At 67.0% G+C, this 220857-nt stretch carries 222 protein-coding genes, 2 tRNA genes and 1 pseudogene (1 of these 225 running past the window's edge); 130 read left to right on the top strand and 95 right to left on the bottom strand.

Annotated features, from left to right (window positions below; translation table 11 throughout):
- Positions 1 to 75: 75 nt before the first annotated feature.
- Complete coding sequence (locus ACAH01_RS06590) at positions 76 to 342, top strand: hypothetical protein (protein ID WP_244256725.1); 267 nt, start codon at positions 76 to 78, stop codon at positions 340 to 342.
- A gap of 106 nt (positions 343 to 448) precedes the next feature.
- Here the strand turns inward: ACAH01_RS06590 and ACAH01_RS06585 are convergent, their stop codons facing one another.
- Both ACAH01_RS06585 and coxB read right to left on the bottom strand, forming a co-directional pair.
- Positions 449 to 886 carry a MaoC family dehydratase gene (locus ACAH01_RS06585; protein ID WP_170094813.1) on the bottom strand — a complete coding sequence of 146 codons (438 nt, stop codon included), beginning with the start codon at positions 884 to 886 and terminating at the stop codon, positions 449 to 451.
- Positions 887 to 976: 90 nt separating this feature from the next.
- A complete protein-coding gene (gene coxB, locus ACAH01_RS06580; protein ID WP_170094815.1) occupies positions 977 to 1726 on the bottom strand; it encodes a cytochrome c oxidase subunit II in 750 nt (249 codons plus the stop codon).
- A gap of 187 nt (positions 1727 to 1913) precedes the next feature.
- Here coxB and cyoE point away from each other — a divergent pair, with 187 nt between their 5' ends.
- Together cyoE and ACAH01_RS06570 are read left to right on the top strand one after the other, a co-directional pair.
- Positions 1914 to 3332, top strand: coding sequence for a heme o synthase (gene cyoE, locus ACAH01_RS06575; RefSeq protein ID WP_372480628.1), 1419 nt, complete (start codon positions 1914 to 1916; stop codon positions 3330 to 3332).
- On the top strand, positions 3329 to 4015 hold the full coding sequence (locus ACAH01_RS06570) for a hypothetical protein (protein WP_372480627.1): 687 nt from the start codon (positions 3329 to 3331) through the stop codon (positions 4013 to 4015). The genes cyoE and ACAH01_RS06570 overlap by 4 nt, the downstream gene beginning before the upstream one ends.
- A 54-nt stretch (positions 4016 to 4069) precedes the next feature.
- Here ACAH01_RS06570 and ACAH01_RS06565 read toward each other — a convergent pair whose 3' ends face one another.
- On the bottom strand, positions 4070 to 4825 hold the full coding sequence (locus tag ACAH01_RS06565; protein WP_372480626.1) for a sensor domain-containing protein: 756 nt from the start codon (positions 4823 to 4825) through the stop codon (positions 4070 to 4072).
- A gap of 66 nt (positions 4826 to 4891) precedes the next feature.
- On the opposite strand from ACAH01_RS06565, the gene ACAH01_RS06560 reads away from it, so the two are divergent.
- From ACAH01_RS06560 to ACAH01_RS06550, 3 genes are all read left to right on the top strand, one after another.
- Positions 4892 to 5122 (top strand): Rdx family protein, encoded by a 231-nt coding sequence (locus ACAH01_RS06560; protein ID WP_153553847.1) that lies wholly within the window; start codon positions 4892 to 4894, stop codon positions 5120 to 5122.
- A gap of 98 nt (positions 5123 to 5220) precedes the next feature.
- Positions 5221 to 6162: an ABC transporter ATP-binding protein gene (locus ACAH01_RS06555; protein WP_372480625.1), complete on the top strand. Its 942-nt coding sequence runs from the start codon at positions 5221 to 5223 to the stop codon at positions 6160 to 6162.
- Entirely contained in the window at positions 6159 to 6917 is a 759-nt protein-coding gene (locus tag ACAH01_RS06550) for an ABC transporter permease (RefSeq protein ID WP_372480624.1), read from the top strand. Before ACAH01_RS06555 ends, ACAH01_RS06550 begins: the two co-directional genes overlap by 4 nt.
- A 27-nt stretch (positions 6918 to 6944) precedes the next feature.
- Here ACAH01_RS06550 and ACAH01_RS06545 read toward each other — a convergent pair whose 3' ends face one another.
- Positions 6945 to 7523, bottom strand: a complete 579-nt coding sequence (locus tag ACAH01_RS06545) for a DUF420 domain-containing protein (RefSeq protein ID WP_170094829.1) — start codon at positions 7521 to 7523, stop codon at positions 6945 to 6947.
- A 103-nt stretch (positions 7524 to 7626) separates the two neighbouring features.
- Between ACAH01_RS06545 and ACAH01_RS06540 the strand changes: the two genes are divergently transcribed.
- From ACAH01_RS06540 to ACAH01_RS06530, 3 genes are all read left to right on the top strand, one after another.
- Positions 7627 to 8055 (top strand): cobalamin B12-binding domain-containing protein, encoded by a 429-nt coding sequence (locus ACAH01_RS06540; RefSeq protein WP_153553851.1) that lies wholly within the window; start codon positions 7627 to 7629, stop codon positions 8053 to 8055.
- A complete protein-coding gene (gene meaB / locus ACAH01_RS06535) occupies positions 8052 to 9032 on the top strand; it encodes a methylmalonyl Co-A mutase-associated GTPase MeaB (protein WP_372480623.1) in 981 nt (326 codons plus the stop codon). Before ACAH01_RS06540 ends, meaB begins: the two co-directional genes overlap by 4 nt.
- Positions 9033 to 9107: 75 nt before the next feature.
- Positions 9108 to 10043, top strand: coding sequence for an alpha/beta fold hydrolase (locus ACAH01_RS06530; protein ID WP_170094831.1), 936 nt, complete (start codon positions 9108 to 9110; stop codon positions 10041 to 10043).
- A 1-nt stretch (position 10044) separates the two neighbouring features.
- On the opposite strand, the gene ACAH01_RS06525 is transcribed toward ACAH01_RS06530, so the two are convergent.
- The 4 genes from ACAH01_RS06525 to ACAH01_RS06510 all read right to left on the bottom strand — a co-directional run bounded on the left by ACAH01_RS06525 (position 10045) and on the right by ACAH01_RS06510 (position 12091).
- A complete protein-coding gene (locus tag ACAH01_RS06525) occupies positions 10045 to 10431 on the bottom strand; it encodes a Zn-ribbon domain-containing OB-fold protein (protein ID WP_170094833.1) in 387 nt (128 codons plus the stop codon).
- Positions 10428 to 10553: a hypothetical protein gene (locus ACAH01_RS06520; RefSeq protein WP_277347283.1), complete on the bottom strand. Its 126-nt coding sequence runs from the start codon at positions 10551 to 10553 to the stop codon at positions 10428 to 10430. The genes ACAH01_RS06525 and ACAH01_RS06520 overlap by 4 nt, the downstream gene beginning before the upstream one ends.
- Positions 10550 to 11716, bottom strand: coding sequence for a beta-ketoacyl synthase N-terminal-like domain-containing protein (locus tag ACAH01_RS06515; protein WP_372480622.1), 1167 nt, complete (start codon positions 11714 to 11716; stop codon positions 10550 to 10552). The genes ACAH01_RS06520 and ACAH01_RS06515 overlap by 4 nt, the downstream gene beginning before the upstream one ends.
- Positions 11717 to 11893: 177 nt before the next feature.
- Positions 11894 to 12091: a DUF5800 family protein gene (locus tag ACAH01_RS06510; protein WP_015763758.1), complete on the bottom strand. Its 198-nt coding sequence runs from the start codon at positions 12089 to 12091 to the stop codon at positions 11894 to 11896.
- Positions 12092 to 12227: 136 nt separating this feature from the next.
- Here ACAH01_RS06510 and ACAH01_RS06505 point away from each other — a divergent pair, with 136 nt between their 5' ends.
- Positions 12228 to 13268, top strand: coding sequence for a polymer-forming cytoskeletal protein (locus ACAH01_RS06505; RefSeq protein ID WP_372480621.1), 1041 nt, complete (start codon positions 12228 to 12230; stop codon positions 13266 to 13268).
- A 12-nt stretch (positions 13269 to 13280) separates the two neighbouring features.
- On the opposite strand, the gene ACAH01_RS06500 is transcribed toward ACAH01_RS06505, so the two are convergent.
- The gene (locus ACAH01_RS06500) at positions 13281 to 15038 is read right to left on the bottom strand and encodes a PAS domain S-box protein (protein ID WP_372480796.1); all 1758 of its coding nucleotides are present in this window, start codon (positions 15036 to 15038) and stop codon (positions 13281 to 13283) included.
- Positions 15039 to 15250: 212 nt separating this feature from the next.
- Between ACAH01_RS06500 and ACAH01_RS06495 the strand changes: the two genes are divergently transcribed.
- A complete protein-coding gene (locus ACAH01_RS06495; protein WP_372480620.1) occupies positions 15251 to 16429 on the top strand; it encodes a redox-regulated ATPase YchF in 1179 nt (392 codons plus the stop codon).
- 22 nt (positions 16430 to 16451) lie between these two features.
- Here the strand turns inward: ACAH01_RS06495 and ACAH01_RS06490 are convergent, their stop codons facing one another.
- From ACAH01_RS06490 to ACAH01_RS06455, 8 genes are all read right to left on the bottom strand, one after another.
- On the bottom strand, positions 16452 to 17303 hold the full coding sequence (locus ACAH01_RS06490) for a UbiA family prenyltransferase (RefSeq protein ID WP_372480619.1): 852 nt from the start codon (positions 17301 to 17303) through the stop codon (positions 16452 to 16454).
- 70 nt (positions 17304 to 17373) lie between these two features.
- Entirely contained in the window at positions 17374 to 17745 is a 372-nt protein-coding gene (locus ACAH01_RS06485; RefSeq protein WP_372480618.1) for a hypothetical protein, read from the bottom strand.
- 40 nt (positions 17746 to 17785) lie between these two features.
- Positions 17786 to 18082, bottom strand: coding sequence for a hypothetical protein (locus ACAH01_RS06480; RefSeq protein WP_015763764.1), 297 nt, complete (start codon positions 18080 to 18082; stop codon positions 17786 to 17788).
- Positions 18082 to 18357: a winged helix-turn-helix domain-containing protein gene (locus ACAH01_RS06475; protein WP_015763765.1), complete on the bottom strand. Its 276-nt coding sequence runs from the start codon at positions 18355 to 18357 to the stop codon at positions 18082 to 18084. The genes ACAH01_RS06480 and ACAH01_RS06475 overlap by 1 nt, the downstream gene beginning before the upstream one ends.
- 224 nt (positions 18358 to 18581) lie before the next feature.
- Positions 18582 to 19373: a spondin domain-containing protein gene (locus tag ACAH01_RS06470; protein WP_372480617.1), complete on the bottom strand. Its 792-nt coding sequence runs from the start codon at positions 19371 to 19373 to the stop codon at positions 18582 to 18584.
- Between the two features lie 104 nt (positions 19374 to 19477).
- Complete coding sequence (locus ACAH01_RS06465) at positions 19478 to 20182, bottom strand: hypothetical protein (RefSeq protein WP_372480616.1); 705 nt, start codon at positions 20180 to 20182, stop codon at positions 19478 to 19480.
- A gap of 42 nt (positions 20183 to 20224) precedes the next feature.
- Complete coding sequence (locus ACAH01_RS06460) at positions 20225 to 21346, bottom strand: pyridoxal phosphate-dependent aminotransferase (RefSeq protein ID WP_372480615.1); 1122 nt, start codon at positions 21344 to 21346, stop codon at positions 20225 to 20227.
- 86 nt (positions 21347 to 21432) lie between these two features.
- Positions 21433 to 21582 (bottom strand): hypothetical protein, encoded by a 150-nt coding sequence (locus ACAH01_RS06455; RefSeq protein ID WP_018258172.1) that lies wholly within the window; start codon positions 21580 to 21582, stop codon positions 21433 to 21435.
- A gap of 88 nt (positions 21583 to 21670) precedes the next feature.
- Between ACAH01_RS06455 and ACAH01_RS06450 the strand changes: the two genes are divergently transcribed.
- Together ACAH01_RS06450 and ACAH01_RS06445 are read left to right on the top strand one after the other, a co-directional pair.
- A complete protein-coding gene (locus ACAH01_RS06450) occupies positions 21671 to 22348 on the top strand; it encodes a metallophosphoesterase (protein ID WP_372480614.1) in 678 nt (225 codons plus the stop codon).
- Between the two features lie 46 nt (positions 22349 to 22394).
- Positions 22395 to 22565: a hypothetical protein gene (locus ACAH01_RS06445; RefSeq protein ID WP_372480613.1), complete on the top strand. Its 171-nt coding sequence runs from the start codon at positions 22395 to 22397 to the stop codon at positions 22563 to 22565.
- Positions 22566 to 22603: 38 nt separating this feature from the next.
- On the opposite strand, the gene ACAH01_RS06440 is transcribed toward ACAH01_RS06445, so the two are convergent.
- Entirely contained in the window at positions 22604 to 23329 is a 726-nt protein-coding gene (locus ACAH01_RS06440) for a diphthine--ammonia ligase (RefSeq protein ID WP_372480612.1), read from the bottom strand.
- 81 nt (positions 23330 to 23410) lie between these two features.
- Between ACAH01_RS06440 and ACAH01_RS06435 the strand changes: the two genes are divergently transcribed.
- Complete coding sequence (locus tag ACAH01_RS06435) at positions 23411 to 24271, top strand: universal stress protein (RefSeq protein ID WP_372480611.1); 861 nt, start codon at positions 23411 to 23413, stop codon at positions 24269 to 24271.
- 8 nt (positions 24272 to 24279) lie between these two features.
- Here ACAH01_RS06435 and ACAH01_RS06430 read toward each other — a convergent pair whose 3' ends face one another.
- From ACAH01_RS06430 to ACAH01_RS06420, 3 genes are read right to left on the bottom strand one after another with little or no spacing between them, the layout of a single operon-like run.
- Positions 24280 to 25407: a DUF373 family protein gene (locus tag ACAH01_RS06430; RefSeq protein ID WP_170094849.1), complete on the bottom strand. Its 1128-nt coding sequence runs from the start codon at positions 25405 to 25407 to the stop codon at positions 24280 to 24282.
- Positions 25408 to 25456: 49 nt separating this feature from the next.
- Positions 25457 to 26452, bottom strand: coding sequence for a signal peptide peptidase SppA (gene sppA / locus ACAH01_RS06425; RefSeq protein WP_170094850.1), 996 nt, complete (start codon positions 26450 to 26452; stop codon positions 25457 to 25459).
- 2 nt (positions 26453 to 26454) lie between these two features.
- Positions 26455 to 27192 (bottom strand): proteasome assembly chaperone family protein, encoded by a 738-nt coding sequence (locus ACAH01_RS06420; RefSeq protein WP_170094852.1) that lies wholly within the window; start codon positions 27190 to 27192, stop codon positions 26455 to 26457.
- A 124-nt stretch (positions 27193 to 27316) separates the two neighbouring features.
- Here ACAH01_RS06420 and ACAH01_RS06415 point away from each other — a divergent pair, with 124 nt between their 5' ends.
- Positions 27317 to 28234: an RsmB/NOP family class I SAM-dependent RNA methyltransferase gene (locus ACAH01_RS06415; protein WP_372480610.1), complete on the top strand. Its 918-nt coding sequence runs from the start codon at positions 27317 to 27319 to the stop codon at positions 28232 to 28234.
- The gene (locus ACAH01_RS06410) at positions 28231 to 28731 is read left to right on the top strand and encodes a hypothetical protein (protein ID WP_372480609.1); all 501 of its coding nucleotides are present in this window, start codon (positions 28231 to 28233) and stop codon (positions 28729 to 28731) included. The genes ACAH01_RS06415 and ACAH01_RS06410 overlap by 4 nt, the downstream gene beginning before the upstream one ends.
- Before the next feature lie 13 nt (positions 28732 to 28744).
- Here the strand turns inward: ACAH01_RS06410 and ACAH01_RS06405 are convergent, their stop codons facing one another.
- Positions 28745 to 30289 carry a DUF790 family protein gene (locus ACAH01_RS06405; RefSeq protein ID WP_372480608.1) on the bottom strand — a complete coding sequence of 515 codons (1545 nt, stop codon included), beginning with the start codon at positions 30287 to 30289 and terminating at the stop codon, positions 28745 to 28747.
- 41 nt (positions 30290 to 30330) lie between these two features.
- Positions 30331 to 31665, bottom strand: a complete 1335-nt coding sequence (locus ACAH01_RS06400; RefSeq protein WP_372480607.1) for a DEAD/DEAH box helicase — start codon at positions 31663 to 31665, stop codon at positions 30331 to 30333.
- Between the two features lie 434 nt (positions 31666 to 32099).
- Here ACAH01_RS06400 and ACAH01_RS06395 point away from each other — a divergent pair, with 434 nt between their 5' ends.
- From ACAH01_RS06395 to dnaK, 3 genes are all read left to right on the top strand, one after another.
- Positions 32100 to 33920, top strand: coding sequence for a S8 family serine peptidase (locus ACAH01_RS06395; protein WP_372480606.1), 1821 nt, complete (start codon positions 32100 to 32102; stop codon positions 33918 to 33920).
- 91 nt (positions 33921 to 34011) lie between these two features.
- Positions 34012 to 34671, top strand: coding sequence for a nucleotide exchange factor GrpE (grpE, locus tag ACAH01_RS06390; protein ID WP_170094876.1), 660 nt, complete (start codon positions 34012 to 34014; stop codon positions 34669 to 34671).
- 189 nt (positions 34672 to 34860) lie between these two features.
- The gene (dnaK, locus tag ACAH01_RS06385; protein ID WP_170094878.1) at positions 34861 to 36771 is read left to right on the top strand and encodes a molecular chaperone DnaK; all 1911 of its coding nucleotides are present in this window, start codon (positions 34861 to 34863) and stop codon (positions 36769 to 36771) included.
- 431 nt (positions 36772 to 37202) lie between these two features.
- Here dnaK and ACAH01_RS06380 read toward each other — a convergent pair whose 3' ends face one another.
- On the bottom strand, positions 37203 to 37637 hold the full coding sequence (locus tag ACAH01_RS06380) for a hypothetical protein (protein WP_372480605.1): 435 nt from the start codon (positions 37635 to 37637) through the stop codon (positions 37203 to 37205).
- A gap of 149 nt (positions 37638 to 37786) precedes the next feature.
- Between ACAH01_RS06380 and ACAH01_RS06375 the strand changes: the two genes are divergently transcribed.
- Positions 37787 to 38590 carry an aldo/keto reductase gene (locus ACAH01_RS06375; RefSeq protein WP_372480604.1) on the top strand — a complete coding sequence of 268 codons (804 nt, stop codon included), beginning with the start codon at positions 37787 to 37789 and terminating at the stop codon, positions 38588 to 38590.
- A gap of 50 nt (positions 38591 to 38640) precedes the next feature.
- Here ACAH01_RS06375 and ACAH01_RS06370 read toward each other — a convergent pair whose 3' ends face one another.
- Positions 38641 to 39135 (bottom strand): type IV pilin, encoded by a 495-nt coding sequence (locus ACAH01_RS06370; RefSeq protein WP_372480603.1) that lies wholly within the window; start codon positions 39133 to 39135, stop codon positions 38641 to 38643.
- A 130-nt stretch (positions 39136 to 39265) separates the two neighbouring features.
- Between ACAH01_RS06370 and dnaJ the strand changes: the two genes are divergently transcribed.
- Together dnaJ and ACAH01_RS06360 are read left to right on the top strand one after the other, a co-directional pair.
- The gene (gene dnaJ, locus ACAH01_RS06365) at positions 39266 to 40423 is read left to right on the top strand and encodes a molecular chaperone DnaJ (RefSeq protein WP_372480602.1); all 1158 of its coding nucleotides are present in this window, start codon (positions 39266 to 39268) and stop codon (positions 40421 to 40423) included.
- Between the two features lie 43 nt (positions 40424 to 40466).
- Positions 40467 to 41222, top strand: coding sequence for a hypothetical protein (locus ACAH01_RS06360; protein WP_372480601.1), 756 nt, complete (start codon positions 40467 to 40469; stop codon positions 41220 to 41222).
- 63 nt (positions 41223 to 41285) lie between these two features.
- Here the strand turns inward: ACAH01_RS06360 and ACAH01_RS06355 are convergent, their stop codons facing one another.
- Positions 41286 to 41471, bottom strand: coding sequence for a hypothetical protein (locus ACAH01_RS06355; RefSeq protein WP_153553892.1), 186 nt, complete (start codon positions 41469 to 41471; stop codon positions 41286 to 41288).
- 59 nt (positions 41472 to 41530) lie between these two features.
- Positions 41531 to 42271: a hypothetical protein gene (locus tag ACAH01_RS06350; protein ID WP_372480600.1), complete on the bottom strand. Its 741-nt coding sequence runs from the start codon at positions 42269 to 42271 to the stop codon at positions 41531 to 41533.
- Positions 42272 to 42445: 174 nt separating this feature from the next.
- Between ACAH01_RS06350 and ACAH01_RS06345 the strand changes: the two genes are divergently transcribed.
- Positions 42446 to 43123, top strand: a complete 678-nt coding sequence (locus tag ACAH01_RS06345) for a halocyanin domain-containing protein (RefSeq protein ID WP_372480599.1) — start codon at positions 42446 to 42448, stop codon at positions 43121 to 43123.
- 88 nt (positions 43124 to 43211) lie between these two features.
- Here the strand turns inward: ACAH01_RS06345 and ACAH01_RS06340 are convergent, their stop codons facing one another.
- Complete coding sequence (locus ACAH01_RS06340; protein ID WP_346775259.1) at positions 43212 to 43742, bottom strand: SRPBCC family protein; 531 nt, start codon at positions 43740 to 43742, stop codon at positions 43212 to 43214.
- A 191-nt stretch (positions 43743 to 43933) separates the two neighbouring features.
- Positions 43934 to 44986, bottom strand: coding sequence for a M48 family metalloprotease (locus tag ACAH01_RS06335; RefSeq protein ID WP_372480598.1), 1053 nt, complete (start codon positions 44984 to 44986; stop codon positions 43934 to 43936).
- Positions 44987 to 45091: 105 nt separating this feature from the next.
- Between ACAH01_RS06335 and ACAH01_RS06330 the strand changes: the two genes are divergently transcribed.
- The 20 genes from ACAH01_RS06330 to hpt all read left to right on the top strand — a co-directional run bounded on the left by ACAH01_RS06330 (position 45092) and on the right by hpt (position 64324).
- Positions 45092 to 46123, top strand: coding sequence for a DUF4129 domain-containing protein (locus ACAH01_RS06330; protein WP_372480597.1), 1032 nt, complete (start codon positions 45092 to 45094; stop codon positions 46121 to 46123).
- The gene (locus ACAH01_RS06325) at positions 46123 to 46827 is read left to right on the top strand and encodes a hypothetical protein (protein WP_170094894.1); all 705 of its coding nucleotides are present in this window, start codon (positions 46123 to 46125) and stop codon (positions 46825 to 46827) included. The genes ACAH01_RS06330 and ACAH01_RS06325 overlap by 1 nt, the downstream gene beginning before the upstream one ends.
- Positions 46824 to 48182: a DUF58 domain-containing protein gene (locus tag ACAH01_RS06320; RefSeq protein WP_372480596.1), complete on the top strand. Its 1359-nt coding sequence runs from the start codon at positions 46824 to 46826 to the stop codon at positions 48180 to 48182. The genes ACAH01_RS06325 and ACAH01_RS06320 overlap by 4 nt, the downstream gene beginning before the upstream one ends.
- Positions 48179 to 49654, top strand: a complete 1476-nt coding sequence (locus ACAH01_RS06315; RefSeq protein ID WP_372480595.1) for a hypothetical protein — start codon at positions 48179 to 48181, stop codon at positions 49652 to 49654. The genes ACAH01_RS06320 and ACAH01_RS06315 overlap by 4 nt, the downstream gene beginning before the upstream one ends.
- Before the next feature lie 127 nt (positions 49655 to 49781).
- Positions 49782 to 50933 (top strand): bifunctional phosphopantothenoylcysteine decarboxylase/phosphopantothenate--cysteine ligase CoaBC, encoded by a 1152-nt coding sequence (gene coaBC, locus ACAH01_RS06310; protein WP_372480594.1) that lies wholly within the window; start codon positions 49782 to 49784, stop codon positions 50931 to 50933.
- A gap of 133 nt (positions 50934 to 51066) precedes the next feature.
- Complete coding sequence (locus tag ACAH01_RS06305; protein WP_372480593.1) at positions 51067 to 52101, top strand: monovalent cation/H+ antiporter subunit E; 1035 nt, start codon at positions 51067 to 51069, stop codon at positions 52099 to 52101.
- Positions 52094 to 52369 (top strand): cation:proton antiporter, encoded by a 276-nt coding sequence (locus ACAH01_RS06300; RefSeq protein ID WP_153553898.1) that lies wholly within the window; start codon positions 52094 to 52096, stop codon positions 52367 to 52369. Before ACAH01_RS06305 ends, ACAH01_RS06300 begins: the two co-directional genes overlap by 8 nt.
- Positions 52369 to 52704 (top strand): monovalent cation/H(+) antiporter subunit G, encoded by a 336-nt coding sequence (gene mnhG, locus ACAH01_RS06295; RefSeq protein WP_170094899.1) that lies wholly within the window; start codon positions 52369 to 52371, stop codon positions 52702 to 52704. Before ACAH01_RS06300 ends, mnhG begins: the two co-directional genes overlap by 1 nt.
- Complete coding sequence (locus ACAH01_RS06290) at positions 52688 to 53224, top strand: DUF4040 domain-containing protein (protein WP_170094900.1); 537 nt, start codon at positions 52688 to 52690, stop codon at positions 53222 to 53224. Before mnhG ends, ACAH01_RS06290 begins: the two co-directional genes overlap by 17 nt.
- The gene (locus ACAH01_RS06285) at positions 53221 to 53685 is read left to right on the top strand and encodes a Na(+)/H(+) antiporter subunit B (RefSeq protein WP_015763808.1); all 465 of its coding nucleotides are present in this window, start codon (positions 53221 to 53223) and stop codon (positions 53683 to 53685) included. Before ACAH01_RS06290 ends, ACAH01_RS06285 begins: the two co-directional genes overlap by 4 nt.
- Positions 53682 to 54038 carry a cation:proton antiporter subunit C gene (locus tag ACAH01_RS06280; protein ID WP_015763809.1) on the top strand — a complete coding sequence of 119 codons (357 nt, stop codon included), beginning with the start codon at positions 53682 to 53684 and terminating at the stop codon, positions 54036 to 54038. The genes ACAH01_RS06285 and ACAH01_RS06280 overlap by 4 nt, the downstream gene beginning before the upstream one ends.
- The gene (locus ACAH01_RS06275) at positions 54031 to 55527 is read left to right on the top strand and encodes a monovalent cation/H+ antiporter subunit D family protein (RefSeq protein ID WP_372480592.1); all 1497 of its coding nucleotides are present in this window, start codon (positions 54031 to 54033) and stop codon (positions 55525 to 55527) included. The genes ACAH01_RS06280 and ACAH01_RS06275 overlap by 8 nt, the downstream gene beginning before the upstream one ends.
- On the top strand, positions 55524 to 57200 hold the full coding sequence (locus tag ACAH01_RS06270) for a cation:proton antiporter (RefSeq protein ID WP_372480591.1): 1677 nt from the start codon (positions 55524 to 55526) through the stop codon (positions 57198 to 57200). Before ACAH01_RS06275 ends, ACAH01_RS06270 begins: the two co-directional genes overlap by 4 nt.
- Positions 57200 to 58966, top strand: coding sequence for a Na(+)/H(+) antiporter subunit D (locus ACAH01_RS06265; protein WP_372480590.1), 1767 nt, complete (start codon positions 57200 to 57202; stop codon positions 58964 to 58966). Before ACAH01_RS06270 ends, ACAH01_RS06265 begins: the two co-directional genes overlap by 1 nt.
- A gap of 297 nt (positions 58967 to 59263) precedes the next feature.
- Positions 59264 to 59752, top strand: coding sequence for a type IV pilin (locus tag ACAH01_RS06260; RefSeq protein ID WP_372480589.1), 489 nt, complete (start codon positions 59264 to 59266; stop codon positions 59750 to 59752).
- A 137-nt stretch (positions 59753 to 59889) separates the two neighbouring features.
- The gene (locus tag ACAH01_RS06255; RefSeq protein ID WP_372480588.1) at positions 59890 to 60483 is read left to right on the top strand and encodes a hypothetical protein; all 594 of its coding nucleotides are present in this window, start codon (positions 59890 to 59892) and stop codon (positions 60481 to 60483) included.
- 338 nt (positions 60484 to 60821) lie between these two features.
- Positions 60822 to 61277 (top strand): type IV pilin, encoded by a 456-nt coding sequence (locus ACAH01_RS06250; RefSeq protein ID WP_372480587.1) that lies wholly within the window; start codon positions 60822 to 60824, stop codon positions 61275 to 61277.
- A gap of 90 nt (positions 61278 to 61367) precedes the next feature.
- Positions 61368 to 61856, top strand: coding sequence for a hypothetical protein (locus tag ACAH01_RS06245; protein WP_372480586.1), 489 nt, complete (start codon positions 61368 to 61370; stop codon positions 61854 to 61856).
- A complete protein-coding gene (locus tag ACAH01_RS06240; protein ID WP_372480585.1) occupies positions 61853 to 63718 on the top strand; it encodes a hypothetical protein in 1866 nt (621 codons plus the stop codon). The genes ACAH01_RS06245 and ACAH01_RS06240 overlap by 4 nt, the downstream gene beginning before the upstream one ends.
- Before the next feature lie 36 nt (positions 63719 to 63754).
- Positions 63755 to 64324, top strand: coding sequence for a hypoxanthine/guanine phosphoribosyltransferase (hpt, locus tag ACAH01_RS06235; RefSeq protein ID WP_153553910.1), 570 nt, complete (start codon positions 63755 to 63757; stop codon positions 64322 to 64324).
- A gap of 830 nt (positions 64325 to 65154) precedes the next feature.
- On the opposite strand, the gene ACAH01_RS06230 is transcribed toward hpt, so the two are convergent.
- From ACAH01_RS06230 to ACAH01_RS06220, 3 genes are all read right to left on the bottom strand, one after another.
- Positions 65155 to 65229, bottom strand: a tRNA-Met gene (locus ACAH01_RS06230).
- A gap of 74 nt (positions 65230 to 65303) precedes the next feature.
- Positions 65304 to 65765, bottom strand: coding sequence for a GtrA family protein (locus tag ACAH01_RS06225; RefSeq protein ID WP_372480584.1), 462 nt, complete (start codon positions 65763 to 65765; stop codon positions 65304 to 65306).
- Complete coding sequence (locus tag ACAH01_RS06220; protein WP_372480583.1) at positions 65758 to 66525, bottom strand: glycosyltransferase; 768 nt, start codon at positions 66523 to 66525, stop codon at positions 65758 to 65760. The genes ACAH01_RS06225 and ACAH01_RS06220 overlap by 8 nt, the downstream gene beginning before the upstream one ends.
- Before the next feature lie 102 nt (positions 66526 to 66627).
- Between ACAH01_RS06220 and ACAH01_RS06215 the strand changes: the two genes are divergently transcribed.
- Positions 66628 to 69012 (top strand): DUF2298 domain-containing protein, encoded by a 2385-nt coding sequence (locus ACAH01_RS06215; RefSeq protein ID WP_372480582.1) that lies wholly within the window; start codon positions 66628 to 66630, stop codon positions 69010 to 69012.
- Between the two features lie 57 nt (positions 69013 to 69069).
- On the opposite strand, the gene ACAH01_RS06210 is transcribed toward ACAH01_RS06215, so the two are convergent.
- Both ACAH01_RS06210 and ACAH01_RS06205 read right to left on the bottom strand, forming a co-directional pair.
- A complete protein-coding gene (locus ACAH01_RS06210) occupies positions 69070 to 69741 on the bottom strand; it encodes a ribonuclease HI family protein (RefSeq protein WP_372480581.1) in 672 nt (223 codons plus the stop codon).
- A gap of 158 nt (positions 69742 to 69899) precedes the next feature.
- Complete coding sequence (locus ACAH01_RS06205; RefSeq protein WP_153553914.1) at positions 69900 to 70160, bottom strand: HAH_0734 family protein; 261 nt, start codon at positions 70158 to 70160, stop codon at positions 69900 to 69902.
- A gap of 179 nt (positions 70161 to 70339) precedes the next feature.
- Here ACAH01_RS06205 and ACAH01_RS06200 point away from each other — a divergent pair, with 179 nt between their 5' ends.
- From ACAH01_RS06200 to ACAH01_RS06170, 7 genes are all read left to right on the top strand, one after another.
- Complete coding sequence (locus tag ACAH01_RS06200; RefSeq protein WP_170095369.1) at positions 70340 to 70567, top strand: hypothetical protein; 228 nt, start codon at positions 70340 to 70342, stop codon at positions 70565 to 70567.
- A gap of 75 nt (positions 70568 to 70642) precedes the next feature.
- Positions 70643 to 70927, top strand: a complete 285-nt coding sequence (locus ACAH01_RS06195; RefSeq protein WP_153553916.1) for a 50S ribosomal protein L44e — start codon at positions 70643 to 70645, stop codon at positions 70925 to 70927.
- Between the two features lie 4 nt (positions 70928 to 70931).
- Complete coding sequence (locus ACAH01_RS06190) at positions 70932 to 71105, top strand: 30S ribosomal protein S27e (RefSeq protein WP_015763826.1); 174 nt, start codon at positions 70932 to 70934, stop codon at positions 71103 to 71105.
- Positions 71102 to 71935: a translation initiation factor IF-2 subunit alpha gene (locus tag ACAH01_RS06185; RefSeq protein ID WP_372480580.1), complete on the top strand. Its 834-nt coding sequence runs from the start codon at positions 71102 to 71104 to the stop codon at positions 71933 to 71935. Before ACAH01_RS06190 ends, ACAH01_RS06185 begins: the two co-directional genes overlap by 4 nt.
- Positions 71936 to 71939: 4 nt before the next feature.
- Positions 71940 to 72122 carry an RNA-protein complex protein Nop10 gene (locus tag ACAH01_RS06180; RefSeq protein ID WP_170094913.1) on the top strand — a complete coding sequence of 61 codons (183 nt, stop codon included), beginning with the start codon at positions 71940 to 71942 and terminating at the stop codon, positions 72120 to 72122.
- Between the two features lie 4 nt (positions 72123 to 72126).
- Positions 72127 to 72882 (top strand): proteasome assembly chaperone family protein, encoded by a 756-nt coding sequence (locus ACAH01_RS06175; RefSeq protein ID WP_170094914.1) that lies wholly within the window; start codon positions 72127 to 72129, stop codon positions 72880 to 72882.
- A 49-nt stretch (positions 72883 to 72931) separates the two neighbouring features.
- On the top strand, positions 72932 to 73540 hold the full coding sequence (locus tag ACAH01_RS06170) for a J domain-containing protein (RefSeq protein WP_170094915.1): 609 nt from the start codon (positions 72932 to 72934) through the stop codon (positions 73538 to 73540).
- Here the strand turns inward: ACAH01_RS06170 and ACAH01_RS06165 are convergent.
- Complete coding sequence (locus tag ACAH01_RS06165; RefSeq protein WP_372480579.1) at positions 73537 to 74655, bottom strand: pyridoxal-phosphate dependent enzyme; 1119 nt, start codon at positions 74653 to 74655, stop codon at positions 73537 to 73539. The genes ACAH01_RS06170 and ACAH01_RS06165 overlap by 4 nt on opposite strands.
- Positions 74656 to 74737: 82 nt before the next feature.
- On the bottom strand, positions 74738 to 75364 hold the full coding sequence (locus ACAH01_RS06160; protein ID WP_372480578.1) for an ArsR/SmtB family transcription factor: 627 nt from the start codon (positions 75362 to 75364) through the stop codon (positions 74738 to 74740).
- A gap of 156 nt (positions 75365 to 75520) precedes the next feature.
- Between ACAH01_RS06160 and ACAH01_RS06155 the strand changes: the two genes are divergently transcribed.
- The gene (locus tag ACAH01_RS06155; RefSeq protein ID WP_372480577.1) at positions 75521 to 76777 is read left to right on the top strand and encodes an NAD(P)/FAD-dependent oxidoreductase; all 1257 of its coding nucleotides are present in this window, start codon (positions 75521 to 75523) and stop codon (positions 76775 to 76777) included.
- An 18-nt stretch (positions 76778 to 76795) separates the two neighbouring features.
- Here the strand turns inward: ACAH01_RS06155 and ACAH01_RS06150 are convergent, their stop codons facing one another.
- From ACAH01_RS06150 to ACAH01_RS06120, 7 genes are all read right to left on the bottom strand, one after another.
- Positions 76796 to 77764 carry a sugar phosphate nucleotidyltransferase gene (locus tag ACAH01_RS06150; protein WP_170094919.1) on the bottom strand — a complete coding sequence of 323 codons (969 nt, stop codon included), beginning with the start codon at positions 77762 to 77764 and terminating at the stop codon, positions 76796 to 76798.
- 69 nt (positions 77765 to 77833) lie between these two features.
- Positions 77834 to 78223, bottom strand: a complete 390-nt coding sequence (mce, locus tag ACAH01_RS06145; RefSeq protein WP_170094920.1) for a methylmalonyl-CoA epimerase — start codon at positions 78221 to 78223, stop codon at positions 77834 to 77836.
- A gap of 40 nt (positions 78224 to 78263) precedes the next feature.
- Positions 78264 to 78704: a hypothetical protein gene (locus tag ACAH01_RS06140; RefSeq protein ID WP_372480576.1), complete on the bottom strand. Its 441-nt coding sequence runs from the start codon at positions 78702 to 78704 to the stop codon at positions 78264 to 78266.
- 58 nt (positions 78705 to 78762) lie between these two features.
- Positions 78763 to 80445 carry a methylmalonyl-CoA mutase gene (locus ACAH01_RS06135; RefSeq protein ID WP_372480575.1) on the bottom strand — a complete coding sequence of 561 codons (1683 nt, stop codon included), beginning with the start codon at positions 80443 to 80445 and terminating at the stop codon, positions 78763 to 78765.
- A gap of 43 nt (positions 80446 to 80488) precedes the next feature.
- A complete protein-coding gene (locus tag ACAH01_RS06130; RefSeq protein WP_372480574.1) occupies positions 80489 to 82117 on the bottom strand; it encodes an MBL fold metallo-hydrolase in 1629 nt (542 codons plus the stop codon).
- 266 nt (positions 82118 to 82383) lie between these two features.
- Positions 82384 to 82548, bottom strand: coding sequence for a hypothetical protein (locus ACAH01_RS06125; protein WP_372480573.1), 165 nt, complete (start codon positions 82546 to 82548; stop codon positions 82384 to 82386).
- A gap of 121 nt (positions 82549 to 82669) precedes the next feature.
- The gene (locus tag ACAH01_RS06120; RefSeq protein ID WP_372480572.1) at positions 82670 to 83401 is read right to left on the bottom strand and encodes a DUF6293 family protein; all 732 of its coding nucleotides are present in this window, start codon (positions 83399 to 83401) and stop codon (positions 82670 to 82672) included.
- Between the two features lie 126 nt (positions 83402 to 83527).
- On the opposite strand from ACAH01_RS06120, the gene glyA reads away from it, so the two are divergent.
- Complete coding sequence (gene glyA, locus ACAH01_RS06115; RefSeq protein ID WP_372480571.1) at positions 83528 to 84772, top strand: serine hydroxymethyltransferase; 1245 nt, start codon at positions 83528 to 83530, stop codon at positions 84770 to 84772.
- Positions 84773 to 84792: 20 nt separating this feature from the next.
- Here glyA and ACAH01_RS06110 read toward each other — a convergent pair whose 3' ends face one another.
- Positions 84793 to 85377 carry a GNAT family N-acetyltransferase gene (locus ACAH01_RS06110; protein WP_170094928.1) on the bottom strand — a complete coding sequence of 195 codons (585 nt, stop codon included), beginning with the start codon at positions 85375 to 85377 and terminating at the stop codon, positions 84793 to 84795.
- A gap of 63 nt (positions 85378 to 85440) precedes the next feature.
- Positions 85441 to 90795: a DNA polymerase domain-containing protein gene (locus ACAH01_RS06105; RefSeq protein ID WP_372480570.1), complete on the bottom strand. Its 5355-nt coding sequence runs from the start codon at positions 90793 to 90795 to the stop codon at positions 85441 to 85443.
- Positions 90796 to 90939: 144 nt separating this feature from the next.
- On the opposite strand from ACAH01_RS06105, the gene ACAH01_RS06100 reads away from it, so the two are divergent.
- The 3 genes from ACAH01_RS06100 (at position 90940) to ACAH01_RS06090 (ending at position 92098) form a co-directional block, all read left to right on the top strand.
- Positions 90940 to 91128 carry a hypothetical protein gene (locus ACAH01_RS06100; protein WP_170094930.1) on the top strand — a complete coding sequence of 63 codons (189 nt, stop codon included), beginning with the start codon at positions 90940 to 90942 and terminating at the stop codon, positions 91126 to 91128.
- Positions 91129 to 91171: 43 nt separating this feature from the next.
- Entirely contained in the window at positions 91172 to 91558 is a 387-nt protein-coding gene (locus ACAH01_RS06095) for a hypothetical protein (RefSeq protein ID WP_372480569.1), read from the top strand.
- Between the two features lie 114 nt (positions 91559 to 91672).
- Positions 91673 to 92098: a hypothetical protein gene (locus tag ACAH01_RS06090; protein WP_372480568.1), complete on the top strand. Its 426-nt coding sequence runs from the start codon at positions 91673 to 91675 to the stop codon at positions 92096 to 92098.
- Here the strand turns inward: ACAH01_RS06090 and rad50 are convergent.
- Genes rad50 through ACAH01_RS06070 form a run of 4 tightly spaced genes read right to left on the bottom strand, consistent with a single transcriptional unit; the run spans position 92095 to position 96770 of the window.
- Positions 92095 to 94770, bottom strand: coding sequence for a DNA double-strand break repair ATPase Rad50 (gene rad50 / locus ACAH01_RS06085; protein ID WP_372480567.1), 2676 nt, complete (start codon positions 94768 to 94770; stop codon positions 92095 to 92097). The genes ACAH01_RS06090 and rad50 overlap by 4 nt on opposite strands.
- Positions 94771 to 94801: 31 nt before the next feature.
- The gene (gene mre11 / locus ACAH01_RS06080) at positions 94802 to 96100 is read right to left on the bottom strand and encodes a DNA double-strand break repair protein Mre11 (RefSeq protein WP_372480566.1); all 1299 of its coding nucleotides are present in this window, start codon (positions 96098 to 96100) and stop codon (positions 94802 to 94804) included.
- Entirely contained in the window at positions 96097 to 96450 is a 354-nt protein-coding gene (locus ACAH01_RS06075; protein ID WP_170094935.1) for a hypothetical protein, read from the bottom strand. The genes mre11 and ACAH01_RS06075 overlap by 4 nt, the downstream gene beginning before the upstream one ends.
- 41 nt (positions 96451 to 96491) lie before the next feature.
- Positions 96492 to 96770 carry a helix-turn-helix domain-containing protein gene (locus ACAH01_RS06070; protein WP_015763848.1) on the bottom strand — a complete coding sequence of 93 codons (279 nt, stop codon included), beginning with the start codon at positions 96768 to 96770 and terminating at the stop codon, positions 96492 to 96494.
- A 191-nt stretch (positions 96771 to 96961) separates the two neighbouring features.
- Here ACAH01_RS06070 and ACAH01_RS06065 point away from each other — a divergent pair, with 191 nt between their 5' ends.
- Together ACAH01_RS06065 and ACAH01_RS06060 are read left to right on the top strand one after the other, a co-directional pair.
- A complete protein-coding gene (locus ACAH01_RS06065) occupies positions 96962 to 98176 on the top strand; it encodes a proteasome-activating nucleotidase (protein WP_372480565.1) in 1215 nt (404 codons plus the stop codon).
- Between the two features lie 119 nt (positions 98177 to 98295).
- Positions 98296 to 98424 (top strand): hypothetical protein, encoded by a 129-nt coding sequence (locus ACAH01_RS06060; protein ID WP_255317959.1) that lies wholly within the window; start codon positions 98296 to 98298, stop codon positions 98422 to 98424.
- 17 nt (positions 98425 to 98441) lie between these two features.
- On the opposite strand, the gene ACAH01_RS06055 is transcribed toward ACAH01_RS06060, so the two are convergent.
- On the bottom strand, positions 98442 to 98717 hold the full coding sequence (locus ACAH01_RS06055) for a hypothetical protein (RefSeq protein WP_153553939.1): 276 nt from the start codon (positions 98715 to 98717) through the stop codon (positions 98442 to 98444).
- Positions 98718 to 98808: 91 nt separating this feature from the next.
- Between ACAH01_RS06055 and ACAH01_RS06050 the strand changes: the two genes are divergently transcribed.
- The 3 genes from ACAH01_RS06050 to ACAH01_RS06040 are packed head-to-tail and all read left to right on the top strand — an operon-like array spanning position 98809 to position 100897.
- Complete coding sequence (locus ACAH01_RS06050; protein ID WP_372480564.1) at positions 98809 to 100293, top strand: HTTM domain-containing protein; 1485 nt, start codon at positions 98809 to 98811, stop codon at positions 100291 to 100293.
- A gap of 4 nt (positions 100294 to 100297) precedes the next feature.
- A complete protein-coding gene (locus ACAH01_RS06045; protein ID WP_170094938.1) occupies positions 100298 to 100585 on the top strand; it encodes a PadR family transcriptional regulator in 288 nt (95 codons plus the stop codon).
- Positions 100586 to 100642: 57 nt separating this feature from the next.
- Positions 100643 to 100897 carry a hypothetical protein gene (locus ACAH01_RS06040; RefSeq protein WP_208626516.1) on the top strand — a complete coding sequence of 85 codons (255 nt, stop codon included), beginning with the start codon at positions 100643 to 100645 and terminating at the stop codon, positions 100895 to 100897.
- Here the strand turns inward: ACAH01_RS06040 and ACAH01_RS06035 are convergent.
- Together ACAH01_RS06035 and ACAH01_RS06030 are read right to left on the bottom strand one after the other, a co-directional pair.
- The gene (locus ACAH01_RS06035) at positions 100894 to 102063 is read right to left on the bottom strand and encodes an acyl-CoA dehydrogenase (protein ID WP_372480563.1); all 1170 of its coding nucleotides are present in this window, start codon (positions 102061 to 102063) and stop codon (positions 100894 to 100896) included. The genes ACAH01_RS06040 and ACAH01_RS06035 overlap by 4 nt on opposite strands.
- Positions 102064 to 102227: 164 nt before the next feature.
- Positions 102228 to 103088: a 3-hydroxyacyl-CoA dehydrogenase family protein gene (locus ACAH01_RS06030; RefSeq protein WP_170094941.1), complete on the bottom strand. Its 861-nt coding sequence runs from the start codon at positions 103086 to 103088 to the stop codon at positions 102228 to 102230.
- A 162-nt stretch (positions 103089 to 103250) separates the two neighbouring features.
- Between ACAH01_RS06030 and ACAH01_RS06025 the strand changes: the two genes are divergently transcribed.
- The 4 genes from ACAH01_RS06025 (at position 103251) to ACAH01_RS06010 (ending at position 107287) form a co-directional block, all read left to right on the top strand.
- Positions 103251 to 104039, top strand: a complete 789-nt coding sequence (locus ACAH01_RS06025) for a class I fructose-bisphosphate aldolase (RefSeq protein WP_170094942.1) — start codon at positions 103251 to 103253, stop codon at positions 104037 to 104039.
- A complete protein-coding gene (locus ACAH01_RS06020; RefSeq protein WP_372480562.1) occupies positions 104036 to 104920 on the top strand; it encodes a class 1 fructose-bisphosphatase in 885 nt (294 codons plus the stop codon). The genes ACAH01_RS06025 and ACAH01_RS06020 overlap by 4 nt, the downstream gene beginning before the upstream one ends.
- A 117-nt stretch (positions 104921 to 105037) precedes the next feature.
- On the top strand, positions 105038 to 106798 hold the full coding sequence (locus ACAH01_RS06015) for an acyl-CoA carboxylase subunit beta (protein ID WP_372480561.1): 1761 nt from the start codon (positions 105038 to 105040) through the stop codon (positions 106796 to 106798).
- Between the two features lie 144 nt (positions 106799 to 106942).
- Positions 106943 to 107287, top strand: coding sequence for a DUF5658 family protein (locus ACAH01_RS06010; protein ID WP_170094945.1), 345 nt, complete (start codon positions 106943 to 106945; stop codon positions 107285 to 107287).
- Here the strand turns inward: ACAH01_RS06010 and ACAH01_RS06005 are convergent.
- Positions 107284 to 107742, bottom strand: a complete 459-nt coding sequence (locus tag ACAH01_RS06005; protein WP_372480560.1) for a MaoC family dehydratase — start codon at positions 107740 to 107742, stop codon at positions 107284 to 107286. The genes ACAH01_RS06010 and ACAH01_RS06005 overlap by 4 nt on opposite strands.
- A 117-nt stretch (positions 107743 to 107859) precedes the next feature.
- Between ACAH01_RS06005 and ACAH01_RS06000 the strand changes: the two genes are divergently transcribed.
- From ACAH01_RS06000 to ACAH01_RS05935, 14 genes are all read left to right on the top strand, one after another.
- Positions 107860 to 109935, top strand: coding sequence for a GAF domain-containing sensor histidine kinase (locus tag ACAH01_RS06000; RefSeq protein ID WP_372480559.1), 2076 nt, complete (start codon positions 107860 to 107862; stop codon positions 109933 to 109935).
- Between the two features lie 44 nt (positions 109936 to 109979).
- The gene (locus ACAH01_RS05995; protein WP_372480558.1) at positions 109980 to 111059 is read left to right on the top strand and encodes a hypothetical protein; all 1080 of its coding nucleotides are present in this window, start codon (positions 109980 to 109982) and stop codon (positions 111057 to 111059) included.
- Positions 111060 to 111232: 173 nt separating this feature from the next.
- Positions 111233 to 112162 carry an ABC transporter ATP-binding protein gene (locus tag ACAH01_RS05990; protein ID WP_170094949.1) on the top strand — a complete coding sequence of 310 codons (930 nt, stop codon included), beginning with the start codon at positions 111233 to 111235 and terminating at the stop codon, positions 112160 to 112162.
- Between the two features lie 128 nt (positions 112163 to 112290).
- Positions 112291 to 113721 carry a Fe-S cluster assembly protein SufB gene (sufB, locus tag ACAH01_RS05985; RefSeq protein WP_372480557.1) on the top strand — a complete coding sequence of 477 codons (1431 nt, stop codon included), beginning with the start codon at positions 112291 to 112293 and terminating at the stop codon, positions 113719 to 113721.
- 14 nt (positions 113722 to 113735) lie between these two features.
- Entirely contained in the window at positions 113736 to 114947 is a 1212-nt protein-coding gene (gene sufD / locus ACAH01_RS05980; protein ID WP_208626531.1) for a Fe-S cluster assembly protein SufD, read from the top strand.
- 552 nt (positions 114948 to 115499) lie between these two features.
- A complete protein-coding gene (locus ACAH01_RS05975; RefSeq protein WP_372480556.1) occupies positions 115500 to 117374 on the top strand; it encodes a PKD domain-containing protein in 1875 nt (624 codons plus the stop codon).
- 766 nt (positions 117375 to 118140) lie between these two features.
- Positions 118141 to 120123, top strand: a complete 1983-nt coding sequence (locus tag ACAH01_RS05970) for a glycosyl hydrolase family 18 protein (protein WP_372480555.1) — start codon at positions 118141 to 118143, stop codon at positions 120121 to 120123.
- Positions 120124 to 120325: 202 nt separating this feature from the next.
- Positions 120326 to 122227 carry a glycosyl hydrolase family 18 protein gene (locus tag ACAH01_RS05965; RefSeq protein ID WP_372480554.1) on the top strand — a complete coding sequence of 634 codons (1902 nt, stop codon included), beginning with the start codon at positions 120326 to 120328 and terminating at the stop codon, positions 122225 to 122227.
- A gap of 68 nt (positions 122228 to 122295) precedes the next feature.
- Positions 122296 to 123861: a PKD domain-containing protein gene (locus ACAH01_RS05960; protein ID WP_372480553.1), complete on the top strand. Its 1566-nt coding sequence runs from the start codon at positions 122296 to 122298 to the stop codon at positions 123859 to 123861.
- A 298-nt stretch (positions 123862 to 124159) separates the two neighbouring features.
- On the top strand, positions 124160 to 124639 hold the full coding sequence (locus ACAH01_RS05955; protein ID WP_170094955.1) for a ferritin-like domain-containing protein: 480 nt from the start codon (positions 124160 to 124162) through the stop codon (positions 124637 to 124639).
- Positions 124640 to 124670: 31 nt separating this feature from the next.
- Positions 124671 to 125102 (top strand): metal-dependent transcriptional regulator, encoded by a 432-nt coding sequence (locus ACAH01_RS05950; RefSeq protein WP_015763873.1) that lies wholly within the window; start codon positions 124671 to 124673, stop codon positions 125100 to 125102.
- A gap of 116 nt (positions 125103 to 125218) precedes the next feature.
- Positions 125219 to 125291, top strand: a tRNA-Gln gene (locus ACAH01_RS05945).
- A gap of 161 nt (positions 125292 to 125452) precedes the next feature.
- Positions 125453 to 125749 (top strand): hypothetical protein, encoded by a 297-nt coding sequence (locus tag ACAH01_RS05940; protein WP_372480552.1) that lies wholly within the window; start codon positions 125453 to 125455, stop codon positions 125747 to 125749.
- A 36-nt stretch (positions 125750 to 125785) separates the two neighbouring features.
- Positions 125786 to 126196, top strand: coding sequence for a hypothetical protein (locus ACAH01_RS05935; RefSeq protein WP_372480551.1), 411 nt, complete (start codon positions 125786 to 125788; stop codon positions 126194 to 126196).
- Positions 126197 to 126201: 5 nt separating this feature from the next.
- On the opposite strand, the gene ACAH01_RS05930 is transcribed toward ACAH01_RS05935, so the two are convergent.
- From ACAH01_RS05930 to ACAH01_RS05910, 5 genes are all read right to left on the bottom strand, one after another.
- A complete protein-coding gene (locus ACAH01_RS05930; protein WP_372480550.1) occupies positions 126202 to 127077 on the bottom strand; it encodes an aminotransferase class IV in 876 nt (291 codons plus the stop codon).
- Positions 127062 to 127709 carry an aminodeoxychorismate/anthranilate synthase component II gene (locus ACAH01_RS05925; protein WP_170094959.1) on the bottom strand — a complete coding sequence of 216 codons (648 nt, stop codon included), beginning with the start codon at positions 127707 to 127709 and terminating at the stop codon, positions 127062 to 127064. Before ACAH01_RS05925 ends, ACAH01_RS05930 begins: the two co-directional genes overlap by 16 nt.
- Positions 127706 to 129181 carry an aminodeoxychorismate synthase, component I gene (gene pabB, locus ACAH01_RS05920; RefSeq protein WP_372480549.1) on the bottom strand — a complete coding sequence of 492 codons (1476 nt, stop codon included), beginning with the start codon at positions 129179 to 129181 and terminating at the stop codon, positions 127706 to 127708. Before pabB ends, ACAH01_RS05925 begins: the two co-directional genes overlap by 4 nt.
- A 200-nt stretch (positions 129182 to 129381) precedes the next feature.
- The gene (locus tag ACAH01_RS05915) at positions 129382 to 129849 is read right to left on the bottom strand and encodes a DUF4332 domain-containing protein (protein ID WP_170094961.1); all 468 of its coding nucleotides are present in this window, start codon (positions 129847 to 129849) and stop codon (positions 129382 to 129384) included.
- Positions 129850 to 129904: 55 nt separating this feature from the next.
- Positions 129905 to 130702 carry a shikimate dehydrogenase gene (locus ACAH01_RS05910; RefSeq protein WP_372480548.1) on the bottom strand — a complete coding sequence of 266 codons (798 nt, stop codon included), beginning with the start codon at positions 130700 to 130702 and terminating at the stop codon, positions 129905 to 129907.
- A gap of 171 nt (positions 130703 to 130873) precedes the next feature.
- Between ACAH01_RS05910 and ACAH01_RS05905 the strand changes: the two genes are divergently transcribed.
- From ACAH01_RS05905 to ACAH01_RS05880, 6 genes are all read left to right on the top strand, one after another.
- Positions 130874 to 132232, top strand: a complete 1359-nt coding sequence (locus ACAH01_RS05905) for a sodium:calcium antiporter (RefSeq protein ID WP_372480795.1) — start codon at positions 130874 to 130876, stop codon at positions 132230 to 132232.
- Positions 132232 to 133593, top strand: a complete 1362-nt coding sequence (locus tag ACAH01_RS05900; RefSeq protein WP_372480547.1) for a D-aminoacyl-tRNA deacylase — start codon at positions 132232 to 132234, stop codon at positions 133591 to 133593. Before ACAH01_RS05905 ends, ACAH01_RS05900 begins: the two co-directional genes overlap by 1 nt.
- 102 nt (positions 133594 to 133695) lie before the next feature.
- Positions 133696 to 134865: a cell division protein FtsZ gene (ftsZ, locus tag ACAH01_RS05895; RefSeq protein ID WP_153553968.1), complete on the top strand. Its 1170-nt coding sequence runs from the start codon at positions 133696 to 133698 to the stop codon at positions 134863 to 134865.
- A gap of 88 nt (positions 134866 to 134953) precedes the next feature.
- Positions 134954 to 135172, top strand: a complete 219-nt coding sequence (locus ACAH01_RS05890) for a hypothetical protein (protein ID WP_208626545.1) — start codon at positions 134954 to 134956, stop codon at positions 135170 to 135172.
- A 74-nt stretch (positions 135173 to 135246) separates the two neighbouring features.
- Positions 135247 to 135426, top strand: a complete 180-nt coding sequence (locus ACAH01_RS05885) for a protein translocase SEC61 complex subunit gamma (RefSeq protein WP_015763884.1) — start codon at positions 135247 to 135249, stop codon at positions 135424 to 135426.
- Positions 135427 to 135430: 4 nt separating this feature from the next.
- Positions 135431 to 135868, top strand: a complete 438-nt coding sequence (locus ACAH01_RS05880) for a transcription elongation factor Spt5 (RefSeq protein ID WP_153553970.1) — start codon at positions 135431 to 135433, stop codon at positions 135866 to 135868.
- Between the two features lie 156 nt (positions 135869 to 136024).
- Here ACAH01_RS05880 and ACAH01_RS05875 read toward each other — a convergent pair whose 3' ends face one another.
- The 4 genes from ACAH01_RS05875 to ACAH01_RS05860 form a co-directional block, all read right to left on the bottom strand.
- A complete protein-coding gene (locus ACAH01_RS05875; RefSeq protein ID WP_170094965.1) occupies positions 136025 to 136597 on the bottom strand; it encodes a hypothetical protein in 573 nt (190 codons plus the stop codon).
- Positions 136594 to 137343 (bottom strand): ABC transporter ATP-binding protein, encoded by a 750-nt coding sequence (locus ACAH01_RS05870; protein WP_372480546.1) that lies wholly within the window; start codon positions 137341 to 137343, stop codon positions 136594 to 136596. The genes ACAH01_RS05875 and ACAH01_RS05870 overlap by 4 nt, the downstream gene beginning before the upstream one ends.
- The gene (locus ACAH01_RS05865; protein ID WP_372480545.1) at positions 137340 to 138242 is read right to left on the bottom strand and encodes an ABC transporter permease subunit; all 903 of its coding nucleotides are present in this window, start codon (positions 138240 to 138242) and stop codon (positions 137340 to 137342) included. Before ACAH01_RS05865 ends, ACAH01_RS05870 begins: the two co-directional genes overlap by 4 nt.
- Positions 138243 to 138313: 71 nt before the next feature.
- A complete protein-coding gene (locus tag ACAH01_RS05860) occupies positions 138314 to 138619 on the bottom strand; it encodes a hypothetical protein (protein ID WP_018258068.1) in 306 nt (101 codons plus the stop codon).
- 117 nt (positions 138620 to 138736) lie between these two features.
- Here ACAH01_RS05860 and ACAH01_RS05855 point away from each other — a divergent pair, with 117 nt between their 5' ends.
- Positions 138737 to 139471 carry a PHP-associated domain-containing protein gene (locus ACAH01_RS05855; protein ID WP_372480544.1) on the top strand — a complete coding sequence of 245 codons (735 nt, stop codon included), beginning with the start codon at positions 138737 to 138739 and terminating at the stop codon, positions 139469 to 139471.
- On the opposite strand, the gene ACAH01_RS05850 is transcribed toward ACAH01_RS05855, so the two are convergent.
- The 3 genes from ACAH01_RS05850 to ACAH01_RS05840 all read right to left on the bottom strand — a co-directional run bounded on the left by ACAH01_RS05850 (position 139468) and on the right by ACAH01_RS05840 (position 140901).
- On the bottom strand, positions 139468 to 139962 hold the full coding sequence (locus tag ACAH01_RS05850; RefSeq protein ID WP_372480543.1) for a metal-dependent hydrolase: 495 nt from the start codon (positions 139960 to 139962) through the stop codon (positions 139468 to 139470). The two genes, ACAH01_RS05855 and ACAH01_RS05850, sit on opposite strands and share 4 nt — an antisense overlap.
- Before the next feature lie 86 nt (positions 139963 to 140048).
- The gene (locus ACAH01_RS05845) at positions 140049 to 140564 is read right to left on the bottom strand and encodes a CinA family protein (protein WP_170094969.1); all 516 of its coding nucleotides are present in this window, start codon (positions 140562 to 140564) and stop codon (positions 140049 to 140051) included.
- A gap of 121 nt (positions 140565 to 140685) precedes the next feature.
- The gene (locus tag ACAH01_RS05840) at positions 140686 to 140901 is read right to left on the bottom strand and encodes a hypothetical protein (RefSeq protein ID WP_372480542.1); all 216 of its coding nucleotides are present in this window, start codon (positions 140899 to 140901) and stop codon (positions 140686 to 140688) included.
- Positions 140902 to 140954: 53 nt separating this feature from the next.
- Here ACAH01_RS05840 and ACAH01_RS05835 point away from each other — a divergent pair, with 53 nt between their 5' ends.
- A complete protein-coding gene (locus ACAH01_RS05835) occupies positions 140955 to 142076 on the top strand; it encodes a pyridoxal phosphate-dependent aminotransferase (protein WP_372480541.1) in 1122 nt (373 codons plus the stop codon).
- Positions 142077 to 142298: 222 nt separating this feature from the next.
- Here the strand turns inward: ACAH01_RS05835 and ACAH01_RS05830 are convergent, their stop codons facing one another.
- Positions 142299 to 143462 carry a Xaa-Pro peptidase family protein gene (locus ACAH01_RS05830; RefSeq protein ID WP_170094971.1) on the bottom strand — a complete coding sequence of 388 codons (1164 nt, stop codon included), beginning with the start codon at positions 143460 to 143462 and terminating at the stop codon, positions 142299 to 142301.
- A gap of 48 nt (positions 143463 to 143510) precedes the next feature.
- Entirely contained in the window at positions 143511 to 144116 is a 606-nt protein-coding gene (locus ACAH01_RS05825; RefSeq protein WP_372480540.1) for a molybdenum cofactor guanylyltransferase, read from the bottom strand.
- Positions 144117 to 144249: 133 nt separating this feature from the next.
- Here ACAH01_RS05825 and ACAH01_RS05820 point away from each other — a divergent pair, with 133 nt between their 5' ends.
- The 5 genes from ACAH01_RS05820 (at position 144250) to ACAH01_RS05800 (ending at position 147899) form a co-directional block, all read left to right on the top strand.
- Positions 144250 to 145209 carry a rhomboid family intramembrane serine protease gene (locus tag ACAH01_RS05820; RefSeq protein WP_170094973.1) on the top strand — a complete coding sequence of 320 codons (960 nt, stop codon included), beginning with the start codon at positions 144250 to 144252 and terminating at the stop codon, positions 145207 to 145209.
- Entirely contained in the window at positions 145209 to 146027 is an 819-nt protein-coding gene (locus ACAH01_RS05815; RefSeq protein ID WP_372480539.1) for an endonuclease V, read from the top strand. The genes ACAH01_RS05820 and ACAH01_RS05815 overlap by 1 nt, the downstream gene beginning before the upstream one ends.
- 67 nt (positions 146028 to 146094) lie before the next feature.
- A complete protein-coding gene (locus ACAH01_RS05810) occupies positions 146095 to 146385 on the top strand; it encodes a hypothetical protein (RefSeq protein ID WP_372480538.1) in 291 nt (96 codons plus the stop codon).
- A gap of 37 nt (positions 146386 to 146422) precedes the next feature.
- On the top strand, positions 146423 to 147241 hold the full coding sequence (locus ACAH01_RS05805) for an SDR family oxidoreductase (protein WP_208626565.1): 819 nt from the start codon (positions 146423 to 146425) through the stop codon (positions 147239 to 147241).
- Between the two features lie 40 nt (positions 147242 to 147281).
- Positions 147282 to 147899 carry a DJ-1/PfpI family protein gene (locus tag ACAH01_RS05800; protein WP_372480537.1) on the top strand — a complete coding sequence of 206 codons (618 nt, stop codon included), beginning with the start codon at positions 147282 to 147284 and terminating at the stop codon, positions 147897 to 147899.
- Here ACAH01_RS05800 and ACAH01_RS05795 read toward each other — a convergent pair.
- Positions 147896 to 148915: a TRC40/GET3/ArsA family transport-energizing ATPase gene (locus ACAH01_RS05795; protein ID WP_170094978.1), complete on the bottom strand. Its 1020-nt coding sequence runs from the start codon at positions 148913 to 148915 to the stop codon at positions 147896 to 147898. The genes ACAH01_RS05800 and ACAH01_RS05795 overlap by 4 nt on opposite strands.
- 95 nt (positions 148916 to 149010) lie before the next feature.
- Positions 149011 to 149166 carry a hypothetical protein gene (locus ACAH01_RS05790; protein ID WP_015763918.1) on the bottom strand — a complete coding sequence of 52 codons (156 nt, stop codon included), beginning with the start codon at positions 149164 to 149166 and terminating at the stop codon, positions 149011 to 149013.
- A 131-nt stretch (positions 149167 to 149297) separates the two neighbouring features.
- Here ACAH01_RS05790 and ACAH01_RS05785 point away from each other — a divergent pair, with 131 nt between their 5' ends.
- Positions 149298 to 150002: a DsbA family protein gene (locus ACAH01_RS05785; RefSeq protein WP_170094979.1), complete on the top strand. Its 705-nt coding sequence runs from the start codon at positions 149298 to 149300 to the stop codon at positions 150000 to 150002.
- Positions 149999 to 150583, top strand: a complete 585-nt coding sequence (locus tag ACAH01_RS05780) for a hypothetical protein (protein ID WP_372480536.1) — start codon at positions 149999 to 150001, stop codon at positions 150581 to 150583. The genes ACAH01_RS05785 and ACAH01_RS05780 overlap by 4 nt, the downstream gene beginning before the upstream one ends.
- Here ACAH01_RS05780 and ACAH01_RS05775 read toward each other — a convergent pair.
- Both ACAH01_RS05775 and ACAH01_RS05770 read right to left on the bottom strand, forming a co-directional pair.
- Complete coding sequence (locus tag ACAH01_RS05775; RefSeq protein WP_372480794.1) at positions 150558 to 151064, bottom strand: DUF6653 family protein; 507 nt, start codon at positions 151062 to 151064, stop codon at positions 150558 to 150560. The genes ACAH01_RS05780 and ACAH01_RS05775 overlap by 26 nt on opposite strands.
- Before the next feature lie 41 nt (positions 151065 to 151105).
- The gene (locus ACAH01_RS05770; protein ID WP_372480535.1) at positions 151106 to 153529 is read right to left on the bottom strand and encodes a helicase C-terminal domain-containing protein; all 2424 of its coding nucleotides are present in this window, start codon (positions 153527 to 153529) and stop codon (positions 151106 to 151108) included.
- 163 nt (positions 153530 to 153692) lie between these two features.
- Between ACAH01_RS05770 and ACAH01_RS05765 the strand changes: the two genes are divergently transcribed.
- From ACAH01_RS05765 to ACAH01_RS05755, 3 genes are all read left to right on the top strand, one after another.
- A complete protein-coding gene (locus ACAH01_RS05765) occupies positions 153693 to 155891 on the top strand; it encodes a PAS domain S-box protein (RefSeq protein ID WP_372480534.1) in 2199 nt (732 codons plus the stop codon).
- Positions 155892 to 155953: 62 nt separating this feature from the next.
- Positions 155954 to 157945, top strand: a complete 1992-nt coding sequence (locus ACAH01_RS05760; protein ID WP_372480533.1) for a hypothetical protein — start codon at positions 155954 to 155956, stop codon at positions 157943 to 157945.
- A 91-nt stretch (positions 157946 to 158036) separates the two neighbouring features.
- Positions 158037 to 158381, top strand: a complete 345-nt coding sequence (locus ACAH01_RS05755) for a DUF5658 family protein (RefSeq protein ID WP_372480532.1) — start codon at positions 158037 to 158039, stop codon at positions 158379 to 158381.
- 30 nt (positions 158382 to 158411) lie between these two features.
- Here the strand turns inward: ACAH01_RS05755 and mct are convergent, their stop codons facing one another.
- The gene (mct, locus tag ACAH01_RS05750; RefSeq protein ID WP_170094986.1) at positions 158412 to 159602 is read right to left on the bottom strand and encodes a succinyl-CoA:mesaconate CoA-transferase; all 1191 of its coding nucleotides are present in this window, start codon (positions 159600 to 159602) and stop codon (positions 158412 to 158414) included.
- A gap of 121 nt (positions 159603 to 159723) precedes the next feature.
- On the opposite strand from mct, the gene glmS reads away from it, so the two are divergent.
- From glmS to citE, 5 genes are read left to right on the top strand one after another with little or no spacing between them, the layout of a single operon-like run.
- Positions 159724 to 160164: a methylaspartate mutase subunit S gene (gene glmS, locus ACAH01_RS05745; protein ID WP_153553993.1), complete on the top strand. Its 441-nt coding sequence runs from the start codon at positions 159724 to 159726 to the stop codon at positions 160162 to 160164.
- A 2-nt stretch (positions 160165 to 160166) separates the two neighbouring features.
- Positions 160167 to 161606: a methylaspartate mutase subunit E gene (locus ACAH01_RS05740; protein WP_170094987.1), complete on the top strand. Its 1440-nt coding sequence runs from the start codon at positions 160167 to 160169 to the stop codon at positions 161604 to 161606.
- Positions 161596 to 162918 carry a methylaspartate ammonia-lyase gene (locus ACAH01_RS05735; RefSeq protein WP_372480531.1) on the top strand — a complete coding sequence of 441 codons (1323 nt, stop codon included), beginning with the start codon at positions 161596 to 161598 and terminating at the stop codon, positions 162916 to 162918. The genes ACAH01_RS05740 and ACAH01_RS05735 overlap by 11 nt, the downstream gene beginning before the upstream one ends.
- On the top strand, positions 162915 to 164027 hold the full coding sequence (gene mch, locus ACAH01_RS05730; RefSeq protein WP_372480530.1) for a 2-methylfumaryl-CoA hydratase: 1113 nt from the start codon (positions 162915 to 162917) through the stop codon (positions 164025 to 164027). The genes ACAH01_RS05735 and mch overlap by 4 nt, the downstream gene beginning before the upstream one ends.
- Positions 164024 to 165073 (top strand): L-malyl-CoA/beta-methylmalyl-CoA lyase, encoded by a 1050-nt coding sequence (gene citE, locus ACAH01_RS05725; protein WP_372480529.1) that lies wholly within the window; start codon positions 164024 to 164026, stop codon positions 165071 to 165073. Before mch ends, citE begins: the two co-directional genes overlap by 4 nt.
- Before the next feature lie 4 nt (positions 165074 to 165077).
- On the opposite strand, the gene ACAH01_RS05720 is transcribed toward citE, so the two are convergent.
- A complete protein-coding gene (locus ACAH01_RS05720; protein WP_372480528.1) occupies positions 165078 to 165299 on the bottom strand; it encodes a hypothetical protein in 222 nt (73 codons plus the stop codon).
- Between the two features lie 191 nt (positions 165300 to 165490).
- Between ACAH01_RS05720 and ACAH01_RS05715 the strand changes: the two genes are divergently transcribed.
- The 4 genes from ACAH01_RS05715 (at position 165491) to ACAH01_RS05700 (ending at position 168641) form a co-directional block, all read left to right on the top strand.
- A complete protein-coding gene (locus ACAH01_RS05715; protein ID WP_372480527.1) occupies positions 165491 to 165943 on the top strand; it encodes a DUF5788 family protein in 453 nt (150 codons plus the stop codon).
- Positions 165940 to 167673 (top strand): DNA polymerase/3'-5' exonuclease PolX, encoded by a 1734-nt coding sequence (gene polX / locus ACAH01_RS05710; protein WP_372480526.1) that lies wholly within the window; start codon positions 165940 to 165942, stop codon positions 167671 to 167673. The genes ACAH01_RS05715 and polX overlap by 4 nt, the downstream gene beginning before the upstream one ends.
- Positions 167674 to 167676: 3 nt before the next feature.
- On the top strand, positions 167677 to 168138 hold the full coding sequence (locus tag ACAH01_RS05705; RefSeq protein WP_170094993.1) for a DUF5615 family PIN-like protein: 462 nt from the start codon (positions 167677 to 167679) through the stop codon (positions 168136 to 168138).
- 260 nt (positions 168139 to 168398) lie between these two features.
- Positions 168399 to 168641, top strand: a complete 243-nt coding sequence (locus ACAH01_RS05700; RefSeq protein WP_170094994.1) for a hypothetical protein — start codon at positions 168399 to 168401, stop codon at positions 168639 to 168641.
- Between the two features lie 124 nt (positions 168642 to 168765).
- On the opposite strand, the gene ACAH01_RS05695 is transcribed toward ACAH01_RS05700, so the two are convergent.
- The 10 genes from ACAH01_RS05695 to ACAH01_RS05650 form a co-directional block, all read right to left on the bottom strand.
- Positions 168766 to 169380, bottom strand: coding sequence for a winged helix-turn-helix transcriptional regulator (locus ACAH01_RS05695; RefSeq protein ID WP_015763936.1), 615 nt, complete (start codon positions 169378 to 169380; stop codon positions 168766 to 168768).
- Positions 169381 to 169439: 59 nt separating this feature from the next.
- Positions 169440 to 170597, bottom strand: a complete 1158-nt coding sequence (locus tag ACAH01_RS05690) for an SPFH domain-containing protein (RefSeq protein ID WP_153554083.1) — start codon at positions 170595 to 170597, stop codon at positions 169440 to 169442.
- 169 nt (positions 170598 to 170766) lie between these two features.
- Positions 170767 to 171339, bottom strand: a complete 573-nt coding sequence (locus ACAH01_RS05685; RefSeq protein WP_372480525.1) for an NfeD family protein — start codon at positions 171337 to 171339, stop codon at positions 170767 to 170769.
- Positions 171340 to 171363: 24 nt separating this feature from the next.
- The gene (locus ACAH01_RS05680) at positions 171364 to 171753 is read right to left on the bottom strand and encodes a hypothetical protein (RefSeq protein ID WP_170094996.1); all 390 of its coding nucleotides are present in this window, start codon (positions 171751 to 171753) and stop codon (positions 171364 to 171366) included.
- Between the two features lie 44 nt (positions 171754 to 171797).
- Positions 171798 to 173927 carry a methionine--tRNA ligase gene (metG, locus tag ACAH01_RS05675; protein ID WP_372480524.1) on the bottom strand — a complete coding sequence of 710 codons (2130 nt, stop codon included), beginning with the start codon at positions 173925 to 173927 and terminating at the stop codon, positions 171798 to 171800.
- 99 nt (positions 173928 to 174026) lie between these two features.
- Positions 174027 to 174596 carry a VTT domain-containing protein gene (locus ACAH01_RS05670; RefSeq protein ID WP_170094998.1) on the bottom strand — a complete coding sequence of 190 codons (570 nt, stop codon included), beginning with the start codon at positions 174594 to 174596 and terminating at the stop codon, positions 174027 to 174029.
- Between the two features lie 150 nt (positions 174597 to 174746).
- Positions 174747 to 175796 carry a tyrosine decarboxylase MfnA gene (mfnA, locus tag ACAH01_RS05665; protein WP_372480523.1) on the bottom strand — a complete coding sequence of 350 codons (1050 nt, stop codon included), beginning with the start codon at positions 175794 to 175796 and terminating at the stop codon, positions 174747 to 174749.
- A 41-nt stretch (positions 175797 to 175837) separates the two neighbouring features.
- Complete coding sequence (locus tag ACAH01_RS05660; protein WP_372480522.1) at positions 175838 to 176788, bottom strand: RAD55 family ATPase; 951 nt, start codon at positions 176786 to 176788, stop codon at positions 175838 to 175840.
- A 67-nt stretch (positions 176789 to 176855) separates the two neighbouring features.
- A complete protein-coding gene (gene ppsA / locus ACAH01_RS05655) occupies positions 176856 to 179138 on the bottom strand; it encodes a phosphoenolpyruvate synthase (RefSeq protein WP_170095001.1) in 2283 nt (760 codons plus the stop codon).
- Between the two features lie 286 nt (positions 179139 to 179424).
- Positions 179425 to 180327: a PhzF family phenazine biosynthesis protein gene (locus ACAH01_RS05650; protein ID WP_372480521.1), complete on the bottom strand. Its 903-nt coding sequence runs from the start codon at positions 180325 to 180327 to the stop codon at positions 179425 to 179427.
- Between the two features lie 114 nt (positions 180328 to 180441).
- Here ACAH01_RS05650 and ACAH01_RS05645 point away from each other — a divergent pair, with 114 nt between their 5' ends.
- A complete protein-coding gene (locus tag ACAH01_RS05645) occupies positions 180442 to 181392 on the top strand; it encodes an AEC family transporter (protein WP_372480520.1) in 951 nt (316 codons plus the stop codon).
- Positions 181393 to 181746: 354 nt separating this feature from the next.
- Here the strand turns inward: ACAH01_RS05645 and ACAH01_RS05640 are convergent, their stop codons facing one another.
- From ACAH01_RS05640 to ACAH01_RS05625, 4 genes are all read right to left on the bottom strand, one after another.
- The gene (locus ACAH01_RS05640) at positions 181747 to 182769 is read right to left on the bottom strand and encodes a segregation/condensation protein A (RefSeq protein WP_372480519.1); all 1023 of its coding nucleotides are present in this window, start codon (positions 182767 to 182769) and stop codon (positions 181747 to 181749) included.
- Positions 182762 to 186340, bottom strand: a complete 3579-nt coding sequence (gene smc / locus ACAH01_RS05635; protein WP_372480518.1) for a chromosome segregation protein SMC — start codon at positions 186338 to 186340, stop codon at positions 182762 to 182764. Before smc ends, ACAH01_RS05640 begins: the two co-directional genes overlap by 8 nt.
- Positions 186341 to 186361: 21 nt before the next feature.
- Positions 186362 to 186676, bottom strand: a complete 315-nt coding sequence (locus tag ACAH01_RS05630; protein ID WP_170095006.1) for a bZIP transcription factor — start codon at positions 186674 to 186676, stop codon at positions 186362 to 186364.
- A gap of 70 nt (positions 186677 to 186746) precedes the next feature.
- On the bottom strand, positions 186747 to 187625 hold the full coding sequence (locus ACAH01_RS05625) for a hypothetical protein (protein WP_372480517.1): 879 nt from the start codon (positions 187623 to 187625) through the stop codon (positions 186747 to 186749).
- Positions 187626 to 187786: 161 nt separating this feature from the next.
- Between ACAH01_RS05625 and gatB the strand changes: the two genes are divergently transcribed.
- From gatB to ACAH01_RS05610, 3 genes are all read left to right on the top strand, one after another.
- Entirely contained in the window at positions 187787 to 189301 is a 1515-nt protein-coding gene (gatB, locus tag ACAH01_RS05620; RefSeq protein ID WP_372480516.1) for an Asp-tRNA(Asn)/Glu-tRNA(Gln) amidotransferase subunit GatB, read from the top strand.
- Between the two features lie 262 nt (positions 189302 to 189563).
- Positions 189564 to 190568: a thymidylate synthase gene (gene thyA, locus ACAH01_RS05615; protein WP_372480515.1), complete on the top strand. Its 1005-nt coding sequence runs from the start codon at positions 189564 to 189566 to the stop codon at positions 190566 to 190568.
- Positions 190568 to 191074, top strand: a complete 507-nt coding sequence (locus tag ACAH01_RS05610) for a dihydrofolate reductase (RefSeq protein ID WP_372480514.1) — start codon at positions 190568 to 190570, stop codon at positions 191072 to 191074. Before thyA ends, ACAH01_RS05610 begins: the two co-directional genes overlap by 1 nt.
- A 7-nt stretch (positions 191075 to 191081) precedes the next feature.
- Here ACAH01_RS05610 and ACAH01_RS05605 read toward each other — a convergent pair whose 3' ends face one another.
- The gene (locus tag ACAH01_RS05605) at positions 191082 to 191621 is read right to left on the bottom strand and encodes a hypothetical protein (RefSeq protein WP_372480513.1); all 540 of its coding nucleotides are present in this window, start codon (positions 191619 to 191621) and stop codon (positions 191082 to 191084) included.
- 94 nt (positions 191622 to 191715) lie between these two features.
- On the opposite strand from ACAH01_RS05605, the gene ACAH01_RS05600 reads away from it, so the two are divergent.
- Positions 191716 to 193086, top strand: coding sequence for a UDP-N-acetyl glucosamine 2-epimerase (locus ACAH01_RS05600; RefSeq protein ID WP_372480512.1), 1371 nt, complete (start codon positions 191716 to 191718; stop codon positions 193084 to 193086).
- Positions 193087 to 193289: 203 nt separating this feature from the next.
- The gene (locus ACAH01_RS05595; RefSeq protein ID WP_372480511.1) at positions 193290 to 195779 is read left to right on the top strand and encodes a DNA topoisomerase I; all 2490 of its coding nucleotides are present in this window, start codon (positions 193290 to 193292) and stop codon (positions 195777 to 195779) included.
- A 216-nt stretch (positions 195780 to 195995) separates the two neighbouring features.
- Here ACAH01_RS05595 and ACAH01_RS05590 read toward each other — a convergent pair whose 3' ends face one another.
- The 3 genes from ACAH01_RS05590 to ACAH01_RS05580 all read right to left on the bottom strand — a co-directional run bounded on the left by ACAH01_RS05590 (position 195996) and on the right by ACAH01_RS05580 (position 199440).
- Positions 195996 to 196424, bottom strand: coding sequence for a Rieske (2Fe-2S) protein (locus ACAH01_RS05590; RefSeq protein ID WP_372480793.1), 429 nt, complete (start codon positions 196422 to 196424; stop codon positions 195996 to 195998).
- An 87-nt stretch (positions 196425 to 196511) separates the two neighbouring features.
- The gene (locus ACAH01_RS05585; RefSeq protein ID WP_372480510.1) at positions 196512 to 197855 is read right to left on the bottom strand and encodes a hypothetical protein; all 1344 of its coding nucleotides are present in this window, start codon (positions 197853 to 197855) and stop codon (positions 196512 to 196514) included.
- On the bottom strand, positions 197848 to 199440 hold the full coding sequence (locus tag ACAH01_RS05580) for an AAA family ATPase (RefSeq protein ID WP_372480509.1): 1593 nt from the start codon (positions 199438 to 199440) through the stop codon (positions 197848 to 197850). The genes ACAH01_RS05585 and ACAH01_RS05580 overlap by 8 nt, the downstream gene beginning before the upstream one ends.
- Before the next feature lie 416 nt (positions 199441 to 199856).
- On the opposite strand from ACAH01_RS05580, the gene ACAH01_RS05575 reads away from it, so the two are divergent.
- From ACAH01_RS05575 to ACAH01_RS05545, 7 genes are all read left to right on the top strand, one after another.
- Complete coding sequence (locus ACAH01_RS05575; protein WP_170095015.1) at positions 199857 to 200579, top strand: phosphoglycerol geranylgeranyltransferase; 723 nt, start codon at positions 199857 to 199859, stop codon at positions 200577 to 200579.
- Between the two features lie 207 nt (positions 200580 to 200786).
- A complete protein-coding gene (locus ACAH01_RS05570; RefSeq protein WP_372480508.1) occupies positions 200787 to 201458 on the top strand; it encodes an HAD family hydrolase in 672 nt (223 codons plus the stop codon).
- Positions 201455 to 202399: a phosphotransferase family protein gene (locus ACAH01_RS05565; protein WP_372480507.1), complete on the top strand. Its 945-nt coding sequence runs from the start codon at positions 201455 to 201457 to the stop codon at positions 202397 to 202399. The genes ACAH01_RS05570 and ACAH01_RS05565 overlap by 4 nt, the downstream gene beginning before the upstream one ends.
- Positions 202400 to 202519: 120 nt before the next feature.
- Positions 202520 to 202981 (top strand): hypothetical protein, encoded by a 462-nt coding sequence (locus ACAH01_RS05560; protein WP_208626634.1) that lies wholly within the window; start codon positions 202520 to 202522, stop codon positions 202979 to 202981.
- A gap of 53 nt (positions 202982 to 203034) precedes the next feature.
- Positions 203035 to 203661 carry a CoA pyrophosphatase gene (locus ACAH01_RS05555; protein ID WP_170095019.1) on the top strand — a complete coding sequence of 209 codons (627 nt, stop codon included), beginning with the start codon at positions 203035 to 203037 and terminating at the stop codon, positions 203659 to 203661.
- A gap of 138 nt (positions 203662 to 203799) precedes the next feature.
- The gene (locus tag ACAH01_RS05550; protein WP_372480506.1) at positions 203800 to 204576 is read left to right on the top strand and encodes a luciferase; all 777 of its coding nucleotides are present in this window, start codon (positions 203800 to 203802) and stop codon (positions 204574 to 204576) included.
- Between the two features lie 2 nt (positions 204577 to 204578).
- Positions 204579 to 205682, top strand: coding sequence for an NAD(P)/FAD-dependent oxidoreductase (locus tag ACAH01_RS05545; RefSeq protein WP_372480505.1), 1104 nt, complete (start codon positions 204579 to 204581; stop codon positions 205680 to 205682).
- Between the two features lie 24 nt (positions 205683 to 205706).
- Here ACAH01_RS05545 and ACAH01_RS05540 read toward each other — a convergent pair.
- Together ACAH01_RS05540 and ACAH01_RS05535 are read right to left on the bottom strand one after the other, a co-directional pair.
- A pseudogene (locus ACAH01_RS05540) lies at positions 205707 to 206087 on the bottom strand (Hsp20/alpha crystallin family protein); the annotation flags it as partial.
- A complete protein-coding gene (locus ACAH01_RS05535) occupies positions 206087 to 206245 on the bottom strand; it encodes a hypothetical protein (RefSeq protein ID WP_170095022.1) in 159 nt (52 codons plus the stop codon). The gene ACAH01_RS05535 and the pseudogene ACAH01_RS05540, both read right to left, overlap by 1 nt.
- 114 nt (positions 206246 to 206359) lie before the next feature.
- On the opposite strand from ACAH01_RS05535, the gene ACAH01_RS05530 reads away from it, so the two are divergent.
- The 3 genes from ACAH01_RS05530 to ACAH01_RS05520 all read left to right on the top strand — a co-directional run bounded on the left by ACAH01_RS05530 (position 206360) and on the right by ACAH01_RS05520 (position 209081).
- Complete coding sequence (locus ACAH01_RS05530) at positions 206360 to 207148, top strand: DUF429 domain-containing protein (protein ID WP_372480504.1); 789 nt, start codon at positions 206360 to 206362, stop codon at positions 207146 to 207148.
- A 95-nt stretch (positions 207149 to 207243) separates the two neighbouring features.
- Complete coding sequence (locus ACAH01_RS05525) at positions 207244 to 208260, top strand: ABC transporter ATP-binding protein (RefSeq protein WP_170095025.1); 1017 nt, start codon at positions 207244 to 207246, stop codon at positions 208258 to 208260.
- The gene (locus ACAH01_RS05520) at positions 208257 to 209081 is read left to right on the top strand and encodes an ABC transporter permease (protein ID WP_372480503.1); all 825 of its coding nucleotides are present in this window, start codon (positions 208257 to 208259) and stop codon (positions 209079 to 209081) included. Before ACAH01_RS05525 ends, ACAH01_RS05520 begins: the two co-directional genes overlap by 4 nt.
- A gap of 149 nt (positions 209082 to 209230) precedes the next feature.
- On the opposite strand, the gene ACAH01_RS05515 is transcribed toward ACAH01_RS05520, so the two are convergent.
- Complete coding sequence (locus ACAH01_RS05515; RefSeq protein WP_015763973.1) at positions 209231 to 209890, bottom strand: HAD family hydrolase; 660 nt, start codon at positions 209888 to 209890, stop codon at positions 209231 to 209233.
- A gap of 348 nt (positions 209891 to 210238) precedes the next feature.
- Here ACAH01_RS05515 and ACAH01_RS05510 point away from each other — a divergent pair, with 348 nt between their 5' ends.
- The 8 genes from ACAH01_RS05510 (at position 210239) to ACAH01_RS05475 (ending at position 219927) form a co-directional block, all read left to right on the top strand.
- Positions 210239 to 211405, top strand: coding sequence for a hypothetical protein (locus tag ACAH01_RS05510; protein WP_372480502.1), 1167 nt, complete (start codon positions 210239 to 210241; stop codon positions 211403 to 211405).
- A 59-nt stretch (positions 211406 to 211464) separates the two neighbouring features.
- Positions 211465 to 213183 carry a radical SAM protein gene (locus tag ACAH01_RS05505; RefSeq protein ID WP_372480501.1) on the top strand — a complete coding sequence of 573 codons (1719 nt, stop codon included), beginning with the start codon at positions 211465 to 211467 and terminating at the stop codon, positions 213181 to 213183.
- 129 nt (positions 213184 to 213312) lie between these two features.
- A complete protein-coding gene (locus ACAH01_RS05500) occupies positions 213313 to 215154 on the top strand; it encodes a lysylphosphatidylglycerol synthase domain-containing protein (protein ID WP_372480500.1) in 1842 nt (613 codons plus the stop codon).
- Between the two features lie 257 nt (positions 215155 to 215411).
- Positions 215412 to 216395, top strand: coding sequence for a transcription initiation factor IIB family protein (locus ACAH01_RS05495; RefSeq protein WP_153554049.1), 984 nt, complete (start codon positions 215412 to 215414; stop codon positions 216393 to 216395).
- A 264-nt stretch (positions 216396 to 216659) separates the two neighbouring features.
- The gene (locus tag ACAH01_RS05490; protein ID WP_372480499.1) at positions 216660 to 217553 is read left to right on the top strand and encodes a methyl-accepting chemotaxis protein; all 894 of its coding nucleotides are present in this window, start codon (positions 216660 to 216662) and stop codon (positions 217551 to 217553) included.
- A gap of 46 nt (positions 217554 to 217599) precedes the next feature.
- Complete coding sequence (locus tag ACAH01_RS05485) at positions 217600 to 218658, top strand: site-specific DNA-methyltransferase (RefSeq protein ID WP_372480498.1); 1059 nt, start codon at positions 217600 to 217602, stop codon at positions 218656 to 218658.
- A gap of 24 nt (positions 218659 to 218682) precedes the next feature.
- Positions 218683 to 219363: a type I 3-dehydroquinate dehydratase gene (locus ACAH01_RS05480; protein WP_372480497.1), complete on the top strand. Its 681-nt coding sequence runs from the start codon at positions 218683 to 218685 to the stop codon at positions 219361 to 219363.
- Between the two features lie 162 nt (positions 219364 to 219525).
- Positions 219526 to 219927 (top strand): zinc ribbon domain-containing protein, encoded by a 402-nt coding sequence (locus ACAH01_RS05475; protein ID WP_153554045.1) that lies wholly within the window; start codon positions 219526 to 219528, stop codon positions 219925 to 219927.
- 18 nt (positions 219928 to 219945) lie between these two features.
- Here ACAH01_RS05475 and ACAH01_RS05470 read toward each other — a convergent pair whose 3' ends face one another.
- Positions 219946 to 220857, bottom strand: the 3' portion of a protein-coding gene (locus tag ACAH01_RS05470) for a 3-dehydroquinate synthase II (protein ID WP_153554044.1). It continues 255 nt past the right edge of the window; the window shows 912 of its 1167 coding nt (coding positions 256-1167); the start codon falls outside the window, past its right edge; it ends in the stop codon at positions 219946 to 219948.

Raw genomic sequence — 220857 nt, 5'->3', positions numbered from 1 at the left:
TCGCCGCCGAGTCGCGGCCCGAGCCACCGACAGTGTTATGTGGTACCGATACACATGGTTAGACGGTAACGACAGATGACTACTCCAGGAGTCGACTGGATGGAACCCAACGACGGCGACATCCTCGCGACGCTTTCACGGACGGGACCGGAGTACGGGCCGGTGATTGCGTACCAGCTCGGCATGGACAACGCACAGTTCGAGCGGTACTGCGAACGGCTCGCGGCCAACGACGTGCTCGAACGGGTCTCGGAGGAGCCGCTGTATCGATTGACCGCACGCGGACAGCAGCTGGTCGATCGGAGTCCCGAGTCTGCCCGGGACCGACTCGCAGTCGAGTGAGCCTCCGCTCGTCGCTGTCGCACGGTCGATCGCCGTCCCGTGAGGGTGGATGCGGCGCTTCTCGCTGCTCGACGGTGACGGCGATCGATGCCCAGTCGCCGCCAGCTTACGCTTCCTTTCGCTCCCAGAGGACCAGGGCAGTCATCGTCTGGACGGGCGCTCCGTCGTCGTTCGTGGTTTCGATCGCGACGTGAACGAGGCCGCGGCTCTCGTCCCACGGTTCGGTCTCGACGATCTCCGTCTCGACGGTCAGAACGTCGCCCGGCTCGACCGGATTTCGCCAGCGGAGTTCGTCGACGCCGGCCGCACCGAGCGCGCGGGACGACGCGATGTACTCGTCGACGAGCAGTCGCATCGTCATCGCGGCAGTGTGCCACCCGCTCGCGACGAGCCCCCCGAACATCGACTCTCGGGCCGCGTCGGCGTCGGTGTGAAACGGCTGTGGATCGTACTGCTCGGCGAACGAGACGATCTCGTCTTCGGTGACCTCGTAGCGACCGAACGACTCCGTGTGCCCGACCGTGAGCTCCTCGAAGTACTCCATACCCAGAGGAGAGACCGCCGGGAGAAAAAGCCACCTCGTCGGCGGTCCCCACTCAGGTGAGAAAGGTCGTCGCGAAGAGAGCCGACGGTGTCAGGAAGACTGCTGGTCCTCGACCCAGTTCTGGTACTCGTCCTGCGGGAGGACGCGCACTTCACCGAGCATCTGTGAGTGTCCCGAGCCACAGTATTCGGCACAGTACAGCTGGTAGGTGCCGGTCTCGGTGACGCGTGTCTGGATCGTGTTGTGCTGTCCGGGCATGGCGTCCTGTTTCAGCGCGAGTCCCGGAACGTGGAAGGCGTGGAGCCAGTCCGTCGAGGTGACGGAGAGCCGGACCGTCCGGTTGGCCGGCAACACCAAGGTGCCGCCGTTGCTCAGCCTGTTGTCGGCGCTGTACTCCTGGGACGTGTTGGCGGCGGTGCCGTTGTAGTTGAACGTCCAGGCGTACTTCTGGGCCACCACTTCGACTTCGAGTGGTTCCTCGCTGGTGTCGAGTTGCTGTGTCGACTGGGCGGTGACCATCGGTTCGGCCATGACCTGATACGACGCGACGCCGACGAACAGGAGGATGATCGCGGTTGCGACCGTCCAGGTGATTTCGAGGCGTCGGTTCTCCATCGTCGGAAGCGGCTCGTCGTTCTTGCTGAACCGCCACACGGTGTAGATCAGGATGCCCTCGACCAGCACCGTGATCGGGATCGCGACGTACAGGAGACTCATGTTGAGCCCCCAGATGAGTTCCGACGTCTCCGAGGCAGACGTCTGGGCGACGGCCGGCTGTGTCAGGGCGGCGAACACGATCGCCCCGAACAGCGCGACGAGCCCGACTCGATGTCTCTTCATGCGTATTCGCCGCTTAGTATTTCGGAGGTAAATAGCTGCTGTCTTGAGCCAGTGGCCCACCGCCGCGGCCGGGGTTCGAGGCGGTCGGGCCACGCCGAGCGTGCGCCACGGTCGGGTCAGTGATCGCGGGCGAATCAGGGGGTCTAAGTGCAGGCATCCATAGGTTCCACCAAGGAGACAACGAACGATGAACGGCCGCCGCCCACGGTTCACGACGATGCTCGCCGCGAGTGCGGTTGGCGTCTACCTGCTGGTCGTCGCTGGCGCGACGACTTCGATCGCCGACGCCGTCCACGCCTGTTCGACGTGGCCGACGTGTGAAGGGCCGATTCTCGGAGACGTGGGGCTCGCGATCGCCTGGACCCACAGGCTGCTCGCGGCCGCGGTCGGTGCGCTGGTCGTCGGCGCGGCCGTCGTCGGCGTCCGGACCGGTGCCAGACGACGGGTCCTGGGGACGCTGGCGGTCGCGCTCGTCCTCTATCCCGTCCAGATCGCGCTCGGCGCGTTCGTCGCACTCAACGGCGCTGCCGCGCCGTTCCCGGGTGCCCACCTCGCGACGGGCATGGCGATCTTCGCCGCCCTCGTGGGCGCGCTGGCGTGGCAACTGGAAGCCGAGACGGGGACCGACGACGAGACGCCCGTAACCGAGACGATCGAGGTGCCCGAGATCGACGACGAGCCCGAGGGACCACCGATCGGCGCGCTCTCGACCCGCGAGCGCATCACCCCGACCGCGTTCGCGTACTTCCGACTGATGAAGCCCCGGCTGATGTGGCTGCTCTGTCTCGTCGCGGCGGCCGGGATGGCGCTGGCGGCCGCACACGTCGCCACCGGCCCGGCGAACCCGAGCCTCGCCACGTCGACGATCCTGCTGACCCTCGGTGGCGGCGTGCTCGCGATCGGGGCCTCGGGGACGTTCAACCACGTCCTCGAACGCGACATCGACAAGCGGATGGACCGAACGTCCGACCGACCGATCGCGACCCACCAGCTCCCGGTCCGGAACGCGCTGGCCTTCGGAATCGGGCTGGCCGTGGCCTCCCTCGCACTGTTCTGGCAGGTCAACGCGATCGTGGCCGCGCTCGGACTGGCGGCGATCCTGTTTTACAGCGTCGTCTACACGCTCGTCCTCAAGCCCAACACCGTCCAGAACACCGTCATCGGCGGGTTCGCCGGATCGCTGCCCGCGCTGATCGGCTGGGTCGCCGTCACCGGGAGCTTCGACCTGCCCGGACTCGCACTGGCGGGCATCATCTTCCTGTGGACGCCCGCCCACTTCTACAACCTCGCGCTGGCGTACAAGGAAGACTACGCCAAGGGCGGCTTCCCGATGATGCCGGTCGTCCGCGGCGAGACCGAGACGCGAAAACACATCGTCTACTACCTCGGCGCGACGCTGATCGCGGCCGGCGTCATGGTCTCGATCACGTCCCTCGGCGCGCTGTACACCGTGACGACGGCGCTGCTCGGTGCCGTCTTCCTGTGGGCCGTCGTTCGGCTCCACCGCGAACGGACCGAGCAGGCGGCCTTCCGGGCGTTCCACGCCTCGAACGCCTACCTCGGGGCGCTGCTGATCGCGATCGTCGTGGACGCACTCGCAGTATGAACACCACTACGTACTCGATCGACCGGTTCGAACTCGACCGGGGCACGCTCCTGTGGGGATTGCTGGTCCTGAACACGGAACTGCTGTTGATCCTGGGCTACGTCTTCCTCGGCGACAGTCAGATCACCGGCGTCGAGCCGCTCGTGATCCCGTTCGTCTGGATCAACGTCTCGCTGTGGGTCTTCGCGCGTGCGGAGATCCCGCAAACGTCGGACCGCCAGCGGGTGATCGGGCTCGTCGTCGCGGTGGCGTACTTCGGAGTCCTCACCTACTTCGGCGGGCTCTGGGGCGCGGGTGTCCCGGAGTTTCCGACGCAGTTCCGGGTCGCGTGGTTCTCGCTCCCACCGGGCTGGGCACCGGCCGTGCTGCTCAGCAGCGATCTCCTCCGCGTGAGCGTCATCCCCTACCAGCTGGTTGGCTATCTCGCGCTCGCGTACCTGGTGTACGCGACGGTGCTCGACGCCGCCGGTTCGGCGATCACGGGCGTGCTGGGACTGCTCTCGTGTGTCTCCTGTTCGTGGCCGATCCTCGCGTCGGTCTTCTCGACGGTGCTGGGCGGCTCCGCGGCGCTGGCCGGCGAACTGTACGATCAGTCCTACCTGCTCTCGACGGTCGTCTTCCTCGTGACGATCGCGCTGCTGTACTACCGACCGGGCTGGCAGCGCGGCTATAGTAGCCATTGAAAGTCAATGCACACCCGATCGCACTGCTGTCGTGCGATCGGTGTGTAAATTGTTTCAATTGTTACTATAGAACGGGAGCTCTACGTCCACCGGTCGCGGACGAATTGCGACCGTCGTGAGCCATCCCTGAACGCGTGCGAGCAGGTTACAGAGGTGCAACGAGAGGATCCCGAGCATTGCGCCTCCGGCGGAGACGGCGAGGGCCTCTCGCAGCGTCGTCACCTGCCAGGAGGTAATGGTAAAGGGCAGCGTGATCACGGCCGCACCGTCCCAGAACTGGACGACGTAGGACAGCGAGAAATCCACGGGACCGGTCAGGTAGAAGCCAAGCGAGGTCGTGTCGTAGTACAGCGGTGCCAGCAGGAGACTCGCGACGAGGACGAAAAGCACCGTCAACACGACGAACGTCACGACGCCGACGACGAACTTCGCCGCCAGGTAGGCGATGCCGACCCACGTCCCGAGGTCGGTGATCGGCTGCCTGACGTAATCGCGCCAGTCGTCGGCCTCGGTGTCTCGATCCAGCGGGATCGAACGGTCCAGCAGCCGACAGGCCAGCCAGCGTTCGAAGACGAGGAGCCGATCGGAGACGACGAGGACGCCGATCAGGACCGGGAGGCCGACGACGACCGAGAGCAACTTGACGCCAAGCGGAACGCCGGCAACGAGCAGCGTGAAGTAGAACAGGCCAAGCGGGAACGTCAGCGCCAGATAGAGGAGGTTCTTGTAGGTCTGTGCGCGTACGACGACACCGAGGACCGGCGAGGACGACAGCGAATGTCCCTGGATGTGTCGGGACCGGAGACTCATACCGAGATGTATCAATGGGACAATGCAAAAAACTACTCTTTTCCGGGCTCCACGCGAGGTGTCCGTATGAGCACCGTCGAAATCGAGTACTGCGTTCCGTGTGGCTTCCGCCAGCGAGCGATCGAGATGAGCGAGGCGATCCTCAACGGCTGTGAGCGCGAGCTGGACGAGCTGTCGCTGGTGATGGGCGACCACGGCGTGTTCCGGGTCGCCGTCGACGGCGAGACCGTGTACGACAAGGCCGAGGACAGCGCCGAACTCGACGAGGTCGTCCGGACGGTTCGGTCGGCACTGTGAGCGAGGTGCGTGTCGCTTTCGGACCCGCGTAATACACCCCGACCGAGCAACAGTGACGAGTCGAAGCGTCTTTCGGCGACAGGACCGGACCACAGCGTATGGACGAGGTACTGGTCGCCGAGGACGTACACCGCAAGTACGGCGACACGGTCGCGGTCGACGGCGTGTCGCTGTCGCTGGGTGCGGGAGAGGTGTTCGCGCTGGTCGGCCCCAACGGCGCTGGAAAGACGACGCTCGTGCGAGCGCTGACGGGGACGACCGACGCGGCGGGACGAGTCGAACTGTTCGGCCAGTCGCCGACGGCAGTCGACAGGGATCGGATCGGGCTGCTCCCACAGGACTTTACGCCACACGAGCGGCTCACGGCGACGGAGCTCGTCTCGTACTACGCCGGACTCTACGACGACGCTCGCTCCGTCGAGGACGTGCTCGCGGACGTTGGTCTCGAAGACGACGCCGACACCTGGTACGAGGAACTGTCCGGCGGCCAGCGTCGGCGGGCCTGCGTCGCGACGGCGCTGATCAACGACCCCGACTTGCTCGTGCTCGACGAGCCGACGACGGGGATCGATCCGGCGGGCCGGCGCTCGCTGTGGCGACTGCTCTCTGGGCTGGCCGACCGCGGCGTGACGATCCTCGTGACGACCCACTACATGGAGGAAGCCCACCGACTGGCCGATCGGGTCGGGCTGCTGGCTGACGGTTCTCTCGTCGCGGTCGACAGTCCCGAGGCGCTCGTCGCCGAGTACGGCGGACAGCGAACGCTGACGGTCGGTGGGACGTTCGACCCGTCGGTCACGCAGACGCTTGATCGACCGGCCGAGGTCGGCGAGGACCGGCTGGTCGTGTTCGACGTCGACCCCGCGGAGATCGGCGACGTGATCGCGACGCTCGACGGGGCCGGCGTCGAGTACGACGAACTCGCCTGGAGCGAGCCCGATCTGGAGGACGCCTATCTCGAACTGACTGGGGACGCCGTCCGTGCGGTCCAGGGCGGTGCGGGTCGTCCGGCGACGGCAGTCGGGGGTGAGCAGTCGTGAGCCGCGTCGGTCGGATCGGTGCGGAACTCACGGCCGCCCGGAAGGCCTTCCTGCGGCGACGGACAGCCGTCTTCTTTACGTTCTTCTTCCCGCTGTTGATCGTCGTGATCTTCGGAGCGCTGGTCCAGACCAGACCCGGCGACGGCGGACTGTTCACCGAGTCCCCGGCCTTCTACGTGCCGGGCTATCTCGCGGTCGTCGTCCTCTTTACCCCGCTGTCCCGCGTCGGTAGCGAGGTCGCGCGACACCGCGACGGCAACCGCTTCGAGAAGCTCGCCACGACGCCGCTGACCCGCCCCGAGTGGCTGGTCGGTCAGAGTCTCGTCAACGTTGGCGTCATCGGCCTCGCCAGTCTGCTCGTGCTGGGCGTGATGGTGCTGTTGACCGGTGCGTCGATCGTGGTGACCCCGGCGACGGTCGTCCTCACGGCGCTGTTCGTCGCGGTCGGCGTGGCGCTGTTCTGTGGCGTCGGCGCGTTGCTGGGAAGCTACGCCGACTCACAAGACGGCGTCATCGCGGCCTCCAACGGGATCGCGCTCCCCCTACTCTTCCTCTCGGAGACGTTCGTCCCGACGAGCCTGCTGCCGGGATGGCTCCCGACGTGGCTCTCGCCGCTGACGTACTTCTCGCGGGGCGTCCGGGCGGTCGCGACGCGGGGCGACGTGGCCGGCGGCGTCGAACACCTCGCGGTGCTCACCGCAGTCGGTGTCGTGGTCTTCTTCGCCGGTGCGCTCGCGCTGCCCCGGACGGACTGACCGGAACGGACCGACGCCGCTGGGAGGCTACCGCGGCTGCCACATGTAGATGTGGTTCAACATGACGTAGGTCACCAGGCCGAGAAAGAGGCTCAGCGACCACGCGGCGGCCGCGATGCGTCCCACGCGGGCGTGGATCGTCTCTCGGAGCTCTGCCGGCGAGTGGGTCAGGCCGAGCACGACGGCGTGTAACACGACCGGGACCGAGACGGCCGACAGGAGGATGTGGACCGCGAGCATCGCGATGTAGGCTCCCCAGACGACACCCTCGGCGAGGATCTCCTTCTCGAAGCCCGCCCCGACCTTCGTGAGATAGAGCACGAGAAAGAGCATGATGAGCCCGAAGGCGGTGAGCATCGCCGCCCGGTGTTTCTGGACCGCGTCGTTCCTGATGAAGTAGACGCCCGCGAGGATCGAACAGAGCGCGAAGAAGTTGACGACGGCGATGGCGTCCCCGAGCAGGATGACCGCGTCCGTCGAGATCTCGGGCAAGGGGAGCGTCCCGGTGAACGCACCGGCGACCAGCGCGTATCCGATCAGCGACAGGACGGCCGTGACCGCACGCGGTCGAGCACGAGCGCGCGACTGGAGTTGTGCGACTGCCATTGTTCGATCTGGGTCCTGCAGCGTGTTTGTGCTTTCCGGTCGCCCCGGATCGGGGGTGCCAGCCACCGTCAGAGTGAAACCGGTCGGCGTGGTAGGACCTGCCATGAGTGCGGACCAGCAAACGGAGGGGCAACGCATCCGCTGTCTCGTCGCCAAGGTCGGACTCGACGGCCACGACCGGGGCGCGCACGTGATATCTCGGGCGTTCCGCGACGCCGGCTTCGAAGTGATCTACTCCGGGCTCCACCGCGCCCCCGAGGAGGTCGTCCAGGCGGCCGTCCAGGAGGACGTGGACGTGCTCGGCATCTCGATTCTCTCGGGTGCGCACAACACGCTGGTCCCACAGATCCTCGAAGGGCTCGAAGAGTACGGCGCGTTCGAGGACACGCTCGTCATCGTCGGCGGGATCGTCCCCGACGACGACAAGGCCGAACTGCGCGACCTGGGCGTCGCCGAGATCTTCGGTCCGGGCGCGTCGATGGACGAGATGATCGAGTACGTTCGCGAGCACGCGCCCGACCGCGAGCGATGAGCGATCTCGTCGAGGACCTGCTCGCGGGCGAGCACCGGGCGCTGGCGAGAGTGATCAGCAAGATCGAGGACCGCTCGCCGGGGTACCGCGAGATCGTCTCCGAACTGCACCGCCACACCGGCTCGGCCGACGTGATCGGCGTCACCGGTTCGCCCGGCGCGGGCAAGTCGACGCTGGTCGACAAGGTCGCCGCGACATACCGGGAGCGTGGCGAGACCGTCGGCGTCATCGCGATCGACCCCTCCTCGCCGTTTACCGGTGGGGCCGTGCTTGGCGACCGCATCCGGATGGGCTCGAACGCCGGGGACATGGACGTGTTCTTCCGGTCGATGTCCGCCCGCGGGTCGCTGGGCGGGCTGTCGACGGCGACGACCGACGCGGTCACCGCGCTCGACGCCTTCGGCAAGGACAGAGTGATCATCGAGACCGTCGGTGCCGGGCAAAACGAGATCGACATCGTCAGGACGGCAGACACCGTCGCGGTGCTCGTCCCGCCCGACAGCGGCGACGACGTACAGATGCTCAAAGCGGGCATTCTGGAGATCGCCGACCTCTTCGCGGTCAACAAGGCGGACCTCGACGGCGCGAACCGGACCGTCCAGCAGCTCAAGGAGATGCTCCACTACGGCCAGGGACGGGCCGGGAGCGACGCGGACGACTGGGAGCCCCCGGTGATCGAGACGATCGCCGACAGCGGCGAGGGCGTCGAGGAGTTTCTGGCGGCGGTCGACGACCACCTCGACTACCTCGACGCGTCGGGCCAGCGCGAGGCAAAGCAGCGCTCGCGCTACGCCGCCGAGATCCGGGCGCTGGTGCGGGCAGACACCAACGACCTGCTCGAAGCCGAACTGGCCCAGCGCGGCGGGATCGAGGCGTACGTCGACGAGATCGTGGCCCGCGAGTCCGATCCCTACACCGTCACCGAGGAGATCGTCGCGCCGCTCAGAGAGTGTCTCGACGCGCGCGGCGAGAACTGACCCACCGCCATCCCGACCGCCGCGGGTCGCGGTTCGGGCAGTGATTATTTATCCGACAGGCACTTGCGTTGAGATATGAAACTCCGGAACCTCCTGGGAGTCGCTGCGGGGACGGTCGGGCTGACGGCGCTCGCGAACCGATTGCTGGCGGCGCGAGCCGGCGAGTTCGAGCCGCTGCTCTCGGGCACACAGCGGACCTATCGCTGGCGCGGGTTCGACGTGGCCTACACGGAGGCCGGGGATCCCTCCGATCCGGACCTCGTCCTGTTGCACGGCATCAACGCCGCCGCGTCGAGCCACGAGTTCCACGCCGTCTTCGAGGAACTGGCCGAGGACTACCACGTCCTGGCACCGGACCTGCCGGGCTTCGGTCACTCCGACCGGCCGCCGCTGCTGTACTCCTCGTCGCTACTGACGACGTTCGTCACGGACTTTCTGGCCGACAACACCACCGACGCCACGGTCGTCGCGTCGTCGTTGACCGGCTCCTACGCCGCCCTGGCGGCACGGGACGTGGATATAGGGCACCTCGTGCTGATCAGCCCCACCGCCACGTCGATGGGCGGACGCCAGACGTGGCTGCGCTCGCTGTTGCGCTCGCCGATACTCGGACAGGGGATCTACAACCTCGTCGTCAGCAAGCCCTCGTTGCGGTACTTCCACGACGACCACGGGTACTACGACATGGACAACCTCGACGAGGAGATCGTCGACTACGAGTGGCAGTCGGGCCACCAGCCCGGCGCTCGGTTCGCTCCCGCGTCGTTCGTGAGCGGGTTCCTCGACAGCGAGATCGATCTGTCGGCAGAACTGGCTGCCCTCGACGTGCCGGTGACCCTCGTCTGGGGACGTGACGCCGACATCACGCCCCTCTCGAAGGGGCGAGAGCTGGCAGACGAGGCCGACGCCCGGCTGGTCGTCTTCGACGACGCGCTGCTGGTTCCCCACGCGGAACACCCCGACCGGTTCGTCGACGTGGTTCGGGGCGAGTACGACGAAGCCGTCGCGTGAGCTACCGCGGCCGGAAGACGACGGCTCGCTCGCCGGTCGTCTCCCGCTCGCCGATCTCGATCCCGACGGTCGTCCCGATTTCGACGGCGTCGGGTTCGACTCCGCGGACGAGGCCGGTGATCGAGACGGGTCCGAAGTCCGCGATCGCGGTGACGTAGGGCGCGTCGTCCTCGAACTGCGGCGTGGCGACGTGGACGGCCGTGTGGGTCGCAATTTTGCCTGCGTCGGGGAGTCTCTCTCTGGACAGCTTTCGCGAGCCACAGTCGGGACAGACCCGGCGGGGCGGCAGCCAGCCGTGGCCGTTCTCGCAGCCGAGGTAGTAGGGATCGGCCGCCGCGAGCGCGTCCAGCCAGTCGTCGAACGCGCCGTCGCGTGCGCGGTCGGTCATTCGCCCACCTCCAGACCCGTGGTCTGTCGGTTGCCCGCTCGCTCGCCCCGCTCGCTCGCGGGACCGCCGGGAGAGCAGCCCACTCCCGAGGCGGGCGCATTCGCGTCACGTCGTTCGCTCATTCGCCCACCTCCAGTACGTGGACCGTCGTACTCGCGACGGTTCCACCGGCGTTGTGGGCGACGCCGACGGTGGCGTCTGGCACCGCGTCGGCGCGGGGATGGGAGCCGTCGAGGAGCCACGCGATCGTCGCGAGCTGTGCGACGCCGGTCGCGCCGACCGGGTGCCCCTTCGCTTTCAGCCCCCCCGAGAGGTTCACCGGCAACTCGCCGTGGCGGGTCGTCGTCCCGTCGCGGGCAGCCGTGATGGCCTCGCCGCGCTCGAACAGCCCCAGCGACTCCAGTGCGAGCACCTCGGCGATCGTGAAACAGTCGTGTACCTCCGCCACGTCGACGGCGTCTGCCCCGACCCCGGCGTCGTCGTAGGCTTCCCGTGCGGCCTTGTCGGCGGCGGGGGTCTGTGCGTAGTGAGCGCGGTCCTGAAGCGCGAGGTTGTCGCCGCCCTGTCCGGTCCCAGAGATCCGGACCGGCGCGTCGAGGTCGTGCTCGGCGGCGTAGGCCTCGCTGGTGACGATCGCCGCCGCAGCGCCGTCGGTGATCGGACAGGCGTCGTACAGCCCGAGGGGCTCGGCGACCATCGGAGCATCCAGTGCGTCGGCGACGCTGATCTCCTTCTGGAGCTGGGCGTGGTCGTTGACCAGCGCGTGCTCGTGGTTCTTGACCGCGACGTGTGCGAGGTCCTCCCGAGAGCCGCCGTACTCCTCGAAGTACGAGCGGGCCATGAGCGCGTACGCTCCGGGGAAGGTCATGCCGGCGCGAATCTCGTAGAGGTCGTCGGCCGCGATCGAGAGGGCGTCGGTCGCTCCGGCGGTCCCGATGTTGGTCATGCGTTCGGCACCGCCGACCATGACCACGTCGGCCTCGCCCGAGCGGATCGCCTGGACGGCGCTCCGTATCGCCGCGCCGGCAGAGGCACAGGCGGCCTCGTAGCGCGTCGCGGGCGCGTCGACACCGACCATCTCGGCCATCAGCGGCCCCTGATGGCCCTGGTGTTCGGCGAGCTCGCCCATGAAGTTCCCGTAGTACAGTGCCTCGACGTCCGCGGCCGGGACTCCGGACTGGTCGAGCGCTTCGAGCCCGGCCTCCGCGAAGAGGTCACGGCCAGTGCGTTCGGGGTAGCTCCCGAACCTCGTGACGCCGGCCCCGGCAACGCGTGGGTCAGTCATTAGCCGATTGATCGGTCTCGGTACTTAAATGCCTGCCGCCCGTGTGACCATTTGCCACGAAATCACCCGGCGAGAATCGCAATACGGCGCTATTCCTAACGAACGTTCGATATGTTCCTTCGTGGCGATCTACGACCTTCGTAGGCAATAGGCCGGCGGCGAGCGGACGGTCGCGCCTTACTCGACGATCTCGGCGATCTGGCGTGGCTCGCCCGAGAGGGAGGGCTCGGGTTCGACGATCTTGAGCACCTCGTGGTCGGTCACGTCCGGGTAGGACTTCCCGACCGCGTCCTCGATCAACGCCTTCTCCAGACGAAATTCGGTTCCGTCGTACACCACGTCGACACCCTGCTCGTCGAACGAAAGGACAGTCATGCTCGCCGGTACGCGCAGGACGAACAAAAGGGTTGCAGACGGCGACGACCGGCGAGGCCGGGCACGTCAGACAGTCGTCAGACGCCCGTCAGTCACAGCATGAGGCTTTAAGACCGCAGAAAACCGTATTGTACGCGTGCGACTCGGCTCCGATCCCCTCGACCGACTGAGTATTCCCGACGGCACGACCGTCGAGGAGCACGATCTGGTCACCGACGGGAACGTCATCGTCGGCGGCCAGAGCACGGTCGACTTCGGGGTCCGGGGCCACTCGGTCATGGCGGGCGAGCGGGTCTCCTTCGGCGGCCACATCGAGGCCGAGGGCGACTGCCGGCTCGACATGTGGTGTACCGTCGACGACAACGTGTTGGTCGGAGAGAACGCGTACCTCGGCGAGCGCGTCCAGATCGACGGGGAGCTGAAGGTCGCGGGTGACCTCGACATCGGCGACGACGTGGACATCGAAGACGGCTTCGAGGCCAACGGCTGGATCGTCATCCGCAACCCGATGCCGACGATCGTCTTCCTGTTCGTCTACCTCTCCCAGCTGCTCCGGGTCGGCGAGGAGGAGGCCGCCGAGGAAGTCCTCTCCTCGCTGACCGACGACGACGGGCCGGACCACGACCCCCTCCTGATCCCTCGGGGCGCGACCGTGAGCGACGACCGCTGGCAGGTCTCCACGCCCGCGACGATCGGCGACGACTGTCGGCTCCACGGCAACGTCCGGGCCGAGGAACTGACAGTCGGACGCGACGGCGTGGTCTTCGGGAGTCTCCGCGCGAGAGGTGACATCGTCGTCGGCCGCGGGACGGAGATCAAAGGCGACGTGACGACCCGGAGCGGCGACGTTCGGATCGGTCCCGGCGTCACGGTCTGGGGCGACGTGGTGGCGGAGAACGTCGCGCTCCACGAGAACGCCACCGTCGACGGGACGATGCGAGCCAGCGGCGAGATGCGGATGCACACCGACGAGGTGCTCGACCGCCCCGACGAGACGGCCGAAGCGATGGCCGAGGCCGCAGAGGAACTCGGCGACGACCAGGCGGCGATCGCCGCTGCCGACGAGACGGCCGCGGGCGAAAACGACGAGACGAGCGAGGAAGGGCAGGGAGCAGCGAGCGACGAAGCGGCCGATGCGATGACGAGCGACGACGAGCCCGTCGAAGCACGCGAGTGATGTCGGCGGCCGTCACTCGTCGATCGTGACGCCGGAGAACTCGAACCGTGCGCCGCCGGCCTCGCCGTCGGTGAGCGTGATCTGCCAGCCGTGGGCGTCGGCGATCCCGGAGACGATCGCGAGCCCGAATCCGGTCCCGTTGGGTGCGGTCGAGTACTGGGTGTCGAAGACCCGATCTCGGTCGGCCGCGGGAATGCCACAGCCGTCGTCTGCCACGTAGAAGCCGTCCGGGAGCGTTCCGACTCGAACTGTCGTGTCCGCTCCGGCGTGCTCGACCGCGTTGCGCAGGAGGTTTTCGAGGAGCTGTCTGAGCCGGATCTCGCTGGCACGAATCTGTAGGTCGGTCTCGACGACGAGCGTCGCCTCGTCGGTCCGGAGGTTCTGCCAGGCGGTCTCGACGATCTTCGCGAGCGGGACCGTCTGGAGTTCGCCCACGGCGTCGCCCTGGCGGGTCAGGGCGAGGATGTCGGTGATCATGTCCTCCATGCGATCGATCGCGCGGTGCCCGCGGTCGAAGTGCGCTCGATCGCCGGTCTCGGCCGCGCCGTCGAGTGCCCCACGCAACACCTGCAACGGGTTCCGGAGATCGTGAGAGACCACCGACGCGAACTCTTCGAGGCGGTCGTTCTTGCGCTGGAGTTCGCGCTCGCGTTCTCGCTGGTCGCTCACGTCGCGGCTGATCGCCAGGAACCGCTCGCCGTCGTCGACGCCCAGACATCGGATGTGGACCTCCGTGGGGAACGTCGTGCCGTCTCGACACAGGAACTCGCCTTCCGAGCGACACCTGTCGCCGGGTTCCATCCCCTCCCAGAGCGACAGCGCGCGCTCCGGATCGGCGGCCTGATCGAGGTCCCAGACGGACATGTCGGTCAGCGTCGCCTCGTCGTAGCCGGTCATCTCGCGCAGTTGGGCGTTGGTCTCGACGATCCGTCCCTCGGCGTCGTGGACGTTGATCATGTCGGGCGAGTGTTCGAACAGCGCCCTGAGCCGCCGCCGGGACTGTCTGAGTTCCGCCTGGCGTTCGTGTTCGCTCGTGACTTCTCGGACGACGACGAGGAGCGTCTCCGAGTCCCCGTCGCTCCCGATCGGCCGGATCTGTGCCTCGTGGAACACACGTCCGTCCAGTGACTCCGGACCGACGGTGTACGACACTGCCTCGTCGGACGCCACCGATTCCCGGTATCGAGACGCGATTGTGGGGCCGTACTCCGGACCGAACGCCTCGGTCGGCGTCCGGCCTTCGATTTCTGCGACCGACGTACCGGCCAGCTCCGCGAGCCGCTCGTTACACCGGCGATACCGGCAGTCGTCTCCGGAGAGTTCGACGATCGCGACGCCACAGTCGACGTGCTCGAACACCGCCGTCCACTCGGACGGCGTGAGCGTCCGTGTGGTCGTCACCGCCGACGAGACGGCGGTTCGAACCCGTCGAGCCAGCAGCGTCGCCTGCTCCGTCGCCGGCCAGCACAAGACCTCGGTCGCGCCCGCATCGATCGCGTCGGCGGCGACCCCCGTCGCCGCGGCGTCCGTAGTGACGACGACCGGCAGCGCTGGCCGCCGCTCGTGGACGGCGTCGAGTACGTCACGGACGAGCGGCCAGGACAGATCGCGACCGATGACGAGACAGTCGAACGCGTCAGTGTCCGCTTCGAGCCGTCCGACCACCTCGTCGATCCCGGTGACGGTTTCCACCCGGAACTGCTCACCGGTCCGGTTCAGCACCGCCCCCACGTCGTCACTGTCTCCCCGCTGCGCGCAGACAGCCAACACCCGAGTCGTGGATTGCACTGGATTATTGTTTGCATCGCCGTACAAAAGTTCGACTCCTAGATCGAGAAACGATACCGTCCAGACGGTACCAGGGCAGTCGGAAATCGGTAGCCGTCCGGGGGCGCGGCTACGGCACGACGCCGTGTCTGCCACGGGAAGCGGTACTGCAGGGAACCGAAACCCCCTTTTCGGTGACCGCGGTAGGAGGTGGCATGCTCTCTGTGGCGCTGGCGGGCAAGCCAAACGCCGGCAAGTCTACGTTCTACACCGCCGCGACCGAATCGGAGGTCGACGTGGGGAACTACCCGTTTACGACCATCGACGCCAACCGCGGTGTCAGCTACGTCCGCACCGACTGTCCCTGTCTCGACCGGGAGGAGCGCTGTGGCGACGAACACTGTCGAGACGGCAAGCGCTACGTCCCTGTCGAACTGCTCGACGTGGCCGGGCTCGTCCCCGGTGCCCACGAGGGGCGCGGACTGGGCAACCAGTTCCTCGACGAGTTGACCAACGCCGACGTGATCCTCAACGTCGTCGACGCCTCCGGGGGGACCAACGAGGAGGGCGAACCCGTCGAGATCGGCGACCACGACCCCGTCGAAGACGTGGACTTCGTCGAGACGGAACTGGACCTCTGGCTGGCCAGCATCGTCGACCGCAACTGGGAGGCCGTCGAGCGGGCCTCCCGTTCGCCGGAGTTCGACCTCGACGAGGAGCTGACCGACATGCTCACCGGCGTCGGAGCGACGCCCAAAGACGTGGCGACGGTGCTGCGAGAGATGAGTTATCCCGAGGACCCGATCGCCTGGACCGACGACCACCGCGAGACGCTGGCCCGCGAGATCCGCCTGCGGACCAAGCCCATCGTCGTCGTCGCCAACAAGGCCGACATCGCACCCCCGGAGAACGTCGAACGGCTCCGTGAAGCCGCCGAGGTGGTGGTCCCGGCGACTGCCGACGGCGAACTCGGCCTGTGCCGGGCCGCGGACGCGGGCGTCGTCGACTACGATCCCGGCGACGACGACTTTCAGATCCTCGGTGACGTGAGCGACGACCAGCGCGAGGGGCTCGAACAGATCCGCGACGTGATGGACGAGTGGGACGGGACCGGCGTCCAGCAGGCCCTCGACCGCGCCGTCTACGACCTCCTGAACATGCTGACGGCCTACCCGGTCCAGAGCGAGAGCAAGTGGACCGACGGCCAGGGCAACGTCCTCCCGGACGCCTTCCTGCTCCCCGACGGCTCGACGCCGAAGGATCTCGCCTACGCGGTCCACTCGGACATCGGCGAGGGGTACCTCCACGCCGTCGACGCCCGCGAGGACCGACGGATCAGCGACGATCACGAGCTCTCTGAGGGCGACGTCATCAAGATCGTCAGCTCGAACTAGGTCGTCGCCATCGGGAACCGTTCTACAGCGGTCCCAGCCACACCGCGGCCACGAGCACCGCGAGGAAGACGTACGAACCGCGGATCAAGAGCTTCGTCGCGAGTTCCGGCCCGGCATCGCGTGCGAGGAGCGCGACCCCGAGGAAGGCGACGGCCGCGAGCCCACCGCTGGGCGGGATGCCCGGCAGCGTCAGCGCCGCGACGACCACGGCGGCCATGCCGGTGAGCATCAGCCCGTACGCGACACGGCGTGCGCGGGCAGGGCCGAGGACGACCGCGACGGTCCGCTTGCCGATCGATCGGTCGTAGTCGTAGTCGGTCGCGTCGTCGATCACTTTGATCCCCGAGAGGACGACGAGGAAGACGGCAGCCAGCGCGAGCATCGTCGCCGTCAGGGTCGTCGTCTGGACGTAGTAGCCGCCCAGCAGTGCCAGCGCGATCCCGGTGGGGTAGCCGACCGTCGCCGTCAGCGGGTGCATGTCCAGCTGGGGCGCGTGGTGGAACCCGATCAGCCAGCCCGGCAGCGTCAGCAGCGCGGCCGGGAGGTTCACGAGGACCGCGAGCGCGACCGTCGAGGCCAGGAACCCCGCCGTCGACAGCGCCAGCGCGACCCGACAGCCACGTTCCGTGAGCGGATGTGCCTCGTCCTCGCCGCGCCCGTAGAAGTCGACGTAGCCGTCCTTGACGTGGGCCGTGTACAGCCCACAGAACACCGCGACGGCGTGCAGCGCGGCCAGTCGAACCGAGAACGACGACCCGTACAGCCCCCCGAACAGCGACGCTGCGACCGGCGGGAGCATGAACACGGGGTGGATCTGAGAGGCGAGTGCCCGAACCGCCGGAACCGGCCCCCGTCCCTCGGTGGCGAGTGGCATACGCGACACGTCGAACCGAACTGACAAAAAGTCGAGCCCCGGCGGTCGAACGGAGCGTCCGGAGGCCGCGCTACGCCCAGTTGCCGCGGTCGAGGACGAACCCGGAGACGTGCGAGGCCAGTTCTCGGGCCGCCCGCTCGCTGTGGGCGTGCAGTTCGCCCGAGACGTGGCCGGCCTCGCCGCCCACGCCCTCCGCCTCGGAGATCGGATCGGTCCCCGTCGGGTAGCCCCGGCGCGAGCGGACCCGATCCCGGAGCGACTGAACGACGCCGCTGGAGAGGCGAGCGTCGAGGTGCTGGAGGTCGTACTTGACGATGTACCCGCGGTCGGCGTTCCGGACGGCGAGTACCGGCTCGCCACGGTCGCGACAGCGGTCCCAGATCGCGCGCTGCTCGTCGCGGCTCTCGTAGACCGGCACGTTCGACGATGCCAGGTGATCCATACGTCTCTGGTAAGGGTCGGGACGATAATGTGGCTGTCGCCTACTGGACGGTGACGTAGCTCAGGACGGCGATCGCGACGAACTGCAGGCTCCGGAGGACGAGGACGGCCTGCTGGACGTGGGGGTCTCCAGCGTAGAGACTCGACATCGAGAAGAAGAAGTAGACCGCGACGGCGTTCTCCGCGAGCATCGCGACGGCGAAGACGACCAGTCCGCCCACGAGGTTCGTCCGGAACGTCGAGTAGTTGCGGATCCAGATCCCGATCAGTGGCAACAGGATGAGCACGTTCAGGGCCGCCAGCGCCGAGGCCGCCTTGATGAGTGGTCCCATCGCCATTAGTCGATCCGCTCCATGATCTCTTCGAACGTCTCTCGGTTCCGCTCGAACCGATCTGTCAGGAAGTACAGTTTCGCGTAGTCGGTGTCGCCAGGTTCGACGACGTCGTGTTCGATCAACTGGTCCATGTGGTGTCGGATCGTCTTGTAGCCCACGTCGAGTTCCTCCGCGAGTTCGTTTGCGTTCATCGGTCTGTCAGAGAGCGCGTCGATGATTCGAGCGCGATTTTCCCCACCTCGTGTCGCAGTCAGTAGATACCAGAGGGCCTTCTCCATCGCACCATCTTGAAATAACTCCAGCGGCGTCGATTATAGTCCTGTCCATCGCGTCGGCTCGGTGTCAGTGACGGGGCGGGCACACAAAACGGTTGTTCGAAGGCCGTCCCGAAAGTGGGTCGAATGCGACCCACATCGCGGACCGCCCAGACATCGGTGCGACGCCGTCGGTCTGATCCGGCTACAGACGCGTCGCCTCCTCGGGACCGACTGTCGTCGGTGTCTTATCGGGGCTGGACGAGCACGCGAAGCACGTCGCTGGTGTCGGGGTAGTCGTAGCCGTTGATCGTCTCGATCGGTGCGACGGTGCCACGCTCGACCAGGCCGACGCCGGCTCCCCGCTGGCGCTGGACCTGGTTCTCGCCGACGCCGGGCTCCTCGTTGATCTCGGTCCCCGCGTCCCAGAGATCGACGTGGTCTGTCACGTCGCCCTGAGTCGACTGTTCGTCCGAACTGAGTGGGATCCCCGTCGCGCCCCCCAGCGCGTAGAAGAGGTCGTTGGACGGGACGAACATCGTCACCATCGAGAGATACAGATCGTCGGTCTCCAGTCGTTCGGTCTCGAAGTCGTAGGAGTGGTTGGGCAGTAGCGGACCGGGTTCGTCGCTACCGGCCGGAACTGCCTGGACACCGGCGTCGTGGACCGCCTCCCGCTCGCCGAGCGACGCGACGAGAGACGAGGGCGAGCCGTCTTCGGCGACGCCTTCGAGCCCGTTGCCCCGCGCCGGCTCCCCGGCGGTGAAGATCGGTTCGTCGGCTTCGTGGACCGCGTAGACGACCGGCGAGAGCGGGACCGGCTGCTGGGCCGCGTCACCCTCGGCCGTCGTCTGGAGCGTCTGTCCGTCCGAGACGTTCGTGACACGAACGTTGTACCGAAGCTTCTGTGCGCTCTGTACGGTCGCCGCGACCGTCCCGGTCCCACCCAGCAGGACGGCTCCGGCACCCGCAACGAAGCCGCGTCGTGACACCCGTCGACCGTGCGATTCCTCCGTCGTCGCTGTGTTGTTGTCTGTCATCGTCGTTCAGTGCCAGCTGGCACGAGCGATCGAACGGAGGTTAGTTTAAAGAGTATTTTTCTGAAACGATCCACACTGTGGGCTAACTCCGTTCCAAATTCGACTCAGATGTCGGCCAGTCGGGACAGCGGACCGGAGCCGTCGGCGAGAACCGCGGTCACGCGTCGGAGTGCACTCCCGAGGACGAAGCCACAGACCGCGATCGGGGTCCCGAAGGCGACCGCGAACAGAGCCGCGATCGCGACGGCGTCGGGGAGCGAGACGACGCTCGCGCCGTACTCGTAGGTGACGGTCGTGCCGTACCGGGCGACGCCGACGCCGAAGACCGGTCCCGCGACGAGCAGGGTCGTCGGCACCAGCCCAGAGTTGATCGCTGCGCTCGCGGTGGCGAGGACGAGCAGTGCCGCGACACCGAGGAAGACGACCAGCGCCGGCTCGGTGCCGTACCAGGTCCCGCGGACCCACGCTTCCAGCGTCGCGTACCCCATGGTCGACCTGACCCACCATGTCGTCAGGAGTGCCAGCGGGACCGACAGCAGTCCGGCCAGCAGCGACACCGCCACACGACGGCCGAGCAGGCCGTGGCGAACGGGACCGGCCAGTCCGCGCTTGACCGGACCAGAGAGGAGCGACCGGCCTTTTCGCGTGGCTGTCGCGAGCGTCGAGCGAGCGATCGTCCAGGTCCATCCCAGCGCCGACAGACACAGCGCGAACGCACGGCCGAAGGCGGTCATCGTCCACGAGAGGGCGGTGAGGGCGATCGAGGCGGCTCGATGCGACGCTGCGGGGAGGGAGCGTTCAGGGCGCATAGTCAAACGTTCACCGGCGGTGATATTAGACGTTCCGGAGCGTCACTCGACGGCCGCGAGCGCCTCGTCCATGATCGACAGCGCCTCCTTCAGCGTCTCCACGTCGACGGGATACGAGATGCGGGCGTAGCCCGCGCCCTGAGCACCGAAGGCCTCGCCCGGGACGACGACGACACCGCGCTCGATGCACTCGTCGACGAACCCCTCGGGCACCTTCGGCATCGCGTAGAAGGCCCCTTCTGGCGTGGGACACTCCAGGCCGATGTCTTCGAGGCCGTCCAGCAACACGTCACGACGCTGCTCGAAGGCGGCCCGCATCTCCTCGACCACGTCCTGTGGCCCCGAGAGCGCCGCCTCTGCGGCGAACTGAGCCGGCGCGCTCGCACAGGCCTGTGCGTACTGGTGGACCCGCAGCATGCGCTCGATGCGGTCGCTGGCACCCGTGACCCAGCCCAGCCGCCAGCCGGTCATCGAGTAGCTCTTCGAGCAGGCGTTGACGACGACGACGTTGCCCGTCTCGGTGAACTCCGCTGGCGTCCGGTGTTCGCCGTCGAAGACGATGTGTTCGTACACCTCGTCGGAGAGACAGAGCACGTCGTGTTCGTCGGCGATGCGAGCGAACGCGCGCATGTCGTCGGGCGACTGGACCGCCCCGGTCGGGTTGGCCGGACTGTTGACGATGAAGGCGGCCGTCTCCTCGGTGATCGCCTCCTCGACGGTCGCCGGATCGAGCGTCAGATCGTCCCGCAGCGGGACCGGCTTGGGCGTCCCGCCAGCGAGGTGGGTCAGCGCGTCGTAGGAGACGAAGCCGGGGTCGGGGAAGATCACTTCCTGGCCCGCGTCGACGTGGGCCTCAAGCGCGATGTGCAGCGCCTCGCTGCCGCCGGCCGTCGCGATCACGTCGTCGGGATCGACCGACAGATCGTTGTCGCGCGCGTGCTTGTCCGCGATCACCTCCCGTAGCTCGCGGGTCCCCTTGTTCGACGTGTAGGCGTCTGCTTTCCCCGCCTGGATCGCCTCGACCGCAGCCTGACGGGCGTGGTCTGGCGTCGGAAAGTCAGGCTGGCCCAGCCCGAGGTTGATCGCGTCTTCGCCCGCGGCCTCGAAGACCTCGCGGATCCCCGAGATCGACACCTGCTCGACTCGACGGGAGAACTCTGTCATACTCTACCGGCCGGCTTCGGGGCCGATAACTCTTGATGATCCGGCCGCTGGCGGCGACGGCGTGTGGTGGCCGCGCCCGCTCCGTATCACTCGTCGGCGGCCGCCCGCAGATCGTCGATGTGGGCTTCCAGTCGACGCAGAGCCGCGTCGGCGTCGTCGTATCCTCGGTCGTAGTCGGCGTAGCAGTCGTCGGCCGCTGCCAGGAACTCGTCGACGGCGTCTTCGAGATCGCTCATACCCTGGGTTCGTCGTCCGCGTACGGAAACCCTGCGATTTCGGAGCGACCCGTCAGGCATTTGCCCGAGCCAGCCCGAGTGAGAGGCGATGGAACTCACCTACGACGACCGGGCCGTCGTCGTCGGGGAGACGCTGGTACTGGCCGACCTCCACGTCGGCAAGGGGTCCTCGAACCTGGAACTGCCGGTCGGGGACAGTACCGACACGCTGGATCGACTCGACGGGCTGCTGGCGCGCCACGAGCCCGAGACGGTCGTGATCGCTGGCGACCTGTTGCACTCGTTTACCACGGTCCCGCGGACGGTCTCGGACACCCTCACGGAGATCCAACAGCGCTGTCGCGCACACGACGCGCGCCCGATCGTCACGCCCGGGAACCACGACACCATGCTCGACTCGGTGTGGGACGGGGCGACCACGCCCGAGTACGCGGTCGGCGACACCGTGATCTGTCACGGCCACGAGGCCCCCGAGACCGCCGGTGAGCGGTACATCGTCGGCCACGACCACCCGACGATCGAGATCGAGGGGCAGCGACGCCCGTGCTATCTCGTCGCCGAGGACGCCTACGAGCACGCTGACGTGGTGATGGTGCCGGCGTTCAACCGCCTGCTGGCCGGCGTGCGGGTCAACGAGATGCGCGCCGACGAGTTCATGTCGCCGCTGATCCGGTCGGTCGACCAGTTCCGTCCGCTCGTCTGGGACGAGGCCGGCGACGAACGCCTCGATTTCCCCCCGCTCGGAGAGTTCCGGCAACTGCTGTAGCGTTCGAAGCGGCAGATATTTTGCCCGTCACGGTGGATCGACGGATATGGTTGCGACCAACGCCGCAGTGGCACTCATCGTCACGACGATCGTCGCGCTCGCGTTGCTGACGCTGGCGACGGTACACTACGTGCCGAAGGTGCTGCCAGGAAACGACGAGCACGGCGAGGGAGACGACGAGGGAAATGAGCGACCGCCCGGCGGTCACGCCGCTTGAGCGCGTCCTCCTTTTGAAAGGGTCACCGCCGAAACGACTCACTCGCCGTCGCCCAGCCACGCGTCCTCGATGCGGATCGCGCCCCTGTCGCCCTCCCACTCCGTCTCGTACGAGAGCTTGATCGGGCGATCCATGTGGGGGCCGTCGGTGACGAGCGTCTCGAACTCCCCGCCCTCGCCGAGGATGTGGACCCCGTACGCCTCGTTGAGCGCCGCCAGTTCGTCGAGCGCCGCCTCGTCGAGCGTCCGCCCGAGCCAGGACTCGTCCAGTCCGTAGGCGGCCACCTGGATGATTCGGATCTCGAACCCGGCCGCGAGCATGGCGTCGGCGAGTGCTCGCGGCTCCTCCTGCCAGAGCGGGGCGAACAGCTCGGCGTCGAGGCGATCACACATCGCCTGGATCCGGCTCGTCTGATACTCGCTCTCGACGGCCCCGGCGGTGACGCCGGCCACGCCGCCCGGAAGCTCCGCGTCGAGCGTTTCCAGTGCCGCCTCCAGTGGCTCCAGTTCGGCGTCGCCTTGCTGGCTCGAGTCGACGGCGCTCTCGGCCGCGAGGTCGTCGGGCTCGACGTCGACGAGTTCGATCCCGATGCTCTCGGCGGCCAGCGTCGCCAGCGAGGTCGCCGGGATGTGGTACATGTACGAGTCGTCGGAGGGATGGACGGTGACGAGTCGCCGCACGTCGCGGCCGCTCTCCAGGGCGCGGTACAGCGCCCACGCAGAGTCTTTGCCACCCGAGAACAGACTCACCCACGCGTCGGTCATACCCGCCCTTGCCCGCGGCCGAATAAAGCGATGTGGATTCCCGCAGGAACACCTTTGCCGTCGGCGTGTGAACGTCGAGACATGTACGACCGAATCCTGTTGCCGATCGACGGCAGCGACGGGGCGAGGCGGACGGTCGATCACGTCGCCGACATCGCGGCCGCCCAGGACGCGTCGGTGACCGCGCTGTTCGTCGCGGACACGACGCTGGACTCGGTGACCCGGGTGCAGGGCGACGTCGTCGACTCGCTGGTCGAGACCGGCGAAGAGATCGTCGGCGAAGCGGGCACTGTCCTGGCGAGCAGCGGCGTCGACTACGAGACGGACGTCGTCTCCGGCGGTCCCGCACGAACAATCGTCGACTACGCCGACCGGTACGGCTTCGATCTGATCGCGATGCCGACACACGGGCGGACGGGGATCTCCCGGCGGCTGCTCGGCAGCGTCACCGAGACGGTGATCCAGCTGTCCCAGATCCCGGTGTTGACGATCCGTCTGGCAGACGAGACCAGAACGACGTTCCCCTACGAGCGGCTCTTGCTGCCGACCGACGGGAGCCCGGCGGCGACCGCGGCCGTCGAACACGGGCTCGATCTGGCGGCCGCGCTCGACGGGACGCCACACGCGCTCTCGGTCGCCGAGTCGGGCTCTGTGCTCGGACTGGGTGGCGACGAAAGCGACTCCCAGTCTGCCGCCGAGGCCGCCGTCGAGAACGTCGAGCCGATGGCGAGCGAGCGCGACATCGGCACGCTCGTGACGGCCGTCGAACACGGGTCGCCACACGAGGCGATCACGGCGTACGTCGACGCGAACGACATCGACGCGATCGTGATGGGAACGACGGGCACGCGGGGGATCGGCGAGATCCTGCTGGGCACCGTCGCGGAGCTGGTCGTCCGGACGGCACCGGTACCGGTGATCACTGTCACGGCCGAGGAGTGAGCGGCGGCCTACTCGACGAACTCGTCCTGGACGCTCGACTGGCTGAAGTACGCGGCAAAGCGGACGCCGATCAGGCTCACGAGGATCCCGCCGAGGATGAACACTGCGAGCCGCGGGCCTCGCTCCAGCGTGACGGCCTCGATCAGCACCGGGCCGATCGTCGCCGGTCCGATCTGGAACTGACCGATGGCCCCGGCCCGTTCGAGGAAGTACTCGGAGAACCCACGGACGACCAGTCCGACGGCGATCGTCCCGAACGGGAGGTTGACGTACGCCGAGCGGATCGAGTCGCGCTGCATGAGCTCGTCGATGAGCCGGCCGGTGGCGGCCGCGAGTGCCGCCGCCGTGAACCACGGCACGCCGTCGAACGCGAAGCGCATGGCGTGGATGAACGCGCTCTGGTCGCCGGTCGACCGCACGCCCAGCGCACCCACGAAGACGCCGACCAGCGCCAGACCGGCGGCGACCACGTAGGTGACCAGCGACACGCGCCCGGAGTACAGGGCCTCCTGGATCTCGCCGGGGAGCCGCGAGAGGTACTCGTCGATCCCCAGCCCCTTGTAGATGAGGAACGCGCCGACGGCGGCCGCGATGGCCCCGACGGCGAAGGTGGGCGACGTGACCAGCAAGAGCAAGGGGAGCGCGATCAGTGCGATCCCCAGCGGGACGAGGACGGTCTTGCGCAACTCCTCGTCGGCGAGGAACTGCTTGAGCAGGTAGTACGTCGATTCGATGTCCCGGGCCTGCCGGACGACCACGCGGTCGACCGCGTCGACGCGCAGGCGGCTCTCGATGATCGGGACCAGCCGCTCGTCCTCCGCGCTGTCGACGACGACGACCGCGGAGTCGGGATCGTGGATCTCGACCAGTTCGTCCACCTGTCTGGCGACGCTCCGGTCGGCGCTGACGCCGTCACCGCGGTCGCCGACGACCGTGACGATCGCGTCGTCGCCGTCGGCTTCCAGGTCATTGCTCACCCGCAGCCCCTCCAGCATCGTGTTCACGCGGCTGTCTTCCGGGTCCGCGAGCCCGACCTCGGTCACGAGCGCCTCGACGGCGTCGTAGCCCGCGACCGGGAGCGATGTGTCTGGCGGAAACGTCCCCCCGCGGTCGATACAGACCACCAGCGTCGTCACGTGTGTCTGGTCACGTCGCCCGAATAAAAATCCTCGCCAGGGCGACGGCCTACCGACGGAAGGAGAGGCCGTCGAGATCCCCGTCGAACGCGCTCGCGACACCGGCCCCGAGCGCAAAGGCGGCCGTCTGGGCACCGGTCTGGAGCCTGCCGGCCAGCCCGCGAGACGGCTCAAACGCCTCGACGGTGACTGGCTCGCCCAGTTGCGCCTCCAGTTTCGCCTCGACGTCTCGTCGCGTCCCGATCTCGTCGACCAGTCCCAGCTCGTGGGCCTCGCTGCCGAGGAAGATCCGGGCCTCGGTGTCGCGGATCTCGGCGGCGTCCAGCTCCCGCCCCTCGGCGACGGTGTCGACGAACTGCTCGTAGTAGTCGTCGACGATCGACTGGAGGTACTCGCGTTCCTCCTGCTCGAACTCCTTGAGCGGGGTCCCGGCGTCTTTGAACGCGCCCGCGGTGAACTGTTCGTAGGAGAGCCCGACCCGATCTGCGAGCTCCTTGGCGTTGACCCGCGAGCCGATGACGCCGATCGAGCCGACGATGCTCCCCTCGCGCGCCCAGAGTTCGTCACAGCCGGCGGCGATGTCGTACCCGCCGGAGGCACACACGTCCGTCGCGTAGCCGACGGTGGGGCCGTCGAAGCGCTCGGCGGCCAGCCGGATGTCCTCGCTGGGGACGATCTCGCCGCCGGGCGTGTTCAGCTTGACGAGCAGCGCGTCGACCGCGCTGTCGTCGTCGGCGCGCTCGATCTGCTCGACGATGTCCTCGGCCCGCGCACCGACCGGAGGACTGGTGATCGAGCCGCCGCCGTCGCGACTGATCGGCCCTTCGACGGCCACCTCCGCGACGTTGTAGCCGGGCAGGAGCGAGCCGGCGATCGAGCCCCCGAGCTTGACGCCGGCCACGATCGCGAGGACGACGAACACCACACCGAGGAGGTCGGCGAGGCTCCCCGGCAGGACGTAGAACGCGAGCCAGCCGACGAGGCCGACTGCGATCGTGACAGCGGCGACGAGCAACAGCCGCCCGACCGTACGTGTCGTCGACATCGTCACTGGAACATCCCGAGCGGCTTCGCGCTCGTGGATTCGTCGTTCGCCTGCTGCATCTGCGCAGCCAGGTCCGCCTTCGCCTCGCTGATCTCCTCGGCGTGCTCGACCAGTACTTCCGTGTCGATGTCGATGCCCGCGAGGGGCTGGACACCGTCTTGCAGGACGACGCGTGCCGCCGCCGGATCGGGGAACTGCTTGTCCGCCTCGACGACGAGCCCGACGCTGTCGAGGCCCTGGCGCTGTGCGACGTGGAGCAGAGCACCGGTCGGCCCCGTGACCGCGCCGTCGATCGTCGGCGCGCCGATGTCGGCCCCAGAGAGCAGCGTCTTCCCGTCGCCGGTCCCGACGCCGTACATCGACGCCGTCCCCTCGCGTTTGGCCGGCATCCCGCTGAGGTAGATCGGCGTCACGTCGTTGTCGGCCAGCCAGCCCGTCAGGCAGGTGGCGAACTCGTCGGCAGTGCTTGGCGAGACCGGCGCGTCGCTCTGGAGGACGAGCAGCTCCCGCTCCGCGTCGGCGTAGAGCCTGACCGGCGGCTTGAGCTGCTGGTCGCCCTGTCGGTAGACGGCGATCTCCGGGAGCCCGTCGCAGTGGATCGAGGCGTACTCGGTCATCTCGAAGGTCTCGACCAGGTGATCGGCCGCGATCTTGCCGACCAGCCCGACCCCCGGAAGCCCCTCGACGAGCGTCGGCGATTCCAGCTCGAGGTCGTCACGGTGGACTGCAATGTGTGCCATACCCGAAACCAGCGCGTCCGTGGAGTTAACAGTCGGGGCCGGCCGCCGACCAGGCAACCGTCTCGGTCGCCCCGAGCGCGCCACTCCGAAACAGACAAGCGTGCGACCGCTATACGCACCGCCAATGGACGTTCTGGAGCGGTACGAACCGCTGATCGATGATTTTTCGGCGTTCCGCGACGCCTGCGCGCGCCCGCTCCCGCCGGTCGTTCGAGTCAACACGCTCAAGACGACCGTCGACCGGGCGATCCGGGCGTTGCGAGACGAGGACATCACCGTCGAACGAACCGACTGGCACGACGGCCTCCTGCGACTCCCCGACGACCAGCCGGGGGCGAACTGGCCGTACTTCCACGGCTGGATCTACGGGCAGGAAGAGGTCTCGGCCGTGCCCGCCCGCGTCCTCGATCCACAGCCCGGCGAGCGGATCTGGGACGCCTGTGCCGCGCCGGGGAGCAAGACCTCACAGATCGCGGCCCGACAGGCGGACGACGGCGTCGTCGTGGCGACCGACTCCAACCTCGGCCGCCTCTCGGCGCTGCGGACCAACACCGAACAGCTCGGGCTCACCAGCGTCGCCGTCACCCACGAGGACGCCCGCAACCACTCGCTGAAGCCGTTCGGTGACGACGACGCCGCGGAGTACGACCGCGCGCTCGTGGACGTGCCCTGTTCGTGCGAGGGGACGGTCCGCAAGAACCCGGACACGCTCGACGAGTGGACGCTCGAACACGTCGAGGGCATCGCCGGTGTCCAGAAGGGCGTGCTCCGGCGCGCGATCCAGACCACGAAGCCCGGCGGGACCGTCGTCTACTCGACGTGTACGTTCGCGCCCGAGGAGAACGAGGCGGTGCTGGACTACGCGCTCGAAACGGAGGCGTGCCGACTCGTCCCCTTCGAGATCTCGCTCGACTCGACCAGCGGCGTCACCGAGTGGCAGGGCGAGTCCTACGACGACAGCGTACGGCAGGCCCACCGGATCTACCCCCACCACAACGACACCGGCGGGTTCTTCTGCGCGAAACTGGAGGTCACAGCATGACCCACGGCGACGTGACCTTCGACCGAGTGCCGGTCGACGACGCGGCCCGCGAGGACCCCGACGCGCCCACCCGTGAGGAGATTCTGGACTACTGGCCGGAGCGGTTCGGCATCCCCCGCGAGGTGTTCGAACCCTACACCTTCTGGGAGCGAGGCAACGGCAAGATCTGGCTGTTCCGCGGCGAGGCACCCGACACGGTCCCCATCCAGGGACTCGGCATGACGTTCCTGCGCACCCGCCAGGAGTTCTGGAAGCCGACGACCGACGCCGTCCAGCGCTTCGGCGACCGGGCCAGCGAGAACGTCCTCCACCTCGACCGGAACGCCGCACGGGCCTTCGTCGCGGGCGAAGACCAGGAGATCGAGTGGGACGGCGACTGGGGCTACCTCATCGTCACCCACGACATCGCCGGAACGACCGAACCCCTCGGCGTCGGCCTGTACACCTACGGCGAACTCAAGACACAGGTCGCCAAGGGTCGCCAGCGGGAGCTGTAACGGACCGGATTGCTCACTTCTTTCGGATCGTCCCGCCGTCCAGGCCCTCCCACTCGACCCGGTATCCGAGCGCCGACAGGACGGCGCTGGCGTCGTCGAGCCCGTACTCGTCGAGGATCGTCTCGGCGGCCGACAGCGACATCCCGGTCTCGATCTCGTCGTCGACTGCCGACAGCACGGCGGGCCTGACCAGCGTCCGCCCGACGCGCTCGTGGTCGGGAACGGATCGGTCTTCGACAGTGGCCTCGCTGACGCCGTGTGCCGCGGCCAGTTCAGCGAGCGTGAGCACGTCGGCGTCGGGCGTGAGTTCCTCGGGGAGCGTCTCGGCGTTTGCCGCCGTCAGCTCCGACTCGTATCGCCGCAGTGCGTCGCGAACGTCCTTGATCCGGACGGTGCCCGAGTAGGGGATCGCTCGGTGGTCGCGGGCCTCGATCTCCGCGGTAACGTCGCTGGACTCGGTCCGGTTCGAGGCCGACTGCTGGTCGGCGGCGAGGCTCTCGTCGACGGCGACGAGCAGCTCCACGTCGTCGATCTCGGCCAGCTGTGCCAGTTTCTTCTCGACGTACTCGGGCGTCCAGAACCCCATGATCTCGAAGAACACGCGGAAGTCGGCGTACTCGTAGTCGAAGGCGAAGTCGGGGATCGCGACGCGGGAGCCGGCGGCCAGCGGTTCCGGTTCTCGGGTGAGTTCCCAGTCGAGATCCAGCGCTTCGAAGCGGGCGGCGAAGTCGGCCTCGACGCCGCTGTCGTAGCTCACGTCGGTCACCGGCTCGACGGCGGGGACCGACACGTCTTCGTGGGTGAGCCGGAGGGTGCGCTCGGTGCCGCGGTCGTCGATCGTCGCCCGGAGCGTCCACTCGGCGGCCGAGGCGGCGACGGTTCGCAGGAGCCGAGCAAAGCGTGTGCCGTAGCGCCGCGTTTGCTGGAAGAGCCGGTCGGGGCCGGTGACGACGACGATTCGGCCCTCGTCGGTGACTTCGATCTCGTACATGAGACGGAGGCGCTTGACCGCGGAGACGAGCGTCCGGGGATCGCTCGATCGGAGGCGGACCTCGGTCGCGTCGAACAGGGCCGTCTGTGCCAGCGAGAGGTTGTACTGGGCGATCAGTTCGGCGGGGTCCCAGCGCGTGTCGACGCCGGTCAGGACCTGCCGGCACTCGCGGTCGGCGTACAGCGAGTGCTCGATGTCGGCGGCGTCGACGGCGAGTCCGTCGGCCGCCCGTTCGATCGCCGCGCGTCGCTCGTCCTCGGAGACGACGCCGACGGCCTCGCCGGCCTCGAAGGCGGCGCGGCGGGCTCGCGCCGGTGGGACCGCTGTCCGGGTCTCAAAGGTGGCTTCGCGTTCGACCAGTTTCGCCAGCCCACGGACGAGTTTGAAGTCGTCGGCCCCTCGTTCGAGGTCGGTCAGCGCCGTCTGGAGTGTCTCGCGGGCCTCGCCGACGTGGCCCTGATAGGTGCCGATTACGCGGGCAGCCAGCGGTTCGTCGGCGTCGTCGGCAAACTGCGGGTGGTATCCCCCGCCCGCTCGCGAGACGCGCAGCAGGTCCTTCGTGAGCACGGCAGACTGTCGGGCACCGATCGGCAAAAGGCCGGCGTCGCTCACCGACGCCGGGCGGCGACGTTCTCCTCTGCCGTCTCCTCGCTGATCAGTTCGTAGAGGATCGCTCTGTCGCCGTCTCGCTTCGGCCGCAGGATCCGTCCGAGGCGCTGAGTGAACTCCCGCTCGCTGCCGCTGCCAGAGAGGAGGACGGCGACGTTCGCGTCGGGCACGTCGATCCCCTCGTCGAGGACGTTGGCGGTGACGATGCGAGAGTAGGTGCCCTCGCGGAACCGTTCGAGGATTTCGCGGCGCTCGTCGGCTCCCGTCTCGTGGGTGATCGCCGGCAGCAGGAACCGCTCTGAGAGCCGGTAGACCAGATCCGTGTGGGCCGTGAAGACGATCACGCGGTCGTCGCGGTGGCGGTCGAGGATCGTCGCGAGCCGCTCGACCTTCCGGTCGGCGTTCATCATGACTTCGCGTGCGCGCTGCTTGGCCAGCAGGGCCTCGCGCGCCTCGGGATCGGTGCCGGACCGCTTGACCAGTTCCTGGTAGTCGCTGCCCGACCGCATCGTGATCGAGGACCGTTGGAGGTAGCTGGTAAACGTCTCCTGGTGGCGCTCGTAGGTCGCTCGCTCGCTTTCGGTCAGTGCGACCGCGATGCGCTTGATGTCGTAGTCAGCGAGGTGGTCGCCAGCGAGTTCGTCGACGGCGATCCGGGACGCGAGGTCGCCGATCAGCTCCGCGACGACCTCGTGGGCACCGTCCGGACGCTCGAAGGTCGCCGTGAGCCCGAGACGAGCCGGCGCGGCGAGCAGGCGGGCGATGTCGCGGTACCCCTCGCCGCCGAGGTGGTGGACCTCGTCGAAGACGACGAGTCCGAAGCGGTCGCCCAGTTCGTCGGCCCGGAGGTACGCCGAGTCGTATGTGGCGACGGTCACGTCCGCGACGCGCTGCTCGCCCCCGCCCATGCGGCCGATCTCGCAGTCGAACTCTCGTTCGAGTTCCGACTGCCACTGGTCGAGGAGGTCGATCGTTGGCACGACGACCAGCGTCGGCGTCGCCAGTGCCTCCATCGCCGCGATCCCGACGACGGTCTTGCCGCTCCCGGTCGGCAGTTCGAGCACGCCGCGATCGCCGCTGTCTCGCCAGGCGTCGAGTGCCGCCTGCTGGTAGTCCCGGAGTTCGTACGTCGATTCGAGCGGCAGCGTCGGCAGATCGAGCACGTCGTCCTCGTAGGCGACGCCGCGCTCGTCGAGGGCCGCCCGAACGGCGGCGTAGCGGTAGGCCGGTGCCCGTCCGGTCTCGCTGCGAGCGTCGTACTCGACGCCAGGGAGATCGCCGGGCAGTCCCTCCGAGAGGCGGATCGTCCCCTCCTCGTACGACAGTCGTGCCATCGTCGCCCGGTTGGGCGGTCCGGGGCAAAACGCTGGCGACGGATCGGCACCGATCAGACGATCCGTCTGGAAACCATCCAGTATTTGGTTATTCTACACCATCGACACATTTCGTCGGACCGGCGTACCGTCGAGCGAATCTTCCATCACCCGCTGCCAATTATTTTGGCGGTGAAGTTCGCGGCGGCCGATACATTCTGTTACGCTCAGTAGCCCGATACACCACCAGTCGTAAATTGAAGCCCGAAATCGGACAACAGAGACAAGCACGAGCGCTCGAAGCGATTACCAATCAGATCGAACTAATTATAGACTATCCATCATTCTCCGATATGATATTGTAAAGTAAACTTAGAGCCAGTGATAAGTATGTGGTGTTTGATTAACAGGACGCCATGACACGTGGCACACAGACCTGGCGACGCAGAGGGGTATTGAAATCCATCGGAGCACTTGGGGCACTCGCCGGTGTCGGCGTGACGGGTGCGACTCCCGGTCGAAGCCCCGGGCCGAAGCCGGACGAACTGATCGTCGGCGCGAAGCGGGGCGTCAGCACGGCCGACGTCGAGTCTGAGGTCTCGGCCGCGACGACGGCGAACACGTCGGTGGTCCACCGCAACGAGGCGCTCGGTTACCTCGCCGTCAAGCTCCCAGAGGTGAGCACACAGTCCGAACGCGAGTCGGTCCGACAGCAGTTCGAGAGTCAGCCAAACGTCGCCTACGTGGAGGACAACGTCACCTACGAAACCCAGCTGACGCCCAACGACCCGCGGTTCGGTGACCAGTACGCGCCCCAGCAGGTCAACGCAGCGGCAGCCTGGGACACGACGCTGGGCAGTACAGACGTGACCGTCGCCATCGTCGACACCGGCACCCAGTACGAACACCCGGACCTGACGAACCTGTTCGGGAGCAATCCCGGCCGGGACTTCGTCGACGGCGACGGCGACCCCGCCCCGGGATCTGCCAGTGAATCCCACGGGACCCACGTCAGCGGGTGTGCATCGGCAGACACCGACAACGGCGTCGGCGTCGCGGGCGTGAGCGACTCGCGACTGTTGAGCGCCCGAGCACTCGGTGGTGGCGGCGGCGGTGCGCTGTCCGACATCGCCGACGCGGTTCGATGGGCGACCGACCAGGGTGTGGACATCATCAACATGTCGCTGGGCGGGGGCGGCTACACCCAGACGCTGAAGCGAGCGGTGGAGTACGCCTACGACCAGAACGACGTGCTCGTCGTCTGCGCGGCGGGTAACGACGGCGGCTCCGTCTCGTATCCCGCTGCCTACGACGAGTGTGTCGCCGTCTCCGCGCTGGATCCGAACGAGGAACTCGCGAACTTCTCGAACCGCGGCCCGGAGATCGAAGTTGCTGCACCGGGAGTCAACGTCCTGTCGACGGTGCCCTACGACGGCTACGACTCCTTCTCTGGAACGTCGATGGCCTCGCCCGTCGCTGCGGGGGTCGCGGCACTGGGGAAGGCCGCCGAGCCGGGCCTGTCGGCGAGTCAGCTCCGCGAACGGCTCAAGTCGACGGCCGACGGCGTCGGACTACCCGGCGACCAGCAGGGCTCGGGCCGCGTCGACGCCGCCGACATCGTCCGTGCCAGCGGCGACCCGCCGGACAACGAGACACCGTCGGCCGCCGCCGCCGCCGATCCGACCGACCCCAGCGTCGGCGAGACCGTGACCTTCGACGGGAGCGCCTCGTCCGACCCCGACGGCACGATCGAGAGCTACCAGTGGGACTTCGGAGACGGGAACACCGGCTCGGGCGTGACCGTGGAACACAGTTACGACGCTGCCGACGAGTACCAGGCGACCCTGACCGTGACCGACGACAGCGGTGCCTCGACGACCGACGGCGTCGTCGTGAACGTCTCACGCGGCGGTGGCGGGGACTGTAGTCAGAGCGCCTCTGGGAGTGCCGACGGACAGCTCACCGGCTGGCGAGACAGCGACAGTTACACCTGGACGAGCCAGTTCTCGTCGACCTGTGACGTGACGGTCGACCTCTCGGGACCGTCGGGGACGGACTTCGATCTCTACGTCACCGCGGACGGCCGGACGCCGACGACCAACGACTACGACGCACGGTCGGTGTCGGGCGACAGCGAGGAGTCGGTCACGCTGTCGGAGATCGGTGACTCGGTCGGTATCCTCGTCGACTCCTATCGGGGCAGCGGCTCCTACACGGTCAGCGTCGAGGAGACCGGCGCGGGCACTCGGGCGACCACCAGTTCGGAGGGACTGTAACCAGAGTCGGGCGGTGTCGACCGACGCGTCACCGCAATCCTGACGACCGGATTCTGTAATTCTTTTACCCGCGCGACCCCCTGCTACAGGTATGACCGAGCAGGACGCGGCAGAGACCGAGGCGTCGTCCGGCGAAGCCGACGAGAGCGGAACCGAACGAGGGGACGCCGACGCGTCGGGCGAGGCCGCATCCGAGGAGCGTGGCGACGAGGCCGTCGACGAAGAACTGATCGACCGGGTCGCCGAGTCCGATCCCGAGGCGATCGCGACGGAACTGGCGTCGCTACGGACACGCGTCGACGGCCTCGAAGGGGCGGTCGACGAGCGCGACGCGGAGATCGACGAGCTGGAGTCGAAGCTCAAGCGCAAGCAGGCCGAGTTCCAGAACTACAAGAAGCGGATGAAAAAGCGCCGCGAGGAGGAGAAACAGCGCGCCACGGAAGACCTCGTCTCGAAACTGCTCGACGTGCGCGACAACCTCCAGCGCGCGCTCGAACAGGACGAAGACGTGGACATCCGCGACGGCGTCGCGTCGACGCTCCGGCAGTTCGACGACGTGCTCGACGCCGAGAACGTCGACGTGATCGAGCCCGAGCCGGGTGCCGACGTAGACCCCGAGTACCACCAGGTACTGGCTCGCGTCGACTCCGACCAGCCCGAGGGGACCATCGACGAGGTCCACCGGGCGGGCTACGTGATGGCCGAGAAAGTGCTCCGGGAGGCACAGGTCACCGTCAGCGAGGGCGAGTAGACGCTCGATCCGACGCCTGACGAGTCCGGCGTAGAACCACTCTGAACGGTTGTATTGTGGTTGGGTTTATATCCACCGGTCGAATAGTCACCACTGGTCGAAAACGGTACGCATGCGGTCCCTCCCCGTGGTTCCTCGCTATCGAATCTAGCAACTTTTAACCGGCGCAATCGGGTATAGACGAGTAAGATGGCGAGCAACAAGATTCTCGGAATCGACCTCGGGACCACGAACAGCGCGTTCGCGGTCATGGAAGGGGGCGACCCCGAGATCATCGTGAACAGCGAAGGCGAGCGAACGACACCGTCGGTCGTCGCGTTCGACGACAGCGAGCGCCTCGTCGGCAAGCCGGCCAAGAACCAGGCCGTCAAGAACCCCGACGAGACGATCCAGTCGATCAAGCGCCACATGGGCGAGGACGACTATTCGGTCGAACTCGACGGCGAGGACTACACCCCCGAGCAGGTCTCGGCGATGATCCTCCAGAAGATCAAGCGCGACGCCGAGGAGTACCTCGGCGACGAGATCGAGAAGGCCGTCATCACCGTCCCCGCGTACTTCAACGACCGCCAGCGCCAGGCGACCAAGGACGCCGGCGAGATCGCCGGCTTCGAGGTCGAGCGCATCGTCAACGAGCCGACTGCCGCGGCGATGGCCTACGGGCTCGACGACGACTCCGACCAGACGGTGCTCGTGTACGACCTCGGTGGTGGGACCTTCGACGTCTCGATCCTCGATCTGGGCGGCGGAGTCTACGAGGTCGTCGCCACGAACGGTGACAACGACCTCGGTGGCGACGACTGGGACCACGCGATCATCGACTACCTCGCCGACCAGTTCGAAGACGAGCACGGGATCGACCTGCGCGACGACCGCCAGGCCCTCCAGCGCCTGACCGAGGCCGCCGAGGAAGCGAAGATCGAACTCTCCTCGCGAAAGGAGACCCGCGTCAACCTCCCCTTCATCGCGACGACCGACGACGGTCCCCTGGACCTCGAAGAGAAGATCACGCGCGCGACCTTCGAGTCCCTGACCGAGGACCTCATCGAGCGCACCGTCGGCCCGACGGAGCAAGCCCTCGCAGACGCCGACTACGACAAGGGCGACATCGACGAGGTCATCCTCGTCGGCGGGTCCACGCGGATGCCACAGGTCCAGGACAAGGTCGAGGAGATGACCGGCCAGGAGCCGAAAAAGAACGTCAACCCCGACGAGGCCGTCGCGCTGGGCGCGGCGATCCAGGGCGGCGTCCTCGCGGGCGACGTGGACGACATCGTCCTGCTGGACGTGACGCCACTCTCGCTGGGTGTCGAAGTCAAGGGCGGTCTCTTCGAGCGACTCATCGAGAAGAACACCACGATTCCCACGGAGGAGTCGAAGATCTTCACCACCGCGGCGGACAACCAGACGCAGGTCCAGATCCGCGTGTTCCAGGGCGAGCGTGAGATCGCCAACGAGAACGAACTGCTCGGCGAGTTCGCGCTGACCGGCATCCCGCCGGCCCCCGCCGGAACGCCCCAGATCGAAGTGTCCTTCAACATCGACGAGAACGGGATCGTCAACGTCTCCGCCGAGGACAAAGGCTCTGGCAACAAGGAGGACATCACCATCGAGGGCGGTGCCGGCCTCTCGGACGAACAGATCGAGGAGATGCAGCAGGAAGCCGAAGAGCACGCCGAAGAGGACGAGGAACGCCGCAAGACCATCGAGGCCCGCAACGAGGCCGAGTCCGCGGTGCGCCGCGCCGAGACCCTCATCGAGGAGAACGAAGAAGAGGTCGACGACGACCTCGTGGCAGACATCGAAGCCGAGATCGAGACCGTCGAGGAGGTCCTCGAAGACGAGGACGCCGACCGCGAGGACTACGAGGACGCGACCGAGTCCCTGACCGAACAGCTCCAAGAGATCGGCAAGCAGATGTACCAGGAGCAGGCCGCCGAAGGCGCTGCTGGCGCTGGCGGTGCTGCCGGTGCCGGCGGTATGGGCGGCATGGGCGGCGCTGGCCCCGGCGGTGCGGCGGGCGCTGGCGGCGCTGCCGGCCAGGGCGAGGAGTACGTCGACGCCGACTTCGAAGACGTAGATGAAGACGACGACGAATAGTCGTCGTCTTCATCTGCTCGGGAGAGCTTTGCTCTCCCGGTGTTTCGAAAAGTGAGCGAAGCGAACTTTTCGAAGTAGACGACGAAGAGTCGTCCTCCTGAGCCCATCAGAAATCTCCGATTCTGAGGACGTCGACGACGAAGACGAGGACTGAAGGGACGAGTCTTCGTCGTCGGCCCGGAAGTCGCGCACAACGGAGTGAGCATGTCTTCCGGTGTCTCGAAATCTGAACGGAATGAAGATTTCGAGTTTGACGACGACGAGTAACGCGAGTTGAGTCGTTCTCGTCGGCTCGAAAGGCGCGCACGGCGAAGCGAGCGCGCCTTCCGGTGTCTGCGCGAACGAAGTGAGCTTCTCAAGGGTGACGACGACGAAGAGTCGTCCGCGCTTCTCGTGTTTCGAGACTGGCGAGTCTTCGAGTCGCCGCGTTTCTAAAGACGACTCCCGTCGACGCCGTCCGACGATCCGTCTTCGATCGCACGTTCGTATCGCTGTGTGAACCGGAGAAGGTCTCGAACCGGGTCTGGAAACTCACGCAGTCGAACGTCGCCGGTGGTGCTGTCGTACTCGATCAGTGTCGCGTCGGCGAGCTGTGGGAGGTGGACGTGCCGGAGTTCGATCGCGACGCGGTCTCGCTCGGTCGGGTCGACCGGGCCGTCGGCGGTCGAACGCTGGCTGGCGAGCAGCGCTGCCAGCGTCTCGACCGTCGTTCGGGGCTCGTCGAAGAGATGACACAGCGTCTGCCGCCTGACTGTCGACGCGAGCGCGTCGAAGAGCCCGTCCAGATCCGGCAGGTCGCCAGTTGCGTCGGTCCCACTGTCGAGGTGCCCGAGCGGCGTCGTCCCATCCCCAGTATTGTTGTCCATTGACAACACCTGGAGACACGTTCAGCGGGGTGGACTATTTAGATACCGGTTGGTTATCTAAGATGATGTCGCGATTGGGGTCGTCCGGCGCGTTCACTTCGAGGGGAGCAACCACAACACCCATTGTTCCCAGTTCGCAACGTTTCGGTATGACCGAGCTACCACCGGTCGGTATCGGAACGTGGGAGAACACGGACCCCGAGGCGTGCGCGAACGCCGTTCAGACGGCCCTGGAGATGGGGTATCGCCACGTCGACACCGCCGACATCTACGGCAACGAGGAACACGTCGGTGCGGGGATCGCACGCGCCGACGTGGACCGTGAGGCGTTCGTCCTCGCCTCGAAGGCCCACACACAGGCGACGGGGCTGACCTACGACGCCGTGATCGAGACGGCCGAGCAGAGCCTCGATCGACTCGGCGTCGACGCTCTCGATCTCTTCTACGTCCACTGGCCGACCGGAGAGTACGACGCCGAGGAGACGCTGCCGGCGTTCGACGAACTGGTCGCAGACGGGCTGATCCGGGAGGTCGGCGTCTCGAACTTCACGCCCGAACTGGTCGAGGAGGCGATGGACGTACTGGACGCACCGGTCTTTGCCAACCAGGTCGAGATGCACCCGCTCCTCCAGCAAGCGGAGCTCGTCGCCCACGCACAGGCACACGACTACTACCTCGTCGCGTACTCGCCGCTGGCACGGGGCGACGTGTTCGAGGTCCCCAAACTGAACGAAATCGCCGACAAACACGGCGTCAGCGAGGCCCAGGTCAGTCTCGCCTGGCTGCGCTCGAAGGACAACGTCGTCGCGATTCCGAAGGCGACCAGTCGGGCACACATCGAAGACAACTACGCGAGCCTCGATCTGGCACTCGACGAGGAGGACATCGCGACGATCGACGGGATCGAACGCGAGGATCGCCACCTCGACTTCGAGGCAGCGCCCTGGAACTAGGGTCCGGTCGGAAAACGAGGCAACAGTCCGTCTCGATCAGTCTGCGTCGATCAGTTCGTGCCGACCTCGTAGGTGTCGAGCGTCACCGTCTGCACTCCGGCCGCACCGAGCGGCCGGCCGGTCCAGCGCACCTCGACGGTCACACCGGCAGTCAGGGGGAAGCCGACCGTCCGATCGGCGTCGAAGTAGTCGCCGTCACCGTCGGCGTCGATCGTCGGATCGTCGAGCGAGAGCGTCCCGCCGGGAGCGAGTCGCTCGCTGCCGTCCTCGGACCAGTTCACGGTCGCCACGTTCGTCCCCGCCTCGTCGGTCACGACGAGCGAGAGTTGCGCCGCCGAGACGGCGTCGCCACCGGCGTGGGTGATCGTCACGGAGTGTGTATCGGCGTCGTAAGAGCCGTCGAAGGAGGCCGTCGGCGGGTCGACGATCCCGGCCCCGGACGCACTGACGGCGAGCACGACGACGGCGACGGCGACGCCGGCCGCGAGCCAGACGGCCACGCGCTCGACGCCGAAGGCCGTCCGAACGTAGTCGCTCACTTCCATCGCTTCGGGAGTCACGAGGGAGCGTCTTGAATCGGTCGATGCCCGGTCGGAGCCGTCGAAACGTCACCGCACACTCGCGTCTCCGACCCGTTCTTTTCAAGTAGCTCAATCGTCTACGGGTGGACAACGAATGAGCGAGGACTTCTACGAAGTACTCGGGGTCTCCCGGGACGCCAGCGAAGACGAGATCAAAGACGCGTACCGGAAGAAAGCACAGGAGTACCACCCCGACGTCTCCGACGACCCGAACGCCGAGGAGAAGTTCAAGAAGATACAGAAGGCAAAGGAGGTCCTCACCGACGAGGAGAAACGCCAGATGTACGATCAGGTCGGCCACGAGCGGTTCGAGCAGGCCGAGAAACACGGCGGCGTCGGCGGTGCCGGCGGTGCCGGTGGGAGCGGCCCGTTCGGCGGTGCCGGCGGCGGTGGTCCCTTCGGCGGCGGCGGTGGCGGGATGGGCGACATCTTCGACCAGTTCTTCGGCGGCGGCCGCTCCAGCAGCGGGCCACAGCAGGGCCAGGACCTCAAGACCTCCGTCACGATCGATCTCGAAGAGGCCTACAGCGGCGTCGAGAAAGAGCTCACCGTCCGCCGGCCCGAGACCTGTCCAGACTGTAACGGACAGGGCCACCCGCCCGACAGCGACTCCCGGACCTGTCCGCAGTGTAACGGCCAGGGACAGCAGACGACCGTCCAGCAGACGCCGATGGGGCGCGTCCAGCAGACCCAGACCTGCCGGCGCTGTGAGGGCGACGGGACGCTGTACGACGAGACCTGTTCGACCTGTCGCGGCGACGGGACGGTCCGCAACCAGGCGACGCTGACCGTCGAGGTCCCGGCCGGCATCCAGGACGGCCAGACTCTCCGGATGAACGGCGAGGGCGCGCCCGGCGACCGGGGCGCGCGCAACGGCGACCTCCTGATCGAGGTGTCGGTCCGTGACCACCCCGACTTCGACCGCGACGGCGCAGATCTTCACTACCACCTCCCGATCTCGTTCCCGCAGGCCGTCTTCGGCGACACCGCCGAGGTCGAGACGTTCGACGGCACCGTCGAGTTCGACGTGCCGGCGGGCACCCAGAGCGGCGAGGTGTTCCGCCTCTCGGGCAAGGGGATGCCCCGACTCCGGCGGCGCGGGGAGGGCGACCTCTACGTCGAGGTCCAGGTCGTGACGCCCGACGAGTTGACCGACGAACAGCGCGACGCCCTCAAGCAGTTCGCCGAGGCCGGCGGCGAGGAGGTCTCGGTCGACGAAGGGTTCTTCGAGAAGCTGAAGAACTCGCTGTAGCCGGATCCGCCGTCTTTTCTTCCCCCGGTCCTAACCCCCAGCCATGGAGACACTCGGGGACCTCGTCGCCGACGCACGCGACGGCGACGGTTCGCTGTTCGCGTCGAGCGAACGAACCGCACCGTACAGCTACGCCGACTTCGCGATCAACGTCTGGAAGACCGGCAATCTCTTGCGTCACTACGGCGTGCGCGAGGGGGCACGGGTCGCCGTCGTCGTCGGTCCGAAAGCGCCGACTGCGGACGACGAACCGGGCTGGCTCGGTGGGACTCCGGACCCAATCCTCGCCGTCCTCGCGGCGGCGGTCGACGGCGCAGTCGTCGACCCCGCACCGCCGACGAGCGTCGACGCGAAGGCGATGATCGCGCCCAACGACTGGGTCGCCCGCTACGAGCTGGCACCCGGGACGAAGGCACTGGCCTACGGTGGACCGCCCGAAGATCCGACCGTCGCACACCTCGAACGGGAGGCCTGGAGCGAGAACCCACTGGCACCGCCCGCAGAGCTCGATCCGGACGATCCCGTGCTGGCGGCCGACCGCACGTACACTCACGGCGAGTTGCTGGCCGGAGCCGACCGCGTCGTCGACGAGAACGATCTCACCGCAGCCGACGAGGTGACGATCGCCGCGCCGCTGACCGAGCCGGGGACGCTGGTCGCCGGTGTGCTGGCTCCCATGCGAGCCGGTGCGACGATCCTGCTGGGTGCAGACCAGTCCGGCACCGTGGCTGTCGGGGACGGAGCCGCGACTGGAGCGCGCGTGATCGATCCGGAAACCGTCCTCAACGGTAGCCACTGAGAGGGCTTGTTTCCACCCGCACGACGACAGTTCGACCGAGGAATCGATCGGTTCGGCCGCTCGCTAGTGGCTGGCGCGGTACTCGCCGTGCTTGACGCCGACGAACAGGACGAGTAGTCCGAACACGAGCAGTCCGCCGGTGATACCGAGGCTCAGCGTCTGAGGCATGGGGCTGGTGATCGTCCCACCGGCGAGCACGCCGAAGAGGACGACGAACGCGGCTGCGGTGACCGTGGTGTTGAACTCCATGTGTGTCGCTTAGCTGCTGCGATCAAAAGCCTTGTCGAGACGGTGATCCCCGCGGGCAGTCACGTCGGGCGCACGAGGTCGGCGAGTGTCACGAGGAGTCCGAGCAGCCAGCCCAGCGGCACGGAGATCCCGAACCAGATGATTGCGTGGGCGGCCCCCTCCCGCTCGAAGTTGGCCCGGAGGAAGTCCCCCGCACCGAGCGGGTCCATCACGTTGAACAGGAGCCAGCGTGCGAGGCTGTCACTCAGCGGGATCACGGCGTCGGCGACGGCCGGCGAGAACAGCGCCGCGACGACCGGCGGCAGGAAGATCGCCGTCACCCCGAACGGGTACGAGACGAAGACGGTCACCGCTCGTCCGCCAGCGCGGCGTGTGACCACCGCCAGCGCGGCCGAGACAGTCGCCACGAGGCTGGCGGCGGCGACCGCGACGATTCCGCCGGTCGCGAGGTCGAGCTGGTACCGAGCGAGCGCGATCAGGGCCCCCCAGACGAGCACCGACAGCACGACGACGCCGACGACGCCGAGTCGCGTCGCGGTGCTGTCGACTCGCCGCGTCTGGAACCGGAGAAACGCACCCAGCAAGACGAGCGGATACGTCAGGACGACGACCGGGAGTCCGATAGCCGACCAGAGGCGGTAAAGCGCGAGTCCGAACTGGCTGTCGGGTGTCCACTTGCCCAACACGCCTTCGTCCGTGGCCCGCTGGCGGGGATAGATCAGCGCCATCCAGGTCTCGTGAAGCCGTTTGATGTCGATCCGGATCCCCCCGACGATACCCTGTTCGCTCCCGGTGGACATATCTCGTCGTTTGGGTGGCCCCCATTTAACCGCTTGTGGCTGTGGAACCGTCACCGCAACTGGACACCTCACCGACAGCCGGCGGTGCGGTGTGACTGCGGGCACCAGCGCGGCGATGAGTGGCCGGGGAACCGTATCGAAGTATATACTACGGGGGACACCCAAGCGCCGCGTATGACAGAGGGTTCAGCCGACGTGTCACGCCGTGGGTTCATGCGGACGGCCGCAGGCGCGGCGACCGCCGCCGGGGCGGCCGGAACCGTGGCGGCCCAGGAAGAAGAGGGCGGCGACGGTGGCGGTGGCGGCACCCCGGACTACGGCGACTGGTTAAGCAGCGTGAGCAACTTCGACGGCGAAACCGTCGACGCGACGGGCCAGGATTCGGCGACCGTCAAGGTCGGCACCCAGGCCAACGGCGGGGCCTTCGGCTTCGGACCGGCGGCCGTCCACGTCGACAACGGTGCGACCGTTCAGTTCGAGTGGACCGGCGAAGGCGGGCGACACAACGTCGTCTCCGAGGGAGAAGGTCCACTCGACTCGGGCGATGCCGTCGAGACGACCGGTGTCGAGTACGAACACACCTTCGAGGAGGACGGCATCTACCCGTACTACTGTTCCCCGCACAAGAGCCTCAACATGAAAGGGGCGATCGTCGTCGGGACCGACTACGCGACTTCCGACTCCGGCGGTGGCGGCGGTGGCGGTGGTGGCGGCGGTAGCAGTAGCGCAGCACCAGCCGTCCCCGAGAGCATCAAGTCCCTCGGCGTCGCCGCGTCGGTCGTGATGACCGCGACGCTGGGACTGGCCTACGTGTTCATGAAGTACGGCGGCGACTACGACACCCCGGAGTAGCGCACGCCGTCTTCGGCCAGGACCGCGCCGCTATCGATCGGTTCACGTCTCTATCGCGAACGTCGTCCGTGCGCGCCGGCCGACAGTATCAGACGGCGTCGGGACTGGTGTGAATCGTCAGTTCCACGTCGCGCCGACGCCCCTCCAGATCGGCGACGATCCGCTCGACCACGCGCTCTGCCTCTTCCTGGATCAGCGGCTTTACCTTCTCGATCACCCAGTCCATCGACACCAGCCGCGGGAGGTCGAGCGCGCTCGACGACGCCGACCCCGGATCGAAGTTCACCGTGAGTCGCACTTCGGTGGCGTGGTCCTCATCTGCGGGTCGCTCTTCCGGGAGCGACGTGATCTGCCAGCGACCGGTGGCGTCGAGGTCTTTCGTGATCTTCCAGTCGATCTGGTCCGGCGGATCGACGGCGACGACCTCGGATCTGGCGGTGTAGCTGAGCTTCCACCAGGCAAAGCGGAGCGCGTACTGCGTGCCCGGCGTCCCGTCGCCGCGTTGCTCTACGTCCGTGAGGTACTTCGAGTAGCGGGCGTAGCCGGGGAAGTCCATCAGGAACTCGTAGACCTCCTCTGGCGAGACGTACACGACGGTGCTGACGTCGACGGAGTCCACGGTGACACGTGTGGCCGGGATCGGCATAGGTCTGGCCCTCCACCGTCGGGGCGAGTCGCGATCTTTCGGAGGGATCGTTCGGGCAGTGGATCAGGGAGAGACACTGCGTGTGAGCGTACAGCGTCGGAGCGCCCGCCGGAACGTCGTGCAGAGAGTGGCCAGACCGGTGGGTGACGGCGTTCCAGACAGTGTCACACCGACAGCGACTGCAAGTGTTCGATGCGTGCCTCGGTTGGTGGGTGTGATCGCGTCTCGATGTAGAGGGGGGACCGATCGGCGTCGCGCTCGAAGCCGTGCGGGAGGAAACACAGCCCTCGAACCCCCTCATAGGCGCGTCGCTTGTCCGTCTCCGGACTGCTGGCGACGCTGTCGTCGACGCGTTCCAGCGCGCTCGCCAGCGTCGCCGGCTCGCCGGTGAGTTGGACGGCACCGCGGTCTGCGGCGAACTCGCGGTCTCGCGAGAGAGAGCGAGCGAGGTACGCGACGGGGGCCGTGAGCACACCCAGCGCGATGCCAGCCAGCAGGTACGTCCCACCGGCGAGCACGAGGACGGCCACGAGCCGCTCTACCCCGGTCCTCGACGGGCTCCCGACGGCCGAAGACAGCGCAGTTCCGGCGACGAGCGCACCGCCGGCCAGCACTGCGCGGCGGCCGACCGGACCGACGGTGTCTGCGAGCGGCCGATACTCGCCGTTAGTGAGGGCGGGGAGGAAACTCGCCAGCGTCATGACGGTCGCGTCGTGGTTCGCGACGTGGGCCAGTTCGTGTGCGAGCACCGCGTCCAGTTCGTCACCGTCTAGCGTCGCCAGCAGTCCATCGCTGACGACGATCGTCGCCGATCGGACCGTACCGACCGCGAAACTGTTCGGAACCGACGAGTCCGCCACGGCGACGGTCGGCGGCGGACAGTTCGCCAGCTGGGCCAGCCGATCGACTCGCGCGTGCAGGTCCGGGTACGCCTCGCGATCGACCGTCCGGGCGTCGACTTCGGCCAGCGTTCGGCGACGCGTGTAGCGGAGTTGCGCCCAGAGAAAGCCACAGAGAAGCAGCGCGGTCACGACCACCCACCAGAGCGTCTCCGCTGCAGCGCCGCCGACGCCGATCGCTCCCAGAACCACAGCACGGACGGGGGCGAGCCACGGCTCGAAGAGGACGGTGAGGACGACGACGAAGGCGACGTTGCCCGCGAGGAGAGCGACGAGTGTCCCCGCCATCCGTCGCCGTAGATCCACCCGACTGGTCATTTGTGTGATCGTCGCCGGCCCGTAACGAAAACTCTTCGGCTCCGTGTGGCAGTGTGCCGTGGAAGGGGAACGCTTTACACCGAGACGTGAGATTCGAAAGTAACCGTGGCGACGAATCGTCCTCGCGCAGTCATCGCCCTCCTCTGTATCGCGACCCTCTGTTATGGCTCGGTACTGATACAGCCGGGTCTGAACGCAGACCTGTCTGGCTCGGCACCCGACGACACGGGTATCTCGGAGACGACACCCAGCGAGACGGGGACAGCGACCGCGACACCGGCGACGGGAGAGAACGAACGGACCACCGAAGCGGCGTCGACGCCCGGGCAGACGGCCACCCCGACACCGACGCCGACACCGAGAGGTGACACGCCCGCCGACGGCGAAACAGGCGGGGGCAGCTCGGCCAGTCCGCACTGGTCGCTCCTGTTCGGTGTCGGCGGGGCCGCCGCCGTCCTCCTCGGTGTGGTGGTGACGCTTCGCAGAACTGAGACGGACGACGGTCGAGGCTCCGGCGGTGTCCCCAGCCTCTCCCTCCCAGCACTCCCGTCACTGCCGCGCCTCTCGCAGGTGACCGCGGCCGTGCTGGTGACGACTGCCGACGGAATCGCACGTGTGCTCGACGACCTCGGAACCGTGATCGGTGGGGTCCTCCAGGCACTGGGGCACGGTGTCGGCCCGGTCGCGGGCATGCTCGCCCGAACTGCGGTGAGCGTTCCGGCCGCACTCGCTGCCGGCATCGTCTCGCCGCTCGCTGCACTGGCGTCAGTCGGCAGCGATGCGGTGTCGTTCGTCGACGACGGACTCTCGTCGACGCCGGTCCAGCGTGACACTCCCGAGACAGATCCACGGGCGACCGGCGGCGGCGAACCCGACGAGGCGGCGGGGCCGGAACCGGTCGAGAGCGTCGTCGAGGCCTGGGAGCGGATGGCAGAGCGCGTCTCCGTCCGGAATCCGACGGCGACGACGCCGGTAGAGTACGCCCGTGCCGCCATCGATCAGGGGCTCCCACCCCAACCGGTCAGGCGGCTCACCGAGCTGTTTCGCCGGACCAGATACGGGCCGGACGCGGAGTCCGACAGTCGCCTGGAACGAGCACGGGCGGCACTCGATTCGATCCGGGGAGGTGAGGAGTGATGACCGAACGCGACGAACGCGTGACCGACTCGGCGACGGTCACCGCCGAGACGGTCGACGACGAACCCGGTGGCGGTGGCCGGTGGCGATACGCCGCCGGCCTCGGCACACTCGCGCTCGTCTGTGCCCTGGTCGTCGGCGTCCTACCGGCACGGTACGTCCCTCAGGTGGCCGTCGGCGTGGGCGAGACGGTCCGGGTGGCCGTGTTGCTCGGTGGCGGAGTGGTCGGGTTACTCGGACTCTACGCGCTGTCGGCCGACGACGGAGCGACGCCCCGAGAGACGACATGGGAAGTCGACGACGAGAACCCCGTCGAGCAGCCAGCGCAGGACCGGCCGACGGGCCAGACTGGGACCCAGCCCGGTCGAGAGCTCGACGCCGAACTCGAACGGATCGATGGGGTCGTCGACGAGATGAACCCGAGGGACGCCTATCGTGCGTACAAGATCAGACAGAACCTCCGCGAGCTTGCCGTCCGCGTGCTCACCGCCGAGCGGGGGTGGTCCGCGAGCACGGCACGCAGCCGGATCGAGTCGGGACGCTGGACCGACGACCCGAGAGCGGCCGCCTTCCTCTCCGAGGGGTCGGTCGTCCCGTCGGTGACGCTACGGCTGCTAGACTGGGCGCGCGGAGACGCCTTCCAGCGACAGGTCGAGGCGACCGTCGTCGAACTCGCACGGGAGATGGAGGTCGAGACGCCGTGACGAGCGACCAGGTGAAAAACCGCGACGTGGGGCTCGCCGTGGCGCTGGTCGCCGGCAGTGCCGGGCTACTCGCGGGCGAATCGGCGCTGCTGCTCGCAGCCGTCGTCGGCCTCGTGTACACGGCCTACGAGGCGACCACCGGACCGCCAGCGCCGGCCCTCGAAATCGAGCGATCGGTGTCACGGGCGACACCGACGCCGGGACAGAGCGTCGACGTGACCGTGACGGTCACGAACCACGACGAGCGCGCCGCGCCCGACGTTCGGATCGTCGACGGGGTGCCCGAGCGACTCGCTGTCACCGACGGCTCCCCGAGAGTCGGGACTGCCGTAGAGCCCGGCGAGTCTGTGTCGTTCACCTACAGCGTCCGCGCTCGCCGTGGCACACACCAGTTCCAGCCGACGACCGTCGAGTGCCGATCGCTGGCCGGCGACGCGGCCGATCGGCAGACGGTCCCGATCGAGACTGAGATCGACTGCACCGTCGACGTCCGTGACATCGTCACCGGTACACAGACGCTGCCGTACCCCGGCCGGATCGAGACGGACTCGCCCGGTCGGGGGGTGTCCTTTCACTCCGTTCGCTCCTACCACTCGACGGACTCGCTGTCCCGGATCGACTGGAAGCGGTTCGCTCGGACCCGAGAGCTGGCCACCGTCGAGTACAGCGCCCAGCGGGCGGCGGCGTACGTCGTCGTCGCCGACACGCGTGTCGACTTCGCCGCGTCGGAACACTCGCCGACGGCGACCCAGTACGTCAGCTACGCCGCCGAACGAATCGGTACGGCACTGCTCGAAGATAGTCACCAGGTCGGTGGGGCGCTGTTCGATCGGGGGACCGTCCTCTCGCCGGGATCGACGCGGACCCAGTTGCTCGAGCTCCGAACGCTGATACTCGAAGGCCGACACCCCGACCACACCGAGACGGACGGTTCCGTGCTCGAAGGCTTCGACGGCCGTCGGTTCTTCGACGGTGCGCTCGACAGCGAGACGCCGGCAGTCGTCGACGGGGGCTTCGAACGGGGCGGACGTACCCGGCCTGGGTCGATCGGTCGCGATCGGGACGTGCGAGACCTCGACCGGCGTCTCCCGGACCGGGCGCAGATCCTCTTTTGTACGCCCCTGCTCGACCAGCGCGCGTCCCGCGCGGCACGGCGACTCGCCGCCTACGGACGAGATGTCACCGTCGTCTCTCCGGACGTGACTGGCGGGGACTCGCCGGGGACACTCGTCGAACGGATCACGCGAGCGGATCGCGTTCAGTCGCTGCGACGCAGCGTCGGCGTCGTCGACTGGGACCCGGACCAGTCGCTCTCTGTGGCGCTCAGGCGGGCACAGGAGCGGTGGTCGAGATGAACGAGTTCGAACTCCGGACGACGCCCGCCAGACACACCGCGACGCTCTCGCTGCTCGTCGCAGCGGCCGTGGGAATCGTGCTGGGCTGGAGTGTGGGCGTCCCGCTCGCGACGGTGCTGACGGTCTGTGGCGGTCTCTCGATCGCCGTCGGCACGTGGGGTCTGAACGAACCGTCGGCGCTGCGTCAGGCCGGCGGGAGCATTCTCGCGGTCGCGGGAACGCTCTCGATCGTCGCGGGGACGAACGGGCTCCCGAGTCTCGTCCCGATTTCGGTCGGCGTCGCCGTCACGCTGGTCGGTATCGACGCGACAGTCGGCTTCGACCGAGCGCGTGACCGGACGCTCGGCACCTGGGCAAGGGCAAACGTCGCCGTGGTAGTGGTCGGGAGTGCGATCGTCGCCGGTGGCTGGCTCGGCGCAGTACCGGCCCTCCCGTGGCTCCACCAGTTCTGGCTCGGCGTCGTCGGGCGCTGGACGTTGCTCGATCTCGTCGTCGTGCAGTGTCTGCTCGTCGCGACGAGCTTCCTCCTCTCGGCGGCGATCCCGGTGCTCGATCGCTGGGCGGCGCGCACGGACGAGGGTGAGCAGTCGGTGCTGGCGTCTCTCGATCGGGTCAGTCTGACACCAGCGGGGATGCCAGACACGTACGTTGCCGCTCTGGGAGTGCAGGTGGTGCTGGCCTTCGTGCCACAGACTGCCCGATCCTTCGAGCGGTTCTTCGGGCCGGTCCTCGAACCGGTCCTCGGCACGGGACTCCTGCAACACGGCTTGCTCGTCGTCGTGGTCGGACTGTGTGCCCTGATCGTCGTCGGGAAGCTCCAGCGACTGGTCGTCGTGGTGCTTGGCGGAGCGCCAGCGGACCGGCTCGCGCTGGCGGCCGGCGGTGTGCTCGCGACCACTGCCGTGGTCGCAATCGAGATCGGGAAGTGGGCCGGTGTGGTCGATATTTCTGTCGACGGCGCGTTACCCGCGGCCCCCGTCGGCATCGCTCCGGTCGCCCTGCTCGCCCTCACAGGCGCGATGCTCGGCGTCGCCGTCGTCGCTTACGTCGCTCGGACGCTCGCGAACCATCGAGCAGTGCCGACTCCGGGATCCGGATACGCGCTCGGGAGCGGATTCCTCTTTGGGACCGCGATCGTCGGAAGCCTGCACTCGCTGCCGGCGGTCGGACTCTTCGTCGGCGTCGCCGGTGCGATCCTCTGCTGGGACCTCGGGAGTCACGCGATCGGCATCGGACGACAGCTGGGCCAGCGCGCCCGGACCGACCGCGCCGAGTTCGTCCACGTCACCGCGACGACGCTCGTGCTCGGCGGTGCCGTCGTCCTCGTGACGGTACTCCACTCCGTCGTCCCGATGGCCGCGCCGACCGCCGGTCCGAGAGCGGAGAGCCGAGCCGTCCTCGGGCTCGGCGCGCTCGTCGTCGCGATGGTCGGCTTCCTGGTGGCCGCTTACCTCCGCCAGCGCGAGCGATGAGACTGCTGGCCGTCACTGGGCTCGCTACTCGCCATTTCGAGGGGGTGAGACGGGCCACAGATCCCCCGGCGGGCAGTGTGAAGCCGTCGCCCGACATTATATACTACCCCGCGTCTAACCACCGGCAATGCTTTCGGGAGTGAACGTCGTCCTGGGGGTGACCGGCTCGATCGCGGCGGTCAAGACCGTCGAACTCGCCCACGAGCTTCGCCGCCAGGGCGCGACCGTCCGGGCCGTCGTCACCGACAGCGCGTCGGGTATCGTCCACCCGTGGGCCGTCGAGTTCGCGACGGACGGCGAGGTGGTGACGGAGCTGACGGGAGCGGTCGAACACGTCGAACTGTGTGGCGTGGACGGGTGGGGCGACGTGTTGCTGATCGCGCCAGCGACCGCCAACACGGTCGGCAAGATCGCGGGTGCGATCGACGACTCGCCGGTGACGACGTGTGCGACGACGGCGCTGGGCGCGGATCTCCCGGTCGTCGTCGCACCGGCCATGCACGAGCCGATGTACGACCACCCCGGCGTGCTCGACGCGATCGACCGCGTCGAGTCGTGGGGCGTCGACTTCGTGGCCCCACGGCTCGAAGAGGGGAAAGCGAAGATCGCCAGCGAGGACGCGATCGTCGCCGCGACGGCGCGTGCAGCCGGCGAGCGGCCCCTCGCTGGCGAGCACGTCGTCGTCACGAGCGGCGCGACGACGGAGTCCATCGACCCGCTCAGGACGCTGTCGAACCGGGCGTCGGGACGCACCGGTCGGGCGCTCGCTCGCGCTTGCTACGTCGCCGGAGCCGACGTGACGCTGGTCCACGACGGTCCGGACGTGCCCGTCGCGGAGGTCCGTCGCGTCGAGAGCGCCGCCGAGATGACGGCAGCGACCACGGAGGCCTGTGCGGACGCCGACGCGCTCCTCTCGGCGGCGGCGATCTCGGATTACACCGTCGAACAGCGCGACCACAAGATCAAGTCCGGCGAGTCCTCGCTGACTCTGGAGCTGTCGCCGACGCCGAAACTGGTCGACACCGTTCGATCCGAGCGGCCGGAACTGCCGATCGTCGGCTTCAAAGCCGAGACCGACGTGGACGACGAGACGCTCGTCGAACGGGCCCGCGAGATTCGCGACCGCGTCGACATGGCGTTCGTCGTCGCCAACGACGCCGCCGTGATGGGTGCCGAGCGAACGCGGGCGCTGCTGGTCGGGGACGACGTATCGACCTACGAGGGCGACAAGCAGGGACTCGGGCGACGGGTCGTCGCGGCGCTAACGGAGCATCTGTAACCGCCACGCACGGCGTGTGGGACCCCGCGAACTGACAGACGAAACTGGATCCCGAAATAGTTATGCGTGGGCCGAAGTACCTCCAGAATGAGTCGAAACACGCGTCAACGATCCGTATTCGGACTGGACAACTGTGACATCAAACACACGAACGTTCCTGGTGCCGGTCGCCAAGTCGGTGACGTTACGCGACACCGTCTCGTACGCGATCGAGACGGCCGGTGACGCGGCCGAAACCGGGGAAGCGACCGTTCACTTCGTCGTCGTCGCCAGTGGCAGAGCTATCGATCCCGACGGCCCGGACGAGCTGGCCGCCGACAGGGAACTGCTCGAACGAGTCGAGGCCTGGGCCCAGGAAGACCGCAGCGAGGCGGACGGGATCGCAGTCGAGACCGACATCGTCGGCCTCGACAGGTATCTCTTCTCGCCCGGCGAGTACGCCGAGACGCTCATCGAGTACGCGACAGCGAACGGGGTCGACCGGATCGTCCTCGACCCCGAGTACGATCCCGGCGGCTCCGCGCCGATGTTGCGTCCGCTGCAGGTCGATCTCGCGCGCAGCGACATCGAGATCGAAGAGGCACCGGTCGAGCGACAGACCCGCCGGACCGTACTCGCGCGTGCCGAAACCCTGCGGAAAGCCGCCGTCGTCTTCGGCGCGTCGCTGCTGTTTTACCTCGTGCTTGGGTCGCTGTCTCTGTTCGACGTACTGACCGGCGCGGTGACGGCCGGCATCGTCGCGGTCCTGCTGGCTCCCGTCGCCTTCAGCGAACAGCCGTCGTTCGGACGGCTCGGACGCCAGGTCGTGCGAGTGGTGCTGTACGCCCCCTTCCTGCTGTGGGAGATCACGAAGGCCAACGTCGAGGTCGCGTACGTCGTGTTACACCCATCGCTACCGATCGACCCCAAGATGGTCCGCCTCCGGGCGGCCGTCTGGGGCGATACGCCGGTGACGACGCTGGCAAACAGCATCACGCTCACGCCGGGCACGCTGACCGTCGACGTGGCAAAGCGTTCCTTCACGATCCACTCGCTGACCCAGTCGGCGCGAGACGATCTCTTCGACGGCGTGCTCGAACGGGCCGTTCGCTTCGTCTTCTACGGCCGTGCCGCCGCTCGGATCGCGAGCCCCGCCGAGCGGGGGGACGGGGAGGAAATCGATGATTGAACTGTCCACTGCCCTGCAGGGCGTCGCGGCGCTGTTCGTCTGTTTCGCCATCGTCGCCCTCTATCGCGTGTATCAGGGACCGACACCCCACGACCGCGTGATCGCCGTCAACGTCGTGGGCACCAACACCGTCATCGCCATCGCGTTGCTCGCAGGTGCGTTCGACGACCAGCTGTTCCTCGACGTGGCGCTGGTCTACGCGCTGTTGAACTTCCTGCTGAGCATCGCGTTCTCGAAGTTCAACGTCGAGCGCGGGGGTGTGCTGTGATGGAGCCGATCGGCTGGCTCGCCGTCGGCCTCGCGGTCGTCGGTGCCTTCTTCGCGTTCGTCGCGGCCGTCGGACTGGTGCGGCTGCCCGACGTGTACACCCGCACCCACGCGGCCTCCAAGAGCGACACGCTGGCCGCCGTGCTGTCGCTGGCCGGCGCCGCCATCGCGATCCAGTCGGAGCTGGCGACGATCAAGGCCGTCCTGTTGCTGGTGTTCATCTTCCTGACGAACCCGACGGCCGCCCACGCCATCGCTCGCGCTGCCGACGACCAGGGCATCGAACCGTGGACGACCGACGACACGGAGGTGACAGACAGTGCCGACGACAGTTGAACTCGCCTTGCTCGTGTTCGTCCTGGGCTGTGCGCTCGGGGCGGCAGTGCTGCGTGACGTGCTGGCGTCGGTGATCGCCTTCGCGGCCTACAGCCTCGGAGTCTCGATCATCTGGATCGTCCTGCAGGCACCCGACGTCGGCCTGACCGAGGCCGCCGTCGGGGCCGGCGTCATGACGATCCTGCTGCTGCTGGCGCTCGCCAACACGTCCCGGCCCAGCGAGGAACGGCGCTTCGAGTCGATCAGCCTCCGGACGGCGATCGTCGTCCTCGTCTTCGTCGCCGTCATGGCCTCGACGATCCCGGCGCTCCCGGCCATCGGTGGCCCGGACAATCCGGTCGTCGACGGCGAGGTGAGCCAGTACTACCTCGACAACGCCTACGACCAGACGGAGGTCCACAACGCCGTGACCGCGGTGCTCGCGGGCTATCGTGGACTGGACACGCTCGGCGAGGCCGTCGTGGTCTTCGTCGCGGGCGTGGCGACACTGTCGGTGCTCCGACGGGAGGACTTCGCATGAGCGACGCCGAACAGCCCGGTCTGTACGTCGAGAGTACGGTCATCATGACCACGGTGCGGGTCGTCACCCCCTTCATCCTCACCTTCGGCCTCTTCATCATGTTCCACGGGGCCGACTCGCCCGGCGGCGGGTTCCAGGGCGGCGTCATCGCGGGCTCGGTCGTGATGATGCTCGCGTTCGCCTACGGGATCGAGGCCACGCGCGACTGGCTCGACAGCCGTCTCGTCGTGGCGATCGCCTCGCTTGGCGTGCTCACGTTCGCCGGTATCGGCCTGGGATCGATCCTGCTCGGTGGCACGTTCCTCGAATACCACCTGTACCCCATCGAGAAGGCCAGCAAGTACGGCATCGAACTCGTCGAGCTGGGGATCGGCGGGATCGTCGCCAGCGTCATCATCGGCCTGTTTTTCGTGATCGCGGCCGGCTTCGGCCACGCGATCGACGGAGGTGACGAGTCGTGATCGACACGTTCCTGACACACTACAACTACTACGCGGTCGTCGCGTTGCTCGGGATCGGCGTCTACATGCTCGTCGAGTCGAGCAACCTCGTGAAGAAAGTCATCGGCATGAACGTCTTCCAGACGGGGATCTTCCTGTTTTTCGTGACGACGGCCTACCGCAGCGGTGCCGGCCCGGCCGTCGTCTACGAGGGAGCGGGACCCTACGTCAGTCCGCTCCCGCACGTGCTGATCCTGACCGCGATCGTCGTCGGCGTGAGCCTGACGGCCGTCGCACTCGCCCTGATCGTCCGCATCTACGCGGAGTACGGGACCCTCGACGAGGAGGTGCTGCGAGAACTCGACCATGATTGAACACGCCCCTGTCCTTGTGATCGTGCTGCCGATCGTCGGCGGCGCGCTCCCGCTACTGTTCGGACTGTTCACCGACCGTCTCGGCTGGCCGATCGCGACGGTGACGCTGCTGGGCCAGACCGTCCTCGCCGTCGCACTGGCGACGACGGTGGTCGACGGCGGCGCGGTGTCGTACGTCCCGGGCGGGTTCGTCGCCCCCTACGGGATCGAACTGGTCGTCGACGGGCTCTCGGCGGTCGTGCTCGTCCTGATCGCCGTCGTCTCCCTGGGCGTGCTCGCGTACGCTCGTCGGGCGGGCCCCCACGCGGACAGCTTCTACGCCCAGTACCTACTGTTGGTCGCCGGGCTCTCCGGGATGACCGCCACCGGCGACGTGTTCAACCTCTACGTCTTCCTGGAGATCACGGGGCTGGCCGCCTACGGCCTCGTCGCGAGCGGTCGGTCTGCCAGTGCCGCCGTGGCCGCGCTGAAGTACCTCATCATCGGGACGATCGGCGCGTCGCTGTACCTGCTCGGTGCGGGCTACCTGCTCGCGGCGACGGGAACGCTCAACATGGCCGATCTGGCGGTCAAGCTCGCCGACGCGGGCTACGACTCCACGCTCGTGCTGACAGCGTTCGGCCTGATGATCGGTGGCCTCGCGGTCAAGGTCGCGCTCTACCCGCTGCACACCTGGCAGCCCGACGCCTACGCCGCCGCCCACGACACCGTGAGCACGCTCATCTCGGCGCTGGTCTCGACGGTCGCGGCTTACGCGCTGGCACGCCTGCTGTTCTCGGTCTTTACGGTCGGCTTCTTCGACGCCGTGCCGATCGCACAGACGGCGCTGTTGACCGTCGCCGCGGTCAGCATCGTCGCCGGGAGCCTGCTGGCCGTCGCCCAGTCGGACGTACAGCGAATGCTGGCGTACTCCTCGGTGTCGCAGTTCGGGCTGGTGATCGCCGGCTTCGCGGTGGGGACCCAGGCGGCCATCGTCGGTGCGCTCGTCCACCTCGTGGGCCACGCCGTCATGAAGGGCGGACTCTTTGCCGCGACCGGGATCGTCGAGCGACGGACCGGCGCACGACGGCTCGCGGAGTACGCGGGACTCGGCGAGCGCGCACCCGTCACGGCGGCCGCCATCGCCGTGCTCCTGTTCGCGATGGTCGGCGTCCCGCCGGCAGTCGGCTTCGTCGGCAAGTGGTACATCGTCGTCGGCGCGGTCGAGGCGGGCAGGTGGTCGCTCGTCGTCGTCTTGCTCGCGAGTACGCTGCTGACGCTGGCGTACTTCGCGCGGCTGTTCGAGCGGATGTACTTCACCGCGCCGCCCTCGGCCAGTACCACGGACGTGACGCCGGTGCCGGACGGCGGTGACGGACGCGAGGCGGTGTCGACGGGGATGGTGGCCGTCGTCGTCGCAGCGGCCCTGCTCGCGGTCGTCCTCGGCGGGACCGCACCCCTGGTCGAACAGATCGTCGAACAGACTGTCAGTACTTTCCCACACCCATGATCGATCCTTCACTGCGACCGGTACTCGCCATTCTGGCGTCGTTGCTGGCGATTCCGCTCATCTTCGCCACGAGTAGCAGACGGAACCTCCGGGAGGGCGTGACGATCGCGGCCGCGCTGACGAAGTTCGGCCTGATCGCGAGTCTCGTCCCGAGCGTCGTCTGGGGCGGCGAGACCCACGAGGCCTCGCTGTTTACCCTCGCCAGTGGCATCGAGCTGGCACTGGAAGTCGACGCGCTCGGCCTGCTCTTTGGCCTGCTGGCGAGTCTGCTGTGGATCGTCACGAGCTTCTACAGTATCGGCTACATGCGCGGCCTCGACGAGCACGCACAGACGCGGTACTTCGCCTCTTTCGCCGCCAGCCTCGCGGCCGCGGTGGGCGTGGCCTTCGCTTCGAACCTCCTGACGCTGTTCGTCTTCTACGAGCTGCTGACGGTCGCGACGTACCCGCTGGTCACCCACGACGAGACCGACGAGGCCCGCGCGGCCGGCCGCAAGTACCTCACCTACACCTTCGGGGGCGGCGTCGCGGTGCTCGCCGGGACGGTGCTGCTGTACGCGGCGACCGGCACGACCGCGTTCACGCCCGGCGGTATCGCCGAACTCGCGACGACCGACCCGACGATCGCTCGCGCCATCTTCGCGCTGCTGGTGACCGGGTTCGGCGTCAAGGCCGCGCTGATGCCGATGCACTCCTGGCTGCCCGACGCGATGGTCGCGCCGACGCCGGTGTCGGGGCTGCTCCACGCCGTCGCCGTCGTCAAGAGCGGCGTCTTCGGGCTCGCGCGGGTGATCCTCGACGTGTTCGGCCCCGAGACCGTCGAGAGCCTGGGCGTCGGGCTCCCGCTGGCCGTCGTCGCGACGGCGACGCTCCTGATCGCGAGTATCATCGCGCTCGGCCGCGACAACCTGAAGCGCCGGCTCGCGTACTCGACGATCAGTCAGTTGTCCTACATCGTCCTCGGGCTCGCGTTGCTCAGAGAGAACGCGCTGATCGGCGGGCTCTTGCACATCCCCGCCCACGCGTTCATGAAACTCACGCTGTTTTTCTGTGCCGGCGCGATCCACGTCGAGACCCACACCGACGACATCTCCGACATGGCCGGGATCGGCCGGCGGATGCCCCTGACGATGGCCGCGTTCGCCGTCGCGAGCGCGGGGATGGCCGGCATCCCCCTGCTGGCCGGCTTCGTCAGCAAGTGGTACATCGTGATCGGCGCGATCGAGGGCGGCGGGTGGTTCTTCGCCGGTGCCCTGTTGCTCTCGGGCGTGCTCAACATCGGCTACTTCTGGCCGGTCGTCTACCAGGCGTACTTCGAGTCGCCCGACGACCACGACGAGAAGCCCCTCCTCAGGGGGGTCTTCGGCGGCCAGACCGCCGTCGAGACCGACGGGGGCCGCCCGGTCGAAGATGGCGACGACCACGCCGACGAGCCTGAGCCCTACGAGACCGATCACCTCGGCAAGTACGACGAGGCACACGACCACCACGGCGGGCCGCCCGAAGGTGGCTGGACCGCCGCCGGCTGGTGGGGCGGTGAGAGCACGTGGTTCATGCTCGGCCCGATCCTCGCAGCCGCCACGGGCGCGGTCGTGCTGGGGATCGTCCCCAACACCGCCGTCTTCCTGGAGATCGTCACCACCGTCGTCGAGAACGTGGGGGTGATGGCCTGATGACGGGGCTCGCGACTGTCCCGCCGGTGTTCGTCCTGCTGGCGGTCGCGCTGCTGGTGGCCGTGCTCCCCCGCCGCGTCGGTCACGGGCTGGGGATCCTCGCGACGGGCGCGCTGGTCCCGTGGTCGCTGTCGATCTCGGCTGGCGTCTACCACGACGTGACCTTCCTCGGGTTCGACGCCGTCTTGCTGAACGTCGACGAGTTCTCGCGGCTGATGGGCCTGATCTTCGGGATCATCGGTGCCGTGGCGGTGCTGTACTCGCTGGCCAGCGACGCCGAGCGAGTCCAGACGGCGTTCGCACTCTCCTACGTCGCGACCAGCGTCGGCGCGGTGTTTGCCGGTGACTGGCTCACCCTCATCTTCTTCTGGGAGCTGATGGCCGTCACCAGCACGCTGCTGGTCTGGCACTACGGCGGCAAGGCCGTCCGGGCTGGCTTTCGCTACGCCCTGCTGCACGGCCTCGGCGGCAGCCTCCTGATGGGGGCGATCCTCTGGCACTACAGCGTGGCGGGGACGTTCCTCTTTACCGGCGACGGGATCGCCGCCGGACCCGCCGCGATCCTGGCCGCGCTGGGGATCGGCGTCAACGTCGGCTTCGTGGGCCTGCACACCTGGCTGCCCGACACCTACCCGCGCCCGCACATCGCCGCCAGCGTGTTCCTCTGTGTGTTCACGACCAAGACCGGCGTCTACGGCATGTACCGGGCGTTCCCCGACGGTCACCTGCTGATCGCCTACATGGGCGGTGCGATGGCCGTCTTCGGCGTCTTCTACGCCCTGCTTCAGAACGACATGCGGCGGCTCCTCTCCTATCACATCCAGTCACAGGTCGGGTACATGGTCGCCGGTGTCGGTATCGGATCGGTGCTCGGCGTCGGCGGGGCGTTCGCGCACGTGTTCAACCACATCCTCTACAAGGCCCTGCTGTTCATGACTGCCGGAGTCGTCATCTACCGGACCGGCGAGGAGAGCCTGAAGAAACTCGGTGGCCTCGCCCGCGAGATGCCGATCACGGCCGGTGCGTTCAGCGTCGCGGCCCTCTCGATCGCCGGGTTCCCCGGCTTCAACGGCTTCGTCAGCAAGGGCATCGTCATCTCGGCGAGCCACTACGACTTCAAGAAGGAGGCGCTGGTCCACGTCGGCGAGTACACCGGGCTTGAGTTGCTCCTCTTGCTCGGCGGCGTGGGCACGTTCATGTCGTTCATCAAGTTCGGCTACTACGCCTTCTTCCACGGCGAGCACGACGGCGAGGTGAGAGACGCCAACCGCGGCCAGAGCGTCGCGATGGTCGTCGTCGCCGTCCTCTGTGTGGTCTACGGGCTCTACGACGCGGCGCTGTTCGCGATTCTCCCCGTCGACGTGACCGCCGAGAGCCTCGCACACCCCTACAAGACCTACACGGTACCTCACGTCGCCGAGGGCGTCGTCCTCGCAGTGCTTGGCCTCATCGGGTTCTACGCCACGAAAAAGCCCCTCTCGAAGCTCGGACGCGTGCCGGACCTGGACCGCATCTACAACCCGGCGGTGTTCTACGGCGCGCGCGGCGTCGTCCTCGGGACGATCCGACTGTACGGCGCGGTCGACCGCGTCGCCGTCCGGACGGCGACCACCGCGACCGCCGTCGCGACCCACCCCGAACGGGTGGCCGAACGGTTCGAGCCCAGCAATCAGGACGACGGTCCGGTGACGCTGCGGGCCGGCATCGGCCTCAGCGTCCTCGTGCTCGCGCTGTTCGTCACGGTCGGGCTGATCCTGCTGTTCTGACCGCGACGACCGCGACACTCAGAACTCGCACCCCCCGTCGAAACGGAACCGCCGACAGACGAACGCTGCCGCTCGTTATCTTCGTTGATTCTGCCGCCAACCCGCCGCTGAAGCCCGAAAACACCGTCTCAAGTAGGGCCTAATTTTCTGCTTTGATACTGGCGCAAGAGCCTTTATTTACCCGTCTCGGGTATTTCCGGACAAGCGCGTGACCACCGGACGGCGTGTCCCGAATGGGATGTCGCGACGGCATCGACGGACCGCCGCCGGCAGGCGCGCGACGAACGGAGACAACACATGGACGTGAAAGCACTTTTCGACGACGACGAGGCTGTGAGCCCGGTGATCGGTGTCATCCTGATGGTGGCCATCACCGTGATCCTCGCAGCCGTGATCGCAACGTTCGTCCTCGGCCTCGGGGACCAGATCAGCAACACCGCACCGCAAGCCAGCTTCAGCTTCGACTACACTGAAGGGGACAGCAGTAATACTGATACTCTCCAAGTGACTCACAATGGTGGAGAAACAATTTCTGCCAATGAGGTTGTTGGTGCCGTGTCCGGTGCTATAGATCGGAGTGACGACAGTAGTGCAACATATAATGATGACTTGTTTGGAAGCTCTAGCGATTCGGACGTGAACGCTGGAACATCCTACACGATTGACGATGGTGACTTCGATGCAAGTAATGTTGACCTCAGCGGCGCGACGGTCCGCGTCACCTACCAGCCCGCAGAGGGTGGCAACTCGGCGACGCTCGGTCGCTGGGACGGCCCGGACGCCTAACTGACGCCGTTTTTCTCTCGGTTTCGCCCGTTATGTCAATCAAGAGGGCAACCGCCGTGATTATATAGGATCATCCCACATTCCAGTTGTACGAAGGATGGTCGCGTGGGACTGCACCGGCTGGGGGCCGATACACTGTGAGTAACGCCGACGCAGCGCAAGCCACGGGCACGCACCCGACGCTCTCGAAAGGCGAGATCTTCGAGGTGCTCCAGAACAAGCGTCGGCGCTACGTCATCCAGTACCTCCGTCGACACGGCGGCCCGGTCGAACTCGGGGAGCTGGCCGACTACGTCGCTTCCCTGGAGTACGACTGCCCACAGACCAGCGTCACGTCGACGCAGCGCAAGCGCGTGTACACGACGCTCCAGCAGACCCACCTGCCGAAGATGGACAACGCCGGCATCGTCGCCTACGACTCCGAGGACGGCGTGATCCAGACGACGCCACAGACCGAGGATCTGACGGTGTATCTGGAGATCGTCCCCGGCGGAGAGTTCCCCTGGCGGGAGTTTTACCTCTCCTTTGGCGCGGTGAGTCTGGCGATCATCGCCACGCTGTGGGTCGGCGTGTTCCCCTTCACGCTGGTCTCGCCGCTGGTCTGGGCGACGCTGTTCGCGACGATCCTCACCGCCGCGGCGGCCTACCACACCGTCTCCGGCCGGACGATGACGCTCACGGAGTACGGCGAGCCCGTCGAGGACTGCGACGACGAGGCCGACGAGGAGTGACGCCAGAGCGGTCTGTGACTGCGCTTGAATGACTTGCGAGCACCAGCGGTGTGTCTCGGAACAGAGTGACGGCCTGCGGGCCAGAAGGTCGCTGGTCCGGAGCCATCACACCGCATGGTGCCGTCGACGACGCCAGATTCATTATCAACGGTGAAGATTGCTGAAGGACGCGATATCGGGTATCCAAGGCCCTCTTGAAGCGTTCCAGCGCGTGATTGAAGCGATAAAACGTAGACAGGGTATAAGTACCCCCGGCAGTATCGATTGAGGTAGCACCCACCGCGAGCAGGGGGGCAGGGGATGCCCCGCTCGCTGTGGACGGGTGTGCGTGATAAACCATGGATCTGAAACAGCTATTCAACGACGACGACGCGGTATCGCCTGTCATCGGTGTCATCCTGATGGTCGCCATCACGGTGATCCTGGCAGCCGTCATCGCGTCGTTCGTCCTCGGACTCGGTGACCAGACGAATACAACGCCAACCGCGAGCTTCAGCTTCGATTACGACTCCGATGCTCCATCTGTCAAGATCACCCACGACGGTGGAGACCCAATTCAGGCCGACGAACTGTATATCCGCGGTACTGGTGGTTCTGGTGGTGGTAGCGATATTGATGAATCTTGGTCAAACAAAGCTTCGGTACCAACATCTTCAATGGTCACGGCTGGTAATGCCGTGACGTACGACTCGGAAATCGGGAGCAATGGAGACTGGGATCTGAGTGTCGTCTACGTCTCGAACGAGGGCGATTCCTCGGCCTCACTGTCCTCTGACAGCGGCCCCGACGCCTAACGACCGCGCTCTTTCCTCCATTTTTTCGACCGGTGAGCGACGGCGCTGTCCACGACAGCTTTATTTCCCGTGTCGCACTGCCGTGATACGATGGACGTAGACCGGGCTGTCGTCTGGGGAGTCGTCGGGCTCGTCGCGGTGACGACGCTCGTCTCCGGGCCGCTCGTGGGGGCCGTCGATCTGACGAGCGACGCCGAGACGCCTGCGTACGGTTCGGGATCGGTCACGGTCGAGTCGGCGTCGCTGCCAGAGCGGGCGACGCTGACGGCGGGGCGGTTCGGAGCTGGCGAGTACACGCTCCGGGTGCCCGACGCGACCGTGGCGATCACCGCCGTCGAGGGCCGGCCGTTGCTCGTCTACCGACTGGAGATCGACGAGCGCGGGTACACGCGGTCGACGACGCACTTCCTCTCGACGGAGAGCGTCGGCTCGTACGCGGCGTCGATGTCCGACGACACGTTCCCGCCGGACACGGTCAACCGGACGAGCTACGAGGGCCGCCTGCAGGTGGTCGTGCGCGCGAACGACACCAGCCGGGTCGTCGCCGAGCGCTCGACGACGGTGGAGGTGATCGAGTGATCGACCGCGAGTCGAGGAGACGAGCGAGCGGGCTGTCCTACCGGTTCCTCTTTGGCGACCGCGTCGGGCTACTCGTCTTTCTCGGGAGCCTCTGTCTGTTTCTGGCGCTGTGGCGCACGGCCTTTCTGATCAACGACTCCCACACGATCGCCAACGGGCTGGCCGCCGTCGCCGACGGCAATATCGCGTTGACGGACCCGGAGTACGGCTCGCTCCGGTCGCCAGGGACGAACTTCTACGGCGGTTCGACGTACTCGCGCAACTACGGCGTGATCGTCCTCGCGCTGCCGTTCCTCGCTGTCCTCCGCGGGATCGAGGCCGTCGCCGACCTCCCCGTCGCGCTGGTGGCGCTGTGGTCGCTGCTGGTGTACGGGACGATCCTCGTCGCCGGCCGGCAGTTCGGCCGCGAGCGCCTCGCGCGGCTCGGCGGCGGCTGCGTCGTCGCCGCGGTGTTCCTGCTCAACGTCGCGCTGGTCCGGCCGATCGATCCGGTCCCACATCACCACCTCGCCTTGCAGTTGGTACACGCGACTGCCGGTGCCTTCGTCGGCACGCTGGCGTATCGCCTCGTTTCGTTCACCGACGGTCGACGGCGTGGCGTCGTCGCCGCCGTCGCAGTCGTGGGTGGGACGCCCCTGGCGTTCTGGGCGACCGTGCCCAAGCGCCACGTCGTCACGGCCGCGGTTGCGCTGGCGGTCGCCCTGGGACTCGCCTACAGCCGCGACGCCGAGCGCGACTGGGCCTTCGAGTCGCGAGCGGTCTGTTACGCGCTGCTGGCGCTGTTGGCGTGGGTTCACGCGCCAGAGGCGCTAGTACTATTCGTTCCGTTCGTGCTGGTCGACGTGGCGACGGCACCGGACAACGGCCCGCGAACCCTGGGTGTGCTCGGCGGAGTCTTCCTGCTGGCGCTCGTCCCGCTGTTCGTGACGAACACGCTCATCACCGGCGATCCGCTGACCGTTCCCCGGATGCTCCGGACTGTCGGCCAGGGAAGCGACATCTCGCTCACCGGCGAACTGTCCTCGGGTGACGGGTCTGGCGGTTTCGACATGACGAATCTCCCTCGGTTCGTACGCGTCGGAATCGTCCTCGGACAGTCCGCAGTAGAGCCACTGATGAAACTGCTCGGACTCGTTCGGCGCGGGATCCACTCGCTCCAGACCGACCCGACAGCCGCCTATCGAACACTCGTCCGGAGCGGATACATCCCGGAGGTCGCGAACAGCGCCGAGGGGACTCCCGAGGCAAATCTCACTCTGTTGGAGTCCACTCCCGTCCTCGCGACGATTGTCGCAACGGTTTCGACCAGCCTCGTCGCAATCAAACGATCAATCGAGCGGCGATCGCCCCCCGGCGGAGTTACGCCCGCCGACGCGTTCCTCGCGCTCGCTGCCGCTTCGCTCATACTCACATATATTGGTTTACTTCCCCACCACGCTCAGGTGACCGTTCGGTACCTGTTCCCCGTCGCACCCATCCTCGTCTGCCTCGCCGTGAGGCTCCCACCAGTCGGGCGAGCACTCGACGCCCACTGGCGGACGGTGCTCTGGAGCTGGAGCGGTGGCGTGCTGATCGGCGGCCAGCTCGTCCTCGTCGCGCTCGTCGCGCTCGACGTGGGCCGTGCCGAAGCGTTCCAGTTTCACGCCGTCCTCGCTCTCGCCGTGGCGCTGGCTCTGGGCAGCTGGTCGTTGCTGTCGGTCGCGAGCGAGCGCTTCGACAGAGTCGGCGCGGCACTGTTCGGGCTGGCGCTCGCGTCGTCGACGGTGTTCGTCGCGTTCGCAGCGGTGGAGTACTTCGGCCTGGGTGGCGCACACGCCCTGCCGATGGTGCGTACGCTGGCCGACGCGATCCCGCTCCGTTGACGACGGGTTTTTGTGCTGGCTCGAAGTACCGCCGACATGGATCAGCTCAAACAGTCGCTGTTGGACGCACCTATCATCGAGAAGGACGGATATCACTACTTCGTGCATCCGATCAGCGACGGCGTCCCGATGCTGCGTCCTGAACTGCTCCGCGAGATCGTCATCAAGATCATTCGGAAAGCCGAGCTCGAAGACGTCGACAAGATCGTCACACCGGCCGCGATGGGGATCCACATCTCCACTGCGGTCTCGCTGATGACGGACATCCCCCTCGTCGTCGTCCGCAAGCGCCAGTACGGCCTCGACGGCGAGGTGTCGCTCTCGCAGGTCACCGGCTACTCGGAAAACGAGATGTACGTCAACGACGTCTACGAGGGCGACCGCGTGCTCGTGCTCGACGACGTGCTCTCGACCGGCGGCACGCTGGCCGCGCTCACGGGCGCGCTCGAAGACATCGGCGCGGACATCTGTGACATCGTCTGTGTCATCAAGAAAGAGGGCGGAGAGAACAAGCTCGCAGACGACGGCTACCACGCGAAGACGCTCATCAACGTCGACGTCGTCGACGGCGAGGTCGTCGTGGTCGACGAGTACGGCGACGACTAAGAGGAGCGGCGCGCGCTGTCGCGGCCTCCGTGCCGCGACGATCGTGTGCGAGGGATGAGCGACCTACGGGAGCGAATCGGTTGGGGAGGCGCGTGGCTGTCGCGTCTGCTGGCCTGGCGGACGAACGGGCGAGTCGAGAGCGTTCAGGAGACGCTCCGCCTCGCCGTCGTGATACTGTCCGTTGCCGTGCAGACAGATTGCCGTACAGCAGATCGTTCGCGACGCTCGTCTGCTGAGAAATTGCCTGGACAGACGTTCCTCACTCGACTGGAGACTGCCCGACACACTCGTCGCTACGCTCCTCGTTCAGTTGGTCGCTCGGAAAATAGCGGGAGTGGATTTGAACCGGAATCAGACGTGCTCGCTTCGCTGCGCGCGACTGATAGGGCACGAATCCACTCGGCGTAGATTTGCCGCTCGCGAGTTTGCTCGGGGCAAAATAGAGCGAGAGGTGGATTTGAACCACGCCCACTTCGGTCGCGTCGCTCCCTCGTGATCTGCTTCAAATCAACGTGTGCTATTTCGAGCGACCAGTCCACTCATCGCTACGCTCCTCGTTCAGTTGGTCGCTCGGAAAATAGCGGGAGGTGGATTTGAACCGGAATCAGACGTGCTCGCTTCGCTGCGCGCGACTGATAGGGCACGAATCCACTCGGCGTAGATTTGCCGCTCGCGAGTTTGCTCGGGGCAAAATAGAGCGAGAGGTGGATTTGAACCACGCCCACTTCGGTCGCGTCGCTCCCTCGTGGTCTGCTTCAAATCAACGTGTGCTATTTCGAGCGACCAGCCCACTCGTCGCTACGCTCCTCGTTCAGTTGGTCGCTCGAAAATAGCGGGAGGTGGATTTGAACCACCGATCTACGGGTTATGAGCCCGCCGGAATCTCCTGGCTATCCCATCCCGCTACTATCTCGTATCGTCTCCCCCCGATTAAGGGTTGTGATTCGGTCGTCCTCTGTGGGTTCCTCTCGCGGCACACTCACTCGTGGACGCGCCAGGTGAAGATGCTCTCGAAGACGTAGTTGACGAACATGGCGATCCCGATCGCGCCGCCCTTGACGAAGATCGGCCAGAGATCGACCGGACCCACCGAGACGGGCACGCTGACCTCGTAGACGACGAGGACGGCGAAGAGAATGCTCCACTGCAGCGTCGACCCACCGGCACGGACGAGGTGCGAGCGCAAGAGGCGCGTGCCCAGCGAGCGGCGGTCGTCCTCGCCTTCGCTCGCGAAGGTCCAGTTGTCGTTGACGGCGAACATCACGAGGATCGCGATCTCGATGCCGACGGCGTTGGCGACGGCGGTCGACACGCCGACGAACTGGTCGAGGACGACGAACGTCGTCGTGTCGAAGGCGGCCCCGACCGCACCGACCGAGGCGAACTTGCCGAACCGGACTCCCGAGAGCAACGATCGGAGGGGAGCGAGGCGGCTACTCATCGTTGTCGATCAGTGCGGGACCCTCCTCGCGTGTCGCGGCGATGGCGGCGTGCAGACGGCTGTCGCTCAGTCGCTTCGCCCGGTGGCGTGCGCGCAAGAGCGCCGTCGCCATGTTCAGCGACGTTCGCACCGGCGAGACCGTCGAGCCGGGTCTGTCCTCCCACTCGATGGGGACCTCCGCGACGGTCAGCCCCAGCGCACCGGCGATCGCGACCAGCTCTACGTCCCAGGCGAAGCCGGCGTCGTAGAGGTGCGTGCGCACGTGCTCCCACCCCTCGGCCGTGATCGCCTTCGCGCCACACTGGTAGTCGTACAGCGACACGTCGAGCAGGTGGCCGGCGATCCAGGCGAAGCCGTCGCCCAGGAACCGCCGCGCGAAGGTCTGGTGGCTGCTGACGGTCGCGTCGGGGTGACGACGAGAACCGACCGCCAGGTCCGCATCGCCGGCCCTGACCCGGTCGATGACGTGTGCGAGAGAGGTCGCGCCGGTCGAGCCGTCCGCGTCGGCGAACGCGCGAACGTCCGTCTCGATCGCCTCGAAGCCGGCGGTGATCGCGGCTCCCTTCCCGCGGCGGTAGGGGACGGCGTTGACCGCGGCGGGGAGCGCGGCCAGCCGCTCGGTGACGCCGGGTTCCGGATCGTCGAGTTCGATACGGATCTGTGCCGGAGCCAACTGCTCGTCGAGCGTCCTGACGTACGAGCCCAGTCGATCCACGTCCGGTCGAAACGCGGGCACGACGATACCCACCGACTGATCCATTCGTCCGGGCAATCGAGACCGCGGCTAAAAACAGTTCGACATTCCCGCCGGCCACGGGGCAGTGCAAAAAGCGTATTATCGGTGGTGACGCTGTCCCCACTAATGGAATACGGTCTCGTCGCGCTCTGGCTGGCGCTCTATCTCGCCCTACTGGTGGCCGGCAGCGTCGTCACGAGCTGGCTGTTCCCGCGCTTCGAGGACGGGGGCTCTGGCGTCGCAGTCGTGCTGTCGATCGCCGTCGTCTGGTTCGTCACCTTCTTCGTCGGCCGACTGTCGATGACGGCGGGGATCTGGCTGGGTGTCGCCGTGCTGGTCGGCCTGGTCGCTCTGGCGGGAAGCCGTGGCGTCGACCTCGATCTGGGGCGGATCGGCGAGAGCTGTCTGGTCTTTACCGGGGCCTTCCTGTTCCTGGTCGGGATGCGCGTGTTCGCGGTCCCGCTGGGCGCGAGCGACCCGGTGATCGCGCCGCTCCCGCTGGCGATCGGCGAGAAGATGCTGGATTTCGGCCTGCTGAAGTCGCTCGTCCGAGCCGAGAGCCTGCCGCCCGAAGACGTGTGGTTCGCCGGTGAGCCGGTCGCGTACTACTACGGCGGCCACCTCGTCGCGGCGATTCTCACCCGCATCACCGGCACCGCGGGGCGGTTCGCCTACAACCTCTCGCTGGCGGGCTTCTACGCGATGCTCGTGACCGCGGTGTACGGCGTCGCCGGCAACGTCGCGGCCGACCGCTCGATCCCGCGTCGGCTGGCCGGCCTCCTCAGCGTCTTCGCGGTCGGGCTCGCGAGCAACCTCACGACGCCGGTGCGAGTGGTGCTCGCACTCCTGCCCGACGGCCCGTCCGCGTGGCTCGCTGGCGTCGTCGGGATCGAACGGGACGGGCTGGCAGACGGGCTCGGTCAGTTCTACTACTTCGACGCGAGCCGCGTCATCACCGACCACCGGGGCGACTTCGCGTTCCAGTTCGGCGACGCCGATCCGGGTGCGACCGCGCCGACGATCAACGAGTTCCCCTTCTTCTCGTGGTTCAACGGCGACCTGCACGCCCACATGATGAGTACCGCGTTCCTCGTCTTCGCCGCGGCGGTCTGTCTGGCCTACTACCGGACGCCCGCCCGCGAGGTGGCGCGCCGTCGGCTGCTCGTGGTCGGCGTCCTCCCGCCGGTCGCTGGACTGCTGGCGGTCACGAATACCTGGTCGTTCCCGACACCGGCCGGGCTGGCGCTACTGACGGTCGTCCTCGCACCGGCCGACGCACGGTCACTGCTGCCCGAATCGCTCGCCGACCGGTTCCCCGAAACTGCCGTCTGGCGGGAGGGGTCGCGCCTCGCTGTCGGCCTGGGCGTCGCCGTCGCCGTCGTCGCGCTTGGCTTGCTCTGGTCGCTGCCGTTCTGGCTCGGGCCGGCAAGCGGGCGCGGGATCGCCGTCCTGCCGGACCGGTCCTCGCTGACGGAACTGCTGCTCGTCCACGGGCTCTTTCTGGTCACCTTCCTCGCGTACCTCGCGGCGCGGGGCCGCCAGCGCTTCGGCGAGCGGGCGACCACCGTGACAGTCGGGGCCGCCGTCGCGATCGGCGGCTTCGCGGTCCTCGATCTCGCCGCCCTCGGCCTGTTCGTCCCGCTGGTGGGCGCGTGCTGGGCCCTCGCGCGACGGCCCGGCACGTCTCCGAGTCCCGCCGCACCCGCTGGTGACACGGACCGCGCACGCTCGGACGGCGGCGCGGCCAGCGCCGGCTTCGAGACGGTGCTGATCGTCGCCGGCATCGGGCTCGTGACGCTGATCGAGTTCGTCTATCTCAAGGAGTCCACCGGACGGATGAACACGGTGTTCAAAGTGTCGATGCAGGTGTGGGTGCTGTGGAGTCTCGCCCTCGGGCCGGCGCTGGCGTGGGTGTTCACGAACCGCGTCACCGTCCCAGCGGACACACTCGGTCGGGCCCGCTCGGCGCTGCCTCGCGTCGCCCTCGCCGTCCTCGTCGTCGGTGCCGGGCTGTACGCCCCGCTGGCGGCGACGACCGCGTTCGACGGCTCGGACCCGACGCTGGACGGACTCGCCTACCTCGACTCGGAGTACCCAGAGGAGGCCGCGGCGATCCACTGGCTCGACGACCGCTCCGGGCGACCGGTCCTCGTCACGGCGGCACCGGGTGGGTACACCTGGGACGCCTCGGACGGCGAGGGATCGAGTGCGCCGGCCAGTCTGACCGGACTCCCGACCGTCCTCGGGTGGTTCCACGAGGCACAGTACCGCGGAGACGAGCCCTACCAGGAGCGACTGACGGACGTGCGGACGATCTACACCGGCGAGCCCGAAGAGCAGGCCGCGCTGCTCGAACGCTACGACGTGCGGTACGTCTACGTCGGCCCGGTCGAGCGGGCCACCTACGACCAGATCACCGTCGACGCGGTGGCGGGCGTCGAGCCGGTCGAGGAGTTCGACGGTGTGACGATCTACCGGGTCACAGACGACAGTGACGAAGAGCCGTCCTAGCCCGCAGCAAACGGCGTGTGCCCCGTGGCTGGCGGCCCCAGTGGCGGGATCCGAGAATCAGCCACCGGGACCCAGCGCGGCGATGTCGGCCCCGACCGTCGCGAGCGCGTCGGCGGGATTCGGATCGCTGTCCGCGAGGTGTCGCCAGTCGTCGTCCGGTGCCCGTTCGAGCAGCGCGACGACGGCCGCGCGGTACTCGCGGAACTGGGCACCGGGATCTGCCCGCTCCTCCCAGACGCTCCGGATGACCGTCCGCGAGTCGATCCTGACCTCGATCCGTGCGGGCTCGAACTGCGCCAGCAGGCGCGCCAGTCCGAGCGCGAGCGCGGCGTACTCGGCGGTGTTGTTGTCCGTCCGCGAGCCGACCGGCCGCGCGAGACGGAGCAGCGACTCGCCGGCCTCGTCCTGCACGACGGCCCCAGCGCCCGCCGGCCCCGGATTCCCGCGGGAGCTGCCGTCGACGTAGAGAATCGCCGTCTCGCCGGCCAGGTCGCGATCGACCCGTGTCTCGTGGTCGTCGGCCGCCAGCACGTGCTCGATCGCCGCCCGCAACTCCGCCGGCTCGGTTCCGGGCTCGAACAGTCCGCCGATGCCGGGGACCGCCGCGTCGATCGCGTCGATCGCTGCCGACACCTCGTAGTCGTACGCGGCCAGGACGCGCTCGACGCGCTCGGCCAGCGGTGACAGCGACTCCGCCGGGAGATCGCGGGCCGTCGTCACCGTGACCACCGCCACTGTCGTCGCGACCGTTCCATACGCGGAGTCGGAGCTGTAGCCACCTATCGATGTCGGTCGGTGTGATGTGCCCTCGACAGTCGAGAGTCGCCGCTACGAGAGACCGTCGAGGGCAGTGATAGCAGAGAGAACGAGACAGACCGCCAGCAGGATCAGGCTTCGCCGCGTGGCTCGACGACGCCGACCGCACCGGCGTCGACGTCTTCGGTGTCGAGGTGCATCGCGACGAACTCGCGGCGCATGAACCGTTCGCGCTCCTCGGGTTTGCCGATCGTACACCACAGCTGCGGTTCGTCCGGCCCGTGCCAGTCGCCCTGACGGGCGATCGCGAAGCAGACGTACTCCTCCCCGTCGTACTCGATTGTGGCACCCTTCCGGATTCCCGGATCCCCGTGGATAATGAGCTTCTTCATGCGCCGGTCTTTGCCGACAGCGCACTTAGCTTCTACGGTGCGGAACGCGAATCTGTTGCCCTGACCGAGCGACGCGAGGCGTGAGCGGGCCAACCGCGGGAGCGAGCCCCGACCGTCACGGACGGCTGGCTCTCGAACGGCCACAGCAGTTTTGCCCGTGGGACGACATTTCTTCGGGCATGGACGAAGTGTTCGGACGGCGTGACACGAATACGGGCTCGGGCGTCGGGCGGACAGTCGTGTGGGGCCTCCGCCTGCTCGGCCTGGTGATCGTGGTGCTGGGTCTGGCACTGTGGCTGCTGACCAGCGCGGGCCTGGTCCTCCTGCCCGGCGTCGTCGTCGTCGCCGGCCTCGCGGTGATGGTGATTCCGGGACTCCTCGCCGGGCTCGTCGAGTTGCTCTCCTGATACCGTCGGGTGGCCGGGACCGAACCGTCGGGGTTTTAAGCACCGCTGTGTAACCTCGCCGTAAGGTCGATATCTATGCAGATGCCACGCCGATTTAACACGTACTGTCCGCACTGTAACGAGCACAACGAACACGAGGTCGAGAAGGTCCGTTCCGGCCGCACGTCGGGCATGACCCACATCGGCGGCCGTCAGGCCGACCGCAACTCAAAGGGGATCGGGAACTCCGGGAAGTTCTCGAAGGTGCCCGGTGGGGACAAGCCCACCAAGAAGACGAACCTCAAGTACCGCTGTAGCGACTGTGGCAAGGCCCACCTCCGCGAGGGATGGCGAGCTGGCCGACTGGAGTTCCAGGACTAGAACGATGGCAGGAAGCTTCCTCTCCGTCGAATGTCCGGACTGTGAGAACGAACAGACGGTCTTCAGCAAGGCCGCCACCGAAGTCGCCTGCGCGGTCTGTGGGCACACGCTCGCCCGCCCGACCGGCGGCAAGGCGACCATCGAGGGTGCGGTCCTCGAAACGGTCGAACAGCGATGAAGTACAGCGGCTGGCCCGAATCCGGCGAACTCGCCGTCGGCAAGATCGACGAGATCGAAGACTTCGGTGTCTTCGTCGACCTCGAAGAGTACGAGGACAAGCGCGGCCTCTGTCACATCAGCGAGGTCGCCAGCGGCTGGATCAAGAACGTCCGCGACCACGTCAACGAGGGCCAGACTGTCGTCGTGAAGGTGCTGGAGATCGACGAGGACGCCCAGCAGATCAACCTCTCGATCAAGGACGTCAACGACCACCAGCGCAAAGAGAAGATCCAGGAGTGGAAAAACGAGCAGAAGGCCGACAACTGGATGGAGCTGGCCTTCGGCGAGGATCTCGCCGACGAGCAGTACGCCGCCGTCGCGAACGAACTGCTCGCCGACTTCGGCTCGCTGTACGACGGCTTCGAGGCCGCGGCGATCCACGGCACGGAAGCGCTCGACGAGACGGACCTCTCCGAGGACGAGATCGACGCCATCGTCGAGACCGCACGCGAGAACGTCTCGGTGCCCTACGTCGACGTGACCGGCTACGTCGACCTGACCTGTCCCGACAGTGACGGCGTCGAGATCATCAAGCAGGCGCTTCAGGCCGCCGAAGGCGACGCCGACGCACTCCCCGACGGCGCGGACGCAGACGCCGACGTGCCCGAGGAGGTCGAACTCGAAGTTACCTACGTCGGCGCGCCCGAGTACCGGATCAAGGTCCGGGCCCCCGACTACAAGCGCGCCGAATCCGAGCTCGAAGCCAGCGCCGACCGCGCCAGCGCGGTCGTCGTCGAACACGGTGGCACCGGCCAGTTCCACCGCGAGCGCAACGAAGACGAAGAGTAAGCCGATGCGGGCCGATCTCCGCGTCTGTTCCGAGTGGGCGTCCGAGCACGACCGGCCCGTCTACACGCTTTCTGAGCGCTGTCCCGAGTGTGGGAGCGACGCCGTCAACAGCGCGCCGGCACCGTTCGATCCCGCGGACCCGTACGGCGAGTATCGACGCGCACTTAAGCGGCGCCGACGGGAGTAGGGCCATGGACGAGTTCGAGATCGAGCGAATCGCGGACGGCGCGTTGACCGATCCGGTACTGGTCGAAGGACTGCCCGGCGTCGGCCACGTCGGCAAGCTCGCGGCCGAACACCTGCTCGAAGAACTCGAGAGCGAACTGGTCGCCCGCGTCTACTCACAGCACTTCCCGCCACAGGTCACCGTCGAAGACGGGACGACACAGCTGGCGTCGGCGGAGTTTCACGCCGTCAGACCGGAGGACGGACGGGACATGCTCGTGCTCTCGGGCGACCACCAGGCACAGGACAACGAGGGCCACTACGGGCTGACCGACACCTTCCTCGACGTGGCCGAGGAGTTCGGCGTCGAGTCGGTGTACGCCCTCGGTGGCGTTCCGACCGGCGAACTGATCGAGGAGTACGACGTACTCGGCGCGTCGACGACCGAGTCACTGGTCGAGGAACTCGAATCAGTCGGCGTCGCCTTCCGCGAGAACGAGCCGGCGGGCGGTATCGTCGGCGTCTCTGGCCTCCTGCTTGGCCTGAGCGGCCGCCGTGACCTCGACGCGGCCTGTCTCATGGGCGAGACCTCTGGCTATCTCGTCGACCCCAAGAGTGCGCAGGCGGTTCTGGAGATCCTCCAGGAACTGCTCGGCTTCGAGATCGACTACGAGGCACTCGAAGACCGCGCAGACGAGATGGAGGAAGTCGCCCGGAAGATTCAGGAGATGGAGCAGGGGACGCCGACCCCCTCCGACGAAGACCTGCGGTACATCGGCTGATCGCGCCGATAGCGAACGATTCTTTATCGCGCCAGCCGAACGTGGAGCCGTGTTCGCGCAGTTTGGGTCGCTGCCGGAGTGGCTCCTCGTCGGCCTCGGGCTCGGAGTGGCCGGCAGTGTCGCCGTCGCCGGCCTGTTCGTCGCCGCGGCCAGACTCTTCCCGCCGCCGGCAGCGGGTGGCTCGTCCGGCACGGGCGAGGGACGGCGACGCGAGGAGCTTCGGTCGTACCTGCGAGCGATCGAGGAGCCCTTCGCGGAGGATCACTTCGTCGAGGGCCAGCCCGTCGCCTTCTACCTGCCAAAGCGCGACGTAGCGATCACGTTCGACGCGCGGGCGTACTACCGGATCGATCGCTCGCCGACCGTTCCCGTCCTGGTCGAACACGAGATGCCGGGCTGGCACCTCGGTGCCAGACTCCCGTTCGAGACGCCAGCGATCGACGGGGAGTCGACCGGAGAGAGCGAGAGGACGGAGTACCACCCGACGGCCGACGCATTCCGCGAGCTCGGCCTGCCCACGTCGGCGACCCTGGAGGAAGTCAAGGGAGCCTACCGGAGCAAGGTCAAAGAGGTCCACCCGGACCACGGCGGCGACGAAGAGGCGTTCAAGCGCGTCAGACGGGCCTACACGAGAGCGAAGCAACACGCCGCCGACTAGATGCCCTGACTCATGAGGTGGCTGCGAAGCAGGTCGTCCTCCTTCGAGCCCGCGACGGGGTTGACCAGCGCGACCGTCTCTTCGTCGAACTCTGCGGCGAGTTCGCGCGCGCCGGCCAGGGCGACGCCGCCGGTCGCGCTGAGTTCGACGCCGGCAGTGCCGGCCGCGTCGACGGCCGCCTGCAACGCGTCGCTGTCCGAGACGGCGACGCCGCGCCCGCCGGTCTCGTCGACAGCCGCGACGGCGAGCGAGCCGACCGCGGGATCGGGGACTTCCAGGGGACCGACGATCGTGTCGGGCTGTTCCGTGGGCGCGACCGCGTCGGCGGTCCCGCAGGCGTCGACGACGGGCGCACAGCCCGCTGGCTGTGCGGCGTAGAGACGCGGCGTCACGTCGAGGGTGCCGGCCTCTCGGAGTTCCTCGATCGCCGTGTGGATCGCGGCGAGGACGATCCCGTGGCCGGTGGGGACCACGATCGCCGACGGGGCCGGCCCGGTGAGCAGCTCGTAGCCCAGTCCCTTGACGCCCGCGCGGCGGTACGGCGACGACGGGCCGACGGGGAACCGTTCGGCGTCGCTGTCCTCGTAGGCCGCCAGCGCGTCGGGATAGCGTCCCTCGACGACGTTCATCTCCCCGCCGTGGACGTTGATCATCGCTTTGTTGACGAACGGACACCGCGAGGGGACGTAGCTGTGAGCGGCCACGCCGGCCCGACCGGCGTAGGCAGCCGCCGACTGACCGCCGTTGCCGGTCGTCGGGAGCGAAACGGCGTCGGCACCGACTGCCGCGCCGGCACTGACGGCGACCGCGAGTCCGCGATCCGTCACCGCGCCGGTCGGATTGCGGCCCTCGTCTTTGAGCAGGAGTCGATCGGCCCCGATCTCGTCGGCCAGTGTCGGACAGTCGGTCGCGGGCGTCCCGCCCTCGTCGAGCGAGTGGATGCGCTCGCGGGCCAGCGGGAGCGGCGGCCGCGTCGGCTCCGTCCGGGCGTCGTGATCGTACCGGGCCACGAGGAGGCCGCCACAGGCCGGACAGCGCAGTTCGATCTCGTGTGGGTCGAACGTCTCCTCGCAGTCTGCACAGGCGAACTCGCGAAAGGCCGGACTCGTCTCCATACTCGCACTGTGGGCCCCGCTCCCTTGTGCTGTGCGGTCGGATGCTCCGCGTTCGTCGACACGGACGACGCCCTCGTGGCGGTCAGGCCGTCCGGCGACGCGCCGGTCGGTAGGTGCGCCAGTACCAGAACGCGAACAGGCCGGCGACGACGAGCAGTCCCGTCCAGAGAGCGACGCCTCCGGGACCGGTCGCGAACGCGGACGCCGCGTCGACGACGGACTGTTGGGCAGACTCCCCTCGCACGGCCCTGACGGACGGTTGCAGGGCGCGCCACCGCCTGTGGACGAGGAGACTCGCGACGCCGACGACGCCGACGCCGCCGAGGACCCGTTCCAGCGCCGTCGTGATCGAGGGCGTCGACTGCTCGGCCCCGGCGTACAACACGAGGGCGGCACTGGTCGGACCGTACACCGCCATCTCGCGGCCCTGCTCGGAGTACCACGTCTCGACGACCTCCAGGAGATCGGCGTCACAGAGTCGATCGAGGTGGTAGCTGACGTTCTGGACGGAGCTCTCGATGGCGTCGGCGATGTCGGAGGCCGTCCGTGGCTCCTCGTAGGCGGCGGCGAGGATGTCCCGTGCGGTCCGCGAGGCGATGGCCGAGAGGATCTCGTCGGCCTCGGCGTCGGCGAGGTCGACGAGCTTCGGGTCGATGTCACGGTCCGCGACCCCCGCCGCCGACGGTTCGAGTGGCAGTAGCGATGACATCGTGTGTGACTCGCCGTCGATCGATATAGCTCCCCGGGAGGCTCAAAGGCGTCTTTCACTCCCGACGCCCCCGCCTCGTCGTGGCCCGGCCGCGACCGGAGCGGTGGCGGGGCAGAGCCCGAGTCGTTTTTTGTGGTCGCGGTCGAACGATCCAGTATGGATGTCGTGGTCGTCGGCGGCGGACTGGCGGGACTGGTCGCGGCCCGCCACCTCGCCGAGTCGGGCGCGGACGTGACGCTGTTCGAACGACGCGAGACCGTCGGTGGGCGCGTTCGCTCTCGTACCGTCGACGGGTACACGCTCGACCGTGGGTTCCAGGTCCTCTTTCCCGCCTACCCGGCGGTCGAACGGGAACTGGATCTCGACGCGCTCGATCTCCGGCGGTTCACCCCCGGTGCGACGATTGCCCGGCCGGGCAAGCGATCGGTGCTGGCCGATCCGCTCCGGGATCCCGGCTCGGCGCTGGCGACGATCTTCAACGACGAGGTGACACTTGGCGACCTGTTCGGGCTCTACAGACTCCAGCGCGAACTGCGCGGGCGCTCGGTCGACGAGATCCTCCGGCGTGGCGGCTCCTCGATCGAGGCGTATCTCGCCGATCGCGGATTCTCCGAGGGGTTCGTCGAGTCCTTCGCAGCACCGTTTTACGGCGGTATCACGCTCGATCGATCGCTGTCGACGGACAGCGCCGTCTTCGAGTACACGTTCAAGATGCTCACCGAGGGCTCGACCGCCGTGCCGGCCGCTGGCATGGGTGCGATTACGGCCCAGCTCGCCGAGCGGGCGCGAGCGGCGGGCGTCACCGTCGAGACCGGGACGACCGTCGACGCGGTCGTTCCCGGCGACGGGGTCACCGTCGAGGCCGGTGACGAGTCCGTCGAAGCCGACGCCGCAGTCGTCGCGGCCGATCCGAAGACCGCGAGCGACCTCACCGGGGTGGCGGCGATCACGACGACGGGACGGAGCTGTGTCACCCAACACGTCGCGCTGCCGTCGGGCGATCGTCCGGAGATGGGGCGACGGATCGTGCTCAACGCCGAGAACGACCGGCCGAACCAGATCGCACCGCTGTCGACGGTCGCACCGGAGTACGCCCCAGACGGCCACGCGCTGTACGCTGCGACCTTCCTCGGGGAACGAGATCCCGACGACGAGACGCTGTTCGAGACGGTCCGGACGGCTCTGTCCGAGTGGTACCCCCAGGCCAGCTTCGCCGACCTCGAACTGATCGCGACCGACCGCATCGAGTTCGCGCAGTTCGACCAGCCACCGGGATTCCGGGCCGGCCTGCCGGCGGTCGACGCACCGGAGGGACCGGTGGTGCTGGCCGGAGACTACACCCGCTGGTCGTCGATCCAGGGCGCACTGGAGAGCGGTCGAATCGCTGCCGGCGCGGCGCTCGATACGCAGTGAGAATTACGGCGCGAGCGATCACTCGCCGTTCGTGATGTGCGTGTGGGCCCCGATCAACGCGCCCGCCAGATCGAGGTCTTCGACGTGGGTCTCGCGGTCGATGATCGACTGCCGGACGTCGCTGTCCCGGATCGTCGCCTCGGGGAAGACGACCGAGTGGTCGAGACTGGAGTCGACGATCTCTGCGCCCGGGAGGACGTGGACGTTCTCACCGACGGTGGTGTTCTCGACCGTCGCCGAGTCGGCGACGACGGCGTCGCCGCCCAGTTCCCAGGCGACCGCGTCCAGGTAGCTCTCGGGCGTGCCGATGTCGTACCACGCGCCGTCGAACGTAAAGGCGGAGACGGCGTCGTTGGCGACGAGCCACTGGATGAACCAGCCGGGCTCGTCGGGGTTGTTCCCACCCGAAAGATACTCCTCGAAACGAACCGACTCGGCGGGGAACGCGTAGCAGGCGATCGAAACGAGCGTGCTGTTGGGATCGTCGGGCTTCTCCTGGAAGTCGACGACCTCGTCGCCGTCGAGCTCGACCAGCCCGTAGGACTTCGCTCGCTCTCTGGAACCCACGTCGTAGGCCGCGATCGTCGGCGTACCGGCACGCTCGAAGCAGTCGAGGAACTCGGCCACGTCGAAGCTGATGAGGTTGTCACCGGCGATGACCAGCAGATCCTCGTCCGTGATCCCCTCCCGGTCGACGAGCTGGGCGAGCGCGCCGACGACGCCGAACTTCTCGTCTTCCGCCGTCGTGTCCTCGACGGTGAGCTTTGGCTTCTCGTAGTCGGCGTCGGCGAGGTGGGCCTCGAAGTCGGTCGCGAACCGCTCGTTGGTGCTGACGAACACCTCCGAGATCCGGTCGTCGCGCTCGAGTTCGCCGAGGATCCGGTCGATGACCGTGCTGTCACCGATCGGCAGCAACATCTTCGGCCGGTGTTTCGTGACCGGCCAGAGTCGGGTCGCGTAACCACCGGCGAGGACGACAGCCTTCATACCGCCACCCACCCGTGGCGGCAGTAAGTCCTTTTTGTTCTGCTCGTCGGAGCCCACGACGAGAGGGTGTCAGTGCTCGACGAACTCCAGCAAGACGCCGCCGGTCGAGCGCGGGTGGAGGAAGGCCACGTCGTGGCCCCACGCTCCCGAACGCGGTTCCTCGTCGATCAGTTCGACGCCGGCATCACGGGCGGTAGCGAGTGCCGCCTCGATGTCGTCGGTCGCCACGGCGAGGTGGTGGATGCCGGGGCCGTGGTCGTCGAGATAGCCGGCGATCGCACCGTCGGCGTCGGCCGTCGGCTCCAGCAACTCGAAGTAGCCCCCGTCGAGTTCGAGAAAGACGACGTCGAGCCCGTCGAAGCGCTCTTCGTGAGCGATCGGTGCGTCCAGAAGGTCGCGGTACAGCCCCGCGAGCGTAGCCGCGTCGTCGGTCGCGATGCCGGCGTGGTCGAAGTGCATGTCCGAGCCGACGGCGCGAACCCACTAATGGCTGGGGCCGCTAAGCGGCCGATTCGTTGAGCTGCCAGAACCGTGACGTGCCGTCGCCTCGGTTCTGGATCCGGAGGACAGCACGCTCGTCGTGCAACACGGTCAGCGAGTCGAAGTTGTCGGGCAGCGTCAACACTGCCTCGTACCGACAGTCGGACGCAGAGCTGTTGGTGTCGATCGTCAGGCGGAAGTCGATATCGCCCTCCAGCGAGCTACTCGCCACCGGACCCGAGATTGTCTGGTTCAGGAGGATCGTCTGGTGGCCGCGGTTCGGGACCTGTGCCGCCCATCCGCTCACGTCAGCGGTCGAGTTACAGTTGCCGGACACGGACGCCGACGGCACCGAAACGCTCAGCGATTGCTGAAAACCCAGGCTCACGGCCGTCGTCGCGGCGACGCCGACGAGCAGTCCGATCAGGAAGACTGCGACGAGCCGTCTCGTTTCGACCATGTGTGCCCCCGATGTACCGCCTACTTAAATCAGTTGTCGCTATCGCCAGACGACGGTCCTACGCCGGTCCCCCGGGCTGGTACTCCCCGAAGGCGTCACGGAGCACGTCGCAGATCTCGCCCGTGGTCGCGTAGGCCTTGACCGCTCGGATCATCGGCGGCAGGAGGTTCGCGTCGCCCTCGGCGGCCACACGGAGAGCGTCGAGGCGCTCGGCGACGAGGTCGTCGTCGCGCTCCTCGCGGAGGGCGTCGAGGCGTTCGTGCTGTCTGGCTTCGAGCGTCTCGTCGACCTCCTCGATCTCGACTGGCTCTTCCTCGTCGACGGTGAACTCGTTGACGCCGACGATGATCCGCTCGCCGGCCTCCTGTTCTTGCTGGCGCTCGTAGGCCACGTCCTGGATCTCCCGCTGGACCCACTGGTCCTCGATAGCCCGGCGCATGCCGCCGCGGTCGTCGACGGTGTCGAGGATCTCGCGGGCGTCGGCGGCCAGTTCGTCGGTGAGGGACTCGACGTAGTAGCTGCCCCCCAGCGGGTCGATCGTGTCTGCGACGCCGGACTCGTGGGCGAGGATCTGCTGGGTCCGCAACGCGGTCCGAACCGAGTCTTCCGTCGGGAGGCCGACGGCCTCGTCTTTGCCGTTCGTGTGGAGGCTCTGTGTCCCACCCAGCACCGCGGCCAGTGCCTGGTAGGCGACGCGGACGACGTTGTTCTCGACTTGCTGGGCCGTCAGCGTCGAGCCGGCGGTCTGGGTGTGGAACTTCAGTTGCTTGCTCTTTGGGTCCTCGGGGTCGAAGCGTTCCTCCATGATCTCGGCCCACAGCCGCCTGGCCGCCCGGAACTTCGCGGCCTCCTCGAAGATGTTGTTGTAGGCGGCAAAGAAGAACGACAGCTGCGGAGCGAAGTCGTCGACGTCGAGTCCGGCTTCGAGAGCGGTCTCGACGTACTCGATCCCGTTCCCGAGCGTGAAGGCGATCTCCTGGGCGGCCGTCGAGCCGGCCTCCCGGATGTGGTAGCCGGAGATAGAGATCGTGTTGAAATTCGGCACCTCCCGGGCGCAGAACTCGAAGATGTCGGTGATGATCCGCATCGACGGCTCCGGCGGGTAGATGTAGGTGTTGCGCGCGATGTACTCTTTGAGCACGTCGTTTTGGATCGTCCCGCGGAGCTCCTCGCGCGGGACGCCCTGCTGGTCCCCGATGGCGACGTACATCGCCAGCAACACGCTCGCGGGCGCGTTGATCGTCATCGACGTCGAGACCTCGCCGAGATCGATCCCGTCGAAGACGACCTCCATGTCCCGCAGCGAGTCGATGGCGACGCCGGTCTTCCCGACCTCGCCGGCCGCCATCGCGTCGTCGGAGTCGTAGCCCATCTGAGTCGGCAGGTCGAAGGCCATCGACAGTCCGGTCTGACCCTGGTCGAGGAGGTACTGGAATCGCTCGTTCGTCTCGGCCGCGGTCCCCATCCCGGCGTACTGGCGCATCGTCCACAGCTGGCCCCGATACATCGTCGAGTAGACCCCGCGGGTGTAGGGCTCCTCCGCGGGGAATCCCAGGTCCTCCTCGTAGTCGAGATCGGCCACGTCGGCGGGCGTGTAGAGCCGATCGACCTCGCGGCCCGCCGTGTCGGTGGTAAAGCGCTCTTCGCGCTCTCCGAAGCGGTCGAGCGTCGGCTGGGCCGTCTCCTCGTGCCAGCGTTCCTTGCCGGCACGGATCTCGTCGAGTTCCTCGGGATCGAACATAGCTGATCTCTCGGGCGGCGCAATCAAAAGGGTGGTGTGGCACTCATCGATCGGCCAGTGAGAGTGACAGCGTCACGCGATCCCCGTGGGAGACACCGTCGATCTCGTCGTCGAGTCGCAACAGTGTGACGCCGTCTTGGGCGTCGACGACACGGGCCTCGAACTCGTCGGCCCGGAGCCGCGTTTCGATCGCGTCGAGTCGACGCTCGATGTCCGCCAATCCCGGCGACCGCTCGTCCGTCGTCTCACTACTATCGTCCTGCGGTGCCGTGTCGCTGGGTGGAGACGACGGTGAATCCGTGCCGGCAACTGATTCCGTCTGTTGGAAGCGCTCGTCGAGGCCGTCGAGATGGAGCCCCTCTTCACTCAGATCGACCGACGGAGTCCGTCCGACTGTCGGAACGGGGAGCGTCGATTCCGAGATGCCGTCGAGCAGGTGGCCGGTCGTGTCGGTGTTGGCCTCGACCCTTCGGACGGTTCGCTCTGACACCCAGGGAGGTCCCTGCCAGCCACCTCGATCGAACAGGCAGTACTCGTCGGCGTCGTCGGTCGCCCACACGTAGCTGTCGTAGTGGTCCTTGAAGCGATCAGCAGCTTCGTTCTGCTGGTGGACGACGACCGCGTGGACCGGATCGTACGCCGCCACGACTTCGTCGACGACCTCTCTAGTCGGGTGGTTACTAAAGACGAACGCGGTCGTCGTACACTGACCCGCCGTAACCGGGTCCGTCCCACCGCCAGTCACTTGCAAGACGAATGCGTTGGCGTCGGTCCGTAGTTGTTCGAAGAGTCGAGCCGAACTCCCGCCGACTGGCACTTCGGGACCAGCGATGGCGAGCGCGCCGTTGGCGACGAACTGCGTCGGATCGTCGAACACTGGGACCGACTTGACCGACGGTACCTCGTACCCAAGTTGGTCGTACACGTTCGCAACGTGGCCGGCGAGTCGGATCGGGACGTGTTCGTCGATCTGGTCGAAGTAGTGGCCGAGCCAGTAGGCGATCTGGACGCCAGTGAGCGCACTCGTACAGGCGAGGACCGGGGCCCCGGCGAGGACGCGCTCTGTGATCGACTCGACGATCTCCGTGGCCTCGGTCTCGAACGACGAGTTCGTCGCACCGGTCAGCACCAGCACGTCGACCGGGAGGTCGGTCGGCAAGCCGGGATAGCCCGCTGCACCACGTCGCGTAAAGTCCCCAGTCGCCAGGACCGTCCGATACACGTCGTCGTCTCTGACGGCGAAGAGAAATCCACAGGCACCCGGTGCGTGACCTGCCGGTACCGGATGGACGTGCAGACCTTCGACGAGGCGCGTCCACGAAGAGCACGCTTCGAGTCGTTCGAGGACGGTATCGGTCTCTGTGATGTCGTAGTACTCCTTCCCCGCTGCCAGCACGTCTTCGAGAATCGACGCCGTCGACGGCGTAGCGAGGATCGGTGCGCCGTCCCGAATCACTCGTCCGAGCGACTCGTAATGATCGAGGTGGGCGTGTGTGAGACAGACGGCAGTCAGGTACTCGCCGGCCGATCGGTCCAGCAAGTCGTCGACTACCACGCCGCTCCCAGCGTCGATCAGTACGGCGACAGTCTGGTCGGGAATCAATCCCTCGAATCGCAAGACTGTCGACTCCTTTCCCCCACGAGGATTCGCGTGTTGATACGTTATCTGCACTCCCACCCACCCATCATACCCGCTCTAAACTTCGATTCGACAATAAATGTATCCCACTCGTGTGTCGGGAGTATAAGCGATCGTGAACGAACGAGTCCTGGGCGTCGAACCGGCCATCTATCCCGGGGTCGGCGTGGGCGTCATACGGATTATTGTAGATCTGTACCGGATCAACCGCACGACAGTGTGCGGTCGACCGGGCAAACGGCTACAATAATCCGTATCAGTCCGCGAATCTCCCGACGACTGTCTCTGGCCGGGATCCGTCACGACGGGTGCTGGTGTCTGATCTTCTCGGCGTGGACGCTCGGCACCGGTGTCCAGCAGTCGCCACAGAGCCACGTGGGCGTCCGACCACCACCCTCGGCCACGAGGTCCTGTTTGAACCGCAGCGTCGCCCCGCAGACGCAGTCGTAGGTCGTCGTTGCCATAGACGACGGTAGGGACTCGACGGGAATAACTCAGGGGCCTCAGACGAACGATTGCAGCGACGATCGTCTCCTCCGTACTCCCGGAGTCGCGAGATTCGTCACAGACCCACAGCCGGCAGTATCAGTCGTCGTCGATCAGGTACCGGAAGGCCCGCAGCGTGTTGTGGCCGGCGTCGGTCAGCTCGACGCGTTTCGAGCGCCCTCGCTCGGTGATCGTGACGTAGCCGGTCTCGGCCAGCGGCGAGAGGACGTGACTGTCCAGCAGCCGATACTGGCTCTTGCGGTTGGCCGCGTCGTGTTCCGCGAGGAAGGGCAGTCCCGCCTCCTCGCCGAAGTCGATCAGCGCCCGTTTGGTCACACCGCCCTCCGCTTCGAGGTGTGCCATGACCGCCACCTGCTGGGGGTCGGGATGGTCCATCGGATACGTCGGCAGCTCCGTCACCTCGCGGATCCCCTCTGCAACGTCGCCGTCGGTCTCTGCGGCGTAGCGCTCGGCGCGCACGTAGTACGGCGTCGCGCCCGTGGCCATGCAGGCGATCATGCCGCCGATGGCGGTGACCTTGCTGCCGGTCGCGAGGTTGACGTATACGTCGTGGTCGGCGAATCTGGTCGCCAGTTCGGCGATGGTCCCCAGCGAGTCGTAGAAGTCGAAGATGTTGCAGTCGATCGTCTCGTGGTCGATTCCCGCGTCGTCGAGACGGTCGCGAATCTCGTCGGCGTAGGAGGGGTGGGCCGTCTGGTCGTCGTACTCCAGTAGCACGACGCGGTCGGCGCTGAACCGCTGGGCAGAGAGGACGATCCGATCGTTCTCGTAGCCGACGGGCATCAGGTGTACGCGCTGGGCAACGTCCATGTCGACGGCGTCGCCGTCCCCGCACAAAAAGACTGTGTCGACAATAGCGACAACTGTGTCGGCCGTCGCGTGGCTGTCACCGCTGTCGTGACAGTACTCTTACCAGACCGGCGAGTGCGGTCTATTGTGCCGACAGACCTGACCCCAGTCGACGAGTCGCTCGCCGAGGCACTGTCAGCCGAGCGAGAGCGCCAGCACGAGACGCTGACGCTAATCGCCAGCGAGAACCACGCCAGCGACGCCGTGCTACGGGCACAGGGGTCGGTCCTGACGAACAACTACGCCGAGGGTCGTCCCGGCGAACGCTACTACGCCGGCTGTGCGCACGCCGACGAGGTCGAACGGCTGGCCAGAGAGCGCGCGAAGAGGCTGTTCGACACGGTCCACGCGAACGTCCAGCCCCACTCGGGCACGCAGGCCAACCTCGCGGCCTACGAGGCGCTGCTCGAACCGGGCGACAGCATTCTCTCGCTGGAACTGACGAGCGGCGGCCACCTCAGCCACGGCCACGACGCGACCGCGGTGGCGACCCACTACGAGGTCGAACACTACCACGTCGAGCCGGAGACCGGCCGACTCGACTACGAGGCCGTCGCCGAGCGCGCTCGCGAGACGAATCCGGACCTGCTGGTCTCGGGCTACTCGGCGTATCCCCGCCGGGTCGACTGGGAACGGATGCAAGCGATCGCCGAAGGCGTCGACGCCGTCCACGTCGCCGACATCGCCCACCTCACCGGCCTCGTCGCCGCCGACATTTACCCCTCACCGGTCGGCGTCGCCGACGTGGTGACCTGCTCGACGCACAAGACGATCCGGTCGGGCCGTGGCGGCGCGATCATGGCCAGCGAGGAGTACGCGGCGGCGGTCGACCGGGCGGTCTTCCCGGGCCTGCAGGGCGGCCCGCTGCTGCACAACGTCGCCGGCAAGGCCGCGGGCTTCTACGAGGCCCTCCAGCCCGAGTTCGAGGCGTACGCGAGCCAGACCGTCGAGAACGCGACCGCTCTCGGCGGGCACCTCGACGGCCGTGGCTTCGATCTGGTCTCCGGTGGTACGGACGTGCACTTCGTCCTCCTGGACTTCCAGCAGAGTCATCCCGATCTCACCGGCCAGCGTGCCGAAGCCGTCCTCGAAGACGCCGGCATCGTCTGCAACAAGTCGACGGTCCCCGGCGACCGACGGAAGTCGACGGTCACCAGCGGCGTCCGCCTCGGTACGCCCGCGATCACGACGCGGGGCTTCGACGCCGACGCGACCCGGCGGCTCGCCGACGCCATCGCGGACGTGCTCGACGCGCCCGAGGACGACGCCGTCCGGGAGAACGCGGGCGAGGTCGTCGACGGCCTCTGTGATCGGTTCCCGGTCTACGAATAGTGGCCCCGACCGAGCCGACGCTACCGCCCAGTGTCGTACTTGTAGGTCGCCTCGTCCGGGTCGATCCCGAAGTCCTCCGGCCCTTCCTCCGGTTCCGCCTCCTCGTCGGCACCGGCGGCGGCCTCCTTGAACGCATCGCGGAAGCGCTGGGGCAACTCGAAGCGGTCGACGACTAGCCGGACCGGCACCGCGTCGGGCTGGATGTTCTCCTGTTTGGTCGTCAGTCGCTCGCGGAGTTTCTCCGGTAGCTGGGCCACCTCGATGCGCTCGAAGCCGAACTGCTGGAGGTAGTCGGCTTCGTCGGTCAACGAGTACACCTCGTCGAAGCCCTGATCGCCGGCGTACTCGACGAGCCGTTCGATGACGTGTGCGCCGACGCCCTGGCCGCGCCAGCGGTCGAGGACGCCGATGCTCGTCAGCTCGCAGATCTCCGCGTCGTCGGTCCTGTGGATCCGGATGCGGCCGAAGCCGGCCTTCTCGTTGTCTGCCTCGTCGATCGCGATGACGTAGTCGCGGGACCGAAACGCACTCGCGTCGAGCCCCATCTCCTCGATGTGATCCAGCAACCAGACCTCTTCTCGGTTTTTGGCGTCCCGGACGTACATGCTCGACTCTAGGCCGGCCCGAGTGAAAAGGATACGGTCACCCGTGTCGGAACGCCCGCCGGTCTACATGAACTGGCCGAGGCCGGTCTGTTCCTGGCCGGACTTGACTTCGTCCCACGAGATGCCCATCGCTTCGAGGATGCGGGCGATCGGACCCTTCAGCGTCTTGTCGAGCATCTTCTCCCAGTCGACCTCGAACTCCTCGGGAATCTGGTCGGCGAACTCGAAACAGATCACGTCCGGATCGCGGCGGAACTCGCCGTACAGCGGATCCTCCGAGGGGTCGAGTCCCTTCTCGGCCTCGATCCGCTGGAAGAAGTCGTCGTGAACTCGATTCAGGTAGAGCCGTTTGGGTTTCGACCCGCTCTGGAAGTTCGTCCCCAGCAGCATGTTGGCGTACTTCGCCCCACGCACCTGGGCCGTGTCGGTGTCGTAGTTGTCGAGCTTCTGACCGATGCCGCCGGGGATACCCACGTCCTCCGGATCGACGTTGCCGGCCTGGTAGTCCTCGATCACGTCGTGGACGTACTCCTTGATCGTGTCGGCGTCCTCGCCGTGGACGATCATGTCGATGACCTCCTTCTGGACGCGTTTGGTGATCGGGGCGATGTCCGAGCGCTGGTACTCGAAGCCCGTGATGTCGATGTCGTCGACGTCCTTGCCCTCCTTCCAGACGATGTGGCCGGCGTAGCGCTTCTTCTTGCCGGCCTGGAAGAACCGCCGATAGAGCTTCTCGAACTCGATCTGGAAGCGGTGGAACTGTGCGTTGAGTTCTTCGAGGGCAAAATCGTCGTAGGCCTCGTTGATCGTCTCTTCGAGTTCGAACCCCTTCTGGATCGTCGCCGCGACGGTCTCCAGTTCGCCGTCGTCCATCTCGGGGTGTTTTGCCCGCATCTCGTCGGTGACCACAACGTCGCCTTCGACGTCGTCCGGGCCGATGTCTCCGACCTGTAGCATGACAGAGTCGGTGTTGTGAAGTACGATACCGCCCACCGCATCGACGAAGTTCTCGTTTTCTTCGACACTCAGATCGTACACGTATCCATCGTAGTTCGTCTCCGAGACGACTGGGTCACGGCCAGATCGATAGTAGTCACACGTTCGGATCGTGTAGCTGTCCTTGGCATCACGATATTTTAGCGAGTGTTTCTCTCCGCGCTGAGTGAGCAACATCGAGAGTCCACCAGCCAGTCGACGGCTCGTCGTCTCGAAGTCGAAGTTCCGCTCGCTGTAGGCGTCCGAGTAGCGTGGGAACTCCCGTGATCCGTCACCTTCTACCAGTACGTCGAGGAACAACGATTGCAGGTCCTCTGGCAGATGGAATACGAACGATGGGATTTGCTTGCCACGCGACGTTTGTCCTGCGAACTCACGGAAGAAGACGGCCGCCAACTCGTTCATCATCTGTAGTTTCTTCGTCTCATCGTCATACGTCGCAGACGCCCCACCGGCACCAGTCTCGTACTCGACCGTCCGTCGGTCTCCCGCATCGCTCGCGATGATACTGGCTTCCGTGTCAGCGAACAATCGGTGGTAGTCCGTCTGTAACTGTTCTAACCACTCCCGTCGCGACTCACAGATACTGGCTCCGAAGCGACTGGCAGTCGTTTCAGCCGTGGAGGAGCTCCCCTCCGAAACGTACGCAGCGAGGAGCCGAACGAGTGCACGCCCGTCTTCGCTTTGGAGGTCGACGTGCCGCTTGACTTTCGGGTATTTATCGATTTCGTCGTGATGGCTGTGGCCGAACCAGACCCACTCCCCATCCGTGTGTATCTGCTTTGTCTTCTCGACCGCGTGCTCGGAGCCAACGCTCCGGCCGTCGGTGTACGTACGCGAATACCCCTCCAGCACCTCGTAAATATCGACCGACTCGATACTGTCGACGCTGGGGATATCGTCAACCCGGAGCGGTTCCGTGACATCGTTCGGAGTCCGCTCAACAAGAGTTCCGTCTTCCTCCACGACGTAGGAGTGATCCCTCGTCGTGGTCGACTCGCCGAACTTGTGCTGGAGCGTGACAACGTCTTTGTCTGTCTCGTGGCGGATAACCTGTGTTATCCGTCGCCACTCAGTCGCACCGTCGTCATCGACCGAGAGTGCCTCCCAGCCCGACAGCGGCCGTCGGTCCTTCGACATCCCACTACTGGAAGCTGTACCCCCATCATGTACCAGTGCCGGCCGCTCCTCGACGGCACTATCCGCACGGTCGAACAGCTCTGCGATGGGTTGTATCCGAATCTGGCCGGCAGGGTCGCGGACGACGATCGGCCGGTTCCCTGTAACGCTATCCCCGTAGACCACCTCATAGCCCTCGTTGGCGACGACTTCGTCGGTGTAATCGATCACCTCACGACCGGTCGCAGTGACGGCCGCCCCCATCTCCTTGTCGTATAGACGGAACCGATCCCATCCGAGGACACCGTAGAGCGACTGACCGACGAACTGGAATTTCCCGTTCCGCCCGGCGAGCAGAGTGTGGTTGTCCTCAACTGTGACACAGTGAACACCGTTTTCAGCCGTGCTTTCACCGCCACTCCGGTGCATCCGGACCGTGTTCTTGCTGTCTTCGGTGACGTAGATACGGTACGTTCCACTGTCTTCATTGTAGCTGGCGGTGAGTCCGAGATGGGCACAGAGTCGCAAGACATCGTCGCGGAGCCGTTCACTCGCAGTGCTGTAGCGCCAACTGTTGGTCTGCCAGTCCCCGTCGCCAGCGATAAGCGTCTCAAGGAAGGCCCGTTTCTGTGCTTGGCTCGTTTCGAACACGAACTCGGGAATCCGCTTCTCGAAGCTGTCGCTGCCACAGAGCCGTTCGAAGAGGTCACCAAGCAGTTTCGAAGTGAACTGGTACCCTTTCTCGTCGACGTACGCGTCGAACCCCATGCCGTCGAGGAGGCTGCCTATCCGTGTGTGGTCGTCACCAGATCCTCCGTCCGGGACCGCATCCTGTGCAATGTTCACCGTTGTTGAACTACCTCGGAAATGGTCACCAAACTGCTTATCCGCAGATGTGTAGACGCTCCCTTCGGTGATGTACCACGCCAGCAGTTCGAGGAAGTCGTCACCGTCGTAAAACCGCGGAATCCACTTGCGACCGCGCTCAGAGTGGACGTAGAACCCTGAACAGCTCTCATCAAGATACGCACGGTGCTCCCGGAACGACTCGGCGTCAAACACGTAGCCAGTCCTGTCTTCACCCTGCTTTTGCATCTTGTCCGGACGGTACCCAACCTCTGCGGCAAGAGTATGCCCGTGGTCGTCGTTGTCACACCACACCTCGAACGCACCCTCAAGGATGTCGACGAGATCCACCTCGTTGAGCCGCTCACCGTCGGGACCGTCCCAGTCGTGTGGCAGTTCGTAGTTCGTCGCTCGATCGAGGTTGCCCGCTTCGACGAACTGGTACTCGTCTTCGGTGATGCCGTTGGTCTCGTTCTTCCGAACGAGCATTCGGTGGTTCGGCGTCACCCGGAAGTCGATCTTGCTCGTCTCGATGTCGACGAGGTCGCCCCGATAGTCTGGGTAATCGTGGGTCTCGACGACCGGCTTGACCTCCAGGCGCAGCGTCTCGGGATCAAGTGAATACACTTCGTCGCCGATTTCGAGGTCGGTGATGTCGCGCACGCCGTCAGGTGTGACGACCTCCGTATCCGGCGTGAAGCAGTTCATAATCACCTTGACAGCTGCTTGCTGCCGGTCGTAGCGCTCGTAGGCGTCCTCGTCGGGGTCGTGGTCGTTTCGCAGTGACTTTTTCTCCTCGCGTTCTGACAGGAGTTCGTCGACCATCTCCCGGATGGCTCCGTCCGGTTCCTTCCGGAAGTGGGTCCCGTTCGGTGCTCGGTAGGTCTCGCCGTCGTAGGATTCGGGATCGACCTTCGTCTCCGGGCTCGCGTTGGTCGTCACCATGCACATCGGATACAGCGACTTCAGGTCAAGCACCGTCACGTTCTCTCTGACGCCGGTGATCGGATCGAAGACGGCCCCACCCTCGTAGTCCTCGCTCTCCTGTTGGCCCTTGGAGGGGAGTGCGTACTCGCCGTGGAGCTTGTGGAGGACGTACATGTCGACGGCGTCGCCGGGCGTCGTCGCGTCTTCGAGCTTACAGCCGACGAAGGTCCGGACCTCGTCCCAGAAGGCGACGATGTCCTGGTCGCGGTCGAGTTCGACACACAACTCCACGTCCCGGAGGTTGTACTCCAGCAGGCGTTCGGGGTCGTCCTCCCAGAGGTCGCCGATGTCGCCGGGATAGCGTTCCTTGCCGACGCCCAGTTCCTCCTCGCCGACCGCGTCGAGCCGGTAGGAGTCGAGTTCGCTGAACTGGGTCCGCTGGTAGGCATAGAGGAGGTCGAAGACGACCCGCCCCTTGATGTCGGGGCCGCCCCAGCCCGAGCGCCAGACCTCGTCGACCCGCGAGAGCCGGTCGATACGCAGGTCGTAGTCGTGGTGTGGGCCCTGGAGTTCCTCCAGTCGGTCGAGGAAGTACGGCGCGTCGAAGTCGTCGAAGTTCCAGCCGCTGAGGATGTCCGGGTTCGTCGTCTCGACGTAGTCGACGAACGACTCCAGCATCGCCTCCTCCTCGGTGAAGCGCCGAACGTCCACGTCGATCGCCCCCTCGATGGGCTCGTAGTCGGGGAGAGAGTCTGGCCCCGCGACGCCGTCCGGGGCTTCGTACAGCCAGAGGACGTACTCGTCGCGGTAGGAGTCGTGGCTCGTCAGGCAGACGATCGGCTCCTCGCCGTCTTCGGGGAACCCCGAGCGGTCGTCGACCTCGATGTCGAAGACGTTGACCCGCGGTGTCGCCTGCACGTTCGCTGGCGCGACCTCCGCGTGGTGGACCTTGAGACTGCCGTCGTCGTCCTCTCTGCGCGGGACTTCGATGCCGCTGGTCAGGCCCTTGTCGATGAGAAACCGGTTGGGAAAGAGGATGTCGGCCTCGTAGTGGTCGAACTCGTCGCGGATCTGTCCCACGTCGCGGGGCGTCCGACCGAAGATCTTGACGAGGCGCTCGCCCCGGATCGACTCGTAGGGATCGCCGTCTGCGTCGGTCTCCTCCCAGCCGGTGATGCTGTCGTAGCCTCGCAGCCGCTCCTCGGAGACGTTGTCTGCGGGCGCGTAGAAGTACGGTCGAAAGTCGTAGATGCGGGCGTGGACGGCGTCCTCGTCTTCTGTCCGGCCGAAGACGTGGATGACCGGGTACTCGTCGTCGCCGCGCCCCTCGATGGTGTAGTCGATCTGGGTGACGGCCATCGAAACCGTCTCCTCGACGTCCTCGAAGAGTCGCTCGCTGGCGTCGACCACGTCGGCGGTCGAGGCGGTCGTGCCCGCGACCGCAGCGGCCTCTTCGGCGACGTCGCGTTCGTCGTCAGAGTCGTCGCTGTCGACGAACGCGCCGAGGTCCTGCTGGCCCTGCTCGCTCATGATGTGGCGTCGTTCGGGATGCCCGATAAAAACTACGGCGGTCGGCGATCCAGGGCCCAACGTGTCGCTCGAATCGCAAGACGAAAGTATGGTCGCGGCCAGAAGGTATATGGTAACTCATAACATACCTACGTTCGAGTCCCCATGTCGGACAACGCACACGCAGACGAGCGGGACAGCACGGAGGAACGACGCTCCGAACCCGGACTACCGTCGGCAGTAGAGACGACCGAGACCTACGAGACCGACGAGGGGACAGTGTTCTACGACGCCGAGAACCCGCTGGCCTGGCTCCAGACAGATTCGGCCGTCGCACTGACCGAGCGTCTGTAAGCCAGGGCGAACTGCTTTTGCCCGGTGGCATGAAAACCCGGACGTGAGCAGCGACGAGCCCGACGATAGCGCCGCGGATGAGGGGCCGACGCCCCCATCGGTCGACGGTCCCGACCCCGAACAGATCGGTCCGGGAGTGCCGACCGCCCCCGGGACAGAGACCGACCCGGAATCGATGGGGCCGGAGATTCCCGAACCGCCGGAACCGGGCGCGGCCGACGCCGACGTCGAGAGCATTCGCCTGTTCTGGAAACTGGTGTTGGTGTTCAACGTCGCTGTCTTCGGCCTCGCCGTCGGCCCGATGTTCGGGTACTTTCTGGGCGACTGGGACCGGGGCCTCCAGATTTTCGCCGTCGGCGCGCTGGCGCTCGTGTACGGGCTCGTCAGGTACTACGGCTTCCGCCGGGACCGGCCGGAAGACGCTCGGTGAGACCGTCGCCGTCGGCGGTGTTCGCCCACGCGATTTGACGACCGACACTGCGCTCGGACTGCTCGGTCTGGAAACAACACAACACCTACACGCGTTCCGACCGAACGGCGACCGATGCGAACTGTGGAAGACCGGGACGGCGATCGGTATCTGCTGGTCAAGCAGTCCAGCGAGTCGAGTCTCGTCCGCGATCCGGCGACCGGCGAGGAGCACCACCTCCCGAACGACGCTCTCGAACCGGTGACGGAGACGAGCCCGCTCTCGACGGCGGCAACTGCGGTGTCCGAGCCGCTCCGTCGAGTCGTGACCGCCACACACGACGACCGCGCGCTGGGGCTGTTGGTGGCACTCGAAGCGCGCGGTCCGACGGACGTGCGCGTCCTCCTGGACCGGTACGAGCTGTGCGAGAGCGATCTCCACGGCCTGCTGGCGGAGTTTCGCGCTGCCGGGCTGATCACGGAGGCGGAGGTTCCGGGCGGCCGGGGGTACGACACCACTGCGGTCGCCAGCGAGGCACTGGCGACGCTGCGGGGCGACTAGTCCGCGGCGTCCGCGACGACGCCCGCCTCGACTCGCTGTGCCGTCGAGCGGTTGGTCGTCGAGTCCTTCTCGACGCGGACCAGCGCGTCGGCCGCGCCGACGAGTTCCTCGTCGTGGCTGACGACGACAATCTGCTCGACGCCCACGTCGTCACGCATGAACTCGATCAGGCCGAGCAGCTGTGAGACGTGCCCGGAGTCGAGAAAGACGGTCGGCTCGTCGAGGATCAGCGGCGGCATCGGCGCAGCCCCCTCGATTCCCTCGGCCAGCAGTCGGTAGATCGCACACCGGAGGCTGAGGTTGAACAGCGCGCGCTCGCCCCCGGAGAGCTGCTCGGGATCGAGCGCCTCGCCGTCTTTCTGGTACACCGTCAGCTGGTACTCCCCGTCGAGTTCGATGTGAGAGTACGAGTCGTTCTGGTAGACCAGATCGAACACGTCGTTGAGCATCCGTTCGAGCGTCTCGACGTTGCGCTGGCGCAGCTCGGCGCGGACGGTGCCGTACATCGACTCCAGCTCCTCGGCCTCCTCGTACAGCGTCGCGAGCTTCTCGACGGTCGCCGCCAGTTCGTCGCGGCGCTCACGGAGCTCCTCCAGGGCTTCGATCTCGTTTTCGACGGCTCCGGCGCTCGCCTGCAAGTCGTCGCGTTCGGCCCGGAGTTCGTCGAGCTTCTCGTCTGCCTGCTGGATGTACTCCGTCGCCCGCTCGCGTTCCGCGCGGGCCTCCTCGACGTTCGCGTCGTCGAACTCCGCTTCGAGAGTGGACGTGCGCTCTCGCTTGTCGGCGAGTCGCTCGCGGCGCTCGTCGTTGATCTCGTCTTTCTGCTGGCGCTGCTCGCGCAGTCGTTCGAGGTCGTCTTCGCACTCCTCGACCGCCGCGAGCAGCGTCTCGATGCGTTCGAGCCGTTCCAGCTCCGTCTTGCACTCCTGGCGCTGCTGATTGCAGTCGGCGACGACGTCGCGACACTCCTTGGCCGCTTGCTCGGCCTCGGTGGCCGCCTCGCGCTTCTCGTCGGCCTCCGACGCCAACGCCTCGGCGTCGGCCCGGAGCTCGTCGATCCGGTCTGCCTCCTCGTCGAGCCCCGCCTCGCGGTCCTCGATCAAGCGTGTAACGTCGTCGCGTCTCGTCTCCAGGGTCTCGATCTCGGCGGCCGTCTCGACGAGTTGCTCGGCTCGTTCGAGTCGCTCCTCGCGGGTCGTCACCGCCTCTCGGGCCGCTTCGAGGTCACGCTCGTGTTCCTCGATGCGGTCGCGCCGTTCGTCGATCTCCTCGACGTGGGGGGAATCTGCCACGTCCTGCCCGCACTCGGGACACTTCCCAGCGTCGAGAAGCTGCTGGGCCTCGGCGACGCGCTCGCGTTCGGCTTCGAGCGTCGTCTCCAGTTCCGTGACCCGCTGGCGTGCGTCTTCGAGCGTCGACGCGACCTCGTCGCGGTGGTCTTCGACGCCGTCCCGATCCACCGGTGCGTCCTCGAAGCGGGCCGCGAGTGTCTCGATTCGTGCGTCGATCTCGTCGAGCTGGTCGCGCCGTTCCCGTACGTCCGCGCGGGTGTCGGCCACCTCGGCTTCGAGTCGCTCGGCCTCCTCGCGTTTCTCCGTGGCCCGCTCGTCGAGAGTCGCGGCGCTCTCGCGCAGCGATTCGGCCTCGCTGCCGCGTTCCGAGGCCGCGACCCGCTGGGCTTCGATCCGGTCTCGCAGCTCGTCGTCGCGGGCGGTCAGTTCGTCGATCCGCTCGGCGACGGCGTCGGAGTCGGCGCTGTCGAGGTCGCTCTCGGCGACGGCCTCGCGCAGTTCCGTCTCGCGCTCGCTCAGCGTCTCCTTTCGGTCCCGGATCCGCTCGTCGATCTCGTCTCGCTCCCGTTCGGTCTCTGCGATCGTCTCTCGGAGCTCGTCGATCTCGGCTTCGAGTTCGTCGAGTTCGGCCTGTTTCTCCTCGTAGTCGTCGATGATCGACTGGGCGTCGTCGCGGGTCTGGACTGCCCGCTCGCGCTGGCCTTCGATGCGTTCGATCTCCTCGCTGGTCTCGGCGATCTGGCTCCGGAGTTCGTTGAGGCGATCGTAGAGGTCACGCTCCTCCTTCTCGGCGATCTGCTCTTCGAGCTGGCCCAGCGCGCCCTGTTTGTCGTCGCGGACGCGGCCGATCCCGACGCGGGCGTCGCTTGCCCGCTCGCGGTACTCCTCTAGCTTCCCGAGCTGGAGGAGGTCGTCGAGCATGTCCTGGCGCTGGCCCGGCGAGGCGTTGATCAGCTTGTTGACCTCGCCCTGCCTGACGTACGCGCAGTTGACGAACGCCTCGCTGTCCATCCGGAGGAGTTCGGTGACGCGGCGGCGGACGGCGCGAGCGCCGTCGAAGCTCCCCCCCGGCGTTTCGAGGACGCACTTGGCGGTCGTCGCTCGCTCGCCCGTCGCCCGGACGCGGCGCTCGATGTGGAAGTCGCCGCCGCCGTGGGTGAACCACAGCTCGACGGTCGCGTCGTCGGCCCCGATCGAGACGATCTCGTCGAGGTTCTCGTCGAGGGCCTTGGTCCCGTAGAGCGCGAAGAAACAGGCCTCCAGCAGCGAGGACTTTCCGCTGCCGTTGAGGCCGTGGATGATCGTCACGCCGCGGTCGAGTCGCAGGTCGGCCTCGCCGTAACACTTGAAGTTCTCCATCCGGACCCGAGAGATCCTCATCGGACCACCTCTCGGGGGACAGTGTCGTCTCTCACAGGTACTCCTCCATCGTCGACTGGTCCTCCGGGTCCTCTGACCCCGGCTCGCCAGCGGCGTCGGCTGTCTCGTCCGCCGCGGCGTCGTCGGCTGGCTGGTCTCCGACCGACGCGGAACTGCGGTCGTCGGTCGGCGCGTGGCCGCCGTCGGCTTCGGTCTCCGGGTGCGCGCTCTCGGCGTCGGCTCCGTCGAAGACCGCCAGATCGCCCGCTTCGACGAGGTCGGCAACGCGCTCTTCGACGGTGTCGGCGACGTTCGAGTCGGGGACCTTCGAGGCGCGAATCGTCTCGTCGATGTCTCGGGCTGCTTCGCTCAGACCGAGTTCCCGCACGCGCTCGTGGACGGCCTCGTCGGGGTCGGCGAAGCTCACCTCCACCTCGCGTTCGTCGGCGAACTCCCGGTGGTCGGTGACGCGCGCGACCAGCGCTCCCCGTTCGAGCGCGAACTCCTCGATGCCGGCCGGCGTGATCGGCTCGCCCTCGCCGTCGACGTGGACGATCACGACCGCGTCGGTCAGATCGTACTCGCCGACGCGCTCACGGACGTGTTCGAGCCCCTCGTCGCCGGCCAGCTCGACCTCGACGAAGACGAACTCGCGGGTGTCGAGCCCCCGGCGCGTGATGGTCACGTCGCCGTCGAACGTGACGATGTTGTACCCTCGTTCGTCGCGCTCGTCCGCGCTGGCACGCTCGGTCGACCCACAGTAGGTGAGCCACGTCTCGTCGACCTGCTTCGTGCCGGGCGTGTGTTCGTCGCCCAGCAGGAGCGCGTCGAAGTCGACGGTGGCCTCGTCGACGATGGCCGTCGCGTCCCAGGTGCCGTAGTCGAACGGCTGGAACTGGCCGTGACTGACCAGCGCGGCGTGGTCGGCGTCGTGGGACGCAAAGTCGTAGTCGAGTGCGTCGCGCTGTGAGCGCGGGACGTAGTCGAGGCCGTAGAAGGCCGTGTCTCCGATCACGCGCGGTTCGTCGTCGAGACGCGTCGCCAGCCCCAGCGACTCGTAGAGGTCGAGCCACTGGGCGTCGCGCTTTGCCTCGTGGTTGCCGACGACGGCCAGAAACGGGATGTCGGCGTCGTCGAGTCGCTCCAGTACGTCCAGCGTTCCGAGCACGTCCGTGAGCGTCGGTCGCCGGTCGTGAAACAGGTCGCCAGCGTGGACGACGGCGTCGGCCCCCGAACCGATCGCGTCGTCGACGACCTGTCGGAACGCGTCCAGGAAGTCGTCCCGGCGCTCGGGCACGTGGTACTGCTGGTACCCGATGTGGGTGTCGCCGGTGTGTATGACCCGCGTCATCTGCTCTCGACTTTGGCACCGTCGCCTAAAGAGGTTCCGCGACCGGGGTGAAACTGATCGCCGGACGCAGCGGCCCGGTACCGCCGGTACGCAGCGAGTGTCTCGCGTCCGCGCTGGCTGGCGGCGCTGACCGACTCCTCGGCCGCCTCGACGGCTCGTTCGAGGTCCGCCAGTCCGCCGTCGTCGACGAAGGCCGCGGCCGCCGCCAGATCGTCGAGTGCGTCGGTCGCCCGTTCGATCGTCTCCCTGTGCTCGGCCTGGAGGGCGGTCGGCGTCGCGTCCGAGCGGTCGGTGTCGTCGGTGTCTGCGAGCGCACGAAGCCGCGCCTTGACTGTCGCTTCGTCGGTCACGAGGCGGGCTGTGGCGCGTTCACACAAAAGGCTGTGGCGCGCTACTGCTCGACGGTCAGGGTGTAGATGCGCTTCCGTGCGTCCGCGAAGGAGAACCGGGAGTCGACGGCCCCCGCCTCTTCGAGGCGGTTGAGCGCGTAGCGGACGGTCCGTGCGGGCAACAGCGTCTCCTCGGAGAGTTGGCTCTGGGTGAGCGTTCCGTTGTACTCCAGGACCTTCGCGACGAGTTTGGCACTCGGCGGGAGTTCGCGGACCGCGTCCCACTCGACGGTCGTTGGCTCCGATGCACCACCGGGTCGATCGAGTTCTGACGTGCTCATCTTATCCCACCGTTGGAAATACAGAGTGATAATATTTACTGTTCCATTTAATTACTTGAGGTAATCTATCGGTCGCGAGGGTCGAAACACCTGAGACGCCAGATATTCGGCGCGAGACGGTCCAGAACCGGTGGAGTCAGAACCTGACCCGACCCGAAGCCTCATAATGGCTGACCCGCTAGCGAGTGGTAATGACCGACACCGTCGACGAGGTCGATCTGCCGTACGACGACGACGCGTCCCAGCAGGAGAAAATCGAGGCGTTACAGGAGCGTCTCGAAGTGCTGGAGGATCAAAACGAGGAGATGCGCGACAAGCTGCTGGACGCCAACGCCGAGAACAACAAGTACCAGCAGAAGCTCGAACGGCTCACCCACGAGAACAAGAAGCTCAAGCAGTCGCCGCTGTTCGTCGCCACCGTCCAGGAGCTGACCGACGAGGGCGTCGTCATCAAGCAACACGGCAACAACCAGGAGGCCCTGACCGAGGTCACCGACGAGATGCGCGACGGCCTCGAACCGGACTCCCGCGTCGCCGTCAACAACTCCCTGTCGATCGTCAAACGGCTCGACGACGAGACCGACGTGCGGGCCCGCGTGATGCAGGTCGACCAGAGCCCCGACGTGACCTACGCCGACATCGGCGGAATCGAAGAGCAGATGGAAGAGGTCCGCGAGACGGTCGAACTCCCGCTCAAGTCCCCCGAGATGTTCGAGGACGTGGGCATCGATCCACCGTCCGGCGTCCTCCTGCACGGCCCGCCCGGCACCGGGAAGACGATGCTGGCCAAAGCCGTCGCCAACCAGACCGACGCCACGTTCATCAAGATGGCCGGCTCCGAGCTGGTCCACAAGTTCATCGGCGAGGGGTCGAAGCTGGTGCGGGACCTGTTCGAACTCGCGCGCAACGAGGAGCCCGCCGTCGTCTTCATCGACGAGATCGACGCCATCGCGGCCAAGCGGACGGACTCGAAGACCTCCGGCGACGCCGAGGTCCAGCGGACGATGATGCAGCTGCTCAGCGAGATGGACGGCTTCGACGAACGCGGCGAGATCCGACTCATCGCCGCCACCAACCGCTTCGACATGCTCGACCGCGCGATCCTCCGGCCCGGCCGCTTCGACCGCCTCATCGAAGTCCCCAAGCCCGACTACGAGGGTCGCAAACAGATCTTCCAGATCCACACCCGCGGCATGAACGTCGCCGACGACGTGGACTTCGAGCGACTCGCCGGTGACATCGACGAGGCGTCGGGTGCCGACGTGAAGGCGATCTGTACGGAAGCGGGGATGTTCGCCATCCGTGACGATCGCACCGAAGTCCAGATGCAGGACTTCACCGACGCCTGGGAGAAAATCGAGTCCGAAGAGAGCGACGACCAGGACGTGTCGCCGACCTACGCCTGATTCTGCCGGTTTCTCCTTCGGAGCGAGTCACTGCCGAACGACGCGGTTCGTCACGACGTTCCTGCCGGTGAGTCGAGTTCGCCGGAACGTCTTTGCTCGCTCGGCGTCAACAGGGCCGTATGGACGCACTCGATCGGTTCGAGGAACCGCCCTGGCTCGCAGCCGTCGCGACGACGATCAGCTACGGGCTCGTGCTACTGGTCGTCTTCCTGTTGCTGTTCGTCGTCCCGTACGCGCTGCTGTCGTGATCTCGGCGTCGTGACGTTCACATCCCCATGTCGGCGGCTGCATCCGGTACCGGGAGGTCGTGGGGACCGACACCGAGGAGTTCTGCGGCGTGGTCCAGTGCCATGTCGAAGCCGTAGTAACGTTCGAGTTCGTCGCCGTCGGCGGTCGGCCTGACCTTGAGCATGGCGTACCCGTCGGTGTTCTGAGCGATCGCGGCCGTCCGTCCGTCGCGATCGTATTCGAGGACGCGCTCGGAGTCGGTCTCGCGATACCGTGCCGTGATCCCGTCGGCTTCGGCCACCTCGTCTGTCATCGTCGGCCCTAGGGACGAGGGGTAGTCGAAACTGTCGGTCGGTGCGTGCCAGAACGGAACGCTTGTAGGCCAGAGCGCCGAGCCACCGCCCGTGAGGGGTCGTCTCGTCGCTCGTGCCAGCAGCGACGCCAGACAGTGGTTCGAGCAGCGATTTCGCGTCGACACGCGCGCGCTGGCGGCGCTGCGGATCGCCCTGGGAACGATACTGCTCCTCGACGTTCTCCTGCGAGCGCGCCACCTCGCGGCCTTCTACACCGACGCTGGTGTCCTCCCCACGTCGACGCTGCGGGCTGTCGTCGGGACGCCCGCCCTGCTGTCCGTCCACGCTCTCTCGGGGAGCGTCTGGCTGCAGGTCTGTCTCTTCCTCGCGGCCGGTCTCGCGGCGCTGGCGCTGCTGGTCGGGTACCGAACGCGACTCGCGACGCTGCTCTCGCTCGCCCTGTTGCTCTCGCTCCAGATCCGGAACCCGTTCGTGCTCAACGGCGGCGACACGCTCCTGCGGCGGCTGCTGTTCTGGGGCCTGTTCCTGCCGCTGGGTGAGCGGCTGTCTGTCGACGCGACCGAGACGACGCCCCGAGAGACGGTGAGCGGGCTGGCGACCGTCGGAGTGCTCGGGCAGGTCGTCGCGGTCTACGCCGTCAACGCGGTCGTGAAGCTCCGGGGCGACGCGTGGCTCTCCGGACGGGCGCTGGCGCTCGTCTTCGATCTCGACCACTACACCGTCCTCGCGGGCGATCTCCTGGCACCCGTCCCGCTGCTCCCGGCGCTGCTCGGCTGGGGCTGGCTGGCTCTCCTGGTGGCGTCGCCGCTGCTCGTCGGCCTCACCGGCCGAGCGCGTGGGGCGCTCGCCGGGCTGTTCGTCGCGGGCCACGCGGGCATGCTGGTGACGGTCTGGGTCGGCCTCTTTCCGCTGGTCTCGATCGCCGCGCTGCTCCCCTTCTTCCCGGCGTTCGTCTGGGACCGCGTGTGGGCCGGCGTCCCCGACGGGTGGGATCGCGGTAGCGCGTCGCGTCTCGAAGGTCACGCCGCCGCGACGATCCCGGCGGCGGTTCGGCGCGCACTCGGCAGGCTCCAACGGCCGCTACTCGTCCTCGTGCTGGCGGCGATGCTCGTCTCGAACGCCGCCACGCTGGGGGTGGCTCCGGTCGCCGACGCCGACGTGCCAGAGCAGTCCTGGGACATGTTCGCCCCCGCGCCACCGGGCGTCGACGGGTGGTTCGTCGCACCGGGAACGACGACGGCCGGGAGAGAGGTCGACGCGCTCGCGATGGCACCGCTGAGCTGGGAGCGACCATCGAATCTCGAACGCGCGTACCCGAGTACGCGCTGGCGAAAGTACCTGCTCCGACTCCGGAGCGGAGACACCGAACCGCGCCGGGCAGCCCTCGCTGGCTCCCTCTGTCAGCGCTGGAACCGCACTCACGAGCGGGGGCTCGAACGGGTCGGCCTCGTGTTCGTCGCCGAGCCGACGCGACTGGACGGGCCGGACCCACAGCGCCGGAAGGAACTGGGGACGTACTCGTGTCGATCCGCGACCGCGAAGGGCAACAGTCGAGTGTCGCCCGCGCCTCGGTGAACCCATGACGAAGTGGCTCCAGAGCGGTCGCCGCCGGGACATCTGTATCATCCTCGCCGGCGAAGACGGACTGAACGGTCAGACGCTCAAGACGCGACTGGAACGGCACTACGACGAGCGGATCGACCCCAAGAGCTTCTACGGCGGCCTCTCGGCGATGGTCGACAGCGGCTTTTTGCAGAAGGAGACCGCCGGAATCGCCGACGAGTACTCGCTGACCGAGGCGGGCGAGGCGCGCCTCCGCGAACAGTACGAGTGGATGTGCGAGCAACTGGGCGAGACGGAGAGGTGAGACCGCCCGCCTCTGTCGAGGACAATCTCTATCTGACGGGTGGCCGATGGTCGCCACATGACCCTGTCTCGCTCCGCCCTCTACGCGGGTCTGGACGCCCTCCCGTTTGCCGCCCTCGGGACGCTCGCGGTGTTCGTCTTCGGTACCGCTGGCGGTCTGTCGTCTGAAGCAGTCGGTGGGGCCGCCGCGCTCGCCGGTGCTGCGCTCCTCCTCGGTCTGGGGACGATCAGCGCCAACCGACACCAGGCAGAGGGGAAGCCGTTCTACTTCACGCGGGCCGTCGTCGTCGAGGGACTGCTCTCCGTCCCTTAGTCGAGCAGCTGGTCGGCGATGGTGTTGCGCAGCACCTCGCTGGTCCCCTCGTAGATCTCGTTGAGCTTGGCGTCGCGGTAGAACCGCTCGACAGGGAAGTCCTTCGTGTAGCCGTAGCCGCCGTGGATCTGGATGCCCTCGTTGGCGACCTCACGTGAGACCTCCGAGGCGTAGAGTTTCGCCTGGGCGGCCTCCTTGACGAAGTTCTCGCCGCGGATCTTCTTGTCCGCGGCCTTGTGCATCAGCATCCGGGCGGCCTCGGTCTTCGTGTCCATGTCCGCGAGCTTGTGCTGGATCGCCTGGAAGTCGCCGATGGGTTGGTCGAACTGCTCGCGCTCGCCGGCGTAGTCCAGCGCCTCGTCCAGTGCCGCCTGGGCGATCCCGACGCCGCGGGCGGCGATCGTGATCCGGCCGCCGTTGAGCGTCTTCAGCGCGTGGACGAACCCACGGCCCGCTTCGCCGAGGCGGCGGTCTGCGGGCAGGTGCATGTCGTCGAATCGCAGTTCCGCCGTCGGACAGCCCTTGTCGCCCAGTTTGTGCTCGGTCCCCTCGACGTGGAAGCCATCGTCTTCTTCGGGCCGGACGACGAACGACGAGATTCCCTTGTTGCCCGCCTCGGGGTCGGTCTTGGCGAAGAGGACGACCGTGTCGGCGACGGAACCGTTCGAGATCCACAGTTTGCCGCCGTTCACGACGTACTCGTCGGGTTCTTCGCCCTCGTGTGGATCGCCGCCGACCGGTTCCGCCGTCGTCTCCATGGCCGGCACGTCGCTGCCGGCACCGGCCTCCGACAGCGCGAACGCACCGATCTCCTCGCCTGCCGCAAGCGGCGTGAGGTACGCCTCTTTCTGGGCCTCGTCGCCGAACTCGTAGAGCATGTTGCAGGCCAGCGAGATGTGGGCCGCGACGATGGTCCCGAGGCCGCCGCTGCCCCGCGAGATCTCTTCGAGCGCCATCGCGTAGGCGTGATAGTCGAGGGCAGCGCCGCCGTACTCCTCGGGGATCGGCATCCCCATCAGACCGAGCTCGGCCATCTGGTCCACGAGGTCCTGTGGGAACTCGTCGGTCTCGTCGATCTCGGCGGCCCGCGGGACGACCTCCTCGTCGACGAACTCGGCGACCATCTCCTGGATCTGCTTTTGCTCCTGGGTGGGGGCGAACTCCATACACCGACGTTGCGATCCTCGGTGCTTCATACTACCGGCTGTACAGCTGTGAACGATTTCGCCACCCCGGGTAGCGAAGATCGTCACGAAGTGACAGCCGGCAGTATCAGTGTTGCCCAGCGACCCCTCCGGGGAGCACCTGACTCACCGAAGGGAGAGCCGAGTCACTCGTACTCGTAGAAGCCCTGTCCCGTCTTCTTCCCGAGGTCGCCCGCCTCCACCTTCCGCCGGAGGAGGTAGGCCGGCTGGTAGCGGTCGCCGAGTTGTTCGTGCAGCGTCTCGGTGGCGTCCAGCACCACGTCCAGCCCGATGTGGTCGGCCAGCTCCAGTGGACCCATGGGGACGTTCGTCCCGAGTTTCATCCCGCGGTCGATGTCGGCCTTGGTGGCGACGCCTTCGTCGTACGCCCGGATGCCCTCGTTGAGCCACGGCATCAGGATCCGGTTGGTGACGAAGCCGGGTTTGTCGTCGGACTCCCAGGTCTCCTTGTCCAGCGAAGCGGCGAAGTCGTGAGCGGCTTCGACCGTCGCGTCGGCCGTGCGCTCGCCGACGACGAGCTCGACCCCCGTCATCAGTGGCACGGGGTTCATGAAGTGGAGGCCGACGACGTGTTCGGGGCGGCTCGTCGCGCTCGCGATGGTCGTGATCGAGATCGTGCTGGTGTTGGTCGCGAGCACGACTCCGGGGCGACACACCTCGTCGAGGTCCGAGAAGACCGACTGCTTTACGTCCACGTCTTCGACGACCGCCTCGACGACGAGATCGGCGTCCGCGAGGTCGTCGAGGTCGGTCGTGCCGGTGATGCGCTCGCGGACGGCGGTGCTCTCGGACTCGGTGAGCGTGTCGTTCGCGACGAGGCGCGAGAGGCTGTCGTCGATCGCTTCGAACCCCTCGGTGACCAGATCCTCGGCGACGTCGCGCATCACGACGTCGTAGCCGTGGGTCGCAGCCACCTGTGCGATGCCGCTTCCCATCGTGCCAGCACCGACGACGGCGACCGTCTCGATCTCTCCGATATCGGACATGCGCGACGGTTCGACCGCTACCGTGGTAAATATGGTGCCGCGTGACACGCCACACGTCCCCCCACGAGTCGGCAAGTAGGGCCGCGTCTTGAGGATATTAACTCAGATCGTAGTAAATGTCAAGAACAATGTATATATGCCCTGCTCGTGAACCAGCAGGTGATGCGTCCCATCGACGCGACTCCGCTTACGCGCGACGGCAACGTACTGATCCTGGCATACGATCACGGGCTCGAACACGGCCCGGTCGACTTCGCTGGCCGCCCCGAGAGTGCCGATCCCGAGTCGGTGTTTCGGGCCGCAACGCACGACGCCGTCACGTCGCTGGCAGTGCAGAAGGGAGTCGGCGAGGCGTACTACCCGTCCTACGAGGACGACGTGACGCTGCTCGCGAAGCTCAACGGCACCTCGAACATGTGGATGGGCGAACCCGACTCGTCGGTCAACTGCTCGGTCGAGTACGCCGCGACCCAGCTGGAGGCCGACGCCGTCGGCTTCACGATCTATCCCGGCTCGAACAACGAGGTCGAGATGGTCGAGGAGTTCCGCGAGATTCAGGAGGAGGCTCGCGAGTACGACATGCCCGTCGTCCTGTGGTCCTACCCCCGTGGACAGGGCCTCAAAAACGACACCAAAGAAGACGTCATCGCGTACGCCGCCCGACTCGGCCTGGAACTGGGCGCGGACGTGACGAAGGTCAAGTACCCCGGTAGCAAAGAGGGGATGGCCCACGCCGTCGAGATGGCCGGCAAGAGCAAGGTCGTCATGAGCGGCGGTTCGAAGCGCTCCGACGAGGCGTTCCTCCAGAGCGTCCGCGCGGTCATGGACGCTGGCGGCGCGGGGCTCGCCGTCGGACGCAACGTCTGGCAACGAGAAGAACCCGAACAGATCCTCGACGCGCTCGAACGCGTCATCCACGACGGGCAATCCGTCGACGCAGCACTTCAATGAGTAAATCAACCGACTTCACCCCCGGCATGACCGACACGACAACCGGGCGCATCGTCAGCGAGTTCGCCGACGCGGCGACCGAGATCCGCGAGGCGATCGCGACGGAGCGCCAGTTCGCCGACGAGGAGAACCCGAGCGGCGAGAGCCAGCTCGCGGCCGACCTGGTCGCCGACGACCTGCTCGAAGAGCGCTTGCTGGCACTCGACGGCGTCGGGAGCTACGCCAGCGAGGAACGCGAGTCAGTCACCGTCGACGAGGGCCACCGCCACGTCGCCGTCGACCCGCTCGACGGTTCCTCGAACCTCGAACCCAACAGCGGCATGGGGACGATCTTCGGCGTCTACGACACGCAGCCGCCGACGATCGGTCGGAACCTCGTGGCCGCCGGCTTCGTCATCTACGGCCCGACGACCTCGATGGTCGTGGCGCGCAACGACCGCGTCCGCGAGTACATCATCCACGACGGCGACGCTCGCGTCGTCGACGACGACGTGTCGGTCCCGAAGGACCCGACGGTCTACGGCTTCGGGGGCGGTCGGGAGAACTGGAACGACGCGTTCGCCGACTACGCAACGGAGCTTCAGGAACGGCTCAAGCTCCGCTACGGCGGCGCGATGATCGCCGACGTGAGCCAGGTCCTCACCTACGGCGGGCTCTTCTCCTATCCCGCGCTGGAGTACCGGCCGACGGGGAAACTGCGCCTCCAGTTCGAAGGACAGCCGATGGGCTACATCGTGGAGGCCGCTGGCGGCAAGTCCTCTGACGGACACCAGTCGCTCCTCGACCGGGAGATCGACGACATCCACGACCGGACGCCGCTACACCTCGGCAACACGTCGCTGATCGAGCGCCTCGAAGAGCGATACGAGCGCCACGAGTAGTCTGCGTGAGTCGACGCTAGTTTTTCCGGTCTCGGAGGATTCCAGAGGCGTCACCCGTCACGCCGACGGGGTCACGTCGCCGGCAGTCTTGTAACAGTGGGGTGTGATGCGACGGACATGAAGGTGCGCATCGCCGCCGGTGCAACCCGCGAGGAGGCGTCAGCAATCGCCGCTGCCATCGCCGAACACGTCGGCGAGGCCGTCCGCGTCTTCGTCGGTGACGACGAAGAACCACGCGTGGTTCATCGGATCGACGAATCGGGCGACGACAGCGAGGACGACGAGACGGGCGACGACGACCTCGGCCCGACCGACCGCGAGCGTCGCCTGCGCGAGGAGATCGCCGACATCGAAGCCGGCGGTCCCGAGCGGTACCGCGAGCGCCTCTCCGACCAGGGGAAGCTGTTCGTTCGGGACCGGCTGGAGCTGTGGTTCGGCGAGCTGACCTTCGAAGACGGCAAGTTCGCGAACTTCGACAGCTGGTCGCCGGATTCGCCCACCGTCGACGAGGCAGATCCCGACCGGCGACTGCCGGCCGACGGGCTGTTGACCGGAGCGGCGGAGTTCGAGGACCGCTCGGTTCACTTCATGGCCAACGACTTCACCGTCAAGGCCGGGTCGATGGCCGAGCGCGGCGTCGAGAAGTTCCTCCGGATGCAACAGCGTGCGCTGACGACCGGACGGCCGGTGCTGTACCTGATGGACTCGTCTGGTGGCCGGATCGACCAACAGCGGGGCTTTTTCGCCAACCGCGAGGGGATCGGGAAGTACTACTACAACCACTCGATGCTCTCCGGTCGCGTCCCACAGATCTGCGTGCTGTACGGCCCCTGTATCGCGGGTGCGGCCTACACGCCCGTGTTCGCCGACTTCACGGTCATGGTCGAAGGGATGAGTGCAATGGCCATCGCCAGCCCGCGGATGGTCGAGATGGTCACCGGCGAGGAGATCGACCTCGACGAACTCGGCGGCCCGGAGGTCCACGCACGCCACTCCGGGAGCGCCGATCTCGTCGCCGAAGACGAAGAACACGCTCGGGAGCTCGTCGCACAGCTGATCGGCTACCTCCCGGACAACGCCGACGAAGACCCGCCACGGACCGACGGCCGCGAGCCCGCCAAGTCTCCAGCGGGGATCGACGGCGTCATTCCGCAGGCACCCAACCGGGGCTACGACGTGCGCCGCCTCGTCGAGCGGGTGATCGACGCCGACTCGTTGCTGGAGTTGCGCCCCCACTACGGCGAGGAGATGCTCACGGCGTTCGCCCGGATCGACGGCCGCCCGGTCGGGATCGTCGCCAACGACCCGAGCCAGCGGGCCGGCGCGATCTTCCCCGACGCCGCCCGGAAGGCCGCCGAGTTCGTCTGGACCTGTGACGCGTACAACGTCCCGCTGCTGTACCTCTGTGACACGCCGGGGTTCATGGCCGGCTCGCAGGTCGAGAAAGAGGGGATCCTCGAAGCGGGCAAGAAGCTCATCTACGCGACCTCCTCGGCGACGGTGCCCAAACAGTGTGTCATCACCCGGAAGGCCTACGGAGCGGGCATCTACGCGATGTCCGGCCCGGCCTACGACCCGGAGGCGACCCTCGCCTTGCCGTCGGGCGAGATCGCGATCATGGGGCCGGAGGCCGCGATCAACGCAGTCTACGCCAACGAGCTGGCCGACATCGAGGACGAGGAGGAGCGCGCCAGACGGGAGGCCGAGCTCCGCGAGCAGTTCCGCGAGGACATCGACGTCCACCGGATGGCCAGCGAGGTCGTCATCGACGAGATCGTCCCGCCGAGCGACCTGCGGACGGAGCTGGCCGCTCGCTTCGCGTTCTACGAGGACGTAGAGAAGGACCTTCCCTCGAAGAAACACGGGACCGTACTGTGACAGTGCGTCGACGGCGAGTCGCGCGCTCGCGGCCGGCCTCGTGACGCGTGACCGGTCTGAAACACTTAACTATTTGAACCGGTAGCGCCACTGTCGACGTAGCTGCGAGGCGATTCGCAGAGAGAACCCTGGGTGGGTGGACGAATGGATCAGTACATCGTACCGTCGACACGTGCGTGGCTGGAGCATCGCTATCTGGAACTGTCGACCGTCGAGCTCGAACTGTGGCTCGTCGCGCTGTCGACCCTGACCCTCGACGTGGTCCTGACCTATGTCGGACTGCAGTCGGGGTTCAGCGAGGGGAACCCCATCATGGGGTACGCGTTCGAGCACGTCGGGTTCGCCGTCCTCGGTCTCGTGAAGGTGCTCGTACTCGGAACCGCGGGACTGGCACGCGAGTTGCGTCCGGAGTACGGGCCGGTCATCCCGCTGGGACTCGCGCTCCCGTGGCTCGCGGCCTCCGTGGTCAACTACACGCTGGTCTTCTAGGGTCGCTCGTCGGGTCGCTTCTCGGCGAGGACCGTCCGTTCGAACGAGCAAACGAGCGTGTCGTCTTGCTTGAACACGTCGACAGTCATCGTCACGACGCCGCGGTCGCCGTCGCTGGTCTCGCGCTTGTCAGTCACGGTCGTCTCGGCCCGAATCGTGTCGCCGTGAAACACCGGCGCGGGGTGTTCGACCTCGTCGTAACCGAGGTTGGCGACGATGGTCCCGTCGGTCGTCTCCGGAATCGTCAGTCCGACCGCCAGCGAGAGCGTGTAGAGCCCGTTGACGACCCGTTCACCGAAGTCGGTGTCGGCGGCGAACTCGGCGTCGAGGTGGAGGGGCTGCTGGTTCATCGTCATGTCGCAAAAGCGCTGATTGTCCCCCTCAGAGACGGTTCGGCGACGGGGGTGTGTGATCGTCTCGCCGACCGTGAACGCCTCGTAGTAGTTGCCGGCCATAGCGACCCGTCGTCGGCGTCGGTGAAAGTACTCGGGGGTGACGAGAAAGTGTCAGACAGTAATTCACACGATAAGGGGTAATTATTTGGGACCCTCGAAATAAGTAGGGACCATTACATGAGTGGCTCGGCAGCACGCGTCGATCAGTCCACGCTGACCGGCCTCCTGTCCGCGAAGAGTCCCGACGACGTGTACGACCGAGTGGTCGACGCCTGTCTCGATCGGCTCGGTGCGGATCGGTGTGTAATCTCGTTGGCCACCGGTGACGGCCTGGAGCCCGTCGCAGTCAGCGACGACGGGGCCACCGTCGAGGATCTCCGAGACCAGCCCGGCTGGGACTACCAGTCACTCGCCGTCCGGGACGGTGACTCCTATCTCGTCGGCGACCTCGCCGACGGCGGGTCGACCACGGGAAGGCCGACCGGGGGCGACGGGGAGAGCCCCAGCGACGCCACGCGATCGGTGCTCAGCGTCCCGATCGACGGCGTCGGCGTCGTCTTCGCGACCGCCACCGATCCGATGGCCTTCAGCGAGTCGGATCGGGAGTGGCTCGAAGCGGTCGCCCTGTACGTCGGGTCGTCGCTGACGCGGTTTCGCTCACCGGAGCCGATCTACACGGCCCCCGCGAGCAGTGGATCGTCGACTCGCTGTGAGCCGACCGAAGAGGACGCCGAAGCACCCGTCGCCCTGGAGGACCTCGACGAGCGGCTCTCGTTCGTGCTGGACGCGACCGACTCGGTGCTCTGGACGGTGAACGTCTCCGCTCGGACGCTCCGGCTGTTCGGACCGGTCGAACGGATCGTCGGTCTCGATCGAGACACCGAATATCCGCTCTCGGAGTTCGTCGACGGGTTCGTCCACCCCGACGACAGAGAGCGCCTCGTCGAGCAGCTACAGGAGGTCGCGACCGAGCAACGAGACAGCGTCGAACTGGAGTACCGTCTGGAGCCAGCCGACAGCGACGAGAGCAGGTGGTTCAGAAATCGCTCCGGGCTGCTGGAAGACGAGAAGACGACGCTCATCGGTCTGTCGACAGACGTGAACGGGCACGTCTCGCGAGAGCAACGGATCAAGCGGCTCCAACAGCGGACGACGCGGCTGATCGGCGCACAGTCCCAGACCCAGATCGCAAACGTCGCAGTGAACGCGGCCGAAGACGCGCTCACGCTGCCACTCGCCGGCATTCACCTCCGGGACGGCGACGTGCTCGAACCGACGGCGGTCAACGAGCGCGTGTGGGAGGTGATCGGCGAAGTGCCGAGCTATCGGGCACACGACGACGATCCCATCGATACGTTCGTCTGGGAGACGTACGGCCGCGGCCGACCGGCCGTCGTCGAGGACACGGCCGAGCACGATCAGTTGAGCGAGGCGACGAACGTCCGGAGCGTGATCATCTATCCGCTGGACGACTACGGCGTCTTCGTCGCGTCCGGACGCGAGCCCGACGCCTTCGATTCGGTCGACGTGGCGCTGGGCGAGGTCCTCTCGATGGGGATCGTCGCGGCACTGGAACGGACCGAGCAGGAAGACCGCCTCAGGGAACAGGCCCAAGCGCTCGAACGGAAGAACGAGCGCCTCGAAGAGTTCACCAGCATCGTGAGTCACGACCTCCGCAACCCGCTCAACGTCGCGCTCGGGCGCGTCGAGTACGTCCGGAACGACTACGACGACGATCACCTCGCGACGGCCCAGCAGGCCCTGGAACGGATGGCCTCGATCATCGAGGAGACGCTGGCGCTCGCCCGGCAGGGTCACTCGGTGAGCGACCGCGAGCCGGTCTCGGTCCCGGAGATCGCTCACCGGTGCTGGCAGACGGTACAGACGGCGTCGGCGACGCTGGAGACGGCGTTCGAGGGAGCGTTCACCGTGCTGGCCGACAGAGAACGGCTTGCTCACGTCCTGGAGAATCTGATCACGAACGCCGTCGAACACGGGGGCGAGAACGTCACCGTTCGGATCGGGCCACTCACAGAGGAACCCGGCTTCTACGTCGAAGACGACGGTCCGGGGATTCCCGAGACCGAACGGTCCGACGTGTTCGAGACGGGGTACACGACCGCACAGGACGGGACCGGATTCGGGCTCTCGCTGGTGCGAGACATCGTCACGGCCCACGGGTGGACGATCACCGCGACGACCGGGTCGAACGGCGGCGCACGGTTCGAAATCACCGGCGTCGAACGGTCGTGAAAGTGTCGTAAGGGCTATGCCACCGAGTGTGCAAGGGCACACCGATGGCCGAGCAACGTCGACGCGAACTGGCGGCGTCCGCCCGACTCGCCGTCGAGACGGAACGATGGTTCTTCCTCGATTGCCTGCTCGCCGTGGTCGGCTTCGTCGGGTGGGTCGCCGGCACGGCCGCGACGGCTGCGCTGGGTGCCAGAGAAGCGGGCCTCACGCTCGCGCTCGGGACGGCCTCGACCCAGACGCTGGCACTCCTCGCAGGGAGCGTCGTCGCCTGGATCGTGTTGCCCGCACTCGCGGCGACGCTGCGGCTCCGCAGTCGGGTCACGAACGTCTCCGGAAACGTCGAGAGTCACTATCGCTTCGACGCGCCGGGGACTCTGCTGTGGCCCTCGGGGGTCCTCCTGACCCTTTCGCTGGCCGCCGCGATCGCCTCGCCGATCGCCTGGCCGGCGTACGCGGTCGCCTTCGTCGCTGGCGCACACCTGCTCGCACGCACCGCGGCGTTTAGCTACCGAGTGTTCTCGTTTTCCCATCCCGGGCTGGTCCACGTCGCGTCGTTCCTGACGTTCTCGGTGTACGCCACAGCCGGCGTCGTCCAGCTCGGTGCCGTCGTCGGTGCCGGCGCGATGGTCCGGGACGCGATGGCCGTCCTCGGCGTGCCCACGGCACTCGTCGGCGTCGCCGATCTCGGTCCCGTCAGCGTTCCGGCGCTCCTGACGGCCGGAGCAGTGACGCCGGCCGTGCTCGTCGGCACGTATCTCGTCTGTCAGTCGCTGGCGGCGGCGTACGTCAGGTGGTCCGAGCCGACCGTCGACCGCGGCTCGCTGCGTGCCGGCCAGCGCAACCCATTCAGTCAGGTGGCCGCCAGCACCGCGGGAGGACGGGCGACTGCGACCAGCCAGACGCGATCCGGCACGACCGACAGCGGCGAGGACCGGAGCGTCCCCGTCCACATCCAGACGACGCGAGTCTACGATCCCGGCGACGAGGTCTCGGACCCCGCCGGTATCGACACCGCACACCAGGGCCCCGTCGGTCAGCGGTGTCGCACCTGCAACGCGACGTTCTCGCCGGGGACGGAGGTCAGATTCTGCCCGAACTGCGGGCAGCGCCTCGACGACGGATAGCACGCTGTCCGGTCGAGCCGGTGTCCCGAGAGCGACAGAGAGCCACTGGACACTCCGTGTGAGACTGTTTCGCAACCAAGAAAAATATTTTTGGATGTCGAAAGACAGTTCGGAGGATTGCGAAAGCATTATGAGCGTGACGACCATCTTTTCGGTTGACCTAAGTACATACTATGGCAGTACTCGAAATCAACAATCTCCACGCGAAAGTGGCAGAAGACGGCGGTGAACGGATCCTTCGCGGTGTCGACCTCGAAGTCGAGTCGGGCGAAATCCACGCGCTGATGGGCCCCAACGGATCGGGCAAGTCGACGACGGCGAAGATCATCGCGGGCCACCCCGCATACGAGGTGACCGACGGCGAAGTGCTCATCCACCTCGAAGACGGCGACGTGGCAGAGGACATCGAAATCGACGACGACCAGCGCACTTGGAACCTGCTGGAGCTAGAGCCCAACGAGCGCGCGGCGCTCGGTATCTTCCTGGGCTTCCAGTACCCAGCCGAGATCGAAGGCGTCACGATGGTGAACTTCCTCCGGACGGCGCTCAACGCCAAGCTCGAAGAGCAAGCAGAGCTGTTCGAAGAGGAAGACGAGGAGAGCGAGGCCGACGAGGAAGCGACCAACGAAGACGCCGCGGGCTACGACAGCTCTCCCATGGAAGGCCCCGCCGACGAGGGCGAGGTCAGCGTCGCCGAGTTCCAGCAGCTCCTCAAGGAGAAGATGGAACAGCTCGACATGGACGAGAAGTTCGCCAACCGCTATCTCAACGCCGGCTTCTCCGGCGGCGAGAAGAAGCAAAACGAGGTCCTCCAGGCCGCGATCCTCGAACCCTCGGTCGCCGTGCTGGACGAGATCGACTCCGGGCTGGACATCGACCGCCTGCAGGACGTCTCTAACGGCATCAACGCGCTGCGCGACGAGCAGGGCACCGGTGTCCTCCAGATCACCCACTACCAGCGCATCCTCGACTACGTCGAGCCCGATCACGTCCACGTGATGATCGACGGCGAGATCGCGAAGTCCGGCGGCGCGGAGCTGGCCGAGAAGCTCGAAGACAAGGGGTACGACTGGGTCCGCGAGGAAGTCTACGAGGCCGCGTGATACGGACAGTTGTAGACGTGTTCCCGATCGACTGCACGATGTCGTGGGGTCGCTCCGGGACAGAACTACAACGTTCCGTATACGGCACAACCCACATAACCAAGAAACCCTAAGCACGACTACAAAACATGAGTTCAGATCAAGACCACCTCAAAGAAACAGATACGGAGAAGCGCTTCGAGTTCAAGAAGGAGGAGAAGTCCGCCTTCGAAGCCGAGAAGGGCCTGACCGAGGAGACGATCCGCGTCATCTCGGAAGACAAAGACGAGCCCGAGTGGATGCTGGAGCGTCGGCTCCGGGCACTCGAACAGTGGCACGAGCTCCCGATGCCGGACGACTGGCCGGGCGCGCCGGACATCTCGGAAGTCGACGTCGACGAGATCGTTCCCTACATCCGCCCGGACATCGAGACCCGCGGCGGCGTCGACGACTGGAACGACCTCCCCGAAGAGATCCAGGACACCTTCGACAAGCTCGGCATCCCGGAAGCCGAGAAGAACGCGCTCTCGGGCGTCGGCGCGCAGTACGAGTCCGAGATCGTCTACCAGAACATGCAGGAGCGCTGGGAGGAGAAGGGCGTCGTCTTCTGTGACATGGACAAGGCCGTCCAGGAGCACGAAGAGCTCGTCCGCGAGCACTTCATGACCAAGGCCGTCCCCCCGAGCGACAACAAATTCGCCGCGCTCCACGGCGCGATCTGGTCGGGCGGTTCCTTCGTCTACGTTCCGGAAGACACGTCGGTCGACATGCCGATTCAGGCGTACTTCCGGATGAACAGCGACGGGATGGGCCAGTTCGAGCACACGCTCATCATCGCCGAAGAGAGTTCTGAGGTCCACTACATCGAGGGCTGTTCGGCCCCGAAGTACTCGGAGTTCAACCTCCACAGCGGCGGCGTGGAGGTCTTCGTCGGCGAGAACGCTCACGTCCAGTACTCGACGGTCCAGAACTGGTCGAAAAACACCTACAACCTGAACACCAAACGCGCCATCTGCGAGGCCGACGGGACGATGGAGTGGGTGTCCGGTTCGATGGGGTCGAAGGCGACGATGCTGTACCCCTCGACGGTGCTGAAAGGCCCCGGTGCGACGGACAACCACATCACGATCGCCATGGCTGGCGAGGGCCAGAACATCGACACCGGCGCGAAGGTCTACCACAACGCGCCCGACACGAAGTCGACCATCGAGTCGAAGTCCATCAGCAAGGACGGCGGCAGGACGAACTACCGCGGTCTCGTCCACATCGCCGACGGCGCGGAGGACGCGTCGACGAGCGTCGAGTGTGACGCGCTGATGTTCGACAACGAGTCCACGTCGGACACGATGCCGTACATGGAGATCCAGGAGTCGAACGTCGACGTGGCCCACGAGGCGACCGTCGGCAAGATCGGTGACGAGGACGTGTTCTACCTCCAGAGCCGCGGTCTGGACGACGACGACGCGAAGCAGATGATCGTCGCCGGCTTCATCGAACCGCTCACGGAGGAACTGCCCATCGAATACGCAGTCGAGATGAATCGCCTCATCGAACTCGAAATGGAGGGGAGCCTCGGGTAACCCCCGGATTCACAATGAGTACGCAGGTACACGCCAACCTCACGGCAGAACAGGTAACGCAGATCTCCGAGGAGCTCGACGAGCCCGAGTGGCTGCTCGAAACGCGTCTCGACGCGTACGAGGCCCTCGACTCGCTGGACATGCCGGACGTGATCCGGACGCCGGGTCGAGACTGGACGAACCTCGACGCGCTCGACTACGAGACGCTCGTCGATCCTCTGGAGTGGGAACAGGAGAAAGACCGCGTCGACGCCGAGGGTGTCGACGTGCTCTCGTGGGCCGACGCGCTCGATCAGCACGGAGAGTTGATCGAAGCGCAGTTCGGCTCGATCGTCGACCCTCAGCGGGACTACCTCACGGCCCTCTCGACGGCGCTGTTTAGCGCCGGGACGGTCGTCTACGTCCCCGAGGGCGTCGACGCCGAAGACGTGAAGATCCGGACGACGATGAACAGCCGATCGCTGTTCAACTACACGCTGGTCGTCGCCGAGGAGTCCTCGTCCGTGACGATCCTCGAACGCCAGACCACCGGCACCAACGTCGACGGCGAGCAGTACTACTCCGGCATCGTCGAAGTCGCCGCCGAGGAAAACAGCAGCGTCCAGTACGGCACGCTCCAGAACCTCGACGACGACAGTTACAACTTCCAGGTCAAGCGCGGCCACGCCGGCACCTACGCCACGGTCGACTGGATCGAGGGCAACATCGGCTCTCGACTGACCAAGTCAAACGTCGAGACGCGCCTGCTCGGCGACGCCTCGGAGTCCCAGATCGTCGGGGCCTTCTTCGGCCACGAGGACCAGCACTTCGACATCGCGTCCCGAGTCTGGCACGAAGCCGAACACACCACGGCCGACCTCGTCACCCGCGGCGTCCTCGACGACGCCGCCCGCTCGGTGTACGAGGGCGTCCAGGACGTGGGTCGCGAGGCGTGGGACACCAACTCCTACCAGCGGGAGAACACCCTGATGCTCTCAGACGAGAGCGAGGCCGACGCGTCGCCGAAGCTGATCATCAACAACCACGACACCGAAGCCAGCCACTCGGCGACCGTCGGGCAGGTCGACGAGGAGGACATGTTCTACATGACCTCTCGCAGCGTCGATCCCGAGAGCGCGAGGAACATGCTCGTAGAGGGCTTCTTCGTGCCCGTCTTCGATGAGATCGCGGTCGACGAACTTCGCGACGATCTCGACGACCTCGTCGTCGAGCGCCTCCGCGAGTAGTTCGTTCGCCCACGAGCGGCCCGGACGAACGGCGCGTTGCCGACGACCGCGGCTCTGACGCTTTTTCGCGATTCCTGCCACTGTCGGCAGTGTGGCTGTAACCGATGTCGTCACCCCAGATAGCGAATCGCTGCACGAAGTCGACAGCACCACGCGATCGTCGTCTCCGTATTGCGACTAGCAGTTGCGACAGACGGAATCTGTGGGCCAGTGACCCGCTATTACGAAACAGCGTGCCCCTAGTTTGAACACCGAGACGACGTTTCGCCAACGTAGATCCGAGTTTTCGTAACGATTTTGTGTGTGAAACGTGTGTGGTTGTGTGGCATCATTACACAGGGATGTGCCGAGAAACGCACTCGGTGCTCCGGGGGGTGCCACGAGCGGCGATACGGACCGACGTATCGGCGACCGATCTGACACGACAGCTGGGGGCACGAAGCTTGGACGGCCACCAGACGCCGTGTCGGTCGGTCGTGGTAGACACGACGCGGTGCTGATCAGTTCCGACTACGGCCCGCGTCCGAACCGACGACACGATCACACCAACACATGAAAGAGACACGACGAAGCTTCCTGCGAAACGCATCAGCACTCTCCGCGCTGGCGATCGGCGCCAGTGCGAGCGCATCGGCAGCAAACTGTAGCGGCGTCGCCGAGTGGGACGCGAGCGCCACCTACACCGGCGGCGATCAGGTCACCTTCGACGGCCAGCTGTGGACCGCCGAGTGGTGGACACAGGGCACCGAACCCGCCGAGAGCGAGAACGTCTGGACCCTCGAAGGGGCCTGTGGCGACGACGGCGACAGCGGCGACAGCGGCAGCGGCGTCGACTGCAGCGGCGTCCAGTCGTGGGCGTCGGACGTTGCCTACTCCGGTGGCGATCAGGTCACTTTCGACGGCTCACTGTGGACCGCCGAGTGGTGGACCGAGGGGACCGAACCCGCCGAGAGCGAGGACGTCTGGACGCTGGAAGGGGCCTGCAATGGCGACGGCGGCGACGAGAACACCGCGCCGACGGCGTCGTTCTCGGCCGATATGAGCACGCCCGAACCCGGTGATTCGATCTCCTTCGACGCCAGCGCGTCGAGTGATCCCGACGGGTCGATCGACAGCTACGAGTGGGAGTTCGGTGACGGAACGACGGCGACCGGAGAGACGGTGAGTCACAGCTACGACTCGGCCGGCGACTACACCGTGACCCTGACGGTCACCGACGACGCCGGTGCGACGGCGACGGACTCGACGACGATCTCCGTTTCGAGCGGCAACGCCGCTCCGGACGCCTCCTTCACCGTCTCTCCCTCGAACCCGGCTCCCGATGAGTCGGTCAGCTTCGACGCGGCCGATTCGAGTGACTCCGACGGGACGATCGCCAGCTACGAGTGGGAACTGGGCGACGGAACGACGGCGACCGGCGAGTCCGTCAGTCACAGCTACGAGTCGGCGGGCGACTACACCGTCTCGCTGACTGTCACCGACGACGCGGGCGCGAGCGACACCAACGAGACGGTCGTCTCGGTCGGCGACAGCTCCGGCGGCACCGAAGGGTCGACCGAGTTCGCGCCGTACAACTACGTCTTCACCGATCCGGAGACGACGCTGGTCGATCACGCAGAGCAGGCGGGCAACGACAGCGTCACCACCGCGTTCGTCCTCTCTGACGGGAACGGCAACGCCGCGTGGGGCGGGGAAGTCGACCAGCTCGTCGGCGAGGCGGGCCTCAAGTCGGAGTTCCAGGCCTACCAGGATCAGGGCGGAACGATCATCATCTCCTTTGGCGGCGCGGTCGGGACGATGATCGCCCAGGACACGACCGACATCGAGAAGATCAAATCGGAGTACCAGTCCGTGATCGACACGTACGGCGTCACGCACCTGGACTTCGACATCGAGTCCGTCGACGAGGCCGCCGTCGACCGACGCAATCAGGCACTGGCCGAACTCCAGTCGGAGAACCCCGACCTGAAAGTGTCGTACACGCTGCGCTGTCGGACGACCGGCCTGACCGAGCACGGCACGTACGTCGTCGAGAACGCTCGCGACAACGGCGTCGACGTGCAGTACGTCAACGTGATGACGATGAACTACGGCTGGGTCCGTCCGAGTGCGAGCACCGTCAAAGACACCGCGAACGGCACCCACGAGGATCTGCTGTCGATCTTCTCGGACCTCTCCTCGGACGAGGCCTGGAGTATGGTCGGCATCACGCCGATGATCGGAGAGAACAACGTCGGTGGCCAGCACCGGCCCGAAGACGCCGAGGAGGTCGTCTCCTTCGTCGAGGACAAGGGGATCGGTCTCGTCTCGTTCTGGTCGCTGGATCGAGACAACGGCGACTGTCCCGACGGGACCGTCTCGGGCAAGTGCAGCGGCATCGAGCAGAGCGCCTACGAGTTCGCAGGCATCTACAACCAGGTGCAGTGACGGCGACGACGGTCGACCGCGAGCCCGTCACGAAACCACGACCCCGTTTTTTCGCCGCCGGCCCGTGCTACGCAGCGACAGTAGCCGTCGAAGCTCATACGGACAGTTGTAGCGATGACCGGTAAGCGTCTACCCCGTCGGTAAGCAGCGACAGCGTTCCGTCGCAGTCCATATCCGACCGCGTGACAGCGGTGAGATCGACTGTGAATCGGTTCGGTCGAGACGGCAGTAGTGCGACCGGGCCGTCGCGAGCGACGAAACCGGTCGATCCACCCTACGAAACAGCCCTCAAATGGCGTTAGAGGGTTCGAAAGAGTGTTCCCCAGACCATGGTACAAAAGGACACACAATCAGCATCACCAGCGCGTTTTTCTTGGGTGAACAATCGTGTAGGACTGCGGCAACGACTCGCCATCGGCCTGGAGAGCAGATTGGATGCTCGGACCTCTGATAGACCGACGAACGCAACGACAAGGGTGTTGACAACGCCAGTAGTGAGTGAAAGTGTCACATACCTCGTGTTAGTGCGAGAAGAGATCATTTATCATTATAAAATGGCGCAGCTATTCAGATGATTGTAGGGAGACGTTCCATGTATGGAAATATTAATTTTCGGAATTTTTTAGTGTATGCAGGTGTGTGGTACCTACAGCGGCTGGGTGAGAGAACGTTGGGTGCGGATTGGGGACTAGAACGCCGTCCCGGTAGTGGGGCGGCCAGATCCAACGGTGGCACGCCAACGGTCGACACCGCCGCGACAATAACCATGCAACGTCGCAACTATCTACAATCGCTTTCGGCGCTGGCCGGTCTGGCCGGCGTCTCAGCGGTAACAGCACAGGAAGAGTATCCGGCGTACGATTCGAGCGCCACCTACAACGGTGGCGACCGAGTCGTCTACGAGGGATACATCTGGGAAGCACAGTGGTGGACCAAAGGAACGGCACCGAGCGCAGACGAGGCCGTCTGGGAGAAGGTCGGACCTGCTGACGGGGACGGCGGCGACGACGGCGGCTCCGACGGCGGCAGCAGCGACATTCCTGCCTACGATTCGAGCGCCACCTACACCGGCGGCGACCAGGTCACCTACGACGGATTCGTCTGGGAGGCCGAGTGGTGGACCAAGGGCACCGAACCCTCCGAGAGCGCGAACGTCTGGACGAAGGTCCGTGCCGTCGAGGACGGCGACAACGGCGGCGACAACGGCGGCGACGACGGTGGGTCCTCCGACCTGAACGCCGTCATCGACGCCAGCGCAACGCGCGTAGATGTCGGCGAGGACGTTACGCTGGACGCCAGCGGCTCCGAGGGCGACATCGAGTCCTACGAGTGGATGGTCGGCGATCAGGGTCCGATTTCCGGCGTCGAGAACACGGTCACGCTCGACGAGGAAGGCACCTACGAGGTCACGCTGACCGTCACCGACGCAGACGGTAACGAGGCGACCGCGACTCGATCCGTGTTCGTCGGCACCGCGGGCGGTACGCAGCCCGGCGACAAGCGAGTCGTCGCTTACTACCGACAGTGGGCACAGTACGACCGCGAGTACACCCCGTCCGACATGCCGCTGGACAAGATCACGCACGTCCAGTACGCGTTCGCGCGCCCGGAGAAGGACGGTTCCGTCAACCTCGTCGGCGACAGTCACGGCCAGCAGGCGTTCTGGGACCAGAACACCGACTGGCGTGACGCACCCGGTGGAAAGAGCATCGCCGAACTCGCCGAGGAGAACGAGGACACCAAGTTCACGCTCTCGATCGGTGGCTGGGGCGACTCCGAGTACTTCTCGTACGCCGCAGAAACCGAGGAGAACCGTCAGCGCTTCGCCGACCAGTGTGCCGAGTGGGTCGACCGAGGCAACCTCGACGGCATCGACATCGACTGGGAGTTCCCCCACGGCGGGGGCTGTCAGGGCGACGGCGGCGAGGCGTGTAACAAGGAGAACGTCGAGCGCCCCGAAATCGACATTCCGAACTTCACGAAGCTGTGTCAGGCGGTCCGCGACCGTCTCGACGAGAAGGCGGCAGAGGAGGGCCGCGAGGAGCCGTACGAGGTCACTGCCGCAGTCAACGCCGACCCCGAAGCGATGGCCGACTACGAGCACGACGCGCTCTCGGACATCCTCGATTTCATCCTCGTGATGACCTTCGACTACGCGGGTATCTGGAGCGAGTACACCCGCCATCACGCACCGCTCAAGGAGAACCCGGACAACCCGTTCGAGAAGTCCGACAGCTGGAACGCTTCCTACGCCCTCAGCTGGTTCGAACAGCAGGGCTGGTCCCCGGACCAGCTCAACATGGCCGTTCCGTTCTACGGGCGTAGCTGGAGCAACGTCAACGACCCGGACGGCGAGGGCAACGGCGAAGACGACGGCCTCTTCCAGAAGTTCGACGGGGAAGACGGCAACGCCAGCGGCGAAGGTACCTTCGGTACCATCGGTGGTATCTACGAGTACTACGACCTCGCCGGTGGCGCCCGTGGCGGCTCCAGTATCATCGACGGCGACGACTACGAGACCTACATCGACGAAGACGCGATGACGGCCTACAGCTACAACCCCGACAAGGGCGGTGGCTACAACAAGGCCAGTGGAGAGATGATCTCCCACGACACCGTCGAGACCATGGAGATGAAAGCCCAGTGGCTCCGCGACTCGCCGTACGGCGGGACGATGCTGTGGGCCATCGGCGGCGACACGAAGGACGGCGAGCTGATCAGCACGCTCTGGAACACGCTCAACGAGTAGTCGCGGTTCCACGGCGTTTCCCGGCCTGTGCGGTGACGTGCAATTACGGGGGTAACTGACGCGTCACCCACGGGCTGCTCGCGAAGTGACAGCGAAGGGGGCGACAGCGCGACCCGATAGCCCTGCCGCCGTCACGTCAGCATCGACCGAAACGACACGACGACACCGAACGACACCATACATGAGAGAAACACGACGCGATATGCTACAGAAGGCAACGGCTCTGTCGGCACTGGCTGTCGGTGCCAGTGCGACAGCAACAGCAGCAGACTGCAGTGGCGTCTCCGAGTGGGACTCGGGGGCCACCTACACCGGCGGCGACCAGGTCACCTACGACGGTGCGCTCTGGACCGCCGAGTGGTGGACCAGTGGCACCCAGCCGGCGGAGGACGCCAACGTCTGGACCAAGGAAGGTGCCTGTGGCTCCACGCCACCGGGCGACGGCGGCGACACCACTAATTGCAGCGAAGTATCGGCGTGGGATTCGAGCATGGCCTATTCGGGCGGCGATCAGGTCACCTACGACAGCAAGCTCTGGACCGCCGAGTGGTGGACCAAGGGCACCGAACCAGCCGAGAGCGAGAACGTCTGGACGCTGGAAGGCTCCTGTGGCGACAGCGGCGGTGGTGGCGGTGGCGGCGACGAGAATCAGTCGCCCGAGGCCTCCTTCACCGTCTCGCCGTCCTCGCCCGAGCCGGGTGAGGAAGTGACCCTCGACGCCAGCGGCTCCTCCGATCCCGACGGCGACTCCCTGAGCTACGAGTGGGAGATCGAGAACGTCGGCACCGTCGAAGGTGCGGAGAACTCGCTGACCTTCGACGAGGCCGGAGACTACGAGGTCACGCTGACGGTCACGGACGCCGAGGGCGCGTCCAGTTCCGTCACCGAGACGCTCTCGGTCATGCCGGCACCGGACGGCCCCGACGACGAGTTCAAGGTCATCGGTTACTACCCCGGCTGGAAGGCCACGCCGGAGTACGACTACTACCCCGAGGACATTCCCTTCGACAAGGTCACGCACGTCCAGTACGCGTTCCTCGGCGTCGACGCAGAGAAGGCAGTGCCGACGATCATGAGCGACCAGGACCGCAAGAACCTCGAGCGGTTCAAGGAGCTCAAGGACGGAGCGGCCTCGGACACCAAGATTACGCTCTCGATCGGTGGCTGGGCAGACTCGACCGGCTTCTCCGAGATCGCCGCGACCGAGAGCAACCGGCAGTCCTTCGCCGACCGGTGTGTCGAGATCCTCCGGGAGTACAACCTCGACGGCATCGACATCGACTGGGAACACCCCGGTAGCTCCCAGGGCAAGTGCCAGTGTGGGAGCAACAAGGACTACGAGACCCACGTCGACCTCCTGCAGGCGCTGCGCGACACGCTCGATGCAGCCGCCCAGGAAGACGGCAAGTACTACGAGCTATCCATCGCCAACGGTGGCTCGGACTGGAACGCCGGTGGCCTCCGCCACGGCGACATCGGCGAGATCTGTGACTTCGCCTCCATCATGGCCTACGACTTCACGGGCTCGTGGATGGACGTCGTGGGGCAGAACGCGCCGCTGTACGGCGACTCCCACCCCACGGAGAACAGCCAGTACGGCGAGACCTACACCGCCCAGTACTTCGTCGAGTACTCGGTCGACAAGCTCTACGCTGGCGACCACGGCGAGACGGGCTACTGGCCTGGTCAGTGGGAGTACCCGCCGGCCGAGCCCGCCGAGTACGACGAACTGGTCCTCGGGCTGCCGTTCTACGGCCGAGGCTTCAACGGCACCGAGATGTACGGCAGCTACAGCGGTCTCCCGAAGGGCACGTGGCACGACCAGCTCGAAGACGGCGCTGACCCGACCGGCGCGTTCGACTTCGGTGACCTCGAAGAGAACATCGAGGGCGCGGACGGCTGGACGAAGAAGCGCCACGACCCCGGTGCGGTCCCCTACATCGTCAACGAAGACGAAGAGACGATCATCAGCTACGACGACGAACAGGCCATCGAAGAGAAGGTCAAGTTCGCCAAAGAGCGTGGCATGCAGGGCGTCATGTTCTGGGAGCTCTCCCAGGACTGGAACGAGACGCTGCTCGACACGATCAACCGGACCGCATAACGCCGGTCACATCGCTTTTTTCGGCGCGTCGAATCGATCGCTGACGAACGAGTCACACTATCACACCAATGAAACAGACACGACGGAACATTCTACGTAAGGCATCGGCACTGACAGCACTTGGTATCGGAGCCAGCGGCATCGCGGCTGGCGCAGACTGTAGTAGCGTCCCGGAGTGGGACGCCGACACCACCTACACCGGTGGCGACCAGGTCACCTACGACGGTGCACTCTGGACCGCCGAGTGGTGGACCCAGGACGAACCGTCCGAGAGCGCCAACGTCTGGACGCGCGAGGGCGCTTGCGGCGGGAACGGGGGAGACGACGGCGACGACGGCGACGACAGTGACAGCGCGAACTGCGACGACTTCCCCCAGTACGATTCGGGGGCGACCTACACCGGCGGCGACAGAGTGATCTACGACGGTCGGCTCTGGGAAGCCGAGTGGTGGACCAGCGGCACCGAACCCGCCGAGAGCCAGAACGTCTGGACGCTGGTGGGCACGTGTGGGAACTTCGCACCCAGTGCGGTCGCCTCGGCCTCGCCCTCCTCGCCGGAGGTCGGCGAGACGGTCACCTTCGACGGCTCCGGCTCTGCCGATCAGGACGGCTCGATCACGAGCTACGAGTGGAGCTTCGACGACGGCACCACCGAGACGGGCGAGACCGTCACCAGAAGCTACGACGCGAAAGGCGAGTACACGGCGACGCTGACGGTGACCGACGACGCTGGCGCGACCGCCAGCGACTCCGTGAGCGTCGCGGTCGGCGACAGCGGTGGCGGCTCCGAGAAAGAAGACGACGTGTTCGCGCCCTACCAGGGCACGTGGGGAAGTCTCGTCGACGGGACACTGAACGTCGACACGGATCGTGTCGTCGTTTCGTTCGTCGGCGACGCGACCGACGACGGCGAGGTCAACCCCGGTTGGCTCACCTCGGACGGCCAGCGTCCGCTCACCGACTACACCGACGAGATCCAGACGCTCCAGGACAACGGTATCGAGGTCTGGGTCGCCATCGGTGGCTGGGACGGCCGGACCGTCGCACGGGACGCGACCGACGCGACGGAACTGAAGAACGTCTACGCAGACATCCTCGACACGCTCGGGGTCACTCACCTCGACATCGACGACGAGAACGCCAACGAGGCAGGCCGTGACGGCAGCGTCTACGAGATCCGCAACGAGGCGCTCGCGATGTTGCAAGACGAGCGCCCCGAAGTGAAGATCTCCTACACCGTCCCGGCCGGACAGGGCGGCATCGAGAACCGCAACTACTCGCCCGCCAAGGACATGGTCAGCGACGCCGTCGAGAAGGGAATCGACCTGTCCTACGTCAACATCATGACCATGGGCTTCTCGGGCGACTACACCTCGATCATCCCCTCGGCCGGACAGGGGACCGTCGACTGGCTGGCCAACGTCTACCCGGACAAATCCGAGCAGGAACGCTGGGAGATGCTGGGTGTGACGCCGAACGTCGGCGAGGACAACTTCACGACCGACGACGCCAGCGCCATCGTCGACTGGGCCGAAAACGAGGATCTCGGACTCCTGAGCTTCTGGGCGCTGTACAAGTCCAGTGCTGCCGAGCAGGCGGAGATCTTCGCGACGTTCGAGTCCGACGAGGACTGATACGGCCGGCTGGCACTGTTGCAAGATATGTGCGACCACGGGGTCGCAACATTCTTTACAGACGGACAGCCGGCGGTATGAGGTCACGAGGCGTCACCGCCGCGAGCGAGTTCCCACCCCCGGGTGGCGGTCACCCGCCCGTAACACAGACCCGTCAGTGACACGTTCGATCCTTCGGGACCCCGTTCTGGCGCTCGAACGACCGGACGGACGGAACTGCGAGGGAACCGCTTAAGTCGCCGCCTCCCCGAGCAACGACTATGACTGTACAGACGCGTGACCGACGGGGGCAGGTACCGTGAGCCTCCAGCGGCCAGTCGGCTCCGACCACCAGCTCGCGCGGCTGCTCCAGATCGGCGTCGTCCTCGAAGAGGTCGTCGAGGCGCGCGCCGACAAGCACGCCAGCGTCTCGGCGGATCTCGATCCCGCGGTCGATCGACTGCTGGACCACGCCGCCGAAGAGTCCGAACAGCATCGACGCGCCCTCGAAGAGTTGATCGCCGAACTGGACGCCGAGACGGTGCCGTTCGACGAGATCCAGACGCTCGTCGAGGCCCAGTACGAGAGCGACGACGAGTTCGACGGCGTCCTCTACGATCAACTGTGCAACGAGGAGACGGCGTACAAGTTCTACGACGACCTGATCGGAGCGATCGAGACCTCCGAGACCGAGTTCAGCATCGACCGAGATCGACTCCTCTCGACGCTCGAACGCATCCGCGACGAGGAAGCAGACGGCGTCGAAGAAGTGACCGAACTCATGGAGGAACGCGAATGAGTGCCGCCGCGACACCAACGGAGGGATCCACGTGAACACCGCTAACCAGTATCTGAAAGCCATCTACCTCGTCCAGGAACAGGAGGACGGCCCAGCATCGACCGGTGACGTGGCCGACATGCTCGAAGTCAGCCCGGCCAGTGCCAACGAGATGATCGGCAAACTCGAAGACCAGGGCCTCCTCGAACACGAGAAGTACAAGGGCGTCGACCTCACGGACGAGGGGATCCACCGCGCTCGCGAGGCGCTCCAGAACTACTGCATCATCGAGCGGTTTCTCCTCGAAGTGCTCGAAGTCGAGGAGTTCCGCGGCGAGGCAAAGCAACTGGAGGGGGTCATCGACGAGACCGTCGCCGAGCGACTGGACACGATCATCGACCGGGAACCGCAGTGCCCGGACTGTTTCGACGCCGAAGACGACGTGTGCGGACTGATCGAACTGGAAGCCGAGGCGTCAGACTAGCGCCGCCGATCTGGACCGAAGACGTGCCCCGACCCGGCTACCCAGTGGCCAGTCCTGTGGCAGACGGCGACCGCAAAGACAATTCTATTAAACACCGCCGAGCAATACCCAGGTGAAGTCCCGTGGTGTAGTGGCCAATCATATGGGCCTTTGGAGCCCATGACGGCGGTTCGAATCCGCCCGGGACTACTTTTGCGCCGAACAAACCCGTGAGGCGCAAATATCCTCGGCGGTTCGAACTCAGAGGACGAGCGAATTCGAGCCTTCGCAGTTCGAATCCGTCCGAGGCTACGTTCGAGAGTTGCATCCCGGACCGCAAGGTAGATTCCCGCCGCCTGGTGAGTGAGAGTATGACCGAGACGATCACGGGCGAGGTGATTCACGTCGTCGGCCCGGCGGAACTCGACGAGGCCGAACTGGTCGCGGAGCTGGCGGCGCTGGCGGAGTCGCGGTACGTCCTCGTCTGTCGCGAGGGCGGCAAGCCGGGCTGGCTCGAACGGCTCTGGTCGTTTCTCAGGCGCGACCCGATCGAACCGGTGACCATCGTCGCCGACGACGCCGTCGAAGAGGGCGTGGAAGTGACGGCGACGGTCCGGGAGACCGACGTGGCGGGCGTCTACGAGGCCGTCGACATCCGGCCTGCGTAAGTGTCATCCACCAGGAGTGAGACACGGACTGTATCGATGGGATTCGAACGTCACCCGCAGTTTCTGCCCGACTACCCGCCGACGTGGCTGGACATCCTGATGGGCGTCTTCACGCTCTGGCTGTCCTCGTACGTGCAGACACGGGTCGTTGCGTGGCCGTGGTTCCTCGCCGGCACTGCCGTTACCCTCCTCACGCTCGGTCCGTTCAAACACACCAGCTTGGGCCGCCGGATCGACGAACACGGTGACGATGCAAGCGGCGTTCGTAAACTCGCGATCGTCGTGCTCCTCGCTGGCGTCCTGTGGGGGCTGATACTCTTGTTGGAGATTCCGGAGCCGATCGCCACGAGTGGTGTTGCCGGTGCCATGGCGGGCGTGAGTGTGTTCGTATTCGTCCACCTCGCCAGCGCCCGCTCGGTCGACGGGTGGGTCCGACGAGAGCGATAACTGGGCTACTCGTAGCACTCGCTCTCGACGCGTTCGTCGTAGAGCCGCTGGAGGAGCTTCGTCATCGGTCCGGTGCCCACGTCGATGCCGTCGACGGTGGCGACGGGCCGGATCTCCCACGTCGAGTTCGTCAGGAACGCCTCGTCTGCCTCGCGAACGTCGTCGACGGTGTACGTCCCCGTCTCGACGGGGAAGTCCTCGGCGTCGGCCAGTTCCATCACGACCGAGCGAGTGACGCCGGGCAGCAGGTCCAGTTCGCTGGCGGGCGTTCGCAGGCCGGCCTCGGTGACGAAAAAGAGGTTGCTGGTGGCACCCTCGACGACGTTGCCGTCGGTGTCGCGCAACAGCGCCTCGTCGGCCTGGAACCGGTCGGTCGCGGCGCGGCGCAGTTCCAGCCGAGCGAGGATTCCGTTGAGGTAGTTGTGGGTCTTGGCGTCGGCCGGAAGCGCCGCGTCGGGCACCCGTCGGGTCTTGACGGTCTGTACGTCCGCCGGATCGTCCCAGACTGACTCGCCCTCGGTCCCGCCGCGTGGAAGCTCGCGGACGACGACGACGATCGACGGATCGACCGTCTCGTCGGGCGTCAGCTTCCCGGGCTGGACGCCGCGGGTGACAGAGAGCTTGACGTAGGCGTCGTCGAGGTCGTTGGCGGCGAGCGTCTCCTCGACGCGGTCCCGGAGGTCGTCGGGCACTGCGTCGCCGAAGCCGAGCGTCTCGGCGGTCCGCTGGAGGCGCTCGCGGTGGGCCGTCCACTCGAAGGGAACGCCGCCGTAGGCTCTGATCGTCTCGAAGGCCGCGTCACCGTACTGGAAGCCGCGGTCTCTGACGGAGACGCTCGCTTCGCTCGCCGGAACGAGATCGCCGTTTACGTGGTATTGCATTGGAGACAGAAGTTCTCGATCATCGTCTTGCCACCGTCGGTGAGGATGCTCTCGGGGTGGAACTGGACGCCGACGTGGGGCCGCTCGCGGTGGCGCACGCCCATGACGATGCGGCGGTCGCCCTCGGCGTCGTCTCCGGCGTCCCCGTCGGTCGCAGAAACCGTGGCCGCGGTCTCTTCGAGCACGTCGGGCAGTGCGGTTCGCTCGACGGCCAGAGAGTGGTAGCGACCGACCTCGAAGGGATCGGGCAGGTCCGCGAACACGCCCGTCCCGTCGTGGGTGACCGTCGAGGATTTGCCGTGGACGACCGACTCCGCGTGACCCACCTCGGCACCGTTGGCGCTACACAGCGCCTGGTGGCCCAGGCAGACCCCGAGCGTCGGGTACTGGAGCCGCGAGAAGATCGGCATCGAGACGCCGGCCGCCTCGGGGGTTCCGGGGCCGGGCGAGACCACGATCCCGTCTGGGTCGAGGCGTTCGATCTCCGCGATCGAGACCGCGTCGTTGCGCCGGACGAGCACGTCGTCGGGACCGCCGCCGAGGCGTTCGACGACCGCGCCGACGTACTGGACGAGGTTGTAGGCGAAGGAGTCGTAGTTGTCGATCACCAGGATCGTCGGCGCGACGCTCATCGCTCGGCCTCCACGGTCATCTCGGCGTCGGCGTCGAGTGCCTCGTCGACGGCGTTGATCAGTGCCCGCCCTTTCGCGAGGGTCTCGTCGTACTCCTTGCGGGGGACGGAGTCGTGGACGATTCCCGCGCCCACCCGGAGGTAGTACCGGGACTCGTAGCGCACCAGCGTCCGGATGAGGATGTTCAGCGTCGCCCGGTCGTCGAATCCGAAGATCCCGACCGAACCGGTGTAGGGGCCGCGTCGGGTCGCTTCCAGTTCGTCGATGATCTCCATCGTCCGGGGCTTGGGGGCACCAGTGATCGTCCCGCCGGGGAAGACGGCGGCGACGGCGTCGGCGAGGTCCATCCCGTCGCGTAGACGGCCCTCGACCTTCGAGACGAGGTGCATCACTTCGGAGTAGCGGTCGACCCGCCGGTAGTCGGTCACCTCGACGCTGCCGAACTGGCTGACCTTGCCGAGGTCGTTGCGTTCGAGATCGACCAACATCGCGTGTTCGGCCCGCTCTTTCTCGTCGTCGAGTAGCTCCGTTTCGAGGTCAGCGTCGTCTTCTGGCGTGTCACCTCGCGGGCGCGTGCCGGCGATCGGCTCCGTCTCGACCACCGCGCCGTCGCGGTGGAGCAGCAACTCGGGGCTGGCGCTCACGAGGTCCACGCCGGGGAACTCCACCAGCGCCGAGTAGGGGGCCGGATTGACCGTCCGGAGGGCGTCGAAGGCCGCGACGGGGTGGACGGCCGCCGGGGCGACGAGGCGCTGTGAGACGTTCGCCTGGAAGGTGTCGCCGTCACGGACAGCGTCCTGAACGGCCCGCACGCGGTCGGCGTACTCCTCGGGCGTGCAGTCGCTCTCGAACCGCGCGTCGTCGGCCGCCGAGGGCGGATCACCGACCGACGGATCGCCGTCGACGGCCGCCTTGGCCAACTCCAGCGCGTGCTGGCGGCCGAACTCGTAGGCCAGCGCCGGCCGTTCGAACTCGTCGAGGCGCGGACAGGCGGTCACGCGGAGTGTGACCTCGTCGCCGCGGGGTTCCTCCCAGGCGGCGATCCGGTCGTAGGTCGCGAGCTGGAGGCGCGGGAGCGCACGATCACGGAGCGCGTCGTCGGGCAGTGTCTCCAGTTCGCGGGCCACGTCGTAGGAGAGCCACCCGATCCCCCCACACGGATACGGAACGTCGCAATCGCCACGCGCGAGGTCGTCGGCGTCGACGGCGTCGGCCAGGACGGCCAGCGAGTCGGCCTCGCCGGGGCCGACCTCGTGGAAATCGGCTGGCATCGTCGCGAAATAACCCCAGCCGGACTGGCCGCCGGTCGTCCCGAGGTAGACGCCGCCGGCCGCGTCGCCGTCGCGTGCGCGCCGATAGGCGGCGAACGGATCCGAGACGGTGACGCGCACCTCGACGGGAACGCGGGCCGCGGGACTGGCGTCGGCGGCGACCGAGCCGAACGCGTCCCTGTCGGTGACGACAGTGGGCATTACCGAACAGGACGTGTCCAGCAGATAATTCCCTTGCGGTCGACGGTCACGCCGTCGGCCGTCGATCCGCGAGCGTCACGGCTCCGGCGACGGCTATCGTAACAATTGAAACGATTGACACACCGATCGCACTGCTGTCGTGCGATCGGGTGTGCATTGACTTGCAATGGCTACTATAGAAGCGGCGACTGGCGGCAGTGTCAAAAGGAGTTCGCCTGTTCGATCCACCCGGAGACTCTGTTGGGTGAGAGATCGGTCGCCTCGCCCAGTTCGTCGGCGTCGGCCGCCGCGAGCTCCGAGACGGTCGAGATGCCGGCGTTCTCCAGTCGCTCAGCGTAGGCCGGCCCGACACCTTTGATCTCGGTGACTGGGGCGTCGTTCTCGACCGACGGCTCGTCGTCGGACTGCTCCGTGGAGGGCGTCGCAGTCGTCTCGGCTTCGTCGTCCGCGTCGGCCTGCTCGCCGACGGTCTCTGATTCAGTCTCGTCGTCCGCGTCGTGCGTTGCCTCTGCGGTGTCAGTGTCGGTCCCCTTGACGGCGTCCTCCGACTCCGTCGACGGCTCGCGCTCGACGGTCACGTCGACGTCCTGGGGAGCGTTGGCCCCGGCGGACGGCGACCCCGAAGCGTCGAGCCCGAGTGCCGATTTCAGTTTCTGCAACAGACCCATGTGGGGGGCTACTGGTCGCCGACACTTAACACCTTCCGGGTTAGTGGCAACGTTCTCACAGGCGATCCCGGAGTGCGTCGTTCATCGCCGCGACCGGTGCGGACACACCGGTCCAGCGCTCGAACGCTTCGACGCCCTGGAACAGGAGCATCCACGCGCCGTCGACGGTCGTCGCACCGGCGGCGTCGGCCGCCCGGAGCAGTCGCGTCTCGACCGGCGAGTAGACGGCGTCGAGGACGGACAGATCGCCGTGGAGGGCGTCGGCCGGCACCGGGGTCGCGTCCTCGTCCATCCCGACGCTGGTACAGTTGACCAGCACGTCCGCGTCGGCGACGGTGTCGTGTAGTTCGTCGAGTCCGTGGCCGGTCGCCCCCGGCACGTCCGCGGCGAGGTCGTGAGCGCGCTCGACGGTCCGGTTGGCGATCCGGACGGCCATCCCCTCGTCGGCCAGCCCGAACGCGACCGCCCGACCGGCACCGCCCGCGCCGATCACGACTGCGGTGCCGTCGAGGGCCACGTCGTGGCGGCGGAGCGCGCGCACGGCACCGACGGCGTCCGTGTTGTAGCCGCGTGGCTCGTCGCCGGTCAGATCGACCGTGTTGACCGCGCCGATCCGCTGGGCCAGCGGATCCGGGTCGACGGCCTCGAAGACGGCTTGCTTGAATGGGATCGTGACGTTCAGCCCCGTGACTCCCAGCGTCCGGGCGCTCTGGATGGCGGCGGCGGCCGCGTCTTCGTCCGGCTCGAAGGTGACGTAGCGAGCGTCCATGTCGAGCTGTTCGTAGGCCGCTTCGTGCATCGGCGGCGACAGCGAGTGACCCACCGGGTTCCCGATCAGACCGAACACGTCCATACCGCCTGGGCACGCGCGGTGGATATCAAAGACACGGTCGCGACGACCGACGACCACTCGCCGGCCGTTTCGCAAGCTTTTCGGACGGACCTATCCAGGGGTGTGGTAGTGAGCCGCCTTCGTCATCCACTGGTCCAGATCGGAGTCGCAGCCGGGCTGACAGCCCCCTGGATGGTGCTGTTCGTCTACAACACGCTGGTCGGCGTCGGTCTGCTTGCCGGTAGCGTCGTCCACCTCGGCACCCTCTCGGAGGTCGCTCTGACGGGGATCGCCGTCCTCGGTGCGTCCTTCCTGCTGGCGTGGGGAGCCGAGACGGCGGAGAAAGACGTGCCGCGTGCCTTCGCGATCGCCGTCCTCGCGGTGCTGGCCGTCGCACCGGAGTACGCCGTCGACGCGCTGTACGCCTGGAACGCCGGTGCCGGTGGCGCGACGACCGAAGCCTGTAACGCGCTCTCACCGGCCGCTATCGAGGCCGGCGAGACGGCCCTTGCCGGGGCCTGCCACGACGCCAACCTCGCCGTGGCCAACATGACCGGCGCGAACCGCATCCTCATCGGGATCGGCTGGGCCGGGATCGCCGTGTTCACGGTCTGGCGGGCCTTCGAGACGAAAGACCCTGCCGTCCAGGACCGCGAGGGATGGCTCGGCGACTCGGTCCAGCTCGACACCGACATCGCGACCGAGATCACGTTCCTCTTTGCCGCGACGGTCTGGGCCTTCCTGGTGCCACTGGGCGGCGGCATCGACATCCTCGATACGGTCGTCCTCGTGGGGCTCTACGTCGCATACATCGCGTTGATCCTCAAGTCCGACATCGAACAGGGCGAGGAGCACGTCGGCGTCCCCAGGTACCTCCAGCAGTGGCCGCTGCCGTGGCGACCTCTGTCCGTGATCGTGCTGTTCGTCTACTCCGGCGTCGTGATCTTCACGGCCGTCGAACCGTTCGCTCACGGGCTCGAACAGATCGGGATCGACAACGGGATCCCGCAGTTCTTCATGATCCAGTGGGTCGCCCCGCTGGCCAGCGAGTCGCCGGAGCTGATCGTCGTCGCGGTGCTGGTCAACAAGGCCCGCTCGACGGCCGGGTTCAACGCCCTGATCTCCTCGAAGCTCAACCAGTGGACGCTGCTGATCGGGACCCTCTCGGTCGTGTTCTCGATCTCGTACGGGGCCTACGGCGTCCTGCCGTTCGACGCGAAGCAGGCAGCCGAGATCTGGATCACCGCCGCCCAGTCGTACTTCGCGCTGGCGATCCTCAGTAACTTCGAGATCAGCATCCGCGAGGCGCTGGTCCTCTTTGGCCTGTTCATCTCACAGGTACTCCTCGAGTTCGTCCTGATCCGCGAGTGGCTGGCCCTGCCCGTCGACAGCTACGAACTCCTGTTGGTCTACACTGCGGTCTACATGGTCGCCGGGACCGCGCTGCTGATCAAGCGTCGCAAGTCGGTGCAGTTGCTGTTCGGGTTGACCGCCGACGCGGTCCGTGACGCGACAGATCGTGAGACCGTCCACGAGGAGTTCGCGGACTGATGCTCGCCGTCGTCGTCTCGCGATCGGACTCGGCCTCCGAACACGTGGGCGAACAGCTGCTCGATCTGGTCGAGTGGACGGAGACGGTCGACGAGGAGCGGCCAGACGGCGACGGTGGCGGCACCGTCTACCGTCGGGACGGGGTCGAACTCCGAACGTTCGACGCGATCCACCTCGACCTCGAATCGGTCGCGACGGCCTTCGACGACTCCGACCTGCTCGTCTTCGCGTCGCGCCACGCCGGTGAGACGGGGCCGCTGCTGACCGCACACCACACGGGCAACTTCGGGCCGGCAGAGTTCGGCGGCGCGGACGGCGTCCTCGCCCGTGCCTGTCCGAACGCACACCGCAGGGTCGTCGAGGCGCTCGAATCGTTCGCGCCCGAGGGCTACGAGGTAGGGATGGAGGCGACCCACCACGGCCCCAGCGTCGTCGGCGCTCCCTCGATGTTCGTCGAAGTCGGGAGCGACGAGCCCCAGTGGGACGACGCCGACGCCGCGCGGGCAGTCGCGCGGGCGATCCTCGCGCTGGAAGACACCGAGCCCGACACACCACGAGAGAACGGGACGCGTCGCCACCTCGTGGGCTTTGGCGGGGGCCACTACGCCCCCAGGTTCGAGCGCGTCCTGCGCGAGACCGACTGGGCGATCGGCCACGTCGGTGCCGACTGGGCGCTGGACGCGATGGGCGATCCACGGGACAACCGGGCCGTGATCGAGCGAGCCTTCGAGGAGAGCCGTGCCGACTACGCACTGCTGGAGGCCGAGCGGCCGGCACTGCGCGAGACGATCGAAGACCTCGGCTATCGGGTCGTCGACGAGACGTGGGTCCGCGAGACCAGCGGCGTCTCGCTGGGACTGGTCGACCGACTGGAAGCCGCCATCGGACCCATCGACGACGGCCTCCGGTGTGGCGAGCCCGCGAGAACCCACGACGCTGACTTCGTCGTCTGGAACCTGTCTGGGGAGTTGCTGGCCAGAGCGAGCGGAATCGACCGGGAACGGACCCGAGCGGTCGTCGCCGAGACGGCGCTGGCGTTCGACACCGAACAGAACGGGACCGAAGTCGTCGGCCCCGTGGCGCTGCCAGCGCCCGACGACCGCGAGCCAATCGTCGAGGGGCTCACCGCGGTCCTGGCACAGTCGTACGACGAGGTCGTTCGGGACGGCGACTGCCTCCGGGCGCGCGAAACGGCCTTCGACCCGTCGCTGGCCCGCGAGTGCGGCGTGCCCGAAGGCCCGAAGTTCGGCCAGCTTTCGGCCGGCCACTCGGTCGAGGTCGACGGCGAGACCGTCGACCCCGCGGACGTGGTCCGAGAGCGCGTCGACGAGTTCGAACTCCCAGAAGTACGGTCTGCGTAACTGTTCGGCCCGGAATCGGCCGCCACCGTCGAAATACGTCAGCCAGTCGTCAGACAGCAGGGGAACACTAATAAGCGCTCGTTTGTTATCGGCGTTCAAATTATGGACTCCATAATCGACGACGCAATCGACGAGGCCGAAGAGGAGCGGGACGGAGGCGATCCCGCTTCTGAGGGGCCCGACCAGGACCAGAGTTCGACCACGCCAGACGCCACGAACACGTCTGGGACGATGACCGACGAAGAGCTGGCCGACGTGGTCAAGGACCTCGAAACCAAGATCACCGTCGTCGGCTGTGGGGGCGCGGGCGGCAACACGGTCACCCGAATGATGGAAGAGGGAATCCACGGCGCGAAGCTCGTGGCCGCCAACACGGACGCCCAGCACCTCGCCGACGAGGTCAAGGCCGACACGAAGATCCTCATCGGCAAGAAGCGCACCGGCGGCCGCGGTGCCGGCTCGGTCCCGAAGATCGGCGAGGAGGCCGCCCAGGAGAACATCGAAGACATCCAGCAGTCCATCGACGGCTCCGACATGGTGTTCGTCACCGCTGGACTGGGCGGCGGGACCGGGACCGGTGCCGCCCCCGTCGTCGCACAGGCCGCACAGGAGTCCGACGCGCTGACGATCTCGATCGTCACCATCCCGTTCACTGCAGAGGGCGAGCGACGCCGCGCCAACGCCGACGCCGGCCTCGAACGCCTCCGTGCCGTCTCCGACACCGTCATCGTCGTCCCCAACGACCGCCTGCTCGACTACGCGCCCTCCATGCCGCTGCAGGACGCGTTCAAGATCTGTGACCGCGTGCTGATGCGCTCGGTCAAGGGGATGACCGAACTGATCACCAAGCCCGGCCTCGTCAACGTCGACTTCGCCGACGTTCGCACCATCATGGAGAACGGCGGCGTCGCGATGATCGGCCTCGGGGAGTCCGACAGCGAGAACAAGGCCCAGGACTCGATCCGCTCGGCGCTTCGCTCGCCGCTGCTGGACGTGGAGTTCGACGGTGCCAACTCCGCGCTGGTCAACGTCGTCGGTGGCCCCGACATGTCCATCGAAGAAGCCGAGGGCGTCGTCGAGGAGATCTACGACCGGATCGACCCCGACGCTCGCATCATCTGGGGCGCGAGCGTCAACCAGGAGTTCGAGGGGAAGATGGAGACCATGATCGTCGTCACCGGCGTCGAGAGCCCGCAGATCTACGGCCAGAGCGAGGCCGAACGCGAGAAGGCCGCCCAGCAACTCGGCGAAGACATCGACTACGTCGAGTAGTCCCCGACGAGCGACTCGCCCGCGAGACGGTTCTTTCGCTGCCAGCGCGACGAAAAGTACTATTTCGACCGCTCGTGAAGACGACAGTATGGTGTCTGCACCGACGACGCGGAGCGGCTGGGCGACCTTCGTCGGTTCGATGATGGTGCTGTACGCGGCGATACTCCTGTCGAGTTCGGCGATAGAGCTGGTCGACGGCGTCGTTCTGGGTGCGTTCTACGGGCTATCTATGGCCGTGATCGTCGCGCTGCTGGTCGTCCTGTGGCGTGGGCTCCCGGAGCTGCTCTATCGCCAGCGCGTCGAGTAGCCAACGGGAACGACGGCGGCCGAGGCGAAATGCCGACCACAATATAGAAAAGCCCCCGGTGGCTACCGGTCGGCATGGACGTACCCTACGATCTCACCTCGTACGTGCGGGTGCTCAAGCTCGCCAGCACGCCCTCCTGGGAGGAGTTCTCCAGGGTCGCCCTCATCGCGGGGGCTGGCATCGTACTCGTCGGACTCATCGGATTCGTCATCTTCGTGTTGATGTCGGTCGTCCCCGGCTCTACGCCAGCGTGATACTATGGGAATCTACGCAGTCAAAACCACGGCCAGTCAGGAGCGCACCGTCGCAGACATGATCATCAGCCGCGAGGAGGAGTCGATCCACGCCGCCCTCGCGCCGGACTCGCTGACCAGCTACGTCATGGTCGAGGCCGACGACGCCAGCGTCTTCGAGCGGATCTTGGACGAGATCCCCCACGCCAACGGCGTCGTCCCCGGCGAGTCCTCGCTATCGGAGGTCGAGCACTTCCTCTCGCCGAAACCCGACGTGGAGGGGATCGCTGAGGGCGACATCGTCGAACTCATCGCCGGCCCGTTCAAAGGCGAGAAGGCCCAAGTCCAGCGCATCGACGAGGGCAAAGACCAGGTCACCGTCGAGCTGTACGAGGCGACGGTCCCGATTCCCGTGACGGTCCGAGGGGACCAAATTCGCGTGCTCGACTCCGAAGAGCGGTAAGCGAGTGTTCGGCGACGAAGTCGCCGATTCGCCGCGACCGAGCGAAGTGAGGTCGCGGATCGTTTGCTACGAAGTTTTACAAGGAGTGGGTCGCCACGCGACCCCGACGCTGAAAAAGGTCGAGCCCCGGTGATTCGGAGCAGACGGCCGGAACCGCTACGATAGCAGCGACTGCTTCGAGAGGTCGACGGTCACGTCGGGATGGTACTGGGTCCATCCGTCGGCGTCGGGGTCGCGATAGGAGAGGGGCACGGCGTCGAAGAAGCCACGGAGCGTGTGGGTTCCGGTGTCGACGACTCGCTCGCCGTGGATCTCGTACTGCGCGCTGACCGACTCGCCGCCGTCCAGTGTGTCCGTGATCGGGGTGTTGTCGAGGTGGGCGCTGCTGGCCGTCGCCTCGACCCGGTCCGTCTCCTCGTACTGGTCCGACAGCAGGAGGATCGCGTCGGGTCCGTGTTCGCCGGGTGGGGCGAGGCCGAGCATGCCGAACGGCCAGACGCCCGTCGTTCGGATCTCGATTGGCTTCTCGCTGGTGTTCCGGAGCGTGAGCGCGAGCGTGCCGGGGCTGTCGACCGTCACGCTCCGGTCGACCGGCGTCACGTCGAGTGCGAGTGGGGCAGCGATATCGTCGACGGCGACGGCGCTCACGGTGTACTCCGTGTCGGCCAGACAGCCCGCGAGGCCGCTCATGGCCGCAGTGGCGAGGCCGAGGTAGCGGCGTCGGTTCATTCGCTCACCTCCCCCGTGCGAACGGAGTCGCCGGTGAGTTCCATAAACACCGCTTCGATGGTCGCGTCGGCCGACAGACCACATCGGTCTCGGAGTTCGGCCAGCGACCCCTCCGCGACGAGGCGGCCCCGGTGGAGGATGCCGACACGATCACAGACCAGTTCGACCTGTCCGAGCACGTGACTGGAAAAAAACACCGTCGCCCCGCGTTCGGATTCGGCGTCGACGACCGTTCGAACGAGGGACGCGCCGTGGGGATCGAGCCCGGTGAAGGGTTCGTCGAGCACGAGGAGGTCGGGGTCGCCGACGAGACTCATCGCGAGAGCCAGCCGCTGTTCCATCCCCTGGGAGAACTCACCGGCGGGCTTGTCGATCGCGTCGACCAGCCCGACGCGTTCGAGCAGCGATCGCGGCGTGTCGTCGGCGCGCTTCGTGTCGATGACGAGTTCGAGGTGGCGTCGCGCCGAGAGATCGTCGTAGGTGTCGAACCGGTCCGGGCAGATGCCGACCCGCTGGTGGCAGGCGACGACGTCGTTCCACGGATCGTGGCCGAGGACCCGCGCCGTGCCGGCGGTGGGCTTGATGTAGTTCAACAGGAGGTTGATCGTCGTCGACTTGCCGGCACCGTTGGGTCCCAGAAAGCCGTACACCTCGCCTCGCTCGACGGTCAGGTCCAGCTCTGAGAGCGCCGTCGAGTCGCCGTACTGCTTCGTGAGGCCGTCCGTTTCGATGGCGGGCGGCGTCACGCGAGATCACCCCGTTCGAAGCGATAGCGAGCCAGTGCCAACGGGACGACACACCAGGCCACAAGCACGACGAGCCCGAGCGCTTCGTGGAGGTAGACCGGTGCCGTGGTCTGTCCGAACGCCGCGTCGACGACGAACGCGTTGACGTTCGATTCGGGCTGGAGCTTGGTCAGGACCGCACTGTAGCCCGCGCCGGAGTTGCCGACGCCGAGGAGCCAGTTCGTCACGACGCCGTAGGCGCGTTCCGGAGTGAGACGGAGCAAGACGAACAGGAGCCCGTCGGCCGGCGCGGCGTAGGGATCGGCGGCGCTGCCGGTGAGCGCGCCGTAGACGGGACCGCTCGCGATCGTCTTCCAGAACACTGTGAGCAAGAGATAGAAACCGCCAAAGACCAGCGCTGTCGCGCGGACCGTGCTGGTCGTCACCGCCGACACCGCCGTGGCGACCGAGACGAGCGTGAGGACGTACAGCAGCGTGACGAGCGTGACTCCGAGAAAGAGCAGCGGCGAGAAGAGGCCGAAGCGAACGACTCCGAGCAGCCCCAGGACGACCGCGGCCACGATGAACGGGACCGCGAGGCCGGCACTCCGCCCGAGGACCTTCCCGACGAGGATGTCGGTGCGAGTCACCGGCAGCCCCAGCAGGAACTTCAGGCTGCCCGAGTCTCGTTCCTCGACGATCGAGCGGTAGCTCAGCAGCAACACGCCGAGTGGGAGGAGCACGCTCCCAGCCGACTGGACGAAGGCGACCGTCATGTTCTGGCCGAGTTCGTCCCAGGCGAGATACTCCGGGCGGTACGCCCAGCCGACGAGGAGGAGGGCCAGTAACCAGGGACCTTTGGCAGTGAGAAGCGCGTACGCCTCGTTGCGAGCGATCGGGAACCATCGTGGGAGGGCCATACGATGGGGTCTGTCTCGCCATCTGATAATACTACCTATCAGTCACGAACTGCGCGAACGACGACACACAGCTACGGCGCACTCTCGTCGCCTTCGAGGCGGTCGATGACTTCTCTGATGTCGGCGGTCTCCTCGATGCTCTCCTTGACGTTCTCACGGCGGCGGACCTCGGAGGCGTCGGCGTCGTAGGCCCGGACGTACTCGGCGCGGCTGTGTTCGTCGAAGGCGTGGCGGATCGCGAAGTAGCCGTCGGGAAGCACCGCTCCACAGACCTTGCACGCGATCCGCTCGTGTTCGATAGACTGGTGGACGATGAGGTCCTCCACGCGTTCGAAGACTTCGCCGTCGGCGTCGATCGCACACTCCCAGCGTGGCATTGTCCGAGGAGATGCGAGCCGGAGTCAAAAGCGTTCTCCCCGACGACCGAGAGCGCAATCACTAATTACGGGACCACGGTACGTTGTGGTGTGACGGAGAGCGCTTGTCGGGTGGACATGCACGTAAAAGTGCTCGACGAACGCGTCGTCGAGCGGGCGAAAGCGCGCGGGCTGGACGCACTCGTCTACGCACCGCACTTCACACGGCTCCCAGAGATCGAATCCCGAGCGGCGCAGTTCTCCGACGACGAGCTGACCGTCGTCCCGGCCAGAGAGCTGTTCACCGGCAACTGGCAACAGCGCCGCCACGTCCTCGCCGTCGGGCTCTCCGATCCGGTGCCCGACTTTCTCACCCTGGAGGGGACGATGGAGGAACTGAAGCGCCAGAACGCCGCCGCGCTCGTTCCACATCCCGGCTTTCTCAACGTCAGTCTCACGCGTGAGGAGATCAGAGCACACCGCGACCGGATCGACGCCGTCGAGGTGTACAACCCGAAGCACTGGCCCCACCACAACCGCCGGGCGGAGGCGCTGGCGAGTGACTTCGGTATCGAGCCGTTCACCTCGTCGTACGCCCACGTCAGGGGCACCGTCGGCGAGGCCTGGGTCACCTTCGACCGCGAGATCGACGACGCCGACGATCTCGTCGGGGCGCTCCGCGAGGAGGCTCCCAGACGGGTGTTCCATCGAGACGGGCTCGCACATCAACTCCGCTGTGGCGTGGAGTTTTGCCACCTCAGCTACGAGAACAGCTGGTCGAAAGTCGATCGCCTCCTGTTGCAGGGAACGGAGCCGACCCACCCGAACCACGTCGCCTACGGCGGTCGGTTCGACGACGTGAAGGTGTACTAGGGGGCCGCCAGGCCGACGATCTGCATCGCCTCGGCCGGCACGTACTGCGGGAGGACGTGGACGAGGACGATCGCGACGACGACCTCGAAGGCGGTCACCACGACGGTGACGATCTCGGCGCGGTCGCTGGAGGTTGTGACGCCGGTGGGCGATCCGTACTCCTGGTCCGACAGCGGATAGAACAGCGCGATCCCCCGCCGAGAGCCGAAGTAGTCCAGCGCGTAGTGGGTCAAAACGCCGAGCCAGACCCACTGGAGGTTCGAGAAGTAGATCGGATACGCGAGGAAGATCGCGAGCACCGGGAGGTTGTGCAGCGTCTTGCGGTGGCGGCCGAAGGCCGTGTCCACGTCGGGAAAGAGCGCGCCGAGGACGACCGGCGCGGACACCTCGGCGATCGTGACGAACGTCACCACGTCACCGGAGGGTTCGAGGACGTACCCCAGTCCGATACTCAACAGGGCCGCGTTCAACACGTGCCCACGTTTGTTCATGCAGTGGTGGCTAGCTGGCGACCGGTATAATGGTCGGCGATTTCCACCGGCCGCCCTGTCGGTGCCGACCGGCGTGGGCGCAACCGTCAGGCTCGTCGCTGGACCGCGTCCCGGAGGTCCGAGAGGGCCTGTCTGGCGATTTCGCGTTTGACCGTCGTTCGATCGCCGTCGAACTCGTAGCGCTCGACCCACGTCGACGAGTCGCCGGTCCCCCAGGGCGCGGCGTAGGCGACGCCGACGTAGGCGGTGCCGACCGGCGTCTCCGCGGTCCCGCCCGAGGGGCCGGCGACGCCGGTGGTCGCGACGCCCCACGTCGTGTCGGCGGTGTCTCTGACGCCGCGAGCCATCTGGCGGGCGACCGGCTCGCTGACCGCGCCGGCCTCGTCGAGCGTCTCGCGGTCGACCGCCAGCAGGTCCCGCTTGGCGTCGTAGGAGTAGGTGACGACCGACCGGTCGAAGTAGTCACTCGACCCCGGCACGTCGGTCAGCAGCGAGCCGATCAGGCCGCCGGTACAGGACTCAGCGACGGCGACGGTCGCATCGGTCTCGCGCAGTGTCTCGCCGACGCGGGCCTCGATGCCGCCGTCAGTGTCGTCTGGCATACGCACACGTTGGCCGGACTGTCGGATAATGGTTCCACCCCGGCGTCGGCTTGACCGCTCGGTCAGAACCGACGGTCGGACCGACGCCTTATCTGTCGTCGAGGCGTACTGTCCACATGGCCTACAGAACGACGCTCGGCTGGTCGCTCCTCATACTGCCGGCTGTAACTTCGTGAGGATCTTCGCCACCCCGGGTGGCGAAATCGCTCACAGATTTACAGCCGGTAGTATCACTTCCGGACTCGTCACACTCGTCCTCGGCTTCCTCCCCGGTAGCGACCTCTTCTTGGGGATCGCCCTGCTCGTGGTCGGCGTCGTCGTCCTCCTCGTTCGGCAAGGGTGACGACCGCAGACAGAAAGAGAAAGGGGAGTCGACGTACACTGTCGATCATGGACTATCAAACGCCCCGGTTCTTCCGGGTGGTCCAGTACGCGCGACGCGCCGATCGAGACGTGATCGACATGGTGTCCGGAAGCCCGGACTGGGACCCGCCCGCAGGCATTCGCGACGGCCTGCGGGAGTACGCCGACTTCCCGGCCGACGACTTCCAGTACCTGCCCAGCGACGGACTCCCGGAACTACGCGATCACATCGCCGCCCGGCGCGGTGTCGACCGCGACCGCGTCATCGTCACCAACGGAGCCGGCGAAGCCAACCACCTCGCGGTGTTCGGCGGTCTCGAACGGTTCAGTGGCAACGAGATCCTGCTTACCGATCCGGTCTTCCCCTACTACGCCGGGCGAGCTCACTTCCTCGACGCCGACGTCGGGTTCGTCCCGGTCGAGGAGCAAGGCCACCTCGATCCCGAACGCGTCCGGGAACGGGCCAGCGAGGAGACGGCGGTGATCGTCGTCAACACGCCCAACAACCCGACGGGTGCGGTGTACGACGCCGACGTGATGGAACGGCTCGTCGAGATCGCCGAAGTGAACGACGCCCTGCTGGTCTCGGACGAGGTGTACGACCACTTCGACTACACCGGCCGGTTCAGTTCGGCCGTCGAGATCGACTCACCCAACGTCGTCGCCACCAACTCCTTCTCGAAGGCGATGGCGATCACGGGCCTGCGCGTCGGGTACGCCATCTTCCCGCCAGAAGACGGGCCGACCGGCGACCTGCTCGAACGAGCGCGAACGCGACACATGCTCACGAACGTCACCGGCTCGCGCCCGGCACAGTACGCCGTCCTGCGGGCGCTCAAGACGACGGGTCCCGAGTACTACGCCGACATCCGAGACCGACTCCGCGAGCGGATCGACACGTTCTGTGAGACACTGGAAGCTGCCGGAGCGGAGTACGACCGCCCCGAGGGTGGATTCTACGTGATGGCCCGCTTCGATGGCTACGACGGAAACTTCGATCACGCCTACGAACTGATCGACGAGGCCGGCGTCGCGGGGATGCCCGGCCAGGCCTTCGGCGACTCGCGCAGCGAGTGGTTCCGCTTCGCGCTGATGACACCGCGCGTCGACGAGGCAGCCGACCGGCTCGCGACGTTTTTCTCCCGATAGCTGACCCGCAGTCAGCGTCTGACACACGGACCGTGAGCGTCGAGTAGCGACGGCACCCGCTCCGGATGGCGGCGTCGTCGCCCGCCTCGTCTGAGATGGAACGTTGTCGTCGCGTCCCGGTGCGCACCGTCCTCCCGTCTCAGACGGATTATTGTAGATCTTTCCCGGATCGAGCGCACGACAGTGTGCGGTCGACCGGGCAGACGGCGACAATAATCCGTATCACTCCCTGACGACGTTCGATTCGAGGTCCCGCGGGTAGTAAGTGAGTCGCTCGATCCCGTCTGCCGTGATCGCGATCGTGTCCGAGTGGCGGTAGCCGGCCTCGTCGGTGTAGAGGCCGGGCTCGATCGTGTAGACGTGGCCCGGTCGCATCTCGGCGTCGTTGCCCCGGTCGATGTAGGGCGGTTCGTGGCCGTCCATCCCGATGTTGTGACCCACGTGGTGGCGCGCGAGGTCGGCGACGCCCTGCTCCTCGAAGTAGTCCCACACTGCCTGGTCGACGTGGCTGACCGGGACGCCGGGACCCATCGCCTCGAAGGCCACGTCCTGTGCTTCGACCATCAGTTCGAAGTAGTGGGCCTGCTCGTCGCTGACCTCGCCGACGAACATCGTCCGTTCGAGTTCGGCGTAGTAGCCGTCGACGTTGGCGGTCGCGCCCGTGACGAGCACGTCCCCGGTCGTGAGTCGCTCGTTGGGCGTGTGGCCGTGCGGGAGTGCCGTCTCCGAGCCGCTGATGTAGCCGGCGTGGACCGGGCCGTCGGCTCTGGTCCGGACGGCGTACTCGGATCCGAGCGTGTCCAGCATGGCCCGTGACGCCTCCAGCGACGCCCGCTGGCTGACCGTCGCCGGGTGAGCCCCCGGCTCGGTGAGGTCTGCGAGGTGGCGGTGCCCGAGATTCGCCCACCGCGCGGACTCCTCGATCAGGTCGACTTCGGCGTCGCTCTTTGCCTCGCGCATTCCGGCCACCCAGCCGTCGTGTTCGGTCACGTCGAGGAACTCGCTCAGCGCTGGCCCCTCGTAGCCCATCACGCCGGGCGCGCCGTCGCTGTCTGCGAGGACCGCCTCGACGCCGAGTTCGGCGATCGTCTCGGCGACCGTCGCGATCGGCTCGCCGCCGGGGTAGTCGAAGTAGCTGTGGACGGCGTCGATCCGTGGGTTTGGCTCGACGCGCTCGACTTCGAGCCGGGGCACGGTGATCTCGACGCGCCCGTCGGTGACGACCAGCGCGACCGGGCGCTCGGTCTGGATGTGGTGAAAGCCGGTCAGATACTCGATGCTCGTCGCGTCGAACCAGACGGCACCGTCGGCGTCGGCTGCCGCCAGCCGGTCGCGGACGTTCGCGAGGCGATCGCGGAACTCGCTCGCCGGAAGTGTTGTCGGCATACTCGCTCCAAGAGCCCGGCCAGAAAAAAGCCACCGCCGCCGGCACTCTCAGAGGCGGTCCCGCGCGGCTTCGAACGCCTCGCGCGTGTTGAGGTTCTCGAAGGTCTCCATCGTCGCGTGGCGTTCGACCTCGTCGCGGTCGAGCACTGCGACGTCGAGGGCGTCCAGTGTGACGGCCACGCGACGCTGACCGTCGTCGAGCGCCCGCCGGCAGGCGTCGGTCATCGCGTCGGCGTGATAGACCGCCTGTGTCGTCTGGAACCACTCGTCGGGCCGTGGGACGGCAGCCTCGCGGCCCGCCGCTCGTTCGAAGAGGTGTGCGACCAGAGCGGGCTCGACGAACGGCATGTCGCAGGCGACGACGGCGGCGTACTCTCCCGCGACCGCGTCGAGTCCCGTCTCGATCCCGGCCAGCGGGCCGCGGTCAGGGACGGGATCTATCGCGAACGAGACCGGCACGTCGAGGCCGTCGAGGGCCGCCGCCACGTCCCGGCGCTGATCGGCGCGGCAGTTGACCACCAGCTCGTCGACGACCGGCGCGAGGCGGTCAGCGACCCGTCGGATCATCGGCGTCCCCGCGAGGTCGGCCAGCGCCTTGTCTCGGTCGCCAAAGCGCGTCGAGCGCCCGCCAGCGACGACGACGCCGCTGTGCATGGCTGGGCGTTCGCGGCACGCGCTAAAGAGCCTTCGCCGAACAGGTGCCGTGTGGGACCGGCGTCGATCACAGACGCCCCCGAGAGGGCCACAAGCACAACCCCTTTGCACCGGCCAGCCCAAGCACTCGCCAATGTCGAAGTGCGACGCGTGTGGCAAGACCGAGAACATGCCGTACCGGTGTCACCACTGCGGGGGGACATATTGCTCGGAGCACCGGCTGCCGGAGGCACACGACTGTCCGGGGCTGGACGACTGGGGTGACCCCGACGGCGTGTTCGACAGCGGATTCGACGACAGTGTCGACGACGGCGGCGGGAACGGCGGTCTGGGAGACCGCCTCTCGGTCGACACCGGGCCGGGCAGCATCCTCGGATACTTCCGCGGGAACGCGACCTACACCATGCTGGGGCTGATGTGGGTCACTTTCCTCTTGCAGCATCTGGTCGTCCTCGTGGGCATCCCGATCGGCGGGCCGACCTGGAGCGCGATCTTCACGCTCCAGCCCCAGCACCCCGAGTACGTCTGGACCTGGTTCACCTCCGTGTTCTCCCACGCGCCGCTGAGCCTCGGCCACATCGCGCTGAACAGCATCGTGATCTTCTTCTTCGGCCGGATCGTCGAGGACTACGTCGGATCGAAGCAGTTCACGATCCTGTTTCTCGTCTCCGGTGCGCTGGCCGGCCTCGGACAGATCGGGCTCTCACACCTGCTCGTCTTCCTCGATTACCAGCCCGCCCTCGGTGCCGGCGTTCTGGGAGCCAGCGGTGCCGGGCTGGCAATCATGGGCGTCCTGACGGTCCTCAACCCCAGCCTCCGGGTCTACCTCTACTTCCTGATTCCGGTGCCGATCTGGGCGATCACCGGCTTCTACCTGATCGTCAGCGTCGCCGGGATTCTCGGCGTCGGCGGCGGCTTCACCGGCGGCAACGTCGCCGACATGGCCCACCTCGTCGGTCTCGTGATCGGGCTGTGGTACGGCAGCCAGGTCAAAGGCCAGCGTCGGACGCCCAATCAGTTGCAGTTCGGTGGCGGCGGTCGCGGACCCGGCGGTCCCGGCGGACCGGGTGGTCCCGGCCGCGGCCGGTTCTGATGGAGCCCGCTCGACCCGATTTCCTTCCGGACCCCGCGCTCGGGCGCGACGAGATGGAGTCGCTCCAGCGAGAGATCGCGGCGACGGCGACGTTCGCGGACGATCTGGACTTCGACCCGGCCACCCTGGGCCGCAGCGAGCCGGACCAGCAGCGACTCGGCGACCACGGCGAGGGCGAGCGTGACGCCGGGGACCCGCCGCTGGTCGCGGGCGTCGACCAGGCGTTCGTCGACGACGTGGCGGTCTCGGCGGTCGTCCTCACCCGCGGCGGCGAAGTCGTCGAACGGGTCCACGCCGCCGTCGAGACCGAGATCCCCTACGTCCCCGGCCTGCTCTCCTTTCGCGAGGGCGGCGCGATCGTCGCGGCGCTGGGCGAACTCCGACGGACGCCGGACCTGCTGGTCGTCGACGGCAGCGGACGCATCCACTTCCGCGAGGCCGGGCTGGCGACCCACGTCGGCGTCCTGTTCGACGTGCCCGCGATCGGCGTCGCCAAGAGCCTCCTCTGTGGGGAGCCCCGCGAGTCGCTGGACCGGACGCTCCCGGTCGGCGCGACCGTCGGCATCGAGGCCGACGACAGCGTCGAGACCGCCGAGCCGGGGACGCTGATCGGCCACGCCGTCCAGACGCGGCAGTACGACTCGCCGAACCGCCACATCAACCCCCTCTACGTCAGCCCCGGCCACCGCGTCGGGGCCGCGGCGGTCCCGGAGCTCGTGCTCGCGACCACGGCCGGCTACAAGCTCCCGGAACCGACCCGGCTGGCCGACAGCGACGCCGACGAGGCGAAAGCCACAGTGCGAGAGGATCGGGCCTGACACCGCCGACCGCCACGCCGTCGACCGTTCCGTGAGACTGATGTGCCAGTCGCCGGAAGCCGCGTGTATGTCCCTCCAGCGACCGTTCGTCGACGCGGCCGGCGGCCTCGACACCGACGCGATCATCCGCGAAGCGGTCCCCATCAGCGCGCTCATCCTGGTGTTCGTCGCCGTGGCGATCGTCCCGGCGACGCTGGGGCTGTGGCTGGGCGGCGGGCTCGGATTGCTGTTCTCGGTGATCGCACAGTTCGTCCTCGCGGTCGGGGCCGCCATCGTCCTGCTGTACGTGATCGTCCGGGCGCTCCAGCTCCACGAGGAACACGAGTCGGCGGCGACCGACGGAGCGGCCGGCCGGTGACGGGAAGGTTAACTATCAGGGGGGCGAGGCTGCCGACATGACGAAGACGGCGCTGATAACGGGTGCCTCCTCTGGCATCGGGCAGGCGACGGCCGAGGCGTTTCTCGCGGACGACTGGCAGGTGTGGGCGACGGCCCGGAACGAGGCCGACGTGGCCGGTCTCGCCGACTCGGGTGCGAAGACGGCCGAACTCGACGTGACCAACGCCCGCGAGTGCGAGCGGGTCGTCGAGACGGTCGTCGGAGCCGAGGGCCGCATCGACTGTCTAGTCAACAACGCGGGCTACGGCCAGTACGGCCCCCTCGAAGACGTGACGACGGCACAGCTCCACGAGCAGTTCGACGTGAACGTCTACGGCCCCCACCGACTCACGCGGGAGGTCCTGCCCCACATGCGGGACCGCGAGGACGGCACGATCGTCAACGTCTCCAGCGTCAACGGCCGGATCGCGACGCCGGGGGCCGGAGCCTACGCCGGCTCGAAGTTCGCCCTCGAAGCGATGAGCGACTCGCTGCGGGCCGAGGTCGCCGACTTCGGCGTCGACGTGGTCCTGGTCGAGCCCGGTCCCGTGGAGACGAGCTTCGTCGACCGGGCGGGCGAGGCGATGGCCGACACGGAAGCCTCGGGCGCGTACGGATGGCTCTACGACCTCTACGAGGACACCGCGCTGGTCAGCGAGAACGCGGTGTCGGTCTCGCCCGAAACGGTCGCGCACACGATCCGCGACGCCGCCGTGACCACCGACCCGCAGCCGCGATACCCCGTCGGCCAGTTCGCTCGCGTCGCCACCCTCGCCAGCCACCTCCCGGGTCGCTGGCGGGACCTGGCGGTCGCCCTCCTGCGGAAGCTCGTCTGACCGACGCGGCGTTTTTGCGACTCGGGCACGTCGTGTCGGTATGTCCGACGCTGCCGTGCTCCTGTTCGACGGGGTCGAATCGCTCGACGCCGTCGGTCCGTACGACGTGCTGGCGAGAGCCACAGAGAGCGATATCGCTCTCTCCGACGTGGCGCTCGTGACCGCGACACCGACCGAGAGCGTGACCGCGAGCAAGGGCACCGAGATCGTGCCCCACGGCACGCTCGACGCCGAGGACCCACCAGACTACCTGCTCGTGCCGGGCGGGCGCTGGGCCAGCGGGACCGCTGGGGGCGTCAGAGCGGCCGTCGAACGCGGCGTCGTCCCGGATCTCGTCGCGGACTGTCACGCCGCCGGCTCGACGGTCGCCGCAGTCTGTACCGGTGCGATGGTACTCGCCCGCGCCGGACTCCTCGAGGGCCGCCCGGCAGTGACCCACGCCAGCGCGCTGTCGGACCTCGCCGCCACGGACGCGACGGTGGTCGACGCGCGCGTCGTCGACGACGGCGACGTGCTCACTGCCGGCGGCGTCACCGCCGGCATCGATCTCGCGCTGTGGCTCGTCGAACGCGAGTGGGGCGCAGGCGTCGCCGAGAACGTGCGAGCGACGCTCGAATACGACCGCTCGGACGACATCTACCGGAGCGAGAGCGCCTAGTCCAGGCAGGCCGCGACGACTTCCAGCAGTTCCTCCCCCTGAACTTCCTCGGCCAGCAGCGGCACGCGCCGGACCTCGTGGCCCCGGAAGAGGTCCTGAGAGCGGGCCAGCGCGTCCTGCTGGACTGACCACCGACGGGCACAGAACTCGCAGTCGTCGTGGTTCGGACCGACGTAGTCGTCCGGCAGTTCCGTGTCGACGACGCTGTCGAGGTCCTGTAACACGCGGTTGACGACGAGGGTTCCCGCCGGGATACCGAAAGCGTCCAGCCGGTCTAGCAGCCGCTCGGACTCCATCACCGAGAGCTCTTCGGGCACCATCACGACCCGGAAGTCGGTCTTCTCGGGATCGCGCAAGATCGCCCGGAGCTGTTCGATCTGCTCGCGCATCGCCTGGAGGTCGCGCTCCATCTCCTCCTGGTCCGCGTCGTCGCCGAACATCCCGCCCAGTCCCTCCAGCATGCCCGACATGCGCTCTTTGAGCGTCAGCAACTTTCCGAGCATCGAGTCCATGGCCTCGGGCAGTTCCAGCAGGCGAAGCGTGTGGCCGGTCGGCGCGGTGTCGACGACCACGCGCTCGAAGCGGTCGTCGTCCATGTACTGCAAGAGCAGTCGCATGGCAGCGGCCTCGTCGGAACCCGGCATCGATCCCGCGAGCGGGTTCGCGTCATCGCCGCCCAGCAACTGTTCGAGACCCCCGAGGTCGCCGTCCATCCCCAGTGGCCCCTCACCGACGGCGGCCTCCGGGTCGATCTCGGCGGCGTACAGCGGGAGGTCCTCGCGGATCCGGGCGGGCTCGGCGGGGATCTCGGTCCCGAGCGTGTCCGACAGGGAGTGTGCCGGGTCGGTCGAGACGACCAGCGTCGCCGTGCCGTCGCGGGCGCTCGCGAGCGCCGTCGCCGCGGCACAGGTCGTCTTGCCGACGCCGCCTTTGCCGCCGTAGAGGACGTAGTCCGGCGCGTCGACACCGGTCGGCGCGTCGATCTCTTCGACCGTCTCGACGTCGAGTTCGCTCATACGTGGAGGTACACCGTTCCGTCCTTGAGACTGTCGACTGGGTAGTGACTCGAACGACGGCTGTGACTCGCGGGGACCTGGAAAAACGGACCGGACTACTGCCGAGAGGAGCGTGCTTCGCGCACGTCTGCGCCGTCACGAAGCTTGTCCTCGCAGTAGGGGCAGACCCGTGGCCCGTCGTGTCCTTCGGGCGTGAAGACCCGAACGTACTGCTCTGTTACGAACTCTCCGCAGTTCTGGCACTCGGGCATCTATTATTTCACTCACACGATTGCATATATGTTTTCCGCATCGCCACACTGTTGCCGGCAGTCGCCTCGAGGTGTGTGCGCCGAGCGGACGTCCGGCCAAAAGATATACACTACGGCTCCGACACCCGTCCATGGACGATCTGACGCGGCGGCGGCTGCTGGGTGGGACCGCCGGACTGGTGGCCGGGACGGCGGGCTGTGTCGGCGGTGACGCCAACACCGACGCCGACGCCACTCCGACCGACCGGGAGCTGATGACCAGCGGGAGCAGCGACGTGGACTTCGATCACCCGTCGGCGACGGGGATCAACGACCAGCCGACGCTCGGAGACCGGAGCCGGCAGGGGGTCATCGTCGCCTTCGAGGACCCCTCCTGTCCGACCTGCCGGCGGTTCAACCAGAACACGTTTCCACAGATCGAGTCCGAACTGCTCGCGCCCGGCGACGTGGCCTACGTCTTCCGGGGGTATCCCGTCGTCTACGAGTGGGGTGGCCCGGCGACTCGGGCGCTGGAGGCGACGTTCGCTCGCGACCCGGCGGCCGTCTGGGACCTGAAGGCACACTACTTCGACCAGCAGGGGCAGTTCTCGACGGACAACGTCCTCGATCGCACCCGCTCGTACCTCGACGACGCGACCGACGTGGACGGATCGGCGGTCGTCACAGCGGTGAGCGAAGACGCCGCCGCCGAGGCGGTCCAGACCGACTACGACGCCGGACAGGCCGCTGGCGCGTCGGGGACGCCGACGTTCTACCTGTTCCGAGACGGCGAGTACCAGACGACGGTCAACGGAGCCCAGGACTTCACGGTCTTCGAGAACGTCCTGCTGGGATGATGGTCTCGCTACCGACGCGCCGGGCCGACTGGCGACTGATGGGACGCACTGCGCGGCTCGTCGTGACGATCCCCGCCTACGCCGCGGTCGCTCTCGCCGCCACGGGTGCGGGACTGACCGCCTTCTCGCTGTCGCTGAACGTCTCGCTCGTCGTCGACACGCTCTCGCTGCCCATCTCCACGGGGTCGAAAGTCGAGCTTCTCGTGAGCCTCTATCCCTTCGTCGGCACCGCCTTCACGCCGCTCCAGGGCGGCCTGCTCGTGGTCGTCGCCGCCACGCTGGGGGTCAACGTCGCGATGGTGGTCTACCACTTCCGAGAACACGGCCTCTCGCTCCAGCAGGGCGGCACGAGCGTCCTCGGGGCGGTGCTTGGCGCGCTCGGGGCCGGCTGTGCGGCCTGTGGCTCGGCGATCTTGCTGGGACTGTTGTCGCTGGTCGGCGTCTCGACCTCGCTGCTGTGGCTCCCTCTCGACGGCCTCGAATTCGCCGTGGTGGCACTGCTCGTCGTCGTTCTGTCGACGTACTGGCTGGCCGACGGCATGCGCGGCGGGCAGATCAACGGCTGTCCCGTGGACGTCTGAGCCCGTCGGCAGTGCCAGTCGAGGGACGGTCCGGCGACTCGCGGGTCGCTCGCGCGTCGTAGCGTCGCACCAGCACGCCGAGCCACCAGCACTTCAGCGCGACGCCCAGCGCCGTCGCGGCCGCGGCCGCCGTCGGGCGGCGTCGCCACGCGGCGTACAGCGCGTACCCAAAGGCCGCGGCACCGACGGCGTTGCACACGTTGGGGTAGGCCAGCCCGATCGTCGGGCGCTGCTCGTCGTCGATCCACCACCGTTCGGCGAGGACCGCACGGGTCATCCAAGCGTCGTCGGTCTCTGGCGGCGAGAACAGGACTGGGTTGAGCACCGTCCAGACGAGCGCCGCCGCGAGTAGTCGCCAGTCGCGCCGGTAGATCGCGCACACGATCACGGGGCCGGTGGGAACGCGCGACCAGCCGCTCTTGGGGTTCGCGTGGCGACGCCAGAACGCGGCCCGCGCACGCTCTGCTCGTGAGTCGCTTATGGTGGCAGTACGGACCGGTGGCCCAAATACGTCGGCCACGGCTACGGGCGGTCCCAGAAGCGGTCGAGCTGGTCGGCCAGGAACTCCGGGGTCAGCTGCGTGAACTCCTCGCGTTCGTTCTCCGGCAGGAACTCGTAGACGGAGTGGCGTGCCTCGGGACAGTAGCGCCGGCCGACGAACGCCCGGACGCCGACCTCCTCGGCCCCGCGGATCACCCGCCCGATGGCCTGGCGGGCGCGCCGGACCGCGGGCACGGTCAGGGCGTACTCGAAGGCCACGTCGTCGCCGAAGGCGTCGCCGTATGCCCGCTTGACCCCCCGGACCCGCGGCGAGCCGATGTTGACCAGCGGGATGCCGACGACGGCACAGGTCGAGAGCTTCTCGCCGTCGTAGTCGACGCCCTCGGTGAGCGTGCCCCGTGCGCTGGTGACGAGCACCTTGCCGGGCCCGTCGTAGAAGCGCTGCTTGAGGCGGTTCGTCGCGTCGTTGCTGGACGACTCGTCGACGAGGACCGGCTTGTCGACGGCGTCGTCGAGGTACGCGCCGGCCCACGCGGCCTCTCGGTAGTTCGGCATCGCCACGAGGACGTTGCCCGGCGAGCGCGCCAGGGCTCGCAGGGCGTGAGCGTACTCGTCGCGGGTCGGGTTCCAGGCCTCGCCCAGCGGTCGCATCGACTCGGGATCGCCGCGGTTGCGGGCCGTAAAGGGGCGACAGTCCACGAGATACGACGCGCGATTGTCCGCGGGAAAGGTCAGTCTGTAGGTCGCGGCCTTGACGAAGCGAGGGTCCCGGTCCGGGCCGCCGTCACGGAGGAAAGAGAGTCCGGAGACGTGCTGGAACACGTCCAGCGGTTCGAGCGTCGCACTCATCAGGACACCCCCGCCCAGGTCGTCGAAGACGTTGCGAAGCGCCGTCGAGGGCATGCAGTTGTAACACAGCAGCCCGGCGGTGTACGCGACCTCGTAGTCGGCGTCGACGTGGCGCTCGTCGGCGGGTGCGTGTTCCAGTTCGATCTCGCGGAGGAAGCCGGCGTGGTCGCGCTCCCACCACTGGCCCGCGATCGTCCCGACGGCGGCACAGACCGGCGTCCGTGCGAGCCCCAGCGTGTCGATTGCCTCTTCGACCGCCGCACCGATCTTCGGGAGCGATCGCCACAGACCGCCGTCGTACCCCTCGCGCTCGGCCCACTCGGTCAGGACGTCTTGTTCGACGGTCTCCGGGTCTCGCAGCGGAATTTCGTGGTCGCGCTGGGGGAGCTGGTCGGGGTCGGTGCGCCACCCCTCGAACTCGCCGTCGAGGTAGGACCGAACCCGGTCGTCGAGCCAGTCCAGCACGTCGTCGTAGAACTGCTGGGCCTGCTCGACGGCCGCCAGCGGGACCTCGCGTGCGGCGAGCACCTCCTCGACTTGCTGTCGGTGGTCGTCGCTCTGGCGAGCCCGCTGGAGCAGGAAGTTGAGGTCGTTGCTGGCCTGTGTGAGCGTCTGTCTCCCGACGCGGTCCGAGAGCAGGTCCCGGACGCGCTCTTCGAGCCGGTGGGCCTCGTCGACGACCACGAACGTGTCCTCGTCGAGGATCGAGGCGAGGAGCGGACGGGTCTGTGGGTCGAACAGGTGGTTGTAGTTGCCGATCACCACGTCGGCGGCCTCCAGCAGGACGCTCATCGCGCGGTGTGGACAGGTGCCGTACTCCACCGACGCGGGGAGGTACTCCTCGGCCGTGACGACGCTGTGTTCCCCGACGCCGAAGTCGATTGGCGAGCCGGTGTTGCGGGCGTACCAGTCGGCCTCGAACGGGCAGTACAGCGGCGGATCGTCGCTCTCGGCGATCTCCTCGGGTGCGGCGGGCTGGCTGGGGCGGTACGGAGAGTCGGCACCGGCGGTCCCCAGCGTGCCCTCGCCGAGGCGCTGCTGGTCGCGGGCGTCCGGTCGGGCCGCCGCCGCGAGGTCGCTGGCGATCTGTGGGTCCCACCACTGCTCGTCGTCGCCCAGTTCCGCCTCGATGGCGGCGCTGGCCGGCGCGTGGTCGGTGCCGTCGCCCTCGGCCTCGACGAGCCGTGCCGTGTTCTCGCGCAGGTCTTCACAGCGGTCGTGGACGGAGCCGTCCTCGGGGAAGATACCTTCGCGCCCGTACGGACAGAGGTCGCGCTTGCCGACCAGCGAGATGCCACGCAGTGGCTCGTCCAGTCCGGCGTTCATCGCGCGCAGGTCGGTGACGAACTGCTGGAGTTGCTGTTTGACCGGCGTCACGACGACGATCCGCTCGTAGTGGCCGGCGTCGAGCAGGTGTGCACCGGCCGTCAGGGCCGCCATCGTCTTGCCGGTGCCACAGGGGCCCTCCATCGCGAGGTAGCCCCGCGCCTGGCCGGCCTCGATCGCGCGCTCGATGGCGTCGCCCTGGTTCGCGTACGGCTCGTCGAACGCGAAGTACTCCTCCCAGCCACGTTCGTCGGCCGCCGAGTCTCCCATTACACCGGCCTTCGTCGTCCCTCCGTTTGAACGTCCGGATCTTCCCGCGCCGACGAGGACCTGTCGTTTTCGTTTGTGTGACAGATTTCCAGTAGTACACGAATCTTTATACTGTTGCAAGGACGCTACGGTAGTACTTAGGGAAGCGAGGGTGACAAAAAGAATGGGACAGCAGCGAGCCGCGGGAGGGGGGAACGGAGACGCCGTCGACGGACGGATCGACGTGCTGTGTATCGGGGACAGATCGTCGTCCGGAGCGATCAGCGAAGCGGCCAAGGACGCCGACGCCCCGATCTCGGTCGCGTGGACGACCGACCGCCGACGGATCCGGACGGTCGCCGAAGCCAGAACCATCGACTGTGTCGTGATCGACGGCTCGCTGAGCGAGCACATCCACGAACAGGTGCGCCAGATCCAGACGTTGCCCGTCGTCCTCTACACCGAGACGGACCCGGCGAACGTGTCCGACGAACTGCTCGACGTCGTCGACACGCTGGTCGACAGGGGCGACCCGGGCGACACCGCCCCGTTCCTGATCGAGAAGGTCGTCGGGCTCGTCAGCGAGCGAGAAGAGAAGAGCGAGTACGCGCTGGCACAGGCGCTCGCGCGGGTCGACGACGACGCCGCCTGTGAGGGGTACCAGTTCCTCGTCGAGCCCGACGGGACGATCTGCTGGGCCAGCGAGCCGTTCGAGACGGTCTTCCCCGTCGACGCCGCGGCGGACTCGGGTGGCTTCTACGAGCGGCTCGTGGCGCTGCTGGGGGACAGACCGAGCGCCATACGGACCGTGACCAGAGCCCAGCGAGGGGTCGACGCGACCAGCGAGACCGTCGTTGAACTGCCGACCGACGACGAGACACGTCACTTCAGCCACTCGGCACACGAGCTGCCAGACAGCGTCGGCTCGTTGCGCCTCGAAGTGTTTCGCGACGTGACGCCACAGGTACAGCGCGAGGCGCGACTGGAGCTGCTGGACCTGCTGGTCGAACAGGCACAGGACGGGCTCTACACGCTGGACGAGAACGGCGTGATCGACTTCTGCAACGAGTCGTTCGCCGAGATGCTGGGCTACGAGCGGACCGAGATCATCGGCCGGCACGCCTCGAAGACGCTGGCGGAGGGCGAGCTAGAGAAGGGCCAGCGGACGCTGCGCCACCTCGAACGCACCGACGAGGAGAGCGCGACCGTCGACATGACCTTCCTCGACCGGGCGGGCAACCGCCTGGAGGTGTCGATCCACTACACGCTGTTGCCGTCCGAAGACGGGAGTTACGCCGGGCTGATGGGTGTCGTCCGGGACATCACGGAACGCAAGGAGCGCGAGCGAGCACTGGAACAGTACCAGACACTGGTCGAGAGCGCCGGTGATCCGATGTACGTCCTCGACGCCGAGGGCCGGATCGAACTGCTCAACGAACCGATGGCGTCGTTCTTCGGCCGAGAGAAAGACGCCGTCGTCGGCGAGCGGATCAACGAACTGCTCCCGGAGGCCGGCGGCGAGCGCGGCGACAGGGCGCTCAAGTCGATTCTCGGCGACGAGAGTCGGACCTTCGAGAGCTTCGAGAGCTGGCTGGCCGACGCCAACGGGATCCAGCGTCTCTACGAGGTGACCGTCGGCGTGATCGAAGACGACGGAGAGTTCGTCGGCTCGGTCGGCACGCTCCGGGACATCACCGAACGCGAGCGTCGTCGCGAGGAGTTGGATCTCCTGCGACAGGTCTTCGCTCGCGTGTTGCGACACAACCTCCGCTCGGAGCTGTCGATCATCATGGGCAACACCGAGGTCGTGATGGAGGAACTGGAAGGGGCGAGCCGGGAGCTGGCCGGCACAGTGCTGGAACGGGGCAGACGGCTCGAAGAGACCGCGAGAAAGGCCAGAGCGATCGAGTCGGTGCTCGACAGCGAGGCGGGCCGGACGACCCAGCGCGTCGAGCAGGTCGTCGACCGCGCCGTCACGGCCGTCGAAGACGAGCATCCCGACGCGGTCATCGAGACCGACGGGTCGTCGTCGCTGTCGGTGCGTGCCCACCCGAACCTGGTCGTCGCCGTCGAGAACCTCGTGGACAACGCCGTCGAGCACGGCGAGGCGCTGGCGACGTGTGATGCCCGCGTCGAGGTCGAGAGCGACCGGGACGGCGTCTCGCTGTCGGTGGTCGACGGCGGACCCGGCCTGCCGGAGTGTGAGCGAAAGGCACTGAACCAGGAGTCCGAGACGCCACTGGAACACGGGAGCGGGCTGGGCCTGTGGCTGGTCAACTGGATCGTCGAGCGCTCCGGCGGGGCGCTGGGCTTCGACCACACCGACGGCCGGACGACCGTGACGATCGAGCTGGACGGCGATCCCGAGAGCGGCCCCGACTGACGCCGTTCGGATTAATGCAGCAACACTAAGTACAATCGGTATTCTCTGTTGTACTAACACGAATGCCGTTCCGCCACCAGGCGACCATCGGCGCGTACGAGACGAGCGGGGACCGGGCGGACGACTCGCCACAGCTGACCACGCCGGTCGGCGTGTGCCAGGACCCACGCGGGAACGTGTGGGTCGCGGACACCGCGAACAGTCGGCTCGTCGTCCTCGACAGCGCCCTGGAACAGCGCCTGACGGCCGTCGGCGAACCCGGATCGGAGCCGGGATCGTTCGAACTTCCCTTTCGGCTCGCCCACCACCCGAGCGATCCGGCGCTGTTCGTGACGGACCTGGCCAACGGCCGGGTTCAGCGGCTGTCCTACGAGTACGACGGTCGACGGCCCGAAGTCGTCGCCGTCGACACCTTCCGACCGGACGACGGGGAGCAGTTTCACCCCAACGGCATCGCAGTCTACGAGTACGACGACGGGCTTCGGGTGTTCGTCGCCGACGAGTTCTACCACGAGGGCGACGATCTCCGTGCGCGGATTACGGTCTTCGACGACGAGGGGACGCTCGTCGACACGATCCGGTCGGTCGACTCCGAGTTCGCCGGAGCGCTCCCGCTGTACTGGCCACAGGGGCTGGCCGTCGACACCGCGGGGAACCTCCTGATCGCGAACACTGGTGAGGGCGTGTTGCGCCAGACCGGCGCGTTCCCCTCGTACTTCGCGACGGTCCTTCGCTGTGACCGGGCCGGCGCTGGCGTCCCCTTCGAGGAGACGGGGCTGCCGATCGTCCCGCAGTCGTACGTCACGCCCCGTGGCGTCTCCGTGCTGGGCAGTGGCGACGACGAGCGCGTCGCCGTGCCGGACGTAGGCGGTGGCTTCGTCCACATGTACGACACGGCGCGGGGCCACACGAGCGAAGTCCCCTCGACGATCGCGCCGAGCCTAGACGACCGGCGGTTCGGGTCGCCGATGCAGGTCGCCCCCTACGACTCGCCGGACGGCACCGCGACCGACGACACGACCGAGCGAGTCCTGGTCACCGAGGCGATGGACCACACCGTCGCCGCCTACGATCTGGGAACGATCTCCGAGTCGAAGCGACGGCTGGCCGGCGTCGGCGGCGACCACACCGCGCCCGAGCGACTGGACTTCGCCAGCGCGGCCGTCGGCCTCCCCACGGTGGGCGGCGAGCGACTGCTCGTCGTCGACGCCGACAACGCCCGGCTCCAGGTGACCGACGCCGACGGCGGTGGACCGCTGGTCCAGCGACCACTCTCGCACAACCGATTCCCGGTCGGAACGGCGTTCTGGTCGGTCGAACCCGGCTTGGGCTATCTCTTCGCGGCCGACTACTCGCTGACCTACGACACGGACAACGACGAGCCACAGATCGCCGTCTACCGCCTCGACTGTCGCGATGGCGTCCGGATCGATCACGTCACGTCGGCCGCCACCTGGGGCATCTGGGGGAACAACTGCAAGCTGCCCCGAGGGCTGGCGACGGACGGGATCGACGACGACCGGACGCGCCTGCTCGCGGTCGACTCCTTCAACGGCCGATTGCTCCGGTGGACTTTCGACCGGACGACCGGGGAACTCGCCTACGAGGACGACGACGGTCGCTTCGGGCACGACCCCGGCGAGTTCTGGAACCCCGGCGACGTGGCCGTCGGCGAGCGCGCAACCTACGTCACCGACCGGAACAACAACCGACTTCAGTACCGCGACGACGACGGGTGGCACGTCTACGGCGAGGCCGGCTACGGCACCGACGGCGATCGATTCCTGTTGCCCCAGAGCGTCGCCGCCGCCGACGGATACATCTTCGTCGTCGATCTGGTCGATCGCGCGATCAAGGCCTACAGCGAGACCGACGCGGACGACGCGCTGGCGTTCGTGGACGCGATGCAGGCCTTCGGCGGCGACCGCGATCGGGGCGATCTCTGGATGCCGTCCCTGTTGTCGGCGAGTGAGCGCGAGGACGGCGTCGAACTGGTCGTCCCCGATTCCGTCCTCGGCGTCGCCTACCGGTACCACTGGACGCCGCCGGCATGACTCCGCAGGCCGCTCGTCGTCGGGTAATCCGCCGCTTCGGACAGGTAGCTGACACGTAACTATCCGGGATCGGCGTCTCTCTGCCGTCGAGATGGACACCGTGACCGGCAGTCCGCCGCTCGACGCGCTCGAACCGCCCACTGGCCTGTGGCTGCTGGCACTGGTCTTCTTCGGAATCGGCGATCTCCTCACGACCGGGGTCGGCCTGACGCTTGGCTCCTCGACCGAGGCGAACCCAGTCGTCGCATCGCTCGTTGAACGGTACGGCGTCGCGGTCTTGCTCCCGATCAAAGCGACGTTCTTCGTCGGGACCTACCTCGTGTGGCGAGCGTTGCCCCACCCGTACTCGACGACCGTCCCCGCGACGCTGGCGCTGGTGGGCGTCGTCGTCACCGTCTGGAACACCGGAATACTGCTCGGCGGAGCAGTCTCGTGACGCTGGCGACCGGCGAGAACGGGACGCCGGTCAATCGTCGCTGCCAGCTCGCCGACCGTCTTCGGACTCGCTACCGGCGGTTTCGAGTATCTCCTCGCGGTGTTCGTCCAGCAGCGGCGCGCGGCCACGCGGTCGCGGATCGGTCTCGGTCATCTTGATCGGGCTGCCGGCGATCGTCACCTGCTCGTCGGTGCCGGGCTGGTCGACCGTCGCCAGCATCTCGCGGGCCGCGACGTGTGGGTCCTCGAAGATGTCTGCGGTGTTCTGGACCGGCGCGGCGGGGACGCGGCCGTCGAGGGCGTCGACGATGGCGCTGGTCTCGCGGTCGCGCGTCCAGTCGGCGATGGCGGCCCGGAGCGTCGCCCGCGCGTCGCGGCGGCTGGCGGCGTCGGGGTACTCGGCGGCCAGCGCCGGACGGTCCATCGTCTCACAGAGCGTCCGCCAGTGGCCGTCCGAGAAGGCGGCGATCACGACGTAGCCGTCGGCCGCTTCGAAGGCGTCGTAGGGGAACAGCGTGGGGTGTGAGTTGCCCCGTCGAGTGGGAGCGTGGCCGTCGTAGGAGTACTGGTAGATCGTCCGCTCACACAGCGAGAGCATGGCGTCGTACATCGCCGTGTCGACGTACTGTCCCTCGCCGGTGCGCTCGCGGTGGTGGATCGCAGCGAGGATGCCGACGGCGTTCAGCGCCGCGGTAAAGAGGTCGCCGACGCCGGGGCCGACCTTCGTCGGCGGACCGTCCTCGGGGCCGGTGATCTCCATGACTCCGCCCAGCGCCTGGGCGATGAGGTCGAACGAGGGCTGGCCCTGGCGGTGCGTCTCGCCGGTCCGCGGGTCGCCGAAGCCACGGATCGAGGAGTAGACCAGCGACGGATTGCGCTCGCGGAGCTGCTCGTAGCCCAGATCGAACCGTTCCATCGTTCCGGCCTTGAAGTTCTCGACGACGACGTCTGCGCGTTCGACCAGCGAGAGGAACGCCTCGCGGTCGGCCTCGTCGCCGAAGTCCAGTTCCAGCGACCGCTTGCCGCGGTTGACACTCTGGAAGTAGCCGCCGTAGGGCTCGTCGTCGGTTTCGAGGTACGGGGGGTTCGACCGGATCAGGTCCCCGCCGGGGCGCTCGATCTTTACCACGTCCGCGCCCATGTCCGCGAGCAACATCGTACAGTACGGGCCGGCCAACACCTGTGTCAGGTCCAGGACCCGAAGGTCCGAGAGGGCACCCATGCGTCGTGGGTCGGTCGGTACGGTCATGAATCTTTGTGATTAATCATTATGAATTCCTTAAGGACGTATTATCATGAAAGATCATTACATTTATTGTGGGGAGCCTCGTCTGCACTACCACATGCCCCGGACGGTCATCCTCGGCGTCATCGGCTCCGACGCTCACGTCGTCGGTATCACGATTCTCGAACAGGCGCTGTCGGCCGCAGGCTTCGACGTCGTCAATCTCGGCGTCAAGACCTCGCAGGCGGACTTCGTCGACGCGGCACAGTCACACGACGCCGAGGCGGTACTGGTCTCCTCCCTGTACGGACACGCCCGACAGGACTGTGAGGGCTTTCACGACCGGATCGAGGCCGCCGGTCTCGACGTCTGTACCTACGTCGGCGGCAACCTCGCGGTCGGTCAGGACGAGTTCGAGCAGACCCGCGAGCGCTTCCGCGAGATGGGGTTCGACCGCGTCTTCGACGCGGAGACCGACCCACAGGAGGCGATCGCGGCGCTTCGCCAGGACCTCCAGCTGACGGCCCGCGAGGCCGAGCGAGCGAGGGTCGACAGCTGACCATGCCCCGCGACCAGCGGCTCGCTGGCGAGGAGCTACAGCGACTCGCCAACGAACTCCGCGACGAGTGGCACACCGGCCGCGAGGTCGACTTCGAGGAGGCGATCGCCTTCCACGAGTCGCTCCCGGCCGGCAAACAGTTCGCCCCAGTGCTGGAGTCGGCCGACCAGCCTCTGCTCCAGCCACGCGCGGGCGTCCCCTGCCTCGAAGCACAGATCGATCTGCTGCGGTACCTCGAACAGCAGGGCGGGGCGGACCTGCTCCCGACGACGATCGACTCCTACACCCGCGACAACGAGTACGAGAAGGCAGAGGAGGGGCTGGCGGCCTCGCGCAACAGCGACGAGGACGCGCTGAACGGGTTCCCCGCGGTCAACCACGGCGTCGAAGACTGTCGCCGGCTCGTGCGGGCGCTGGACACTCCCATCGAGGTGCGCCACGGCACGCCCGACGCGCGCCTGCTGGCGATGGTGACGCTTGCGGGTGGCTTCCAGAGCTTCGAGGGCGGCCCCATCTCGTACAACATTCCCTACACGAAGGGCCACAGCCTGGCGGAGACGATCACACACTGGCAGTTCGTCGACCGCCTCTGTGGGGCCTACGCGGAACGGGGCGTCGTCGTCAACCGCGAGCCGTTCGGCCCGCTGACGGGGACGCTGGTCCCGCCGGCCATCGCCATCGCGGTGATGCTGGTCGAGGGGCTGCTCGCGGCCACGCAGGGCGTGCGCTCGCTGACGCTTGGCTACGGCCAGGTCGGCAACGTCGTCCAGGACGTGGCCGCGCTGCGAGCGCTGCGCGCGCTGGGCGAGGAGTATCTTCCCGACGACGTGACGGTCACCACCGTCTTCCACGAGTGGATGGGCGGGTTCCCGCCCGACGAGGCGCGTGCCAGCGGCGTCATCGGCCTCGGCGGCGTCACGGCGGCGGTCGCGAAGCCCGACAAGGTCATCACCAAGTCCCCACAGGAGTTCCAGGGCGTTCCGACCAAGGAGGCCAACGCCGCGGGCCTGCGGACGACGCGGCAGCTCATCGACATGACCATCGAACAGGACATCGACCTCGCTGGCGTCGACGAGGAGCAGCGACTGATCGAACAGACGACGCGCGCGCTGATGGACGCGATCGACCGCCACGGCGACGGCGACCTGGCCCAGGGGGTGATCCGAGCCTTCGAGTCGGGCGCGATGGACGTGCCCTTCGCCCCCAGCGACGCCGCGGCGGGTGCGGTGTTGCCGGCCCGCGACGACGACGGCCGCGTCCGGATGTTCGAGTTCGGGGATCTCGCAGTGCCCGACGAGGTCCGCGAGATCCACGAGAACAAGCTCGGCCAGCGCGCCGAGCGGGAGGGCCGAGCCCAGTCGTTCCAGATGGTCGCCGACGACGTGGACGCCATCAGCGACGGCAAGCTCATCGGTCGCCGGGGTGAGACGGATGCGGATTGAGTCCGTCCGGGCGACGCCCGGCGTCGCCGGCTTTTTCTTCGACGACCAGCGCGCGATCAAGCAGGGGGCCAGCCGCGACGGGTTCGCCTACGAGGGCGAGCCGGTGACCGACGGCTTCGATCGGATCCGGGAGGCCGGCGAGAGCCTGCTCGTCGAACTCCAGCTCGGCGACGGCCGGTGGGTGCGGGGCGACTGTGCCGCCGTCCAGTACTCCGGGGCCGGGGGCCGCGACCCCCGCTTTCGGGCCGACGAGTTCGTGTCGGTCGTCGAGGGCCAGGTCGCCGACGTACTGCGCGGACGAGACGCGACCCACTTCGACGAGAACGTCACGGCCGTCGAAGCGCTCCCCTCTCGCCGGGGCGGCCGCCTGCACACGGCCGTCCGCTACGGGGTCTCGCAAGCACTGCTGAACGCCGCCGCCCACGCGACTCGCGGCACGCCCACCGACGTGCTCGCGACGGCGCTGGGCACGGAGCCGGCCACGGATCCCGTCCCGGTGTTCGGCCAGTCCGGCGACGAGCGATACACCAACGCCGAGAAGATGCTCGTCAAGGGCGTCCCGGTCCTGCCCCACGGCCTGTTCAACTCGACGGACGCGATGGGCGCGGACGGCGACGGCCTGCTCGACTACCTCGACTGGCTGTCGACACGCACGGACGACCTCGGAGGCCCGGAGTACGAGCCCCGTTTCCACGTCGACGTGTACGGGATGATCGGCGAACTGTTCGGACCGCCCTACGACCGCCCCGAAGTCACCGACTACTTCGCGGCGCTCGAACGGGCGGCGGCTCCCTACCCGCTGCAGGTCGAGGGGCCGATGGACGCCGCGGGGCGGGCCGATCAGATCCACGCGATGGCCGAACTCCGCGAGGCCCTCGCCGACGCGGGCGTCGCGGTGGACGTCGTCGCCGACGAGTGGTGCAACACCTTCGACGACGTTCGTCGCTTCGTCGACCACGAGGCGGCGGACGTGGTCCAGATCAAGACGCCGGATCTGGGCGGCGTCCAGCGGTCGGCCCGCGCGGTCCGCTACTGCGAGGGTACCGACACCCGCGCGTATCTCGGTGGCACCTGCAACGAGACGGCGACCTCCGCGCGGGCCTGTGCCCACGTCGCGCTGGCGACCGACGCAGCGCAGGTGCTCGCAAAGCCCGGCATGGGCTTCGACGAGGGGTACATGATCGTTACCAACGAGATGCGCCGGACGGTGGCACGGATGGACGGACGAGCGACCGGGGCCGACGCCGCCGAGCGACGGGACGCCCCGCGTCGCGATCCCGGTCCCGGCCGGGCGGGCGGTGGTCGCCGATGAGCGAGTGGACCGACCCCGACGCCTTCGCGTCGGCCCTCGACCGCGCGGAGACCCGAGAGAAGGGCCACTACTTCGAGCGCTTCGAGGTCGGCGAGACCATCGAGCACGAGCCCGGGCTGGTGCTCGACCGGCCCGGCACCGAGCGGTGGATGGGCCAGACGCTGAACCACGATCCCGCCTACTGGCGGACCGACGCAGCCCGCGAGCGGGACTTCCCCGAGCCACCGATCCACCCGGACTACCTGCTCGCCTGCGTCATGGGCGCGACCGTCGAAGACCTCTCGGAGAAGGGCGGGTACTTCCTCGGCCGGACCGACCTCCGGTTCCACGAGCCCGTCCTGCCGGGGACCGAGATCAGAACCCGATCGACCGTCGAGTCGACCGCCACCTCGAACTCCCGGCCCGACTACGGGATCGTCACCTGGCAGACGGCGGGCTACGACGCCGAGACGGACGCCGTGCTGGTCAGCTACGAGCGGACGAACATGGTCCCGCGACGCACCCCCACGGCGGCCGACGGCGGGCAGGTGACCGACGACGAGCGGGAGGCCGACGACGAGCAGGAGGCCGACGACGAGCAGACGGTCGAGGAGGGAGCCTCCGACGACTCCCTGCCGGCGACGCTGATCGCCCCCGACGGCCCCCACTTCGAGGACTTTCGGGCGGCGCTCGATCGCGTCGGGGACGACCCGGACGCTGCGGTCGCCTACCGCCACGAGCGCGGTCGGACGATGGACGACCAGCTCGTGGCCGGGCTCCCACTGGCGACGCTGAACACGGCCCGCCAGCACCACAACCGCGACGCCATGGCCGACTCGCCGTCCGGAGATATCGTGGCCTACGGCGACGTGACCCGCTCGGTCGCGCTGGCCCACGCCCGCTCGGACGAGGCCACGTACCGCGAGCGCGCCTATCACGACGAATCGTTCCACGACTTCGTGACGCTTGGAGACACGATCTACGGCTTCACGCGCGTCCTCGAAGCCGACCCCGACCCCGGTCCGCCGCGAGCCGGCGAAGTGACCTTCGAACACGTCGCGTTCGACCAGGACCGCCGCCCGGTCTACTCCGGCCGGCGAACCGCACTCATCGACAGCCGACACCAATGACACGACTCTGTCGCACCTTCCAGACCGCACCGGCCGCCGTCCCGCGAGAGAACTCGGCGAAGTACCTCGACTCCGGGCTCGCCGCCGAGGGGTTCGAGGCCCCGGACTGGCTCGCGCCCGACATCGAGGACGGCACCGCGCCCTCGATGAAAGCCGAGGCGCTCGAAAACACGATCGACCGGCTCCCCGAGTACGGCCCCGACTTCGGCGGCGAGATCTGGCCCCGCGTCGAGTGGAGTTACGCCGACCCGAGCTTCCGAGAGCGAGGCGTCGACCAGATCGACCGCCTCGTCGGCGAGGCCGGCGACCACCTCGACGGCGTCGTCGTCCCGAAAGTCGGCCGACGAGACGACGTAGAACGGGCTCGTGCAGCCGTCGCCGAGGCCGAACGCGAGTACGGGTACGACGACGGGTCGATCGGCCTCTCCGTGATCGTCGAGACGGCGCGAGCGTTCTCGGACCTGCGAGAGATCGCACGGCTGGGCGAGGACTCGCGTCTGACCGGCCTGATCTTCGGACCGGTGGACTACACCGCAGAGCTGGGCGGGCGCGCGATGGACGGCCAGCGCCCGCAGTGGGCCGCGATGCTCGAACGGCTCTCGAACGAGGCCAGCGCCGCCGGTCTCGTCGCCGTCGGCGGCCCCTTCGATCAGCTCTTTCACGAGCGAGCAGGAGTGACCTACTACAACGCACCGGGCTACGCCGACCAGGTGACCCGCGAGGCGACCATCGGCATCGACGGCTCGTGGTCGCTCCACCCCAAACAGACCGTCCAGGCCAACCGCATCCACATGCCGACTGCCGAGGAACTGGAGCGCGACGTGGGCAAGATCGAACGCTTCGTCGAAGCCAAGGCCGAGGGGTCGGGCGCGGTCGTACTGGACGGCCAGATGGTCGACGAAGCCACGTACAAGAACTTCGCCAACACCGTCGCGACGGTTCGTGCCATCGACGAGACCCATCCCGAACAGACGGCCGACCGCTACGACGGCGACCTCGTCGAGCGTGCGCGCGCCGTCGAACTGGGGTTCGAGGGCTCGACGTAAGCGATCAGAGATCGACGCTGAACTCGACGGTGATCCCACAGCCAGGGCAGACAGTCTCCATGACGCCCTTCCGGATCGCAGACTTGGTGATCTTTTTTACGATCGTCTTCCCACAGCCGCTACCGGTACAGTTCTTTTTCTTTTTCTTGCCGATCTTTGCAGTACACTTGGCACACTGTCCGAACTGCTTCGCGTATCGGTCGCCACAGATTTTGCATTTGAGCATACGATCACGCCGGTATTTATAGCAGAGGGTTGCTGCAAAAGTTTGTCCCCAGTGTGTGATATTATGCCTTGGGTCGTTCTCTCCATTCCCTATGTCGGTGCGACGAGCCCGCCGGTGTCCGAGCCGGCACGAGGGCGGTCCGGGCAGCGGCGGGCGAAGCGAGTAAGACCCTCCCGACCGAAGGCGACCACGTGAAAGACTTCGAGCGCGAGCAGTTGCTCGAACGCATCGGCCGGGAGAGCGCGACGGTCGGCGTGGACATCCCCGAAGCAATCGAGGTGCAAGGCGAGACGATCGAACTCCAGTCGTTCGTCTTCGAGATCAAGCGCCGGGACACGATCCCCGCCGGGGAACGCGAGCGCGTCGAGAACGCCAAGCGCAACCTTCGGCGCGAGCGCCGCCAGCGCAAACAGCGCATCGAGGACGACGACATCACGTTCGGGCAGGGAGAGCGCCTCGCGAACTCGATCATCGGGATCGACCGGGCGCTGAACGCCCTCGAACAGCTCGGGCCGGCCGATATCGAGCAGGAGGCCCAGGCCAAGGAAGCCGCCGACAAGAAACGCTGGATGCAGTTCCTCAAGAAGGCGCTGGGCCACGAAGACGCCGACTCCGGTACCGGGAGGGCGAGTCGCGGCCGATGAGTCGCAACGACGAGATCGCCCGGCAGTTCGAGGCTTTCGCGGACCTGCTGGACGCGAAGGGCGTCGACTACAAGCCACGCGCGTATCGCCGCGCCGCGGAGAACATCCGCGAGTACCCGCAGGCAGTGGAGAGCCTCGCCCAGGAGGGCGAGGACGCCGTCGGCGAGATCGACGGCGTCGGCGACGCCATCGCGAGCAAGGTCGTCGAGTACGTCGAGACCGGAGCGATCGCGGAACTCGACGAGCTGCGCGAGGAGTACCCCCTCGACATGGCGGCGATCACCGGCGTCGAGGGCGTCGGCCCCAAGACCGCCGGGACGCTGTACGAGGAACTGGGGATCGAGACGCTCGACGACCTCGAAGCGGCCGCCGAGGCCGGCGACATCCAGACGGTAAAGGGGTTCGGAGCCAAGACCGAGCAGAACATCCTCGACGGCATCGACTTCGCCCGCGAGGCCCACGAACGGCAGTTGCTCGGAGACGCCCGTCCCAACGGCGAGCGTGTCGTCGAGTACCTCGACGCCGTCGACGCGGTCGCGTCGGTCGAGCTCGCGGGCTCGCTGCGACGCTGGCGGGCGACGATCGGCGACGTGGACGTGCTGGTCGGCAGCGACGACGCCGAGCGGGTCGTCGCGGCGTTCACCGACTGGCCCGAGGCCGACAGCGTCATCGAGGCCGGCGACACGAAGGCGAGCCTGCGGGCCGACGGCGTCCGGATCGATCTGCGCGTCGTCGTCCCCGAGGAGTTCGGGGCTGCCCTCCAGTACTTCACCGGGAGCAAGGCCCACAACGTCGCCGTCCGGAACCGCGCGATCGAGCGCGACCTGAAGGTCAACGAGTACGGCATCTTCGACGTGGCCGGCGTCGAAGACGACGACCAGCGGGCCGGCGAGAAGATCGGCGGCGAGACCGAAGCGTCGATGTACGATCCGCTGGAGATGGACTGGGTCCCCCCAGAACTCCGAGAGAACCGCGGCGAGATCGAGGCCGCGGTCGAAGGGGAGCTGCCGGACCTCGTCGAGACGAGCGATATTCGCGGCGACCTCCACACGCACACTACCTGGTCGGACGGCCGCGCCACCGTCGCGGAGATGATCGAGGGGGCGGCCGCCTTCGGCCACGACTACCTCGCGATCACGGACCACGCCACCGGGCCGGGGATGGTCGGCGGCGTCGGCCTCGACGACGAGGAACTGCGCGACCAGCTCGGCGAGATCCGGGCGGCGGCCGACGACGCCGCGATCGACGTGTTCGCGGGCGTCGAGGCCAACGTCGCGGCCGACGGAACGGTGTCGGTCGGCGACGACCTGCTGTCCGACCTCGACCTCGTGGTGGCCTCGCCCCACGCCGCGCTCGACGGCGACGGCACCGAGCGGCTGGTCGCGGCGGCCCGACACCCGGCCGTCGACGTCGTCGGCCACCCGACCGGTCGCTACCTCAACCGCCGTCCGGGCCTCGACGTGGACGTATCGCGGCTGGCGACGGTCGCCGCCGACCACGGCACGGCACTGGAGATCAACGCCGACCCGGCGCGACTGGACCTCGCTGGCAGCGCCGTCAAGACGGCGATCGAGGCCGGCGCGACCGTCGCCATCGACACCGACGCGCACTCGCCGGCCGGCTTCGACAGCCTCAGGTACGGCGTCCACACCGGCCGACGCGGCTGGGCCGAGCCCGCGGACGTACTCAACGCGTGGCACGTCGACGACGTGCGGTCGTTCCTCCACTGACCGATGACCGACCTCTTGCTCGACGTGATGTGTGGGAAGCTCGCGACGTACCTGCGGATGTGTGGCTACGACGCCGCCTACGCGCTCGATCGGGACATCGCCCCGGACGCGCCGGACGAGGCGCTCCTCGCGCTGGCCCGGCGCGAAGGGCGACGGATCGTCACCAGGGATCGCGACCTCGCGAGTCGGAGTCCCGACGCGATCTTGCTCGACGGCCGAACGATCGAGACACAGCTCTCGGCGCTGTCGGCGGCGGGCTTCGAACTCGCCGTCGATGACGAACCCGCGTACTGTGGCGACTGCAACGGGCGACTGGACGCCGTCGACCCCGACCGCTCGACGCCCGACTACGCACCGGAGCCCGACGAGACGGACGTGTGGCGCTGTCGAGCCTGCGGACAGCACTTCTGGCGAGGGAGCCACTGGGACGACGTGGCCGAGACGATCGCCGGAATCGAGGACTGATACTACCGGCTGTACGAGACGGGTTGTTGTAGATCGTTACCAGATCGACCGCACGCTGTCGTGTCGTCGACTGGGTAAACGTCGACGACTCTGTATCATCACGGGCCGGTATGCGGGTGTTACCCACCCGTACCAACCGCCCCACTCAGAGCGGAGTGAGCACGGACCGGCCGGCCGAGCCGACGCAAAAATCGCAAGACGGCAGCGGGTTAACCGACCGTACCAAACCCCCTAAGAGTATCTGATCCGAACGATGGTGTATGAGCACGACAGCGACGACGGCCGACACGCGCCTCTCGGAGAAACAGCGCCGCATCCTCGAGTTCCTGCGAGACAACGCCGACACACAGACGTACTTCAAGTCCCGGCTCATCGGCAACGAACTCGGTCTCTCCGCGAAGGAAGTCGGGACGAACATGACGGCCATCGAAGACGGCGAGTTCGACGTCGACGTCGAGAAGTGGGGCTACTCCTCGGCGACGACGTGGAAGGTCACCTGCTGACCGCTCGTCGAACTCGTTCGTCGCTTCTCGGAGTGCCCCCAGTCAGTGCCCCGACGGCCGGCTGTCGGTCACGCCCCCCGGCAGCGACCTGTAGTCGACCGGAAAACGACGACAGTTCGCCGTCTCACTCCGGATCGTACGAGACGAGATCGGCCGCCTCGGTAGCGAGCGTGGCCGCGTGCTCACCGAAGGAGTCCGCGTAGCGAACGAGCAGCGTCAGGACGGTTTCTGGCTCTTCGACCGCGTAGCCGTCGTCTCGCGAGAGCAGGCCCACACTCTCCAGTTCGCTCGCGTACTTGCTGACGGTCGGCCGAGACACGTCCAGCGTCGCCGCCAGGTCCCCGCCCGTCGCCGACGGATCTCTCAGCAGCGCGACGAGCATCCCACGCGGCGTCTCGCGGCGGAGATAGCTCAACACGACCATCTCCCGCTCGGAGAACTGTCCGGCCGCGAAAAAGCGCCGGTAGTCGCCGTCGCGGTAGCTGTCGATCCGTCCGTCCTCGGCCAGTTGCCGGAGGTGATGCTGGCTCTCGCCGGTCCCGAGCTGGAGGTCGTCTCTAATCTTCGAGAAGTGCGCGCCGGGCGTCGTCGAGACGTAGCCCGCGATCGCTTCGCGGGCGTCGCTCTCGGAGTCCCCGTCGCTGTCAGAGAAACGCGCCAGCGGACCCGCCGCACCGAGCGCGGCGAACCGGCGCAGCGTCGCACGCTTCGATTCGTCGACCGGACCATCCCCACCCATGTCTGGTTCAGCTACGCACACCAGTAATAAAACGGCTTCGACTGTGGTGACTACCTGGCCTACAGATCGTCTTCGTCGGTGCTACCGTCGCCAGGGGCGTTGCCGCCGTCACCGAACTCCTGGTCCATCTCCTCGATGGCCTCGTTGGGGTCCTGGATGTCGGTGCTGTCTTCGCCGTGTTTGATCTTCTGGGCCTGCTGTTCCATCTCTTCGACGTCGACCTGGGCCTCCTGGTCGATCTGACCGAGGATCTCCTCGATGTCGTCGAGTCCCAGCATCTCGCGTGCCTCTTCGTCGAACTCCAGGCCCTCGAGCACGTGGCCGTTCTCCTTCACGTCCGAGCCGGTGAGGTGCTTGCCGTAGCGGCCCACCAGCGAGGTGAGCTCCTGGGGGAGGATGAAGGTGGTCGACTCGCTGCCGCCGATCCCTTCCAGCGTCTCCATGCCCTTGTCGATGATCGCGCGTTCGCCCATCGACTCGGCGGATTTGGCGCGGAGCACGGTCGAGATGGCGTCACCCTGCGCTTCGAGGATCTGGCTCTGCTTTTCACCCTGCGCGCGGATGATGTTGGACTGCTTGTCACCTTCCGCGGTCTCGATGGCAGAGCGGCGTTCACCCTGCGCTTCCAGGATCATGGCACGGCGTTTCCGTTCGGCGGAGGTCTGTTGCTCCATGGCCTGCTGGACGTCTTTCGACGGATTGACCTCGCGGACCTCGACGCTCTCGACGCGGACCCCCCACTCGTCGGTGGGCTCGTCGAGTTCCTTCCGGATGCGCGAGTTGATCTCCTGGCGCTTGTTGAGCGTGTCGTCGAGTTCCATGTCGCCCAGCACCGCACGGAGCGTCGTCTGGGCGAGGTTCGAGACGGCCCGCTCGTAGTTGTCGACTTCGAGGAACGCCTTCTTCGGGTCCATCACCTTGATGTAGACGACGGCGTCGGCGGTCACCGGGGAGTTGTCCCGGGTGATCGCCTCTTGGCGGGGCACGTCGAGTGTCTGGGTTCGCATGTCGAACCGCGTCACGTCGGACACGAACGGATAGATGAAGTGGATCCCCTGATCGAGGAGGCCACGATACGAACCGAGGACCGTGTACGCACCCTGCTGGTACGGGCGGATGATGACGATGCTCGAATACACCAGTGCGACGGCGAGCAGGAGGAAGACCACTGCGACGAACAGGATCCCCCCTCCTTGGAGGACGACACTTGGAAGCATATCGTCCGAACCTCGGGGTGGCTAAAAGAAAAGCCTTCGGTCGTCGTGACAGGTAGTCTCTGCTTACAGATCGCACACGGTGACCGTTCGTACGGACAGTCGTAGCGATGTCCCGGTGAGCGTCTCCCCCGCCCCAGCGCTCACCGGGAAGCAACGACACCGTTCCGTCTCAGGCGGCGTCGGACTCGACGTCGGGGTCGAACTCGCGTTCCGGTTCGGCGTCGGTCACCGACTGTTCGCGGTCGTTTTCGAGCTGTCGGTCGATCTCGTCGCCGCCCGCGACGACCTCGACGGTGACGACGTTGCCGCCGCCGGGGTCGACGACCATCACTTCCGCCCCCTCTTCGATCTCACCGTCGACGCTGCGAGCCTGGTAGTAGGGGTTGAAGCCGGCGTCCTGTAGCTTCACTTCCCCGTCGGTCTGGGTGACTCGCTCGGTGACGCGGCCGAACTTGCCCCGCAGCGAGTCCGAGTCGAGCGTCTGTGCAGAGCCTTCACCGCCGTAGATGTCGATGCGACGGTACCCCCACAGCGTCAGCGCGGTGGTCACGAGGACGGCGGCAGCGAGCACGAGAATCCCGATCGCACCCCCGACCGGCGAGAAGAGCCCGACGACGCCCGCCGTCAGGAGCGCGACGCCCAGCACGAAGAAGTGTGCGCCCGGAGCGACCGCTTCGGCGACGAGCAACAGGGCTCCACCGACGAAGAGCAGCGTCGAGAGCGATTCGCTGAGCAGAGACATACGCGACCTACGGCCTCCGGCGGATTAAGTCTCCGGGGTCAGGAGTCCGAAGACGCCGAAGGACAGCAGGGCGACGACGAGGAGCCCGCCGCCGAGGACGAGCACGTTCTGGAGCGACGAGACGAAGCCGGGTGCGAGCATGGCCGCGAACCCGAAGACCGCGAGGTAGACGCCGAGAACGACGAAGAGAGCGTTCTCGCGGCTCGCCACTTGGGGTTCGATCGGCCCGGCCGAGAGCAGACTCCCGGCGACGTTGCCGTCAGCGTCGGCCTCGTCCTTATCGACCAGCGGTTCCGGTACGTCCTCACTCGACAGCTCGACCGCCTCGTCGTGGCCGTTCGTCGCGGTCTCCGCGTCGGGGCCGACCTCGTCGACCGAGAACTTCCAGTCGTCGGAGTCGGCGTCGTTTGCCATACGCCGTCATTACAGGTGGTGGTACAAAAGCTCCCTGCGTCCGATCAGTGGATACGGGTGCCCAGTGGCGAGTCCTCGTGAGTCGTCAGCAGGTCGGCGTCGTCGCCGGCCGCGAGGATCATCCCGTTGGATTCGCGCCCGAACAGCTCCGCTTTCTCCATGTTGGCGAGGAGGACGACCCGCGTTCCGGGGAGGTCGTCCACGTCGTGAAGCCCCTTCAGGCCGGCCACGACCTGCCGGGTCTCGATCCCGATGTCGACCGCCAGTTCGAGGAGGTTGTCAGAGTCGGCGATGTCTTCGGCGGCGACGATCTCGCCGACGCGCATGTCGACGCCCTCGAACGCCTCGAAGCCGATGCGCTCGTCTTCCAGCGGTTCGAGTTCGACCGTCTCGTCGTCTTCGTCGCTCTCGTCGTCGCCCTCGTCGTCACTGGCCGCCTCGACGCGGCGCTGGAGTTGATCGTTCAGCCCCTCGATGTGGTCGTCTTCGACCTGTCCGAACAGCTCCGTCGGCTCGTCGAAATCGGCGGGCGGCGTCGCCAGTGCGGCATCGAGCGGGACGTCAGCCACGGAGCCCTGTTCGCCGAGCTGCCCCCAGATCCGTTCGGCCTTCTCCGGCAGCACCGGCTGGAGCAAGATCGCGACGGCCTTCGAGAGCTGGACGCAGTCTCGGATCACCTGCTGGGCCTGCTCGGGATCGTCGTCGACGAGGTTCCAGGGCTCGTTGCGCTGGATGTACTCGTTGCCGAAGTCGGCGAGTTCGACACCCACGTCGGCGAGGGCACGCAGTTCGTAGTCGTCGACCGCGTCCTCGAAGGTCTCGATGGCGTCCTCGATGCGTTCGCGCACGTCGTCGCTGACCTCGGTGTCTGGCGTGCCGCCGTAGTTGCGCTGGGCGAACAGCAGCGACCGGTAGAGGAAGTTCCCGACGTTGCCGACGAGTTCGCCGTTGACTCGCTCGGCGAAGCGATCCCACGAGAAGTCCACGTCGGTCTCGATGCCCGACCCGGAGACGATGTAGTAGCGGAACAGATCCGGGTGGAAGCCGGCGTCGAGGTACTCGTCGGCCCACACCGCGCGGTTCCGGGAGGTCGAGAGCGACTTCCCGTCGATGTTGACGAACCCGGTCGCGAGGATCGCGCGGGGTTCGTTGTAGCCCGCGCCCCGGAGCATGGCCGGCCAGAAGACGGCGTGGTGCTGGATGATGTCCCGGCCGATCACGTGGACGATCTCGCCGGCCTCGTTGGTCCAGTCGTCGTCCCACTCCGTGCCGTGACGTTCCTCGCCGTCGACCTTCCAGACCGACTCCCAGTCGTAGGTGTCCTCGCCGACCCGCTCGGTGTACTGCTTCGTGGAGGCGACGTACTCGATCGGGGCGTCGACCCAGACGTACAGCACGAGCTCTTCCTCGGTCTCCTCGTCGTCGGCGTCTGCCGGGTAGTCGACTCCCCAGTCGATGTCCCGCGTGATACAGAGATCTTGCAGGTCGCCCTCGACCCACTCGCGGGGCTGGTTCTGGGCGTTGTCGGTGCCGTCGAGACGGTCGAGAAAGCCCTGGAGGTACTCCTGGAAGTCGTTCAGGCGCAGGAACTTGTGTTCGCGGGTGCGGTACTCGGCGGGGTTGCCCGTCCGCGTCGAGACTGGGTCCTCGATCTCGCCGGGTTCGAGGTGGCGCTGACACCCCTCGTCGCACTCGTCGCCACGCGCCCGTTCGCCACAGTACGGACAGGTGCCCTCGACGAGACGGTCCGGGAGCCACTGGTCGGCTTCGGGGTCGTAGCCCACCTGGATCTCCTTCTCGTAGACGTGGTCCTGCTCGACCCACGAGCGGACGAACTCCTGGGTGAGTTCCTGGTTCGTGGCGTCGTGGGTGTGACCGTAGTTGTCGAACTCGACGTTGAACTGCGGGAAGGTCTCGGCGTAGGTCTCGTGGTACTCCAGCGCGTACGCCTCGGGATCGACGCCCTCCTCGCCCGCGTTGACGACGATCGGCGTGCCGTGCATGTCAGAGCCACAGACGAACGCGGTCTGCTGGCCGACGCGCCGAAGCGCGCGGGCGTACACGTCGCCGTTGACGTAGCCACGCAGGTGGCCGACGTGCAGGTCGCCGTTCGCGTAGGGCAACCCGACCGTCACCACTGCGGGATTGTCGGTGGGGAACTGCTGGTCACTCATATCGGATCGATACCGCCGTGGCTGTGGAAAGTGTGCCGATTTGCAGCCGCGTGCTCGCCGCCGTCGGTGTCGGAGGAAAACGCCGCACGGCCGAGGGTGTCAGAAGATCGCGAAAAAGCCCGCGGCGAGCCCGATGGTCACGACCAGCCGGCCGGCGCTCCCGAAGAAGGTGGCAGTCGCGAACTTGAGGTAGTCGTCTTCGAGGATCGAGAACGCGTAGATCGAGAGCGTGTCGGGGAAGAAAGGCACACACAGCGCCAGCGCGAGGCCGGCGTAGCCGTACTTCTTGGCGATCGAGACCGTCTTGCGCTCGGACCAGCCCAGAATGTCGAACCGAGACCGCTCCAGCAGGGAGAGCAGTGGCCCGTACTCTTTGGTCTCCTGGCCAATGTGGAAGGCGAAGAGACTGCCCAGGGCCTTGCCCGCCCCGCTGACGACGATGATGACGGCGATCGTCGCCGGTTCCGAGAGGCCGAGTCGCAACGTTCCGCTGGGAGCGAGAACGACCTCGCTCGGGAACGGCAACAGGAACGCGATCAGGAACGAGTAGACGCCGATAATGAGCAGTCCGAACGGCCCGGTCGCCGTACAGACCGCTTCTTCGAGTCCCGTCGGATCTGTCGCTGTTCCACACTCGGACAGAAACAGCACGAACCCATCGAGCACCACTGACAGGGCCTAACGTGAGGGGCGTAGTAAGTGTTGATATGTCGCGTCGGTACCGCTCTATACTCCCGGTCGCCGTCGTACTGTCGCCTGCGCCGTGGCGATATCCGCTACTCGGGTGGCGAGATCGGTCACAGAGCGACGCCGCCAGAATCAGTACCAGTCCAGATCGGCGACGAAAGACCGCAGCATCGACCGGGTGACGTGGGGCATACAGACGACACGCATCTCGCCGCTGCCGGTCTTGGAGACGCCCCAGCCACGCTCTCGCAGCTCCGTCGTCATCGGGATCGAGAGGTCCGCCGCCACGAGTGGCAGTTCGGGGCCGATCACGTCGTGGCCCCGCACGTCGAGTTGCTCGGCGAGCCACTCGGCGTTGTCCATCGCCCGTTCGTAGGTCTCTCGGTACCCCTCCCGCCAGAGGGCGTCCATGGCGGCGACGGCGCTCGCGACGCCGGCCCCAGAGCGCGTCCCGGTCAGCGTGACCTGACTGCGCGATTCCAGGTACGGCGTATCGATCGCCAGCTCGTCGAGGAGATCGGGCGAGCGCGCGAGCAGTCCGCCCGCCGGCACCGCGGCCTGCCCCACCTTGTGTGGGTCGATCGTCAGCGTGTCGACGTCGGCGTGTCCGAAGTGCCAGTCGTGGTCGGTAAAGGGGAGGTAGAAGCCGCCCCACGCCGCGTCGACGTGACAGAGCGCACCAACGGCGTCGGCGAGGTCGGCGATGGCCGGGATCGGATCGACGTAGCCGTACTCGGTGGTGCCGGCGACGCCGACGACGGCGACGGTGTCGTCGTCCGCGAGGTGGGCCATCGCGTCCATGTCCGCCCGGTAGTCGGTCGCGGGTGCGGTCCGAAGCTCGACGCCGAGCATCTCCGCGGCCTTCGTAAACGAGAAGTGAGCGTGTTCCGGCGCGACGACGTTGGGGTCGTCGGTGTCGCCGCGGTTGCGCGCGATCCGGATCGCCTGCACGTTCGCCTCGGTGCCGCCGCTGGTGACGTAGCCCGCGGGATCGCCGAGGCCGGCGATCGTTCCCAGTCGCTCGACGGCCTCGCGTTCGAGGTCTGCGACCGTCTCGTACGTCCCCGGATCGCCCGGATTCGTCGCGAGGAACCGCTCGGCCGCCTGCCGAGCCGCCGGGTGGGGTTCGGTACACATCGACGAGAGAACACGTTCGAACGACTGGGGCTCGGCCCGCTGCATCAGTTACGAACACGGACTTGACGACTTTAGGCGTTGTGTTCCTACCAGTTCGACGGACCGATCTTCTTGGTCGCCTTCGCCCGGAGGCCCGCCGGCCCGACCGAACTCTCGAAGACGGTCTGGCGTTCGGTGTCCAGCGCGCCGCCGAAAGAGCCGACGCGCATGGTTCGATACGTGTCGTGACCCTGGTCGTTCGAGTAGAAGAAGACCGAGCCGTGGAGCAGTCCGTGGATGTCGGGATCGCTCCGCACGTCGGCGGCCCGGCGTTCGTAGACCACGTAGGCGATCCCGTCCCAGCCGACGACCGCTTCGCGCAACCCCAGCAGGAAGCCGAGCACGACGCTGCGATCGAGCCCGAAGTTCGTCGCCAGGAGGAGGTCCGAGAGCCCGTCGATCACGAGGATCGCGTCGTCGCCGCTGTCGGCGACGTACTCGCTGATCTCGTCGAGCAAGGCGGACACGTCGTCGGTGTCGTCGGTCTCCGTCGAGCGCTCGTCCGGCAGCGTCACGTCGTCGAGCAGCCCGGCGACGCCGCTGTCGTCGTCTTCGGTCGGCGCGGGCACGTCGTCGCGGCGCTGGTCGTACAGCGCAGCGGGCACGTCGACGGCCGAGAGGAACTGCTGGGAGAAGTCGGCGACGGTGAGGTGGTCGGTCAGGACCTCGAACTGCTCGGAGTCGAGGACGGCGTCGAGTTCGCTGTAGATGTGTTCCCGGTCGTGAGTCAGCGAGACGTAGCTGACGCACTCTGGGATCGCCTCGCGCGCGTCGCCCAGCCGTCGCGGGTACAGCGCCGGCTCGTGTTTCGCGAGCATGAGGGAGGCGAGGCTCGTGTACAGGAAGGCGTGGCTGCCGGCGTCGGGCGCGCCCGCGAGCAACACTGCGCTGCCCGTCGGGATGCCTCTGACGGCACCGTCCAGTCCCGGAATGCCGAACGGGACGTACTCGACTCCCGCACTGACGCTCTTGGCCTCGGGCGGCGAGAGTTCGTCCATACGACCACTCCACCGCGCCGGCTGAAAACAGTATCCCCGAAACGCGGTCCGCAGTCGACTCGGGTCGCTACGACTCGCGGACCGACTCAAGCAGGAGGCGCTGCTCGACGCGCTTGACCTCCTGTTGCACGTCGCGGACGGCGTCGACGTTGGCGCTGATCGAGGTGACCCCCTCGTTGACGAGGTAGCGGACCATCTCGGGCTTGGAGCCGGCCTGCCCGCAGATGCTCGTCGCCACGTCGTGCTCGCGACAGGTCTCGATCGTGCGGCCGATCAGTTCGAGCACCGCCGGGTGTAGCTCGTCGAAGCGTCCCGCGACGGCCTCGTTGTTCCGGTCGACCGCGAGCGTGTACTGGGTGAGGTCGTTCGTCCCGAACGAGGCGAAGTCGATCCCCGTCTCGCACAGTTGCTCGATGCCCAGCGCGCTGGCCGGCGTCTCGACCATCACGCCCCACGTTCGCTTGTCGGGGTCGATGCCGGCCGATTCGAGCAGCTGGCGGGCCTGCAACACGTCTTCGGCGTCGTTGACCAGCGGGAGCATGATCTCGACGTTGTCGTAGCCCAGATCGTACAGGCGAGCGATCGCGTCCAGCTCCAGCCGGAACGTCTCCGGCCGGTCGAGGCTCCGGCGGATCCCTCGATAGCCAAGCATCGGATTGTGCTCGGCGGGCTCGTTCTCGCCGCCGTCGAGCTGGCGGAACTCGTCGGTCGGCGCGTCCAGCGTGCGGACCCGGACCGGACGCGGGTAGAACGCCTCGGCGACGGTCCGGACGCCGTCGACGATCTCGTCGACGTAGGCCCGTTCGCCGTGGTCCTCGACGTAGCGTTCGGGCGTCTTGCTCGTCGAGAGGATCATGTGCTCGATCCGCAACAGGCCGACGCCGTCGGCACCGGTCGCGGCCGCCCGCTCTGCGGCCGCGGGGATCGAGACGTTGACCTTGATCTCGGTGCCAGTCATCGGCTTGGGAGCGGGACCGGCGTCGGTGCCGTCGCCGACCGACGACGGGTCGGGCGTGTCGGCAGCATCGGTCGCGCCCGGTTCGACGATCCCCTTGTCGCCGTCGATCGTCACGTCCTGACCGTCCTGTAGCCGGTCGGTCCCGGCGTCGGTGCCGACCACCGCGGGAACGCCAAGCTCGCGCGAGACGATCGCCGCGTGGCTGGTCATCCCGCCCTGGTCCGTGACGATCCCAGCGGCCCGCTCCATCGCCGGCACCATGTCCGGCGTCGTCATCTCCGTGACGATGATGTCGCCCGGTTCGACTTTGTCCAGCTGGTCGAGCTTGGAGACCAGCCGGACCGAGCCGGCGACCTGGCCCGGACTCGCCCCCAGCCCGGAGACGAGGACGCCGTCCTGCTGGCCGGTCATCGCACCGCCGTCGGCGACCCCGGCGTCGGCCCCGTCGGTAGCCCCACTCTCGTCGATCGTCGTGATCGGACGAGACTGGAGGAGATACAGCGTGTCGTCGACGATCGCCCACTCGACGTCCTGGGGCGTCCCGTAGTGGTCTTCGACCCGCTCGCCCATCTCGACGAGCTGATCGAGCGTCTCGGTCCCCAGGACGCGCTGCTCGCGCTTGTCGTCCGGGACCGCTCGCTCGACGGTGTCGTCGCCGTCCCGGACGTGCATCACTTTCTTCTCGGCGACGGTGACTTCCTCGACCCGACCGCTCTCGCGGTCGACGACGTAGTTGTCCGGCGAGACCGCACCGGAGACGACCGCCTCGCCCAGTCCCCACGCGGCCTCGACGATGGCTCGCTCGGCTCCCGTCGAGGGGTGGCTCGTGAACAGCACGCCGCTCTCGTCGGCGTCGACCATCGCCTGGACGACGACCGCGATGTCGACCGCGTCGTGAGAGAAGCCCTGTTCCTGGCGGTAGTAGATCGCTCGCTGGGTGAACAGCGACGCCCAGCACTCCCGAACTCGGTCGAGCAGATCGGCCCGACCGACGTTGAGAAACGTCTCCTGCTGGCCGGCGAAGGAGGCGTCCGGGAGGTCCTCCGCCGTCGCCGAGGAGCGGACCGCGACCACGTCGTGGTCGAGGTCGTCGAACGCCGCCAGCAGCTCGTCCCGGACCGAGTCGGGGACGGCGGTCTCCAGAATCAGCTCCTGTGCGTGCTCGGCCGCGGCTGCCAGTGCCTGGGAGTCGTCCGTGTCCACGTCGACGGTCTCGGACAGCGCCGTCTCGATACCGGTGTCCTGTACGAACGAGCGATACGTGTCGGCCGTAACGACGAACGCGGGCGGAACCGGGAGGCCAGCGCCCGCGAGTTCACCGAGAGATGCCGCCTTGCCGCCGACGCTGTCTACGTCGTCGGCCGTGATGTCGTCGAGCCAGCGTAGTGCCATGTGCGCGTTCGTACCATCATGAACGACCGTTATGGTGTTGCCGGTTCCGGCACGTTTCAGCGGGAGTCACTCGGATCCGAAAGAAGGATTGATACTGCCGGCTGTAACTGTTGCAAGAGATTCGCGACCACGGGGTCACGAAATGCTTCACAAACGTACAGCCGGCAGTATGAGAGATCACTGCGACGGAACGGCGTCGTTGCGCATCGGTGAGCGTTGGGACGGAGCGCTCACCGGTGCATCGCAAGAACCGTCCGTACGAGGCCGCTGCTCGGCCGACCGCGCTCTAGGCTTCGATGATGTCGTCGTCCTCGCTGTCGGGGACGGTCAGCTCTCCGTCGAGTGTCGTCACCGCCTGCCCGCCGACACGCACGTCGTGGCCGTCGGTCACGACGCGGACGCGGCCGGGGCGGTCGAGGAAGTGGCCCTGTTCGACGACGATCTCCTCGCGCTCGCCGTCCAGCGCGTTGTGCCGGCGCAGATAGGCACACGCCGCCCCGGCGGCGGTGCCAGTGACGGGGTCCTCCGGAACGCCGGCCAGCGGGACGAACGCCCGTGCGTGGATCGTCGCGTCGCCGTCCAGCGTGTCGAAGGTGAAGGCGTACAGCCCCTCGGCACCGACGGATTCACAGAGCGACTCGATCGCCGCCATGTCCGGCTGGGCGTCCCGCAGGTGTTCGAAGTAGTTCACCGGCACGACGAGGAAGGGGAGGCCACTCGAAGCGACCGAGAGCGGGAAGTCCGCACCCACGTCCCGCAGCGTCGCCACGTCGATTCCCAGAGCGTCGGCCACGTCCTCGTCGGCCACGTCGACGGGTCTCACCGTGGCGGTCGCCTGTTCCATCCAGACGGTGCCGTCGTCGTCGATCTCGATCTCGAACGTGCCCGCGGCCGTCGCCAGCGTGTGGGTCCCGGCGTCGAGCCGGTCGTCCTCGTAGAGGAGCGCGTGGGCGGCGACGGTCGCGTGCCCACAGAGGTCGACCTCGCACTCGGGCGTGAAGTAACGCAGCCGCCGATCCGCCTCGTCGTCCGGGAGCACGAAAGCCGTCTCGCTGGCACCCAGCTCCGAAGCGATCTTGCCGAACTGCTCGTCGTCCAGTCCGTCCGCGTCCGGCACGACGCCCGCCGGATTGCCCGCCATCGGCTCGTCGGTGAAGGCGTCGACGAGCAGCGCCTGTCGCGTGTCCATGCCCGCTCAGACTCGCCGCCGGCAGTAAGGCTTGGTGGTCGACGGGCCCGCCAGCCCGACACCGTCAGCGACGAGACCGACAGCGTTGTGTCCCTGCTGGACAGACCCCCGACCGTGTCGTTGCTCTCGATTTTCGCGACGGCGATCCTGCCGGTCGTCGCCGTCGCCGGTGCTGGCTACCTGCTGGGTCGGTTTCGGGACGTGGAGCCGGGCGCGCTCAACACGGTCACCGTCTACGTGCTCGCGCCGGCACTCGTCGTCTACAGCTTCGCGACCACTCCCTTCCCCGCCGCGACGCTCCTGCGCGTCGTCGTCGCCGTCACCGCCTTCTCCGCGGCGATGATCGCCCTCGCCGAGTCCGTCGGCCGACTCCAGGGACAGACCGAGCCGCTGCTTGGCGCGTTCGTTCTCGTCGTCGCCTTCCCCAACGTCGGCAACTTCGGCATCCCGCTCTCGGAGTTTGCGTTCGGTCCGACCGGTCGCAGCACCGCGATTCTCGTCACGGCGCTGCAGGGCGTCCTGCTGTACACCGTCGGCGTCTACATCGCCGCTCGTGGCGACGACGGGAACCCGCTGAGCAGCATGAAGCGCGTCTTCTCGATCCCGCTGGTCTACGCCGTCGTCGGGACGCTGGCGGCCCGGTGGCTCGGGGTCGTGCCGCCCGAGTCCAGCGCCGCGATGCAGACCATCGAGATGCTGGGCAACGCTTCGATCCCAGTCATGCTGCTCATCCTCGGGATCCGCCTGTCGAACGTCAGCGTCGACGAGACCGTGCGGCGGGTCGGCGTCGCCAGCGTGGCGAAACTCGCCGTCGCGCCCCTCGTCGGGGTCGGGATCGCACTCGCGGTCGGCTTTCGCGATCCCGTCGTCGCGCGGACGTTCGTCCTGCTCACCGCCGCGCCGACGGCGGTGACCCCCGTCATCCTCGTCGGCGCGTTCAGCGGCGAGAACGACGGCCTGTCGGCCGGTCAGTTCGTCAGCACGTCCGTGCTCGTGACGACGCTTGGCAGCGTCGCGACGGTCACGCTGCTGGTGGCCGTCCTCCAGTCCGGGGCGATCGTCTGACCGAGATCGAGCGTCGTCGATCTGGTGGCCGCGAACTATCGACGGAAAAACGACGGCAGTAGTGACGAGTGGACGGAGTCGCCACTGGAGCGGGCGTCGACGGCCCGCCGCTGGATCAGTGCCGGCCGTCGTCGCGGACGTAGGTGAGCGCGTCGAGGAACTGCTCGGTGTCGATGCGATCCTCGCGCTCTCGGAGGCGTTCGCGGAGTTTCGTCGGCGTCATGTGTGTTAATGACTTACACAATATAGGTATTTAACACTTCTCACGCCGCCAGCACCGCTGCCAGTTCACCGTCGCGAGCCGCGGTGCTGGCAAGAATCAGTCGACCAGCGGCATCGACACGCCGGCTCCCGCTAGTCGGCCAGTGCCTCTTCGGAGCCGGTCACGGCGTTGGGGTCCTGAATCCAGAGGTCCCCGAACAGTTCGTCTTGCTGGAGACGGACCTGCCCGCGGTGAGAGAGAAAGAGCAGCCCCAGGAACGTCTCGACCCGAGAGCCGCCGATCTGGTGGACCTCCCGAAACAGGACCTCCTCGCGGCCGGCGTCGTACTGCTCGCGCACGGCCTCGTACACCTCGTCGACGATCGCGTCGATGTCCTCGCCGTGGGTGTTTGCCGTCACCTCGTCGGCGGTCGGCTCGTCGTCCATCCGCACGTCCTCGGCCCCGCGGTAGTCCAGTTCCTGGGTCCCGCGGCGGAACCCCGACGGCGAGTCGCTCGTGTCGTAGCTGCGTGATTCCTTCCACCACGAATCGCGCTCGGCCTCCCGGAGGTCTCGCACCAGTTCGTCCAGCGTCTGGGGCATCCCCCGTGCCCGACGGCGCTCCAGTCGCCGGTCCATCTCCTGTTCCAGCGAGGCGAAGGGGTCCGGCTCGTCGATGGGATCGTCGCCGGCCATCGCCGCTTCCCAGGGCTCGGCCGGCGGTGCTTCCTCGTCCTCGTCGTTCAGCATCGCGTCGCTCTTCATGCGAATCAGCACCGACGCGTAGAACAGCGCCCGCCCGGAGGTCCGCAAGTCCGCCTCGTCGATCACTTCGAGGAACTTGTCGGTCACCCGCACCACGTCGATGTCCCACGGGTCGATCTCTCCGGCGTCGGCGAGCTGGACCAGCACCTCGACGGGCTCGACTTCTTCCTCGTCGTCTTCGTCGTCGGCCTCGTCGGCTTCGACCGTCTCCGACTCGCCGTCCGAGTCGTCGCCTGCCGCTCCGAAGGGGTCGTCCGGATCGGCCTCGCTCGGCGGTGTCCGATCGTCGTGCCCGGCGATGTTCAGCGGGATGTCGTCGCCGTCGTCGCTCTGCTCACGGGTCGCTTCGCTCCCCGTTCGCGTATTCGAGTCCCCCTCGTCCCGCTGGTCCTCGGGCGACTCGCTAGTCATCGGCGGGCACCTCCCCGATCTCCCCGGTGAGGTCGATCCCGGTCACCGCGCTCACGTTGTCGTCTTGCATCGTCACGCCGATGGCTCGCTCGGAGCGGTCCAGCAGCGCCGAGCGGTGGGAGACGACGACGAACTGGGCGTCACCGGCGAGTTCGTCGACCATCTCGCCGACCAGTTCGGCGTTGGCGGCGTCGAGGAAGGCGTCGACCTCGTCCAGCGCGTAGAACGGCGCGGGGTTGTGGCGCTGGATCGCGAAGATGAAGGCCAGCGCCGTCAGGGACTTCTCGCCCCCGGACATGGCGTTGAGCCGCTGGATCGGCTTGTCGCCGGGCTGGGCCTTCATCGTCAGGCCGCCCTCGAAGGGATCGGCCTCGTCTTCGAGGTGGAGGTGCCCCGTTCCGTTCGAGAGCCGTTCGAAGATGTCCTCGAACTGCTCGTTGATCTCGTCGAACGCGTCCATGAACGTCGCCTTCTTGCGCTGCTCGTAGGTCTCGATCCGGTCGCGGATGCCGTCGGCCTCCTCGACGAGCGTCTCTTTCTTGTCTTCCAGCTCGTCCAGTTCCGCCTCGACGGCGTCGTACTCGTCGATCGCGCGCATGTTGACCGGCTCCAGTTCCTCCATCCGGGATTCGAGCCGCCCGATCTGGGATTCGACGACGTGGTGGTCCGGAATCTCGTCCGGGTCGTAGTCGCCGACCTCGGCTTCGAGTTCGTCGATCTCCCAGTCGAGGCGCTCGCGCTCCTCGGTGGCGTCGTCGAGGTCGCGTTCGAGTTCGGTGACCTTCGACTGCTGTTCGTCGCGCCGCTCTTTGGCGTCCTGTAGCTCCTCGCGGAGTTCCTCGCGCTCGCTTTTGAGGTCCGCCAGCTCGGCCTCCAGCTCCGCGACCTCGTCCTCTTTGGCGGCTTTCTGGGAGCGTTTCTCTTCGATCTCGGCTTCGAGTTCGGCGATCCGTTCCTCGGCCTCGGCTTTGCGGTTCTGTGCGGCTTCGATGTCCTCGTGGAGCTCCTCGATGTTGTCCTCGGCGTACTGTTTCTCCAGTTGGAGCTCGTTGAGGTCGGCGTCGAGGTCGCTCTCTCGGCTCTCCAGTTCGTCGATCGCCTGTTTGATCTGGTCGGCCTCGTCGGTGAGCGTCGGCAGCTGGGAGTCGGCGACCTCCGCCTCCAGCTCCTCGATGTCCGCCTCGACGATGGCGATGGCCTCGTTCTGGCGGGCGATCTTCCCCTCCAGTACGTCCATCTCGTCGGAGACGTCCTCGCGTTCGGCCTCGATCTCCGCCAGTTCCGCCTCCAGGCGCTCGACGCGCTCGTGGGCGTCCTCGATGGCCGCCCGCTTGCGCTCGATCTCGGATTCGATCTCGCGGACCTGATCGTTCGCGTCGGTCTGTCGGTCGCGGGCGTCGTCGAGGCGCTCTTCCACGTCGCGAAGCTCCTCGCGGCGCTCCTGGCGTTCGTCTTCCAGCTCGTTGATCTTCGCCGCGACGCGTTCGAGCTGGCCCTGGCCGCCGGAGAAGGAGTACCGTGTCCCCGACGAGGACCCACCGGTCATCGCGCCGGAGGTCTCGACGAGGTCGCCTTCGAGCGTGACCATCCGGAACTCGCCCATGAACTCGCGGGCGGTGTCCATGTCCGCGACGACGACGGTGTCGCCCAGCACGTAGGAAAAGATGCCCGCGTACTCGGGATCGAAGTCGACGAGGTTGTACGCGAAGTCGACGACGCCGCCGTGCTGAGGGAGGCTGGGCAGCGACCGCTGGTGCATCTCCGTGATCGGCAGGAAGGTCGCCCGGCCGGCGTTGCGGGACTTCAGGTACTCGATGCCCTGCTGCCCGACCGTGTCGTCGTCGACGACGACGTGTGCGAGCCGGCCACCGGCGGCGGTCTCGCAGGCGGTCGCGTAGTCGGGATCGACGCCGCCCAGCTGGCCGACGGTGCCGTGGACGCCGTCCATGCCGGCGTTCAGGATCGTCGTCACCGCCCGGCCGTAGGAGGAGTCACCGTCCTGCCCGGCCTTCGCTTCGAGGTTCGCGTACTCCTGCTGGAGCCCGCTGATCTCGTCTTCCAGCTCGTCGACGTCGCTCTGGAGTTCGCGTTTCTCCGCCGTGAGGTCCTCGACGACCTCGGTGATCGTCGCCGAGTTCTTCTGGGCTTTCTCCAGTTCCGTCTCCAGGTCCTCGATCTCGGCTTCGAGGTCGGGGACTTCGGCCTCCGCGTCCTCGATCGCGTCGCGTTTCTCTCGTTGCTGGTTCGACCGGCGGCGCGCTTCGTCGAGCAGGCGATCCTGCTCGCGCTGGTAGTCGCTCTTCGTCGACTTGGCCGCTTCCAGCGCGGTCCGTTTGGCCTCTAGCTCCGACTTGACCTCTTCGAACTCCTCGCCGACCGCGTCGATCTTCGCCTGTACGTCCGCGAGTTCGGCCTCGCGCTCGTTGATCTCGGCTTTGACGTTCGACTTCTCGACTTTCGTCTGTCGGATCTCGCCCTCCAGCTCGTCGATGGTCTCTTGCTTGCGGTCGATCTGGACGAACGCCTGCCGGCGCTCGTTTTCGGCGTCTTCGACCTTCTCTTCGGCGGTCGCGGCTCTGTCTTCGAGCCGCGAGATGTCGCCTTTGATCTCCTCGATCTCGCGTTTGATCGCCAGCTGCTCGTCCTCGCCCTTGCGCTCGATCTCGGTGTTGAGCGACTGGAGTTCGTCTTCGAGACGGACGACCTTGCCCTGGCGTTCGTCGAGTTCGCGCTGGAGGTCCGCGAGTTCGTCTTCCAGCGCCTCGATCTCGTCGCTGATCTCCGCGCGCTCCTCGCGCTTGTCTTCGAGTTCTGCGGCCTTGCGATACCCCTCGTACTCCGCTTTCTCCTCGCGGAGTTCCTGGTACTGCAGGGCCGTCTCGCGTTCGTCGGCCAGCTGGTCGAGGCGTTCTCGTTTCTCTTCGATGCGGAGCTCGGCCTCGTCGATTCGCTCCTGGACGACCTCCAGTTCCTCGAAGGCGTCGGCTTTCTGCTCGTCGAACTGAGCGACGCCGGCGATCTCGTCGATGATCTCCCGGCGCGAGCCGGCCGTCATGTTGATGATCTCGGTCACGTCGCCCTGCATGACGACGTTGTACCCCTCCGGCGCGACGCCGGCCTGGGCCAGCAGGTCCTGGATGTCGCCGAGGTTGACCGAGCGGCCGTTGATGTAGTAGTACGAGTAGTAGTTGTCTTCGGTCTCCTTGACGCGGCGCTTGATCGAGATCTCGTCGACGTCGCCCACGTCCTCGGTGCCGGCCGCGTTGATCACCTGCGAGCGGTCGAGCGTCCGGTCCTCGTTCGCGAGGATGACCTCGACGCTGGCCTCGCGCTCCCCGCTGCCGTCGGTCTCCTCGTCGGCGTGGCCGGGGTTGTAGATCAGATCCGTCAGTTTCTCGGCGCGGATGCCGGAGGTGCGGGCCAGTCCGAGTGCGAACAGAATCGAGTCGATGATGTTGGACTTGCCCGAGCCGTTGGGGCCGGTAACGACGGTAAAGTCCTCGTAGAACGGGATCCGTGTCTTCCGGCCGAAACTCTTGAAGTTGTCAAGGACGAGCTCTTTGATGTGCATGGGGTCGCTCGTGGCCCAGCCTTACGCGACGATGATGTCGGAGTCAGACTCGGCCTCGCTTTCCTCTCGGTTGTGTTCGTCCTTACCGTCCGCTTGCTTAGTACTGTCGGCTACGATCGTCTCACTCGTCGCTTCGGTGTCAGATTCCGGCGCGGCGTCGTCTGTCTGGTCGTCGGCGTCGGTCGCCTTCGGCGCGAGGCCGATGTCTTCGTCGACCGCGCTCTCCAGTTCCCGCAGTCGAACCTTGCACTCGACGAGTTCGTCGGTGAGTCCTTCGACGGAGGCTTCCAGTTCTTTGACGCGCGCTTCGAGTTCCTCGACACGGTTGCCGCACATACCCAGGACCTGCCGGTCTGTCCACTTATACCTACGTCAGACATTGACAACGAGCGTGACAGGTCGCCGATCAGTCGGGCCGCCGGGGGACCTCGACAGAGAGCGACATGACTCCGGAGAGGTCGATCTCGTCGCCGGGACCGATCCGGGTTCGCTCGCCCGGCCGGAGTCGCTCGCCGTTGCACCGGGTCAGTCCGTCACCGCCGACGATCAGCGTGAAGCCGTGCTCGTCCCGGTGGAACCGGAGCTGGCCGTCGTCGATCCACTTCGCGTGCTCGGCTTCGTCGGCCCCGCGCAGCATCGCCCGGAGCTTCTCGTCGACGGTGTCCCCGTCGCCGACGACGACGCGCTGCTTCCCGTAGCCCAGCGCGAGCCGGTCCGGAACGGTGGCGCTCTGGCGGGGCGGTGTCTGCGAGGGCGTCTCAGACGACTGCTGGGAGCCCTTGTTCTGCGCTAATTTGCTCCCGGTCGAGGGGCTGGCGTCGCCGTCTGCGCGCTCGTCGGTGTCGTCGCTCGATCCGGCCCGGTGGTGAGCGCTTTCCTCGTCGTCGCTCGCTGTCGAACCGGAGACGGCGTCGCGGACGCTCCAGTCGGGCTGTGGGACCAGCGCGCTCGCTCGCCCTCGAAGCGCGTCTCCGTCGAGCCACCACGGCACGTCCGTGTCGGCGAGCACGTAGCGACGGAGGCCGACGGCGATCAACAGCACGAGCGCCTGAGGGATGAACGTGAAATAATCCAGCAACGCGGTGGAGTCGCCCCCGGGCTGGGCCGTCAGCGCCGGATCGACGCCACCCGCGACGCCGGTCGCCGCGACCGCCAGCGCGACGACCGACAGCCCGATTCTGGTCCGTCGGTGACGTGGGCGGCCGACAGCCGACTTCGGAGCCGAGCGCCGGCCACGGCGCTGGCTGTCCGCCCGTGCCCCGTCGTCCCGTGACGTGCTGTCCATGGTTCCCTGGTGTATCGCGACGGCGCTTGCCACCCGGAGTGGTCGCCGACGAACGGCCACTTCCCTCCCAGTCGGGAATCGACATAGCGTTTGGGGCCGTCAGTGAGGGGACCGTCTCGGAGGTCGTTAGCCTTTAGCCGCGCGCCACCGAACCGCGGGTAATGACTGCGCAAGCTGCCGAATCGCGCGAGCTCGCGACCGTCATCGGGCTCGAGGTGCACGTCCAGCTCGAGACCGAGACGAAGATCTTCTGTGGCTGTTCGACCGACGGCGGCGAGGAGCCAAACACCAACACCTGCCCCGTCTGTCTCGGGCTCCCCGGCGCGCTCCCGGTGCTCAACGAGGCGGCCGTCGAATCTGCCGTCAAGATCGGCAAGGCCATCGACGCTTCGATCCCCGAAGAGACGACGTTCCACCGGAAGAACTACTACTACCCCGACCTGCCGAAGAACTTCCAGATCACCCAGTACGACTCGCCGATCTGTCAGGACGGTCAGCTGGAATTCTCCCACGAGGGCGACAGTCGCACCGTCGGCATCCGCCGGGCTCACCTCGAAGAAGACCCCGGTTCGATCAAGCACGTCCGCGAGGGCACCGGGCCGCTGGACTCGCGGACGACCGGGATCGACCGCGCGGACTACACCCTGATCGACTACAACCGCGCGGGCACGCCGCTCATGGAGATCGTTACTCGGCCGGACTTCCGCGATCCCGGCGAGGTGCGGGCCTTCCTCGAAAAGCTGGAGGAGGTCCTCGAATATCTGGGCGTGTTCGACGCCACCCGCGACGGCAGCCTGCGCATCGACGCGAACCTCTCGCTGGTCGACGCCGAGGAGGTGAACGACGACGGGAGCATCGACGACGACGTGCTGGACGACGCCAACCGCACCGAGGTCAAGAACATCTCCAGTCACAAGGGCGCGGAGACGGCGCTGGCCTTCGAGGCCTCCCGCCAGAAGAAGCTCGTCCAGTCGGGCCGCGAGGTCGCCCAGGAGACCCGCCACTTCAACGAGACCCACGGCAACACCGTCGGGATGCGATCGAAGGAAGAGGAGAAAGACTACCGCTACTTCCGCGAGGCCGATCTCCCGCCGCTGCGGGTGAGCCACTGGAAAGAGGAGATCGACATTCCGGAGCTGCCCGACGCCCGCCGGGACCGCTTCGTCTCGGAGTACGACCTCAGCGAAGAGGCCGCCTCGAAGCTGACCTCGACGAAACAGGTCGCCGACTTCTTCGAGGGCGTCGCCGATCGCTTCGACGCCGATCTGGCGGCGACGTGGGTCGCAGACGAACTGCTTGGCGAACTGAACTACCGCGACATGCTGATCACGGACGTCGACGACCGCTTCGAGGAGATCGAACGCCTCGTCGAACTCGTCGCCGACGACGAGATCACGGCCAAGAACGCCAAGGAGACTGTCCTCCGGACGATGCTCGACGAGGGCGACGCCCCAGACGAGATCGTCGACCGCGAGGGGCTGGGCAAGACCAGCGGCGACGAGGTCCAGCAGGCCGTCGCGGCCGCCATCGAAGAGAACCCCGAGGCCGTCGCCGACTACGAGGACGGCGACGACGGCGCGATCAACTTCCTCGTCGGACAGGTCATGGGCAAGACCGGCGGCAGTGCCGATCCGGGCGACGTGAACCAGTTGCTGCGGGAGGAACTGGCAGAATGACGGCCGCGAGCTGCGAGGCGCGCCGAAGGCGGGCCTCGAATGCGAACGGCCGCTTTTTCGCCCACGTTTTTGCGCGAGTGGTCGCGAGCGGTGCGAGCGACCCGAAGCGGAAAAAGGTGGTCGTGAACCAGCTGTTGCGGGAAGAGCTGGAAGCGTAATTTGCTCGTCCCCGACAGTGTCCCCGATGTCGGATCGAGGACACCAGAACGACTGTGTCGCCAGAGAAACTAAGAGGCAGCCCCACAGGAACACAACAACCACTATGCAACAGTATCTCGATCTCGTCGATGCGACGCTCTCCGGAGGCACCTACAAACCCAACCGAACGGGCGTCGACACGATCGCGTCGTTCAGCCAGCACTACGAAGTCGATCTCGCCGAGGGGTTCCCCCTCCTGACGACCAAGGACCTCTCGGGCTTTCGGTGGAACTCGCTGATCCACGAGCTGCTGTGGTACCTCTCGGGCGAGGAGCACATCCGAGAGCTGCGAGCGGAGACCGGGATCTGGGACGCCTGGGCCGACGAGGAGGGCCACCTCGACACCGCCTACGGTCGGTTCTGGCGGCGCTACCCGGTTCCGGACGACGACGCGCAGCTCCCCGGCGAGAGCTGGCCCGACGACGCCCACCGCTGGGTCAACGACGACGGGACGTTCGACCAGCTCGCGTACGTGATGGACCAGCTCGAAGCGAACCCCCACTCTCGTCGGCTCGTCGTCAACGCCTGGCACCCGGCGAACGCGACGGTCTCGACGCTGCCGCCCTGTCACTACACGTTCGTGTTCAACGTCCAGGGCGGTCGCCTGAACGTCCACCTGACCCAGCGGTCGGGCGACATCGCGCTGGGCGTGCCGTTCAACATCGCCGCCTACTCGCTGCTGGCCCAGGCCGTCGCCCAGCGGACCGACTTCGAACTGGGGTCGTTCGGTCACACGATCGTCGACGCCCACGTCTACTGTGGCAGCGGTGCCCGCGGCGAGTGGTACGGCGACAACCTCGACGCGCTGCAGGAGCGACTCCGGGCTGTCGAGGCCGACGAGGAGTACCGCGCGGTCCGGGAGTGGCTCGAATCGACCGCACCGGCCGAGGACGACGGACAGGAGGGGTACGACCACGTGCCCGGCCTGCTCGAACAGTGCGCTCGCGAGCCCCGTGCGCGCCCGGCCATGGAGATCGCCGACAAGCCCCTCGACGACCTGACCTACGACGACTTCGAACTGCGCGACTACGATCCCGCGCCGGGGATCTCCTTCTCGGTGGCCGAGTGATGACGAGCGAGAGAGCCGACATCGAGATCGTGCTCGTGGCCGCCGTCGCCGAGAACGGCGTCATCGGGAACGACGGCGAGTTGCCCTGGCACTACCCCGCCGACCTGAAACACTTCAAAGAGACGACGATGGGCCACCCGGTCGTGATGGGGCGACGGACCTTCGAGGGGATCGTCGCCGACCTCGGCGAGCCACTGCCCGGCCGGACGAACGTCGTCCTGACGAGCCAGCGGCGTTCGTTCCCGGAGGGGGCTGTCGGAGCGGGATCGATCACGGCGGCGATCGACGCGGCCCGCGAGACCGGCAGCGACGTGGCCTACGTCGTCGGCGGCGCGACCGTCTACGAGCAGTTCCGCGAGCGGGCGGGCCGACTCGTCCTCACGGAGGTCCACGAGACGTACGACGGGGACACGTACTTCCCGGCGATCGAGTGGGACCGCTGGACCGAGACGAGCCGCGACGACCGGGACTCCCTCTCGTTCGTCGAGTACGCCCGCGAGGAGTAGCGAGCGTTCACTCGCGAGTCGTCCGGTCGCCGACGACCGACACTTCGTCGTCGACGGTCGACTCGCTCGCTGCGGGATCGCGCCGGAGGAGCCAGGCGAACAGGCCGGCAGCGAGCAGTTCGACGCTCTTGATGACGCCCTCGATCGGCGTCGTGACGTAGTGGTCGTAGATCGTGTAGAGGACGCCGCCGTGGGTGTGGCCGCCGGTCTCGGGTGCCGGCAAGCCGGTGAGGAAGGCACCGTGGCCGGTCTGGTGCCAGGCGATCCAGGCGAGGAAGGAAAGCACCATCAGCCCGGCTCCGGCGAGATAGCCCCGGCGGACGGTGAGGTACTCGCGGGTCACGAGGTAGGGGCCGGCCAGCAACACGAGCGCGAAGGCGACGAAGAGAAACGGGCGCGGATCGGGGATCAGGCCACGGCTCGCGAGCGAGCCAAGTCCCTGGAGGTAGACGAGCATTCGCGGGAACCCCCACCAGAGGTGGTAGGCGGCAGTGACGAACACGAGCCCGGCGGCGACGGCGCGGGCGATCCTGACCGAGCGGTCCATAGTCGACGTTGCCACTCGCCCGAAATGAGTCCGTCGAAGCGAACCCCGGCCGAGACCGAAGCCTACACCACGGCCCCCGCTGAATCGGGAACCAATGAGTGAGATGACAGTCTACGAGGATCGGCTCGCCCGCCAGATGGACCGCGGAGAGTTCGTCCTCGCGGTCGTCACGGCGACGAAGCCAGACTTCTACAAGCAGGCACCGGTCGTCGACGCCGCCCGCGAGCGGGGCCTGCCCTGTTTCGTCCTCCACACCGGCCAGCACTACGACGACGTGCTCGGTCACGGGCTCGCGGAGTACGACCTCGAAGACCGGATCGCGGTCGATCTGGGCATCCGCGGCGGGCTCTCGGAGAAGACCGCACAGGTCCACGAGCGCATCAGCGAGCTGGCCGACCGACTCGAACAGTGGGAGGACACGACCGTGCTGCCGCTGGTCCACGGCGACACCCACGCCGCCGGCATCGTCCCCCAGGCCTGGCAGTTCGCTACCAACCAGGCGGTCGCCCACAACGAGGCCGGGCTGCGCGGCATGTCGCCGGACTTCGACTTCGAGGCCGACCCCGCCGAAGCGGTCGAGGCCCAGTGGGAGGGCGAGTGGTCGCTCAACCGCGCCGAACCCTTCCCCGAGCAGTACGACACCTTCGTCGGCTCGGCGGCCTCACACTACCACTTCGCACCGGTCGAGCTGAACCGCGACCACCTCGAAAACGAGGGCTACCCCGCCGAGGTCGACGGGCGTGAACGGATCCCCGTCGTCGGCAACTCCGTCGTCGACGCCATCGCACAGAAGACCGACGCCGACCTCGAAGAGAGCATCTTCGACATCTACCCCGTCCTGGAAGAGCGCGACGACTGGATCCGGGTGGACATCCACCGCCGGGCGAACCTCCTGCCCGAGCGGTTCAGCGCCATCGTCGAGGCCGTGATCGGCCTCGTCGAAGCCGGCTACAACGTCAACTTCCTCGAACTCACCGCGACCAGGAAGGCCCTCGAAGCGTACGGCTACCGCGAGCGCCTGCTGGACCTCGAAGCGGAACGCGAGAACTTCCTCTTTACCGGGCTCTGGAAGAAACACGCCCACGTCTACGAGTTCCTCCAGTCGGGCCAGTGTCTGGCCGAGCTAACCGACTCCGGCAGCATGCAAGAAGAGCTCAACGTCATCGACGAGACGATCTGTCTCACCGCGCGCTTCAACACGGACCGGCCCGAGACGGTCTTCGACGCGGAGACGAACCTCCTCGTCCCGCCGGTCTCTGGCGAGTCCATGACCGAGATGGTCGAGTACGTCGTCGAGACCGACGCCGTGCGCGAGCGGATCCAGTCCGGCGAGACCATCTACGGCGAGAACCCCGCCGAACAGATCGTCGACTTCCTCGACGACCGCCGCGACGACGTGCCCTTCGACTGGGCTCACGACCGCGTGGGCTTCGAGACCGGGGACGCCGACTTCGAGTATCTGTAACACCGGCCTGCAAGCCGCGAGGCCGGTCCGCGGATCGGCTCCGTTCGAGGGCAGACTCGCGTCCGGGCGCGCGCTCGACGCACAGGGACGCCCACGGGCCCGCAACCGTACGCACACACGCGCTATCCCCCGATTCTGGCGAAAGCCTTTAGAACACAGTCGGCCGTACCCGGAGATATGATCGAACGGTCTGGTGATGGCGCGTGGAACTGATCATCACCGAAAAGGAGAACGCCGCCCGCCGCATCGCAGAGATCCTCAGCGACGGCGCTGCGACCGCCGAGCGGGAGAACGGCGTCAACGTCTACCGCTGGGGGACCAAACGCTGCATGGGGCTGTCGGGCCACGTCGTCGGCGTGGACTTCCCGCCGGAGTACGCCGACTGGCGCGACGTCGAGCCGGCGGAGCTGGTCGAGGCGGACGTGGTCAAGTCCGCGACCCAGGAGAACATTGTCGCGACCCTGCGCAAGCTGGCCCGCCGGGCCGACGAGGCGACGATCGCGACGGACTACGACCGCGAGGGGGAGCTGATCGGCAAGGAGGCGTACGAACTGATCCGCGAGGAGACCGACGTGCCCGTCGACCGCGTGCGGTTCTCCTCGATTACCGACCGCGAGGTCCGGGAGGCCTTTGCCAACCCCGACGAGATCGACTTCGACCTCGCCGCCGCCGGTGAGGCCCGACAGGTGATCGACCTCGTGTGGGGCGCGGCGCTGACCCGATTCCTCTCGCTGTCGGCCCGACAGCTCGGCGACGACTTCATCTCGGTGGGCCGCGTCCAGTCCCCGACCCTGAAGCTGATCGTTGACCGCGAGCGCGAGATCCAGGCGTTCGATCCAGAGGACTACTGGGAGATCTTCGGCGATCTCCAGGGCGACGACGCCGCCTTCGAGGCCCAGTACTTCTACGACGACGACGGCAGCGAGGCCGAGCGCGTCTGGGACGAGGCGACCGCCGACTCCGTCTACGAGGATCTGGCCGCACTCGACGCCGCGACGGTCACGTCCGTCCGCAAGCGGACCCGCACCGACGCGCCCCCGGAGCCGTTCAACACCACCGCCTTCATCTCCGCCGCGGGGTCGCTTGGCTACTCGGCCCAGCGGGCGATGAGCCTCGCCGAGGAGCTGTACACCGCCGGCTACATGACCTACCCCCGGACGGACAACACCGTCTACCCCGAGGACCTGGAGCCGGACGAACTGCTGGACGAGTTCGTCGGCAGTCGGGCCTTCGGCGAGGACGCCGAGTCGCTGCTCGAACAGGACGAGATCGCCCCAACCGAGGGCGACGAGGAGACGACCGACCACCCGCCGATCCACCCGACCGGGGAACTCCCCCCGCGCGGCGAGCTGGACGACGACGAGTGGGAGATCTACGAGCTCGTCGTCCGGCGCTTCTTCGCGACGGTCGCCGAGCCCGCGAAGTGGGCCCACCTCCGTGTCGTCGCCGAGGCCGCCGGCCACTCGCTGAAGGCCAACGGCAAGCGCCTGCTCGAACCCGGATACCACGCCGTCTATCCCTACTCCTCTGCCAGCGAGAACGTCGTCCCAGCCGTCTCCGAGGGCGACACGCTCACCATGAGCGACGTGACCCTCGAAGCCAAACAGACCCAGCCACCGCGTCGCTACGGACAGTCCCGCCTCATCAAGAAGATGGAGGAGTTCGGGCTGGGCACGAAGAGCACCCGCCACAACACCATCGAGAAGCTCTACGACCGCGGGTACATCGAGGGCGACCCGCCGCGGCCGACGACCCTGGCCGAGGCCGTCGTCGAGGCCGCCGAGGAGTTCGCCGACCGCATCGTCAGCGAGGAGATGACCGCCCAGATGGAGGCCGACATGTCCGCGATCGCAAGCGGCGAGGCCACGCTGGACGCGGTCACCACAGAGTCCCGCGAGATGCTCGAACGCGTCTTCGAGGAGCTGGCCGACTCCCGCGAGGAGGTCGGCGACTACCTCCAGGAGTCGCTGAAAGCCGACAAGACGCTCGGTCCCTGTCCAGAGTGTGGCGAGGACCTGCTCGTGCGCCGCTCGCGGCAGGGGTCGTACTTCGTCGGCTGTGACGGCTTCCCCGAGTGTCGCTTCACCCTCCCGCTGCCGTCGACCGGCGAGCCCCAGGTCCTCGACGAGCGCTGTGACGACCACGGCCTCGACCACGTGAAGATGCTTGCGGGTCGCGACACCTTCGTCCACGGCTGTCCCCGCTGCGAGGCCGAGAAGGCCGACGAGACCGACGACGAAGTGATCGGGGCCTGTCCCGAGTGTGGGGCAGACCACGACGGGGAACTGGCGATCAAGCGCCTGCGATCTGGCTCGCGACTCGTGGGCTGTACGCGCTATCCCGACTGCGAGTACTCGCTGCCGCTGCCGCGCAACGGCGACATCGTGGTCGGCGAGGACCGCTGTGAGGAACACGATCTGCCCGAGATCTCGATCGTCGACGACGAGGACGACGACGATCCCTGGGAACTTGGCTGTCCGATCTGCAACTACGCCGAGTACCAGGCCCGCAACGCGATCGACGACCTCGAAGATCTGAACGGCATCGGCGGCGCGACCGCCGAGAAGCTCGCGGCCGTCGGCATCGACGAGCCCGCCGACCTCCGGACGGTCGAACCCGACGAGATCGCCGCCAACGTCCAGGGCGTGTCGGCCAGCCAGATCGAGGACTGGCAGGCCGAACTGGCGGACTGACCTGTTACACTGTTTCGGTTTCCTGTTGCTGACTGCGCAATCTACCACACCCTGGTTGACTGAAAGGGCGAGGTCCGGTCGCGTTTATATCGTCGGTCAGTGGGCACTACCCGACCGGAGCGAGGGTATCCTACGGACCGACCGCGAGCGGGGCGAGGGCTTTCGAGGCCTGCGTCGTCGCTCGAATACTGGCGGTGCTGTGTTCGACCGTCTCTCCTAGAAGCCGATGTGGGAGGTCGAACTCGGCCCGTCGTCGCCGTCGTCGTCCGCGATCGTCCCCTCGTGGACGAAGGTGTAGTCCTCGTCGGCGAGGTAGACCGTCCCGTCCTCGACGGCCACCTCGACGCCGGGCAGCGTCGTCCCCGCGGCCTCGCCGTTGTCGCAGTCGCCCGAGCAGGCGTCGAACATGGAGCCGTGCTTGGGGCAGATGATCTGCCCGTCCCGCATCGCCACGCCACGACCCGTATCGAAGCGCTGGGCCTCGTGCGTACAGCGGTTGATCCACGCCCTGACCGCGGCGTCGCCGTCCTCGCAGGGCACGACGATCACCTCGTCGCGCTCGCCGTAGTTGTCTCGCACCGTACAGACGTAGGACCGCTGTTCGCGGACCGCCGCGACCGTGGTGAGTTCGCTCGCTCCGAGCATCTCGGGGCTTCGTTCGTCGGTGTTGGGCAAGTGTCTATCGCCCACCACTGGAGGGCGTCGACTGGCACCGACGCCGCCGGGGCCAGCTCAGTCGAGGACATCTCTGAGAATATGTTCGATCTTCTGGTCGACCTCGGAGGCCTGAAGAATCTTGATCGAGCGCTGCTCGTCGATAGGTGCTGTCTCGTCGTCTGGTAGGTCCTGAACCACGAGGACACCGTTCGATCCGTTTCCGAACATACTCTCGTCGTCGTGGACGAGCGTTCCATTCTGACGAAGGAAGGCGAGATACTCCAGTGTCTCTGAGATCCCTCGTCGGATCGTCTCGGGGCGTTTCGAGTGTTTGACTTCCGTGATGAGATACTCCTTCGAGTTTCCCGACTGGACTTCCAGTACGATAACGTCCGGACGGCCGGTTGCACTTCGGAACGTTCTGTCTCGGAAGTAGCTGTCGGCAACCGCTCGTGCCTCCCGCTCGATCCGCTCTGTCCGTGAGAGTGCCTCCGACGGCTTCTCTGATACGTCCGATTCGAACGACACACCACGGTCACGAGCGGAGTTGTCGTGGTACAGGACGATATCGTCGCCGTTCGTCGACAGGCGAGCGACCTCCTGTGAACCAGACTTGATGGTCTGTAGCTCGAAGTTCTCGTCCGTCATACGCTCTACGGCTGCGATGTAACGGAAGAGAACGAACAGTTCGAACAGCGTCTCGTCGTCGTCAGGCGTTATCGCCGTGTCAGACAGAAGGTTCGTAATTGCCGCTGGTTCGCCAGCGAGTGTCCGCTGGTACTCTTCGAGGAGTGTTGCAGCCTCACGGTAGATTTCGCTGCGAGACTGGGCTGCCGTCTGGAGCATTCGGTCCGTCGGCTCGTACACTTCTGGTCGGCGGATTCGACGGACGTGTACGTTTCGCTCGACGACTTCGCGCATCGTTTCGACCAGATCTGTACTCTCCTTCCACCGCTCTGTCACCCAGTCGTACTCTCGTTCGAAGTACGGCTGGCAGTCTTGCAGCGTCTCGTGGACGAGCGCGAGCAGTCGTTTGAGAACGACGTTCTCGTCGATATCGTAGTTCTCGGTCCGGTTTTCACAGACGAACAACGAGCTGTCACGAGGATTTCGAGCGTATCGCTCTCGCACAGTGCCCGCCCAGTCGATCCGACCTTCCACGGCACCGCGAGTGGTCGTCGAGACGTTTTCAGTCTGTGTTTTGATGCTTCGCAACCGCTTTGGTAGCCGTTCCACGAAGTCGACGACTGCCGGCTTCAAGACGAAGTGAAGTCGGACGAGCGTCTCGTAGTCGTCGAACCGGTCTGCGAACCCATCTGGTGCAATCTCTTGGACGAGGTGTCGCTCGGGAAACGACCCGTGCATCACGTACGCGAGGATGTCTTCGGACAGTTGCTCAAGCAGAGCGTCCCTATCCATCAGGTCTCACCTGCAACACGTCACTCGCAACAGATCGAAGTCGAGACGAGTCGATCGCGTCAAGTTCGGCGAGCCGAGCGATGACAGCCTCACGCTTTCTGACACCCTCTAACTGCGGGAAGACGTAGCTGAGAACGGCCTGAGTAACGACACGATCACGTTGAGCGGGTGGTGTCTCTCGTACGTGAGAGAGCATGTCCCGGACGATCGCCGGCCCGATCTTCCGTTCGTCCGCCGCGTTGTTCATGACGAACCAGACATCTCCGATTGCAGCGACGAGATCGGGCGCGACATCGAGGTCCCAAACGTCGGCATACGTTCGAACAAGTCGGCGACGCGCGTCGTCGTCCTCGGGAACGGTCGGAGCGTCGACATAGACGAACGCGAACCGGCGCATGAACGCGTACGACATCTCGTACAACGACGTTTTGTCGTAGCTGTTCATCGTCGCAAAGATCCGCCATGACGCCGGCATCAGGTACTGGTGTGGAGGAAGCTCGCTCTTCTCGGTTTCAGAGCCAGGCCGGATATCGATCTGTGACCCCTCCCTCGTGAACGGAAGAGAGATACCCTGACCCGACAGCAGCGTGAAGAGTTGGCCGAACGATTTGTCGATGTCCGAGCGGTTGATCTCGTCGATGACGAGCAGGTCGTTGCGCTGTTGCTCGTCGCGTTTGAAACAGTGCAACACCTGTCCCGGTTCAAAGGAGAGATCGTCACCACCGTCTTCGCTCGGCATGTAGCCGCCGACGGTCTCGAACGTCGACCAGTCCGCTGTGGCCGTAGTCGTCTGGTAGCCAGTGTAAAACTCGGTCTCTGTTTCAGCGAGGTGTCCCGCGACACGGCGAGCAATTTCTGTCTTGCCAGTGCCAGGTGGGCCAGTGAGGATGATGTGCTTTCCGGCGTTCAACGCATCCTCCAGTTCTCCGAGAAGTTCGGTAACTCGGTCCTCGTGGTCCTCGCCTGATGGGAAGTGTAGTCCGTCGAGAATCGAATCTGGCAGTTCGAATTCCGGCTGACTATCTACGTCGATCCGGGTAGTGATTGTGTCGGAGTCCGTTTGTTCTACGGCGCTATCGTCCCCCATTCGGTCACCGTAGACGAAGGACTCGATCGATCCGTACTTCCCCCTGAGACCGCCGATTCCCATCTCGTTTAGCGGGGAGAATCCCATCGGGTAGTCGATGTCGTAGCCAGCTAGGCCGTGTACTTCCGACGAATCGACGCCGAGTTCGACGGGCTCGTCGAGATAGATGACACAGAGCCAGGGACTCCCCTCCTCGTAGTTCGGCCAGACATCTTTCGCCAACTGTTCGTTTCGTTCCGTGCCGAGAACTTCGGCGGCGTATTCGTACGTGCCGTCACGGTAGAACAGGAGGAAGTCGCCCGCTTCGATGTTGTTCCACGTGCCCTCGATGGACTGTTTGGTTCCCCACAGCCGTACTGGATCGTTATCGAGCGTTCGATCGGTGAACTGCTCGATGCGTTCTGCGGTGATACCGTCACGAACAGTCCGCTGGAAGTTCTCCTGTGCGGCGCTGTTTGCAATCGGGGCCCTGAACACTCCCGGCCCGTCGTACGTCATGCTGTCTCCCAGTCAGTGAGTGCCAATATAAGTAGGGGGAAGCGGCAGGCCGATAGTTCATCAGTCGGGAGGAATCGAACCCGTGGTATGGAACTCCAGCGACACGACACAGCGAACTGTCGCCACTGCGGAGAGCGCATCTGGTACGGGGTGAAAGCAGAGAGTACGTGTTGGAAAGTCTTCTGTCATTGTCTCACAGGCTGTGGCCGTGAGTGGCGGGCAGATCGAATCAGTCGGTCGACAGTGGACTCTCTCGACGACGTGTACCGGCAGGCCGAACGGCAGTGCGAGCGCGTTTTCGGACCAGACTGAGGCGATTCGATCACGACGGTAGTCTCCGAGAGACGATCGGCAACAGTAATCAGGCGTACCGACTTCCGAAGCGGTTATACGGCCACGGTTGACTCTGTGCACGTATGAGCACGTGGGCGGACTGGGACCACATCGTCAAGATCGACCCAGACAAGAGCCTGGTCGCGGGCGAGACCTTCGAGGACGTGGCCGCGACCGGAACGGACGCAATCGAGATCGGCGGCACGACCGGCATGACCGAAGAGAAGATGGCCCGCGTCGTCGAGGCGTGTGGGGCACACGACATTCCCGTCTACATCGAGCCGTCGAATCCCGCGTCGGTCGTCCACAGCAACCGTCACGACGGCTACCTCATCCCGGTCGTGATGAACGCCGGCGACGTGACCTGGATCACCGGCGCGCACAAGGAGTGGATCCGCATCGACGACGACATCGACTGGTCGCGCACGTTCACGGAGGCCTACATCGTGATGAACCCCGAGGCCTCCGTCGCCAGCTACACGCAGGCGAACTGCGATCTCGACGCCGACGAGGTCGCGGCCTACGCGGAGGCCGCAGAGCACCTCCTGGGCCAGGAGATCGTCTACGTCGAGTACTCGGGGATGCTGGGCGATCCCGAGAAGGTGGCCGCCGCGGACGAGATCCTCGACGACGCGACGCTGTTCTACGGCGGCGGCATCCACGACTACGACTCGGCCCGTCAGATGGCGACCCACGCCGACACGATCGTCGTCGGCGACCTGGTCCACGACGAGGGCGTCGACGCCGTCAGAGAGACCGTCGAGGGCGCGCGCGACGCCACGGCGGCCACGCCGCCGGGCGAGTAGGTCCCGCCGACCGACGGCGTGGTCGCCGGGAGCCCTTCCGCGTGGCGACACCCGCCGCCAGCGACGACCGCCGTCCGACTGTGGTTTTCCGACGGTTCGACGCGTACCGCACGAGGTACGGTGCCACTGAACACTGTCGGCTCCGCAGCGACGAGAGTTACGCCACGGCCACGTGCGCTTTTGTTCGTCCGGCGCGAACGGCGTGCCATGACGACGCCCGCGGCCGTCGTGTTCGATCTCGACGGGACGCTCTGCGAGGGGACACAGCCGGAGGAGTCCCTCTACGAGGCCGCGTTCGCGGCGACCGACGTGGAGCCGTTCGGCTCGCCCGGCGAGCTGTGGGCCGCTCTCGACGGCCCGCCAGAGCCCGACCCCGAAGACGAGCAGTCGTCGCTGGCGGCGGGGTTTCGCCGTGTCGGGGCACAGCACGGCCGTCGGGGGGTGCCGGCCGACGCGCTCGCGGCGGGCCTGATCGACGCCGTCAACTACAGCGCCGTCGCCTACCGGGCGGGGGCCGAGGCGGCGCTGGCGGCGGCGCGCGAACACGGTCCGGTCGCGGTGATGACCAACGGGCCGGCACGGCGACAGCGGCCCAAGGTCCGGACGCTCGGGCTCGACGAGCGCGTCGACGCCGTCGTCTACGCGGGCGACATGGAGCGACGGAAGCCCCACCCCGAGCCGTTCGCGAGGGTCTGTCGAGCGATCGAGACGCCGCCGGAGACGACGCTGTACGTGGGTGACTCACTGGAAAACGACGTGGCTGGCGCACACGGCGCGGGGCTCCTGGCGGCCTGGTGTCCCCAGCACGAGCGCGATCCCGGCCAGTACCGTCCCGAGCACGTCTTCGACGGACCGGCCGATCTGGACGGGGTCGTATGACCCGGATCGCGCCCGACGTGCCCGTCCAGCGGATCCTCGACCGCGTCCTCCAGACGCGAGCGCCGGCTGGGGCCGAGACACCGCCCCAGGGGAACCACAAGGACACCACGATCGTCAGGTACCCCGACCGACCGGACGTGGTCGTCCAGCTGACCGCGACGCCGAGCGGCGCACACACGGAGGCGACGCTGCTGGCCGCGGTCTACGACCAGACGACGGTCCCGGTGGCGCGACTCCTCGGCCGGGGGCGCATCGGCGACCGAGGGTATCTCGTCACGGAGCACGTCTCCGGCCGAGACCTCCACGAGTCGTTCGTGGCCTGCTCGCGTGCGACCCGCGAGCACCTCGCCCGTCGGTTCGGCCGCTGTCTCGGCGAACTTCACGACGCGTTCGCGTTCGACGCCGCCGGCCCCGTCGAGGTCGGGGCGTCGGGGACGCTCGCGGCCACGGGTCCGGACGGCGCGACCTTCTTCGAGGAGTACGCGAGCGACGCCGTCGAGGCGCTCCCCTCGGCCTTCGACGACCGCCGGCCCGCGATCGAGGCCGCAGTCGCGAGTCGCCCGGAGCGCGCCGTCCAGCCGCGTCTCTTCCCCTGGGATCTCAGACCGGGCAACGCGATCCTCGCAGACGGCGATCTCGCTGCGGTGCTGGACTGGGCCGACCCGCTGGCCGCCGATCCGGCTCTCGCGGTCGCGAAGGTCGAACACCTCGTGGCGGCGTGGTACGTCGACGACCCGACCCCGCTCAGGAGCGCGTTCCGCGAGGGGTACGCCGCCGTGCGGCCGCTGCCCGACGTGTCGGTGGCCGATCGAGTCGCAGCGATCGCCGCTTCGGCCGTCGACTCGAACGGCACCGTCACGCGACCTCGATACCCCGAGTTGACGGGAACAGCGGCCGTCGCCGTCCACCGCGAGTGGTTCGACGAGTGGCTCGACGAGTAGATCGACGAGCGACACCGCCGTGGCGCGGTCGACGCCGTTCCGAGTCGCGAGCGTCGGACAGATAGCAGTCGAGAGCCCGAAACCCAGAACGCTCAAGCCGCCGCGCTCGCGAGGACCGGTATGGAACCGACGGCCGACGAACTCGCGGGCGTCGTCGACCTGTTCGGCGCGCTCACCCGCGACGAACTGATCGAGGCGCTCTCCGAGCTGGCGTTCAAGCGGGGCGAAGACGTGGACGATCCAGCGGGGGCGATCGACGACGCCGTCGCCGCCTATCACCTCGCGGTCGTCGAACGCGACGGCGAGACACTGCTCGCGGCCGGGCCGGCGGCGTTCCCGGAACTGCCCGACGGCGCGACGGACCTGCCACACATCATGGACGTGCCCGAGCGATCGATCGACAGGGAGCGACTCGCGGCGGCCGTCGAAGAGCGGTTCCGCGAGGAGAGTCTGGTCGCCGTCCGCTCGGACAACGAGGCGTTCGTCGAGCGCCTGCTGGACGTGAGCTACGAACTCGAAGTGTGGGGTCCGATCGACGTGAGCGCGGCCCGCGAGCGTCTCGCCGACGCGGCCGGCGAGTGAGCCACTCGCGCGTTTCCGCTCAAATTAAGAGCGTCCCGGCCCCACACTGACGCATGGAGTTCGATCGGGTCGCCAGCCACGAGGCGATCGAGATCACGGCAGAGCCACGCGAGGCGGCCGTGATCGTCCCCGTCGTCACCGACGCGGGCGACGCCGACGACCACGCCGTGCTGTTCACGAAGCGGGCCGACCACCTCTCGGACCATCCCGGCCAGATGAGCTTCCCCGGCGGCGGCCGCGAACCGGAGGACGACTCGCTGTTGCGGACCGCACTCAGAGAGGCACAGGAGGAGGTCGGTCTGGACCCCCGCGCCGCCAACGTGATCGGGCGGCTGGACGACATCCGCACCGTCTCGGAGTACTCGGTCCGGCCGTTCGTCGCCAGGATTCCCGACCGGGAGTACCAGCCCAGCGACGAGGAAGTGGCCGAGGTCGTCGTCCTCGCCGTCGACGACCTCGTAGACCTGGACAACTACGAGTCCGAGCGCCGGGACCACCCACACTACGGCGACATCCGACTGCACTTCTTCCACGTCGACGGCTACACCGTCTGGGGGGCGACCGCGCGGATGCTCGTCCAGTTGCTCGAACTCGCGACCGACTGGACGATGCCGACCGAGCCGGACCGCGTGGCCGGCCCCGACGACGACTTGCCGTCCAGCGTCCGCGATCAGGTGTAGTCGGGCAGTTGCTGCCCGACCTCGTCCGTCGAGAGACCCCCTGTCGGTCCGAGAGCGACCGCGATCCCAAGCGACAGGCATTTGCCAGCGGATCGGGTACGGGTGAGCAATCGAACGGGCACGACGCCCACCCAAATCATGCTCACAGGAGTGACGCTCGACGATGTCGGGATCGACGCGGCAGCGCTCAAGCCCGCCGAGGTCGACGTGGCAGAGGCCAGTCGCCTCGACGTGTCGACGGTGACGATCGACTACGAAGGGGCCGAGCACCTGCCAGACCGGTCGACGCTCGCCGCGCTGGCCGACCAGAAACGCGTCAGGCTGACGACGCCGGTCCGGGGCGACGGCTTCGACCCGCTCGGCGACGACAGCACGCTCGCGACGCTTCCCGACGGTGTCGGCCGAGTGCTGGTCGCCGGCCACGACGCCTACCTCACGAGCGACGAGGCCGAGCGGGCGATCGTTCCCCGACTCGAAGCGGCCGCGGCGACGGCCACCGACCCCTGGGTCGGGACCGAGGGCATCGAGCGCGTCGCGCTGGCGATCGGCGGCACCCAGTTCGAGTTGCTCTCTCGATCGACGGGACGGGACCTCCGGGCGCTTCGAACGGCCGGCTTCGAGGGGGAGATCGCCCTCTACGCGCCGACGGTGCTGACCGACGACGAGAGCGAGATCCTCGACGCCGTCGGCGACTACGCCGCCCGGCGCGGCCCGGTCCGTGCGGCCCTGCCCGACGGCGCGGCGACCGACGCGACCGCGAGCGGGCGAGCCCGCGACGTGCTCACCCAGGCCGTCCGCGACTACGCGCTCGTGGGCGAGCCCGAGACGGTCGCAGAACGCATCGCACAGCTTCGAGCGGCCGGCGCGGACACGATCGTCGGCTACCCGGCCAGGGGCATCGAGCCGGTGCGGTGACGATGCGAGTCGCCGTCGTCGGTGCCGGTGCCGTCGGCCTGACCGCCGCACGGACGCTGGCCGACCGTGGCACCGAGGTGGTACTGTACGACCGCGGGGAGATCGCCAGCGGTGCGACCGGGCGCGCGGCCGGGCTGTGCTACGACGCGTTCGCCGAGGACCGGGACGCCGCGGTGGCCGCCGACTCGCTCCGGCGGTTCCGCGAGCTGGGCGTGCTCACCGAGTGTCCGTACGTCTGGTACGCCCGCGACGGCGACGAGGCCAACGCCGACGCCATCGAGCAGCAGGTTCCGCGGATGCAGGCCCACGGGCGCGACGTGGCGCTGGTCGAGCCCGAGCGACTTGGCGAGCGGTACCCACAGCTTCGCACCGACGAGATCGGCGTCGCCGCGATCGCACACCGGGCCGGCTTCGTCGATCCGACCGAGTACGCGAGTGCGCTGACGGAGACCGTGCTGGAACGCGGCGTCGGCGTCCGGACGGAGACCCCCGTCTCGCTGGCCGGGCCGACGACGGTCGCCGAGCCCGACGGGACGGTCGCGTTCGACGCCGTGCTCGTGGCCGCCGGCCCCGCGACGAAGCCGCTCGTCGCCGACGCTGGCGTCGACCTCCCGCTACAGGCCTATCGCGCCCAGGCGCTCGTGACGGAACCGCTGCGGGCGACGCTTCCGATGGCCTACGACGCGACCCAGCAGTGCTACTGGCGGCCCTGCGAAGGCGGCTTGCTCGTCGGCGACGGTGCCCACGAGGCCGATCCCGACGACTGGGACCCCGAGGCCGACGCGAGCTTCGAACGGAGCGCGCTCGATCGGCTGACGGCTGCGACGACCGTCGACGCGACGCGAGCGCAGTCCTGGGCCGGGCTCTGTACTGCGACGCCGGACCGAGAGCCGCTGCTGGGTGCAGTTGCAGACGGGCTCTACGTGGCGACGGGGTGGCACGGCCACGGCCTCATGCGATCGCCGGCACTGGGCGAGCGGATCGGCGAGCAGATCCTCGGCGGGCCGGGCGTCGACGCCTACGATCCCGACCGCTTTGTCGGCGACGAGACGATCGACATCGTCGACGGCATGACGCTCGACGAGGACGAGGAGAGACCGAACTGAGACGACGGGTGAGACGACCGGTCAGTCGGCCGTTTCGTCTGCCTTCGGGACCCGGACGTGCAGCGTGCCGTCGTCTTTCAGGGTCGCCGACGCGGCCTCGGCGTCGACCACGGCGTCGGCGGGCAGGGTGACGCTGCCGTCGAGAGAGAGCCCGCGGCCGGGATAACGCATCTCGAAGTCCTCGTGGAACGGCCGGAACCGGTCGACGCGGACCTCGACACGGTCGTCGACGTACTGGACCTGCAGATCCGACGCCTCGACGCCGGGCGCGTCGAACACCACGAGGTACGCGTCGTCGCTCTCCAGCAGGTCGGCCGGCAGCGGCGTGCGTTCCTGGACGCGGCCGGCCGCGCGGCCGACGTTCTCGACGATCGCGTCGCCGAGCGAGCGGGCGAAGTCGAACATCACAGCTCGACCTCCTCCAGGCAGTCGACACCCCCGCAGTAGGGACACTGGAAGTCGGTCACGCCCACGCTGTCGGGCATGTCGTAGGTGTAGTGGAGTTCGAACATGTCGAGTTCGCAGCCGTCGTCGGTACAGACGAGTTCGAGCGTCGCTGGCATACGATTCTGTTGGACCGCGCGGGACAAACAGCTTTCGGAGCCCGGCGTACGCGCCCCGCCGGACGCACGGTGACAACGAGAACATTCATGTCGGCCCGGCGAGTGGGCTGGGGCATGAGTTCGCGTGTCTTGGGCGTCGACTTCAGCGGTGCGAGCGACGCGGGGCGCTCGCTGTGGCTGACGGAGGCGCGGGAGACGGGGGACGGACTGCGGGTCGAAGACTGCTATCGCGCGGCCGACGGGTGGGGACCGGACCGCGAGGACGCCCACGCCGGCCTGCGATCGCGGCTCACGGCCTTCGACGTCGTCGGACTCGACTTCCCGTTCAGCCTCCCGCAGGCGCTGCTGGACGAGCACTGCGACGGCGAGTGGGCCGGGCTGGTCGAGTGGCTCACCCTCGACGGCCCGACCGATCCCGACGAGTTCGCCTCGACGTGTCGCTCCTCGGCTCGCGAGTACACGGGCGACGGCACCGCGTCGCTGCGTCGCGAGACGGACCTGCGTCGCGCCGCGCTGTGTCCCTACGACCGGATGGTCCAGTACCAGACCTTCTACGGGATCGGGAACGTCCTTGCCGGTCTCGCCGACGACCCCGCCGTCGCCGTCGCACCGATGCAGGACGGCGACGCCCCGACCCGCGTCGTCGAGGTGTACCCCGCAGCGACCTTCGGCTGGCTGGGGCTCTACCGGGAGGGGTACAAGGGAGATCGGCGCGATCGGCGCGCGACCAACGTCGACGGGATCGAGGCCTGCAGCGTCGATCTCGGGGGGTTCCGCGAGGCGTACGAACGACACCACGACGCGCTCGACAGCCTCGCGGCGGTGGTCTCGGCTGGCCGGGTCGCCGAGAACGGGCGACAGCCACTCCACGGCCCGCGCGAGGAAGGCCACATCTACGTGTAATATTCGCCCCGAATTCGCTCGGGGAACGCTCGGCTGGCACCACGACGACGAACGCGTGCGGGACTTTTTACTCGGCCACGACGTACGGACGGTCGATGGAAACCCAGGAGCGACCGCAGACGAGCGCCGACGCGGCCGCGACGGACGAGCCGCCCGACGACGCCGCTCTCGTCGTCGAGGGGCTCGCCAAGCGGTTCGGGAGCGGCGAGGCAGCGGTCACCGCCGTCGACGACGTGTCCTTCAGCGTCGGCCGTGGCTCCGTCGTCGGACTGCTCGGCCCCAACGGCGCTGGCAAGACGACGACGATCAAAGCGATCCTCGGGATGGTGTTGCCCGACGCGGGCTCGGTCCGGATCGACGGGATCGACGTGTACGAACAGCCGAGTGCCGCCTACGCCAACGTCGACGCGATGCTCGAAGGCGCGCGCAACGACTACTGGCGGCTGACCGTCCGGGAGAACCTGCGGTACTTCGCGACGATCGGCGGCGTCGATCCCGACTCGGTGACGGCGCGCCACGAGCGGCTGCTCGACCAGCTCGACCTCGCCGAGAAGGCCGACGAAGCGGTGCGGGACCTCTCGCGAGGGATGAAACAGAAGGTGTCACTCGCCAGCGTGCTGGCGACCGACGCCGACGTGGTCTTTCTCGACGAGCCGACACTGGGGCTGGACGTGGAGAGTTCGCTGACGCTGCGACGCGAACTGCGGCGGATCGTCGACGAGCGGTCGCTGACCGTCGTGCTCTGTAGCCACGACATGGACGTGATCGAAGCGGTCTGTGACCGCGTCGTGATCATGAACGACGGGCGCGTGATCGCGGACGACACCGTCGAGCGCCTCCTGTCGGGCGACGGCACGCAGCGGTTCAGTGTCGCCAGCCCGGACATCGGCGAGGCGCTGCTCGCGCGCCTCCGCGAGCGCTTCGAGGTGACTCAGGTGACGACCGACGGCGAGCGAACGCGCGTCGAGGTGGCGACCGACAGCGAGGGGTTCTACGACCTGACCGACCAGCTACGGGCCGCCGACGTGACCCTCGACAGCGTGAACACGGCCCAGTCCGACCTCGAAGACGTGTTCCTCGGGCTGACCGACGACGGCGAGGGGCGACGATGACGGGGCAGCCAGCCGGTGAGACGCCGAGGGGCGGTGAGACGCCTCGTCCGGCGTCCTACTACCACCTCGCGAGGGCCGTCCTCGTCCGTGAGTTCCTGCTGTTCGTGCGCTACCCGGCCAACGCCATCGGCGGGATCGTCGTCTCGCTGTTCTTCTTCGGGCTGCTGTTCTACGGCGGCCGGATGATCGCCGGACAGGCGCTGACCGACTCGCTGGAGGGGATCGTCGTCGGCTACTTCCTGTGGACGCTCGCGGTCGGTGCCTACTCCTCGATCTCGAACGACATCGGCAGCGAGGTCCAGTGGGGGACGCTGGAACGCCACATCATGACGCCCTTCGGCTTCGCGCCGGTGGCGCTGTTGAAAGGCGTCGCGAAGGTCGTCCGGACGTTCCTCACGTCGGCGGTGATCCTCGCGGTGATGCTGTTGCTCACCGACACCACGCTCCAGTTGCCGGTGGTGACGATCACGGTCGTCGCCGGGCTGGCGATCGCCTCCGTCCTGGGACTTGGCTTCGCGGCCGGCGGCGTCGCCGTCCTCTACAAGCGCATCGGCAACTGGCTGAACCTGCTCCAGTTCGGGTTCATCCTGCTGATCTCGGCCCCGGCGTTCGACCTCGGGTGGACGAAGTTCCTCCCGCTGGCACAGGGGAGTGCGCTCCTCCAGCGGGCGATGATCGACGGGACGCGGCTGTGGGAGTTTCCCGGGCTCGACCTGCTGGTCCTCGTCGGCGTCGCCGTTGGCTACGTCGTGCTTGGCTACGCCGTCTTCGAGGGCGCGACGCGGCGAGCCCGGCGACTCGGCGTGCTCGGGGACTACTGATACTGCCGGCTGTACGTCTGTGAATGATTTCGCCACCCCGAGGGAGACGGTCTTCACGAGGTGATAGCCAGGAGACGGCGACGACACTCCGTCCGGAACGGTAGCTGTCGTCGTCGTGCGCTCGCCCGGGCAAACGGCGAGAATCCGTCTCAGGTCCGGCAGATGTCGTGGAGGTCCGACAGCGAGTCGATGTCCCACGTCGGCCAGACGTTGAGCTCCCAGTCCGTGCGGTGTGGGCGACGGATGAACGCCGAGTCGATCCCCGCGTTCTCCGCGGCGCGGATGTCGGACTCGTTGTCGCCGACGAACAGCGCAGAGTCGGCGTCGAGGTCGGCCAGCGCGCGGTCGAGGTAGTGGCTGTTTGGCTTGCGCCGATCGAGGCTCTGGATCGTCGGCTCGCGGCCGTAGGCGGTGCCGAAGTGATCCCGCACCGAGAAGTGATCCAGGAGGAAGTCGACGGTCGCCTGCTGGTTCGAGCTGACGATGCCCTTCGCGGCGTCCAGGCCGTCGAGGGTGTCGATGTCGTCGTACGGACGCTTGCGTCCGGCGCGGGCCTCTTCCTGCTGGGCCTCGACCATCTTCTCTTCGCGAGCGCGCCAGAACTCCTCTCTGGGGAGATCGTACTGGCCGCAGATCGTCGCTACCTGGTGTGGGGTCGCTCCCACCGTCATGTTTTCGACGTGGTTGGGGTCCGGATCGGTCACACCGAACGCTTCGAACGTCTCCTGGGTCGCGTCCTGAAGAACGTCGAAGGCGGTCCGACCGACGAGGACACCGTCGTTGTCGAACACGACGGTATCGTAGGTCATACGCCAAATACGTCGGTGGGTGGTATAAGTGTTTCACCACCGCGGCTGGAGGCTCCGCTTCGTCCAGTCGGCAGGAACTCACGAACTCAGAGGTCGGGAAACGGGCGACAGCGACGGATGAATGCGGACGCGAGGCGGCACGTTCGACCGACGGTTTTTCCCGCCGATCTAGTCGCCCCCAGCGCGGTATCGAGCCACGCCGCGAACGACGAGGTTATCGCGGGAGTCTAACCCCCGTTCCGACTTCTAACCACGAATGTGCCGCCTCACGGCGGCTCTGTATAGGGCGTTACAGCCCACAGAGTCCACGGTTTAAAATACCCCTACTCGCAAATAAAGCTTGAGACGATGGGGATCTACGAGGGGACGATCACCGAGACGACACAGGCGTTCTACCTGGAGCGGCTGTTCGATCGGTCCGAGCTACGGCCGGCCGTCCGGAACAGGTCCGAGAGCCTCGTCACCGACGGCGACCACGACGCGAAGACGGTCGAAGTCGACGCCGTCGGCACCTTCGACGGTGGGTGGGAGTTCTGGGATCACCTCCAGTACCCGGAGCGGCGCAACAACTTCGAGTTCCGGCCGCTGTTTTGCGTCCCCAGCTACGATTTCACGCTCCCCGACTGGACGTTCTGTCGGTACGATCTGGTGAACCTCGACGTGACGGCCCGAGTGCTCTACTACCCGTTCGGTCTGGCCGTCGCCCGGTTCCGAGTGTACTTCGAGAGTTCGAGGCCCCTCGACCTCTCCGATTTCATCGCGTTCCAGCGGACCGTTCGTCAGGACCTCCGCGTCGCAGGAGATCCTCCCTCGTGGGCCGACGACGGTGGTCCGCTCGTCCAGGAGATCTTCCGACCGATCGATCGGTGGCTCTTCGGAGCGACCGTGCCCGACACGTACGTCGGCCGAATCGGTGAACGGCCAGTTGCCACGATCTCGTTTCTCTACGACGCCGACGCGCTCAGCGAGCGAGAACGGGGGCAGCTGATCCGCCGCGACGACCGGCCGCTGGACGAAGAGACGCTAAACAGCCACGCGAAGCCGTACATCGGCCGCTTCGACACGGACGCCATCTCGGTTGCTCGACCGGGAGCAGTGATCCAGACCGGCGCGTTCGACGAGCACCATCACTGGAGCCGTCGCTGGAAGCGACTGCAACTGCTCAACAACATCTACCTGGCGTACGATTTCGCGATGCTGGAAGACCAGCACCTGACGCGGCTCCGGGATCGCCTCGGTGCGACCCTCGACGACCTCGACAGCGTTTCCGCCGCTCGGAAACCACTGACTCCACGGGCGCTCCAGATCACGGACGATCTGTTGCGTTTCGGTGGCCAGCTCCGGGGGACCCGTGGGCAGGTCTACGAACAGCTCGAACCCACAGATCTGAAAGCGTCCGCGAACCCGGTCGTCGACGACTACATAGACCGGCTGTTGGGCCACGAGACGATTTTGCAACAGACCGCCGGTCGGCTCCCGGCCACGCTCCTGAAGTACATCCCGTTCGCAGGCTGAGCCGCCAACTCCGATCCCGACCAGACACCGTTTTAGGCGTCGAGGCGGTAACGACGGGTATGACTACCGACCCCGCCGACCTCTCGGTGACGATCGTCGACGGCTACGTCGACGAGCCCGCCCACTTCGGGGTCCCGCCGTACATCTCGACGTATCCGCGCTACACCGCCGGAGCGCTCGTCGACGCCGGTGTCCCCCGGACACAGATCACCTACCACACGATCGACGCGCTGCGAGAGGACACCGCCCGCTGGCAGGACGTGGAGGCCGCCGACCTGCTGATCTACGTCGGCGGGATGACCGTCCCCGGCAAGTACGTCGGCGGGACGCCGGCAGAGCCCGACGAGGTCCGCAAGCTGGCCTGGACTGCCGAGGGCACGTCGATGATGGGCGGCCCCGTCCGCTTCGGCGTCGGCGAGGCCAACGAAGGGGCCAGCGAGACGGCCCGCGACGACCTCGACTTCGACTTCCTGGCGATGGCCGACGTGGAAGCGGCGGCCTACGATCTGGTCGACAACGGACTCGAAGGGTTCGAAGACCGCTACCGCGGCGTGCCCGAGGAGACTCGCTGGGCGCGCCAGGGGGCTTTCGTCGTCGAGCAACATCCCAACCACCCCGACTACCTCATCGCCGAGCTAGAGACCTCGCGGGGCTGTCCGTATCGGTGTTCGTTCTGTACGGAGCCGATGTACGGCGACCCCGACTTCCGACCGCCCGAGAGCGTCGTCGACGAGGTCGACGCCCTCGCCGATCGCGGCGTCGCGAACTTCCGGCTGGGTCGGCAGGCGGACATCCTCGCCTACGGCGGCGACGGCAAGGCACCGAACCCCGACGCGCTCCGCGATCTCTACGGCGGCATCAGGTCGGTCGCGCCGGATCTGGAGACGCTGCACCTCGACAACATGAACCCCATCACGATCGTCGAGTGGCCCGAGAAGGCCCGCGAGGGGATCCGCGTCATCGCCGAGCACAACACGCCCGGCGACACGGCGGCGTTCGGCCTGGAGTCGGCCGACCCGCTCGTCCAGGAAGAGAACAACCTCAACGTCTCCGCCGAAGAGTGTTTCCAGGCCGTCCGGATCGTCAACGAGGTCGCGGGCGTCCGACCGGGCGAGTCGCCCGGCAGCGGTCCCAGTACGGGCAGTGACGCCCCCAGCCGACTCCCGAAGCTCCTGCCGGGGATCAACCTCGTCCACGGACTGAAGGGCGAACGCCGGGAGAGCTTCGAGCACAACAAGCGGTTCCTCCAGCGGGTCTACGACGAGGGGTACATGCTGCGCCGGATCAACATCCGGCAGGTCATGGCCTTCGAGGGGACCGACATGGCAGACACCGGCGCGGAGATCGCCAAGGACCACAAGCAGCTGTTCAAGCAGTACAAGCAGGAGGTCCGCGAGACGATCGACAATCCGATGCTCAAGCGGGTCGCGCCGGTCGGGACTGTGCTCCCGGACGTGACCCTGGAGTACCACCAGGACGGCAAGACCTTCGGCCGCCAGCTTGGCACCTACCCGCTGCTGGTGGGGATTCCCGGCGAACGCGAACTCGGCCGGACCATCGACGTGGCGATCACCGACCACGGCTACCGGTCGGTGACCGGTGTGCCCTATCCGCTGGACCCGAACGCCGCCTCGATGGCCGAGCTACGGGCGATCCCCGGCATCGGGCGCTCGACGGCCGGCGACATCGTCGTCGACAGACCCTACGACTCCGTCGAGGAGATCGACGACGCACTGGCTCAGTTCGTCGCCGCCGAACGCCGACGGGGCGCAGACTGAGACGGCCAGCCGTCGGTCTGTCGGCAGTGTCGTGGCGACGGAGTTTCGACGGTCGTCACGATGAAATCGCCGACCGCGGTCGTCGGCCGAACAGAAGGTACTTTTCGGTCGCTCGCGCACCGTGACACAATGAGCGACGTGGAAGTCAGCGTCGTCCTGCCGGCTTACAACGAGGCCGCGACCATCGAGGAGACGGTCGAGACGACGCTGTCGACGCTGGCGGCCTTCCTGCCAGCGGGGAGCTTCGAAGTGATCGTCGCGGAGGACGGCTGTGAAGACCGCACACCGGAGATCGCGACCCAGATGGCCGACGCCGACGAGCGGGTCCGCCACGCCCATTCCGACGAGCGACTGGGCCGGGGCGGCGCGCTGACCGACGCCTTCCGGCGGGCCGACGGCGAGACGCTGGTGTACTTCGATACCGACCTGGCGACGGACATGCGCCACCTCGAAGAGCTGGTCGAGTCGGTCCGTTCGGGCGAGTACGACGTGGCGACGGGATCGCGGTGGCTTCCGGAGAACCGCGCCGATCGCCCCGCGAAACGAGGGGTGCCGAGTCTCGGCTACAACACCCTCGTGCGGCTGTTCCTGCGATCTGACCTGCAGGACCACCAGTGTGGCTTCAAAGCGTTCGATCGGGCGGCGGCGCTCGATCTCCTCGACGATGTCGAAGACGAACACTGGTTCTGGGACACGGAGCTGCTGGTCCGCGCCCAGCGGAAGGGGTACCGCGTCAAGGAGTTCCCGGTCGACTGGACGCCCAAGGGCGACTCGAAGGTCGACCTCGTGCGGGACGTGTTCGGGATGGGGAGCCAGATCGTCCGGACCTGGTGGCAGCTGTCGGTGAGTCCCCGGATCACACGGAAGGTGAGCATGACTGCCGGGTCGCTGCTGGTGATCGCCGCGCTCGTGCTCGCGGTGACGGTCGTCTTCGACCCGGCGGCCGTCCTGGACGCGATCAGCGGGGCGGACGGCGGCGTCGTCGCGCTCTCGGGCGTGGTGTACCTGCTGTCGTGGCCGCTGCGCGGACAGCGCTATCGCGACATTCTCGCTCGGCTGGGCCACGACAGCGACACGTGGTTCCTCACGGGCGCGATCTTCATCAGTCAGACGGGGAACCTCGTCTTCCCCGCCAGGCTCGGCGACGGAGTCCGAGCTTACGTGGTCAAGGCCCGCCGGCAGATCCCGTATCCGACCGGGTTCGCCTCGCTGGCCGTCGAACGCGTCTTCGACCTGCTCGCGATCACCGTCCTGGCCGGGAGCGTCCTCGTGGGCCTCGTCGTCACCGGCGGGACCGACCAGGTCGCCCGAGCGATCGCGGCCGACGTGCCCCCGGTGACGATCGGGGACGACACGCTCGATCCCGCCGCGGCGGCGCGGACGGCGCTCCGTGTCGCCGCTGTCGTCGGTGCGGCGGCCATCGCGGGCGTCGCCGTGATCGTCGTCAGCGCCCGCCGGGACAGCGATCTCGTCCACCGTGCGGTCACCGCGCTCAGCAACGACTCCTACGCCCGGTACGTCTCCGGGATCGTCGAGCAGTTCGTCGGCGACGTCGAGACCGTCGTCGCCGACCGGGGTGCCTTCCTCCGGGTCGGCGTCGGCAGCCTCGTCATCTGGATCGTCGACGTGTTGACGGCGGTCGTCGTCTTCGCTGCCTTCCCCAGCATCGAACTCTCCCCGTCGCTGGTGGCAGCCGCGTTCTTCGCGGTCAGCGTCGGTAACCTCGCGAAGATCCTCCCGCTGTCGCCGGGTGGGATCGGCCTCTACGAGGGTGCCTTTACCCTCATCGTCGTCGGGCTGACGACCGTCACGGGGCCGGTCGCGCTCGCGATCTCGATCGTCGATCACGCCGTCAAGAACGCCGTCACGATCGTCGGCGGGCTCGGATCGATGGCCTGGCTCAACGTCTCGCTGACGACCGCGGTCGAAGAGTCCCAGCAGTCCGGCGAAATCGAGCCGGAGGCCGACTAGTACGTACCAACTGTCGGCCAGACCCTATTTGAACGGGTGCGTCAAACCCTCTCAAACACCACGTTCGCACCGTTCACACCGGTTTCGACTTTCGAGATTCGATAGATTTAAATGAGTTTCGAAGGCACTGTGTTGGTACCAATCGAGCGTCCGGGATCGTCGATGACGGACCGGAACCATCGCCGTTCGTCGCCTGGCATGGGACGACGCCAGTCGTTCTCGGCACCGATACCCCGGATAGCGCCCGCATTCGTACAATGAGCGATTCGAACACCAGAACGCGAGCGAGAGCGCGCACGACCACCGACGAGGAACAGACAGAAGAAGAGAGCGAGACGACATCGACCGCGTGTCCGGAGTGTGCGGGCACGCTGGTCGTCGACGACGAACACGGCGAGACCGTCTGTGAGGACTGTGGACTCGTCGTCGAGACCGACGAGATCGACCGCGGACCGGAGTGGCGCGCGTTCGACTCCAGCGAGAAAGACGAGAAGTCCCGCGTCGGCGCACCGACGACCAACATGATGCACGACAAGGGGCTGTCGACCAACATCGACTGGCGCGACAAGGACGCCTACGGCAACTCGCTGTCGGGCAAGCAACGCCAGAAGATGCAGCGCCTGCGCAAGTGGAACGAGCGGTTCCGCACCCGTGACTCCAAGGAGCGCAACCTCAAGCAGGCGCTGGGCGAGATCGACCGGATGGCCTCCGCCGTCGGGCTCCCGGAGAACGTCCGCGAGACCGCGAGTGTCATCTACCGCCGTGCGCTCGACGAGAACCTCCTGCCCGGCCGCTCCATCGAGGGCGTCTCGACGGCCTCCGTCTACGCCGCCGCTCGTCAGGCCGGCGTCCCCCGGAGCCTCGACGAGATCGACGAGGTCTCCCGCGTCGAGAAGAGCGAGATCGCACGCACGTACCGCTACGTCGTCCGCGAACTCGGGCTCGAAGTCGCGCCGGCCGACCCCGAGAGCTACGTGCCGCGCTTTGCCTCCTCGCTGGAACTGTCCGACGAGGCCGAACACCGCGCCCGCCAGCTGCTCCAGAACGCCAAAGAGCAGGGCGTCCACTCCGGCAAGTCTCCGGTCGGACTGGCCGCAGCGGCCGTGTACGCCGCCGCACTGCTGACCAACGAGAAGACGACCCAGGCCGCCGTCAGCGAGGTCGCCGACATCTCCGAGGTGACGATCCGCAACCGCTACCACGAGCTGCTGGAGGCCGAGCAGGGCCTCCCGATGGCCTGATACGGATGCTGCTCGATCCGGGACGGATCGACCCCACGCCACCGGGGGACGCTCTCCGTCGTCTCCCGAGCCCGTCCGCACAGCGTTCGGCCGGACGCCGTCCGGTCGACCGGCAAACGGCGACAGACTCCGTGTGACTGGAGCCCGTTTTTCGCCGCTCGGAGACGGCGAGCCGACGCGGCCACTCGTCTCGCCGCCGCTGGCGTAATCAGCCCTGATAACTGAGTGGTCACGTTTAATTCGGTCCCAGCCGCTGGTACCGCTATGGACCAGGAACCAACTACCGATGGAGGCGTCGAGGCCTCGTCTGGTGGGACTCTCGCTGGTGGCGAACTCGGGAGCGCGATCGATGAGTTGCTCCGGGCTTCCGAGGGTGTCTCGGAGAGTTCACAGCAGATCAGCGATCTCGCCAACGAGCAATCCGAGAACATGCGCGAGGTCGCCAGCGAGGTGTCGAACCTCTCGGCGACCGTCGAGGAGGTCGCCTCCAGTGCCAGCCAGGTCAAGCAGGTCAGCGACGACGCCCGCGATCTCGCCGCCGACGGCCGCGAGGCCGCCGACGACGCGATCGGTGCGATGGAGGCCGTCGACGAGGCCAACTCCGACGTATCGGCCGACGTCAAGCAGCTGCGCGACCGCATCGACGAGATCGACGAGATCGTCGAAGTGATCAACGACATCGCCGACCAGACGAACATGCTGGCGTTGAACGCCTCTATCGAGGCCGCGCGAGCGGGCGAGGCCGGCGAGGGGTTCGCCGTCGTCGCCAACGAGGTCAAGAGCCTCGCCGAGGAGTCCCAGCAGAACGCGGCCGAGATCGAAGAGCTGGTCTCGAACATCAAGTCTGACACCGAAGAGACCGTCCAGAGCATCGACCACGCCAACGAGCAGGTCGAGGAGGGGCTCACGCAGGTCGAGACGGCCGTCGACATCCTCCGGAAGATCGACGAGGCCGTCGAGGAGGCCGCGATGGGTGCCGAGGAGGTCGCCTCCGCGACGGACGAACAGGCCGCCTCGACCGAGGAGGTCGCGAGCATGGTCGACACGACCGCCGAGAGCGCCGAGGAGGTCGCCACGGAGATCGAGCAGATCGCCGCGGCCAACGAGCAACAGGCCGCGAAGGTCAACGAACTGCAGGACATGATCGAGCGCCGCTAGAGCGCGAACCAGAAGACACGAGGGGGTTCGTTTCGACTGCCGTTCTATGGAGACGACTCACCGGGTAGTGACGGGTGACGCCCGCGAGCTGGCGCTGCCCCACGACAGCGTCGACCTGGTCGTGACCTCGCCACCGTATCCGATGATCGAGATGTGGGACGACATCTTCGCGACGCTCGACCCCGCCGTCGAGGACGCGCTGGCGGACGAAGACGGCGAGCGCGCCTTCCAGTTGATGCACGACGTGCTCGATACCGTCTGGGCCGAGGTGGTCAGGGTACTCCGGCCGGGCGGGATCGCCTGCATCAACGTCGGCGACGCCACCCGCTCGATCGGCGACGGCTTTCGGTCGTTCTCGAACCACGCGGAGATCACGACCCGCCTGACCGACCGGGGCCTCCGGGCGCTACCGGACATCCTCTGGCGCAAGCCCTCGAACCGCGCGACGAAGTTCATGGGCTCGGGAATGTTGCCGCCCAACGCCTACCCGACGCTGGAACACGAACACGTCCTCGTCTTTCGCAACGGGCAACGGCGCACCTTCCCGCCCGGCGACGACGACCGCTACGAGAGCGCGTACTTCTGGGAGGAGCGAAACGTCTGGTTCTCGGACCTGTGGGAGCTGACGGGCGAGCGCCAGGCCGTCGAGGACGGGCTGCGCGAACGGTCCGGTGCCTTCCCGCTGGAACTGCCCTACCGACTCGTCTCGATGTTCTCGACGTACGGCGACACCGTCCTCGATCCCTTCCTCGGGACCGGCACGACGACGATGGCCGCGCTCGTCGCCGGCCGCAACTCGGTGGGCTACGACCGGGACGCCGATCTGCTCTCTGCGCTCGGCGACCGCGTCGAGGACGCCCCCGAGCGCTCGCGGGCGATCACCCAGCGGCGACTCGCCGATCACTGCGAGTGGGTCCAGCAGCGACGAGCCGACGGGAACGAACCCGGCTACGAGGCCGAGCACTACGACACCGCCGTCAACACCAAACAGGAGCGACGCATCCGCTTTTACGGCGTCGACGGCGTCGAACGGACCGACGAGGGGTATCGCGCGACCCACTCGCCGATCGAAGCGTGCCCCGACGGCGAGAGCGAACAGGCTTAGTGGGAGTCAAAAGAACAGCGGCGCATGGACTTCGACTCGTTTACGCTACTGGCAGCGGGAGCGGACCTCGCCGACGAACCGGCCGCTCGCGAGGACGCCGACGGGATGGAGCTACGGATGGACTTCGCCGACGAGCCACTGGCGATGCTCGACGACTACGAGGGTGACCTGCCCGTCCTGGTGACCAACCGCGTCGAGTGGGAGGGCGGCGAGGCCGCGGACGACGCCGCCCGACTCGACGCCCTCGAAACGGCCGTCGAGCACGACGCCGTGACGGCCGTCGACGTGGAGCTTGCTGCCCTCGAAGGCGAGGGGACACACGACGCCGCCCGCGTCGTCGCTCACGCTCGCGACCACGGCGCGAGCGTCGTCGTCTCGACCCACGACTTCGAGGCGACGCCGGCCGAAGACGACATCGTGGCTCGGCTGGAACGAGCCTGCGAGTACGGCGACGTGGGCAAGATCGCGACGACGGCACGAGACCGTGGCGACGTGCTCGCGCTCCTGGAAGCGACCCATCGGCTGACCGAGGCCGGCGAGACCGTGGCGACGATGGCGATGGGCGAGGCCGGCCGCCACTCTCGGCCCGTCGCGCCGCTGTATGGCTCCCGGATCGGCTACGCGCCCGTCGATCCGGCCGACGCCACGGCACCCGGACAGTACGATCTGGCGACGCTCAGACGGCTGGTCGACCAGCTGTCCTGATACGACCGGCTGTACATCTGTGACCGATTTCGCCACCCCGGGGTGGCGAAGATCCTCACGAAGTGACAGCCGGCAGTATGACTCCGGAGAGCGACCGGCAACCACTGGAAGAGAACTCGGTGCGCAAGATTAACAACGATTGGCCCGGGAGTGGGGGGTACCATGGTCGATGCAGACCAGAAACGGCCCCTGCTCGCCGCCGCCCTGGCGTTTCTCTCGCCCGGTCTCGGTCACCTCTACCTCCGTGAGTGGATCCGTGCGCTGCTGTGGTTCAGCCTCGCGATGCTCGGCGTCAGTATCCTCGCGCCGGAGGCCACGCTCCCGGCGGCCACGACGCCGGAGGCGATCTGGACGGCGTCGGTCGAGATGACCCGCGCCCTCTCCTGGCAGGCCCGCGGCGCGTTGCTGGCCGTCTCGCTTTTGAGCGTGCTCGACGCCTACCGGATCGCGACCGAGATCAACGCCGCGGCCGCCATCGAAGAGGGCCAGCAGTGCCCCTACTGCGGGCGGGAACTCGACGAGGACCTCGACTTCTGTCACTGGTGTACGGCAGAGCTCCAGTGACGAGGAGACCGCGGAGCGCTACTTCTCGATGATCGACTCTTCGACGGCCTCGCCGAAGTGACGGGCCTTGTCGTCGGTGTACAACAGGAGTTCGTCGCCGGGTTCGATGTCGGTGATCGCCGTCCGGCCCTCGCTGGTGTGCATCTTGATCGTCTCTGCGTTCTGGATCAGCGTCTCGATGCGGTCGCCGTCCTCCGTCTCTGCCTGGACGCGGAACATCGGCCGTTTCTCGATCTTGGCGCGGCCGACGATGGCCTCGCGGGTGTTGCCGTCGGTGTCGACGACCTGGACCTCGTCGCCGCTCTGGAGTTCCGAGAGGTACTTGGTCCCGCCGTCGGGCGTGCGGACGTAAGCGTGGACCGCACCGGCGTTGACCCGGAAGGGACGCGAGGCCACGTAGGGCGACTCGGCAGTCTCGGCGTGGACGAAAAAGAGCCCGCGTGCCATCGAGCCGATCAGCATTCCCTCGTCGTGTTCCAGCAGCGAGCCCGTATCGATGCAGACGCGGTCCGCGGACCCGGTCTGTTCGATGTCGGTGACCTCGGCCCAGGACAGCGAGAGCTGTTCGCGGCCGGCCTCGTCGCGGACCTCGACGGTACGGCGGATCTCGTCCGGATCGTCGGTGTCAAGCAGGACGCCGTCGGCACCGAGTTCGAGCGTCTCGTAGGCGGTCTTGGCGTCTTCTGCGGTCTGGACGCCGGTGATCAGCTCCGTCTCCTCGCCGACGCGGGCGATGAGGTTCTCCAGGGGGATGATCTGCCAGTCGTCGCCGATGACGATGGTGAAGGCGGCCTCCTCGGCGACGGCCTCGGCGAAGCCCTCGTACTCCTTGGACCGGATGCGGACGTAGCCACCCTGTGGGGCCTCGCCGTCCTGGCGGAGCGCAGAGAGGTCGGCAGAGCCAGAGAAGTCAGAGGGCAGGTCGACGGT

Origin of the sequence: Halomicrobium sp. HM KBTZ05 (assembly GCF_041530035.1) — an archaeon.
In the GTDB taxonomy this organism is placed as follows: domain Archaea; phylum Halobacteriota; class Halobacteria; order Halobacteriales; family Haloarculaceae; genus Halomicrobium.
Note: the sequence above shows the minus strand (reverse complement) of the source record. Positions and strands in the feature narration are given on the sequence as shown.

What these genes read in the sequence shown, in the direction of transcription:
- ACAH01_RS06205 (WP_153553914.1), bottom strand. Translation starts at nt 70,160, where the DNA reads ATGAAGAAGCTCATTATCCACGGGGATCCGGGAATCCGGAAGGGTGCC.
- ACAH01_RS06555 (WP_372480625.1), top strand. Translation starts at nt 5,221, where the DNA reads ATGGACGAGGTACTGGTCGCCGAGGACGTACACCGCAAGTACGGCGAC.
- ACAH01_RS05900 (WP_372480547.1), top strand. Translation starts at nt 132,232, where the DNA reads ATGCTCGCCGTCGTCGTCTCGCGATCGGACTCGGCCTCCGAACACGTG.
- ACAH01_RS05925 (WP_170094959.1), bottom strand. Translation starts at nt 127,709, where the DNA reads ATGAGCGTCGCGCCGACGATCCTGGTGATCGACAACTACGACTCCTTC.
- smc (WP_372480518.1), bottom strand. Translation starts at nt 186,340, where the DNA reads ATGCACATCAAAGAGCTCGTCCTTGACAACTTCAAGAGTTTCGGCCGG.
- ACAH01_RS06545 (WP_170094829.1), bottom strand. Translation starts at nt 7,523, where the DNA reads ATGGCAGTCGCACAACTCCAGTCGCGCGCTCGTGCTCGACCGCGTGCG.
- ACAH01_RS05865 (WP_372480545.1), bottom strand. Translation starts at nt 138,242, where the DNA reads ATGGCCCTCCCACGATGGTTCCCGATCGCTCGCAACGAGGCGTACGCG.
- ACAH01_RS05815 (WP_372480539.1), top strand. Translation starts at nt 145,209, where the DNA reads ATGGAGCCCGCTCGACCCGATTTCCTTCCGGACCCCGCGCTCGGGCGC.
- citE (WP_372480529.1), top strand. Translation starts at nt 164,024, where the DNA reads ATGACACGACTCTGTCGCACCTTCCAGACCGCACCGGCCGCCGTCCCG.
- ACAH01_RS05975 (WP_372480556.1), top strand. Translation starts at nt 115,500, where the DNA reads ATGAAAGAGACACGACGAAGCTTCCTGCGAAACGCATCAGCACTCTCC.
- ACAH01_RS06265 (WP_372480590.1), top strand. Translation starts at nt 57,200, where the DNA reads ATGACGGGGCTCGCGACTGTCCCGCCGGTGTTCGTCCTGCTGGCGGTC.
- ACAH01_RS06590 (WP_244256725.1), top strand. Translation starts at nt 76, where the DNA reads ATGACTACTCCAGGAGTCGACTGGATGGAACCCAACGACGGCGACATC.
- ACAH01_RS05570 (WP_372480508.1), top strand. Translation starts at nt 200,787, where the DNA reads ATGACGACGCCCGCGGCCGTCGTGTTCGATCTCGACGGGACGCTCTGC.
- ACAH01_RS06150 (WP_170094919.1), bottom strand. Translation starts at nt 77,764, where the DNA reads ATGAAGGCTGTCGTCCTCGCCGGTGGTTACGCGACCCGACTCTGGCCG.
- ACAH01_RS06495 (WP_372480620.1), top strand. Translation starts at nt 15,251, where the DNA reads ATGCTCTCTGTGGCGCTGGCGGGCAAGCCAAACGCCGGCAAGTCTACG.
- ACAH01_RS06225 (WP_372480584.1), bottom strand. Translation starts at nt 65,765, where the DNA reads ATGAGTAGCCGCCTCGCTCCCCTCCGATCGTTGCTCTCGGGAGTCCGG.
- ACAH01_RS05575 (WP_170095015.1), top strand. Translation starts at nt 199,857, where the DNA reads ATGAGCACGTGGGCGGACTGGGACCACATCGTCAAGATCGACCCAGAC.
- ACAH01_RS06315 (WP_372480595.1), top strand. Translation starts at nt 48,179, where the DNA reads ATGAACGAGTTCGAACTCCGGACGACGCCCGCCAGACACACCGCGACG.
- ACAH01_RS05515 (WP_015763973.1), bottom strand. Translation starts at nt 209,890, where the DNA reads ATGACCTACGATACCGTCGTGTTCGACAACGACGGTGTCCTCGTCGGT.
- ACAH01_RS06220 (WP_372480583.1), bottom strand. Translation starts at nt 66,525, where the DNA reads ATGGATCAGTCGGTGGGTATCGTCGTGCCCGCGTTTCGACCGGACGTG.
- ACAH01_RS05825 (WP_372480540.1), bottom strand. Translation starts at nt 144,116, where the DNA reads ATGCACAGCGGCGTCGTCGTCGCTGGCGGGCGCTCGACGCGCTTTGGC.
- ACAH01_RS05915 (WP_170094961.1), bottom strand. Translation starts at nt 129,849, where the DNA reads ATGGGTCTGTTGCAGAAACTGAAATCGGCACTCGGGCTCGACGCTTCG.
- ACAH01_RS06520 (WP_277347283.1), bottom strand. Translation starts at nt 10,553, where the DNA reads ATGAGCGAACGACGTGACGCGAATGCGCCCGCCTCGGGAGTGGGCTGC.
- ACAH01_RS05700 (WP_170094994.1), top strand. Translation starts at nt 168,399, where the DNA reads ATGAGCACGACAGCGACGACGGCCGACACGCGCCTCTCGGAGAAACAG.
- ACAH01_RS06160 (WP_372480578.1), bottom strand. Translation starts at nt 75,364, where the DNA reads ATGTCATCGCTACTGCCACTCGAACCGTCGGCGGCGGGGGTCGCGGAC.
- ACAH01_RS05565 (WP_372480507.1), top strand. Translation starts at nt 201,455, where the DNA reads ATGACCCGGATCGCGCCCGACGTGCCCGTCCAGCGGATCCTCGACCGC.
- ACAH01_RS05605 (WP_372480513.1), bottom strand. Translation starts at nt 191,621, where the DNA reads ATGGACCGCTCGGTCAGGATCGCCCGCGCCGTCGCCGCCGGGCTCGTG.
- ACAH01_RS05880 (WP_153553970.1), top strand. Translation starts at nt 135,431, where the DNA reads ATGGGAATCTACGCAGTCAAAACCACGGCCAGTCAGGAGCGCACCGTC.
- ACAH01_RS05890 (WP_208626545.1), top strand. Translation starts at nt 134,954, where the DNA reads ATGGTGTCTGCACCGACGACGCGGAGCGGCTGGGCGACCTTCGTCGGT.
- ACAH01_RS06025 (WP_170094942.1), top strand. Translation starts at nt 103,251, where the DNA reads ATGCGTCCCATCGACGCGACTCCGCTTACGCGCGACGGCAACGTACTG.
- ACAH01_RS06345 (WP_372480599.1), top strand. Translation starts at nt 42,446, where the DNA reads ATGACAGAGGGTTCAGCCGACGTGTCACGCCGTGGGTTCATGCGGACG.
- ACAH01_RS05705 (WP_170094993.1), top strand. Translation starts at nt 167,677, where the DNA reads ATGACCGACCTCTTGCTCGACGTGATGTGTGGGAAGCTCGCGACGTAC.
- metG (WP_372480524.1), bottom strand. Translation starts at nt 173,927, where the DNA reads ATGAGTGACCAGCAGTTCCCCACCGACAATCCCGCAGTGGTGACGGTC.
- ACAH01_RS06370 (WP_372480603.1), bottom strand. Translation starts at nt 39,135, where the DNA reads ATGGAAGTGAGCGACTACGTTCGGACGGCCTTCGGCGTCGAGCGCGTG.
- ACAH01_RS05780 (WP_372480536.1), top strand. Translation starts at nt 149,999, where the DNA reads ATGATGGTCTCGCTACCGACGCGCCGGGCCGACTGGCGACTGATGGGA.
- ACAH01_RS06435 (WP_372480611.1), top strand. Translation starts at nt 23,411, where the DNA reads ATGTACGACCGAATCCTGTTGCCGATCGACGGCAGCGACGGGGCGAGG.
- ACAH01_RS05480 (WP_372480497.1), top strand. Translation starts at nt 218,683, where the DNA reads ATGGACTTCGACTCGTTTACGCTACTGGCAGCGGGAGCGGACCTCGCC.
- ACAH01_RS05785 (WP_170094979.1), top strand. Translation starts at nt 149,298, where the DNA reads ATGGACGATCTGACGCGGCGGCGGCTGCTGGGTGGGACCGCCGGACTG.
- ACAH01_RS05810 (WP_372480538.1), top strand. Translation starts at nt 146,095, where the DNA reads ATGTCCCTCCAGCGACCGTTCGTCGACGCGGCCGGCGGCCTCGACACC.
- ftsZ (WP_153553968.1), top strand. Translation starts at nt 133,696, where the DNA reads ATGGACTCCATAATCGACGACGCAATCGACGAGGCCGAAGAGGAGCGG.
- ACAH01_RS05860 (WP_018258068.1), bottom strand. Translation starts at nt 138,619, where the DNA reads ATGCCACGCTGGGAGTGTGCGATCGACGCCGACGGCGAAGTCTTCGAA.
- ACAH01_RS06135 (WP_372480575.1), bottom strand. Translation starts at nt 80,445, where the DNA reads ATGTTCGATCCCGAGGAACTCGACGAGATCCGTGCCGGCAAGGAACGC.
- ACAH01_RS05790 (WP_015763918.1), bottom strand. Translation starts at nt 149,166, where the DNA reads ATGCCCGAGTGCCAGAACTGCGGAGAGTTCGTAACAGAGCAGTACGTT.
- ACAH01_RS05965 (WP_372480554.1), top strand. Translation starts at nt 120,326, where the DNA reads ATGCTACAGAAGGCAACGGCTCTGTCGGCACTGGCTGTCGGTGCCAGT.
- ACAH01_RS06110 (WP_170094928.1), bottom strand. Translation starts at nt 85,377, where the DNA reads ATGTACGTCCGGGACGCCAAAAACCGAGAAGAGGTCTGGTTGCTGGAT.
- ACAH01_RS06015 (WP_372480561.1), top strand. Translation starts at nt 105,038, where the DNA reads ATGAAGGTGCGCATCGCCGCCGGTGCAACCCGCGAGGAGGCGTCAGCA.
- dnaK (WP_170094878.1), top strand. Translation starts at nt 34,861, where the DNA reads ATGGCGAGCAACAAGATTCTCGGAATCGACCTCGGGACCACGAACAGC.
- ACAH01_RS06375 (WP_372480604.1), top strand. Translation starts at nt 37,787, where the DNA reads ATGACCGAGCTACCACCGGTCGGTATCGGAACGTGGGAGAACACGGAC.
- ACAH01_RS05690 (WP_153554083.1), bottom strand. Translation starts at nt 170,597, where the DNA reads ATGCTTCCAAGTGTCGTCCTCCAAGGAGGGGGGATCCTGTTCGTCGCA.
- ACAH01_RS05855 (WP_372480544.1), top strand. Translation starts at nt 138,737, where the DNA reads ATGCACGTAAAAGTGCTCGACGAACGCGTCGTCGAGCGGGCGAAAGCG.
- ACAH01_RS06515 (WP_372480622.1), bottom strand. Translation starts at nt 11,716, where the DNA reads ATGACTGACCCACGCGTTGCCGGGGCCGGCGTCACGAGGTTCGGGAGC.
- ACAH01_RS06440 (WP_372480612.1), bottom strand. Translation starts at nt 23,329, where the DNA reads ATGACCGACGCGTGGGTGAGTCTGTTCTCGGGTGGCAAAGACTCTGCG.
- mch (WP_372480530.1), top strand. Translation starts at nt 162,915, where the DNA reads ATGAGCGAGTGGACCGACCCCGACGCCTTCGCGTCGGCCCTCGACCGC.
- dnaJ (WP_372480602.1), top strand. Translation starts at nt 39,266, where the DNA reads ATGAGCGAGGACTTCTACGAAGTACTCGGGGTCTCCCGGGACGCCAGC.
- mct (WP_170094986.1), bottom strand. Translation starts at nt 159,602, where the DNA reads ATGGGTGCCCTCTCGGACCTTCGGGTCCTGGACCTGACACAGGTGTTG.
- ACAH01_RS06475 (WP_015763765.1), bottom strand. Translation starts at nt 18,357, where the DNA reads ATGGAGAAGGCCCTCTGGTATCTACTGACTGCGACACGAGGTGGGGAA.
- ACAH01_RS05905 (WP_372480795.1), top strand. Translation starts at nt 130,874, where the DNA reads ATGGTGCTGTTCGTCTACAACACGCTGGTCGGCGTCGGTCTGCTTGCC.
- ACAH01_RS06045 (WP_170094938.1), top strand. Translation starts at nt 100,298, where the DNA reads ATGACGAAGTGGCTCCAGAGCGGTCGCCGCCGGGACATCTGTATCATC.
- ACAH01_RS05495 (WP_153554049.1), top strand. Translation starts at nt 215,412, where the DNA reads ATGAGCGATTCGAACACCAGAACGCGAGCGAGAGCGCGCACGACCACC.
- ACAH01_RS05510 (WP_372480502.1), top strand. Translation starts at nt 210,239, where the DNA reads ATGGGGATCTACGAGGGGACGATCACCGAGACGACACAGGCGTTCTAC.
- cyoE (WP_372480628.1), top strand. Translation starts at nt 1,914, where the DNA reads ATGAACGGCCGCCGCCCACGGTTCACGACGATGCTCGCCGCGAGTGCG.
- ACAH01_RS05935 (WP_372480551.1), top strand. Translation starts at nt 125,786, where the DNA reads ATGGGATTCGAACGTCACCCGCAGTTTCTGCCCGACTACCCGCCGACG.
- ACAH01_RS06200 (WP_170095369.1), top strand. Translation starts at nt 70,340, where the DNA reads ATGGACGAAGTGTTCGGACGGCGTGACACGAATACGGGCTCGGGCGTC.
- pabB (WP_372480549.1), bottom strand. Translation starts at nt 129,181, where the DNA reads ATGCCCACTGTCGTCACCGACAGGGACGCGTTCGGCTCGGTCGCCGCC.
- ACAH01_RS06100 (WP_170094930.1), top strand. Translation starts at nt 90,940, where the DNA reads ATGTCGGACAACGCACACGCAGACGAGCGGGACAGCACGGAGGAACGA.
- ACAH01_RS06565 (WP_372480626.1), bottom strand. Translation starts at nt 4,825, where the DNA reads ATGAGTCTCCGGTCCCGACACATCCAGGGACATTCGCTGTCGTCCTCG.
- ACAH01_RS05490 (WP_372480499.1), top strand. Translation starts at nt 216,660, where the DNA reads ATGGACCAGGAACCAACTACCGATGGAGGCGTCGAGGCCTCGTCTGGT.
- ACAH01_RS06140 (WP_372480576.1), bottom strand. Translation starts at nt 78,704, where the DNA reads ATGGTCGAAACGAGACGGCTCGTCGCAGTCTTCCTGATCGGACTGCTC.
- ACAH01_RS06065 (WP_372480565.1), top strand. Translation starts at nt 96,962, where the DNA reads ATGACCGACACCGTCGACGAGGTCGATCTGCCGTACGACGACGACGCG.
- ACAH01_RS06105 (WP_372480570.1), bottom strand. Translation starts at nt 90,795, where the DNA reads ATGAGCGAGCAGGGCCAGCAGGACCTCGGCGCGTTCGTCGACAGCGAC.
- ACAH01_RS05525 (WP_170095025.1), top strand. Translation starts at nt 207,244, where the DNA reads ATGGAAACCCAGGAGCGACCGCAGACGAGCGCCGACGCGGCCGCGACG.
- thyA (WP_372480515.1), top strand. Translation starts at nt 189,564, where the DNA reads ATGCAACAGTATCTCGATCTCGTCGATGCGACGCTCTCCGGAGGCACC.
- ACAH01_RS06190 (WP_015763826.1), top strand. Translation starts at nt 70,932, where the DNA reads ATGGCAGGAAGCTTCCTCTCCGTCGAATGTCCGGACTGTGAGAACGAA.
- ACAH01_RS06215 (WP_372480582.1), top strand. Translation starts at nt 66,628, where the DNA reads ATGGAATACGGTCTCGTCGCGCTCTGGCTGGCGCTCTATCTCGCCCTA.
- ACAH01_RS05990 (WP_170094949.1), top strand. Translation starts at nt 111,233, where the DNA reads ATGGCAGTACTCGAAATCAACAATCTCCACGCGAAAGTGGCAGAAGAC.
- ACAH01_RS05695 (WP_015763936.1), bottom strand. Translation starts at nt 169,380, where the DNA reads ATGGGTGGGGATGGTCCGGTCGACGAATCGAAGCGTGCGACGCTGCGC.
- mnhG (WP_170094899.1), top strand. Translation starts at nt 52,369, where the DNA reads ATGGAGCCGATCGGCTGGCTCGCCGTCGGCCTCGCGGTCGTCGGTGCC.
- ACAH01_RS06180 (WP_170094913.1), top strand. Translation starts at nt 71,940, where the DNA reads ATGCGGGCCGATCTCCGCGTCTGTTCCGAGTGGGCGTCCGAGCACGAC.
- ACAH01_RS06125 (WP_372480573.1), bottom strand. Translation starts at nt 82,548, where the DNA reads ATGGCAACGACGACCTACGACTGCGTCTGCGGGGCGACGCTGCGGTTC.
- ACAH01_RS06570 (WP_372480627.1), top strand. Translation starts at nt 3,329, where the DNA reads ATGAACACCACTACGTACTCGATCGACCGGTTCGAACTCGACCGGGGC.
- ACAH01_RS06060 (WP_255317959.1), top strand. Translation starts at nt 98,296, where the DNA reads ATGGACGCACTCGATCGGTTCGAGGAACCGCCCTGGCTCGCAGCCGTC.
- ACAH01_RS06250 (WP_372480587.1), top strand. Translation starts at nt 60,822, where the DNA reads ATGGATCTGAAACAGCTATTCAACGACGACGACGCGGTATCGCCTGTC.
- ACAH01_RS05530 (WP_372480504.1), top strand. Translation starts at nt 206,360, where the DNA reads ATGAGTTCGCGTGTCTTGGGCGTCGACTTCAGCGGTGCGAGCGACGCG.
- ACAH01_RS06275 (WP_372480592.1), top strand. Translation starts at nt 54,031, where the DNA reads ATGATTGAACACGCCCCTGTCCTTGTGATCGTGCTGCCGATCGTCGGC.
- ACAH01_RS05760 (WP_372480533.1), top strand. Translation starts at nt 155,954, where the DNA reads ATGCCGTTCCGCCACCAGGCGACCATCGGCGCGTACGAGACGAGCGGG.
- ACAH01_RS06510 (WP_015763758.1), bottom strand. Translation starts at nt 12,091, where the DNA reads ATGACTGTCCTTTCGTTCGACGAGCAGGGTGTCGACGTGGTGTACGAC.
- ACAH01_RS06325 (WP_170094894.1), top strand. Translation starts at nt 46,123, where the DNA reads ATGACCGAACGCGACGAACGCGTGACCGACTCGGCGACGGTCACCGCC.
- ACAH01_RS06380 (WP_372480605.1), bottom strand. Translation starts at nt 37,637, where the DNA reads ATGGACAACAATACTGGGGATGGGACGACGCCGCTCGGGCACCTCGAC.
- ACAH01_RS05875 (WP_170094965.1), bottom strand. Translation starts at nt 136,597, where the DNA reads ATGAACCGACGCCGCTACCTCGGCCTCGCCACTGCGGCCATGAGCGGC.
- ACAH01_RS05995 (WP_372480558.1), top strand. Translation starts at nt 109,980, where the DNA reads ATGGCCGAGCAACGTCGACGCGAACTGGCGGCGTCCGCCCGACTCGCC.
- ACAH01_RS06355 (WP_153553892.1), bottom strand. Translation starts at nt 41,471, where the DNA reads ATGGAGTTCAACACCACGGTCACCGCAGCCGCGTTCGTCGTCCTCTTC.
- ACAH01_RS06000 (WP_372480559.1), top strand. Translation starts at nt 107,860, where the DNA reads ATGAGTGGCTCGGCAGCACGCGTCGATCAGTCCACGCTGACCGGCCTC.
- ACAH01_RS05555 (WP_170095019.1), top strand. Translation starts at nt 203,035, where the DNA reads ATGGAGTTCGATCGGGTCGCCAGCCACGAGGCGATCGAGATCACGGCA.
- ACAH01_RS05485 (WP_372480498.1), top strand. Translation starts at nt 217,600, where the DNA reads ATGGAGACGACTCACCGGGTAGTGACGGGTGACGCCCGCGAGCTGGCG.
- ACAH01_RS05585 (WP_372480510.1), bottom strand. Translation starts at nt 197,855, where the DNA reads ATGGATAGGGACGCTCTGCTTGAGCAACTGTCCGAAGACATCCTCGCG.
- ACAH01_RS05755 (WP_372480532.1), top strand. Translation starts at nt 158,037, where the DNA reads ATGGACACCGTGACCGGCAGTCCGCCGCTCGACGCGCTCGAACCGCCC.
- ACAH01_RS06030 (WP_170094941.1), bottom strand. Translation starts at nt 103,088, where the DNA reads ATGTCCGATATCGGAGAGATCGAGACGGTCGCCGTCGTCGGTGCTGGC.
- ACAH01_RS05830 (WP_170094971.1), bottom strand. Translation starts at nt 143,462, where the DNA reads ATGCCGACAACACTTCCGGCGAGCGAGTTCCGCGATCGCCTCGCGAAC.
- ACAH01_RS06010 (WP_170094945.1), top strand. Translation starts at nt 106,943, where the DNA reads ATGGATCAGTACATCGTACCGTCGACACGTGCGTGGCTGGAGCATCGC.
- ACAH01_RS06560 (WP_153553847.1), top strand. Translation starts at nt 4,892, where the DNA reads ATGAGCACCGTCGAAATCGAGTACTGCGTTCCGTGTGGCTTCCGCCAG.
- ACAH01_RS06485 (WP_372480618.1), bottom strand. Translation starts at nt 17,745, where the DNA reads ATGGATCACCTGGCATCGTCGAACGTGCCGGTCTACGAGAGCCGCGAC.
- ACAH01_RS06470 (WP_372480617.1), bottom strand. Translation starts at nt 19,373, where the DNA reads ATGACAGACAACAACACAGCGACGACGGAGGAATCGCACGGTCGACGG.
- ACAH01_RS06185 (WP_372480580.1), top strand. Translation starts at nt 71,102, where the DNA reads ATGAAGTACAGCGGCTGGCCCGAATCCGGCGAACTCGCCGTCGGCAAG.
- ACAH01_RS06585 (WP_170094813.1), bottom strand. Translation starts at nt 886, where the DNA reads ATGGAGTACTTCGAGGAGCTCACGGTCGGGCACACGGAGTCGTTCGGT.
- ACAH01_RS06260 (WP_372480589.1), top strand. Translation starts at nt 59,264, where the DNA reads ATGGACGTGAAAGCACTTTTCGACGACGACGAGGCTGTGAGCCCGGTG.
- ACAH01_RS06055 (WP_153553939.1), bottom strand. Translation starts at nt 98,717, where the DNA reads ATGACAGACGAGGTGGCCGAAGCCGACGGGATCACGGCACGGTATCGC.
- ACAH01_RS05610 (WP_372480514.1), top strand. Translation starts at nt 190,568, where the DNA reads ATGACGAGCGAGAGAGCCGACATCGAGATCGTGCTCGTGGCCGCCGTC.
- ACAH01_RS05505 (WP_372480501.1), top strand. Translation starts at nt 211,465, where the DNA reads ATGACTACCGACCCCGCCGACCTCTCGGTGACGATCGTCGACGGCTAC.
- ACAH01_RS05475 (WP_153554045.1), top strand. Translation starts at nt 219,526, where the DNA reads ATGGTCGATGCAGACCAGAAACGGCCCCTGCTCGCCGCCGCCCTGGCG.
- ACAH01_RS06035 (WP_372480563.1), bottom strand. Translation starts at nt 102,063, where the DNA reads ATGGAGTTCGCCCCCACCCAGGAGCAAAAGCAGATCCAGGAGATGGTC.
- ACAH01_RS05850 (WP_372480543.1), bottom strand. Translation starts at nt 139,962, where the DNA reads ATGAACAAACGTGGGCACGTGTTGAACGCGGCCCTGTTGAGTATCGGA.
- ACAH01_RS06415 (WP_372480610.1), top strand. Translation starts at nt 27,317, where the DNA reads ATGGACGTTCTGGAGCGGTACGAACCGCTGATCGATGATTTTTCGGCG.
- ACAH01_RS06360 (WP_372480601.1), top strand. Translation starts at nt 40,467, where the DNA reads ATGGAGACACTCGGGGACCTCGTCGCCGACGCACGCGACGGCGACGGT.
- ACAH01_RS06120 (WP_372480572.1), bottom strand. Translation starts at nt 83,401, where the DNA reads ATGGACGTTGCCCAGCGCGTACACCTGATGCCCGTCGGCTACGAGAAC.
- mce (WP_170094920.1), bottom strand. Translation starts at nt 78,223, where the DNA reads ATGCACTTCGACCACGCCGGCATCGCGACCGACGACGCGGCTACGCTC.
- ACAH01_RS05970 (WP_372480555.1), top strand. Translation starts at nt 118,141, where the DNA reads ATGCAACGTCGCAACTATCTACAATCGCTTTCGGCGCTGGCCGGTCTG.
- ACAH01_RS05650 (WP_372480521.1), bottom strand. Translation starts at nt 180,327, where the DNA reads ATGGACACGCGACAGGCGCTGCTCGTCGACGCCTTCACCGACGAGCCG.
- ACAH01_RS06420 (WP_170094852.1), bottom strand. Translation starts at nt 27,192, where the DNA reads ATGGCACACATTGCAGTCCACCGTGACGACCTCGAGCTGGAATCGCCG.
- ACAH01_RS06455 (WP_018258172.1), bottom strand. Translation starts at nt 21,582, where the DNA reads ATGAGCGATCTCGAAGACGCCGTCGACGAGTTCCTGGCAGCGGCCGAC.
- ACAH01_RS06445 (WP_372480613.1), top strand. Translation starts at nt 22,395, where the DNA reads ATGGTTGCGACCAACGCCGCAGTGGCACTCATCGTCACGACGATCGTC.
- ACAH01_RS05630 (WP_170095006.1), bottom strand. Translation starts at nt 186,676, where the DNA reads ATGTGCGGCAACCGTGTCGAGGAACTCGAAGCGCGCGTCAAAGAACTG.
- ACAH01_RS06490 (WP_372480619.1), bottom strand. Translation starts at nt 17,303, where the DNA reads ATGCCACTCGCCACCGAGGGACGGGGGCCGGTTCCGGCGGTTCGGGCA.
- ACAH01_RS06410 (WP_372480609.1), top strand. Translation starts at nt 28,231, where the DNA reads ATGACCCACGGCGACGTGACCTTCGACCGAGTGCCGGTCGACGACGCG.
- ACAH01_RS05740 (WP_170094987.1), top strand. Translation starts at nt 160,167, where the DNA reads ATGCCCCGCGACCAGCGGCTCGCTGGCGAGGAGCTACAGCGACTCGCC.
- glmS (WP_153553993.1), top strand. Translation starts at nt 159,724, where the DNA reads ATGCCCCGGACGGTCATCCTCGGCGTCATCGGCTCCGACGCTCACGTC.
- ACAH01_RS05930 (WP_372480550.1), bottom strand. Translation starts at nt 127,077, where the DNA reads ATGCAATACCACGTAAACGGCGATCTCGTTCCGGCGAGCGAAGCGAGC.
- ACAH01_RS06270 (WP_372480591.1), top strand. Translation starts at nt 55,524, where the DNA reads ATGATCGATCCTTCACTGCGACCGGTACTCGCCATTCTGGCGTCGTTG.
- ACAH01_RS05590 (WP_372480793.1), bottom strand. Translation starts at nt 196,424, where the DNA reads ATGCTCGGAGCGAGCGAACTCACCACGGTCGCGGCGGTCCGCGAACAG.
- ACAH01_RS06450 (WP_372480614.1), top strand. Translation starts at nt 21,671, where the DNA reads ATGGAACTCACCTACGACGACCGGGCCGTCGTCGTCGGGGAGACGCTG.
- mre11 (WP_372480566.1), bottom strand. Translation starts at nt 96,100, where the DNA reads ATGACGCGGGTCATACACACCGGCGACACCCACATCGGGTACCAGCAG.
- ACAH01_RS06300 (WP_153553898.1), top strand. Translation starts at nt 52,094, where the DNA reads ATGATTGAACTGTCCACTGCCCTGCAGGGCGTCGCGGCGCTGTTCGTC.
- ACAH01_RS06005 (WP_372480560.1), bottom strand. Translation starts at nt 107,742, where the DNA reads ATGGCCGGCAACTACTACGAGGCGTTCACGGTCGGCGAGACGATCACA.
- ACAH01_RS06175 (WP_170094914.1), top strand. Translation starts at nt 72,127, where the DNA reads ATGGACGAGTTCGAGATCGAGCGAATCGCGGACGGCGCGTTGACCGAT.
- ACAH01_RS06530 (WP_170094831.1), top strand. Translation starts at nt 9,108, where the DNA reads ATGAAACTCCGGAACCTCCTGGGAGTCGCTGCGGGGACGGTCGGGCTG.
- ppsA (WP_170095001.1), bottom strand. Translation starts at nt 179,138, where the DNA reads ATGGCACTACGCTGGCTCGACGACATCACGGCCGACGACGTAGACAGC.
- ACAH01_RS05685 (WP_372480525.1), bottom strand. Translation starts at nt 171,339, where the DNA reads ATGTCTCTGCTCAGCGAATCGCTCTCGACGCTGCTCTTCGTCGGTGGA.
- ACAH01_RS05500 (WP_372480500.1), top strand. Translation starts at nt 213,313, where the DNA reads ATGAGCGACGTGGAAGTCAGCGTCGTCCTGCCGGCTTACAACGAGGCC.
- ACAH01_RS06480 (WP_015763764.1), bottom strand. Translation starts at nt 18,082, where the DNA reads ATGGCGATGGGACCACTCATCAAGGCGGCCTCGGCGCTGGCGGCCCTG.
- ACAH01_RS05625 (WP_372480517.1), bottom strand. Translation starts at nt 187,625, where the DNA reads ATGGACAGCACGTCACGGGACGACGGGGCACGGGCGGACAGCCAGCGC.
- ACAH01_RS05770 (WP_372480535.1), bottom strand. Translation starts at nt 153,529, where the DNA reads ATGGGAGACTCGGCGGCCGACGAACGTGGCTGGGAGGAGTACTTCGCG.
- gatB (WP_372480516.1), top strand. Translation starts at nt 187,787, where the DNA reads ATGACTGCGCAAGCTGCCGAATCGCGCGAGCTCGCGACCGTCATCGGG.
- ACAH01_RS06070 (WP_015763848.1), bottom strand. Translation starts at nt 96,770, where the DNA reads ATGAGCACGTCAGAACTCGATCGACCCGGTGGTGCATCGGAGCCAACG.
- ACAH01_RS05795 (WP_170094978.1), bottom strand. Translation starts at nt 148,915, where the DNA reads ATGAGCGAACTCGACGTCGAGACGGTCGAAGAGATCGACGCGCCGACC.
- meaB (WP_372480623.1), top strand. Translation starts at nt 8,052, where the DNA reads ATGAGCGATCTCGTCGAGGACCTGCTCGCGGGCGAGCACCGGGCGCTG.
- ACAH01_RS06020 (WP_372480562.1), top strand. Translation starts at nt 104,036, where the DNA reads ATGAGTAAATCAACCGACTTCACCCCCGGCATGACCGACACGACAACC.
- ACAH01_RS05600 (WP_372480512.1), top strand. Translation starts at nt 191,716, where the DNA reads ATGAGTGAGATGACAGTCTACGAGGATCGGCTCGCCCGCCAGATGGAC.
- rad50 (WP_372480567.1), bottom strand. Translation starts at nt 94,770, where the DNA reads ATGAGGATCTCTCGGGTCCGGATGGAGAACTTCAAGTGTTACGGCGAG.
- ACAH01_RS05560 (WP_208626634.1), top strand. Translation starts at nt 202,520, where the DNA reads ATGGAACCGACGGCCGACGAACTCGCGGGCGTCGTCGACCTGTTCGGC.
- ACAH01_RS05885 (WP_015763884.1), top strand. Translation starts at nt 135,247, where the DNA reads ATGGACGTACCCTACGATCTCACCTCGTACGTGCGGGTGCTCAAGCTC.
- ACAH01_RS06460 (WP_372480615.1), bottom strand. Translation starts at nt 21,346, where the DNA reads ATGACAGAGTTCTCCCGTCGAGTCGAGCAGGTGTCGATCTCGGGGATC.
- ACAH01_RS06400 (WP_372480607.1), bottom strand. Translation starts at nt 31,665, where the DNA reads ATGGCACGACTGTCGTACGAGGAGGGGACGATCCGCCTCTCGGAGGGA.
- ACAH01_RS05580 (WP_372480509.1), bottom strand. Translation starts at nt 199,440, where the DNA reads ATGACGTACGACGGGCCGGGAGTGTTCAGGGCCCCGATTGCAAACAGC.
- ACAH01_RS05835 (WP_372480541.1), top strand. Translation starts at nt 140,955, where the DNA reads ATGGACTATCAAACGCCCCGGTTCTTCCGGGTGGTCCAGTACGCGCGA.
- ACAH01_RS06165 (WP_372480579.1), bottom strand. Translation starts at nt 74,655, where the DNA reads ATGGAGACGAGTCCGGCCTTTCGCGAGTTCGCCTGTGCAGACTGCGAG.
- ACAH01_RS06090 (WP_372480568.1), top strand. Translation starts at nt 91,673, where the DNA reads ATGCGAACTGTGGAAGACCGGGACGGCGATCGGTATCTGCTGGTCAAG.
- ACAH01_RS05520 (WP_372480503.1), top strand. Translation starts at nt 208,257, where the DNA reads ATGACGGGGCAGCCAGCCGGTGAGACGCCGAGGGGCGGTGAGACGCCT.
- ACAH01_RS05805 (WP_208626565.1), top strand. Translation starts at nt 146,423, where the DNA reads ATGACGAAGACGGCGCTGATAACGGGTGCCTCCTCTGGCATCGGGCAG.
- ACAH01_RS06285 (WP_015763808.1), top strand. Translation starts at nt 53,221, where the DNA reads ATGAGCGACGCCGAACAGCCCGGTCTGTACGTCGAGAGTACGGTCATC.
- ACAH01_RS06155 (WP_372480577.1), top strand. Translation starts at nt 75,521, where the DNA reads ATGGATGTCGTGGTCGTCGGCGGCGGACTGGCGGGACTGGTCGCGGCC.
- sppA (WP_170094850.1), bottom strand. Translation starts at nt 26,452, where the DNA reads ATGTCGACGACACGTACGGTCGGGCGGCTGTTGCTCGTCGCCGCTGTC.
- ACAH01_RS05765 (WP_372480534.1), top strand. Translation starts at nt 153,693, where the DNA reads ATGGGACAGCAGCGAGCCGCGGGAGGGGGGAACGGAGACGCCGTCGAC.
- ACAH01_RS05550 (WP_372480506.1), top strand. Translation starts at nt 203,800, where the DNA reads ATGCTCACAGGAGTGACGCTCGACGATGTCGGGATCGACGCGGCAGCG.
- ACAH01_RS05910 (WP_372480548.1), bottom strand. Translation starts at nt 130,702, where the DNA reads ATGGACGTGTTCGGTCTGATCGGGAACCCGGTGGGTCACTCGCTGTCG.
- ACAH01_RS05535 (WP_170095022.1), bottom strand. Translation starts at nt 206,245, where the DNA reads ATGCCAGCGACGCTCGAACTCGTCTGTACCGACGACGGCTGCGAACTC.
- ACAH01_RS06245 (WP_372480586.1), top strand. Translation starts at nt 61,368, where the DNA reads ATGGACGTAGACCGGGCTGTCGTCTGGGGAGTCGTCGGGCTCGTCGCG.
- grpE (WP_170094876.1), top strand. Translation starts at nt 34,012, where the DNA reads ATGACCGAGCAGGACGCGGCAGAGACCGAGGCGTCGTCCGGCGAAGCC.
- ACAH01_RS06465 (WP_372480616.1), bottom strand. Translation starts at nt 20,182, where the DNA reads ATGCGCCCTGAACGCTCCCTCCCCGCAGCGTCGCATCGAGCCGCCTCG.
- ACAH01_RS06525 (WP_170094833.1), bottom strand. Translation starts at nt 10,431, where the DNA reads ATGACCGACCGCGCACGCGACGGCGCGTTCGACGACTGGCTGGACGCG.
- ACAH01_RS05680 (WP_170094996.1), bottom strand. Translation starts at nt 171,753, where the DNA reads ATGGCAAACGACGCCGACTCCGACGACTGGAAGTTCTCGGTCGACGAG.
- ACAH01_RS05735 (WP_372480531.1), top strand. Translation starts at nt 161,596, where the DNA reads ATGCGGATTGAGTCCGTCCGGGCGACGCCCGGCGTCGCCGGCTTTTTC.
- ACAH01_RS05960 (WP_372480553.1), top strand. Translation starts at nt 122,296, where the DNA reads ATGAAACAGACACGACGGAACATTCTACGTAAGGCATCGGCACTGACA.
- ACAH01_RS05940 (WP_372480552.1), top strand. Translation starts at nt 125,453, where the DNA reads ATGACCGAGACGATCACGGGCGAGGTGATTCACGTCGTCGGCCCGGCG.
- ACAH01_RS05545 (WP_372480505.1), top strand. Translation starts at nt 204,579, where the DNA reads ATGCGAGTCGCCGTCGTCGGTGCCGGTGCCGTCGGCCTGACCGCCGCA.
- mfnA (WP_372480523.1), bottom strand. Translation starts at nt 175,796, where the DNA reads ATGCAGCGGGCCGAGCCCCAGTCGTTCGAACGTGTTCTCTCGTCGATG.
- ACAH01_RS05800 (WP_372480537.1), top strand. Translation starts at nt 147,282, where the DNA reads ATGTCCGACGCTGCCGTGCTCCTGTTCGACGGGGTCGAATCGCTCGAC.
- ACAH01_RS06335 (WP_372480598.1), bottom strand. Translation starts at nt 44,986, where the DNA reads ATGACCAGTCGGGTGGATCTACGGCGACGGATGGCGGGGACACTCGTC.
- ACAH01_RS05820 (WP_170094973.1), top strand. Translation starts at nt 144,250, where the DNA reads ATGTCGAAGTGCGACGCGTGTGGCAAGACCGAGAACATGCCGTACCGG.
- ACAH01_RS06350 (WP_372480600.1), bottom strand. Translation starts at nt 42,271, where the DNA reads ATGTCCACCGGGAGCGAACAGGGTATCGTCGGGGGGATCCGGATCGAC.
- polX (WP_372480526.1), top strand. Translation starts at nt 165,940, where the DNA reads ATGAGTCGCAACGACGAGATCGCCCGGCAGTTCGAGGCTTTCGCGGAC.
- sufD (WP_208626531.1), top strand. Translation starts at nt 113,736, where the DNA reads ATGAGTACGCAGGTACACGCCAACCTCACGGCAGAACAGGTAACGCAG.
- ACAH01_RS06040 (WP_208626516.1), top strand. Translation starts at nt 100,643, where the DNA reads ATGACCCTGTCTCGCTCCGCCCTCTACGCGGGTCTGGACGCCCTCCCG.
- coaBC (WP_372480594.1), top strand. Translation starts at nt 49,782, where the DNA reads ATGCTTTCGGGAGTGAACGTCGTCCTGGGGGTGACCGGCTCGATCGCG.
- coxB (WP_170094815.1), bottom strand. Translation starts at nt 1,726, where the DNA reads ATGAAGAGACATCGAGTCGGGCTCGTCGCGCTGTTCGGGGCGATCGTG.
- ACAH01_RS05640 (WP_372480519.1), bottom strand. Translation starts at nt 182,769, where the DNA reads ATGACTAGCGAGTCGCCCGAGGACCAGCGGGACGAGGGGGACTCGAAT.
- ACAH01_RS05720 (WP_372480528.1), bottom strand. Translation starts at nt 165,299, where the DNA reads ATGCTCAAATGCAAAATCTGTGGCGACCGATACGCGAAGCAGTTCGGA.
- hpt (WP_153553910.1), top strand. Translation starts at nt 63,755, where the DNA reads ATGGATCAGCTCAAACAGTCGCTGTTGGACGCACCTATCATCGAGAAG.
- ACAH01_RS05660 (WP_372480522.1), bottom strand. Translation starts at nt 176,788, where the DNA reads ATGGACGAACTCTCGCCGCCCGAGGCCAAGAGCGTCAGTGCGGGAGTC.
- ACAH01_RS06540 (WP_153553851.1), top strand. Translation starts at nt 7,627, where the DNA reads ATGAGTGCGGACCAGCAAACGGAGGGGCAACGCATCCGCTGTCTCGTC.
- sufB (WP_372480557.1), top strand. Translation starts at nt 112,291, where the DNA reads ATGAGTTCAGATCAAGACCACCTCAAAGAAACAGATACGGAGAAGCGC.
- ACAH01_RS06195 (WP_153553916.1), top strand. Translation starts at nt 70,643, where the DNA reads ATGCAGATGCCACGCCGATTTAACACGTACTGTCCGCACTGTAACGAG.
- ACAH01_RS05845 (WP_170094969.1), bottom strand. Translation starts at nt 140,564, where the DNA reads ATGCCAGACGACACTGACGGCGGCATCGAGGCCCGCGTCGGCGAGACA.